This window comes from Actinospica robiniae DSM 44927 (genome assembly GCF_000504285.1).
Taxonomy (GTDB): Bacteria; Actinomycetota; Actinomycetes; order Streptomycetales; family Catenulisporaceae; genus Actinospica; species Actinospica robiniae.
The window spans coordinates 7,067,514-7,294,629 of record NZ_KI632511.1 but is presented as its reverse complement, the minus strand read 5'-3'; the positions used below and the strand labels follow the sequence as shown (position 1 = coordinate 7,294,629).

The following is a 227,116-nucleotide window of genomic DNA, read 5'->3' as shown; positions in this document are numbered from 1 at the left end:
AAAGGTGAATATCCACGCACTGACTGCAGATAGAACGAGAAGAAGAACATCCCGCCCATCATGGCGAAGAAGGTCAGCGCGACCGCGATCACCGCCGCGGAGAACTGCCGGTTGCTGAACAGCCGCACGTCCAGCGCCGGGTGGTCGGTGCGCAGTTCCCAGAACACGAATCCGGCCATCAGCACCGCGCCGAGCAGGATCGAGCCCCAGACGGTGACGTTGCCCCAGTCGCCGGTGTCGCCGGCGTGGATGATGCCGTAGACGAACAGCACCAGGCCGGCCATCTCCAGCAGCACGCCGACCGGGTCGAGCCGGCCGGGCTTCGGGTTCTTCGACTCCGGCAGCAGCACGGCCATCACCACGAAGGCGATGACGATGATGGGCACGTTGATCAGGAAGACCGAACCCCACCAGAAGTTGTTGAGCAGCGCGCCGCCGACCACCGGGCCGATGGCGATGGCCAGGCCGACCGAGCCGGACCAGATGCCGATCGCCTTGCCCTGCTCGCGGCGCGGGAAGACGTTGGCGATGATGGCCAGGGTGGAGGGCATGATCGCGGCGCCGGAGAAGCCCATCGCGGCGCGCGCGGCGATCAGCTCGCCGGGGGTCTGGGCGTAGGCGGTCAGCACCGAGGACAGGCCGAAGAGCACCATGCCGAGCATCAGGATCCGCTTGCGGCCGAGCCGGTCGGCCAGGATGCCCCAGGTGAACAGCAGACCGGCGAAGATCAGCGTGTAGGAGTTGATCGCCCATTCGAGGTCTGACTGGCTCGCGCCCAGGCCCTTGGGCTTGGGCTCGGACATCGTCTTGAGCGCGACGTTCAAGACGGTGTTGTCGAGCACGACCACGAGCAGCGAGAAGACCAGGCCGCCGAGGATCAGCCAGCGCCGGGGGTGCCCGGTCTGCTCTGCGTGCTCGGCGTCGCGGTGTTCGGTCACGACGGTTCCCCTCCCAAGGTGGCTCGGACATACGATCCGAGACCGTTCCGTATTATGGAAGCCCACGCTAGCGCCTCAGGATTGCGATACGCAACCGTTCCGTTTCGTTCGGTGTGGCGGAAGGCGGCGGCACGGCGAAGTCGCCGCGCTCCCGGACGGGAACGCGGCGACGGATGGGGCGAAGCGGCCGGCTCAGGCCCCTGCGTCCGCCTCCGCGGCGGCGCGCAGACGGCCGGCGAGGTGGCGGGCGGCTTCCTCGGCCGACGCGGCGTCACGGGCGCCGGTCAGGGCCCTGACGACGGCGACGCGGCGGGCGCCGGCGGCGAGCACCTGGTCCAGGTTTCCGGCGTCGATGCCGCCGATGGCGAACCAGGGCTTGGCGATCGCGTCGGCCGGCGCACCGGCGCCGAACCGCGGCGGGGCCACCCGGGCGGCGTGGCGGACCAGGTCGAGGCCGGGAGCGGGGCGGCCGGGCTTGGTCGGAGTGGGCCAGCACGGCCCGACCGCGAAGTAGCCGGCCTCCGGGTCGGCCGCCGCGGCCTCCACCTCGGCCTCGGCGTGCGTGGAGCGGCCGATCAGGGACTTGTCACCGACGACGGCCCGCGCGAAGCGGACCGGCAGATCCTCCTGGCCGAGGTGCAGGATCGGCGCGGCGGCGGCGTGCGCCAGGTCGGCCCGGTCGTTGACCGCCCAGAGCGCGCCGTGCTTCTCGCAGGCCTTCGCGACCACCTCGAGCAGTTCGAGCTCGCGTGCCGCTTCGAGACCCTTGTGCCGCAGCTGCACCACGTCGACGCCGCCGGCCAGCACCGCGTCGAGGAAGCCGGGCAGGTCGCCCTGCTCGAGCCGGGCGTCCGTGCACAGGTACAGCCGGGCGTCGGACAGGCGCGCGGCGGCCGCGGGTATGGCGGCGAGATCGGCGACCACCTAGAAGCCCAGCGCCTGGGCCCGGCGGCGCACCTCGGTGCCGCGGTTCTCGGCCAGCGCCTGCACCGGCGTGCCGGGAAGCGTCTCGTCCGGGGTGAACATCCAGAGCAGCGCCTCCTCGTCGGTGTACTTGTTGTCCGCGAGCAGGGTGAGGGTTCCGGGCAGGCCCTTGAGCAGTTGGTCGCCGTCGACGAACGCGGCCGGCACCGAGAGCACGTTGCGCTCACCCCGGCGCACCGCCACCACCTGCCGGTCCTTGACCAGCTGGCGCGCCTTGGTCACCGGCAGGTGCAGGCGTTCGGCCAGGTCGGGGAGGGTCAGCCAGTCGGCGATCAGCGTATCGAGGTCCAGATCAGGGGTAGTCACCCCTCTACTGTGCCATGCCGGGACCCCCGGGCCGCCGCGCACGCCGAGGGACGGCCGGGCCGCCCGGGAGGCACGGGCGGGGAGGGGGAACCGAGAATCGTGTCCGTTCGTTTACCACACTCTCAGCCGGAAGCTTTAAGGTGTGCGGCTATGACGGAAAACACCACGACCACGGACGGGACCGAGGCCGAGGAGGCCGAGCTCGTCGAGTCAAAGAGCGCCAGCGAGGCTCTGCCCGACGAGCTCGTCGAAATCGACGAGTCGGAGAGCGAGACCGAGTTCGTGGCGCTCGGCCAGCCGCGCGCGGCTGACGACCTGCCCGAGGAGCTCATCGAGATCGACGAAGTGGACGCAGAGGAGGACGTGCCCGGTTCCGGCGCGGTCTCCGGCGGCTTCGGCTTCGCCGGTATCGTCCTGGGCCTGGTCTCGCTGAGCACGAACTGGACCTCCAGCGTGATCTCGGAGCGCGCCAACGACAACGGCCAGATCCACTCGACCGCGACCACCCAGGCCCAGGCCAACCAGCTCGGCGTCACCCTGGCCCACCAGGGCTGGCACACCCAGGCGGTGTGGGCGCTGGCCTTCGCCGTCGGCGCCATGCTCTTCGGTGCCGGCTCGCTTCTCTCGCCGAGCCTGCTGCTCTCCGGCAAGCAGCCGGCGTGGGCGAAGGCCGTGTCACTGGGCGCGGTGATCGTCGGCGTGATCGGCGTGGTGCTCGCCGTCCTGACCCTGACGAACGTCTTCGGCGGCGCCATCACCGTTCCGCCCACCCCCGCTTCCTGAACCCGGCTCACCCCGGAGCACACCCACCAGCTCGCCCCCAGGCCGGGACCGCATCGCGGTCCCGGCTAAGCTGGTGCCCGAAAACTTCCATACACCACGGGAGCCCCCACGACGCGGGGGTTGAGAGGGAGACGGCCGCGGTCTCCGACCGTTCGAACCTGGCCGTGCGCCGCCCTCGGGTCGCGCCGGTGGAGGGAGCGCCATGTCCTGTACGGGACCACGCCCTGGCCGCGACGCGGTCGTGCTGGGCGGCGGACTGATCGGGCTCGCCGTCGCCTGGCGGGCGGCCCGACGCGGCCTGCGGGTGTGCCTGGCCGATCCGGAGCCGGGAGCCGGCGCCTCGAGCGCGGCCGCGGGGATGCTCGCGCCGGTGACCGAGGCCCATTACGGCGAGGAGAACCTGCTCGCGCTGAACCTGCGTTCGGCTGCCCGCTACCCCGATTTCATCCGGGATCTTGAAAGTTTCGCAAGACTTCCGGCGGGCTTCGACACCCGCGGGACGCTCGCCGTCGCGTTCGATCGGGACGACCAGGCCGTGCTCACCGAGACCGCGGCGTTCCACCACCGGCTCGGCCTCGACTCGACCCCGCTGACCGGCCGGGACGCGCGGCGCCTCGAGCCGATGCTGGCCCCGGGCGTCCAGGCGGGACTGCTGGTCGAGCGGGACCACCAGGTCGACAACCGCATGCTGCACGCCGCGCTGCTGGCCGCGGCCGAGAAGGCGGGCGTGTGCCTGCATCGCAGCCGGGCCGCCCTGCTGGCCGGCGAGCGCGCACAGGGCCTGCTGCTGGAGTCCGGCGAGCGGCTGCTCGCCGAACGGGTCGTGCTCGCGGCCGGCTGTTGGTCGAGCGAGGTGGACGGGCTGCCGCCGGGCGTGCTGCCGCGGGTCCGCCCGGTGCGCGGCCAGATCCTGCGGCTGGCGATGCCCGCCGTCCCGCTGCTCACCCGCACACTGCGCGCCCTCGTGCGCGGCAGCTACGTCTACCTCGTGCCGCGTGCGCACGGCGAGCTGGTGGTGGGCGCGACGAGCGACGAACTCGGCTTCGACACGGGCGTGACCGCGGGCGGCGTCTACGAACTGCTGCGCGACGCCCGCGAAGTGCTCCCCGGTATCAGCGAGCTGCCACTCGTGGAGACCCGCACCGGGCTGCGGCCCGGATCGCCCGACAACGCGCCGCTGCTCGGCGAGACCGCGCTGCCCGGCCTGATCGCCGCCACCGGCCACTTCCGCAACGGCGTGCTGCTGACGCCGGTGACCGCGGACGCCATCGCCGACCTGCTGGTCGACGGAGCGTTGCCGGACTACGCCGCGCCCTTCCGCCCGGACCGCTTCGCCGCGTCGGCGGCATCGGTCGCGTCGGCGCCGGCATCGGAAGGAGAGCACTGATGACCCCGTCGATCACCGTGTCCGTCAACGGAGAACCGCGCGAGCTGCCGGCCGGCCACCGCCTCGACGCGCTCGTCGCCGCGCACACCCCGAGCCGCTCCGGCGTCGCCGTCGCGGTGGACGGAGAGGTCGTGCCGCGCACGTCCTGGGCCGAGACGGTGCTGGCCGACGGTGCCGACGTCGAGATCCTCACCGCTGTGCAAGGAGGCTGAGATGTCCGGTATCGACGAACTCGAACTCCGCATCGCCGACCGCGTCTTCGGCTCGCGGCTGATCATGGGCACCGGCGGCGCGCCCAGCCTGGAGATCCTGCGCACGGCCCTGACCGCCTCCGGGACCAGACTGACCACCGTGGCCATGCGCCGGGTGGGCGCCGGCACCCGCGGATCGATCCTGGACCTGCTGGCCGAACTCGGGATCGAGGTGCTGCCGAACACGGCCGGCTGCCTGACTTCGGGCGACGCCGTGCTCACCGCGCGGCTGGCCCGCGAGGCCCTGGGCACCAGCTGGGTCAAGCTCGAGGTGATCGCGGACGAGCGCACCCTGCTGCCCGATCCGGTGGAACTGCTCGATGCCGCGCGGGTTCTGGTGGCGGACGGATTCACGGTTCTGCCTTACACCAACGACGACCCCGTACTCGCCCGCAAGCTCGAGGACGCCGGTTGCGCCGCGGTGATGCCGCTCGGTTCGCCGATCGGATCGGGCCTCGGCATCCGCAATCCGCACAACATCGAACTCATCGTCGAGGCCGCCGGGGTCCCGGTGATCCTGGACGCGGGTATCGGTTCGGCCTCGGATGCCGCACTGGCGATGGAGCTCGGCTGCGCGGGCGTGCTGCTGGCCTCCGCGGTGACCCGGGCGCAGCGGCCGGCCCTGATGGCTGCGGCGATGCGCGACGCGGTCGCCGCCGGACGGGCGAGCCACGAGGCCGGACGGATCCCGCGGCGACGCTACGCCCGCGCTTCGTCACCATCCCGTGACGAAACGCCTGCCTTTTAACCGTTTTGGGATGCGGCTCATACGGTGCGGTAGACCTTGTTCCCCTTACACTCGGGAAGCGTGAGCACCGCCGTCCATCTGCCGCAGCCCGAGGACCTCCAGCCCGGGCAACTCATCGACGGCCGCTACCGGGTCGAGGCGCGGCTCGCGCACGGCGGCATGGCCTCGGTCTACCGGGCCTGGGACAGCCGGCTCGACCGGGCCGTCGCGCTCAAGGTGATCGACGCCGAGCTGGCCAAGCGGCCGGAGTACGTCGAGCGCTTCATCCGCGAGGCCAAGTCCACCGCCCGGCTCAGCCACCCGAACGTGGTGGGGGTCTACGACCAGTCGGTGCTCAACGCGGGCGACCGGCGCGCGCCCACGCTGGCCTACCTGGCGATGGAGTACGTGCCGGGCAGCACGCTGCGGCAGGTGCTCGGGCGGCGCGGGCGGTTCACCCCGCGCCAGGCGCTGCAGGTGCTCGACGCGATGCTCGCCGGGCTCGGCGCGGCGCACCGGGCCGGGATCGTGCACCGGGACGTGAAGCCGGAGAACGTCCTGATCAACGACGCGGCGCTGGCGCAGAACCACTCCTACGCCGCGGCGCTGAAGGTCTCCGACTTCGGCCTGGCCCGCTCGGTCTCGGACGGCGGCACCCTCGGCGGCAGCCTGCCCGGCGGCGGGCTGATAGGCACCGCCTCCTACCTGGCGCCGGAGCTGGTGCGCACCGGCTCGTGCGACCAGCGCTCGGACGTGTACTCGGCCGGGATCGTGCTCTACGAGCTGCTCACCGGCCGCAAGCCGTTCGCCGCGCCCACGCCGGTCCAGGTCGCGCAGATGCACGTGACCAACCGGGTGCCCCCGCCCTCGGCGCTGCTGCCCGGCCTCGACCCCGCCATCGACGCCCTGGTGGCCCGGGCGACGGCGCGGGAGCCCGAGCACCGCCCGGACGACGCCAACGCCCTGCGGGGCGAGCTGCGGGCCGCCTACGCGGCCCTGCCGGACGCCGCCCTCGACCTCAACGGCTCGGCGGTCCAGACGGAGGCCACCGAGGCGCTGCGGCCCGACCACGCCACCCGCCCGGACGCCGCGCCCACCCGGATGGACCTGAGCGGCGGGCTCGGCTCGAACGGCCGCGGCTCGGCCACCCGGCTGGCGGCCTCGCCGCTGCCGCCGGTGGCCCCGCGCCGGCGCCCGGACGAGCCCTACCGCTACGCCCCGGAGGGCCGGGGTCCGCGGCGTTATCGAGGCCTGATCATCTTCCTGGTGATAGTGGTGATCGCGATCACCGTGGGCATCGGCGCCTGGCTCTACGGCAGCACCCACTACCAGTCCATGCCGGACCTGACCGGCCTGAGCAAGACCGCGGCCGAGCACGCACTGGACAACGACGGCCTGAAGTGGAAGGTCACCGAGGTGCCGAGCCAGACCGTGCCGGCCGGCGAGGTGGCCTCCACCTCGCCCGGCTCCGGCCGCCCGGTGGCCTCCGGCGCCACCGTCACCCTCGACGTCTCCAGCGGCCCTGCCCAGGTCTCCGTGCCCGATGTCACGGGCCTGAGCCAGACCGACGCCACCGACAAGCTCAACGCGCTCGGCTTCACCGTGACGGTCTCGGCCCAGACGCAGAGCTCGAACGATCCGGCCGGCCAGGTGGCCTCGTACTCCCCCACCGGCACGGCGACGCAGGGCTCTACCATAACGCTGGTGCTCTCCAGCGGACCCGGGCAGGCGCTCGTGCCCGACGTGACCGGCATGAACATCGACGACGCCACGACGAAGCTGCAGGGCCTCGGCTTCCAGGTCGTCACCCACCACGTCTCGGTGATGTTCAAGACCGTGCTGCACCAGTCGCCCGGCGGGGGTCAGAGCACGAATCAGGGCGGCACCGTCACGCTGTACTACTGAGCGCGCCGCGCGGCGATCCCCTCTGCTCGGATAATCTTCAGCGCAGGCGGATCATGCCCGCCGCCGCGCGTACCCAAGTGCCCGGATTGTGGATCGGCGTGCCCTTACGATAGCCGCCGAACAGCAGTCCGAGCAGGATGATCAGCACAATGAGCCAGAAGAACGCCCAGAGCGCGTTGAAGCGCCGGCGGCGGGGGCGTTCGTCCCGCGGATTGCGGGGGAATCTGAAGCCAGGCACGGAAGTTCGTACTCCTTCGACGTCGTCGTGATCCAACGGACAAGGGTGGGTGGTCGCAGGTGGCAAGGCTGAGACTGAGCGAGTGGCGCGGTCGGTTCATAGCGAGCGGGATAGCGCTGGTGCTGGCGGTCGGACTGGTCCTGCTGGGATCCGCCATCCATCTCCTACCCCAACTGCGCAATCCATTCTCTGAGAAGACCACCGAGCGTTCCGGACCGGTGCTGCTGCAGTCGATCGTGCAGCTCTCGAAGTACGAGGCGGCCAGCGGCAACTTCCAGGTGGTCGTGGACATCTCCTCCAACGGGTCGATCCTGCCGAGCTTCCTCGAGGGCAGCGACACCATGTTCATCGGCATCGGCACGGAGAACTCCTACGTGGACTTCTCCAAGCTCAAGGGCCAGGACGTGCAGGTCTCCGCGGACCGGCTCACGGCCAGCCTGATCCTGCCGAAGGCGCAGCTCGACCCGGCCCAGCTCGACGTTCAGCAGTCTTACGTCTTCGCCCAGCAGCAGGGCCTGTTCACCCGGATCAACAACTTCCTGAGCGGGAACCCGAACTCGCAGCAGGCGGTCTACGAGCTGGCGCAGAAGCAGATCGAGGCCGCGGCGGCCAAGAGCGAGCTGGTGGCGGACGCGGAGAAGAACACCACTGCGATGCTCACCAGCCTGCTGCAGTCGTTGGGGTTCAAGAACATCTCGGTGAAGTACACCGGGTGACCGAGGCGGATCAGTCCTCTTGGTAGGAGTAGCGCTGCTCGCGCCACGGGTCTCCGATGGTGTGGTAGCCGCGCTCCTCCCAGAACCCGCGGCGGTCCGCGGTCAGGTACTCGATCGCGCGGACCCACTTCGGGCCCTTCCACGCGTAGAGGTGCGGCACGACCAGGCGCAGCGGGAAGCCGTGCTCGGGCGTGAGCTGCTCGCCGCCGCGGTGGGTGGCCAGGATGCTGGCGTCCGCCGCGAGATCGGCGACGCGCAGGTTGGCCGAGTACCCGTACTCGGCCCAGACCATGGCGTGGGTCGCGTCCGGCGCCGGCGGGGCGAGCTCGAGCACGGTGCGGGCGAGCACGCCGGCCCATTCGTTGTCCAGCAGGCTGAATTTGGTCACGCAGTGCATGTCCGCCGTCACCCGGCCGCGCGGCAGCTCCTGGAACTCCGCGTAGTCCCAGCTGTGCTTCGCCCCGTCCACGGTGGCACCGTAGACCTGGAAATCCCAGCGCTCCGGCTTGAACCGGGGCACCGGCCCGTAGTGCAGCACCGGCCAGGCCGCCTGCGGGCGCTGTCCCGGCGGCAGCCGCAGGTCCCTCGACCCCGCGTCATGAAGACCCACCATGGGTTCTATCGTCCCAGACCGGCCGGTGTGCTCCAGACCACAATGACGGGCCGCTCTTGCATGCGCCGGACCGCTGGGTTAGCTTAGGTTTGCCTAACCGACCCCCGGTCTGTCCCTTTTCGAGGAGATCCGCCCATGTACGCCTGCGTCTGCTTCTGCATCACGGAGGAGGAGATACAGGAAGAGATCTCCGCGGGGGCGCACACCGAGGAGGAGATCGGCGAGCGCTGCGGCGCCGGAACCAGCTGCGGCACCTGCGTGGAGCGCCTCGGCTGCCTGCTCGAGCAGGCCCGCACCCGCCCGCGGGTCGAGCAGACCCTGGCCGCCTGCCCCGGGACGTGCGACGCGGCCGCGCTGCACCAGCACCAGAGCGTCACCACCGCCGCCTGACGGGTTTTACCGTTCGTGCGTGCAAGACTACCTGCTGTCATATCGGACACGCAGGAAGGGCACGGCACCGGGCGATGCAAGGCGACAAAGACGTCATCGCGATCCTCAACGAGCAGCTGACCGCGGAACTCACGGCGATCAACCAGTACTGGCTGCACTACAAGCTGCAGGAGAACCACGGCTGGGTGAAGCTGGCCAAGCACACCCGGCACGAGTCCATCGAGGAGATGGAGCACGCCGACAAGCTGGCCGAGCGGATCATCTTCCTCGAGGGCCTGCCCAACTTCCAGAAGCTGAGCCCGCTGCGCATCGGCCAGTCGATCACCGAGATGTTCGAGTGCGACATGAAGGTCGAGGTCGAGGCGGTCGAGCGGCTGCGCCGCGGGATCCGGCTGATGCGCGAGCGCAACGACGTCACCTCGGCCAAGATCTTCGAGGAGATCCTCAAGGACGAGGAAGAGCACATCGACTACCTCGAGACCCAGCTGGAGCTGATCGGCGCCCTCGGCGAGCCGCTCTACATCACCGAGCTGGTCAAGCAGCCCGAGCACTCCTGAAGCCGTCCGGCGCCCGCGGCCGGGCGCGGTTCCGCCGAAGCGGGGCCGCGCCCGGCCGTCGCCGTGTCCCGGCCGCGTCTCAGTCGTCGTGGCGGAGCGGCAGGAAGGTCGCGACGCCGCGCATCAGGATGTCCAGGCCCAGCTCGAACCGGTCCGCGAGCGGGGAGTCCGAGGCCGGCGGGCCGGTCATCAGCCGGGCCAGCTCGGTGATGTTGGGGAACTGCGCCTTGGGCAGATCCTCGAGATAGTCGCCGACCTCGGCCATCGCCGCGGCCACGTTGTCGTCGGTGGCGTCCGGGTAGCGCTCGCGCCACATGTACCCCTCGATCGCCGAGTTCACCAGGTACTGGCTGGCCAGATCCCCCATGAACGCGGCGATGTAGTCCGGCAGGCCGTGCGCGCGCAGCAGCTTGAGCATGTTCTCGATGTTGCGCAGCCCGTTGGGGCCGAACGGGATCCGGCCCACGAAGGCCTTGGCCAGATCGCGGTGCGAGGTGAGCACGCCGTACCAGGCGCGCATCATGTCCTTGATCTGCTCGATCCACTGCTCCACGTCCGCGTCCGGCTCGCTCAGGCTCTCGTCGAGCAGGCCGTCGCCCATCACCCGGTCGATGACCAGGTCGAGCAGCTCGTCCTTGCTCGCGACGTAGGCGTAGAGGGACGCGGCGCCGGTGCCGAACTCCTGCGCCACCCGGCGCATCGAGACGGCCTCGAAGCCCTCCACGTCGATGATGTGCAGCGCGGCGTCGGCGATCGCCTCCCGGCTGAGCGCCGGCTTGTCCGCGCGGCCGGCGCGGCGGGCGCCCTGCTCGCGCGCCCAGGGCGGCGGCGGAATCACGCCCGGGCGCCCGGCCGGGCGCCCCTCCGGCTCGCGCTCCGACTGCGACGACGGGGTGGCCTCGGTCGTCATCCGCGCTCCTTCCGCTCGGCCGGGAGCGGGCAAGCCCGGGCTGAGCACCGGGTTTCGGCTCCCTCACCAGGATAGGCGGAACGAACACCGTACGCAATGCGAACGCCGTTCTTGACACGAACACCGTTCGCGCGTAGAACAGTGTTCCGTAGGCAAGCACCGTTCGCATCGCACCGGGCCCGGCCTGGGCCCGGGGGAAACTGGGGGATCACCATGTCAGCCACCGCGCAGGCCTCCGACGCGGCCGACGCCGCGCCGGCCGGCCGAGCAGCGGGCTCGAGCCCGAAGCCGAGCCTGCCCAAGCCCTCCCGACTCCAGTGGTTCGTCCTGCTCACCGTGCTCGGCGCGGACGTGATGGACCTGCTGGACTCCACCATCGTCAACGTCGGGGCGCCCTCCATCGCCCGGGACCTGCACGCCAGCAGCACCGAGCTGCAGTGGGTGATCGCGGGCTACACCCTGGCCATGGCGGTCGCGCTGATCACCGGCGGCCGGCTGGGCGACATCTACGGCCGGCGCCGGATGTTCCTGATCGGCATCGGGGCCTTCACCGTCTTCTCCGCCCTGGCCAGCGCGGCCGTCGACCCGCAGATGCTGGTCACCGCCCGGGCGCTGCAGGGCCTGTCCGCGGCGCTGATGCTGCCGCAGGGCCTCGCCATCATCCGCTCGGTCTTCCCGGCCGACCAGGCCGGCGCCGCGATGGGCATCTTCGGCCCGGTCATGGGCATCGCCGCCACCGTCGGCCCGATCATCGGCGGCGCCCTGGTGCAGGCGAACCTGTTCGGCTCACAGTGGCGCTCGGTGTTCTGGGTGAACGTCCCGCTCGGCCTGATCGCGCTGGTCTGCGCGCTGCGGGTGGTGCCGGAGGACACCGAGCACGGCGAGAATCCGCCCAAGCTGGACGTGCTCGGCATGGTGCTCTCCGGCCTCGGCATGCTGCTGCTGATCTACCCGCTGATCCAGGGCCGGGAGAAGGGCTGGCCGGTCTACATGTTCGTGCTGATGGCCGCGGCCGTGCCGGTGTTCGCGCTGTTCGGACTGCAGCAGAAGGCCCGCTTCAAGTCGGGCAGCACGACGCTGGTGGAGCTCTCGCTCTTCCGCAAGCCCGCGTTCGTCGGCGGCCAGCTGTTCGGCGTCTTCTTCTTCTGCGGCATGGGCGGGCTGTTCCTGGTGCTGATGCTGCACCTGCAGCTCGCACTGGGCTACAGCTCGCTGCACGCCGGCCTGACCGGCTTGCCGTTCTCGCTCGGCGCGGCCGTGGGCGCCGGCCTCGGCGGCGCCCTGCTGGCCCCCAAGTTCGGGCGCCGGGTGCTGCACGGCGGCGTGGTGGCGATGGGCCTCGGCCTCGCGGGCGTGGCGTGGAGCATCGAACACTGGGGCGCCGGGCTGACCTCGCTCGAGCTCTCGCCGTCCTACGGAGTGGCCGGTCTGGGCATGGGCTTTCTGATCGCGACGTACTTCGGCATCATCGTCAGCAGCATCGACGACGAGGAGACCGGCTCGGCCGGAGGCGTGATGAACGCCTTGCAGCAGCTCGGCAACACCCTCGGCGCCGCGCTGTTCGGCACGCTGTACTTCGACGGCCTCAGCGCCCACCACACCTCGATCACCGCCGCCAGCGACACACTGCTGTGGGCAACGCTGTTGACGGCGCTGTGCATCCCGCTCGGCTTCCTGCTGCCCAAGCAGATCAAGCCGTCGGCGATGGAAGCGCACTGATCTGACAGTCACCTGAGATCAGAAGACTGCGGCGCCGGAGGTCATCCCTCCGGCGCCGTTTCACGCTGACGGCGAATCAGTCCTCTTTCGCCATTTCCTTCGCGTCGTCCGCGGTCACGAACTCGGCCGCGGCCTTGGTCCCGACCATGCGGAAGCGCAGCGCCTCCCACAGCGGACCGGGGATCACGTGGATCCCGTAGTGCGTGCGGTGGTGGTTGGCGCACAGGACCTCGAGGTTGCCGGGGGATTCGGCCCAGGCCTGGAAGTCCTCGTCGTTGTCGAAGTGCAGACCGAGAGCTTCCTGGACCCGCTTCGGGTCCACCTCGTTGATCTGCGAGAACTCGATGTACGTGTGGTGCAGCTCAGCCTCGCCGCCGCACAGCTCGTCGTTGATGATGCACTTCCACAGGCCCTGCCGCTTGAGCCGCGCCTTCGCCTGCTCGAACAGGTGGTAGTGCGGATCGTCCTCGCGCGGGGCGTGGTCCGGCACGTGCGTCTCGACGTGGATCGTCATCATCTGGTCGTGCGCGGCGGTCACCGGGCCCTCGGCGACCTCGTGCACGTGTGTGTGCGCGTGCGCGGCGGGGGCGCCGGCCAGCGGCGCGTAGGTGCGGTGCGAGGGCGTCGGGTCGTCGCCGTCGTCGTGCGTGTGCGACGCCGCGGCCTTGGCCGTCTTCGGCGCCGCGGCCTTCTTGGCCGGGGCCGCCTTCTTCGCTGTGGTCTTCTTGGCGGCGGTCTTGGCCGCGGCGGTCTTGGTCGCCGTGTGCGCGTGCTCGTGTTCGTGCTCTTCCGCGCCGTGCGCGTGCTTCTCCGCGTAGGCCTCGGCGGCCTTGCGACGGGCCTCCTCCTCGTGCTCCTTCTCGTCGTCATCGCCGAACAGCTTGTTGAACAGGCCCATGCCCGCCCCCTGGAGTCCAGTAGTCCAAACCTTCGAGCACTGAAGGTAGTGCGGACTCCAGGGGTCTATCAACAGCCTCAAACGGGAGTAAAAGCTCTCAGTTCAACGCGCATCATGCGCAATCCGCGATGGCTGCGGCGGCCTCCAGCACCCCCTGCTCGGTGACATCCAAGTGGGTGACGGCGCGCAGCACGCCCGGGCCCGCCGGAGTGATCAGGATATTGCGTTCGCGACAGGCGGTCACGGTCTTGACGGTGTCGGCGACTTCGATCATGACGATGTTGGTTTCCGGAACGTTCGCCCGGATTCCGTTGCCCCGCAGGCGATCTGCGAGCAGCTTCGCGTTCGCGTGGTCTTCCGCGAGGCGGTCGACGTGGTGATCGAGGACGTACTTGCCCGCGGCGGCGAGCAGGCCGGCCTGGCGCCATCCGCCGCCGAGCCGGTGTCGCATGACCTTGGCTTCCTCGCGCTTCTCGGCCGGCATCAGCACGACCGAACCGACCGGGGCGCCGAGGCCCTTGGACAGGCAGACCGAGAGCGTGTCAGCGATCTTCCCGTACTCGGCCAGCGGGGTGCCGGTGGCCACGGCGGCGTTGCACAGCCGGGCTCCGTCGATGTGCACGAACAGACCGTGCTCGTCTGCCAGGGCCCTGATGGCACGCAGGTCCTCGATCGGGTAGACGGTGCCGCCGGCCCGGTTGTGGGTGTTCTCGAGCTCGATGACCTTGGTGCCCACCACGTACGGCCCGCTCGCGCGGATCAGGCGTCGCAGTTGCTCGACGCTGAGCTGGCCGCGCTCGGTGAGGGTGGTGCGGGTCTGGATGCCGGCGTGCCAGGCGAGGTTGGCGTCCTCGTGCGCGACGATGTGGGCGTCGGCGTCGCAGACCACTTCGTCGCCGGGGCCGGCGTTCATCCGCAGGCCGATGTGGTTGGCCATCACGCCGGTGGGCACGAACAGCGCCGTGGTCAGCCGGGATCCGGGCCCGCCGAACAGCTCCAGCGCTCGGGCTTCGAGGGCTGCGACGCTCGGGTCCTCGCCGTAGACGTCGTCACCCACCTCGGCTTCGAACATCGCCGCGCGGACGGCGGCGGTGGGGCGGGTGACGGTGTCGCTGCGGAGATCGACGAGGGCGCCGGGTTCGGGCTCGGAATGCGAAGAGGTCATGGCCGCAGCTTAAAGGCTGCGGCCATGACCTGCGTGAAGCGGATCGGTGAGACCCTCGGGGGCCCTGGCCGGTCAGTGGCCGCCGCGGTACATCTCGGCCACCAGGAAGGCGAGGTCGAGCGACTGGGACCGGTTGAGCCGGGGGTCGCAGGCCGACTCGTAGCGGGTGCCCAGGTCGTCGAAGACGATCTCGTGGCCGCCGCCGACGCACTCGGTCACGTCGTCGCCGGTCAGCTCGACGTGGATGCCGCCGGGGTGGGTGCCGAGGCCGCGGTGCACCTCGAAGAAGCCCTTGACCTCGTCCAGCACGTCGTCGAAACGGCGGGTCTTGTGGCCGCTGGGGGCCTCGAAGGTGTTGCCGTGCATCGGGTCGCAGATCCAGGCGACCTGGTGGCCCTCCGCGGTGACCTTCTCGACCAGCGCCGGCAGCTTCTCCCGGACGATGCCCGCGCCCATCCGCACCACGAAGGTGAGCCGGCCGGGCTCGTGCCGCGGGTCGAGCTTCTCGAGGTACTCCAGCGCCTGGTCCGGCGTCGTGCTCGGGCCGAGCTTGATGCCGATCGGGTTGCGGATCTTGGAGAAGTAGTCGATGTGGGCGCCGTCGAGGTCGCGGGTGCGCTCGCCGATCCAGACGAAGTGCGCCGAGGTGTTGTACGGCATGCCGGTGCGCGAGTCGGTGCGGGTGAGCGCCGACTCGTACTCGAGCAGCAGACCCTCGTGCGAGGAGAAGAACTCGACCGCGCGCAGCTCCTCGGGATCGGTGCCGCAGGCGTGCATGAAGCGCAGGGCCCGCTCGATCTCGCCGGCGAGCAGCTCGTAGCGCTCACCGGAGGGCGAGGACTTCACGAAATCCTGGTTCCAGGCGTGCACCTGGCGCAGATCGGCGTAGCCGCCGGTGGTGAAGGCGCGCACCAGGTTCAGCGTGGCGGCGCTGGAGTGGTACATGCGCACCATCCGCCACGGGTCGGGCACGCGCGACTCCGAGGTGAAGGCGAAACCGTTGACCGAGTCGCCGCGGTAGGCCGGCAGCGTCACCCCGTCCCGGGTCTCGGTGTCCTTCGAGCGCGGCTTGCCGTACTGGCCGGCGATCCGGCCGATCTTGACCACCGGCACGGACGCGGCGTAGGTGAGCACCGCGGCCATCTGCAGCAGGGTCTTGAGCTTGTTGCGGATGGCGTCCGCCGTCACCGCGTCGAAGGTCTCGGCGCAGTCGCCGCCCTGGAGGATGAAGGCCTCACCGCGGGCCACCGCCGCGATCCGCTCCTTGAGCAGATCGCACTCGCCCGCGAACACCAGCGGCGGATACGACCGGAGCTCGGCCGCGGCTCGGCGCAATTCCTCGGCATCGGGCCACGACGGCTGCTGCTTGGCCGTCAGAGCCCGCCACGTTTCCATCTCGGTCGTATCCACACGTCCAGGGTACGGGACGCCACCTCCCGCTCAAGAGGGGATTCCGTTGGGCGAGACGGCCCGGCCGCCGCGCGCGGCGGGCCGGGCTGCAGGTCGGGACACTCAGGCGGCGAGCACCTCGTCGATCGAGGCCAGTTCGGTCTCGGTCAGCGGGGGCGCGGCCAGGGCCTCGAGGTTGGCGTCGAGCTGCGCGGTGGAGGAGGCGCCGATGAGGGTCGAGGTCATCCGCGGGTCGCGCAGGGTCCAGGCGAGCGCGAGCTGGGCCAGGCTCTGGCCGCGCTGCTCGGCGATCTTGTTCAGCGCGCGGACCTTGGCCATGACGTCCTCGCCGAGGGCGTCCGGGCGCAGGAAGTGGCCGACCGCGGCGCGCGAGTCCTCCGGCACGCCGTGCAGGTAGCGGTCGGTCAGCCGGCCCTGGTCGAGCGGGGAGAAGCAGATGGCGCCGGCGCCGACGTCCTCGAGCGCGTCGAGCAGGCCGCCTTCGACCCCGTCCCGGTCGAACATGTTGTAGCGCGGCTGGTGGATCAGCAGCGGGGTGCCGAGCTCGCGCAGGATGCGGGCGGCCTGGCGGGTCTGGGTGGCGTCGTAGTTCGAGATGCCCGCGTAGAGCGCCTTGCCCGAGCGGACCGCCTGGTCGAGGGCGCCCATGGTCTCTTCCAGCGGGGTCTCCGGGTCGGGCCGGTGGCTGTAGAAGATGTCGACGTAGTCCAGGCCGAGGCGGCCGAGGGACTGGTCGAGGGAGGCGAGCAGATACTTGCGCGAGCCCCATTCGCCGTAGGGGCCGGCCCACATGTCGTAGCCGGCCTTGGTCGAGATGACCAGCTCGTCGCGGTACGGCCGGAGGTCCTCGCGCAGGTGGCGGCCGAAGTTCTCCTCGGCGGACCCGGGCGGCGGACCGTAGTTGTTGGCGAGGTCGAAGTGGGTCACGCCGCGGTCGAAGGCCCGGCGCAGCACGGCGCGCTGGTTCTCGAAGGTGTAGGTGTCGCCGAAGTTGTGCCACAGGCCGAGGGAGACGGCCGGGAGTTTGAGGCCGCTGCGACCGGAGCGGCGGTACTGCATCGTCTGGTAGCGGTCTTGAGCGGCGTGGTAGGTCATGGCGAGATCCTATGGTCGGGCTTGACTCTCCACCTACTGGAAGCCGGAGCGTGGACGGCATGAGGGACGCGAACCTGCTGACCATCGGGCAGCTGAGCGAGCTGGCCGGCGTGCCCGTGCGCACGATCCGGTTCTACTCGGACCAGGTCCTCGGCGGGCGGCGGCTGCTGGAGCCGGCCGGGCGCAGCGACGCGGGCTACCGGCTCTACGACTTCGAGGCGGCCGCGCGGCTGGAGCTGATCCGGACGCTGCGGGATCTCGGCGTCGGCCTGCCGACCATCGCCAAGGTGCTGGCCCGGGAGCTGACGGTGGCTCAAGTCGCCCGTGCGCACGCGGAGGCGCTGGAGGCGACGGTGCGCACGCTGCGGGTGCGCACGGCGGTGCTGCGGGCGGTCGCGTCCCGGGACACCGATTGGGAGGAGTTGGAACTGATGAATCGTCTGGCGAAGCTGGACGCGTCGGAGCGGCGGCGGATCCTGGACGGGTTCGTGGACCGGGTCTTCGACGGGATCGAGGACGGGCACCAGGCCGGCGAGCAGTTCGCCGCGATGATGCGGGCCGCGGTGCCGGATCTGCCGCAGGAGCCGACGGAGCAGCAGGTGCAGGCCTGGGTCGAGCTGGTGGAGTTGATCCGGGACGAGGACTTCATCACCCGTTCGCGGGAGATGGCGGCCTACGGCGCGGCCAAACGGGCGAGGCTGGAGGACGAGGCGTGGGAGGCGGATCAGAAGGCCTTCGCGACCGTCCTGGCGCCGCGGTCCGAAGCCGCGTGGTCCGCCGGGCTCGGGGCGGGCTCGGCCGAAGGGCGGGCCTTGGCGCAGGAGATCTTCCGGGACTGGGCCGAGGCCTTGGGCCGGCCGGCCGACGAGGCGCAGCGCCGGTTCCTGCTCGAGTCGCTCACGACCCTGAACGATCCGCGGGTGAGCCGCTTCTGGCGGCTGGTGGGGATCGTCGGGGACCAGCCGGAGCTGGCCGCGGCCGGCGCGCCGACGTACGAATCGATGCGCTGGCTGGCCGAGGCGCTGGGGTCCTGAGCCGGGCTGAGTCCTGAACCCGCCAATGGCCGGCGGTGTCGGCGGGCGCAGTTACGCTCGGACTATGACTGAACGTGTCGCCCGCCGCGCCGCCAGGCTGCTCATCCTGGATCCGGACGGATCCGTGTTCCTGCAGTTGCACGACGATGTGGAGATCGGCCTGCACTGGGCGCCACCCGGAGGCGGGCTGGAGGGCGCCGAGGAGGAGCTCGCGGCGGCGCTGCGCGAGACACGGGAGGAGACGGGCTGGACGGACGTCGCGGCCGGCCCGGCGCTGTGCCGCTGGGAGCACGACTACACGCGCAACGGTGTGCCGACGCGGCAGAGCGAGACGTACTTCCTGGCCGCGGGCCCGCGGCGGGATCCGGAGCAGGCAGCCCGGGAGACCTACGCCGAGGAGGGCATCCTGGCGATCCGCTGGTGGACGCCGGGCGCGCTGCAGGAGTCGAGGGCGTCGTTCTGGCCGCCGAACCTGCCCACGCTGCTGGCCGCGGTGCGGCGGGACGGCCCGCCGCACGAGGCGATCGAGCTCGGATACACGCCCATGCCCGTCACGCCGTGTGCCTGACGGCAGGTCAGTCCGCGTCGGCGGCGCGGGCGGCCACGCGCTTGACCGCGTCCTTGGTCCAGGCGCGCAGCGCGTCGGCGTCGAACTCGGAGCCGAAGACGAGGCCGCGCACCTGCGGGAGCGCCGCGCCGTAGTTGATCATGCCCATCAGGAACATGAGCAGGTAGGGGGCGGGCATGTCGTCGCGGGCGACGCCGAGCTCCTGCGCGTCGGCGATCTTCTCTTTCTTCAGCCCGTACCGCGAGGCCCGCTCCTCGCTGCGGCAGGTCTCGTCCGCCGGGACCTCGAGCGCCTCCCACATGAGCAGGCGCAGCAGCTCCGGGTGCTCGTGGTGGTAGTCGATGTGCTCGTCCACCCATTTGTCCAGGTCGGTGATGTCGGTGGAGACCGATTCGGCGACCTGGACCAGGGTCTTGTCCAGGACCTTGTAGAACAGCTTCTTCTTGTCGCCGAAGTAGGCGTAGATGAGCTGCTTGTTCGCCTGGGCGTTCTGTGCGATCCGATCCACCCGGGCGCCGGCGATCCCGTAGGCGGCGAACTCGGCGGTCGCCGCCTCGAAGATCCGCGCCTTGGTGGCCTCGGCGTCCCTGGTAGCCATGTACCCAATAGTAACCAACTAGTCAGTTGACATCCAGCCCGGGTCCTGGAATATTATCAACCAACCGGTTGGTTGAGGCGGTGCCAAGCCGCCTCCGCCGGTACTGACCTCGGTCGGTGCAACGCGAGGGAGCGCGGCGCCGATTCCCGTCGCGCGACCCTGCCGCACGTTGCCACCGCACGTACCGTCACGCTCGCCGGAAAGCCCTGGAGTAAGACGTGCCCGTCACCGAAACCCGCTCCGTCGCGGCCGCCACCGCGGCCGTCGCGACCCCGATCGCGCGCCCGCAAGCCTTCACCCCGTACCCGGCCCGCTGGCGAGCGCTTCCCGTCATCCTCGCGGCCATGTTCATGGCCATGTTCGACTACTTCGTCGTCAACGTCGCCGCCTCCTCGCTGCAGCACGACCTGCACGCCGGCCAGGCGGCGCTCGAGCTGATCGTCGGCGGCTACGGCTTCGCCTACGCCAGCGGCCTGATCACCGGCGGACGCCTCGGCGACCTCTACGGCCACCGCAAGCTGTTCGTGGTCGGAATGAGCCTGTTCGCGATCGCCTCGCTGCTGTGCGGGCTGGCACCGAACGGCGGATCCCTGGTGGCTTTCCGGGTGCTGCAGGGCGCCACCGCCGCGCTGATGGTGCCCCAGGTCCTCGCGCTGATCAACACCATGTTCCCGCCGCAGGAGCGGGCCAAGGCGATGTCCGCCTTCGGCGCCACGATCGGCATCGGCGCGGTGGCCGGGCAGGTGCTCGGCGGCGTGCTGCTGGACGCGAACCTGTTCGGCTGGGGCTGGCGCGCGATCTTCTTCATCAACGTGCCGATCGGCCTGGTCGCGCTGCTGCTCGCGGCGCGCTGGCTGCCCAAGAGCGAGCCGACGCACCGCCCCAAGCTGGACCCGGTGGGCGCCACCGGCATCTCGCTCGCGCTCGCCCTGGTGCTGATCCCGATCACGCTCGGCCGGCCGGAGGGCTGGCCGGTGTGGACGATCGTGTCCATGGCCGCCGCGCTGCCGGTGCTCGCCGCCACCCTGTTCTACGAGCGGCGCCTGCAGGCCCGCGGCGGGCAGCCGGTACTCGACCTCGAGATGGTGCGCGAGCGGGTGTTCGCGGCCGGCATGATCATCTCCGGCGGCTACCTGGCCTTCTTCGCCGGCTTCATGCTCTGCCTGACCCTGCTGCTGCAGGACGGGCTCGGCCTGAGCCCGCTGCGGGCCGGCCTGGCCTTCGCCCCGCTCGGCGTCGCGTTCGCGGTCAGCTCCTTCTTCCTGGCCCGCCGGGTGGCCGACCGGATCGGCAACCGGGTGATCGTGGTCGGCGCCGTGCTGAGCCTGATCGGCCTGGCCTCCACCTGGGCCGTGCTGGCCGCGCAGGGCTCACACGTGACCGCGCTCGAGCTGATCCCAGGCGGGGTCGTGGTGGGCCTGGGCAACGGCCTGGCGATCCCCTCCATGATCGGCGCGGTGCTCTCCTCCGGCATCGAGCCGCACAAGGCGGGCATGGCCGCGGGCGTGCTGACGACCGCTCAGCAGTTCGGCAACGCGGTCGGCGCCACGGTGCTCGGCACCATCTTCTTCTCGGTGCTCGGCACCGGGATGGCCGTCGGCTCCTACGTGAGCGCGATGGAGACCTCGGTGGCGGTCGGCCTGGCGATCGTGCTGATCGTGCTCGCCAGCGCGTTCCTGCTGCCGAAGAAGGTGCAGCGAAGCTGAGCTCTGCTACATTCTGAGGGTGCACAACTCGCGCGCAGCCCAGCAGTGGTGGTGGCCGGATTACCCGGCGGACCACTGAGAGCTCGCGCTGACCAAGACTCACGCGAACCGGCCGCCACCAGGCGGCCGGTTCGCTGTTTTCCGCGGCGAGACCCCTCCGGCGCCCGGGCGGCCCCCGACCCCGAGGACGCCCGATGAACCCCAGCCCGACCGACCGGCTCCACCTCGCTCCGCCCTACGCCCTGATCCGCCGCCACGGCGCCGCGCCCGGCGAACTGGAACTGCTGCGCGGCCGCGTCGCCGAGTACGAACGCCTCGCCGAACTGCCGCGGGTCGAGGACGAGGGCGGCGAGCTGCTGGCCCTGGTCCCCTACCGCCAGCTGCGTGAACGCGGCGACGCCTGCCACGACGACGGCACGCCGCTGCGCGCGCTGATCGTGGAGTCGCGCTCGACCGTCGACATCGACGACCTCCCGCTGCCGGCAGGCGATGCGCGGGTGCGTGACGGTGCCTTCGACATCGACGACGACACGTACGCCCGCCAGGTCAAAGCCGTCCTCGACGAGGAGATCGGAGGCGGTGAGGGCTCGAACTTCGTGCTGCGCCGCACGTTCGTCGGGCACTGCGACGACGTGGAGGCCACGGCGTTCGCCGCTCTGCGCAACCTGCTGGCCCACGAGCACAACGCGTATTGGACCTTCCTCGTCCATACGGGTGATGCGCTGCTCGTCGGCGCGACACCGGAGCGCCACGTCTCCCTGGCCGACGGGGTGTGCACGATGAATCCGATCAGCGGCACCCTGCGCAGACCGCCGAGCCAGGTCAGCCGGGAGGAGTTGCTCGCCTTCCTGGACGATCCGAAGGAGCGCGACGAGCTCGCCATGGTCGTGGACGAGGAGCTCAAGATGCTCGCCGAGGTCGGCGACCAGGGCGGGGTGATCGACGGACCCTACCTCAAGGAGATGGCCCACCTCGCCCATACGGAGTACTACATCAGGGCTCATACGACGATGGACGCGCGCGAGGTGCTGCGCGCGACGATGTTCGCGCCGACCGCGACCGGCTCGCCGATCCGCAACGCCTTCCGGGTCATCCGGCGGCACGAGACCTCCGGACGCGGCTACTACGGCGGCGTGGCCGCGCTGATCGGCCGGGACGGCGAGGGGAAGCAGCGCATGGACGCGCCGCTGCTGCTGCGCGTGGCGTACCTCGATCCGGCGGACGGCTCGGTGCGGGTGCCGGTCGGCGCGACGCTGGTGCGCGGCTCCGATCCGTACGGCGAGGTCCAGGAGACGCACGCGAAGGCGGCCGGCGTGCTGCGGGCGTTCGGCGCGCTCGGGCCTGCGGGCGAGCCGGGTTCGGCGGCCGACGCTCCGTCAGCGAGCCGGTGGGCCGAGGATCCGGGCGTCCGCACCGCGCTGGCCGCGCGCAACGAGCGGCTCTCGCCGGCCTGGGCCGCCTACCACGCCCCGGGCGAGCTCGCCGCGCCCGAGCTGGCCGGCCGCAGCGTCCTGATCATCGACAACGAGGACGCGTTCACCTCGATGCTGACCGTGCAGCTGCGCAGCCTCGGCCTGCATGTCACTCGTCTGGCCTACGACCAGGTGGAGCACACAGCCGGCCAGGACCTGGTCGTGCTCGGCCCCGGCCCGGGCGATCCGGCCGACCTGGAGAACCCGAAGATGCGGCTCGGGCGCGCCTTCGTCCGGCAGCTGACCGGACGCACGCCGCTGCTGGCCATCTGCCTCGGCCACCAGCTGCTGTGCTCGGTGCTCGGCTTCGAGATCCACCGCCGGGCCACCCCGAACCAGGGCACGCAGCTGCCGATCGACCTGTTCGGCCGCACCGAGACCGTCGGCTTCTACAACTCCTACGCCGCGCTCGCCCCCGCCCCCCGCGACCTGCCCGCCGGCGTGCTCGTCGCGCACGACGGCCCGGAGATCGCGGCCGTGCGCGGCCCCGGCTTCGCCGGCCTGCAGTTCCACCCCGAGTCGGTGCTCACCATGGACGGCCTCGGCATCCTGCGGCGCGAACTCGGCCGGCTGCTCGGCGCGTCCGGCTCGCCCGTCGCGCACTGAGGCCGGGCCGGAAAAGCACGTCCCCCGCGCACCGTCGGTGCGCGGGGGACGTCGGGCACTGCTCGGCTTAGCCGAACAGGACCTTGGCCTCCTCGTACAGGTCCAGCGGGACCGTCTTGAGCTCGGTGGTGGCGGCGCTCAGCGGCACCCGGACGACGTCCGTGCCCTGCAGCGCGACCATCTTGCCCCAGTCGCCCGCGTGCACCGCGTCGATCGCGTGCAGGCCGAACCGGGTGGCCAGCCAGCGGTCCCGCGGGGTCGGGGTGCCGCCGCGCTGGACGTGGCCGAGCACCGTGGTGCGCGACTCCTTGCCGGTGCGCTTCTCGATCTCCTGGGCCAGCCGCTCGCCGACGCCGCCGAGGCGGACGTGGCCGAAGGCGTCGAGCTCCTGGTTGAGCAGGATCTCGTCGCCGGTCTTCGGCGCGGCGCCCTCGGAGACCACCACGATCGGGGCGTACTCGGACTTGAAGCGGGACTCGACCCAGGCGCAGACCTGCTCGATGTCGTACTTCTCCTCCGGGATCAGGATGACGTTCGCGCCGCCGGCCATGCCCGAGTGCAGCGCGATCCAGCCCGCGTGCCGGCCCATGACCTCGACGATCAGCACCCGGTGGTGCGACTCGGCGGTGGTGTGCAGCCGGTCGATCGCCTCGGTGGCGATGGTCACCGCGGTGTCGAAGCCGAAGGTGTAGTCGGTCGCGTTCAGGTCGTTGTCGATGGTCTTGGGCACACCGACCACCTGCACGCCCTGCGCGTGCAGCGCGGTGGCCACACCGAGGGTGTCCTCGCCGCCGATCGCGACCAGGGCGTCCACGCCGAGGTTGGCCAGGTTCTCCTTGATCCGCTCGACACCGCCCTCGACCTTGATCGGGTTGGTGCGGGACGAGCCCAGGATGGTGCCGCCGCGGGGCAGGATGCCGCGCACGGCCTTGACATCCAGCGTCCGGGTCAGGCCCTCGAGCGGCCCGCGCCACCCGTCGCGGAAGCCCACGAACTCGTAGCCGTACTGCTGGACGCCCTTGCGGACCACGGCCCGGATGACGGCGTTGAGACCGGGGCAGTCGCCGCCGCCGGTGAGAACTCCGACGCGCATGTTGGTTCCTTCCGAAATTTCACACTAAGGGAGGCTGTGCACCGAGCCGCCGCACCGGCCCGCACAGGAAGCCGATCACTGTGGGGAACACGCGAGGTGGGCGCCGTTGCCCGCGGACCGACGCGCGGTCGTAGACCTCGGGACCAAACTTACCGGTTACCGATGGGTTTCCCGTTCCCCTCCCGTATCTCGGACCGGTTACGCGGGGGTGAACACCGTTCGCCTACCGCCGATCGGGGAATTTCCGGGGCCTCCCGGATCGTTCCCCTCACGTGGAATTCCCGGGCACGCGTGTACTCTCGTCCCCCCAGACGCCTCAAGGAGACAGCCGATGAACAGCGCCCCGCTCGCGCCTGCCGCCGTGCGCACCTCGGTGCGGATTCCGTTGCAGTTCGGCGACGGCTTCCGGGTCGAGGCCCAGGCGTTCACCTTCGACGGCCTGGCCGACGGGCAGGAACACGTCGCCCTGGGCTTGGGCGAGTATCTCCATACCGGCACGCCGCTGGTCCGTCTGCACTCCGAGTGCCTGACCGGCGACGTCTTCGGTTCCGCCCGGTGCGACTGCGGCCCGCAGCTGCGCGACGCGGTCGAGCAGATCGCCCGGGTCGGCGGCTACCTGCTCTACCTGCGCCAGGAAGGCCGCGGCATCGGCCTGTACAACAAGCTCGACGCGTACGCGCTGCAGGATCAGGGCCTGAACACGTACGAGGCGAACGAGGCGCTCGGCCTGCCCTCGGACGGGCGCGACTACACCGCCGCCGCGCAGATGCTCACCACGCTCGGCGCGCGTGACATCGAACTGCTGTCCAACAACCCGGACAAGGCCAAGCAGCTCGCCGCGCACGGCATCCAGATCCAGCGCAAGGTGCCCACCGGCGTGTTCGTCACTCCCACGAACCTGCGCTACCTGCAGACCAAGGTGAACGTGACGGGCCACCAGATCCTGCTCGACGGCTCGGCCGTTCCGGCCGCAGCGGCGTAACGCGGGGATCCGGCGGCATGGCGCGGGGTTCCGGTAGCAGCGTGTCGTGGGGATCCGGCACCGGCGCGGCGCGGAAGCCGCGGCGTCTCAGCTCTCTTCGCGGGGCCGGTCCTCGGCGCGGGACCGGCCCCGATGCGTGTCCTTCTCCTTCTTCACCTCGGAGGCGTAGCGGTCCACGTACTCCCGCCCGGTCATCCGCACGAGGGTGTGCATGATCTCGTCGGTCACCGCCCGCAGCACGGTGTGTTCGGCGTCGGTGCCGCGCACGGTCTCCCACAGCCCGCCGCCGTAGCGGGAGAAGTCCAGCGGCTCGCCGAAGGTGACCGTGACCTTGGCGACACGCGGCATGACCTTGCCGGTGGGCTGCACCTTCTCGGTGCCGGCGATCGCGCACGGCAGCACCGGGCAGCCGGCCGTCAGCGCGATCCGGGCGGCGCCGGTGCGGCCCTTGAACAGCCGTCCGTCCGGCGAACGGGTGCCCTCCGGGTAGAGCCCGACGATCTGGCCCTGCTCGAGCAGCCGCAGCGCCGTGTGCAGCGCGGCGTCGGCGGCGCGGGCGCCGGAGCGGTCGATCGGGATCGAGCCGACGCCGCGGAAGAAGCCCGCGGACAGCCGGCCCTTGACGCCGCCGCCGGTGAAGTACTCGGCCTTGGCCAGGAACTTCACCGGCCGGGGCGTGGCCAGCGGCATGAAGATCGAATCGGAGAACGACTGGTGATTGGCCACCAGCAGGACCGGCCCCTCGAGCGGCACGTGCTCGGCCCCCTCGGTCTGCGGTCGGTAGACCACGTGCACAGCCGGTCCGATCACCCCGCGCTTGAGCAACCCGTAGAACACGACTCCCGCTCTCCCTCCGGCCGGTTAGTCTGGAAGATACCGGAACGCCACCGCCGCCGACTTCCCCGTATTACTGTACGAAGCAAGGGATCGAGTGGGACGATGCGAACAGAAGCGCGTGACCCTGGAGGAGCGGGCCGATGAAGGACGCAGCCGTCACCACCGACACCGTTACCGACGAGCAGGCCGCCGCACCGCTCACGCCGGGCGCCGAGCCCTGGCGCACCGGGCCCGAGGGCGCGGCCGAGGTCGGCATCCTGCTTTGCCACGGCTTCACCGGCTCCCCGCACTCGATGCGCCCGTGGGGCGAGTACCTCGCCGCCCGGCACCCCGGCTACGCCATCGACCTGCCCCTGCTGCCCGGCCACGGCCGCGGCTGGCGCGAGCTGCAGCGCACCGAATGGCCGGACTGGTACGGCGCGCTCGACCAGGCCTTCACCGCCCTGCGCGCCCGCTGCGCCCAGGTGTACCTGATGGGCCTGTCCATGGGCGGCGGCCTCGCGCTGCGCCTGGCCGAGCAGCACCCGGCCGAGGTGGCCGGGCTGGTCCTGGTCAACCCGTCGGTCACCCGCAACAAACCGACCGAGGCGCTGCTGCCGGTGCTCAGCAGATTCATCCCGTCCATCTCCTCGATCGCCTCGGACGTCAAGAAGCCCGGCGTGGTGGAGATCGGCACCGACCGCACCCCGCTCAAGGCCGCCCACTCGCTCAGCCGGTTCTGGCGGGTGGTCGCCGCCGACCTGCCGACGGTGACCGCGCCGGTGCTGGTGGCGCACTCGGCCGAGGACAATGTGGTGCACCCGCGCAACGCCGCGATGGTGCTCTCGCGCGTCTCGTCCACCGACAAGAGCGAGATCGTCCTGCCCGAGAGCTACCACGTGGCCACCTTGGACAACGACGCGGAACTGATTTTCGAGAGCTCGGCGGCCTTCGTGGCCAAGCTGCGGGAGGCGGCGTCATGAGCAACCCGGAGCGCCCCGAAGGCGACCCGACCGGCCCCACCGACGCCGAGGCCGAGGCCGTCTGGAACGACCTGGTGGCGGCCTTCCACGACAGCCGCCCGCCGGAGGGGCCGGCGCCCTGGCCGGAGGCCGAGAACGTGGCCCAGCCGCCCGCCCCCGGCACCCTCGAGCCGGGCGCCCGGGTGGTGCGCCCGGCCGTGCGCCCGTCCCCGCCACGCGCCGTGGACCCACGGCTGACCTGGACCTCGGGCGACCTGATCGGCCCGCGCGACGCGCCCGCGCCGCCGGCCCCGGACACCTTCGAGCCGCCCACCCCGCCGCCGCTGCCCAACCTGGACTGGCCCACCCGGGCCGCCTGGCTCGGCGCCCTCGGCGGTCCCGGCTACCTGATGGCGGCCACGATCCTCAACTGGGAGACCCCGGGCTGGGCCGCCGCCGCGTGCGCGCTGGCGGGCCTGATCGGCTTCGGCTACCTGGTGAGCAAGCTCAAGCCGCACCGCGACGACGATGACGACGACAACTTCGGCGCGGTGGTCTGAGCAGGGCCGTTTCGGGGCGTGGCGCATCGCGTCGCGCCTCCGCACGCCGCGTTGCCTCGCCCCACCTCTCGCGTATCCGCGTGTCGCATATCGGCGTGTCGCGTCGCGCTCGGGCTGGGGTGGGCCCGGCCGGGCCGGGGCTGCGGACCTCAACGCGGCAGGTTCAGCTGCCAGGAGACGCCGAAGCGGTCGTTGACCCAGCCGAACCGCCGGCTGAAGCCGTAGTCCCCCAGCGGCATCAGCTCCGTGCCGCCCTCGCCCAGGCCCGCGTAGAGACGCTCGAGCTCGGCCTCGTTGCGGCACCGCACGAACAGCGACATCGCGGGCGTGAAGGAGAACTCGTGCTTCGCCGGGCTGTCGATGCACATGAACTGTTGATCGGCCAGCGAGAACGTCGCGTGCTGCACCGCCCCTTCCGCGCCCGGACCCTCGGCGCCGTAGCGGTTGACGGCGACCACCGCGGCGTCGTCGAACAGGGACAGGTAGAGGTTCATCGCCTCCTCGGCGGTGCCCTCGAACATCAGGAACGTGGTGATCCGCTGCGAGGACGCGATCTGCATGCCGTGGGCTCCTTCGGCGCGGTCAGGCGACTGACTTGGGCCCATGCTAACTCCGGCCGCCGACGGAAACTGACGACCCGTGATTTCGCGCCGACGCGTCGCGCACGAGCGAAACTTTCAGCCCGACACGCCGACGGCGGCCCTCCCGGAACTCCGGGAAGACCGCCGTGCGTTGTCCTTATGCCTACCGATCGCGGGCGAGGTCCGCGGCGCCGATGATGCCGGCGTCCGGACCGAGCGTCGCGGTGACCACGTCGGCCAGCGGCCGCTGCCCGGTCGCCGGGGCCACCTTCTGGTAGTGCTCGCGCGCCGGACCGGCCAGTATCTCGCCGGCCTCGGAGACGCCGCCGCCCAGGATGAACACGCCCGGGTCCAGGATCGCGGTCATGTCCGCCATCGCCTGCCCGATCCAGATCGACACGTCCGCGAAGCCCTCGAGCGCGACCGGGTCGCCCTCCCGCGCCGCCGCCGTGATGTGCGAGCCGAGGACGCCCTCCGGGGTGCCGTCGCCGAGCGAGAGCAGCAGCTTGGCCTTCTCCGGGTTGCGCGCCGCACCGGCCTTGACCAGGCGGGTGAGCGCGCTGCCGGAGGCGTACTGCTCCAGGCAGCCGTGCTGGCCGCAGCCGCACAGCAGGCCGCCCGGCTGCACCCGGTAGTGCCCGAGCTCCGCGCCGATGCCGAAGTGGCCGCGCAGCAGCCGGCCGTCGATGATCACACCGCCGCCGACGCCGGTGCCGATCGTCAGCATCACCACGTTGTCCTTGCCGTTGCCGGCACCGAACCGGGCCTCGCCCCAGGCCGCCACGTTCGCGTCGTTCTCCACCACGACCGGCAGGTCCACGAGGGCCCCTATCCGGTCCTGCAGCGGCTCGTTGCGCCAGGACATGTTGGCGGCGAAGAGCACCGTGGCCCGGTCCGCGCTGACGAAGCCGGCCGCACCGAGGCCCACCGCCTCGACCTCGTGGCCCTGGCGCACCGTGTTGACCGCTTCCGCGATCGTCGCCGCGACCTGCCCGGAGTCCTTGGGGGTGGCGAGCTTGACCCGCTCGAGGATGCTGCCCTCCTCGTCCACCACGCCGGCCGCGATCTTCGTGCCGCCGATGTCGACGCCGATCGTCAGTGCCATGATCCCCTCACACGCCTCATCGCTCGCTGCCTCATCCCTGTGTCGGGTGTTCCGCGTCACCGTCGGGAGCCTCGTCGTCGAGCACTTCGACCACGTCCGCCGCCTGAGCGGGGTCCTCGGCCCGCGCACCGGGACCGGCCCACACCTGTTCGCTGCCGCGGATCAGCGAACGGACCGCCGACGCCAGCTCGCCGCCGGCGTTCGACAGGTGCCCGGCCGCCTCCGGGTAGTTGCGCAACAAGGGCTCCACGAACTGCGCGCGCACCGCGTCCCAGAGCTTACGGGCCTCGTCACCCAACGACTCCGGATCATCCCTCACCGACTTGGCCCGCGTCCAGTCCGGCGCGTCCGTCAGCCCCTCCGGCGCGCCGGAAGCTCCCGAGCGCGGGGCCGGCGCGGGCGCCGCCGAGTCCGTCACCGGGATGTCGAACTCCTCATCGTCGGCACTGCTGCTCATCTGTCCTTCTCCCCGATCACTGCGGCCGTTCACGTACGGACGCCAGGTATGCACGGTTCTCGGTAAGCACTTTCTCGGTGTGTATCCGTGCCCTGCATCGGCACGGGCTAAGCCCGCTACGGCGAAGCCGCCGGCGACGGATCGGGCGACGGGCCCCCGGCCGGGGCCGCGGACTCGCGCGCCGGAGCCGGGAACTGCGCCGGATCGGGCACGAAGCGGATCTCCAGGGCGCCGTTGCGCAGTACCGCGCCGGCGATCCGGCAGCGGCGCAACACCGGCTCGAGCCGCAGCGTGCGCCGGTACGGCCCGACGGTGAGCACTATCTCCTCGTCCCGGCGCAGCAGCCCCATGGCGCGGCGGTCCGCGCCCGGCAGCGGCACGCTCAGCACGTAGCCGTCCCCGGTCTTGGCCACCGCCGGCTCGGGCGGGTGCGCGGGCGCGCCGAGCCCGTCGGCCTCGCCGTAAGCGGCGGCCGCGACCACGGCGAGCTCCTCCAGGCCGAGCGGCTCGCACGGCCGGTAGGGCACCTCGTGCCGGGCCACGCCGGCGAAGACCTCGGCCAGCTGGTCCGCGGCGATCTGCTGGGCGGCGACCCAGCCGCGCGACCAGCTGTCCCGCGGCGCCTCGACCACCTTGCGGTTGACCATCAGCGCGTCCAGGCGCAGCCCGAACAGGGCCAGCGCGCAGCGGGCCGCGCGCAGCCGGTCCAGCCCGACCACGTCGGGCGTGGCCACCAGCCGCACCGAGCTGAGCTGATGCGCCAACACGTCCTGCGCCGACGCGCACTCCCGGAGCATCCACTCCGTCAGATCGACCAGGGCGGTCTGCGGCAGCGGCAGCCCCGCGAACGTCGCCAGCATCGGCCGCAGCGCCCGCGCCGCCTGCGTCTGCACCGGCCGGGCCCGGGAGAGCCAGTCGCGCGCGGCGACCGGAAGCGTCAGCAGCCGCAGGGCCTGGCCCAGCGGCGGGCCGTCGACCACGACCAGGTCCCAGGCCCCGCCGTCGACCGCGGCCGCGATCTCGGCCAGCGCCAGCGGCTCGCCCGCTCCCGGCGGCGCGAGCAGCTCGGCCGCGTCCGGCGGGGTCAGCCCGATGGTCTCGGCGAAGCCGCGCACCCGGGACACGGCCTTGCCGTACCACTGCTCGAAGGCGGCCTGCGGGGCGAAGCACTGGGCGTAGAGCAGCCCGTCGACCTGCGTGGGCACCAGCCCGACCGGGTGGTCGAGCACGGTGGACAGGTCGGTGCCGTCCCCGTCCGAGCCGAGCGAGCCCAGCGAGAGCAGCAGGGTCCGCATACCGCGCTGGGCGCCGTGCGCGGCCGTCGCGGCGGCCAGCGTGGTCACGCCGCTGCCGCCCTTGCCGGTGAACAGGATCAGATTGGTCACGCGCGCGGCGCGCTCGGGCGCGGGCCCGGCCTGCGCCGGACCCGTCGCCTGCTCGGGGCCGCGGTTATCGGAGAGACTCAACGCGCTTCTTCAAACCGGCCAGGGCCCGGTCGATGATGACCTTCTCCATCTTCGACTTCATCAAGCCGAGCAGGGGGATCTTCGTGTCGACGGCCAGGGTGTACTCGACGGTGGTGGCGGCCCCGTCGGCGGACGGGGTCAGGGTGTAGGCGCCCTCGAGCGAGCGCAGCATGTCGCCCTTGACCAGGCTCCAGCGCACCGCGTGGTCGCCGTCGAAGGCGTAGGCCAGCTCCTGCCGGTCCCGCAGCGCGCCCCCGTCGATCACCAGCAGGACCCGCTTCGCGCGGCCGGTGGCCGGATCGGTCTCGAGGACCTCGGCCTGCTTGACCTCCCCCGTCCAGTCCGGGTAGGCGGGCAGGTCCGCGATCACGGCCATGACCGTGTCGGCGGGCGCGCCGATCTCGATCGAGGCCCGGGTGCGGTCCGCCATCGGTTCCCTTCCCATCGCGTCGTTCGCCTGGCTTGCCCAGAGTATCGTGTCGCTCCGGTGCCAGGGCCGGACAGTGCCCCGGAAATCTTCCCCGGACGCTATGGCTACCGGCCGGTAATAAGTTGTACCGTCGAGACGCGGGAATATTCGCGTCCCGTCCCCTGGATTTCTTCAGCGCGAGGAGCCTGCACGTGCGCGAGTTCACTGTCGAACCGTTGTACCGGGTGCCCGAGAGGGCGAACCTGACCGACCTGGTCCACAGGAACGCCGCGGAACTGCCCCAGCACGCCGGCCTGGCCCGCAAGGTCGACGGCCGCTGGGCGGACGTGACGTACGCGCGCTTCCTCGCCGAGACGCAGGCGACGGCCAAGGGCCTGGTGGCGCTGGGGATCGCCGCCGGAGACCGGGTCGCCATCATGTCCCGCACCAGCTACGAGTGGTCGCTGCTGGACTTCGCGATCTGGGAGGCCGGCGCGATCCCGGTCCCCATCTACGAGACCTCCTCGGCCGAGCAGGTCGCCTGGATCCTCGCCGACTCCGGCGCGGTGGCCGTGTTCACCGAACTGACCGCCAACACCGCGACCGTGGAAGCGGTGCGCGACCAGGCGGGCACGCTCAAGAACATCTGGCAGATCGACCCGACCGGAGCGGACGCCCCCGGCGCGCTGGCCATACTGGCGCAGGCGGGCAAGGACGTGGCCGACGAGGTGCTCGAAGAGCGCCGCGCCACGCTCGTCCCCGAGTCGGTCGCCACCATCATCTACACGTCCGGCACCACCGGCCGCCCCAAGGGCTGCGTGCTGACGCACGACAACCTGCTGTTCGAGGCCGGCAACGCGGTGGCGCTGCTGACCCGGATGTTCAACGGCGAGGACGCCAGCACGCTGCTGTTCCTGCCGCTGGCGCACGTGTTCGCACGGATCATCCACATCGGCACGCTGATGTCGCGGGCGAAGCTGGCGCACTGCGGCGACACGAAGCAGTTGCTGCCCGAACTGGCCACCTTCCGCCCGACGTTCCTGCTGACCATCCCGCGGGTGCTGGAGAAGGTGTACAACTCGGCCAGCCAGAAGGCGCACGCCGAAGGCAAGGGCAAGATCTTCGACGCCGCCGCCTCGACCGCGATCGCCTGGGCCGAGACGAAGGCCGGCGGTGGCAACGTCCCGTTCACACTGAACCTGAAGCACAAGGTGTTCGACCGCCTGGTGTACTCGAAGCTGCGCGCAGCCCTCGGCGGCCGCACCACCCACACCATCTCCGGCGGAGCCCCCCTCGGCGAGCGCCTGACGTATTTCTTCGGCGGCATCGGCCTGACGGTGTGCGAAGGCTACGGCCTCACCGAGACGTCCCCCGCCATCGCCGTCAACCCGATCGACGCGATCAAGCCCGGCACCGTCGGCCTCCCCCTGCCCGGCACCACGCTGCGCATCGCCGAAGACGGCGAGATCGAGGCCAAGGGCAAGATGGTCTTCGCAGGCTACTGGCACAACGACGCCGCGACCGAGGAGGTCATGACGTCCGACGGCTTCTTCCGCACCGGCGACCTCGGCGAGCTCGACCAGGACGGCTACCTGCGCATCACCGGCCGCAAGAAGGAACTGCTCGTCACCTCCGGCGGCAAGAACGTCGCCCCCGCCGTCCTCGAAGACCGCATCAACGCCCACCCCCTGGTCGCCCAGTCCATGGTGATCGGCGACGCCAAGCCCTACATCAGCGCCCTGATCACCCTCGACCCCGAAGCCCTCCCGCACTGGCTCTCCCAGCACGGCAAGCCCGCCGACACCCGGCTCGACGCCGTGGCCAAGGATCCGGAACTCGTCGCCGACATCCAGGAAGCCATCGACGAGGCGAACAAGGCGGTCTCGAAGGCGGAGTCCATCCGCAAGTTCGAGGTCCTCCCGGTCGAATGGACCATCGACGCCGGCCAGCTCACGCCGAAGCAGTCCATCCGCCGGCACGTGCTGACGGCGGAGTACGCGGAGAAGATCGAGGCGATGTACGCGAAGTGAGGCGTGGAACGCCTCACGGGAGATAGCCCGGCCCGGCCTCAGGCTTGCCCGAGGCTGAGCCGGCCCGCCGTGCGCACGCCCGAGGGTGCACACGGCCCGGCGCGCCCTCCCGGGAGTCGGTAGCCTCCGTCCACGTCCGTGGGCTCCGGCGTTTCCGTAGGCCGCGTCGTCTCCGTGGACTCCGGCGTCCGTGGGCTCCGGCGTCCGTGGGCTCCGGCGTCCGTGGGCTCCGGCGTCCGTGGGCTCCGGCGTTTCCGGAGCCCGCACGATAACTCCAGCACCGCGCCCTGCCCGATAGGCACGAACCACCCGAGACGACCAGCCGCAGCCCGCCGACAAGCCCACGCGACTCCGCCAGTCGCCTGCCTACCGTCGCCTGCCTACTGGACAAGCCCGCGCGACTTTCGCCGTCCCCTGCCTACCGTCGCCTGCCTATTCGACAAGCCCGCGCGACTTTCGCCGTCCCCTGCCTACCGTCGCCTGTCTACTCAACAAGCCCTCCGGCAACTCCGGCCTCTTTCTCCTCCGCCGATCAGCCGCTAATCCGCCGCCGCCGGCGCCGTCGAGCCCCGCTCCACTAACTGGGCCTCAACCATGACGATGCGCGGCTCGTCGCCGACCTCACCAACGTCGTCCAGCAGAAGCTCCATCGCGCGCCGCCCCATGTCCTCCAGGGGCAACCGCACCGTGGTGAGCGTCGGGCTCAGATCCACAGCGAACGGCACGTCGTCGAACCCGACGACCGAAATCCGCCGCGGAACATGCTGTCCGGCGTCCCGCGCAGCCGCCAGCACCCCGGCAGCCATCAGGTCGTTGAGCGCGATGACAGCGGTGATCTCGGGATGCCGCGCCAGCAGATCGAAAGCCGCCTTTCGTCCACCCTCACGGGTGAAGTCCGCCTCCACAGTGGGCACCGATGCGTCAGCCGGAAGTCCGGCGAGCCGCTCACGCACCGTCAGCAGGCTCGCAGGACCAGAAACGACGCCGATCTTCGTATGCCCGAGTGCGGAAAGATGCTCAAGCGCAAGCCGCGTACCGGCGGCGTTGGCAGGCACGACGGCGTCGATCGCGGCCTCAGGACGTCGTCCGATCGCCACGACCCGCCCACCCTCGCGCTGAAACGCCTCGATGGCAGTGGCCAGCGGCCCGCTGACGTCCGGGTCCGTGCTTCCACTGCCGGCAAGGAGGACGCCGCGCGCGCCCTGAGCCCGCAGTCGGCTGAGGTAATCGAGTTCGAGTCCTGGATCGCGGAATGTGGCCGCCAGCATGACCATGGCGCCGGAAGCATGCGCGGCATGCATCGCACCGGAAGCGATGGCGGCGAAGTACGGGTCGGTGACTTCGTGCACGATCAGACCAACGGTGCTCGACCGCGCCCGCGCCAGAGCCTGTGCGTGCGGATTGGAGACGTAGCCGAGCCGCTCCGCGGCCGCCTCCACACGCTCGACCAGCGAAGCACGCACCTCTCGCCCGCCAGAGTGATGCAGCACCCGCGAAGCCGTCGCCAGCGAAACCTCCGCGGCCGCCGCCACCTGCTTGAGCGTCACCGCACCCGTCACCGGCCGCGCCCGTCCCGGCGCACCCCCGCCCCCGCCCGCGCCCGCGCCAGCGGCTGCTCCAGCACCCATGCCAGCGCTCGCCCCTGCACCCGGCGATGCCGAATGTGTCTTCGAGGCAGATTCCAGACCCGAACCCGAACCCGAGTCCGAATCCGAATCCGAATCCGAATCCGAATCCAAGCCTGATGCCGCATTCGTGCTCAAGTGCGCGGCTGACTTCGAGCCCGACCCCATTTCAGCCGCCGTCTTCTCCGCCGCCGTTCCGGCAGGATCCGTCTCCGTGGATCCCTGCGCCCCCGTAGCCGCGTCCCCCGCCAGCCACTTTGTTCCGGCGTCCGCAGCCTCCGCCGGCATCCTTCCCCCGGCGTCCGCAGCCTCCGCCGGCGCATTTCCCCCAGCGTCCGCAGCATTCGTTGGCCGTCTGCCTCTGGCGTCCGCAGCCTCCGTTGGCCGTTTGCCCTCGGGCTCCGCCGCCTCGGTTCCGGCCTGCTCAGCGCCCGCTGTCGCGTCCACCGCGTTCCCCGCTCTTGACCTCTGCTCACGCACGCCCCTACCCTACCGCTTGGAAAGCGCTTTCCAAATTGGCAAGCGCTGCGACACCCGCGGCTCTCCGCGACGTCCCAAGGAAGGCGACATGGCCCGGACAACTCTTGGCATCGTGATGAACGGCGTGACCGGACGCATGGGCTACCGGCAGCACCTGGTCCGCTCGATCCTGGCCCTGCGCGAGCAGGGCGGATTGCCGCTGGCCGACGGGCGGGTGCTGTGGCCCGAGCCGGTGCTCGTCGGGCGCAACGCGGACAAGCTCGAGGCGCTCGCCACCCGGCACGGGCTCGAGCACTTCACCACCGACCTGTCGGCCGCGCTCGCAGACCCTGCCAACCAGATCTACTTCGACGCCCAGCTCACGCCGCTGCGCGAAGCCGCGGTCAAGCAGGCCATCGCCGCGGGCAAGCACATCTACGTCGAGAAGCCCACGGCTTCCACTCTGGCCGGCGCGATGGAGTTGGCCCGGCTCGCCGACGCTGCGGGCGTGAAGCACGGCGTCGTGCAGGACAAGCTCTTCCTGCCGGGCTTGCTCAAGCTCAAGCGCCTGGTCGACGGCGGCTTCTTCGGCCGGATCCTCTCGGTGCGCGGCGAGTTCGGCTACTGGGTCTTCGAGGGCGACTGGCAGAGCGCGCAGCGTCCCTCTTGGAACTACCGGACCGAGGACGGCGGCGGCATCGTCCTCGACATGTTCCCGCACTGGCAGTACGTGCTCGAGCACATCGTGGCGCCCGTTCGATCGGTCTACGCGCAGACCGCCACCCACATCCCCGAGCGCCGCGACGAGCTGGGCAAGCCGTATCCGGCCACCGCCGACGATGCGGCCTACGGCGTATTCGAGCTCGAAGGCGGCATCATCGCGCAGATCAACTCCTCCTGGGCGGTGCGCGTGCACCGAGACGAGCTCGTGGAGTTCCAGATCGACGGCACGCACGGCAGCGCGGTGGCGGGACTGCGCGAGTGCCGCTTCCAGAGCCGCGCGGGCACACCGAAGCCAGTGTGGAACCCGGACATCCCCAACACCGAGCCGTTCCGCGCGCAGTGGCAGCCGGTGCCGGACAACGGCGAGTTCGACAACGGATTTAAGCTCCAGTGGGAGCTTTTCCTCCAGCACGTCGCCGACGACGCCGCCGGCGCCTCGTTCCCGCACGACCTGTGGGCCGGAGCCAAGGGCGTGCAGCTGGCCGAACTCGGCCTGGCCTCAGCCGCCGAGGGACGTCGAATCACCGTGCCCGAGCTCGGCCAGGACGCCTGATGTCGGCCTCGCGCACCGTATTCGCCGCCGCGCACGTCGTCGCCGACCCGGTCGCCGCCCAAGGCCCCGGCATGCCTGCGACGCTCGACTGGGACGCGACGCTCGCCTTCCGGCACCGGCTCTGGTCGCTCGGCCTGGGCGTGGCCGACGCGATGGACACTGCTCAGCGCGGCATGGGCTTGGACTGGGCGGCCACCAAGGAACTGATCGAGCGCTCGGGCACCGAAGCCAAGGCCGTCGATGGACTGCTGTGCTGCGGAGTGGGCACGGACCAGTTGCCACTGGCCTTGGATCAAGAGTATCCGCTGTCGGCGATCGGCGACGCATACGAGGACCAATTGGACGTGGTCGAGGGAGCAAATGCGCAACCTGTGATCATGTGCAGCCGCGCATTGGCCGCTTCCGCGCGTGGCCCCGAGGATTACGCAACGGTGTACGACCGGATCCTCGCGAGGGCGCAGCGACCCGTGATCCTGCACTGGCTGGGCGACATGTTCGACCCCGCGCTGCGCGGCTACTGGGGCAGCGCTGATCTCGACACGGCGACCGACGCTGTCCTTGAGATCATCCGCCAGCACGCCCCGAAGATCGACGGCATCAAGGTCTCGCTGCTGGATGCAGACCGCGAGATCGCGCTGCGTCGGGCGTTGCCGGAAGGCGTGCGGCTTTACACCGGTGACGACTTCAACTTCCCCGAGTTGATCGCCGGCGACGAGCAGGGCTTCAGCCATGCGCTTCTGGGCGTCTTCGACCCCCTGGCCACTCCTGGCGCCGAGGCGCTCGCTCTCCTCGACGCGGGCGACGTGGCCGGCTTCCGAGCAGTACTCGACCCCTTGGTCCCGCTCGCGCGGCACATCTTCGCCGCGCCGACCCAGTACTACAAGACCGGTGTCGTCTTCTTGGCTTACCTGTCGGGATTCCAAGATCACTTCCGCATGGTCGGCGGGCTCGAATCGGCGCGGGACACCACGCATTTGCGGCAGCTGTTCGCGCTGGCGAACGAGGGCGGGATCTTCCCTGATCCGGATCTCGCCAGCAGTCGCTTCAACGGCCTGGAGCTTGAGGGGCCGACCCGTGACTGAGCATCTTTCGTTGAATCAGTGGACCACTAAGGGCTGGTCGCTCGCCGAGGCCGTCGCCGGCTGCGTACAGGCAGGCGTGCCCGGTATCGGGCTATGGCGGGACAAGGTCGCCGAGCACGGATTGGACGCGGCCGCGCAACTGCTGGCCGAGTCCGGTCTGACCGTGACGAGCCTGTGCCGCGGCGGCTTCTTCACCTCGCCGGACTGGAAGGCCGAGAACGAGGCGGCCGTCGACGAGTGCGTGGCCCTCGGCACGGACGTCCTCATACTGGTGGTGGGCGGACTGCCGCAAGGAGGCAAGGACCTCGTGGCGGCGCGTCGCGCGGTGGCGGACGGCATCGCCGAACTCGCGCCGTACGCTCAAGAGCGAGGCGTCAAACTGGCGATCGAGCCGCTGCACCCGATGTTCTGCGCCGATCGCGCCGTCGTCTCCACTCTCGGTCAGGCCCTCGACTTGGCTCAGGAGGCTGAACACGAGACCGGTTGCGACAACGTGGGCGTATGTGTGGACACCTACCACATCTGGTGGGATCCGCAGGTGTTCGCGCAGATCAAGCGGGCTGGAGCGGCCGGCCGCATCCACGCCTTCCAGGTCTGCGACTTCCTGGTGCCGATCCCGGCCGACGCGCTTCTGGGACGCGGCCACGTCGGAGACGGCGTGATCGACATACCCGAGTTCGTTCGCGCCGTGCGGGCCACCGGGTACGACGGGTTCACCGAGGTTGAAATCTTCAACCAGAAGGTATGGGACACCCCGGGTGAGCAGACCTTGCGAACCGTGATAGACCGGCACGAGCAGTTGATGCGAGCGTCGGCCGAGACACCCGGGTCGGCGGCGACCGACCGAGAATGAACGAGGGGCGGAGGCGATCCGGAGTGGACAGCGGGATATCGCGCATCCTGGTCTTCACGAAGACCACGGGCTTTCGGCACGACTCGATTCCCGCCGGAGTGGAGGCCTTCGAGCGACTCGGTCTCGAGCACGGCTTCGCGGTCGAGGCCAGCGAGGGACTGCACTCCTTCCGCAAGGACCGGCTGACGCGGTACGACGCGGTCGTGTTCCTCTCCACCAGCGGCGTGGTCCTCGATGAAGAGGGCCGGGAAGCGCTGGTGGAGTACATGGACGGCGGAGGCAATTGGCTGGGCGTACACGGCGCTTCCACGACGGAGTACGACTGGCCGTACTTCGGCGAACTGGTCGGCGCCTGGTTCGACCAGCACCCGAGCATCCAGCCGGCGGTGATGAAGGTCGAGGACGGCAACCACCCGGCGACAGCCCACCTCGGCAGCACGTGGACGCGGACGGACGAGTGGTACTCATTCCGCCGCAACCCTCGCGCCGACGTGAACGTGCTGCTGTCGGTCGACGAATCAGGCTACGAGGGCGGAACCATGGGTGCTGACCACCCGATCGCCTGGTGCCGCGAGTTCAGCGGCGGCCGTTCCTTCTACACCGCGCTCGGGCACGCCGACGAGGCTTTCGAAGACGTCTTGTTCCAGCAGCACCTGCTGGGCGCGTTGAACTGGCTGGGCGTCACGACTGCGGGCGTGCAGGAGCCGGCCTAGGCGCCGAGGCGGCACTGCGCGCAGCGGGTCCCGGCACGCCGAACTATGCCACGCAGCCGGACCATCGTTGCCACCGATGAGCCGCAGGCCAGCCGAACCAAGCGCGTTGCGGGCTACGCGGGCCCGCCCGTGAACAGGGCGGGTCCGCCAGGCCGGTCACAGTCCGAACTGCTTCAGCTCAGGTCGTCCGTGTGCGGATCCACTCGAGGGCGGCCTCAGCTTCAGCCGAGAGCACCGAGATGTGACCGACGCCCGGGCTCATCCGCAGCTCAGCACCCCGCACGTGATCGGCGAGCCAGCGTGTGTGTGCGGCGGGGACCATCCTGTCGTCCTCGCCGTGCACCATCAGCAAGGGGCCGTTGATCGCGGCCAGGTCGAAACCCCACGGCCGGACGGTGGCGAGATCGTCGTCGATCAGGCCGTCGAGTCCCTGCTCGAACGCCTTGCCGGACGTGATGTTGAGCCAGCTCCAGTCCGCGCGCAGCGCATCGTGGTCGAGCTGCGTGAAGACCGACGGGTCGAACTCGGCAGCCGTCAGTTCATGCTCCAACGCCGCGCGTCCCTGCACCGCCGCCTTCAGTTCGCCGTCGACACCCATGCCGTCGAAGTAGTCGAGCCCCTCCGCACCGTACGGACCGACGCAGGCAAGCGTGACCGTCGCCACCACCTGGTCGGGCAACAGCGCCGCACACGCGAGGGCGTGCGGTCCGCCGCCCGAGTAGCCGACCACAGCGAACCGCGTCAGACCTTGCGCCCGCGCCACCGCGGCGACATCCGCAGCTGCCGCAGCGACGTCGCGACCCGGCTGGCCTGTAGAGCCTCCGTACGACGGGCGGTCATACGAGATCCAGCGCAGGCCTCGCGCGGTGGCGGCCTCGAACAGCGGAGCAGGCGGCTCACCGAAGCTCGGCGAGCCGTGCAACCAGAAGACCGCCAGCTCCGGGTCGTTCTCGGCGTGGGTGTCGTAGTAATGCAGGTTGCGGCCGTCGGGCAGTTCGAGATCGTGTTCGCGTACCGTCAGCATGCTTCAGCCTAGGCACGACCACCGACAGATGTCGATCAGCTGCCCGCCCTACGCTGCCTCGCGGCCTCGTAAAGAATCACGCTCGCCGCGTTCGCCGCGTTGAGCGAGCTCGCCGCGCCGCCGATCGGAATGCGGACCAAGCTGTCGCAGGCCTCGCGCCACGCCTGGCTCAGACCGTTCGTCTCGTTGCCGATCGCCAGCAGCGTCGGACCGGTCAGGTCGAACTCGCCGACGTCGGCCTCGCCGTGCTCGTCCGTGCCTACGAGGCGGATCTCCGTCCCCTGCTCGCGCTGTTCCGCGATCCACGCCAGCACCTCGGCGCTGGACGGCACCCGGACCGTGGGCAGCGCGAAGAGCGAGCCCGTGCTCGCCCGGACACACTTCGGGTCGTACGGGTCGGCCGCGTGGCCCGAGACGAGGACGCCGTGCGCGCCGAAGGCATCGGCCGACCGGATGATCGAGCCCAGATTTCCGGGACTGGTCGGACGGTCGAACACGAGGCCGAGGAACGCCTCGTCATCGGGCACCTCCAGCCGTCCGAAGTCGTCCTCCGGCGTGCCGAGCACCGCGAGCAGCTCCGGCGGGGCGGTCTCCTTCTCGCCGAGTTCGGCCATCAGTTCACCCGTCATGCCGTATTGCGGCGCGCGGCTTGCCCGCAGCGTGTCGGCGGCCCAGCGGCTGAGCGGGCGATCGAGGTCGAAGATCAGAGCACGCACGGGCCAGCGATAGCGCAACGCGAGCGTGATCGGACGCACTCCCTGCACCAAGAACTGCCCTGCGCGGTGGCGTTTGGCGCGGTTGCCGAGCAGCGCCTCCCATTGCTGGAAACGGGCGTTGCGCGTAGTGATCCTTTCCATGACAACGAGCCTACCGAGCCCGCGGTTCCCGACTGTTGTACTCATCTGCGGGCCATGGATAGAGTTTCGACCGGTCCGTAAGGGAAACGGACTGTCGGACAAAGGGGGAAGACGTGGCCGTCGACGACCTGCCCGGACCGGTCGTGACCTTCCTGAACGTCCTCGGGGTGCCGTGGCCCTACATCAACGAAGACGACGTGCACCACTTCGCCACCATTGTCCGCGAGTTCGGCCAGGCGGTGCAGAAGACACACGAGGACGCGACCGAGACTCTCAGCGGATTCGCCCAGGCGTATCAGAGCTCGGCCACGCAGCAGATGCAGTCGGGCTGGGCCGAACTCGCCGCGAACCACGTGCAGCCGCTCGTCGAGGGATCGGCGGTGTTGGCCGACGCACTCGACGTGGGCGCGGCGTTCATCGTGGCTCAGAAGGTCGAGGCGATCGCCGAGCTGATCGGGATGGCCGCCGCGTTCGTCGCCGACCAGGCCGCCTCGGTGGCGACCTTCGGGCTCGCCGAGACGGCCGTGCCGCTGATCATAGAGGCCGGCAAGAAGCTGCTGGAGACGCTCAAGCAACAGATCATCCAGTACATCACCGGCCAGATCATCGAAGCCGCCGCGAAGCCGCTGTTCGAGAAGATCGAGCAGGCGCTGTCCGGCCTCGACTGGTCCCAGACTTCGGCCGCGGCCGGCCCGAGCAGCGGATTCTCACTCGACTTCGAAGAGGCGGCCAGTCAGCTCTCGGTCCTCCAAGGCCACGCCGAGACCATGCGCGGACACGCTCAGACGTTACGTTCCGGGCTGCAGGGACTGGAGTTCTGATGGCAGAGGGCGGAGAAGAGAAGGCCATCTTCGTCGGCCTCAAGAACGACGCGGAGAAGGCCGTCCCGAAGATAGCCGAGCAGCATGGCGACGTCCTCGACTCGGCCGTACAGCGCGGCGGCAAGTGTTTGACCGCTGCCTCGGAGAACGAGACGGCGGTCACGGGGAAGATCACGGCCGAGATGCCCAAGGACCCGACGAAAATCGAGGCCAAGGCGGTCGAGGGCCCCAACGCCGCCCCCGAGGAACAGGTCAAGGGCACAACGCTGCAGCAGCGGCTGGATGACGGCGACGACGGCAGGGCCACCCCGAATACGCCCACGCCTAAGTACGACAATCAAGCGTTGCGCGACTCGCCGAACTTCAACGATGAGATCGACGACGCGCTTCAGGGCCGCAGCGTCAGCCGCGAGCAGTATGATCAAATGCGCGTCCAGCCCACGAACGACCTATCGTCGGAGCAGATCGACGACGTCGTGTCGGTACGCAACTCGATCCAGATTCATGACGGCCAGATGGTCACCAAGGTGCTGCACCCGGACGTCTACAAGGCCTACATGGACAATGCCGCCCACATGCCCGACGGCAAGGCGTTCGATCCCACGCAGTGGGGCGGTTCGATCGCCCGCGGCACGGACACAGCCGACCTGACCACTCCGGGAGCGCTGCGCCAGGATCTCGCGTTGGACGATGGCGGCGCCGGCTGGAGCCCGGTGCAGGGCGACGCGACCTCTGCCTATCAGCTGCGACTGCCCGCGCCGGAGAAGCTCGACGGCTTGTCGCCCACCTACGGCACTGTGGCGCAGGACGGTGCCGATGCAGGCGCACTCCAAACGAAAGCCGACGAAGTAGCGCAGGCGGCCGGCCAGGGCAGCGGAAAGGTCTGGGACGCACCGTTCACCGGGACCGGATACACCCAGGGAGGCGTGCCAGAGTGGAACGCTCCGCGCGACACACTGCCCGACGGCTCCGAGATCTGGCAGATGAACGCGGACGGGACGGAGTCGGCGGCCGGCTACTTCGATAAGACCCTTGGAAAATGGAGGCCGTTCCAATGACCACCTTTCAGGAACGCTTCCGCTATCGGGCCGTCGAGACCGCCGTCTACCGCGGCACGCCTTACCAGGCCGGAGGCAGCGACCGGATCAAGCCGTTCATCTCGCTCATCCTGCAGAGCGACGATCCGGCGCCCCCGGGCCTCCAGCCGTACGGAGCACCCGAAGATGCCGTCTACCTGGTGGATCCCGCCGAACTCGACGAGTGGTACCGGTCACGCTGGACCTACACATGGCGCGGCGAGCCGTTCACGAGTATCGGGCTGTCCGAAACCGGCATGCTGGGCGGCTATTACGAGGGCTCGAACGTGAAGTTCGCCGACGAGCACCTCCGACGTGTGGGAGCCATCGAGTACGACGGCAATGTGCCACTGGACGAGGTGGACGACCTCACCGAGCACCGCGAGGACCTGCTGCAGGCGTGGCAGAACAGGCAGGCGACCTAGATGGGCGCCGCGGACGAGTATCGGACGGGCACATTCGCCGTGTTCCAGGGCCGGACGTACGTGGCGAGCTCGCAGACGAACATCAGGCGGGAGATCACGATCCTGCCCGAGGACGGCCGCGAGCAGAGGGTGGGCGTCGACGAGCTCGAAGAGTGGTACCGGACCTCCTGGACGTTCATCTGGGAAAGCCAGCCCTTCAGCGTGCTCGGCGTGCAGGATGGCAAGATCAAGGGGCAGTACAAGGGCGGCTCGCACATGTTCGCGTGGGAGATGCTCGAGCGCGAGGTCGCCTCCGAGGGCTCGCACCAGATCTACACCATCAGCCTCGACCCGGAGCACGTCCAGCATCTGACGGAGCATCGGGAAGACCTGCTGACCCAGTGGAAGGAAGAACGGCAGCCATGACCAGCACCCCCGGCCTGTCCCCGAGGACGGTCATCCAGCTGCCGATTCCCCGCGAGCTCGCCGAACTCTACGCAGGCAACAGCATTGTTCCGGGGCTCTTCGAGCCCTTCCGGATGTGGGGCCTGTGCTCGCGCATGGTCGACGTGGTGCGCGTGGACTCGGGCGCACAAGCGCGGGCGATCCACGGGCTGAGCGAGGCGGCGGACGAGTTCCCTGAGGGTGACGGGCTGTTCGTGCTGCGGTTTCCGGCGTCCTGGCCTGGCCTGTTCGCGGCATCCTTCGGCGGGCAAAGCACGGCTGGCGCGGCAAGGCTGGGCTCGACACTGGTGCTGCCGCCGCCGTTCCTTGGTACGGGCTACACCAAGTATGCGCCGACTGCTGTTCCAGAGTACTGGCTCGAACTGACAGAGATCCCTATCGGCGCCGAACTGTGGCACATGAACGAAAGCGGCGGTGACGGCTACGAGGCAGGCGTGGCCACGTACACCGGTCGTCACTCAGGCTGGCGCTCGTTTCCAGCGGCGGAGGAGCACGGCCTGCGCTCGGGGAGGGCTGCCGAAGCTCCTACCGGCAGCGTGAACCGGGGCCTACTGATCGGCTACCAGAGCACGATCTACCCCGCCGATTTCGGTCCGGACAACGGCACTGTGACCGCCTACCGCACGTCGATGGACGGGTCGGTATCCGCACGCAAGTTGACTGAACCTCAGTGCGAGGAGGTCTCCTACTTCCGGCTGCTGTGCACGTGGCGCGATGCTCCGTTCGAGATCCTGGCTCTCGGCGAGCAGGATGCGACGGTCGCGCTGACGTCCGGCAACGCCGAGCAGGCTGCACAACTCGGTCTGGCGTCGGCCGGCAGGCATGCCTGGCGGGCGCAGGCGCCGAAGGCGGAACTCCAGGATGTGACCGAGGAGACGCGGAAGATCGGTGTCCAGCCACGCCTCGGCACGTGATCTGAAGATATGACGGCTGCTCACATCGGGTGAATTGACCTCAAGTCTCTTGATCAGTCGGCAAACTGCTACTTACCGTGGATCTAGCCATGGCAGACAGGTAAGCACGCGGGGTGAACGAACTGATCAGGGGAGGCAGATGACGAATCCGAGGAAGTTGCGGCGGTAGTCCGCCATCGACAACTGAAGAGAGAAATACGCGCGGACCTGCGCAGATACGTACTGCGCAGGAGTGATCGAGTGGGCACCGATCGCGTCGCTGCTGATCAATGAAGCTCAGCGGCGGCGCCGACGCCGAGCCGCCGGGCGCGTCTGGCGATCGTGGTCATGATCCGTCAGACGTGCCCGGGGGCCGTCGTCGCAGCTGGGACGGACGCTTTCGCATAGGCCCGGCGCACATATCGGCCGCCGTCAGCGGGTTCAACGAGCACTTGACTGGTGCCGGCGCTCGCGTCGTGGGTCAGACTCGCGTCGGGTGCCGGCGCTGGCGTTGGGAGCTCAGATCGGGCACGCGGCGCATCACGCGTGGACGGCGTCGGCAGCGAGAAGCGGCGTGACTCGTCCGCGAGTCTGGCTTCAGCAATCAAGCATCGAGGCCCAACAGCTCCTGGAACCTTCGCTGTACGAGCGGCCATCGCCACTCGTGCTCGACCCATTCACGGCCCGCCTTGCCCATCCGGTCGGCCTTGGCCGGGTCGGCGAGCAGTTCGGCGACGCGCTCGGCGGTGCAACGCACAGCGTCGTCGCCTCCGCCGGGGACGACATATCCCGTCTCGCCGTCGAGGACCGCGTCCGGAGCGCCGCCGGAGTCGCCTCCGACGACTGCCATCCCCAGCGCGGCCGCTTCCAGGTAGACGATGCCTAAGCCTTCGATGTCGAGACCGCCGCGGCGGGTACGGCAGGGCATCGCGAACACGTCACCGGCCGCATAGAGGCGGGGAAGCTCGGACCACGAGACCGGGCCGCTGAAGACCACGTCCCGTTCCACGCCCGTCTCCTTGGCGAGACGCTCGAGCTCGCCACGGTACGGGCCGCCGCTGCCGATGAGCAGGGCGGCATCGGGGACGAGCTCGCGGATCCGCGGCAGCGCTCGGATAAGGGTGTCCTGGCCTTTACGCGGTACGAGCCGGGAGACGCACACCACCGTCGGGCGATCCGCCAAACCGAGGCTCCGACGTAGCTCGAGAGTCTCCGGCTCGGCACGTACGCCGAGGTGGAACGTGTCGACGTCGACGCCGGGATGCAGTTGGGTCATGCGACCCCGAGCCGCGGGGCTCAAGACGTCGCCGACCTTGCGGTGGTAGTACTCCGTCAAATAGGTGACGACATCCACGCCCTCGCCGATGCGTCGGAGCAACTGCCGGGCGACGGGCAACTGCGCCCAGCCGGCTTCGTGCCCGTGCGTCGTCGCGACCAACCTCTCCACACCGGCTTGTCTGCGGAGTGACGGCGCCATCAGCGCCAGAGGAGCGGCCGCGCCGAACCAAACCCGATCGCAGCCCTCGGCCTTGGCGATGTCCACCGCTCGGCGCACCCGCACCGGGTCGGGAATCATGACCGTGGTCTTGTCACGAACCGTCAGATAGGGCTTTTCCCGGTCATACTGGGCGCACTCGTCGGCGTGACCCCGCCAGGTGGACGCGTAGACGACCACGTCCGAAGGGGTGAATCCATCGACCATCGCTTGGACGAATGCCTGGATACCGCCGGGACGCGGGGGGTAGTCGTTGGTCACGACGAGGGTGCGGGACATGGGACTACGATCTCAGATCCGCGCCGTGATGCCCGAACCGGATGAGAGACAGGCGGCACGATGACCCTCCGGGCCATGCTCACTTCCGCGCGGCTGCGCTCTGCGGCGCTGCCCACGGCGTGCTGGGCGTGGACCAGGGCGGTACTGATGATGTTCGTCTACAACGTCATCCCGTACATCTCGCACGGCGACATCACCGGCGACGTCAAGCTCTACAACCGGTGGTCGCAGGTCTTCGGGCAGGGACGGTTCCCGCAGCACGATCCGACCTGGCAGTATCCGCCCGGCGCGGGCATCGTCATCGCGGTACCGCGGCTGATCCGCTCGTTCACCGGCTTGAGCTACTACAGCGCCTTCTTCCTGCTGGCGCTCAGCTCGGATCTCATCGTGTTCCTGCTGGTGATCTACCGGTGCTGGCGCACGGCGGAGCAGACCGGCCACGAGCGGGCCGACTACCTCGGCGCTTACGTTTATGTGACGGCGATCTTCATGCTCGGGCCCATTGTGTTCGGCCGCTATGACATCGCCGTGACGATGATCGCATCGGTGGGGCTCACCGTGGCGCTACGGACGGCGGTATCGACGTGGCGTGTGCGCGGAGTGGCGATCGGGCTCGGCACGATCGTCAAGATCTGGCCGATCGCCTTGGTGTTCGGGTTGCCGCGTGGGCCGAACGGGCGCCGCGCAATCGCGTGGTCCGTGCTGGCTGCCGTCGTGCCCACGGTGCTCCTCGTCGTCCTCTTCCCCGGCGCGCTGAGCTTCCTGACTCAGCAGCACGGCCGCGGTCTCGAGGTCGAGTCGGTACTGGCGACGCCGTTCTTGCTGGCGCGGCATCTGGGCTACCACGGGGTGATCAAGAACCGCTACGGCTCCTTCGAGATCACCGGTCCCGGTATCGGCTGGATCTCCAGCTTCTGCGAACTCCTGACGCTCTTGGGGTTCTGCTGGCTACTGTGGTGGCGACGGCGGGCACGGCTGACGCCGGAGCGGTGGAGCGAAGGCGTGTACTACGACGCAGCCCTGGTCGCAGTGCTGATCTCGGTCATCACGAGCCGGGTACTGAGCCCGCAGTACCTCGTCTGGGTCTGCGGTCTGATCGCCCTCTGCCTGGCGCTGACGCCGCTGCGGAGCGGCGGAACCGTGTTGGCCGGGCCGTGCTGGCTGCTGATGGCGACGATCGCGATCACGCAGGTGGAGTTCCCACTGCTCTTCAGCCGTCTGCTGAAGGGGAACACCACCGCCGCGGTCATCCTGGCCGGCCGAAACGGCATGCTCGTGATCGCAACGGTATGGGCCGGCTACCTCCTTTGGCGTGCCTACGTCGTGCCCAAGCATCAGATCGACCTGGTCGCGTCGGATCTCGGGCGATCGGCGATCGGCGCTGACGAGCAGGCCGAGCGGACGCGCATCGGGGTGGCTGCGGAGACGGCGGGCGTGCCGGATGACCACAACGTCGAGGACAGCCACTCCCCCGAAGCGGATGCCGGCGACTCCGGCGGCGGTGCCATCAGTCCGACTGCCGAGCCGACGAGGGATGTCGGCCTCGGCGCGAGCAATCCGGCTACCGGAGTCAATCCGGCTACCGCGGCGGCCACGACCGATCCGGACAACGGGTTCAACTTCCGTCCGGCCACACAGTCCTGCTGATCCGCACTGGTTCGAATGCTCTCAACGGGACGTCACCCGTCGCCATCGCGGCCGCCGACGCAGCCGAAACGCCGCAGCGCGGACGGCACGAGGATGAACACGATGCGGAGACTGACAAGGGCACCGCACGGCGTGGGCGCTACGCGGGGACAGCCATGGGCACGACGTGGGGATGGGCAGGCGTATAAGTACGCCCACACGCACGCAGACGCGCGGAGCCGCTGCGCACTCCAGCCGGCGCTACAACCTGCCGAGGCGACGGACCAGCATCGATGAGGGCACCGGCCGCGCGCAGACACACGCAGCTACTGCGCACTCCAGCCGGCGCTACGACCTGCCGAGGCGACGGACCAGCATCGATGAGGGCACCGGCCGCGCGCCGCTACGGCGGACGCCGTCAGCGACCTCCTTGTCGGAGGAGACGACGATCAGCGGGCGACCTTGCGGTTCGGCGGCGACGAGGCGGCGGATGAGCGCGTCGGCGATCTCGCCACCGCGCGAGAACAGGACCCTCACGCCCTTGTGCGGGGGCACCGGCACCGGGCCTGCGAGCTCCGCGCCGTCGAAGACACACGTGATCTCGGCGCCGGTGCGCGCGGCGATGCCGCCGAGGCCTTTGAGCAGCCTGATCCGCTGCTCGTGGAGCGAGAGCGTTGGAAAACCGGTCTTCGTCACGTTGTACCCGTCGACGATCATGTGCGCGCGCGGCAGGGCGAGCATCGCGTCGAGTAGCGCCGGGTCGTCGCCGGCTCGGGCTTGGCCTTCGACGTCGTGGGCGCCGATCGCGTCGGCGCGCACGGCTTCGACCGTGTCGGCCGGCCGCTCGCTGGTCGGGGCGATGGCCAGTTCGCGCTGCAGGCCGGCTGCGGCTTCGCTGATGGTGTCGAGCAGCAGCCGGAGCCGGACGTCGTCGGCGCCGCGGCTTGCCTTGCTCGCGCGCCGAGCCGACTCGAGCGCGGCTTCCGACTCGGTGAGCCGTGCGCGGACTCGACGCAGTTCCGCTTCGGCGGCAGCGACCTGGACCGCGGCGGCGTTCTGCACGACGCTGCCCTCCGCCTGAGCCTCGCGGGCCTGGGCCTGCGCACGCCTCATATCGGCCTCAAGTTGGCGGATGCGCCGCCGCAGCGAGTCTCCTTCGCGGCGCTCGGCGGTCAGTTCCGCCTTCAGCTGCTCGACCTCGGCCTTCGTCTGCTCCCGAAGCGTGTCGATGTCCGCCTTGAGCCTGGCCACCTCGTCGCCGAGGTGCTCGTCGGCCAAGGCACGCTCGGCCTCGCGCGCAGCGAGTTCCGCCTGCTCGAGGAGATGCCTCCACCGGTCCGGGCGCAGCACGTACGCGATGGCCGCGACGTCACGAGGGTCGGCGGCGGGCGGGATCGTGCCCGCGAACAGGGTCTCGGCCACTTCCGGGTACGTGTCGCGCACACGCTCCGCGACGCGGCCGCGGAACACGCCGTCGGCCTCCAGCGCAGCGGCCAGCGGAGTCGCGGCGAGCCGGGCGCGCTTCGCCGGTGTGAACCGCGCGAACGGGCGCAGTGACACCGGTAGCGCCGAGTGACTCAGGCCGCCTGCGACCTGGGCGGCGAAGTCGAGGACTCGCGCGCGCACCGGCTCGGAGAGTGTGGCGACGAGGGTCTCGTGATGGTCGTCGGCTGCGGCATCGTGGGTCGTCGGTGGCTCGGAGGACGACGACGAGTCGGAGGACGAGGATGAACCTGGGGATGACGATGAGTCGGAGGACCAGGACGAACCCGGGGACGACGACGAGTCGGAGGACGACAGCGAACCCGGAGACGACGATGAAGCCGGGGACGACGGTGAGTCGTGCGGCTGCAGCGGGCCGTGGGATGTTGCCGACTCGCACGATGGCGTGGAGCCTGGCGTTCCCGGCTCGCACGATGGCGTGGAGCCTGGCGAGGCCGGCAGCGGAGAGCCTGGTGGCTGCGGGGCGGAGGGGGGCGTCATGGCGTCCGGCGCGGGCGGGGCGTCGGGCGCGATGGGGGGCTCGGGCGCGCTGAACGCGTCCGGACCGGCATCGTCGCCGCTCATCATCCGCCTCTCGTCCCACCGACCGTCGGTATTCGGGTATTTCCCAGGGTAGACGCTTTCACGCGCCCGGCGAGAGCCCCCGCGCGCTGGGGCGCGCAGGCGTCGTAAGCTGGGCACATGGTGACCGCGATAGTGATGATCAAGGCCGAGACCGGTCTCGTTCCGGAGACCGCGACCTCGGTGGCCGCGCTCGACGGTGTGAGCGAGGTCTACTCGGTGACCGGGGAATGGGACCTGATCGCCATCGCGCGGGTGCCCCGGCACGAAGACCTCGCAGACCTCATTCCCGGCCGACTCAACAAGGTCCACGGCGTCCTGCGCACCGAGACCCACACCGCCTTCCGTGCCTACAGCAACGTCGACCTCGAGGCCGCGTTCTCGCTCGGGCTTGAATAGCTTGAATAAATAGCAGCCGGCCTTAGCGGATCGGACGGATCGAGTCGGACGGATCGAGTCCGGCGGATCGAGTCCGGCGGACCAAGCCGAACGCATCGAGTCGATCGAGCTGTGTCGAAGTAGCTGACCGGGCGGTACCGGCGAGGCTGGCTGCGCCTAGTGGCTTGTTCGGCGATTCGGGCTTGCCGAGGCTGCGGAGCTGAGGGGCTTTGCGCTTCCTGAGCCAGCTCGAGCTGGCTCAGGCTAGCTCGAGCAGTGCAGACCGTCAGATCGCGCGAGCCGCTAGAACTGGCCGACTACGTTCTCAGTACCGGAACGGCTTCAGTCAGACCGCGTACGGATTCAGGCCGGTAAGACGGCGCGTGATTCCCGGCCGTTGACTACTGGCTGCCGACTTCTCGCATACCGACGCATACCCGAGCTGTCGCGTGCCGTGGTCACCAGCCCCACCGCCGCGCCTTCAACCGCGCCTTCGACCAAGCTCTGCACGACGCACCCCACAAACCCCACTCGCCCCGAGAAACGCGTTCCCCTCCGCACCCACGGTACGGAGGGGAACTGCTGTGTGGCTACAGCTTTTCGTGTCTCTCGCTACTGACCGTCCCGGCTCGCTGGAACCGGCCGCTCAGCAGTGGCTCAGCAGTGGCCGCTCAGTGGTGGCCGCTGGTGATCGACTCGTGGTATTCCTCGGCGCTGGGCTTCTCCACCCGCTGGCCGAAGTACCACTGGGTCGCCTTGGCCCGCAGCTTGGCGCGGCGGACGTTCGGGGCGGGGATGCCGTTGGCGTCGGTGACCTGGGTCAGCGTCAGCGGGCGGTGCACGTCGTGCGCCGTCAGCTTGTGCAGGTCGCCCTGGGACAGCGGCGTGTGGATCTCGGAGAACTGGCCCTCCGGCGACCGGGTGATGATGCCGGACTCGGAGCCGTGCAGCACCTTGTCGCGGTCGCGGCGCTGCAGGCCGAAGCAGATCCGGCGGGTGAGCCAGAAGCCGAAGACCGGGCCGACGAAGATCAGCACGCGGCAGACCCAGGTGATCGATTCCACCGACAGGTTGAACTTGGTGGCCATCAGGTCGTTGCCGCCGTTGATCCAGCCGATGCCGTAGAACACGATGCCCGCCACGCCGATCGCGGTACGCGTCGGCATGTTGCGCGGACGGTCCAGGATGTGGTGCTCGCGCTTGTCTCCGGTGATCCAGGCTTCGACGAACGGGTAGACCGCCAGGCCCGTGAACAGGATTCCGGGCACGATCACCGACGGCAGCAGCACGTTCAGCGAGATCGTGTGGCCCCAGAAGTTCCACTCCACGTTGGGCATCATGCGCAGGACGCCCTCGAAGAAGCCGATATAGAAGTCCGGCTGCGATCCGGCCGTGATCTGGTTGGGCACGTAGGGCCCGTACACCCAGATCGGGTTGATCGTCACCAGGCCGCCGAGCAGCGCGATGAAGCCGAAGACCACGAAGAAGAAGCCGCCCGCCTTCGCCGTGTACACCGGCATCAGCGGCAGGCCGACCACGTTCTTCTCGGTCTTGCCGGCCCCGGCCCACTGGGTGTGCTTCTGGTAGAAGACCAGGATCAGGTGCGCCGTGATCAGGCCCAGGATCAGGCCCGGCACCAGCAGGATGTGCACGGTGAACAGGCGCGGCACCAGGTCGTGGCCCGGGAACAGGCCGCCGAAGACGAAGTACGAGATGTACGTGCCGACGATCGGGATCGACAGGACGATGCCCTGCATGATCCGCAGGCCGGTGCCGGAGAGCAGGTCGTCCGGCAGCGAGTAGCCGCAGAAGCCCTCGAGCAGCGCCATCACGAACAGGGTGAAGCCGATCAGCCAGTTCAGCTCACGCGGCTTGCGGAACGCGCCGGTGAAGAACACCCGGAGCATGTGCACCATGATGCCCATCACGAAGACCAGGGCGGCCCAGTGGTGGATCTGGCGCATCAGCAGGCCGCCGCGCACGTCGAACGACAGGTTCAGCGTCGAGGCGTAGGCCTCGGACATCTTGATCCCGTCCAGCGGCGTGTACGAGCCGTTGTACGTCACGTCGCCCATCGACGGCGTGAAGAAAAGGGTCAGGAAGATGCCCGACAGCAGCAGAATGATGAAGCTGTAGAGGCAGACCTCGCCCAACATGAACGACCAGTGGTCGGGGAAGATCTTGCGCAGGTTCTTCTTGGCCGCGCCGGCGATGCCGAGCCGCTGGTCGAGGTAGTCCGCGGCCTTCCCGCCCAGCGTCGTGGGGACGATCTCCTCGCCCGCAGTGGAAGTGCTCATCCGCGTTCCCAGAAGCTCGGACCGACCGGCTGGTCGAAGCCGCTCTTGGCGACCAGGTAGCCGTCGGCGTTGACAGTGATCGGAAGCTGGGGCAGCGAGCGCGCCGCCGGGCCGAAGATGACCTTGCCGTCCTCCGAGAGGTCGAAGGTGGACTGGTGGCACGGGCAGAGCATGTGGTGCGTCTGCTGCTCGTAGAGGGCCACCGGGCATCCGACGTGCGTGCAGATCTTCGAGAACGCCACGATGCCGTGGTATCCCCAGTCGATCTCCTGCTGCGACTTGATGTCCGCCTCGTTCATCCGCACCAGCAGGATCGAGGACATCGAGAGTACGTTGTTGAGTTCTTCGCCGGCCGACAGCGCGGCGGCCGGGCGGGCGTTGACCAGGGTGCCGATGGTGATGTCGGCGGGCTTGATGCCCTGGCCCTTGGTGCCGTCCAGCGAGACCGTGTTGTCGTTGATGATCAGCATGCCGGGCGCCCAGGCCGTCTGGCGCTGGGTGGTGCCGGGCAGCGGGCCGAGGTCGCGCAGGATCCACAGGGCCGGCAGCGGCAGCACCGCCATCGCGCCGATCAGGGTGCGCCGGATCAGCGGCCGCTTCTTCCAGTCGGAGTCCTCGACTCCCTGCTGGAACTCGACGATCGCCGCGGCCTTGTCCTCGTTGCTGGACTCGTACTCGTGCCGCTCCTGCGGGAGTTCGACGTCCGTCATCAGGGTGCGGGCCCAGTAGATGGCGCCCGCGCCGAGGGCGAACAGCGCCACGCCCAGGCATACGCCGAGGGCGAAGTTCGACGCGGAGACCGCGCCGAGGGGCCAGAAGTTCACCAGCGTCTGACGGTTGTTCGGGACCTGCGTGTAGCAGACCATGAACCCGATCGTGGCGATCGCGGACAGCATGAACAGGCTCGCCACGATGCGCTCGGAGCGCTTGGCGGCCTTCTCGTCGATGTCGGTCAGCCGGGGCCGGTGCTCGGGCAGGCCCGGGTCGGCGAACGGGTCGCCGGACGGGGCCACGTGGCCGTGGCCGTGCTCGTCCACGGCAAGCGCGCCGTGGCCGTGCTCGTCGTGCTCGGTCATATCACCGCTCATGGTCTATTTGCCCCCCTTCTTGGCGGCGGCCTGGGCGATGCGCTCAGCCGAGGCCTTCGTGGTGTGGGCCGCGATCCAGACCGCGATCAGCAGCAGCGCGATCAGACCGAAGGTCCAGATGAACAGTCCCTCGGAGGTCGGGCCGAGGCGGCCGAGGCCGGCGCCGCCGTAGTTGGGCTCGTCGCGGGTGGAGACGATGTAGCTGATGATCGCCTGCTTCTGGGCCGCCGGGATGACGGTGTCCGGGAAGACGGGCATGTTCTGCGGGCCGGTGAGCATGGCCTCGAAGATCGCCTTGGGGTTGGTCTGGGTGAGCGCCGGGGCGAACTTGCCGTCCGTGAGCGCACCGCCCTCGCCGGCGAAGTTGTGGCACTGCGAGCAGTTGGTGCGGAAGAGCACGCCGCCGAGCTGCACCATCGAGTCGTTGACCGCGTACATGCTCTGGGTGGGCACCTGCGGGCCGCCGCCGAGCGACTGGATGTAGGCCGCCATCTCGTCGATCTGCGCCTGCGTGTAGAGCACGGCCTTCTTCTGGATCTGCGCGCCCGGCTGCTGGGCGGGCATGCGTCCGGTGGAGACCTGGAAGTCGACGGCGGCGGAGCCGGAGCCGACGAGGCTGGGGCCGTAGCTGGAGCCCTCGCCGTTCTGTCCGTGGCAGCTGGAGCAGGAGGTGAGGTACAGCGCCTTGCCGTCGGCGAGGGCCTGCGCGCTGGTGCTTCCGCTATCCGCGTTCGCCGATGCGGGCGAGACGAACGCGGCGAACAGGGTGCCCGCGAAAGCCAGCGCGAGCACCAGGACGACGAACGCTGCCAGCGGGTGGCGTCGCCGTGTAGAGAGCGATTTCACGACTAGTGTCCCTAATGGAGCTTCTCGTCCGAATTACTGGAGAATGTAGATAACGCAGAACAGGCCGATCCACACGACGTCCACGAAGTGCCAGTAGTACGACACGACGATCGCGGAGACTTCCTGGTCATGCGTGAAGCGCTTGGCCTTGTAGGTACGCATGAGGACCATCAGGAAGGCGAAGAGTCCGCCCGTCACGTGCAGACCGTGGAACCCGGTGGCCAGGTAGAAGGCACTGGTCCACTGATTCTCGGAGATGGAGTGGCCGTCGCGCACGAGCGAGGAGTACTCGTAGACCTGCAGCGAGATGAAGATGGCGCCGAGGACGAAGGCCCACATGTACCACTCGCGCATGCCGTAGCCCTTGCCCCAGAACTTCCAGAGCGAGCCGGTGCGCTTGACCTGGTGGCGCTCCGCCGCGAACACACCGAGCTGGCACGGGACCGAGGACAGCACGAGAATGATCGTGTTGGTCAACGAGAGCGGCACGTTCAGGTGCGCCGCGTTCTCCTTGAAGAACGCGTTGCCCGAGACCGAGCGCAGAGTGAAGTAGATCGCGAACAAGGCCGCGAAGAACATCAGCTCGGAGGCCAGCCAGATGATCGTTCCGACGCTGACCAGGTTGGGCCTATTGGGCACCCGGTGCGCGGGTGCGGCTTGGGTTGCAGTTGCTGTCGCCACGGCGGCCATTATTGCCTCTCGCCGCGATCGCCCTATCGCCGGGGTACCCCTTTGGGCCGGGTGTCGCTGACGATCCATCGAATGGCGGCGCGGAAACCGGACGTGATTAGACCAAACGGGGAAGAAGTCACCGTGACGTCGGCGGTTGAGCGCCTGTCAGCCCGCAGGCGGCGAACGTGTCCGCCCGGCTCCTGCCGCGTTATCAGATCGTTAGGGCTGGTTTCCGTCGGGACCGCGTCCTACGCTGGGTCGCACGCTCACCCGCCGTCGCCGGCCGGTGCGTGTACTGCGCGCGATCTACCGGGTGCCGAAGTACCGCGGCATCCGCAGTCCTCGAAGTGGAGGCGTGTTCATGTCCGCAGCAGCCTTGGCCGACAAGTCCGGGCCCGGGGCCTTCGGGTCCACGGCCGACGGGGCGTCGCCGCCGGCTCCGGCCAAGTCCTTGAAGGTCCTGCTCTACAGCGACGACGCGCAGGTGCGCGAGAGCCTGCGGCTGGCTCTGGGCACCCGGCCCGACCCGGATCTGCCGGCGCTCGCGCTCGAGGAGTTCGCCACCTCTCCGGCCCTGATCGAGCGGATGGACGCGGCGGTCAAGGGGGTGCGGGCGGACCTGGTGATCCTGGACGGCGAGGCGGTGCCGGTCGGCGGGATGGGCCTGGCCCGGCAGTTGAAGGACGAGATCTACCAGTGCCCGCCGCTGCTGGTGCTCACCGGGCGGGCGCAGGACGGCTGGCTGGCCACCTGGGCGCGGGCGGACGCGGTGGTCTCGCACCCGATCGACCCGGTCCGGCTGGCCGAGGTGGCGGTCGGGCTGCTGCGGTCCCGGGTGGGCTGAGCAGCGGCGATCGGACGGCGGCCGGCCGCGGGACGGACCCGTCCCGGCCGTCGGACCGACGCTGCTCAGAACGAGGCTTTCCGCGTAGGCTGGGGCCGGACCGGGAGACGTACCCCGGCGCACCCGAGCTTCGGAAGGAGGGCCAGGAACGATGACGGCAGTGGAGGGCACTCACTCCTGGCCCACGGTCCTCGGCGCACTGGTGCGCCGCGAGGATCTGCCGGCCGACGCCGCGGCCTGGGCCATGAACGAGATCATGTCAGGGCTGGCCACGTCCGCGCAGGTGGCTGCGTTCTCGGTGGCGCTGCGAGCCAAGGGCGAGTCGCTCGAGGAACTCGAGGGCATGGTCGCCGCGATGTACCGGCTGGCGAACCTGATCGAGGTGCCCGGGCCGACGGTGGACGTGGTGGGCACGGGCGGGGACGGGGCGAAGACCGTCAACATCTCCACCATGTCCGCGATCGTGGCCGCGGGCGCCGGGGCGCGGGTGGTCAAGCACGGCAACCGGGCGGCCTCCTCCGCCTCGGGTGCTGCCGACGTGCTCGAGGAGCTCGGCGTGCGGCTGGATCTGACGCCGCAGCAGGTGGCCGAGGTGGCCGAGAAGGCCGGGATCACCTTCTGCTTCGCGCAGACCTTCCACCCGGCCCTGCGGCACGCCGGCACGGCCCGCAAGGAGATCGGCGTGCCGACCACCTTCAACTTCCTCGGCCCCCTGACGAATCCTGCCCAGGTCAGAGCGCAGGCGGTCGGCGTGGCGGACCAGCGGATGGCGGCGATGCTGGCCGGCGTGCTGGCCCGCCGGGGCAACAGCGCGCTGGTCTTCCGGGGCCAGGACGGGCTGGACGAGCTGACCGTGACGAGCAGCTCGACGGTGTGGACCGCGCACGCGGGCACCGTGGTCGAGGAGATCTTCGACCCCCGCTCGGTGGGGATCGAGCTGGCGCCGGTGGAGGCGCTGCGCGGCGCGGACGCGGCATACAACGCGGGCGTGGCACGCAAGCTGCTGGCCGGCGAGACCGGGCCGGTCCGGGACGCGGTGCTGCTCAACGCGGGCGCGACGCTCGCCGCGCTGGACGCGCTGGAGGTTCCGGCCGGCGGCCTCGCGCCGCTGACGGAGCGGCTGGCCGCGGGCGTGGAACGGGCGGCGGCCGCGCTCGACTCCGGCGCTTCGGCGGCGGTGCTCGACCGGTGGTCCGCGGCCACCCGGGCCGCCTGAGGCCGAAAAGTCCAGAAGATACCCTTTCATCCCCGGTTCAAACCGGGGGCGAAAAGGTGTGACGAGGTGATGATCGGGCCGCTCGAGCCCGGCCGTCCGGCGTTTCGCCGCGACGGCACGGCCGCCGGCTCAGCCTGCCAAGACCATGCGCAGACCGTCAAGACGCTTGCGTACGGCGTCACGGTTGTCGGTGGTGGCCCACAGGTCCATCCACTCGCTGTCCGGCCCGCTGACGCGGTCGAGCGCGGCCAGGGCCAGCCTGGCGCAGTCGGTGTCGGTGACCGGGCGGTGAACGGCGAGCCACTCGTCCACGGACGGGTTCCCGGTGGCGGCGCTGCGCGAGCGTCCGGCGGCCACCAGCCCGGCCGCGGCCACGGCCAAGTGGCCCTCGTCCAGCTCGACCCGGCCGGGTCGCTCGGTCACGGCCGTGAGCACCGAACTGAGCTTGGCCGAGACCTGCTCGTCCGGCGTCTCTTCGATCTCGTCGAAGAAGTCCATCGCGATGTCGTTGTCGAACGGCCCGATCTGCCAGGTACCCATCCTGTCGCAACCTCCCGGTTCCATCCCTCCCCATCGAATGGCCCTCTTAACGCAAGGTAAACGGGATTGCGCCGTACCGCTACGTGAACGCGCTGATGTCGGCTATGCCCACTCAGAATGAGTGATACTGAGCGGACACAGCCGATTCGTTCAAAAGCGGACAGATCAGGAGGGAGCAGGTCAGGCGGAGGTCGGCTTTCCGTTGATCGTGGCTCCGTACGCCGACCCCTTGAGCAGACTGCTCCAGTCCAGGGTGAAGGTGCAGATGCCGTTGGAGACCGCGACCGGGCGCTTGCGGCTGCCCTTGATGGTGACCACGTCGCCGGGCTCGGCGAGATTGTAGAACCACTCGGCATCCGTGGGATGGCAGTGCACGCAGCCGTGCGAGTCGTCGTTGGCGTGGCCGATCTCCGTGTCCCACCCCGCGGCGTGCACGTACGTGCCGGACCAGGTGATCTGGGTGGCCCAGTTCACGAAGTCGTCGTAGGTGTCGTTCGGGCCGTAGTTGCCCTTCATCTCCACCGGGTTGCCCTTGCCGAGCACGGCCATGGTGCCGGTGTAGGTGACGAAGGTCTCCGCACTGGTCACCCCGGTGTCGATGGGGAAGGTCCGGATGGCCTTGCCGTTGCGGTAGCAGGTGGCGGAGTACTCGTCCTTGTCCACGATCAGCCGCAGGTCGGTGCCACGGATGCTGAAGTCGTGCGCGGGGTAGTCCTTCACACCGTACTGGTGCTCGCCGAGCCGGACGCCGTTGAGGTTGAAGTCGACCGCGACCTTCGTGTCCACGGCCCAGAAGTCCTTCGGCCGCCAGTCCATGATCGCGCCGTCGGTGGAGTTCGAGACCCAGTACCAGGCGCCGGCCACGGCCGGGGTGGTCCGGACCACGCAGGCCTTCTCCAGCGCCGCCTTGTACTCGGCCGGCACGTAGTTGGAGAAGGTGACCCGGATCGGCTGGCCGACGCCGACGGCCGAGCCGCGCGGCGGCACCACCGAGGAGACGCCGAAGGTGGCCGAGGGCTTGAGCGTGTGGAACGAGACGGTGGTCGACTTGGTCTTGCCCACGGAGTTCTTGGCGATGACGCTGAGCTGGTAGCTCGAGTTCACGTTGAGCGAGTTGTCCGAGGTCCAGGTGCTGCCGTCGGTGGAGAGCGTGCCGCTGGTCTGCTCCTGGCCGGAGAGCTGGACCGAGTCGATGGTGCCGTCGGTCACCCGGACGGTGATCGGCTTGGACGGGTCGACGCCGGACGCGCCGTCGGCCGGGTTCGTGGTGATCTCCGGCAGCGGGACGGCCGGTGCGGTCGACGCCTTGCCGGTGGCTCCTACGGCCCCATGGACCCCGGTGGACGCCGTGGACGTTCCGTCGCCGGATCCGCCGGAGGACGCCAGGGCCGCCACCACGCCGCCGATGACGACCACGCCCGCGCCGCCGGCGATCAGCGCGGCCCGGCGGTCGATCCGGCGGCCGGCGAGGGTGACGGTGGGCCGCTCGGCAGGGGGCTGCGACGGCGGTGACGGCTGCGGCGGGACGAAGGAGGCCGCTGCCGCGAGCGTCGGGGAGACGAGCGTGACGGGCTCGACTGCGGGCTCCGGGGCGGGCTCGACGGCTGCGGCAGACTCCGCTTCGGGTTCGGGCTCGGCGGTCGGCTCATCAGGCTCCGCTGCCGCCTCGGGCTCAATCTCAGGCTCAGCCTCAGGCTCAGCCGCGGATTCGGTGTCCGCTTCGGGCTCGGCGTCAGCTGCGAACGCGGCCTCAAGCTCAGATTCGGACTCAGCGTCACCCTCAACCTCGAGCTCAGCCTCAACTTCGGACTCAGCGTCACCCTCGACCTCGGGCTCAGCCTCAACCTCGAGCTCAGCCTCAACCTCGGGCTCAGTCTCAGCCTCGTCCTCGGACGCGGCGTCAGATCCCTCCGCCGGCCCCGCTTCCGGCTCCGCCTCGGCTTCCGCCTCAGCCGACGGAGCGTCAGTCTCGGCTGCCTCGCCGGATTCCACCGCCGCGGCCTCCGTCTCCGCAAGCTCCGTCTGCGCGGACTCCACCCCCTCCGCGGACTCGTCGGTCTGCTCGGCTATCTCCTCGGCGCCATCGCCGGGAGCGACCGCGTCAGCCATGCTCGTGCCTCCGCCCTCTGTGCCGCCGATTGCGGCACCGACCATGGGAAAGCGTATGCAGCAAGGGCCGGTACGGATATCCGTACCGGCCCTTGCTGAGCAGTTGTTACGAACCTACGACCTGATGGTCGTTTGGCCTACGGCCATCGGGTCGTCCGCAGGGGTTCTCAGTAGTGCTTGTTCTCACCGCGGTAGTACTCGAACACGAAGCCGTAGACGCCGAACGCGCCGAACGGGATCGCGAAGAACACCAGCCACCAGCCGATCGCCACGCCGAGGAACGCGCAGGCCAGGGCCAGGCACAGGGTCAGCGGCCACCAGCTGGTGGGCGAGAAGAAGCCCTGCTCGCCGGCGCCCTCGTGCGGCTCGGCATCGGCCCGGTCGTCCGGACCGGGGCTGATGCGACGGGCCGTGAAGCGCAGGTAGTAGCCGATCAGGCCGGCCAGGCCGGTGGCCATGAGCAGCGCCGCCGTGCCCGTCGGGTCGTGCGAGGTCTCCCAGTAGAGGACGACCATCACGACCAGGAACGCCGTGAGCGAAAGGAACAGCGTCGAAGTGACCTTCATGGATCACGCCTCCCCGGACTTCTCGCCGGACTTCTTGGCGGCCCGGCGGGCGGCCTTCTGCGCGGCGGCCTCGGCCTCGCGCTCCTTGAGCAGCGCCTTCTTCGCGGCGTGGCCGCGCTCGCCGTTCTGGATCTCCATCAGCGCCACCTCGGGGTGGTGCAGGTCGAAGGCCGGGGACTCCGAGCGGACCCGGGGCAGCGAGTTGAAGTTGTGCCGCGGCGGCGGGCAGGAGGTGGCCCACTCGAGCGAGCGGCCCCAGCCCCACGGGTCGTCCACGGTCACGCGCTTGCCCGACTTGGCCGTCTTGTACACGTTGTACAGGAACGGGAACATCGACAGGGCCAGCAGGTACGAGCCGATCGTGGAGATCGTGTTCAGCGTGGTCCAGTCGTTCGAGGCCAGGTAGGTGGCGTAACGACGGGGCATGCCCTCGGCGCCGAGCCAGTGCTGGACCAGGAACGTGGTGTGGAAGCCGATGAACAGCGTCCAGAAGTGCACCTTGCCCAGACGCTCGTCGAGCATCTTTCCGGTCCACTTGGGCCACCAGAAGTAGAACCCGGCGAACATCGCGAACACCACCGTGCCGAAGAGCACGTAGTGGAAGTGCGCGACCACGAAGTAGGAGTCCTGCACCGCGAAGTCGATCGGCGGGGAGGCCAGCATGACGCCGGTCAGACCACCGAAGAGGAACGTCACCAGGAAGCCCACGGACCAGAGCAGCGGTGTGTCGAAGCTCAAGGAGCCTCGCCACATGGTGCCGACCCAGTTGAAGAACTTCACGCCCGTGGGCACCGCGATCAGATAGGTCATGAACGCGAAGAACGGGAGCATGACCGCGCCGGTGGTGAACATGTGGTGCGCCCACACCGTCACCGACAGGCCCGCGATCGACAGGGTCGCGAAGACCAGGCCGGAGTAGCCGAAGACGGGCTTGCGGCTGAAGACCGGGATGATCTCGGAGATGATGCCGAAGAACGGCAGCGCGACGATGTAGACCTCGGGATGGCCGAAGAACCAGAACAGGTGCTGCCACAGGATCGCGCCGCCGTTGGAGGCGTCGAAGATGTGCGCGCCGAGCCGGCGGTCTGCCTCGAGCGCGAACAGCGCCGCGGCCAGGACCGGGAAGGCGAGCAGCACGAGCACCGAGGTCAGCAGGATGTTCCAGGTGAAGATCGGCATCCGGAACATGGTCATACCCGGCATGCGCATCGTGATGATGGTGGTGATGAAGTTCACCGAGCCGAGGATGGTGCCGAAGCCGGACAGCGCCAGGCCCATGATCCACATGTCGCCGCCGGCGCCGGGCGAGTGCACGGCGTTGGACAGCGGCGAGTAGGCGAACCAGCCGAAGTCCGCCGCGCCCTGCGGCGTGAGGAACCCGCCGATGGCGATCAGCGAGCCGAACAGGAACAGCCAGTAGGCCACCATGTTCAGCCGCGGGAACGCGACGTCGGGGGAACCGATCTGCAGCGGCATGATCGCGTTCGCGAAGCCCGCGAACAGCGGGGTCGCGAACATCAGCAGCATGATCGTGCCGTGCATGGTGAAGGCCTGGTTGTACTGCTCGGGGGAGAGCACGTTCAGACCCGGCCGGGCCAGCTGGGTGCGGATCAGCAGGGCGAGCAGGCCGCCGAAGCCGAAGAACACGCACGAGGTGACCAGGTAGAGGAAGCCGATGACCTTGTGGTCGGTGGAGGTGATCCACTTGACGAAGGTCACTCCCGGCTGCCGGGTGCGGTACGCCGTCACCGAGGGGACAGCGGCGACCGCGGGATCGTTGAGTGCGGTCATGACGCGTCGCCTCCCGTTGCGTTCTTACCGCTGACGCTCGTCATGGGGCCGACGACGCAGCGGATGCCGTGACCGGTGGTGGTCAGGTCGGTGCCTACCTCGGTCGTGTTCGTGCCACAACCGGTGGTGAGGGTGCCGCCCTGGTCCTGCGCCTGCAGCGACTTGATGTGCGCCTCGTAGTCAGCCTGGCTGACCACCTTGACATTGAAGAGCATGCGCGAGTGCTCGACACCGCACAGCTCGGCGCACTCGCCGATGTAGGTGCCGACCTTGTCCGGGGTGACCTCGTACATGTTCACGCGGCCGGGCACGACGTCCAGCTTGAACAGGAAGTTCGGGATCCAGAACGAGTGGATGACGTCCGGCGAGGTCAGCGTGAACTTGACCTCCTCGTTCACCGGCAGCCACAGGGTCGGGATCTGGCCCGGGGTGCCGATGTCGTAGGCGGTGCCCGCGTCCTTGTAGGACGGGTTCGTGGTGGCGGCACCGCCGCTGCCGTCGTCGATCGACGCGTCGTAGTTGTAGTTGAAGGTCCAGCTCCACTGCCGGCCGACCACGTTGATGCTGGTGTACTGCTGGTCGTTGACCTGCAGCAGCTTGGTCTCGCTCTTGGCGGTGAAGTAGAAGATCACGCCGACCATGATGAGCGGGATGCCGGTGTAGAGCAGCTCCAGCGGCATGTTGTACCGGGTCTGCGGCGGCACCTCGATGCCGTGGCGCTTGCGGCGGTAGGCGAAGCAGCACCACAGGATCAGGCCCCAGACCAGCGCGCCGACGGCGAACGCGGTGATCCACTGGCCCTGCCACAGGTGCAGGATGCTGGGCGCCTCCTTGGAGGCCGGTTCCGGCATGCCGAGCCGGGTGAAGGCATTGTCGGCGCAGCCCGAGGCCGTCACCAGGACGGCAGCGGCCAACGCCGCGCCGGCGGCCAGGCGCCGCTTTCTTGACGCGTCGACGCGCGCCCGCCCCGTGCTCTCACGCGGCGGGAGAGGTCTGCGTTCAGAGCCGTGCTGACTCAACGTACCCTTCCCGATCTCTCGCCCCCTTACGCCGCGGGCGAGTCGGTGGGTCGCGCTCGCGGTGGCGCCCGCATCGCAGGCGGGGGATCACTGATTCAATACTGCGGCCAAACCCTACTCCAGCCTCGAAGGCCTCATGCGGGCAGGTACCCCCCTACGGAAGTGGGCGGGACCGGAGCTCATGCATACGGTCTAATGCCTGGCCAGAACGGGCCATTCGGACAACTGTCGCCCAATCATCTCCATAGGTGAACGTCCGTCAGCCGCCCGGCGCGCCCGCTTGCTGCCTTAGGCTCGTCACCATGGTGTATCTCGACGCGGCCGGGGCGGAGCCGCTGGATCCGGCCGGCCGCGAAGCGTACCTCGCCGCGCTGGACGAGGGTTGGGCGGGGCCCGATCGGCTCTACCGCGAGGGCCGGCGGGCGCGGATGCTGCTGGACGCGGCCCGGGAGGCGGTCGCGCAGGAGTTCGGCTGCCGCGCGGACGAGCTGGTGTTCACCTCGTCCGGCACCACGGCGGTGCATCAGGGCGTGTTGGGCCTGGCCAGGGGCCGAATGCGCGCGGGCACGACGATCGCGGTCGGCGCGGTGGAGCATTCCAGCGTGCTGCACGCGGTGGACGTGGCGACCCGGCGGAGCGGCGGCCGCAGTGTGATCGTGCCGGTGGACGGACTCGGCCGGGTCTCGCTGGGCGCGCTGGCGGATCTGGTCGACGCGGAGGCCGGACTGGCGTTCGCGGCGATCCAGTCGGCGAACCACGAGGTGGGCACGCGTCAGCCGGTGACGCAGGCGGCCGGGCTGTTGGCGGAGCGCGGTGTGCCTTTACTTATGGATGCGGCGGTCACGCTCGGGCGCGAGCCGGTGCCGGAGGGCTGGGCGGTGCTGGCGGGCTCGGCTCGGAAATGGGGCGGGCCGACCGGCGTCGGGGTGCTGGCCGTGCGGAAGGGAACGCGGTTCGCCGCGGATTGGCCGGAGGACGAGCGGGAGCGCGGCTGGGCGCCGGGTCCGGTGAACGTCCCGGCGATCCTGGCCGCGGCCACGGCGTTGCGCACCCGGCTCGGCGAAGCGGCCGCGACGGCGGAGCGTCATCGGGAGTTGACCGCGCTGCTCCGGGCGCGGATCCCGGAGCTGGTGCCGAATGTAGAGGTCGTGGGAGACCCGGACGACCGTGCCCCGCACATCCTGACTTTCTCTTGTCTCTACGCGTCCGGGGAGGCGCTGCTGCTCGAACTCGACCGGCTCGGTTTCGCCGTGTCGTCGGGATCCTCATGCACGGCGTCGACCCTGACACCCAGTCACGTACTGGAGGCCATGGGGGTCCTCACGCAGGGGAACGTCCGTGTCTCACTGCCGTGGCGGGTGACGGCGGACGAGGTCGAGCAGTTCCTGGCAGTGCTGCCGGGAGCGGTCCGGGTCGCGCGACCGCAGCAGGACGCGGAGGCGGGATCCGCGCCGGCCGGCGAAGACGAAGCGGTCGCCGAACCGGAGCTGGAGATCGACGCGCTCGGCAAACTGTGCCCGCTGCCGGTGATCGAGCTCGGCAAGCGGATCGGACAGGTGCAGGTGGGCGGCACCGTACGGGTGCTGGCGGACGATCCGGCGGCGCGGCTCGACATTCCGGCCTGGTGCCGGCTCACCGGCCACGACTATCTCGGCGCCGCGGCGTTCGAAGGAGAGCACGGGATCGAGGCGGTCCCCGGCGCGATGGCGTACCGGGTGCGGCGGCGGGAATAGCGTTGGCACGCGGCGGGAACCCGGCGTGGGTGCCGTGCGTCACAGCTTCAGCCACACCCGCCTGCCCGGCCCGGGACCCACAAGGCCTCCCCGGATCGGCGGGCGACCCGAGGCCCGGAGAGAGGAATGCGCATGACCGGTTCCGTCCGTCCCCGCACCGCTTCCCTGTTGGTCGGCGCCGCCGGCGCGCTGGCGCTGACCGCGGCGCTCGGCGGGTGCGCGTCGTCTGAGACCACGCCGACGGGCTCCGGTGTCGGGACTGTGGCCGTCACCGTGAACTCCCCCAGCGCCGCATCGTCCGCACCGTCCGCACCGGCCTCCCCGACGAGTGCCTCGAGCGCTCCGGCGAGCGTCGCGTCCCCGTCCGCACACGCGCCCACGACGACGTCGGCGGGCGGCGGCGGGTCGATGGCCACGCCGAAACAGGTGCTCAGCGCGGCGCCCGCCGGCGCGAAGCTCGTCTCGTTCGACGACGCCACGGCCAGTTCGGACGGGCGCACGCTCTACGTGGAGCTGGAATCCATGGGCGGCGCGTGCGGCCAGTACGACGTCGTCCTGCAGCAGTCGGCCTCGGCGGTCAAGGTGGGCCTGGTCCACCTCTCGTCCGGCGGCCACGTCTGCCCGCAATTCGTCGGACCGATGCGCATCGCCGTCGCTTTGGCCGCCCCGCTCTCCGGCCGCCCGGTGGTGGACCTGTCGGACGGTCAGAGCCTTAAAGTGGGCTGAGAAACACACAGCAAGAAATCAGCCGCGACCGGGGAACCTGGGACGACGTACAATCGTCATATCTGGTGTAGTGGTACTCGAGACCGCGAGACGCTCGACGGGGAAGCTGTCGACTCGAAGCCGAGGGGATTACGAGTTCATCACTTTGAGTGATGGAACGGATCCGGTCCGGGTAGAACTATGGGGTAGGGACACATAAGCCTGCGCCCGCGCCGCTCTCCCCCCGGCGACGTGGACGCTGTGGCGGGCCGTATCGGAGGGCAGCCACCCGCTGAAGTTCCGCGGGTGCTCCGGGTCCGCAGGAGGCAGGGCCTCCGACGTCGTTTGTGGGTAGCGGCGCCGGAGGCCCTGTCGTTTCCTGGCACGGTTTCGACCGCGGGCGTCCGCCACCCCGGCACCCCGCTCCGACCTGCGGGATCTCCCGACTGTGACACACGTGACACGGCTGTGGCACGTGCCCCGGCGTGCGGCCGAGCCTCGAAAGATCTCTTTCGAAAGACTCTTTTCGAAAGAACCCTTTCCTGCTAACTTCCCGGTATGAGCGAGGGCAAGGACGAGCCGGGCGCGGACAGCGCGGGCAAGGACGGGGCTCCGGCACCGGTGAAGCTGCACAAGGCTTCCGATCCGCGCGAGCTGCGTGCGCTGGCGCATCCGGTACGGCTGGCGCTTTACGAGGCTCTCGGCGTGCACGGCGACTTGACGGCGACGCAGGCTTCGAAGCTCCTCGGCGGATCGCCCACGTCGGTCGCCTATCACCTGCGGACGCTCGCGAAGTACGGCTACGTCGAGGAGGCCGGCGGCGGCGAGGGGCGTGAGCGGCCGTGGCGGCTGGGCACCGTCGGTTTCGAGTTCGACCGGGAGGATCCCGCGCCCGGGGTCGCCGCGGCCGCTCGGGCGCTGGGCGACCTGATGTTCCAGCGCTGGCTCGAGCGGCGGGCGCGGTACCGGGCCGAAGCCTCGAAATGGCCCGCCGAGGTGCGCGATGTGGTCGGCGACTTCCGGTTCATGCTCTTCGGCACACCCGAGGAGATGCGCGAACTCGAGCAGGCCTGGACGGAGGTCATCATGCGCTACTACGCCCGCATCCAGGACCCGTCGCTGCGGCCCGAGGGCTCGATCCCGTTCGAGCTCAACCTCTTCGTCAACCCGGCCGAGGCCGTGCCGCCCGACCGGCCCGACGACACGAACGCTGACATCACGGACGACGCGGACAACTGACGCAGTGGGCTGAGGACCACACCAAGGGGAGGGAGTGCGGACATGCGCGCACTGTTGGGGATCCGGAACTACCGGATCTATCTGCTCGGCAGCACCGTGGACACCATCGGGGACATGGCGTTCTGGCTGGCCGCGGCGATCTGGGTCAAGGAGCTGACCGGCTCGACCGCCGAGATGGGCGTCACAATCCTGATGCTGAACCTCGGCACGGTGCTCTCCCCGGTCACCGGCGTGCTCGTCGACCGGCTTCGCCACAAGCGCACGCTGATGGTCACCAACGCCGTCACCGCGCTGCTGGTTCTCAGCCTCGTCACCGTGCGCAGCTCGGCGCAGCTGTGGCTGATCTACTCCGTCATGTTCTGCTACGGCCTGAGCGCGACCATCACGAGCGCCGCCTTCAACGGACTCAAGGAGCAGTTGCTGCCGAAAGACCTGTTCGCCGATGCGAGCGGGCTCGGGCAGGCGCTGCAGCAGGGTTCGCGGCTGATCACGCCGGCCATCGGCCTCGGTCTGCTCGCGGCGTTCGGCGGCCACGCGCTGGCCGTGATGGACGCGGCCACCTTCGCCTTCAGCCTGCTGTGCTGGTCGCTGATGCGGATCGAGGACCCGCGGCCGCAGCCCGCCGAGGACGGAGAACGGCCGAGCCGTTGGGCGGAGAGCTCGGCCGGGTTCCGCTACCTGTTCGGCACCGTGTCACTGCGGCAGCTGAGCATCGCCTGCGCGATCGCGCTGTTCGGGATGGGCTTTCTGGAGACGCTCGTCATCCCGGTCACGACTGTGGGCCTGCACCACGCGCCCACGTGGATGGGCGTGTTGGTCACCGTGATGGGTGTCACCGGTGTGGCGGGTGGGCTGAGCGCAGGTTCACTCATTCGGCGGATCGGCGCCGGGCTGGCCACCGCCTCGGGGCTGGCCCTGGCGGGCGCGGCGTGCCTGGCCCTGGCCGCGCCGGCGACCCCGGTGGTGGTGGGCGCGGCGGCGCTGTTCGGCTTCGGCCTGCCGGTGGCCATCGTCGGCTCGATCACCGCCATCCAGCTCGGCACGCCGAACGAGCTCATGGGCCGGGTCAGCGGCGCGGACAACCTGCTGGTCACCGGCTCGCAGTGCGTCGGCATCGCCCTGTGCGCGGCGCTGGTCGGGGAGGTCTTCTACCGGGACCTGTGCTACTTCGTCGGCGGCGTGATCCTGCTCAGCTCGCTGTACCTGGCCAGCCGCAAGGCTCAGCGCGCGCACGGCACGCACGCAGACGGGCCCGAGCCCGCGCGGTCATCACGCGAGCCCGAGCCCGTCCGGGCGGCCGAAGCGCCGCCGGCTACGAACTAGCCGGATTAGTTGAAGCTCTCGCCGCAGGCGCAGGAACCGGTGGCGTTCGGGTTGTCGATCGTGAAGCCCTGCTTCTCGATCGTGTCCACGAAGTCCACGGTCGCGCCGACGAGGTACGGGGCGCTCATCCGGTCGGTGACGACCTTGACGCCGCCGAACTCCGAGACCACGTCGCCGTCGAGGGAACGGTCGTCGAAGTACAGCTGGTAGCGCAGACCGGAGCACCCGCCCGGCTGAACCTGGACACGCAGCGAAAGGTCGTCCCGACCCTCCTGCTCCAGCAGGCTCTTGACCTTGGCCGAGGCCTCATCGGTCAGGATGATGCCGTCCACCTTGGTGCTGCTGATCTCAACCTCTACCGACATCGTGCTAACCCCTTGTCTCAGTAACGGTCCGTCGGGTCGTTGCCTTCACCGCTCAACGCCTGCACGACGGCTTGGTATTCCCGAGGAGTCGGTGCCAGCCGTCCATTCGCTTCTATCGTCGCATACCGGGACGGCCGGGTGGTATGACCGACGTCTCGATCCGAGTGAAGATCGTGTGGAACTCGTGGGGATCTCGCGGTGATCACCGGGAATACCGGTGCGATAAGATGGCTTAGCGTCAGTAAGACGAAAAGGAGCGCGGCCAGTGCCGGGCCCGACCGAGGAGCTGTGGGACGTGACCACGACCAGCCAGACCAGCGAGCGGGCAGCCGTCTTCGCCGAGCCCGCCGGCACGCCGCTCTCGCTGCTCCTGCTCGGGCAGGCCGCCGACCCGCGCAGCGAGCGCGGCGTGGAGTGCCCGGGCGACCTGCCCGCGCCCAGCGACCCCGACCTGGTGGCGCGCGCGTGGGCGGCCAAGCAGGCGCTGGGCGAGAAGGTGTTCATCCTGGGCCACCACTACCAGCGCGACGAGGTGGTGCAGTTCGCGGATGTGACCGGCGACTCGTTCAAGCTGGCCCGGGACGCGGCCAACCGCCCGGACGCCGAGTACATCGTCTTCTGCGGCGTGCACTTCATGGCCGAGTCCGCGGACATCCTCACCTCCGAGAGCCAGCAGGTGCTGCTGCCGGACCTCGCGGCCGGCTGCTCGATGGCCGACATGGCCACGGCCGAGCAGGTCGAGCAGTGCTGGGAGCTGCTCGAGGACCTCGGCATCGCGAGCCGGGTCGTCCCGGTCTCCTACATGAACTCCTCCGCCGACATCAAGGCCTTCACCGGCCGGCACGGCGGCACCATCTGCACCTCGTCCAACGCCGAGCGCGCGTTGACCTGGGCGTTCGAGCAGGGTGAGCAGGTGCTCTTCCTGCCCGACCAGCACCTCGGCCGCAACACCGCGGTACGCCGGCTCGGCCTGAGCCTGGACGACTGCGTGCTCTACAACCCGTACAAGCCGATGGGCGGGCTGACCGCCGAGCAGCTGCGCGACGCGAAGATGATCCTGTGGCGCGGGCACTGCTCGGTGCACGGCCGGTTCACCCCCGAATGCGTGGACGACGTGCGTGAGCGCATCCCCGGCGTGAACGTGCTGGTGCACCCGGAATGCCGCTACGAGGTCGTGGAGAAGGCCGACTACGTCGGGTCCACCGAGTACATCATCAAGGCGCTGGAGGCGGCCGAGCCGGGCACGGCGTGGGCCCTGGGCACCGAGCTGAACCTGGTGCGCCGCCTCGCGAACGCGCACCCGGACAAGCAGATCGTCTTCCTGGACAAGTCGGTCTGCTACTGCTCCACGATGAACCGGATCGACCTGCCGCACCTGGTCTGGACGCTCGAGTCGCTGGTGGCGGGCAAGCCGGTCAACCGGATCACGGTCGAGCAGCGCACCGCCGAGCAGGCCCAGGCGGCGCTGGAGCAGATGCTGGCCCTGCCGTAACCCGTTCGGCCTAGCCGCCGGCCGGCCGCCCCAGCGGCGTCGGCCCGGCGGCTGCTCGCTCAGTAGTTCAGGTCGACTTCGATCGGCAGGTGCGCCTGCCCGCCGGCGATCGACGGCAGCACGCTCGAGCGCAGCGGCTGCAGGCCCCGGGTGAGCACGTCGTCGAGGCGGACGATGGGGAACTCGGCGGGCCAGGTGAAGCCGAAGCCGCTGCCCGCCGCCTGCTGCGCGCTGCGCAGGCCGAGGCCCTTGGTGAGCTGCGAGAACTGCCGGTCGGTCGCGGCCACGTTCAGGACGCCGATCACGGCGAGCCGCGGCGAGGTGTCCGCCTTGAGCATGGTCACGAACCCGGTGAACGCCGCGTCGCGGGCCTTGGCGAAGCCCGAGTTGCCGAGCACCGGCTGCGGCAGGTGCACCAGGAAGACCGTGAGCGGCTTTCCGTCCGGCACCGTGAGCGTGGCCTTGAGCGCGCCGATCAGCGGCGTGCCGGTGGCCGCGGCCGCCATCTTCGCGGACTGCACCCCGAGCGAGACCGAGGAGTCCCCGTCCGTGGTACCGACGCTGACCGGGCTCACGGCGGAGATCGGGTAGCGGCTCCAGAGCCCGAAGCCGTACTCGGTGACGTGGTACTTGTAGCCGGCGTTGAGCGCGCTCACGGCCGAGGACTGGGCCACGCCCGCGTACAGGTCCTCCAGCGCGACGACGTCGGCGTTCTCGGCCAGCGCCGCCGTGCTGGAGGCCTTGGCCTCGGCGGTGATGCCGTTGACGTCCTCGCTGAAGATGTGCAGCTTCGCCGGCGCGCTGCTGCCCCGCGGCAGGAGCGAGGGGCCGTAGAGCGCCGTCCACACCAGCGCCGCGGCCAGCGTGGCGATCAGGGCGCGCCGGGTGTGCACGATCCCCGCGGCGGCCAGCAGCACCAGGATCGGCAGGGCGAGCCAGGGCAGCCAGGTCTCGAGCAGCGAGCCGAGGCCGCCCACGTCGGGCAGATACCGGTGCAGCACCAGGAAACTGACGCCGAGCCAGCCCAGCACGGCTATAGCCGTGGAGGTCTGACGGCGCATCGAGGACCCGCGGCGGCGGCGCCGGCCCGGGCGGCCCGGCTCGTCGGCGGCCTCGGCGGCGTCCGCTTCGGCCTCGGTGAGCTCGGGCAGCTTCTCCACGGTCGGCGCCGCCGCCGGGATCGCGGCCGAGTGCAGCACCGCGGCGACCGGCTCGGCGCGCGCGGCCGTGGCGGCGAACGGGTCGCCCGGCTGAGCCGGGATCATCGGGTTGCGCGGCTGCGGCGCGAGCGCCGGATCCGCCGGGGGCGTGGAATTCGCCGGGATCGGGAAAGAACGCGCGGGGTCGCTCGAGGGGACCGCCGGATCAGCCGGGTCTACCGTGGGATTCACCTCGTCCAGGGATCCGGAAGACTCCCCCTGCGGGGGCTGCTGCGTACGCTGGGCGGGAATACCGGGCGTCGGCTGCAGCCGGAGGTCGGGTAGCCCCCGTCCGGCCTGTTCTTCACCCTCGGCACCGGTCACCGGTCCAGTCACCATCGCTCGTCGTCCTCCACGGCCCTGAACCCCGCCGCGGCTCTGCCCAGCGCCCCGGCGTCGCCGAGCCTAGCGGTTGGGCCGCCGGGCCTGGCAAGTCGAGGCGTGCAATCGTGGCAGAGGTGTGACGTGCCGGAGGTTTAGGCCGCGCCGCGCCGCGCCGTACCTCAGAGCCCTGGCGCGCCCCAGACCGCGAACCAGCGGCCGAGATCCTGCTCGATCCGCAGATCGTTGGCCAGCTCCGAGCGCATCTGCAGCTCGAGGCTGTTGTCCCGGTTCGGCTCGGTGAGCGGGGCGAAGGGGTAGAAGCTGCCGCGCTTGTAGAGGTAGATCAGGGCGAGCTTGCGGCCCTCGTCGTCGCGGAAGCCGACCAGCGTGCACAGCAGGTAGGACCCGAAGCCTTCGTCCTGCAAGGCGGTGTTGACCGCGTGCAGGTCGGTCACCAGGCCGGTCATGTCGTCCGGCGAGTGCCGGCTGGTGAGCCAGGTGTAGCCGTACTGGTCCTTGCTGACCTCGATGCGCGGCCCGTCGAGGCTCTCGAGCAGCTCCTCGACATCGGTCTCGACCTGATGGAACGCGCCGCCCTCGGCCTTGCGGTAGCACACCGAGCCCGCGCCGGTCGGCCGGAAGCTGCCGGTGACCTCCAGCGTCATGGCCGCCGAGGGCAGGCCGAAGAGCTGGTCCAGATTCGGCTGCACCGGCTTGCTCCGGCCTAGCAGCGAGTCGAGGAAACCCATGCCTCACCTTATCCCCGGCGTACCGGTCAGTGCCGGTGTCCGTGGACTTCCGGGGCCGGACCGCCCAGCTGGGCGTTGATCTTGTAGAGCTGCTCGATCCGCCGCTCCGTGCTCGGGTGGGTGGAGAGCAGCGACATCATCGACTCCTTGGAGAACGCGGGAGCGAAGTAGAACGCGTTGTACGGCTCGGCCGCGCGCAGGTCCTGCTGCGGGATCCGGGCCATGTCGCCGGTGATCTTCCCGAGCGCGGAGGCCAGCGCCATCGGCCGGCCGGTCAGCAGCGCGCCGGCCCGGTCCGCGGCGAGCTCGCGGTAGCGCGAGAGCGCCCGGATGAGCAGGAACGAGATGGCGTAGGTGACGATCGAGACCAGCATGATGATCAGCTGTACCGGCACGCCGCCGTCGCGGTCGTCCCGCCGGTCCCCGCCGAGGCCGAACCAGAAGGCCATCCGGCCCACCAGGCCGGCCAGGATGCCGAGGAAGGAGGCGATGGTGATCACCATCACATCGCGGTGCGCCACGTGCGAGAGCTCGTGCGCGAGCACGCCCTCGACCTCTTCCTGGGTCAGCTGGGCGTTGTTGCGCAGCAGGCCGGTGGTGACGCAGATGACCGCGTTCTTCGGGTTGCGGCCGGTGGCGAACGCGTTGGGCACCGGGGTGTCCGCGATGGCGACACGCGGCTTGGGCATGTCCGCCAGCGAGCACAGCCGGTCCACCACGGCGTGCAGGGCCGCGGCCTCGCGCGAGTCCTGCGGCTGGACCTCTCGGGCGCCCATCGCGAAGGTGGCGATCTTGTCCGAGAAGAAGAACTGGGCGAACAGCAGGCCGAAGGCCAGGACCAGCACGATCGGCAGGCTCTGCGCGGGCACGAACGCGATCAGCGCCGCGATGAACGCCACCGCGAGCAGGCCGATCAGGAACATGACGAAAACCATGCGGGAGGTCAGTCCGCGATCCGGCGCGAATCTCGTCTTCGCCACAGTTCATCCGCCTTCCGTCCGCACCGCCCCTTCGACGGCGAACATCTCGGTTTAGCCCATTGCCTACCCCGGACAACGATCAGTATGAGGGGCGGGTTCCCGGCAGACCGGACCTTTCGCCCGGTGGCGCGCCGAAACGAGACGTCCCCCGCGCGCCGGAGCACGCGGGGGACGTCGGGGAGGGGTGGCCGACCGGCTCAACCGGGGATGAGTCCGTCCGAGGAGAGCAGGTCACGCACCTCGTCGAGGCTCGAGTCGGCGCTCGGCAGGATGAAGTCGCTCGGCTTGAGCTCCTCGACCGGCAGCGGGGTGCCGAGTTCGCGGACCTTGCCGAGCAGCGCCTTCATGGCCGTCTCGAAGGGGCCCTGTTCGCCCGCCTCGACCGCCGCCATGAGCGCGTCGTCGAGCTGGTTGAGCTCGGCCAGAGCCGCCTTCTCGAGGACCAGCTGGCCCTCACCCAGGATGCGCACGATCATGCCGCGCCACCCTCCTTGAGCACGTCAGCGTCGCTGATCTCGTCGTTCTTGTTCGCGTACGAGGCGTTCGCGCCGCCCTCGAGGGCCTTGGTCGAGCCGCCCCCGAGCTCCAGCTTCATCTTGGCCAGCTGGTCGTCTACCGCGCCGCCGGACGAGAGCTGCTCGAGCTGGCGGGTGATGTCGTCCTTGCCCAGGCCGGACGGGTCGTCCAGGGCGCCGGAGGCCATCAGCTCGTCCACCGCGGACGCCCGCGCCTGGAGCTGCTGGGTCTTGTCCTGGGCGCGCTGGATCGCCATCCCGATGTCGCCCATCTCCTCGGAGATGCCCGAGAAGGCCTCCCCGATCTGGGCCTGGGCCTGCGCCGCGGTGTAGGTGGCCTTGATGGTCTCCTTCTGCGTGCGGAAGGCCTCCACCTTCGCCTCGAGCGCCTTGGACTGGCGAACGAGGTTCTCCTCCTGGCCCTGCAGCGACTCGTACTGCGTGTTCAGGTCGCTGATCTGCGCGACCACGTTCGCGCGCCGGGTCAGCGCCTCGCGGGCGAGGTCCTCGCGGTTGAGCTCGAGCGCCCGGCGGGCCTGGCCCTCGAGCTTGTCGCCCTCCTGCTGCAGCTTCTTCATCTGCAGTTCGACCCGCTTGCGGGAGGTGGCCACGTCGGCGACCCCGCGCCGCACCTTCTGCAGCAGCTGCATCTGCTTCTCGTACGAGTAGTCGAGTGTCTCGCGCGGGTCCTCGTACTTGTCCAGGGCCTTATTGGCCTTGGACTTGAAGATCAAGGACATGCGCTTCATAACTCCGTCGGCCATCAGCCCTCCAGCTCCCCCTTCGATAAGGTGCGGTACCGCTCACGTTCGGACTCGTCTGCTTCCACGATATTCCCTCGTGGCGTCATGGGGCCATCGATCGGTCTGCCCCCTGCCCGCGTCCTGCCCGGCACCCCGGTGGTTATGTCCCCGGGCCGGTAGCGTTTACCCTTCCATACGTGTTCCGACGTAGTTCCTCCGCCAAGCAGCCGTCCGACGCCGCGCCCGTCGAGCCGGACCAGCCCCCCGCCACGCCCGAGGGCCCCGCCGGCAAGGGCCGGCCGACTCCGAGCCGCCGCGACGCCGAGGCTGCCCGCAAGCAGCGCCTCGGCGCACTCCCGGCCGACCCGAAGGCCGCCCGCCGGAGGGAACGGGAGGCGCAGCGGGCCGGCTACGACCGCTCCCGCCAGGCCCTGAAGTCCGGCGACGAGCGTTACTACCCCGCGCGCGACCAGGGCAAGGCCCGCGCGTTCGTGCGGGACTACGTGGACGGGCGATTCCGTCTGCTCGAGCTGCTGATGCCGCTGGTGGTGCTCAGCTGGCTCACCCTGGTCACCGGCCGCTCCGGGATCATCGTGGTGGGCGAGCTGGCGATGGAGGTCGTCGTGGTCGTCGGCCTGGTGCTGGGCGTCTGGCTCGGCTTCCGGGTCAAGCGGGCGGTGGCCGCCGAGTTCGGGCAGGACGAGGTGCGCGGCTCCGGCTTCTACGCCTTCTCCCGCGCGCTGATGCCGCGGTTCATGCGCCAGCCCAAGCCCAAGGTGACCATGGGCGGCCGGCCCAAGGTCTGACCTTTCCGGCTTTGCCCGCCTTTCCCCCCGCCGCGGGCAGGTCGCTGACCTGCCCGGGGGCCGAGAATGTAAGGGCCGGGCGTAGGGTGGGGCCATGGAGTTTCGTCACCTCGGCCGTAGCGGCCTGATCATCAGCGAGATCGCCTACGGCAACTGGATCACCCACGGTTCCCAGATCGAGGCGGAGGCCGCGCACGCCTGCGTGCGCGCCGCGCTCGACGAGGGAATCACGACGTTCGACACGGCGGACGTCTACGCCGGCACCAAGGCGGAGGAGGTGCTCGGCGACGCGCTGGCCGGCGAGCGGCGCGAGGGCCTGGAGATATTCACCAAGGTCTACTGGCCCACCGGCCCCGGCCGCAACGACCGCGGCCTGTCCCGCAAGCACATCATGGAGTCGATCAACGGCTCGCTGCGCCGGCTGCGCACCGACTACGTCGACCTCTACCAGGCGCACCGCTACGACGCCGCGACGCCGCTGGAGGAGACCATGCTGGCGTTCGCTGACGTGGTGCGCTCCGGCAAGGCGCTCTACATCGGCGTCTCGGAGTGGCGGGCCGAGGAGATCCGGGCCGCCGCGGCGCTGGCCAAGGAGCTGCACGTGCCGCTGATCTCGAGCCAGCCGCAGTACAACATGCTGTGGCGGGTGATCGAGGCCGAGGTGGTGCCGGCCAGCGAGGAGCTTGGCCTGAGCCAGATCGTCTGGTCCCCGATCGCGCAGGGCGTGCTGACCGGCAAGTACAAGCCGGGCCAGCCGGTGCCGGCCGGCTCCCGGGCCACCGCCGAGCGGGGTGCGAACTTCATCACCCCGCTGCTGACCGACGACATCCTGGGCCGGGTGGCGCAGCTCGAGCCGCTGGCCGCCGAGGCCGGGCTCTCGCTCGCCCAGCTCGCCGTGGCCTGGACCCTGCAGAACCCGAACGTGGCCGCCGCCATCATCGGCGCGACCCGGCCGGAGCAGGTGCGCGAGAACGTCAAGGCGGCCGGCGTGAAGCTGGAGGAGGGCCTGCTCAAGCGGATCGACGACATCCTGGAGCCGGTGATCGTGCGCGACCCGGCGAAGACCGTCTCCCCGGCGGCCCGGCCGTGAGCGCCTGAGCGCCGCACGTCCTGACCGCCCGCGGGCGTCGCGCTCGAGCGCGGCGCCCGCGCGCCTTTCCCCGTTTCAAAGGCCCAGGTCAGACGGGCAGGTCCTCGTGCAGGGACATCGGGCCGTAGACCACCGCGCCGTCCTCGAGCAGGCTCACCTGGTCGACCTCGGCGGCGAGCAGATCCGGCCAGTATTCTCCGATCCAGGACTCCGCGTCGCCCTGGTTCGGGTGGGCGGTGTGCTCGCCCTCGACCGGCACGATGGGTTCGACCTGCTCGCCTGACTCGTTCTCATACCGCCACGTGAATGCCATGCGGCCAAGACTACCGAGGAGTTTCCTGTGCACACCCGGCCTACGGCGCGGCGCGTGCTGGTGCTGGGCGGCGCGCGCTCGGGCAAGTCCGCCTACGCCGAGCGCCTGCTGGCCGCCGGGGACGCAGAGGTCGTCTACGCCGCGACCGCGCCGCGCTACCCCGGGGACGAGGAGTGGGCCGGGCGGATCGCGCACCACCGGGCACGGCGCCCGGCCGGCTGGCGCACCGTGGAGACGGGCGAGGACCCGGCCGCGCTGGCCCGGCTGCTGCGCGCCGCCGAGAGCCCGGTGCTGGCCGACTGCCTGACGCTGTGGCTGACCGCGGCGATGGACGCGGTGCAGGCCTGGGACGAGGAGGCCTGGGCCGGCGGCCGCGCGCCGGAGCAGCTGGCCGAGCTGACGCGGGATCTGATCGACGGCTACGCCTCGGCTTCCGCGCCGGTGGTGGCCGTCTCGAACGAGCTCGGCTTCGGCCTGGTCCCGCCGGATCCGGGCAGCCGGCGCTTCCGGGACGAGCTCGGCCGGCTCAACCAGGCGATGGCGGCGGTGGCCGACGAGGTCCAGCTCGTCGCCGCCGGACTGCCCCTACGGCTAAAGTGAGCGCCGATGGAAACGACAGACCTGCAGAAGCTTTCCGAGGACGTGCGCCGTCCCACCGACGCGATGCGCACCGCCGCGGCCGACCGGTGGTCGGCCGAGCTGGCGCTGCCACCGCGCTCCTTCGGCTCCCTGGAGAAGGTGGCCGGCTGGCTCTGCGCGGTGCAGGGCCAGTGTCCGCCGCGGCCGATCGAGCGCGCCCGGCTGGTGCTGTTCGCGGGCGACCACGGCATCGCGGCGCTCGAGACGCGGGGCCGCCGGGTCACCGCGCAGCCGCCGGGCTCGACCGCGGCGACGCTGCGGATGTACGGACGCGGCGAGGGTCCGGCGAACGTGCTGGCCCGCGCGTACGACGCGACCGTCCGGCTGATCGACGTCTCCGTGGACTGCGACCCGGAGGAACTGGCCGAGCTGCCGGCCGAGGTGACGGCGGGTCGGATCCGGCGCGGGACCGGCCGGATCGACCGCGAGGAGGCCTGCACCCGGGCCGAGGCCGAGGCGGCCTTCGCGCTCGGCCGGGAGCTGGCCGACGCCGAGGTGGACGCCGGGGCCGACCTGCTCATGCCCGGGCTGATCGGCGCCGGGCACACCACCCCGGCCGCGGTCCTGGTGGCGGCGCTGACCGGGGCCGACGCGGCGTCGGTGACCGGGCGAGGCAGCGGTGTGGACGACGCCGGCTGGACGGTGAAGTGCGCGGCCGTGCGCGACGCGCTGCGACTGGCCCGGCCGGTACTGGCGGACCAGTACGAGCTGATGGCGACGTGCGCGGGCCCCGACTTCGCGGCCGCGACCGGGTTCATCCTGCAGGCCGCGGTCCGGCGCACCCCGGTGCTGCTGGACGGGGTGGGCGCGACCGCGTGCGCGCTGCTGGCGCAGCGGATCGCCTTCCGCACGCCGGAGTGGTGCCTCGCCGCGCAGCTCTCGCCGGAGCCCGCGCAGCTCAAGGCGCTGGACCGGCTCAGCCTGGAGCCGCTGCTGGACTTCAAGGTGCGCGCGGGCGCGGGTTGCGGCGCGCTGCTGGCGCTGCCGCTGGTGCGGGCGGCCGTGAGCGTGCTGGCCGAGACCCCGTCGTACGCCGACGCGGGACTGCCCGAGCCCACCGTGCGCAGCGCGCTGTGACGATCTGAAGAAGAGCACGAGATGAGCGGCCCCGAGGGCTCCATACCGACCGGCCTGCCGCTGCCCGGTCTGCGCCTGGCCCTCGGGACGCTCAGCATCCTGCGCGTCCCGGTGGACGCCGCCGACCGCCGCACCGCCGGCCGGGCGATGGCCTGGGCGCCGGCGGTCGGCCTGGCGCTGGGGCTGGCCGCGGCGGCGGTGGGCTGGGCCGCCCGAGCGTATACGGACTCGACGTTCCTCGCGGCGGTGGCCGCGCTCGCGACGCTGGCCGTGGCGACCCGGGCGCTGCACCTGGACGGGTTGGCGGACGTGGCCGACGCGCTCGGTTCGGCGAAGCCGCGCGCCGAGGCGCTCGAGATCATGAAGCGTTCGGACATCGGGCCGTTCGGCGTGGTGACGCTGATCCTGATGCTGGGCCTGCAGATCGGCGCGGTCAACGCGGCCTACGCCCATCAACGCGGCGGCCTCGCGGTCATCGTCGCCGCGGTCACCGGCAGGCTGGCGATCACGCTCGCCTGCACCCGGCCGGTGCCGAGCGCGCGCAGCACCGGCCTCGGCGCGTGGGTCGCCGGCTCCGTCCGCACGGCGGTCGCGGCGGTCGTATCCGTGTGCTGCGTCGCCGGCTGCGCCGGGCTCGGACTGATCCGCGGGACCGACGCGGCTTGGCTCTCCGGCCTCGGCTGCGTCGTCGGCGCGGGCTGCGCACTGCTGCTGCTTCGCCGCTGTGTCAAGCGTTTCGGCGGCATCACCGGCGACGTGCTCGGCGCACTGGTGGAGACGGCGACGACCGGCGCGCTGCTTGTGCTCGCAGCGCACTGATCAGCGACGCGGGATACTCTCTCCAGCCAGATCCTCGTATCCGCCGGCCCGGTAGACCTGGTGCTGGAACTGCGCGAGCGAGAGCGCTTGGTGCAGCCCGACACCGTTCGGCTCGTAACCGGGCTGGAAGTACACCACCCCGCAGCGACGGCAGAACCAGCCCTCGTTCCACACGGCGAGCGCGGCGGGCTTACCCACCTGGATCCGCTTGCGGCGCTTGAGGATGCCGACGACACCGAGCCCGTTCACCACGGCGGTCCCGGCGCTGAGGACGAATCCGAACATCGCCGCCGTCGACGCGCCCAGCGAGCCCCCGTGCCACGCGTTGAACACGGCGTCCGCGCAGGAGACCGCCAGAATCGAGCCGACCACGACCCTGGTCGGGCGCCGGCCGAGATCCTGAGGCGGGCCGGCGGCCTCGAACCACGTTCCGTTGGCCGCCGCCATCGGAACGCGCTGCACCTCGTCGGCTCGCCGGCAGTGCGGGCATCCCACCATCTGCGGCGGCGCGTCCTGCGGCTCGAGTCCGCCGCTCATCTCAGCCCTCGTTTCCATCGGCCAGGTCCCGGTACCCGCCGACGCCGTAGACCTCGGCCTGGAACTCCAGGTACGTCAGCGGCCGGCTGAGCCCGACTCCGGCGGGCTCGTAGCCGGGCTGGAAGTATACGATCCCGCAGCGGGCACAGAGCCAGGCCCCGTTCCAGACGGCGAGCGCGGCGGTCCGGCCCGGCCGGACCCGCCTGCGGCGCTTGAAGACGGAGACCGACTTGCGCAGCCCCAAGCCCAGCACCCAGCCCATGATGCCGAATCCGACGAAGGCCGGGCCGTCCGATCCGTTCAGTATCGACAGCCCGAACTGGACGATCCCGCCGCAGCCCACGACGACCAGCACCGGAGACCACTCGTATCTCAGCTGCGGGGTTGCCGCCGGCAGCCTCCAGCCGTTCGCGACCGCGCCCGACACCTTCTGCACGTTCTCGCCCCGCCCGCAGACCGGGCAGCCGGTCGGCTGCGGTGGCGCGTCCTGCGGTTCCAGCTCACTGACATCCATACCGCCCCCTGTGCGTCCCTGCTCCGCGCATCAGAGCAGGAAGGCGCACGCGACGTCAAGGGGCTGCCAGGGATCAGCGCGTGGAGACCTTCACGAACGGCGGCTTGACCACCGTGAACGCGGCACGGCGGCCGCGCACGTCGAGGTAGAGCACGTCGCCCTCGGCCGTGCTCGGGGGCAGCAGCGCGAGTGCGATGCCGAGCTTGAGGGTCGGCGAGAACGTGCCGCTGGTGACCTCGCCGATCGCGTCGTCCGCGCCGGCCTCGGCACCGGCGTGCACCGACATGTGCGGACGCGGGATGGCCCGGTCCACCTGCTTGAGGCCCCACAGCACTCGGCGCGGGCCGGCCGCCTTCTCCGCCGCGAGCGGCTCGCGGCCCCAGAACTCGTCCTTCTTCCAGCCCACCGCCCAGCCGGCCCGCGCCTGGACCGGGCTGATCTCGAGCGAGAGGTCCTGGCCGTGCAGCGGATAGCCCATCTCGGTGCGCAGCGTGTCGCGCGCGCCGAGGCCGCAGGGCTTGATGTCGAACGGCTCGCCCGCGGCCAGGATCGCGAGCCACAGCGCGTCGGCGTCGTCCCAGCGGCAGACCAGCTCGTAGCCGTGCTCGCCGGTGTAGCCGGTGCGGCACACCGTCAGCGGCCGGCCGTCCCACCCCGCCGTGGCGAAGGCCATGTAATCCATGTCGGCGGGCAGTCCGAGCCCCTTGAGCAGGGCCGCGGAGTCGGGGCCCTGCACGGCCAGCACGGCGAACTCCCGGTGCTGGTCGGTCACCGTGACGCCCTCGGGCGCGGCGGCGGCCAGCCGCCGGACCACCTCGGCGGTGTTCGCCGCGTTGGGGATCAGGAAGACCTCCTCCGCCGACTTCACGTAGGCGATCAGGTCGTCCACCACGCCGCCGGTCGCGTCGTCGCAGCACAGGGTGTACTGGGCCTGGCCCGGCCCGATCCGGCGCAGGTCGTTGGCCAGCACCCGGTTGACGAAGTCGAAGGCGCCGGGCCCGGCCACGGTCGCCTTGCCGAGGTGGCTGACGTCGAACACGCCCACCCGCTCGCGCACCGCCGTGTGCTCCCCCACCGTGCCGGCGTACTCGATCGGCATCTCCCATCCGCCGAAGTCGGCCATCTTCGCCCCGAGGGCGAGGTGGCGGTCGTGCAGGGGGGAGGTGAGCAAGGACGGCGTTGTCATGGGTACGACGATATCGCGCCTGTGACGGGCCGCGGTTACGATGCCGGAGGTCCGAGCATCTTCCACGAACGAGTACAGGGGTTTCGACAGTGACCACGATCTCAATCCAGTCCGGGCCGGTGGCCGAGGTAGCGGCCGACGCCATCGTCGTCGGGGTGTACGCGGACGGCGAGGGACTGGCCCTGTCCCCGGGGGCCGCGGCCGTGGACGCGGCGCTCGGCGGCACCCTGGCCGCGACGCTCGCCACGCTGGGCGCGTCCGGCGCGTCCGAGGAGACCACCCGGGTGGCCACGGCCGGCGCGCTGGCCGCCCCGCTGGTGGTCGCGGTCGGCCTCGGCGAGGCCGGCGACGGCGAGGTGGTCGGGGCCGGCGGCCTCGAGGACCTGCGCAAGGCGGTCGGCGCGGCGGTGCGCTCGCTGGCCGGCAAGGCCACGGTGGCCGTGGCGGTCGGCGCCGCGGGCGTCGAGGTGCTGGCCGCGACCGCCGAGGGCGCGGCCTTCGGCGCGTACGGCTACGACGGCTTGAAGACCGGCGACGCGGCCGCCCGCAAGGCCCCGGTGGCCGAGATCGTCCTGCTCGCCGAGACCGCCCCGGACGCTGAGGCGCAGGCCGCGGCGCAGCGCGCGCAGGTGCTCGGCGAGGCGGTCAACGCCACCCGCGACCTGATCAACACGCCGCCCTCGCACCTGTTCCCGCAGGCCTTCGCCGAGGCCGCGACCGCTGCGGTCGAGGCGGCCGGCGTGGGCTCGCTGAGCCTCGAGATCCTCGACGACGCGCAGCTGCGCGAGGGCGGCTACGGCGGCCTGACCGGCGTCGGCCAGGGCTCGACCCGCGGCCCGCGCCTGGTGAAGGTGGTCTACACCCACCCCGAGGCCACCCGGACGCTGGCCTTCGTGGGCAAGGGCATCACCTTCGACACCGGCGGCATCTCGCTCAAGCCCTCGGGCTCGATGGAGACGATGAAGTCGGACATGTCCGGGGCCGCGGCGGTGCTGCACGCGGCGCTGGCGGTGGCCCGCCTCGGCCTGCCGGTGAACGTCACCGCCTGGGCGGCGCTGGCCGAGAACATGCCGGGCGGCAACGCGATCCGCCCCTCGGACGTGCTGACCATGTTCGGCGGCAAGACGGTCGAGGTGCTCAACACCGACGCCGAGGGCCGGCTGGTGCTGGCCGACGCGATCGTGGCGGCGAGCCTGGAGGAGCCGGACGCGATCGTGGACGTGGCCACCCTCACCGGCGCCCAGGTGCTGGCGCTGGGCCACCGCACCGCGGCGGTCATGTCCAACGACGAGGAGTTCCGGGTGCAGGTCGAGTCCGCGGCCGAGCGCGCGGGCGAGGACTTCTGGCCGATGCCGCTGCCGGCGCACCTGCGCAAGACCATGGACACCCAGGTGGCCGACATCGCCAACATGGGCGACCGGATGGGCGGCATGCTGGTGGCGGGCCTGTTCCTGCAGGAGTTCGTGGGCGAGAACGGCGCGGGCCGGATCCCGTGGGCGCACCTGGACATCGCGGGCCCCTCGTTCAACGAGGCGGGCCCGTACGGCTACACCCCGAAGGGCGGCGTGGGCTTCGCCCTGCGCACCCTGGTGCAGCTGGCCGACGACGCGGCCTCCGGCCTGCTCTAGCAGAACGCCGATCCAGCAGATCGTATCGACGCCCGCGTCCGGATTCCGGACGCGGGCGTCGATACGATCGGACGCGGCGTCAGATGTCGCGCCGCGACTTGGCCTCCGCGGCGAGCTTCGAGTTCCAATCGCGCATCCGTTGCGGGTAGCCGACCACGGCCGCGTCGTACGCCGGGATGCCGAGCCGGTGGGCCAGCTGATGCGCCGCCTGGGGGCCGGGCATCCGGCGGCGGGTCCACTCCCCCGTCGCCGCCACCAGCACGATTGTGGTGTCTGTCACAGCCGTGCGCGGCTCCACGAAGGCCTCCACGCCGGGGCGGGAGCGGGCGAAGCGGGTAAGGTGCGCCTCCCCGTCGCGATACCCACGGGCGTCCACGCGGCCCTCACCTGCGCGCTCGCCACGGCGCCGGAAGACGGCCACGGTCATCACTCCTTCGACTTTCCCGGCCGGCCCGCTCACCCGGCCGACCGGATTGCGGACAGGCCTGTCGGCGCAGCGAACAGGCAGGCGGACCGGCTCCGGCTCGCGTCGGCCCGGCTGCCCGCCCGGCGAGGCGACCGGGCCGTGAACCGGTTTAAGCTTCCCAGTGACGACTCGACCGACCGGTGCGTTGAAGCCAGTGTGCCAGGATTCGATGCCCTCGCGGCGGCGAGTCGGACAGGTGGCGGCACGTGGCGGAGACAGCTTCCGCGCGTCGGAGCTAAGACACAGCGTGAGCAACGCGAGGAGACGGACAAAGTGGCTGAGGCCGGGAACGTATTCGATGTGGTGATCCTCGGTGGCGGTTCCGGCGGGTACGCCTGCGCATTCCGTGCGGCCGACCTCGGGATGAACGTCGCCCTGATCGAGAAGGCCGAGGTGGGCGGCACCTGCCTGCACCGCGGCTGCATCCCCACGAAGGCGCTGCTGCACGCCGCCGAGGTCGCCGACCTGGCGCGCGAGGGCGAGTCCTTCGGTGTCAAGACCACGCTCGAGGGCATCGACATGCCGGGCGTGAACAAGTACAAGGACGGCGTCGTCTCCGGGCTCTACAAGGGCCTGCAGGGCATCGTCAAGGCCCGTAAGATCACCTTCGTGGCCGGCGAGGGCTCGCTCACCGCCCCGAACCAGGTCACCGTCAACGGCGAGACCTACACCGGCCGCAACGTGGTGCTGGCCACCGGCTCCGTGCCGAAGTCGCTGCCGGGCCTGGAGATCGACGGGCAGCGGATCATCAGCAGCGACCACGCGCTCAAGCTGGACCGGGTGCCGGCCTCCGTGGTCATCCTCGGCGGCGGCGTGATCGGCTGCGAGTTCGCCTCCGTGTACAAGAGCTTCGGCGCCGAGGTCACCATCGTCGAGTTCCTCCCGCACCTGGTGCCGAACGAGGACGAGGCCTCCTCCAAGCTGCTCGAGCGCTCGTTCCGCCGCCGCGGCATCAAGTTCGAGATCGACAACGGCTTCACCGGGGTCGAAGCTGTGACACTTCCTTCTGGCGACGCCGGCGTGCGGGTCTCCACCGCCAAGGGCAAGACCTTCGACGCCGAGCTGCTGCTCGTCGCCGTCGGCCGCGGCCCGGTCTCGGCCGGCCTCGGCTTCGAGCAGGCCGGGGTCGTGGTGGACCGCGGCTACGTGAAGGTCAACGAGTACTGCCAGACCTCGGTGCCGAACGTCTACGCGGTCGGCGACCTGATCCCGACCCTGCAACTGGCGCACGTCGGCTTCGCCGAGGGCATCCTGGTGGCCGAGCACATCGCCGGCCTCGACCCGCGCCCGATCGACTACGACGGCGTGCCCCGGGTGACCTACTCGAACCCCGAGGTCGCCTCCTGCGGCCTGACCGAGGCCAAGGCGGCCGAGAAGTACGGCGCCGACCACATCAAGACCCTGACGTACAACCTGGCCGGCAACGGCAAGAGCAAGATCCTCAAGACCCAGGGCGAGATCAAGCTGGTCCAGATCAAGGGCGTGGCCGGGGAGGACGACCGGGTGGTCGGCATCCACATGGTCGGCGACCGGGTCGGCGAGCTCGTCGCCGAGGCGCAGCTGATCTACAACTGGGACGCCACGCCCACCGACGTCGCGCAGTTCATCCACGCCCACCCGACCCAGGGCGAGGCGCTGGGCGAGGCGCACCTGGCGCTGGCCGGCAAGCCGCTGCACGTGCACGACTGAGCAAGTCCCCTCCCACACCGACGAGACGACGAACGAACCAGGAGAAACGCTCATGCCGGTATCCGTCACGATGCCCGCGCTCGGTGAATCAGTCACCGAGGGCACCGTCACCCGGTGGCTGAAGAAGGAAGGGGACACGGTCGAGGTCGACGAGCCGCTGCTCGAGGTCTCCACCGACAAGGTCGACACCGAGATCCCCTCCCCGGCCGCCGGCGTGGTGCTCGCGATCAAGGTCGGCGAGGACGAGACCGTGGACGTCGGCGCCGAACTCGCGGTGATCGGCGCCGCGGGCGAGGCCGCCCCGGCCGCACCCGCCCCGGCCGACGCCGTGCCCGTCCAGGACGCCGCGCCCGCCCCGGCTCCGGCCGCCGCCGCCCCGGCTCCCGCGCCCGCCCCGGCCCCCGCCGCCGCCGCGCCCGCGGACACCGCCTCGGGCACCCCGGTGACCCTGCCGGCGCTCGGCGAGTCGGTCACCGAGGGCACCGTCACCCGCTGGCTGAAGTCGGTCGGCGAGACGGTCGAGGCGGACGAGCCGCTGCTCGAGGTCTCCACCGACAAGGTCGACACCGAGATCCCGGCACCGGTCGGCGGCGTGATCCTGGCGATCAACGTCGGCGAGGACGAGACCGTGGACGTGGGCACCACCCTCGCGGTGATCGGCGCCCCGGGCGCGGCCCCGGCCGCCGCCGCGCCCGCCCCGGCTCCCGCGCCCGCCGCCGCCCCTGCGCCCGCCCCGGCCCCGGCTCCCGCCCCGGCCGCCGCCGCACCGGCTCCCGCCCCGGCACCTGCTCCGGCTCCCGCGCCCGCCCCGGCTCCGGCCCCGGCGCCCGCCCCGGTCGCCGCCCCCGCCCCGGCCGCCGCGCCGTCGAACGACGAGGGCCCCGGCCCGTACGTCACCCCGCTGGTGCGCAAGCTGGCCGCGGAGAGCGGCGTGGACCTCAACCAGGTCACCGGCACCGGCGTCGGCGGACGCATCATCAAGCAGGACGTGATCGAGGCCGCCAAGGCGCTGGTCCCGGTCGTGCCCGCGGCCTCCCCGGCCAAGGCGGCCGCCCCGAGCGCGCCGGTGGCCGTCTCGCCGCTGCGCGGCCGCACCGAGAAGCTCTCCCGCCTGCGCGCGGTCATCGCCAAGCGCATGGTGGAGTCGCTGCAGGTCTCGGCGCAGCTGACCACGGTGGTCGAGGTGGACGTGACCACGATCGCGCGGCTGCGCGACCGGGCCAAGAAGGACTTCGCCGAGCGCGAGGGCGTGAAGCTGAGCTTCCTGCCCTTCTTCGCCGCCGCGGCGATCGAGGCGCTCAAGCAGTACCCGCAGGTCAACGCGTCGATCGACACCGAGGCCGGCACGGTCACCTACCACGGCTCGGAGAACCTCGGCATCGCCGTGGACTCGGACAAGGGCCTCATGGTCCCGGTGATCAAGAACGCCGGGGACCTGAACCTGGCCGGGCTGGCCCGGGCCATCGCGGACCTGGCCGACCGCACCCGGAACAACAAGGTCTCCCCGGACGACCTGAGCGGTGGAACGTTCACGCTCACCAACACCGGTTCGCGCGGGGCGCTGTTCGACACCCCGATCATCAACCAGCCGCAGGTCGGCATCCTCGGCACGGGCACCGTCGTCAAGCGCCCGGCCGTGGTCAGCGACCCGGTGCTGGGCGAGGTCATCGCGGTCCGTTCGATGGTCTACCTGGCCCTGAGCTACGACCACCGCCTGGTGGACGGCGCCGACGCGGCCCGGTTCCTGGGCGCGATCAAGTCCCGTCTGGAAGAGGGCAACTTCGAGGCGGACCTGGGCCTGTAGCCCCCGCTCCGCCCCGCGTACGCGCGACGCCGGGCGCCCCGTGACCGAATTGTGATCTCGGGGCGCCCGGCGTTTGCTTTACTCTCAGGCGTCGTCAGTATCGTGGTGCGACGAGTCTGGGTTGCAGCCGAGGAGAAGCATGGCCACGCAAGGGAACAAGAAGCTCGCCGCGCAGCGTCGGGCCGAGCTCGCCGCCAAGCAGGCGGCGATGGCGCGCGCGGAGAAGCGGCGCAAGGTCATGTTCGGGTCGGTCGCCGGCGCCCTCGTGGTGGTGCTGGTGCTGGCCCTGGTGCTGCTGAGCCTGAACCGGAAGAAGTCCGACGACGCCGCGGCCGCGGCGACCGCGACCCAGGGCGAGTCGAACCTGCTGGCGCCGGTGTGGTCGGGCCTCAAGGGCCAGTCGATCGACGGCGTGGGCGTGAACCAGATGGAGCAGACCGCCTACCACATCCACGCGCACCTCGCGATCTACGTCAACGGAAAGCAGATGACGGTGCCCTACGGCATCGGCATCCAGCAGCCGTGGCAGACGACTCCGGACAACGGTTCCGAATTCGTCGAGGGCGGCGCGGCGTTCTACTTCCTGCACACCCACGACGACTCCGGCGTCATCCACATAGAGTCCCCGACGCAGCAGAAGTACACTCTGGGCCAGTTCTTCGCCGAGTGGAACCAGACGCTCTCGGCCACGCAGATCGGTTCGCACACCGGCAGCGTCACCACGTACGTCAACGGCCAGAAGGCCACCGGCGACCCGTCCTCCATCGTGCTGAGCTCGCACGAGGTGATCCAGCTCGACCTCGGCCAGGACGTCGCGCCGCTGCCCTACACCTTCGCCAGCGGCCTGTAGATCCCCGCGTCCGGCGCTCGCCGGAATCGCCGCGGGCGCATCGCGATCCGTCTCCCCCGGGGCGCGTGACGAGAGATCGTCACGCGCCCCGGGGTCTTTATCCGGGCGCGGAATCGCACGGGCGAATGCGGGTAGGGGGACCTGCGGCCCGTTCGGCCGGGATACCCTCCGCTATTGCGTTCGAAGACGCGCGCGGGTAGGACGTGATTCTCTTCAAGTGCTTTGTTGTCGGGCGAAAAACGAGTCGTCGCGGGAGCCTGGATGCGCGCGGACGTAATAGTGATCGGGGGCGGTCTGTCCGGACTCGCCGTCGCGGCCCGGCTGGCCGACGCGGGACTCGAGATCGCTCTGGTGGAGGCGGGCGCGGCGCTCGGCGGGCGGGTGCGGGAGGAGCGGGTCGACGGATTCCGGCTCGGCGGCGGGCATCTGGCCCACACCAGCTGGCCGGCCCTGAGCGAACTGGCCGAGCTGCCCGCCGCCCGCTCGGCTCGGCTGACCCTGCGTCCGTTCGCCCCCGGAGTGCGCCTGGCCACCCCGGACGGCCTGCTGCGCTTCGGCGCGGCGCCGAACCGGCCGCAGCAGTCGATGGCGACGCTGCTGGCCCCGATCGGCACCGTCGCCGACAAGACCGAGCTGTCCAAGCAGTTCTACCGGCTGGCCCGCAGCCCGCTGGACACCACGCTCTCGGGCCCCGAGGAGGCCAGCGCGGACTGCTTCGCCGCCCGCGGCTACTCCCCCGTGCTGGTGGACGGATTCCTGCGCCGCTATCTCACGGCCCTGAGCGCGGACGAGGATCTGGCCGCCTCCCGTCGCGGCGCGGACTGGCTGCTGCGGCTGCTGGTGCGCGGCCGGTTCGCGATACCCGAGGGCGGATTCAACGCCCTGATCGACGTGCTCGCCGCGCGGCTGGAATCGAGCCGGATCCTGTTGGGCACACGCGCGCACGAGGTGCACGCGGACCGGGTGGCCACCGACGCCGGGCTGCTGCGCACCTCGGCCGTCGTGGTGGCGACCGAGCCGGCCGCCGCGGTCTCGCTCTTCCCCGGCCTGCAGGAGCCTCGTATGCGGGCCCTGACGACGCTCTGGCACGCGGTGGACGGCACGATGCTGCCGCCGCCCTGCCCCGAACGCGCCCCGGCGCTGCTGATCGACGGCGACGCCGCGTCGCCGGTGGCCCGCACCTGGGTGCACAGCCGCATCGCGCCCGACAGCGCCCCGGCGGGACGAGAACTGGTGTGCACGATGGTGGCCGGCCACGACGGCAAGGAGCTCGAAGCGCTCAACCGCGCCGTGCTCGCCCGGCTCGAACCCATCCACGGAGTCTCGGCCCGCGGCTTCCAGACGCTGCAGATCAACCACTGCGAGCGGGCCGTGCCCGCCCTCGACGCGCCCTACAACTTCGCCCGGCCGGTCCGGCTGATCGGCGGTCTCTACGTCTGCGGCGACCACCGCGGCCTGCCGAACATCGAGGGCGCCTTGGCCTCGGCGGCCCGCGCGGCGGACGCGGTGCTGGCGGATCTGCGGCGGCGGTGAGTGCGCATCGCCCCGCCGCGATTACCGGGCGTGATACGTAGAAACTTTTGTACTACACTCGGACCATGACGGTGCGGACGATCCCGGTACGGGAACTCAACCAGAACACCAGCGCCGTGCTCGCGCGCGTGCAGACCGGTGAGGAACTGCTGATCTCGGTCAGCGGGAAGCCGGTGGCCCGTCTCGTTCCGTTGAACCAGACGGACGACTACCTCCTCGACCTCGTCCGAGAAGGACGGGCCGTCGAGGCCACGGACCGGACCCCGTTCACCATGCCTCCGGTGATCGGCGATCCCTCCGTGGACACGGCGGCGATCTACGCGCAGCAGCGCGACGAGGACGAGCGCTGGTGATCTATCTCGACACCTGCGCCGCCGTCAAACTCACCCGGGTCGAGCCGCACACCGCGGAGCTCGTCGCGTGGCTGGCGGAGCAGCGGGGAAGCCGACTGATCGCGAGCGCCCTGATCGAGGTCGAACTCGAACGCGCCCTGCGCCGCAACGAGCCCGGCGCGCTGCCGCTGGTGCCGTCGGTGCTGCGCCGCATCACCCGGATCGAGATCGACCCGGAGGTCCGCAAGACGGCCGCCGCCTACCCGGACCCGCTGCTGCGCAGCCTGGACGCGATCCATCTGGCCACGGCCCAGATCCTCCACAGCGCGTCCGGGGAAGGGGTCACCCACTTCGTCACCTACGACAAGCGTCTGATCTCCGCGGCCCGGGCGGCCGGACTCGCCGTGGCGCACCCGGGCGCGGAGTACTGAAGAACCCTTACCTCCGGGCCCTCACACCGTCGTGTACTCCCGCTTGTCCTCCGGCTCCTTCCGGGCCAGCTGCGAGGGCCACCAGATCGGCGAGCCCACGTCGTAGCACAGCGCCGGGACGAGCACCGTGCGCACGAGCAGCGTGTCGAGCAGCACGCCGAACGCGACCGCGAACCCGATCTGCAGGAACTGCGTCAGCGGCAGCGTCGTGAGCACCGCGAACGTCGCCGCGAGGACGAAGCCGGCGCTCGTGATCACGCCGCCGGTGACGGTCAGCCCGCGCAGGATCCCCGGCCTGGTGCCGATCCGCAGCGTCTCCTCGCGCACCCGGGTCATCAGGAAGATGTTGTAGTCAATGCCCAGAGCAACCAGGAAGATGAACACGAACAGCGGATAGCTGTTGTCCTCGGTCGGCCGGTTGAAGAACTGGTCGCTGACGAACGCCGCCACGCCCAGCGCGGCCAGGAACGAGAGCACCACGCTGGCCAGCAGCAGCAGCGGGGCGATCAGCGCCTGCAGCAGGATGATGAGGATGACGAAGGAGATCGCGAGCACGATCGGGATCACCCAGTCGCGGTCGTGCGCGGCCGAGTCCTGCACGTCGATGTTCACCGCGGCGGTGCCGGCCACCAGCGCGTCCGCGCCGGGCACCTGGCCCAGCTCGGCGCGCAGCCTGATCACCGTCTCCCGGGCCGCCTGGCTGTCCGCCGCCTCGGCCATGGCGACCGTGTAAAGGTTCCTCGCTCCCAGCGGCGACACCACGAAGCCGCCCGGCGTGTTCGGCGCCAATCCCTTGTCCGCGTGCAGGATCGCGGCCACCTGCGTGCCCGCCGAGGCGTTGGCGAGTACCTGCAGCGGCTCCGTCCCGCTGTCCGGATAGTGCGTGTCGATCTGCTGCTGCGCCACGACGGCCGCGGGCGTGTTGCTGAAGGACTGCGCAATCGGGATCTGCCCCGAGTGCAGGTCCAGCAGCCCTAGGCTGAGCACCGCGAGCAGCAGCGCCGTGAGCACCCACACCCGCCGCGGGCCGCGCTTGATCAGGCCGGCCACCCGGCCCCAGACCCCGACCCGCGCGTGCGCCTCCTCGCCGTAGCGCGGCACCGCCGGCCAGAACACCCCGCGCGGCACGATCACGAGCAGAGCCGGCAGCAGCGTCGTCATCGCCAGCAGCGCGCACGCCACGCCGATCGCGCCGATCTTGCCGAGTCCGGCGTTCGAAGCGAGCTGGGAGACGAGCAGGCCGAGCGTGGAGAGCATGACCGTCAGGGCCGAGGCCACCACCGCCGGGCTCGAGCGCCCGAGCGCCACCCGCATCGCCTCGTGCTTGTCCTCGTAGTTGTGCAGCTCCTCCCGGTACCGGGCGACGAGCAGCAGCGCATAGTCCGTCCCGACGCCGAACACCAGGACCGTCAGGATGCCGCCCGATTGCCCGGAGACCACCACGCCGGCGTGCTGGACCAGCTCGTACATGATCGCCTGCGCGAGCTGCAGCGCGAACAGGCTGCTGACCAGCGGCATCAGCCAGAGGAAGGGCGAGCGGTAGGTCAGCAGCAGGATCAGCACCACGACGAGGCCGGCGCCGAGCAGCAGCTTCGAGTCCAGGCCGCCGAACGCGCCGTTGGCCGCCGCGTTCAGGGCGTACCCGCCGCCGACGTAGACGCTCAGCGAGCCCTGCTGCACCTGCCCCTGCGGCTGGGCGACCTGCTTGATCGCGTCCAGCGACGGGTTGTAGTCGTACGCCTTGCCGGCCACGCGCCCGGTGATCGGCACCTTGACCGGCACCTCCACCCCGACCGCCTTGCCGTCCGAGGACGGCGGCAGCGTGGTCACCGGCCCGGCCAGCCCCGGCACGCTCTGCTGCAGCGCCGCGACGTCCGCCTTCACCCGGGCCGCGTCGGCGGCGTCGAGGCCGGCCGGGTTCACGTACAGCACGACCGCCGCGTCACTGGTGGGCGGGGCGCCCGGCGCGTTCTCCAGATAGTCGATGACCTGCGTGGACTGCGCGCTATGCGGAAGATAGGCGTCCGCGCTGTTCTGCTCCACGTTGTAGAGCTTGTTCGCAGTGGAGAAGGCGAAAAGGCCGATGATCAGCCAGACAGCGAGCACCACCCACTTGGTCCGACGGCCGCTCGGAATCCGCAACAGTGACCGCAGTGTCCCCATACCGGACAGGGTTTCATTGTGGTGATCGAGATCACAAGTGCTGGTGCCCCGAACGGTGCCAGAAGGGCACGTGGGACTACGCGCCCTCGGGTCGGCCCGCGCGCGTGACGTACCTTTGAACCGTGGAAGAACTGGAAATCATCCACGCCGGCTTCGGCGCCGACGGGGTCGAATATCACAGCGCCTGGGCGGCCCAGCGCGAACTGCACGCCGCGCGGGTGGCCGACACCGGCGTGGACACAGTCATACTGCTCGAGCACAACCCGGAGGTCTTCACCGCCGGCAAGCGCACCGAGCCGCAGGACCGGCCGTGGGACGGATCGCCGGTGGTCGAGGTGGACCGCGGCGGCAAGATCACCTGGCACGGCCCGGGCCAGCTGGTGGGCTACCCCATCGTGCGCCTGCCCGAGGGCGTGTACGTGGTCGACTTCGTCCGCCGGCTCGAGCAGGTCATCATCGAGGCGTGCGCCGACCTGGGCCTGGCCACCGACCGGGTCAAGGGCCGCTCCGGCGTGTGGGTGCTCGCGAAGGACGAGAGCGAGCAGGACCGCAAGGTCGCCGCGCTCGGCCTGCGCTTCGCCCAGGGCGTGACCATGCACGGGTTCGCGCTCAACTGCGAGAACGACCTCGGCTGGACCCAGCGGATCATCCCGTGCGGCATCTCCGACGCGGGCGTGACCACGCTCAGCCGGGAGCTCGGCCGCCGGGTCACGGTCGAGGAGGTGGTGCCGGTGGTCGAGCGGCACCTGCACCTGCTCACCGAGCCCAAGGGCGCGGCCACCGACCGGGTGCGCAAGAGCGCCCGTCCCGCCGCGGCGGACCCGGCGGAGCCGACGCCCGCGACCGCGGCCGCCTGAGCGCCGCTAGGCTTGTTGGTATCTTCAGCTGCAAGGAGACGTGTTCCGGTGACGACGGTGAGCCCAGAAGGCCGAAAGCTGCTTCGCCTCGAGGTCCGCAACAGCGAGACCCCGATCGAGAAGAAGCCGTCCTGGATCAAGACCCGGGCCAAGATGGGCCCGGAATACACCGCGCTGCGCAAGCTGGTGGCGGACGAGGGCCTGCACACGGTCTGCCAGGAGGCCGGCTGCCCCAACATCTTCGAGTGCTGGGAAGACCGCGAGGCGACCTTCCTGATCGGCGGCGAGCAGTGCACCCGGCGCTGCGACTTCTGCCAGATCGACACCGGCAAGCCGGCCGACCTCGACCGGGACGAGCCGCGCCGGGTGGCCGAGTCGGTAGCCTCGATGGGCCTGCGCTACGCCACCATCACCGGCGTCGCCCGCGACGACCTGCCCGACGGCGGCGCGTGGCTCTACGCCGAGACGGTGCGCCAGATCCACGCGGCCGTGCCCGGCACCGGCGTGGAGCTGCTGATCCCGGACTTCAACGCGGTGCCCGAGCAGCTGGCCGAGGTCTTCTCGTCCCGGCCGGAGGTGCTCGCGCACAACGTCGAGACGGTGCCGCGGATCTTCAAGCGGATCCGCCCGGCGTTCCGCTACGAGCGCTCGCTCGAGGTGATCCGGCGCGCCCGCGAGGACGGCCTGGTCACCAAGTCGAACCTGATCCTGGGCCTCGGCGAGGAGCGCGAGGAGGTCTCGCAGGCGCTGCGCGACCTGTACGAGTCCGGGTGCGAACTGATCACGATCACGCAGTACCTGCGGCCCTCCCCGCGCCACCACCCGGTGGAGCGCTGGGTCAAGCCGGAGGAGTTCGTGGAACTCAAGGAGGAGGCCGAGCAGATCGGCTTCTCCGGGGTCATGTCCGGACCGCTGGTGCGCTCCTCGTACCGCGCCGGACGGCTCTACCGCCAGGCGGTCGAGGCGCGTGTCGATCAGCCGACGACGGTTTGAGGATTTACGCTGCGGTTACCACGGCACCGCCGACCGGTAACCCGCGCAGTCGAGGGTGGGCCGTACCGCGTCGCGCGGACGGTACCGCCACCGAAAGAAGGGACTGGGGGTACGGCAGCAGATGACGACGATGACGAGCGGTGTGACGACGGGAACGCCGACCGCCGCGCTGACCGGGCGGCGGGCCGCCGCCCGGAGGGTGCTCACGACGATGGAACGGCTGATGTTCCGCGGCGACGCGATGAACGTCGCCCGGGCCAACGCGTGGGCAGCCGTACTCAGCGACCGCGAACGGGCCAGGCAGCGAGCCGAGGCCGAGGCGGCGCTGGGCGAGCAGGAGTAGCCGGGCGAGCGGGAGCAGGGACTGCGGCCGGGGGTGCCCGGGCGCGTGGCGACTTCGTGGCCACCGCCCGCGGGCACTCTCGGCCACCCATCCGGCTCAAGCCGCTCCGGCCGGTTTGCCCGGGGCCGTCCGCTTCCTCCCCCGGCTTCCGGCCGCCGGAGCCGCCCGAGGCGACAACCCCCGAGCGTGCCGATCCTGCCGATACCCGATCGGGTTAGGAACGGGCGGGTCCGGGATCGTATCCTGTGCACATGGCCAACCCGTCCCCTGATGACTTCACCGACGCGCCGCCGCCCTCAGGCTGGCTGGCGCAGCTGCGCTACGCCTACAAGCTCACCAAGAGGCTCGACTCGAAGCTCACGGTCGCGCTGCTCGGGTGGGGCGTGGGCGTCGCCGCGGTGGTCTTCCTGCTGTTCTACCTGCTGCTGTTCGGCCGCTCGCTCGGCGGACTGATCTTCGGCATCGTGTTCGGCCTGGTGGCCGGCCTGCTCGCGGCCACGATGACGCTCAACCGGCGGGTCCAGCGCGCCCAGTACAAGCAGATCGACGGGCAGCCCGGTGCCGCGTACTCGGTCATCGAGTCGGACCGGCGGATCAAGCGCAACTGGGCGCTCACCCCGGTCGTGCAGGTCAGCCGGCAGCAGGACGCGGTGCACCGGCTGATCGGCCGCGGCGGCATCGTGCTGATCGCCGAGGGCGACCCGGGCCGCGTCAAGCAGCTGGTGGCCGCCGAGCGCAAGGCCATCTCCCGCTACCTCGGCCCCGACGTCGCGGTGGAGGAGATCCTCGTCGGCAAGGACGAGGCGGCCGGCCAGGTGCCGCTGAACAAGCTCGTCGCGATGCTGGCCAAGCGCGGGTACCGCAAGCAGCAGCTCACCAGCACCCAGGCGATGGAGTACAGCCGCCGGCTCGAGGCCATAGCGTCCAAGACCGGTCCGATGGCCAACCTGCCCAAGGGCCCGCTGCCCAAGGGCGCCCGGATCCAGCGCGGCGGCCAGCGCTAGCAGCCCGCCCCGGGGTCCGGAGCTCGGCAACAGCCGGAGCCCATGACGTACGACGAAGGCCCCTGACAGACCTAGCCGGTCGTGTCAGGGGCCTTCGTCGTACCGTCATCGACTCCGCGGCTCATCCGCGGTGGGATGGGCTCGCCGCGGTGGGATGCGTGCTCAGCGGTGCAGCTCGACCGTCCCGGCCAGCCGGTCGTGCAGGCCGCGGCCGTCCCGGTCCCAGATCGCCGCCGGGATGACCAGGAGCAGCAGCAGCGTACGCACCACCACGGCCAGCGGCGTCAGCGGGCCGCCGAGCTTGCCCACCCGCAGTCCGAAGATCCGCTTGCCGATGGTGTAGCCGAGCAGCGAGAGCAGCAGCAGGTGCTCGGCCCCGAAGATCGCGAGCGTGCCCCACGTGCCCTGCGAGCCGCTCAGGTGCCAGCCGAAGGCCTTGGCCACCAGCAGCGCGAGGACCCAGTCCACCACGAGCGCGCCGAGCCGGCGCCCCTGCCCGGCCAGCGACCCCGACCCGCTCGCCGGCAGCCCGAGCCGCTCGCCGCGGTAGGCGCCGGCCTCGCCGTCGTTCAGGTTGGGCCCCTCGAGCCAGCCGCCGAGCGCGGCGCGGGTGGAGGAGGGCCCGGCGGGCTCGGGGGCCTTCGCGCGGCCCGCGGCGGTGCTCCGGTCAGTCATACGACCACGCTAGCGCCTGCGTCGGCCGCCCCGGCGCGCGGGGCCCGGGCTGCGCCGCCCCGCGCCCGCTCAGCCACCCGCCGTACCCGTGCGGCGGCTCCACTCGGCCTGCTGATCAGCCGCGTAACATTGCGGCAACGACACGGATACCCGTGGGAAACGGCCTCAACGTAGCTTTCCGTGACAGCGAACTCAACGCCGAGTGTCCCCGTTGTCCCAGCCGACGCCGAGGCCCGGCAGATGGAGGATGGATGTTCACCAACCCCGACGAGGTCTCCAAGTACCTCAAGGACGAGGGCGTCAAGTTCGTCGACGTCCGCTTCTGCGACCTGCCCGGCGTCATGCAGCACTTCAGCGTGCCGGCGGACACCGTGGACGCGCGGTTCTTCACCGAGGGCGTGATGTTCGACGGCTCCTCGATCCGCGGCTTCCAGGCCATCCACGAGTCGGACATGCAGCTGATCCCGGACGTCAGCACCGCGCGGATCGACCCGTTCCGCCGCGAGAAGACGATCAACATCAACTTCTTCATCCACGACCCGCTGACCGGTGAGCAGTACTCCCGCGACCCGCGCAACGTGGCCAAGAAGGCCGAGGCCTACCTCAAGGGCACGGGCGTGGCCGACACGGCGTACTTCGGCCCCGAGGCCGAGTTCTACGTGTTCGACGACGTGCGGTTCGAGACCAAGATCAACGGCGGCATGTACCACATCGACTCCGAGGCGGGCTGGTGGAACTCCGGCCGCGAGGAGCCGGGCGGCAACCAGGCCTACAAGGTGCGCTACAAGGGCGGCTACTTCCCCGTCCCGCCGGTCGACCACTTCGCCGACCTGCGCGACGAGATGGTGCTGCGGCTCCAGGGCGTCGGCCTCGAGGTCGAGCGCGCGCACCACGAGGTGGGCACGGCCGGCCAGGCCGAGATCAACTACAAGTTCAACACCCTGCTCGCCGCCGCCGACGACGTGATGCTGTTCAAGTACATCATCAAGAACGTGGCCTGGGAGCACGGCAAGACCGCCACCTTCATGCCCAAGCCCCTGTTCGGCGACAACGGCTCGGGCATGCACTGCCACCAGAGCCTGTGGCGCGAGGGCACGCCGCTGTTCTACGAGGAGATCGGCTACGCCGGCCTGTCGGACATGGCCCGCTACTACATCGGCGGCCTGCTGCGCCACGCCCCGAGCCTGCTGGCCTTCACCAACCCGACGGTGAACTCCTACCACCGCCTCGTCCCCGGCTTCGAGGCCCCGGTCAACCTGGTCTACTCCCAGCGCAACCGCTCGGCCTGCATCCGCATCCCGATCACCGGCTCGAACCCGAAGGCCAAGCGCATCGAGTTCCGCGTCCCCGACCCGTCCTCGAACCCGTACCTGGCCTTCTCCGCCATGCTCATGGCCGGCCTCGACGGCATCAAGAACAAGATCGAGCCGCTCGCCCCCGTGGACAAGGACCTCTACGAGCTCCCCCCGGACGAGCACGCCGCCGTCCCCCAGGTCCCCGCCTCCCTCCCCGCCGTCCTCGCCGCCCTCGAAGAGGACCACGAGTACCTCACCGCCGGCGGCGTGTTCACCCCCGACCTGATCGAGACCTGGATCTCCTACAAGCAGAGCGCTGAGATCGACCCGATCCGGCTGCGCCCGCACCCGCACGAGTTCGAGCTCTACTACGACATCTAATACAAGCTCTGGCCTGCGGATACTCATGGGGTGGCTCCGAGTACGTCTCTCGGAGCCACCCTCACGTGTCTGCGCTCCGGTCGATCCCGCGCACGCCGCCGTGCTGCAGTCGGCCGTCTGCGAACAGCCGGCCGCGCGGGCCGCGCGGGCGGCCGAGGCATTACTGATGACAGGGACGCCCTGACCGCACAGCCGCGTAGGCCGCGAACTCCCGCGGCCCAGCTGCCCTCTTCCGGAGGAGCCCGCGCTCGCGATCGGCGCGCTTGGGCTAGGTCGATCGCGCTGAAATGGTTTTAATTCTGCCCAGGCGTGGCTTCCGTGGGTAGGATTTCATACATGGCTGGTTCAGAGAGGCGACTGTCCGAACGGCTGTCGCACCTTCCACCGACGTTCACCGCACGCGCGGCGTACGAAGCCCGGCTGTCTGCGCGCGATCTGGTGGTACTCCGCGAGGCGGGCGAGATTGACGAGCTCTCGCGCAGCGTCTACCGTCGCGCCGACGCTGAGCCGACCGCGCACCTCGACCTGCTCGCCGTGTGCGCGCGAGCCCCCCAAGCGGTCGTGTGCGGGGAATCCGCTTTGAGCCTGCACGAACTGATCGACGACATCCCTCACGAAGTGCACATCGCGGTCCCGCGCGGCAGCCATCGCCCAGCCATCAGCTACCCGTCCACGAAAGTCTCCCAGTACGCCGCCGTCACCTTCGACTTCATGGTTGAACGGTTCCAGGTGACCCCTCAGGAGACTGTCCCGATCTACACCACAGCCAGGTCGGTCGTCGACGCCATGCGCCTAGGCAGGGCGGAAGGACGCAGCCTGGCTCTCTCCGCGCTCAACCGCTATCTGCGCCGTACCGGCCAGCAAGGCGTCGCCGACCTTCAGCGCGCGGCGCGCGAACTCGGGGGAATGTCCGCGATCCGCCCTGCAATCGAGGCGGTGCTCGCCTGATGCCCAACCCCACCCGCGAGACAACCGCCGGCCTGATCTACAACGACTTGCGCAACCTCGCCCGCCGCAGCGGCGCGCCCACGGACCAGGTCATGCTCGAGTACCTGCTCGAGCGATTCCTCTACCGCGTCAGCGTCCACCCGCTCGGCGGGGAACACTTCGTCCTCAAAGGCGGACTACTGCTCGCCCAGTTCGGCGCGCGCCGCATCACGCGCGACATCGACATCCTCGGCCGCGCATTCCCCGGAGACGAGCAGGAGATCATCCGCCGCATCACCGAGATCGCGGCCACCGACATCGACGACGGCGTCACCTTCGAGCCGAAGACCATCACGACCGTGCCCATCCGGCAAGACGACGAGTACCACGGACTGCGCTTGGCCATGAGCGCCGCGCTCAGCCGCGCACGGCTGAAACTGCAGCTCGACGTCAGCTTCGGCGACCCGGTCACCCCGTCGCCCACGCTCATCGAATACCCACAGGCACTCGGCGACGGGACCTTCACGCTCTACGGTTACCCGATCGCGACCGTCATCGCCGAGAAACTCTCCACTGCCATCGCCCTCGGCGACCTGAACACCCGCGACCGCGACTACGCCGACCTCTACCAGCTCATCACCCGCCACCACCTCGACGGCGACGAGCTGACCACCGCCCTCCGCAACACCGCCGACCACCGCGGCATCGAACTGCGCCCGCTCAGCGAAGCGATCTCCGACCTGCCCACGCGACGCCAAGCCCCATACACCGCCTGGCGGCGGCGCCAAGGTGAGGCGGCCCAGAACCACCCTGAGGCTTTCGCGGACCTCATCCGCGTCGTGGCCGCGTTTGCCGACCCCCTCGCAACCAGCGGGGTACAGGGTCTCAGTTGGCATCCGGACAGTAGGGCTTGGCAGGCGTCATAACCCACCGCGGCCAAGAAATGGTCATCCTCTGGTTGCGCCACGCCTCAGGCCGCCGATGTGAGCAGAGCACCCTGGAAACCGTGCGCAGGGCGGGTGGGTGTGGCACGGAAAGCCCGTCTACCCACCCGCACCGGACACAGCGGCACGAGACACCGACCACCGCCACACCACAGCCATCGAACACTCCAGAATGCACAGCGCTGGAGCCGCGGCGAGAACCGCAGAGCATCGAATCGCCCCGGGCCGGCACCTCGCCGACCCGGGGCGATCCATCTCGCAGACTGCTTACTCGCTGCTCATGCGGGCCACCGCTTGAGCACGCGGCGTCCCATTACGCGGCGACGGCGAGGCCGGGCTGCGCAGGCGGCCGCGCGACCGCCTGCGCGTCTCGGGCAGGAAGCTGGCGAGGCTGTACGCGGCGCGCCAGCGGGCGCGGCGGCCGGCCTGGCGGCTGAGGGCGGACCTGGCCCGGTCGAGGTCGGCCCAGTAGCCGGCCACGGCCGCCTCGGCCGGGTCTCCGGGTCCGTAGACCGCCGCGTCCGCGGTCGCGGCGAGGGCCGCCAGGGCGGAGTCCGGCAGGCGCTCGGCCTGTTGACGCCGGGTCAGCTTCGGCGGCATGCGGATGCCGAGGTCCCGGGCGTGGTCGACCAGGTCCAGCCAGCCGGCCGCGAACCGGTCCGCCGACGGCCCGCGGGTGCGTCTGCGCTTGCGCCGCGTCCCCTTGACGGCCCGGATCAGTCCGGCGACGAGGAGCAGCGCGAGCAGCGGCGAGGCGGCCAGGCCTAGGTCGCGCAGCAGCGGGCCGAGCCAGCCGGGCGGGGCGGCTGCGTGCTGGCCGCCGTGGTCGCCGCCGCGGGTGCTCGTCCCGGAGCCGACCGGCGTGTTCGGTGCGGCGGCCGCGTCCGGCGGCGGGACTACGGTGCCCGAGCTCTGCTGCGTGTTCTGCTTCGGCTGCGGCTTCGGGGCCTTGGACGGATCGGGCATGAACTGGGTGTACGGGATGTCCGCCCAGGCGCCCGAGACGATCCGCACCTGCACCCAGGCGTGCACGTCCGAGCCGCGCACGACCCCGTCCGCCTCGGGCACGGCGCCGAACACCACCCGGGATCGCAGGCCCAGGCTCTCGGCCATCAGCGCGAGCGCCGCGGCGTACTGCTCGTCGTCCCCGACCGGCTGCTGCCCGTTGAGGAACGAGGTGAGCCGGCCGATGCCGTGCCCGGGCAGGTAGTTGCCCTGGCCCGCGCCGCCGTCGCTGTAGGCGCCGTTGCGCCGCAGGTACGAGGCGATCGCCTCGATCTCGGCGATCGGGCCGTTCGCCCCCTGATCCCAGGCGGCCGCGCGCGCTTCGAACTGGGCCTGGTAGCCGTCGGTCAACGTGCCGGAGGCGTAGGGCTGGTCGGACGCGGTCAACGTGGTGTGCGCCGGCGTCGTCTGCAGCACCACGGTGCTTCCGGCCGCCAGCCCGCTGGTGACGATGCCCGAGCCGGTGGCCGAGTCGTACCAGAGGTCTGCCGTCTGCCCGGCCGAATCGGGGCCGGACAAGGAGATCCCGTGCACGTCGCCGGCGGTGGGCAGCCACACGTCGAGGTCCGTCGGCGCGGCGTAGCCGGCTTCCACGGTGATCCTCACGGTGGCGCCCGGGCCGGCGGCGGACGGGTCGGACTCGGCCGGCACCTCGCTCGCGGCGAGGCGGGCGAACGCGTCGCCGTCCGCCGGATTGACCGCGCCCCAGACCCAGCCGTTGTAGTCGTCGAGTACTGCGATCTGAAGCGGAGTACCGGCCGGCAGGCCGGATACGGTCAGCAGCTTCTGGCTGTAGAGCAGGTCCGCGTCCTTGGTGTACTTGCGGAATCCGTTGAGGGGGCTGGGATAGTCGTCCACGTTCAGCGGCGGCTCGACGCGGGTGCGCAGGATCGAGCGGCCCTGGCCCTGCGCCCCCGGCGCGGAGGACTGTGCGGCGGCGGCGACCCCGCCCGCCACCAACAGCGTCACGGTGGCCACGGCGATGCGCAGCGCGCGGGCCGAGCGCACCGCCACGGAGCCGCCGCCGCGGTGGTTGCGCAGCGCCGTCCACACCAGCAGTCCGGCGGTGAGCGCCAACGCCGTCACCGGCCAGTTCGACGGGCTGTGCGTGCCCAGCGCGAAGGCGAGCACGAGCACGGATAAGGGTGCTGCCAGCGGCGCCGCGCCGGTGCGGGCGCGGCGGATCAGCACGGCGCCGATGAAGGCGCCGGCGAGGCCGAGCAGAAGCGGCACCGCGAGCAGTTCCGCGCTGTCGCCGACCGGCGGCTGCGTGGTCAGCAGCTGCTTCCAGCAACGGATCGCGGTGAGTGCGGCGGTGCGGACCGTGGACACGCCGGGCGCGGCGAGGCCCGAGCCGGCCGCGGCCGTCAGGAGCAGTGGACCGAGCAGCAGGTACAGCAGCGTGGCGAGCAGGGCCGCGACGGTGACCGAGCGGGTCACCCAGGCGGCGGCGCGCACGACGGCCAGCGCGAGCAGGACCCCGGCCAGCCCGGCGAGCAGGAAGACCCACCCGCTGTAGGTGCTGCGCAGGGCGTAGAGCGCCAGGGCGCAGCTGCCGATCAGGAACGCCTCGTCGACGGCCACCGCGGAGGGATCCGGACCGGCCGCCGCGCGACGGGGGGCACGGGAGCTCATCCGGACACCGCCTCGCGAACCAGCAGCGGAAGATCCTCGATCCGCTTGAGCGACAGGGCCCTGAGCGAACCGGAGGCGGTCACGCCGGTCTGGTGGGCCGGGTCGACGCGCACCGCGGTCGCACGCAGCCCGCGCGGGATGCGGCTGCAGACCTTGCGCAGCTCCGGATAGTCGCGCACCGGTCCGGTCACGATCATCACCGAGGTGGTGCGCGGCGCCACCCGCAGGCCGCGGGCGATCAGCCCGAACAGCCCGGTCCCGGCGCCGAAGCGGGCCCGGGCGCAGGCGTCGAGGGCCTGCATCGGGCTCGGCTCGTGCGCCAGCCGGTCCGCGACCAGCAGCGTCACCTGGAGCTTGTCCTTGAGCGCGCGCACGGCGATGGACGCCGCGGCGCTCACCGCGGTCTCGAACTGCTCCGGGTCGGTGTAGGAGCCCGCTTCCCCGTCCACGATCAGCAGCAGGTGGGTCAGCCGGGTCTCGAGGAACCGGCGCACCATGAACGGCTTGTCCGGCCGGGCCGAGGAGACCTTCGCGGAGGAGAGCCAGTGGATGTGCCGGGCGTCGTCGCTGGGCACGTACTCGCGCAGGGTGTGGAACTCCAGGTCGCTGGCCGAGACGTGCTCGGTGACCCGGCCCTCGAGGTCGTGCAGCACCCCGGATCCGAGCGAGGGCAGGTTGATCCGGAGCGGGTGCACCAGCACCTCCCGCCGGTCGGCCAGCAGCAGCCGGCGGCGGACCAGTCCGAACGGGTCCCCGCGCACGGCGGTGGCCGGGCCGAGCTCGATCACCCCGCGCTGGGCGCCGGGCACCTCGAAGGGGTCGAACCGGTGCGCCATGCCGCGGCCGAGCACCGGCAGGTCGAAGCTGCGTCCGGCCGCGGTGCCGTCCGGGACCCGCAGCCGGGCCGGCACCAGGTGGAACCGGCGCCGCTCCATCGGTTCGTGCACCTCGACGGTGACGGTGCTGACGCCGCCGACCGTGATCCGCTGCGCGCTCAGCTTCAGCGCGACCTGCAGCGAGCTGCGGCCGAGCGCCATGGCGCAGCAGAGCACGAACACGACCAGGCCCATGACCGCGATCAGCCGCAGTTCGCTCCAGTGCAGCCGGCCGGAGGCGAGCCACGCCGCGACCGAGCCGGCCAGCACGGCCCAGCCGGTCGGGGTGACCGCGGCGCAGGCCGCGAGCGCGGCGCGCACCCACGCCGAGCCCCGCAGCAGGTCCACGGCCGGCGCCGCCGCCCGGGCCAAGGCCCGCGACCACTGGGCCGGCCGGATCAGGCCACCCGCCCGGGCCCGGCCGCCACCGCCCGGGCCGAGCGCCGCTTGGGTACCGGCCACCGTCGTCACCGACCCTGTCCGTAGTACGGGTTCTCGCGCCGCCGGGTGTACTCGTCCACGGCCGCGGCGCTCTCCCGGCGGCGGGTGTGCTCGTCGACGGCGGCGGCGCTCTCGCCCTCGCGGCGGCGGGTCACGTCCTCGACCACGCTCGCCGGGTACGGCCCGGGCCCGGCGGCCGGGTACTGCGCGGCGGGCGCGTACTCCCCGCGCCGCCGGGTGTGCTCGTCCGGTCCGGGGACGCCGCCGAGGCGCCGGGTGTGCTCGTCCGGCCCGAGGGAGTCGCCGAGGCGCCGGGTGAAGTCCTGCTCCCCGCCGGAGACCGGGCCGCCGCGGAACAGCGGCGGCGGCACCAGTTCGAAGACCTCGTCGATGACCTGGTCGGCGGTGATGTCGTGATACGGCGCCTCGTCGCTCAGCAGCAGCCGGTGGGCCAGCACCGGATTCCGCAGGGCCCTGATGTCGTCCGGGATCACGTAGGCGCGTCCCTGGGCGATCGCCCAGGTCTTCGCCGCCCGGACGTAGGCCATGCAGCCGCGGGTGGACAGGCCCAGGTCGACGTACTTGTGCTCGCGGGTCGCCTCGGCGATCTGGCTGAGGTAGACCAGCACCTCCTCGCGCACGCTCACGCCGGTGGCGAACGAGGCCATCCGGGCGAAGGCGTCGTCGGCGATGACCGGCTGCACCAGGGCCGCCCGGTCGCGCACGGTCGCGCCGGACATCAGCGCCACCAGCGAGCCCTGGTCCGGGTAGCCGATCGCCGTCTTCATCAGGAAGCGGTCGAGCTGGGCCTCGGGCAGCGGGTAGGTGCCGGCGTGCTCGACCGGGTTCTGGGTGGCGATCACCATGAACGGGCGGCCGACCTCGTGCGAGGTGCCGTCCACGGTGACCCGGCCCTCCTCCATCACCTCGAGCAGCGCGGACTGGGTCTTGGGCGAGGCGCGGTTGATCTCGTCGGCCACCACGATCGAGGCGAAGACCGGTCCGGGCTTGAAGTCGAAGCGCTGGGTGCTCTGGTTGTAGACCACGCCGCCGACCACGTCGGCCGGCAGCAGGTCCGGGGTGAACTGGATCCGGGCGGTGGTGCCCTGGACCGCGTTGGCGATGGCCCGGGCCAGCGAGGTCTTGCCGGTGCCGGGCACGTCCTCGAGCAGCAGATGCCCGTCGGAGAGCAGGCAGGTCAGCGCCAGACGCACCACCCGGTCCTTGCCCAGGATCGCGCCGCCGACGGCGTCGACCAGCCGGTTGAAGGTCTCGGCGAAGCGTTCGGCCTGTTCGTCGGTGATCGTCATGTCCGTCCTGCCTCCTGCGTGATCGGGTGTGCGTGCTTGCTCGTCGGGCCGCCGCGGCGCGGCGGGGGTGCGCAGATCACGGCCATACGTAGGACCCTGACACTCCGCCGCAGGTCACCGTCACGGTGTAGCCGGGGTAGCCGAAGTAGTCGTTCGCGTCCTTCGACTGGTTGGCGCCGTAGCTCTCGCTGCCGCCGAAACTGCCGCCGTGGGTGCTGGTGAAGGAACAGGTCACGCTGCCGCTGAAGTTCGCGGTCTGCACGTGGACGTACCCGCACGAGCTGTCGGAGCAGGAACCGCTGGTGCCGCCGCAGGCCGAGCCGCCACCGCCGCCGCACCCCGCGCCCCGGCTGACGGTGACCGTCGCCGGAGGTGCGGGAGTGGACTGCGACGCGGTCTGCGACAGGGAACTGCGACCCGAGTCGGAGACGGTCACCTTGATCGTGTCCGTGGCGCTGTAGCCCATGGTGTCGCTGCTGCTCCAGCTCCACGCGCCGGTGCCGGTGGTGAAGGTCTGGCTCTGCTTGCTCGTGGTGACCTGCACGGTCGCGGCCTTGCCGTTCGGGTTCACCGACACGGTGAAGTTCACCGTCTGGCCGCTGGCCGAGGTGTTGATGGAGAGCCCTGAGAGCGGGCCGTAGGTGGTGACCGACGCGGTGGCCGCGTCGTCGCACTGGTTCCCGGCGTCCTGGCCGCCGATGCTGCCGTTGCAGTCCTGCAGCGAGACCGTCTCGCTGCTGCCGTTCGGCAGACCATTGATGGTCTCGGTCACCCCGTTCTGCCCGCTCGTCGGGAAAGTCCAGGTGCCGCAGGCGTTTCCGCCGTAGCTGCAGGTGACCGTGGACGTGGCCCCGTGCGAGGCGGGCGCGTCGAAGGTGATCGTGGCCTGCTGGCTCACCCCGGTCGCCTTGGCGCTCAGGTTGCCGATCGCGTCCGGCGTCGCCGTCGCCTCCATCTGGGTGCCGGGGCTCGGCTGCGAGGTGTGCGCCGTGGCGTCGAGCGAGACGTCGGCGTTCATCGCGGTGACGGTGTAGGTGTAGACCGTGCCGTCGTTCGCGACCCCGGCGTCCAGGCAGTTCGTCGCCTGCACGTTCGAGCACACCGTGTCGGTTCCGCCGCCGGTCCGGGTGACCGTGTACGTGGTCGGGCCGGGGCCGTTCGCGTCCACGGCGGTCCAGGAGACCGTCACCGCCCGGGAGTTCGAGCCGGCCAGTTCGGTGGTGGAGAAGCTCGGTGCGGCCGGGCGGGGCGGCGCGCCGGCCGACTCGCCGCTCACGCTCGCCGAGGGGCCGGGGCCCCGGTCGTTGACCGCGATCACCGTGAACGTGTAGACGGTGTCGTTGTTCAGGCCGGTGGCGGTGAACGAGGTGCCCGCCACGGTGGCGCTGCCGCCGCCGGCCCAGGTCACCGCGTAGTCCTTCACCGGCGTGCCCGCGTCGGGCGCGGCGTTCCAGCTCACATCGAGCGTGCCGTTCTGCGGATCGGCCACCGCGAGCCCGGTGACCGCGCCCGGCACCGTGTCGGGCGTGGCCGGGCCGGACTGCCCGCTCTCCGGGCTCCAGCCCACCACGTTCTGCGCCTTGACCGTGAAGTGGTAGGTCGTTCCGTTGTGCAGCCCGGTGATCAGGCACGGCGACGCCGGGCAGGTCTGCGAGCCGCCCGCGTAGTCGACCTGGTAGGCGGTGACCGGCGCGCCGTTGGGGGCGGCCGCGGTCCAGGACAGCTGGGCCGAGTCGCTGAGCACGGTGGCGCCGACGACCGGGGTGCCCGGCGCGGAGGGCGGTCCCAGCACGTTGAGGGTGATCTGGCCGATGCCGTGCCGGTCCGCCCGCGAGGTCTGGGCGACGTCGCTGACCACGATGGTGAAGGTCATCGTGCCGTGCGCGGTGGCGGCGGGCGTGATCCGCACGACGCTGCCGGAGGGGGCGGCGGAGGCGGGCATCCCGGAGGACTCGGTGACCGAGACCACCGAGTCGGCCGGCTGGCGCAGCGGGGAGTTGATGTAGGGCGCGACGTCGATCGTCGCGGTCTGACCCGCCAGCACGCCGTTCATCGTGATCGGGGCCACCGTCGGGGCCGCCGCGGCGACCGCCTGCACGGTCAGCGGCGAGGTCTTGGCCGGCGAGCCGGCCACCCCGATCTCCAGGGTGCCGCTGGTCTGGCCGGTGGCCGAGGAGTCGGCGGTCACGCTCGGGGTGGGGGTGCCGGAGCCGGCGACGCTCAGTCCGGCCGCAGCCCCCTGCCACCGCGCGGTGTAGTGCAGCGAAGCGGCGGCGCCGGCCTGGGCCGTCCAGACGTGGCAGAGCGAGGCGATGTCCAGGCTGACCGTGGGTCCGCCTTCGACGACCCGCACCGGGTCGGACGGGCAGTGCAGGACCGGGGTCTCCGGACCCACCTGCACCGGGATGGTGATCACGGCGAACACGCCGTGCGGGTCGGTGAGCGAGGACCCGTCCGTCACCTGGAAGGTGACCGACGCGGGGCCGGTGTAACCGCTCAGCGCGGTCAGCACGAGGCCGTTCGTGCCCTGCGGCGCGGCCTTGAGCCCGGTCACCGGGGCGGCCCAGATCTCGTCGACCGTGGTCAGCCGGAGCGGCTTGCCGGCCGGGTCCGCGACGTAGTCGGCGAGGTTCACCGTCTTGGTGCCGCCCGCGTCGACCGAGATCAGCGAGCCCGGCTTGGCGTAGGGCGCGCCGGCGCTCGGGGCCGAGACGTAGATCCGGCCGATCGTCGTCGCCCCTGCCCCGTCGCGCACCTGGCAGGCGAGGGTCTGCGCGGCGGCCGTCACCGGGATGACGATCTTGGTTCCGTCGATCGTGGCCTTCGGGGCGTTGAAGACCTGGGTCACGGTCAGCCCGGTGGCCGAGCCGTCCGGTGTGCTGATGTCGTCGGCCACGTCGACGGTGATCGTGGTCTGCTTCGGTTGCGGGGTGGCGTAGGCCGGCAGCGCGGAAGGCGGGTTGAGGTAGCCGTTCTGGCCGTGCACGGTGATCGTCGCCACCGACACGGGGTTGACGCCGTCGCTGATGCCGTACGTCACCACCAGCGGCTTGCCGTCCGCCGCAGGCGCGGTGACCATGATCGGCGAGGTCGACGACTTCTGCGACACTCCGGTCGGCAGGTTGCGGTTGAGGGTGGCCAGCGGCGTCACCGTGAGCGTGTCACCGGGCGCGGCCACCGCGGCGGCCAGTACGTCGACGCCGACCTGGGCGCCGGGCGCCGCCGTGACGTCCTGCTCCGCCGCGATCGGCGGCTGCGGGGCGGCCGGGGGGACGACCGCGATACTCACCGTCGCCTGGCCGACGGCCCCGAAGCGGTCGGACACCTGGTAGCCGAAGCTGTCCGTGCCGGCGCTGGTCGGGAAGGCCTGGTAGGTCAGCGAGGTCGCGTTCTGCGACAGGATCCGGCCGAGGGTCGGTGCGGAGGTGATCCCGGTGAGGGTCACCGAGTCCCCGTCCGGGTCGATGCCGCTGGTCGCGATCGGGACGGTGATGCTCTCCCCGGCCACGGTGCGTTCCTCCACCGGCAGCGGGGCCGGCGCCTTGTTCGGATTCATGGCCGTCGGCGCCGGGTTCACCGTGACGTACAGGTAACCCATGGCCTGGCCGCCGAGCGTGTCCTTGGCCAGGTATTCGACCGTCTCGACCACCGGGGAGGCGGCCGTGCGCGGGGCGGCGTAGGTCACCAGGTCGCCGGTGGTGAAGGCGGATCCGTTGCCCGTGCCGGCGGTACCGGCGGGCGAGAGCACCTCGAGCTGGCCGGCTGCCGGCGCGCCGGTGACGTCCGGGGCGAGCGAGAGCGGGGCGCCGGCCAGGTCGATGTCCTTGGCCAGCACGTCGGTGGTGACGGTGTCCCCGGCCCGCACCGTGGCGTAGGCCGGCACGGTGACCGGGGTGTCGGTGGCCGGCGCGGCCAGCCGGGTCACCGAGACCTGGCCGGTGACCGGCGCCGTGACGCCGTCGGTGACGGTGTAGTCGACCAGCTGCGGGGTGATCGCGGCCAGCGGCGACAGGGCACTGATGCGCAGCCAGCGGCCGTCCACGATGCCCACCTGCAGGCCCGAGTCCGCGTTCACCGGCGCCGCCTGCTGCACCTCGAGCAGCGCGCCGGAGGGGTCGAAGTCCTGCGCCAGCACGTCCACGGTGACCGGCTGCTGGCCGCGCAGGACGGCCACGGTCGGCATGGTCACCGGCGGCTGCGGGCTGGCCGGGTCGGGAAGCACGTCCACCCGGATCTTGCCGGTGGCGAACGGCGCGTCGCCGAACTGGTCGGTGTAGTCGAGCAGGTAGGTGCCGGCTCGCTTCGCCACGAGCTGGACGGTGCCCTCGGTCTGGTCGGTGCTGACGGTGGTGTTCGCGGGCGCGGCCACCGGATCGGCGAGTTGCAGGGTGGCGCCGCGGTTGTGCGGGTCCGCGCCGGGCAGGTCGTTGGCCAGCGGGTGGATCACGATCGGCTGGCCGACCTCGCCTCGGGCGATGTCCGGCTCGGCCACCGGCGCGACCCCGGTGGTGTCGGTGGCGCTCTGCACCTTGAGCGAGAGCGTGCCGGCGACCGGCGTGCCGACGCCGTCGGAGACCTGGTAGTGCACGGTCTGGGAGCCCGCCTCGCTCGGGGCGGTGTACTCGATGAAGCCGTCCGAGGTGGCCGCGGCGGATCCGGCCGAAGCGGTGGCGGCGACCAGGCCGACCGGGTCGCCGTCGAAGTCCCGCCAGTCCTGGAGCACGGGGATCTCGAGCGATCCGCCCGAGGGCACGGTCCAGGTACGCGCGGTGAATCCGTTGCGCAGGGCGGGCACCGTGTTCTCGGCCGGGGTACGTATCTCGACGGTCACCGTCGCGTTCGCGGACAGGCCCTTGGGGTCGGCGACGGTGTACTGGAAGTGGACGGCGGCGGTCGAGGTCCCGGCGGGCAGGGTGATCTCGACGCTCTGCGCGTCCGGGGCGATCTGCAGCTTCGCCGAGGAGTCATCGGGGGCTGAGACGCTCTGCACCGCGAGGATCGCGCCGGCCGGATCGGAGTCCACGTCGAGCACGTGCAGCACAGTGGTGCGTCCGGGCCGGGCGCCGAGGGTGATGTCGGCGGCCTTCGGCGGCAGGTTCGCAGCCTGCTGCTGGTCCACGTTGTTCTGGCTGCTCGAGGAGTTCTTCGCGGCGGAGGGCGGACGCACGGCGGCCCAGTCGGACACCTGCTTCGAGTCGGACAGGTCCCACAGCGCGCCGGTGGCGAGGTCGTTGAGCACGATCTGGTTCCAGTTGACCCGGAACTGCGGGTCCTGCAGTTCCTCCAGCCCGCTCAGTCCTCCGTGCACGGCGGGGCTGCCGTCGCAGGAGCGCACGTAGCCGACCGGAGTGTGCGCCCAGGCCGCGTACACGCACACGCCGAGGCGGACCGGGGCGGCCGGGGCGCCGGCGCCGACCTGCGACAGGGTACTGATGGTCCCGGCGGCCAGGTCGACGGTGAGCAGGTTGCGCGAGGTGGCCAGCACCACCGACGGATCGGCCTGGCCGGGCTGCTGCAGCTCGGTGCGCGCGTCGACGTCGGGGACGGTGACGGTCCGGCCGGAGGGCAGGAACAGCTTGCCGTCGGCCGCGTCGAGCACCACCATCTCGCCGCCGACCGACGTCACCTTCGGCGCGGTGAGGCTCTGGCCGAGGTTGGTGTAGGAGACCGGGGCGAAGCCGTCGGTGCCGCTCGGCGTGATGGTGGCGACCTTGCCGGAAGCGGCCACGGCGTAGACAGTGCCGTCTTGGCCGACCGCGAGGGATTCGGCGTTCGGCGAGGACGCGGCGCCGAGCTTGGCCAGCGCCGGCCCGTCGGACTGCAGCGAGGACAGGGAACTGAGACTGGCGGTCGGATCGAACCGCTGGGCGTGCACCTGGCCGGTCGAGGGGTCGAGCACGGCGACCGTGCCGCCGGCGAAGCCGACCTGCTCCGCCGAGGAGACCGGCACCGCCTGGTCGGTCAGGCTCGAGGCGTGGGCCGAGTCGACCGGGTAGAGCTTGCCGGAGCCCTGGTCCCAGGCCACCACCGCGGACTCGTCCTGCAGCATGTCGAGCTGGTAGCTCTGCTGGCTCTCGCCGGGCGGGGCGAACGCGGCGTCGAGCGCGCCGGCCGGCTTGTCCAGCCGGCCGAACAGCCCGTCGCCGTCGCTGGTGACCCACACACCGCCGTTGTTGAGCGCGGCGTGCTGCACCGGGACACCCGGCGCGTCCACCGCCATGAACAGCAGCGCGCCCACGGCGGCGGCCAGCACGGCGCCGGAGACCGCCGTCGCCGCCCGCCCGCCGCGCCCGCGCCCGCGCGCCGACGGCCTCATCAAAGGTCTCATCTCTTAACTCCCGCAGTCCGCGGGAGACCAGGCAGAATCCTGGTCCCCGTCCCCCGCCCGCAGGACGCGCACCTGGATGCACAACCGCTGTCCCGCGGGGTCTGACAAGTCGATCGCCGCCGTCTGCGCCACGCCCGTCCGGGTCGTGCCGACGACGCGCCAGCCGAAGGTGTCGCTCGCCTCCGGCGCCGTGTAGGTCCAGCTGAAGCGCAGGGTGCCCGAGCCGGTCCGGGCCGCCTTGATCTTCGGCACGCCGGCCGGCACCTGCTCGCCGGCCAGGCCCGGGTCCTGCGGTCCGGGCACGGCGTCGCCGGTCGGCGAGCCGGCCTGGGCCGAGGCCGTACCCGAGCCGGCATGGTCGCTCAGCCCCGCGCCCACCGCCACCGCGCCTGCGACGACCACCACGGCCGCGCAGACAATCAGGGCTTTGCGTCCGGAAAAACCTGCGCTCGGGCCGCTTTCGGCGGCGCGGGGGACCTGCGCGGGACTCTCGGTGATCACCGCGGCCTGCGGCGACACCGTCAGCGGCCGCTCTGCCGCGCGCAGCTGCGCCTTGATCAGCTCCAGCACCCTGACCACGTCGGCGGCGCTGCCCGGACGTCTGCCGGGCTCCTTCGCCAGCAGGTTCCGCAGCAGGTGCTCGAGGGCAGTCGGCACGCCGTCCCGGCCGAGCACCGGCAGCGCGCTGCCCATGACGCGCCGCTCCAGCGCCTCGGCCCGGTTGTCCCCGCCGGGGATCTCGTACGGCGCGTGCCCAGTGAGCAGATGCCACAGGGTCGCACCGAGCGAGTAGAGGTCGGAGGCGACGCTGCCGCTGCTCTGCTTGGCGATCACCTCTGGCGCCGACCAGGCGATGGACACCGGCGGATCCCCCGGGCCGGCCACGCCGTAGCGGCTCGGCGTGGCGATGCCGAAGTCGGACAGCCGCGGCGCGTGCCCGGTCTCGTCGACCAGGATGTTCGACGGCTTGATGTCGCGGTGCAGCCAGTTCTTTCGGTGCACCGAGTCCAGCGCCCGCCCGATCCGCAGCCCGGTCTCGACCACCTCGGCGGCCGGCAGGCCGTCACCGACCCAGCTCGAGATGCTGCCGCCGGGGCAGTAGCGCATGACGAAGTACGGCCGGCCGTCCTCGAGCACGCCGTGGCGCACGAAGGGCACGATCAGCGGGTCGTCGCCGAACGAGGAGAGCAGCCGGATCTCGTCGGCGAACTGGCCGCGCGCGCTCTCGTCGAGCAGCGTCAGGACCTTGACCGCGACCTCCTGGCCGAGGCTCTCGTCCCGGTAGAGGTAGACGACCGAGTACCCGCCCTGCCCGAGCACCCTGCCCGCGCTGTACCCGCCGAGCGGCGGCGCCTGGCCGATCACAGGTCCTCCTCGAAGTGGATCCACACGTCCGGCGCCAGGATGAGCGCGCAGCCCGGCACGATCTCCAGCTCCGTCCGCGGCGGCAGCGGCTGCGGCGCGAGGTTCGGCCAGGCGAGCTGGGTGCCGTTGACCGAGCCGAGGTCGACCGCGAGCACCCGCCAGCCGTCGAGCCGGATCTCGACGTGGCTGCGCGAGACGTCCCGGTCGTCGGTGAGCGCGATCGCGTTCGGCTGCGGGCCGGGCCGGCCCACCGGCACCTCCGGCCGGCGCCCGAACACCACGTCGCGGTCGAGCGGGTAGATCTCGCCGTTGGACAGCCGCAGCCTGCCCAGGCAGGGGCGCGTGATGGTGAACGGCTCCTGCGGCGCCACCGCGGTCCGGCACCGGCGGCACTGCGTGGACCCGGCCGGGGTCAGGTGCCCGTAGGGGCAGTAGACGGCGGCCACCAGCGGCTGGTCCGAAACACCGAAGCCGGGCTGCGGCGGCTCCGTCACGGCGAACCCCTGCTGGGGTATCGGCGGGCCTGACGGCGCGGGCAGCATCGGCGGCCCCACCAGGATCGGCGGGCCCTGCGGCATCGGCAGCGCCGCGCCCGGCGCTTGGTCCGGGTGCACGGTCGCAAAGGTCTGTTCCGCCGCGGGCAGCAGGCCGGGCGGCGGGGGAATCTGCGCCATGGCCTCGTCGTAGACGGGGAAAGGCTGTTCCGGCGCGCCCCACGGCACAGCGTACTGATCTTGCTGCTGCGGCGGAGCGTATACGGGCTCTTCCTGCGCCTCCGGCCAGCCGCCGGACCCGGCCTCGGCCGCAGCCTGCGGCGCGGGCGGCTGTGCGGGCGGCTGCGCCGGTCCGGCCGTCATCCAGTCCAGGTCGTTGGCCGCGAGCACCCCCGCCGATTCCATGGAGTCGTCGAGGGATCCGTTCTCGCCGCGCGCATCAGAGCCCTGCTGTTCGGCCGTCGGCGGCACCGATTCCTGTACGGTCGGATCCGGCGCGATCGGCTCCGCCGCAGTCGGCTCAGGCGCCGGATGCCGGTCCTCCGCCGCGCTGTATTCGATGGCCGACGCCAGCACCACCGCCGCGTCCACCGGCAGGGAGATCTCCGCCTGGGCCACCACAGCGGATCGCAGCCGAATCGCCGCGCACGCGTCGACCAGCGCCGAGGTCGTGCCTCCGGCCGCCTCGTCGACGGTAAAGACCTTGAGTTCACCCTGCGAGTCGATGAGTTCGGCGATGCCCTGTCCGCCCACCACCACGTCCGTCGCCTGCGCGCCGCTGCGGACGAAGGCGAACCCGCCGTCCGCTACGCCTTCGTTCGCTTTGACGAGTTCCGCGAGCAAGGCCCCGGTCTCGACCTCCGGCTGCTCGAGCGCCAGCCAGATGCGCTCGACGACGGAGTCCTCGGGCGCGCTGTGGGCGAGCAGCCAGACACCGGGGCGCACCACCGCGGTCCACGGCCCGGGCCGGTAACGCGTACTCGACGCGGCCATCACATCTCCTCCGGAGGCTGACGGGGAATGGTCCGCTCATCCGCGCCGGCGGCGTCGCGCTGCTCGGCGCCCGCGTGCAGCACCACCACCGCGGAGACGTTGTCGCGCCCGCCGTGGTCGACGGCGAGCCGGATCAGCGCGGCAGCGGCGCGAGCGGGAGACGGCTCGGCCCGCAGCACCTGGGCGATGGACGCGTCGGCGACCTCGCCGAACAATCCGTCCGAGCAGAGCAGGAACACCTCGCCCGCACTCGGTGGCAGCAACCGGAAATCAGCCTCGGGCGCGGGCCGGGACCCGAGGGACCGCGTGACGATGTGCCGGCTCGGATGCCCGGCAGCCTGCGACGGGTCCAGCACCCCGGCGGCGACGAGTTCGGCCGCCTCGGTGTGATCCGTCGTCAGTTGCACGAGCGCGTCGTGCGCATAGCGGTAGACCCGGCAGTCCCCCGCGTTGAAGGCGACCCAGTGCCGGCTTCCGCCATACCAGGCGAGGGCGATCCCGGAGAGCGTCGCACCCATGCCCTCGTGCTGCGGATTCCGCCGCGCATACTCGAGCACGTCCTCGTTCGCCTGCAGGATCCCCTCGCGCAGATCCTCGAGCTTGAGGTCGCCCCGCCCGTCGAGCCCCGCCAGCCGGTTCACGACGAGCTCGCTGGCCACCTCGCCGGCCGCGTGCCCGCCCATCCCGTCGGCGACCACGAACACGGTCTTACCCACGAAGACGCAGTCCTCGTTGCCGAGCCGGACCAGCCCGGTGTCACTGGCCGCCCCGGCGCTGATGTCGATACCCGCCACCGACCCCGCCAGGTTGCGCACCCCGTCCGACACGAACCACCGTCCCTACTCGTCCACTGCGATCGCCGCCCCCTTGCCGCCCTGCCCCGCTACCGGCTCCCCCGCCTGCCCGAACTTCTCCGCCCGGCACAGACCCCGGGCGAGCAGCGACGCCGGTCCGGCACGCCGGCCGCCCGCAGCCGCATCACTTCGATCAACTGCGCACGCGAGCCCATCTGCGCCCCGAAAGCGTCCAGACGGCCCGGATCGGCACCGATCGGCATCTCCACCCCACCCCCTCCACCAGTCAGTCCACCCGCCGACCGGGCCACCGTAGCGTGTGGCATAAGGATGTTGAACGGGCTCGTAAAATCTGCCGCATTACGATTCGGTCACCGAAACATCCGTACTCTGTGACACCGGATGTCCGCATCGTGGGAAGGAGCGCAGCTCAGGGCCGCCGCCTCGGCCTCTCACTGAAAATAGCCCTTTACCTCAAGGCTTTGCCACTGGGCTCAGGGAGCCGGTGCGCCAGGCAATGAAAGATCAAAGAAATGGCAATGTCGAGCCTCGGAGGCGGCGTACGAGCCCGCGCCTCAGGGCCAGAGCGCCATGGCTGTGCTCTGGTACGTCCTCGGTGGGCCGAACTCGCCGGTCACCTGAACGACTTCGGCTCCTTACGCCGGCTTGTACGCCCGGACTGTCAGCCACTCGCGGATGTCGGGGTCGGCCATCTCGCGGCCGACGGCGTCCATCGCCGGCTTCTTGACCGAGGCGCGGAACTCGTCGGCGCCGCCCATGCCCTTGCCCGCGGCGACCGACTCGCTCGCCGCCCAGTTGTACGTCGCCGCCAGCTTGGCGTGCAGCCGCTCGTGGTTGACGAAGCCGGCCTTGGTCAGCGCGTCGGTCAGCGATGCGGGGGTGAACAGGATCAGGTGGCGCGGCGCGTCGACTCCTATCCAGTGGGGTCCGTACTTGCCGTGGCCGAGGGAGTCGATGTTGGGTGTGTCCACCCAGATCCAGCCGCCGGGCTTGAGCCGCCGGTAGCAGGCCGCGAGCAGGGCGTGCGGGTCGTAGACGTGCTCGATCACGTGGCCCATGGTGATGCCGTCGAACTGCTCGTCCTCGCCGATCGCTTCGATCGTGCCGTTGCGGATGTCCAGGCCGCGCGACCGGCCCGCAGCGACCGCCTGCTCGTCCAGGTCCACGCCGGCGACCTCCCAGCCGCATTTGCGGGCGAAGTCGAGGAAGTGGCCGTTGCCGGAACCGACGTCCAGCAACCGCATGCCCGCCCTGGGCTTGGGCAGGTGGCGGCACTCCCAGTCCATCGTCGTCGCCCACGCGGGCGTCAGCCGCGGCACGAGCGCGCCGAACACGCGCGGGCCCGGACGGTCCTTCGTACCGAAGCGCAGGTTGCGATAACCGTTGGTGGCCGACTTCCGTAGCGTCGCCATCGCCCCGACCGCCGCAGGTGCGGTGGTCTCGTGGGTGTAGTACGTCTGGTAGGCCAGGCTCAGCGTCTCCGGCGTGGGCATCGGGTCGAGATAGCCCGAGCGGCACTGGGCGCAGCGGAAGAGCGTCCACTCGCCGGGAGCGCAGAAGTAGAGCAGGTCGGTCATGTCCTTGTGCACCAGCTCTCGCTCCTCGCTGCCACACAGCGGGCAGCTGGGCACGGACTGGAGTCCGTCGGTCGGCCAAGCGCCGAGCGCGGCTTCAGGCGACATATCACACGTCCTCAGTGTTGGTCGCTAGAGCTGAGTGGCTGGCAGCATACTGAATCGCAAAGATCCGGTCCAGCCGACCCTCCGGCATGCCACGCTAAAGCCCGGTCACGCCGTCGATCTTCTCGCGCAGCAAGTCGGCGTGGCCGTTGTGTTGGGCATATTCGGTGATCATGTGAAGGTACGCCCAGCGCAACGTCATGGGTCCGTATCGCTCACTATGAAAGATCGCGTCGAGCGGCAGCTCTGCGACAGCACGCCGGGCCCGCTCCTGCTCATCGAGCAGGGCTGACCAGTCGCGCTCGGCATGCGCGGCGGCGGCGTCGTCGAAGGCTGCTTCCGGCTGAAGCGGATTCGAGTAGACGGCATCCACTGTTTGGCCGGCAAAGCGCCGTCGGAACCAGTTTCGCTCCACCTCGGTGATGTGGAGCGATCCATGTCATGGCACGAGCGTAGCGACGCGGCCGGAGATGCACTTACCGGCGCAACTCAGTCTCCTGTTCAAGGCGGGAGAGCTTCTCGGGGTTGCGGACGAAGTAGAGGCCGGTGATGACGCCGGCTTCGGTGCGGACCGCGAGGAGGCCTTCGATCTGGCCGTCGATGCGGACGATGAGGGCGGGGTGGCCGTTGGCTTCGGCGGGCTGGACGGCGGCGGTTCGGGCGAGGCGGGTGAGGCCGGCAGTCAGCAGGGTACTGACCTGGGCGGCGCCGACGACGGGGGTCAGCGCGGCTTGGACGCGGCCGCCGCCGTCGCTGAGGAAGACGACGTCGGGGGCGAGGAGGTCGAGGAGGCTCCGCATGTCGCCGGTTTCGACGGCGCGTTGGAAGGCGCCGAGGGCGGCGCGGTTCTCGGCTTGGGAGACGGCTTCGCGGGGGCGGCGGGCGGCGACGTGGTTGCGGGCCCGGTGGGCGATCTGGCGGGTGGTGGCGGCGGTTTTGCCGACGGCTTCGGCGATCTCGCCGTATTCGAGGCCGAATACGTCGCGGAGCACGAACACGGCGCGCTCGGTGGGGGTGAGCGTCTCCAGCACCAGCAGCATCGCCATCGAGACGCCTTCGGCCAGCTCGACGTCCTGCGCGACGTCGGGGGCGGTCAGCAGCGGCTCGGGGAGCCACGGGCCGACGTAGGACTCCTTGCGGCGGCGGAGTGAGCGCAGCCGCATCAGTGCCTGACGGGTGGTGATGCGGACGAGGTAGGCGCGCTGGTCCTGCACGGTCGCGAGGTCGACCTGCACCCACCGCAGCCACGTCTCCTGCAGCACGTCCTCGGCGTCGGCGGCGGAGCCGAGCATCTCGTAGGCGACGGTGAAGAGCAGATTGCGGTGGAGGACGAAGGTCTCGGTGGCTTCCGTGGTCTGCGTGATCTGCTCGGTGCGCTCACTCATGATCAGTTCCCGTTTCCCGGCTGCGGATCTTCCTAGTACCGCACACAAGATGCCGCTGCCGTCGCGCCCGTGACACCCGACGCTCGTGACGTAGGCCACATCGGAGGGCTGTCACGCCGGAGGGGTCCGCGGCATCTCCTGTTCGACTTCGACCGAATCGATGCGCAAGGAGCTTCCTTCGATGACCGCTCGTTTGAATCTGTTCGGCAACCCGAACTCGACCGCAGCCAAAGCGGCGGGGCACTTCGGGGCCGCAAGCAAGACGATCCTGCAGGAGTCCCGCCTGCCCGCGACGACCCAGAAGCTGGTGCTGTTGCGGGCAAGCCAGGTCAACGGTGACGCCTACGCCACCGACGTGTGGACGAAGAACGCCGCAGCCGCCGGGGAGAGCTTCGCGCGCATCCACCTCGTCGCCGCCTGGCGCGAGACCACGGTGTTCACCGACGCCGAACGCGCGGCGCTGGCGCTGACCGAGCAGGGCACGCGGATCGCCGACGGGGCCGCCGGGGTCAGCGACGCGACCTGGGAGCAGGCGCGGGCGCACTTCGACGAGGACCAGCTGTCGGATCTGGTGATCCTCATCGCCCTGATGAACGCGACGAACCGGATGAGCGTCATCGTCCGGCAGCCCGGTGGCGACTACCGGCCCGACAACCTCAACTAGCAGCTATTAAGGAGCCTGATTATGGAGCCCCGATTCGATCTCCTCGGCAACGATCTCGGCGCCAGGATCGCGAAGCGGATCTACGCCGTCGCGCTGACCATCACGGATTCGGCGCTGCCCCAAGCCACCGAGAACCTTGTGATGCTGCGGGCCAGTCAGATCAACGGTTGCGGCTTCTGCGTCGACTACCACACCAAGGACGCCGCGTCCGTCGGCGAGGCCGCGGTTCGGCTCAACCTCGTCGCGGCGTGGCGCGAGTCGACGGTGTTCACCGATGCCGAACGCGCGGCGCTGGCCCTGGCCGAGGAAGGTACGCGGATTGCCGACGGAGCCGGGGGTGTCAGTGACGAGACGTGGGAGCGTGTGCGCGCGCACTACGACGACGATCAGATCGTCGCGCTGGTCTCCCTGGTCGCGATGATCAACGCCAACAACCGGCTCAACGTGATCGTGCGCAATCCCGGCGGGAGCTACGAGCCGGGTCAGTTCGCGGACATGGCGTAGGGCTCGAGGAATTCGAGCCGGTTGCCGAACGGATCCACGGTGTGGAAGCGGTCTTGGCCAGGCACCTCGTCACTGAAGGTCACGGGGTAGCCGTGGTCGGTCAGGCGCTCTGCGAGCGCGCGTAGGCCACGGATGTGGAAGCCGGGGTGAGCCTTTCGGGCAGGGTGGAAATCCTGTTCGACGCCAAGATGGAGCTGGAACGCAGGGCCTTGGAACCAGCAGCCGCCGCGGGGGGCGAGGGCCGGCGGCTTGGGGAGTTCCGCCAAGCCGAGCAACTCGCCCCAGAAGGCGCGGACCTGCTGCTCGCCGCCCGGCGGGATGGCGAGTTGGACGTGGTCGATCGCGGCGAACGAGAAGGCGGGGGCGGACGCGGGTGTCGTGGTCATGGGTGGGGCCTCCAGCGCGGGCTAGTATCTCGATATCAAGATACTAGCCCGGCAGGGCCGGAACGAGCGAGCCCGCCGATGAGTTTCGGCGGGCTCGCGGATCGGTACTCGGCGGGGCACGAAAGCTCGAGTCAGAGGAAGAGGCGGGTGCCGATGACCGCGACGGTTGACACTGGGGACATGGCCGACCTTGCCGCGCCGTACCGGCGCGAGCTGCTTGCTCACTGCTATCGCATGCTCGGCTCGGTGCACGACGCCGAGGATGCGGTGCAGGAGACGATGCTGCGGGCCTGGCGGGGGCGGGAGGGGTTCGAATCGCGCTCGTCGGTGCGGGTCTGGCTCTATCGGATCGCGACGAACGCTTGCCTGCGGGCGTTGGAACGGCGGGCTCGGCTGCCGCTGCCCTCCGGACTCGGGGCGCCGTCGGCGGACGCTGATACGTCACTCGAGCGGGCCGCGGATGAGGCCTTTTGGCTTGAGCCTGCACCTGATTCGCTCTTCGTCTCGGATCCGGCGGACGCGGTGGTCGACCGGGCCGGCGTCCGGCTCGCTTTTCTCAGTGCCCTGCAGCTCTTGCCGGCTCGGCAGCGTGCGGCACTGATTCTGCGCGACGTCTACGCATTCTCGGCGAAGGAGACTGCTGAAATCCTCGAGAGCACAGTGGCGAGCGTCAACAGTGCTCTGCAACGCGCTCGCGCGCAGCTTGAGGACGCGCGTGCGCTTGCGCCGGATCGGCCGCAGGAGCCTACCGAACCCGAACGCCGGCGCCAGTTGGAGCGCTACCTGCATGCCTTCGAACGCGCCGACATCGAAGGGCTGACACGCATTCTGCGTGAGGATGTCCGGCTTGAGATGCCGCCCTACCTCACCTGGTTCCAGGGGCGTGAGGCGGTCGGACGGTTCCTCGCCGGACGTGTCGCGGTCGAGGGGCGGCGTCTACGCATGGTTCCGATCGCGGCGAACGGGTTGGCGGGGTACGCCTCGTACCTGCGCCAAGGCGAAGGTGAAGGCGAGGACGGAGCCGGCGACGGCGACGGGGTGTGGGCGCCGCATGGGATCCACCTCTTGGAGCCGACCACGGAGGGGTTGGGCGGCATCCACGTGTTCCTGCAGCCGTCGTTGTTCGAGCTCTTCGGGCTGAGGTGAGTGGGGGTGTCTGGGCGGCGATGAGTTCGGAGAGCCGGGCGGATCTGCACTTTCGAAAGGTCACCACCTATGCGGAAGAGGGCATCGATCATGACTGAGCTTTCCGGCACCACCGCGATCGTCACCGGGGCGAGCCGCGGCTTCGGGCGCGCCATCGCCGCCTCGCTGGTCGGCGCGGGGGCGCGGGTTGTGGGGGTGGCGCGGGACCGCACGGCGCTGGAGTCGACGGCCGAGTTGCTCGGCGACGGCTTCGAGCCCTGCGTTGCCGACGTGACGGACTTCACGTTGCCCGGGCGGCTTTTCGACGCCTACCGCCCCGGCCTCGTCGTCCTCAACGCGGGCGCCCGGCCACTGCCGCGGGCGTTGCAGCAGCTGACTTGGGAGGCGTTCAGCTCGGCGTGGGAGACGGACGTGCGCCAGGCGTTCGCGTTCCATCGCGAGGCGCTGCTCGCACCCCTCGAGCCGGGCAGCACGGTGATCGCCGTGTCCAGCCGGGCGGCGATCGGCGGATCGCCGTTGAGCGGGGGGTATGCCGGGGCGAAGGCGACCGTGCGCTTCGTGGCCGGATACGCCGCGGACGAGTCGACGCGGGCGGGGCTCGGCATCCGGTTCCTCTCGCTGCTGCCGGACCTCACCGACGCCACCGGGCTCGGCGGGGCCGCCGTCGACGCGTACGCCCGCCGGCTCGGGATCGACGTCGCGGAGTTCCTGCGCCGCCGCGGGCCCGGGCAGCTCTCCCCCGAACAGGTCGGCGCCGCCGTCCTCGACCTGGCACGCGGCAAGGGCGAGAACGGCGCGGCGTATTGCGTCACGGCGGAGGCGTTCGAACAGCTCGGGTGACGTCGCTGAAATTTCTTCGTACACCCGTTCGATCACGGGTTACCATGGAGCCATGCACGGAACTCTGCAGGGCTCGCTGCTGGACATCGCGGACGAGATCGCCATCGGGCCGCTCGGCGCCACGGTGCAGCGCGTCGAGCTGACCGAGGGAGCCTGGCTGGACGTGCGGCCGCACTGGATCACGGGCGCCGACGAGCTGTTCGCGCAGCTCCTCGAGCGGGTTCCGTGGCGGGCGGAGCGGCGGCGGATGTACGACCGGATGGTCGACGTGCCGCGGCTGCTCTGCTCCTACCGCGAGGCGGACCCGCTGCCCGAATCCGCGCTCGACGAGGCCCGCTCGCTGCTGAACGCGCACTACCGGGCCGAGTTGGGCGAGGAGTTCAGCAGCGTCGGCCTGTGCCTGTACCGGGACGGGCGGGACAGCGTGGCGTGGCACGGCGACACCTTCGGGCGCGGGCGCACGGAGGACACGATGGTCGCGATCCTCTCGCTCGGGGCGCCGCGCACGCTCACGCTGCGGCCCCGCGGCGGCGGGCCGGTGCAGCGGCACGAGGTGGGGCACGGCGACCTGGTGGTGATGGGCGGCAGCTGCCAGCGGACCTGGGAGCACGCGGTGCCGAAGACGGCGCGGCCGGTGGGGCCGCGGATCAGCGCCCAGTTCCGGCCGAGGGGCGTCGGCTGACGGCGTCGGGTCGGGCGTCGGGCGTCGGCTGACGGCGTCGGGGCGCGAGCCGAACGGGGAAGCGCTCGGCATGCGGCGGCGCGGCCGGGCGCTTAGCCTGCGGTCATGAGCAGCAGCGAGACCTTCGTCGAGGTGGCGGGGCGCAGCGTGCGCGTGTCCTCGCCGGAGCGGGTCTGCTACCCGGCGGTCGGGGTGACGAAGCTGGAGGTCGCCGAGTACTACGTCGCGGTGGGCGAGGGGCTGATGCGGGCGCTGGCGGGGCGGCCGATGGCGCTGCATCGCTTTCCGCGCGGGCTGGGGGCGGATCCGGGCGCGAGCGACTCGTTCTACACCAAGCATGCTCCGAACAAGGGGCTGCCGGATTGGCTGCAGACCGTGAAGGTCACCTTTCCGAGCGGGCGCACGGGCAACGAGGTCTGCGTCACCGAGCCGGCCACGGTGGTGTGGGCGGTGCAGATGAACGCGCTGGAGCTGCATCCTTGGCCGGTGCGGCGCGAGGACACGGACCACCCGGACGAGCTGCGGCTGGACCTCGATCCGCAGCCGGGCACGGAATTCGCCGAGGTGGTCGAGGCGGCGATGGAGGCGCGGGCGCTGCTGACGGAGCTGGGCATGGTGCCGTTCGTGAAGACTTCCGGCGGGCGCGGGCTGCACGTCCTGGTGCGGATCGAGCCGCGGTGGTCGTTCATCTCCACTCGGCGTGCGGTGATCGCGCTCGCGCGGGAGCTCGAGCGGCGGCGGCCCGCGCTGTTCACCACGTCGTGGTGGAAGGAGGAGCGCAACGCGCAGATCTTCGTCGACTTCAACCAGATGGCCCGCGACCGGATGCTGGCCGCCGCCTATTCCACCCGCGCGGTGCCCGATGCCCGGGTCTCGATGCCGGTGCGCTGGAGCGATTTAGGCGACGTCACGCCGGAGGACTTCACCGTGCGTACCGTGCCGGGGCTGCTGGCCTCACGCGGGGACGCGCACAACGCCATCGACGAGTCGGCCGCGACGCTGGACGCGCTATTGGAGATGGCCGAGCGGGATGAACAGGACCGGGGCCTCGGGGATCTGCCCTATCCGCCCGAGTTTCCGAAGATGCCCGGCGAGCCGAAGCGGGTGCAGCCGTCGAAGGCCCGGCAGACGGACTGACGACCGAACCCAGGTCACGCGCCGAGCACGTCGGCGAGATCGTAGTCGGCCGGCACGTCGAGCTGGTCGTATCCGCAGGAGCCGGGCTCGCGGTCGTTGCGCCACCGCACGAACCGCGCGTTGTGCCGGAACCGGTCGCCTTGCAGCTGGTCGTAGCGCACTTCGCACACTCGCTCGGGGCGCAGCGCCACGAAGGAGCGGTCCTTGGCCGAGTTCCAGCGGTTGAGCGCGCCGGGGCGCCGATGGGCGCCGTCGTCCTCGCCGAGCCAGGGGTGCTCGGCGCCCTCTTCGAGCACGAGCGGGGCGAGTTCGTCGATCAGCGCGGCACGGCGGGCCATGGTGAACGCACTGGCGCCGCCGACGTAATTGAGCACGCCGTCTTCGAGGTACAGGCCGAGCATCAGGGATCCGACGATCGGGCCGGACTTGTGGAAGCGGTATCCGGCCACGACGACGTCGGCAGTGCGCTCGTGCTTGATCTTCACCATGCTGCGCTCGCCGGGGCGGTAGGGGTCCTCGAGCCGCTTGGCGACGACGCCGTCCAGGCCGGCGCCTTCGAAGGTCTCGAACCAGGTCCGGGCGAGGTCGACGTCCTCGGTGGCGTTGGAGACGCGCACGTGCGGGTGCGAGCGGTCGGCGAACAGGCGGCTGAGCGCTTCGTGCCGCTCGATCAGCGGACGGTGCGTCAGGTCCTCGTCGTCGAGGGCGAGCAGGTCGAAGGCCACGAACGTGGCAGGGATCTGCTCAGCCAGCAGCTTGATGCGCGATTCGGCCGGGTGGATGCGCTCGGAGAGCCGGTCGAAGTCGAGCCGGCTGCCCTGGACGACGACGATCTCACCGTCCAGCACGCAGCGCGGCGGCAGCGCCTCGGCCAGGGACCGGACCAGCTCGGGGAAGTAGCGGGTGAGGGATTTGCCGCCGCGGCTGCCGAGCTCGATCTCGTCGCCGTCGCGGAAGATCAGGCAGCGGAAGCCGTCCCACTTGGGCTCGTAGAGGTATCCGCCGGTGGGCACGGTGGCCGCGGACTTCGCGAGCATCGGCTCGATCGGGGGCGTGACCGGCAGTGCCATCGTTCATCCTCGCTGGTCGTCGTCCCCTCCAGCGCATCACGCGCGGCCGGGCGTCGGCATCCGCTGGGATCCGAACCGGTGACGCCCGCCGGGCATCAGTCCTCTGCCTTGACCGGCCGCCAGCGGAGCTTGACCTCGAGGTGGGCGCCGGCGCTGGCGCCGACGATGATGCCGCCGAGTTTGCCGTCCAGCGCGACGCCGAAGGAGATCTCCACCTCGTCGGGGTGGGCGAGGCGGCGGAAGTCCTCGAGCATCTCGGCGGCGGCCGCGGTGACCGGGGCGATGGCCTGGCGCAGCGTCTTCTCGGCCACCTCCATCCGCTCGCCGAGGCCGATGGGGGTGCTGCCGCCGCGCGGGCGGGCCGGGCTCACGGCCACCTTCGCGCCGTCGGCGAGGGTGAACTCCACGATTTCGGGCATAGCGGCTCCCGGGTCAGCTCGGGCTGGAGCAGATCGCGCCGGGGCTGATCTGCGGGGTGTCAGAGGGCTGGCTGGTCTGGCTGGTCTGCAGGCCGTCGAGCAGGCCGGTGATCGTCTGGTCGCGCGGGGTCGGCGCTTCCACGAAGTTCATGACGGCCTGGTAGAACGCGGTGGACATGTCGGGCGTCATCATGTCCGCGGCGCCGAAGCACAGGGGGTGGCCGGAGCTCGGCCGCAGCAGGCCGGCGATGCGCTGCTCCACCGGGCCGGGGTAGACGTCGTTCGGCACCTCCTTGTTCGCGGAGAAGGCGTAGCCGTCGCCCTTGACCCATGCGATCTGCGCGGACTTGCTCGTGAGGTACTGCATCAGCGTGACCGCGGCGGGATTGTCCCTGGTGAACATGCCCAGGAAGTCGGCGGACACTTCGAGCGGGGTGGACGAGGCCGGGGCGACGAAGTCGTAGTCCTTTCCCGGCTTGAGGTCGCTGGAGAAGGCCATGGCGGCCAGTGCGCCGTGCGCGAGTTCGCACCTCGGGCGGCTGTTCGCGGTCATTCCGGCGGCGGCATCGCCGAACGGGGTGGTCGCGGCGTTCTTGGTGCTGCCGTCGACCAGGTCCGCCCACTCGGTCCAGGCGCCCCTGACCGTCTGCCACTGCGCCGACGTGCCGGTCAGCCAGTTCTCGTAGGCGGTCGTGCCGTTCTTCGCGAGGTAGAGGTCTGCGATCCAGTCGGCGCCCGGCCAGCCCGAGGTCGGTCCGGATTCCACGCCCAGGCACCAGAATCCGCTATGACCGGCGGCGAGCGTCTGCAGCCCGGACACGTCGGCGGGCGGCGCCGCCGTGTATTGCGGATCGTACCAAATCAGGCTTTTGACGTCGGCTTTGACGGGTACGGCGTAGACCTTGCCGTCGACGGTCATCAGGCCGCTGAAGGGCTCGAGGAAGTCGCTCGACGCGACGCCTTGGATCGGCTGGAGCGCGCCCGCCTTCGCGTCCTGGTCCACCTCGCCGACGCTCGGCAGCACGGCCAGGTCGGGCGGGGCGTCGGCGCCCACGGCCGCGGCGAGCTGTTCCGTCTGGGCGCGGGTGACCTCCACGTTCACGTGGATGTGAGTGGAGTTCTGGAAGTCCTGGATGACGCGGTAGAACGCGTCGAACTCGGTGCCGCTCCAGGGCACCATGATGGTCACCTGCGCGCTGGTCTGCGCGGCCGTGCCGCAGCCGGCCGCCGCGATGAGCAGGCCGAGTGCCGCGGCGCCGCGCGCGATCGCAGTCTTCTTCATTCTCGTGTTCATCGCGGGCGGAACCTGTACTCGGCCAGGCGGGGGCGGTAGCCGAAGTAGATCAGCAGCAACGCCCCGATGAGCAGGACGCCCTCGACCGCCATCGTCACCGGATGCGCTGTCCACGGATTCGCGGACAGGCGCCCGTCGTCGGCCGCGCTCAGGATGCTGAGGACGACGGCGACGATCGCGGAGTCGGCCGCCGCCGCGAGAAGCAGAGGGCTGATGAAGCGGCGGAAGTGCCGGGCAAGCAGGCCGGCCGTGCCGATCAGCAGGGCCAGCATGACGATCGTCGGCGCGAGCAGCAGCCCGACGAAACGCAGCGGGTGCAGCCAGAACGAGGTTTGCTGGGCAGTCAACGTCTCCTCCTCCAACTGCCTGAGGTCGAGGAGCGCGGCGGTCAGGCCGCCGGTGTCCGGCAGGCGGGCGCCGGAAGCCGTCGTCTGGTCGTGGTCGGTCAGGCATCCGGTGGGCGAGGTGACCACGTCGGGGTCGCGCACCTCGGCGTATTCGAGCACTGCGGCATCGGCCAGCCGTTCGCAGACCTGCAGCTGGCCTTGGACGAACGAGAGCTCCTGTTCTCCGCGCACCCCGGCGGCGTCGCTGTCTCGAACTGCATCGGCGAGGTCCTGCGCCGCTTTGGCGGTGTCGGTGCCGAAGGCCGTGCCTGTGCCGGTCAGTGACGGGTCGCCCTGATGGAAGGCCGCGTACAGCTCGTTGCTCGCCTTCTGCACCGTGCTCTGCGCGTCGGCGACGTCCGCCATCGCCCGCTCGGTCTGGATGGCGGCGGAGATCCGATGGTGGGCCACCACGGCTGTGCCGAAGCAGAGGAGCAGGGTGCTGACGACGGCGGCCAGCATGAGGTTGCGCATGATCCGCAGGACTCTTACCGGGTGGCTGGCGCGCAGGTCCCGGAGGGAGCGCGCCGACCAGCGCGAGACCGCGCGCGGGAAACGCCCGAGCCGCGTCACGACGGACCACCCGCATCGTCGTCGTGGTCGGCAGCGGCGGCGAACCGGTGCCCGCAGCTCTCGCAGATCCGCACCTTCAGCCCGGTGGTGGTCTCCCCGCACTGCGGGCAGACTCGGGATATCAGCCGGGCATAGAGAGTGAGCGGCGCGGCGGGGACGTCCGTGTCCCGCAGCAGATCCTCCGGCACCGGGCCGGTATGGGTGGACTCGATACCGAGCTGTTGGATGAGCGCGCGCTTCTTGGGGTCGACCACCAGCGCGCCGTCCTCGCCGACGAGGGCGAGGGATTCGAGCAGCCGCAGCCGTTCGGTGGCGCCGAGGGCCCGGGCTAGCCTGATCGCCTCGCGCAGTTCCCGGTCCGCGACGGCGAAACGCTTGTCCACGAAGGCTTTCGCGCACGCCCGCATCGCCATGCCCAGGTCGTGCATGCGTTCTTCTCTGGTCAACGGCGCGGACTGCGGCCCCGGGGCATCGGCCGTGGCGAGGCGACGCGCTCGCACCGAGACCGTCTCGGAACGCGGCTCACGGGTGCCGTCCGCCGCGTCGGCCAGCATGGTCACGCGGAGGGCCCGCAGCTGCTGGCCGACCTCCAGGCGGTCCGGATCGACCCGCAGCGAAAGCCGGTACTCGCGCGTCTCGGCCGCCCAGGAACCCAGCGGCACCTGCACGTCCTGGCCCTCGTGCTGAGCTTGCGCGGTCAGGTCCACCTCGATCGGCCGGGACTGCCGGACGAATCCGAGCTCGAATCGTTCGTTGAGATGCAGCCCGAGGTAGACCCTCGGCGTTACCAGACGCCGTACGTCGGCCATCAGCGCGGCGAAGTCCTCGGCCAGATCAGAAACCTCGATGACGGCTCCGGCCGCGCCGTGCAGGGCCTCGGTGATCCGCAGCAGCTCGGCGTAGTTCCAGTCCTCGCCGAGTCCGCGCGCGTCGCAGACGAAGTGGTTCGCGCACGCCGCGAGCGCGGCGTCGAGTTCCTGCGCAGTCTCGTGTTCGTTGCGGCCGTCGGTGTACAGCGCCGCGTGGCGCACGATTCCGGCGTCCACCGCGGCGAACAGCTCATCGGCGCGGCGCAGCCAGCGGCCGATCCTGGTCCCACCCCGGGGCGTCAGGCCTCGTATGCGCTCCTTAGCCGCGCGCCGCGTCGCCGGATCGACCCGAATGAGGCCGCCGGCGAGCGGGAAGAGCACCGAGGCCTCGTGATTGCCCGCGACGACGGCGAGATACGAGCCATCCGGCAGCGCGTCCACGGCGGCGCAGGCCGCCCGCTTCGCCTCGCCCATCTTGCCCGCCGAGGCCATCGAGAGCGAGCGGTCCATCACGAGCACTTCGGCGAAGGGGCTTCGATCGGGGGGCGTCCGGGCGTCGGCGTGGCTGCGCACGGTCAGCAGCACGTCCAGACGCTTGGCGTCCAAGGGCAGGTCCTCGGTGCCGAAGACCTCCACGGTGAACCGCAGTCCGCGCGCGTCGAAGCGCAGCTCAGGTTCCCTCAACGTTCCCAACCCCGACCCGTCCCAGGTTCCGCTGATCGGCCAGCGTATCAGTTCTCGTGCTTGATGCGGCCGGAATCGCCCATTCTCGGCGGAATTCCGCGCAGCCGCCATTCGATCGGCGGACGCAGCTTGTTGGCCAGATCCACCATGGCCACGAAGTCCCGCTCGATCAGCGCATGCTGCGCGGTCTCCCGGATCCGGTCGGAAAGGTCCATCGTCTCGCCGCCGGCCCGGAAGCGCGCGTGCTGGATCTCCACCTCCATCAGAGTCCTTACGCGCTCGTCCACGTCGAGGACGCCTAGCCGCTCCTCGGCGTGGCGCAGGTCCGCCTCGTCCGGCGGGGGCAACGCCTCGGCGCCGGGTGGCTCCGGGCAGGCAGTCAGGAGTCTGATCGCCGCGATCGAGGCCTCGCGTTCGAAGCGGAATTCCTGGGCCAGCCGGTCGGCTACCGCCACCGCCTGGCCGCGATGCCCGATCAGTAGAAGCGCGCGGGCCAGGCCGAAGCCGGCGGCGCCGAGCGCGGGGGCCGTGTCGGACACCGTCTGGTAGTGCAGCCGGGCCACCACCGGATCGCCGGCCAACTCGGCGCACAGCCCGAGCGCGAGCAGCGGGATGAGCTCGCCGGGCAGCATGTCGCGCACGGATCCGAAGTTCGCGGCGGCTTCCTGCGGCCGCTGCCGGACTAGCGAGATCAGCCCGTCGTACCAGCCGCGCAGCCAGTGCCAATCCGGCAACGCGGCCTGCCTCAGCACGTCGTCCGACTCGTCGGCCGACCCGCGGCGCAGCTCGGCGCGGCAGGCGGCGAGCACGCTGCGGATCCGCTCGGCCTCGCGCGGATCGTCGTCCGGATCCTCCAGCGGCATCGGCAGCGCTGCGACAATGTCCTGATACCGCGGGAAGCTGAACGGCTGCGCGATCTGCAACGCCCGGGGCGAGCTGAGCCGCGCCTCGACCCAGTGTGCGATCGGGCGCGGGGCGCCGAGACCGCCGTGCAGCGACTCGGTCATCGAACCGAACAGCATCGAGGGCCTGGTCACCCGTCGGCCCTCCGGCGGCGCCGCGACGACCTGCCGGATCACCCCGCTCAGCTGCTCGGCGAACTGGCGCGCGGTAACGAAGCGGCGCGCGGGCACGGTGACGTCAGTGGCGCGCAGCAGCAAACGGTTCAATGCGTCGACGCCCGGGTCGGTGACCCGATCGCGCAGCGGTTCGCGGCAGAGTTCTTGCAGCGTCCGGCCGAGGCAGAACAGGTCGAAGCCGCGGGTGGGCCGCAGCATCTCCGGGTCGGGCCCGCGCACGCCCTCCGACGAGGGCGGCGCGAAGGGCGCGGTGTACACGCTGACCGGGGTCGTGTCGGCCAGCGTGCGCACGGCGCCGAAGTCGATCAGCCGCACCCGGTCGCGGATCCCGTCCCCGGTCGGCTCGGCGAACCGCATGACGTTCGAGGGATTCACGTCGCAGTGCAGCAGGCCGCGAGCGTGCAGGTAGTCGAGGGCCTGCAGGATCTGCAGGCCGTGGCCGAGGATGACGTCGAGAGGTTCCTCGGGCCGGGCCGAAAGCCGGGAACCGGGCACGTATTCGAGTACGAGGTAGGGGCCGTTGAGCTCGTACGGCTCGTCCGGCTCGTAACTCAGGATCCGTACGATGCTGTCGTGGCGCAGGCCGACCAGGGCGTTGCGCTCAAGCCTGCCGGTCTCGTCCTTCGGGCGCCACAGCGACTTGACCACCACGTCCGCGTCGAGATTGCGGTCGCGCACGAGGTACGTCTTGCCCTGGCCGCCCGCGCCGAGCACGCGCTTGACCTCGTAGCGCCGGGCGATGACCTGTCCGGTCCAGGGCTGGGTGAAGTCGAAGGCGTCGCCGCACTCCGGGCAGAATCCCTTGAGCCGGCCGGGAGATCCGTCAGCGCCGGCGCGCCCGACCGGCGCCGGGCAGGCGGGGTTCGCGCAGTAGCGATGCGACTCGCTCGGCGGCGCGTCCGGGTCCACGTCTTCCTCGGGCGGGACGAGGTCGGTACGGGCGAGGGCCAGGCCCCACCATGGGTCCGGTCGGACCTGTGCCACCCCGACCTTCCCGGCGGGGCCGGCCGGCTCCGACGCAGCGGCGGGCGTGCGCGGCTTCTCGCGCGGGAGCGCGGGCGGAGTTGGTGCGGGCACAGACACCGGCGGCATGTCGCAGACCGTGCAGAACCCTTCGTCGTCGATCTCGCCACGACCGCATTCGGGACGGTTGCATCTCATCGCGGCGCTCCCTCCTCACCTTCCGCTCGGCGCCGGTCGACCTCGTCGGCATAGCGGCGGATGGCTCCGGCCGCGACGGTCAGATCGATCGGCGCGTTCCACAACGCTTCGGAGGCCGTGTCGTGGAACGGCATCAGGTCCACGTCCTCGGCGCCGAAGAAGCGCTCGGCGCGTACCCGCTGCACCTTCAGCTCGGCGCTCAGGTCTTCCCAGGTGTCGAGCATGCGGTGCATCTGCCGGCTATAGCGGCGAACCGCGTGCAGCGCCGCCTCGGCCTGGTCTCGGATCCGGGCGAACTCAGGGTTCGGATCCGCCCGGCCGGCGATGGCGAGCTGCACCCGCAGCCGGGGGGCGACGAGCCGCGGCAACTGCGGCGTGCCGACGTAGCGCAGACCCCATTTGGCTTGCAGGGCACCGGCATCCGCCTCGGCCTGACCGAGTCCTGCGATGTCCTGCTCGGCCTCGGCGCGGAGGGCCGATCCGTGCAGGCGGCCGGTCGCCAGCTCCGGGCCGAGCGAGACCTCGTGGTGCAGGTCCTCGGGCGGCCCGGCGTCGAAGCCGAGGACCAGCCGGATGCCGCGGGACCAGGCCCGGCGGGCCAGCGGCCCGAGCAGCTCGCCGATCAACTCGTCCGGGTCGGCGGCCCGGTCGACCGCGGCGATCACCAGACAGGCCGGCGGCTTGCGGCGGAGCAGCCGGCCGAGCACGTCCGGCTCGCCGGGCCGGAAGCCGAGCCGGTCGGCGAGGTAGGTGCGCACCTCGGCGAGCGACTTGCGGCCCGCGTCGTACGCCGCGTCCACGGTGCCGAAGCCCAGCACGGTGTCCCGCGGGGCCCGGGACAGCTCGATGTCGGTGGTCTTCGGACGGGTCGCGGGGTCGGCCGTGCGCACCAGCCGCACCAGCCAGGAGGTGCCGGTCTGGGTGGCCCCGCCGGTGAGCACCACCGTGCCCGCCCACGGCCCGATGAGCAGCTTCGTCAGCTCCTGGGTCAGGGCGAGGCGCAGCGGGTCGTCCAGGGCCCGGTCCGGGGCGGCGGATTCGAGCTCCGGCAGCACGCTGGTCTGCTCGCCGTCCACGTACTGCGCGAGTTGTGGCAGATAGCTGAGAACGGTCTCGGTGGGCAGCATCCAGCCGGCTTTGTCGTTGGTCTCGGGATCGACGTAGGCCCGCGCCACCAGGCCGATCACCCGGCCCTCGAACTCGCCGTCGAGTGCCAGCGCGCCGGAGCCGGAGTAGCCCTCCTGGAGCCACTGCCCGTTCGGCTCGACCCGGCTCAGGCCCGCCCACTCCCCCTCACGGCCGCCGGCGCCGGCCAGCCGCGCGACGACCGGCAGCCCGAATCTCGGCTCCCACGCCGGGAATCCGTACAAGCGCACCAGGCCGCCGGAGACGGGTGCCCGGGACAGCCGGGTGGCCGCGCCGCAGGGTGTGGGCTCATCGAGTTCGAGCAGGGCGACGTCACCGCGCCAGGTGCCGTTGCGGTAGACCCACGAGTCCGGGCTCAGCCGGGCCGGGATGCTCCAGTCCGGGTGGCACATGGTGCTGGAGATCCGCACGTGCGAGAACCGGCCGCCGGGAGCGGCGCCCGCATCGGCGACCACGTGCGCGCAGGTGAGCACGTGCCGGTCGCTCAGCAGGATCCCGGCTCCGTGCGTGTTCTCCTCCGCGTCGTCGACCCTCACCCGCCAGGCGACGTCACTGTGCCGGTGCCCGTCCATGACTCCACGGTAACGGCAAGCGCAACAGAGTACTGATGCTTTCGGCAGAAAGCCGCGGCGGCGGACCTGGGCTGGTCTACGCCGGACGACGCGTTCTACTGCGAATTGGTGATCGGCTGGGTGTTGGTGGCGTGTCGGGTTGGGGTGGTCGTCGTGGTGCGGGCAGCCGCTTCGCGTCGCTCGTTTTGTCCGACCACCCACCCACCCGTTGCGTGGGCGGGGACGGGCTGCGGTTTCAAGCTTTCGCCTCCGGCGCGGGCCCTTCCTCGGAGAGAGTGCCGAGGCCTGTGGGGTGCTGGCGTTGGCGGGGCGGGCTGGGGTTCGGGGTGGTCGGGTGCCGGGTGTGTGCTCTCTCCTCGGTCGGTCCCCGGAGGCAATCAGGAACCTGCCGGGAGGTCAAGCGGCGGTGGCTCTGGCTGATGGTCGATTGTGCAGGGCGCCGCTTGACCTCCCGGCAGAACCCTGATCGGGCTTCGCCTGCCCGACCGAGGAGAGAACCCACCCCCTGGGGAGTGGTGCGAGCTGCGCTCGGGCCGGGTCCCGTCCCGTGGCCCGGTCGCGCTCGGTGCGGAAGAATCCTGCATCGCCGTTCTGGGCCGCTGTCTTCTCCTCTACTCCTTCAACGCCGGGGAGCACGCCCGAGTGCCCGGAAATCTCCCATATTTTTTCTTTTCCGGCAAAGGACGGATACGCGGTTTTTGTCGGTGATGGCGTCTAGCATGGAAGAGTAGGGGATCGGGGCTTGTGACGGGAGGGTGGTGGACGGGGTGGCTGGTCAGATGGCGTCGGGAGAGTGGCCGAAAGCGGTGCAGGATTTCCCCTCGACGTGCGACAGCGCCACACGACCCGAGCACCGGCGCCTTCACACGGATCGAGGGTCGAGATGCTCGGATCAGGGCGATGCAGAATCCTTCCGCATCGAACGCGGCCGGCCTGCGGGATTCCGCAGCGAGGTCTGGGATCGGGGCCGACCGCACCAAGGCGCTGCACGATTCAGCAGCAAGCGCGACCGGAGCACCGACCCCATCGCGCGGATCAAGGGTCGGGATGGCGGATCACGGCGATGCAGGATTCTTCCGGATCGAACGCGACCGGGCCACGGGATGGGACTCGGCCCGAGCGCAGCTCGCACCGGACCCTCAGGGGGTGGGCTCTCTCCTCGGTCGGGCAGGCGAAGCCCGATCAGGGTTCTGCCGGGAGGTCAAGCGGCGCCATGCAGAATCAAGCACCAGCCCAAGCCACCGCCGCTTGACCTCCCGGCAGGTCCCTGATTGCCTCCGGGGGCCGACCGAGGAGAGAGCACACACCCGCAACCCCACCACCCCGAACCCCAGCCCGCCCCGCCAACCACGCCACCCCACAGACCCCGGCAATCTCTCCGAGGGAAGGGCCCCCGCCGGAGGCGAGATCTTGAAACCTCAGCCCACCCCGCCAACGCAACGGGCGGGTGGGTGGTCAGACGAACCGGGCGGCGCGAAGCGCCCGCCCACACCACGACGACCACCCCAACCCGACACGCCACCAACACCCAGCCGATCATCAATTCGTTCTAGGCTTTTTCGGCTGAGGATTCTCCGCCGACGACGCGGGCGAGGACGAGGGCGAAGAGGATGACGCCGCCGTTGATGGCCAGCTGCCAGTAGTTCGGGGCGTTGGAGAGGTTGATGATGTTCTGGACCAGGCCGAGCAGGATCACGCCGCTGGCAGCCCCGAGCATCGTGCCCTTGCCGCCCTGGAGCGAGACCCCGCCGATCACCGCCGCGGCGAAGACCGTGAAGATGATCCCTTCCTGGTAGCCCTGGTCCCCGGTGACCGAGGAGACCCGGCCGGCCTCGATCAGACCACCGAGCGCCGCGAGCACCGACCCGGCGACATACACGCCGATCTTGATGCGGTCCACCCGGATCCCGGCGGCACGCGCCGCCTCCGCGTTCCCGCCGATCGCGTAGATCGCCCGGCCGGTACGGTGATACCGCAGGAACAGACCCGCCGCGATGAACACGATCGCCGCGACCACCAGGGAGACCGGGACCTTGCCCATGAACTCCGCCCCGATGTAACTGAACGCCGAGGGCAGCTGATACGGGGACTGGCCCTGGACACTGCCGTTCTGCAGACCGGCGAGCAGCACCGTCATCCCGAGCGTGACGATGAACCCGTTCAACCGCGCCTTGACGATCAGCAGGCCGTTGACCAGGCCCACCGCCGCACCGATCGCGAACACGATCAGGATCCCGATCACCGGGTTGAGCATCAGCCCGGAACCGAACGCCGCCTTGGGCACGATCAACCACGCCGCGATCATCGGGGCCAGGCCGTAGGTGGACTCCAGGGACAGGTCCATCCCGCCGATCAACAGGATCAGGCTCTCGCCGACCACGGTGATCCCGAGCGCGGAGACCTGCTGGCCCACCCCGGAGATCAGGTTGTCCGCGGTCAGGAACACCGGACTGATCACCGCCCCGACCACCAGGATCACAACGAGCACCGGCAGCAACGCCGCCTCACGCACAAAACCAAGGGCCACCGGGCCGCGCACGCCAAGCCGGGCGGGCGTGGCCGGCGCGGCCTTGGGCGCTGGTTGCTGGGTCTGGGTCACTTAAGCATCTCCTGGTTCTTCTGGCCGCGCACCGTCGCCGGCGGCATCGGAGGCGATCGAGGTGCCGGCGACGCCCTCGATCGTGGCGATCATCGCGGTGCGGTCGAATCGGCTGCCGCCGGGTACCTCGGCCACGACCCGCCCGCGCGCGATCACCAAAACGCGGTCGCAGTACGCGAGGTCGTCCAATTCGTCGGTGGCCAGCAACAGCCCGGCCCCGGCGTCCGCCGCCCGGCGCAAAGCCCGCAGCAGCAACTCCTTCGAGGCCACGTCCACACCCCGCGTCGGGGTGATCGCGACCACCAGCTTCGGGTCCCGGGCGAGCGCCCTGGCCACGGTCACCTTCTGCTGGTTCCCGCCGGACAGATCGGACACATGCTGACCGAGCGAGGAAGCGACCAGGGCAAGCGATTCCGCCCATGGCTCCGCCGCCTCGGTCACCGCGCGCCGTCGGAGCACGCCGAACTTCCCGGCGGAGAGCCGGTCGGTGATCGACATGGTCATGTTCTCGGCTATCGACAGGCCGCCGACGAATCCGGCGGCGCGTCGATCCTCGGGGATGTAGCCGACACCGGCGTCGAGCGCGGCAGCGCGGTCACCACCGGCCAGCGCGGCGCCGTCGACGAGCAGGCCGCCGCCGTCTCCGGGGTCGATCCCGGCCGCTATCCGTCCGAGGGTGACCACGCCGGAACTGATCAGGCCGACCACGCCGACGCTCTCACCCGGCGCGACCGTGAGCGATACGCCGTTGAGATCGCCGTGCTCTGATTTGGCAGTGAGCGAGCGCAGTTCGAGTACGGGGCCGGCCGCGGCCTCGTTCGCCGTCTCCGGGTGCACCGGCAGGTCTTCCACCGACGTATGCGAAACCTGATAGGCGAGCTCGGCTTCAGTGGGGCCGCCGACGTGGCCGTGCACCATCGCGTTGACCAGGCCATCAGTGCTGAGATCGGCCGTGGGGGCGGCGAGCACGAGCTCGCCGTCCCGCAGCACGGCGACCTCGTCGCAGATGTCGAAGACTTCTTCGAGGTGGTGCGAGATGTAGAGCACTGCCACGCCGGAGTCCACCAGCTGGCGGACTCTCGTGAACAGCCGCAGCACCGCGTCGCGCTCCAGGGCCGCGGTCGGCTCGTCGAGCAGCAGCACCTTGGTGCCGGACGCTACCGCCCGCGCCAACTCCACGATCTGGCGCTGTTCCACGGACAGGTCGCGGCAGGCCCTGGCCGGGTTCACGCCGCTGCCCCACTCACCGAGCACCTCCGCGGCCTCCGCCTTCACCGCGCGCCAGTCGACTTTGCCGCGCTGGTGCGGGAGACGGCCCAAGAAGACGTTCTCGGCGACGGTGAGTTCGGGCACGATCATCGAGTGCTGATGGACCGTGGCGAGCTTGCGCCGCCAGGCGTGCACCGCGCCCGCCGGGGGCGCGGCCTCGCCGTCGAAGGTGACCTCCCCCTCATCCGGCCGCTGCAGGCCGGAGAGGATGGAGACCATGGTGGACTTGCCGGCGCCGTTGCGCCCGACCAGCCCGAGGCACCGGCCCGGGGCAAGCGCGAGATCCACCCCGCGCAGCGCGCGGGTCGAGCCGTAGCTCTTGTGGATCCCGCGCGCCTCAACAGCCGGGGTGAGCTCAGTGGTCATGAGTTGGCGCCGGACGAGCACACACCGCCGTGTGCCGCGCCGTAGACGTTGCCCCACAGGCTCGAGTCGCTCACCGCGGTCGTGGTCAGCGAGCCGGGCAGCGAGTCCACCGGGGAGGCGAGGTTCAGGTTCAGCGTGTCGTTGGTGACGAATGGCGCCACGATCGGGTCGGCCAGGTTCGTGTCGCCGTTGTAGGTGACGTTCTGCAGCGTCGGCGCGCCGCCACCGGGCTGACCGGCGGAGAGCTTCACACCCTTCGCGGCGTCGATCGCGTACTGCAGCGCGTACTTCGCGTACAGGTCCGCCGGCTGCGACTGCGAAGCGTCCAGGGTGCCCTGCTGGATGTCGCACATCTCGAAGGCGACACCGTCGTCACTGACCATGATGACGTGGTTCGCGTCGCCGACCTTGCCGTAGCCCTTCTTCGCCAACAACGGCAGGATGCCCGTGTCAGGGCTCGACCACTGCGAGTAGATCGCCTTCAGCTGGCTGCCGTACGCGTTCAGCGCGTTCTGCGCGTCAGTCACCGCAGTCGACTCGGTCCACACCGTCGGGTCCTTCAGCAGCTTGACCCCGGGGTCGTTCGCCGCCATGCAGTCATTGAACGCATTGGTGCGGTCCGCGCCGTTCGAGGAGGTCAGATCGCCCTCAAGATCGAGCACGTACCCTGACTTGACCTTCGAGGAGATGTACGCGCAGGCGTCCTGGCCGTACAGCGTGTTCGAAGCCCGCACCACCATGTACACGTGGCCCGTGCCCACGATCGTGTCCACCGACACCAGCTGCACGTTGTGCGCCGCCGCATAAGAGATCGCCGGGCCGAGGCTCGTCGCGGTCTCCGGGTTCACGATGATCGCCTTCGCGCCCTCGTTCACCAATGTCTCGATCTGCTGGTTCTGCAACGACGCGTCCGCCTGGGCCAGCTCCGGACCGAGCAGCTGCACCCCGTCCTGACTCGCGTACTGCTGCTCGTACTGGATGTACGCCGCCCAGAAAGCCGTGTTGTTGTACGTCAACGAAACGCCGATCTTGATCGGCCCGCTGTTGCCGGCCGCGGAGGTGGCGTTCGAAGATCCAGGAGCCTTGGAGGAGCAGCCCCCGATTGCCAGGGTGGCAGCGGATATGCACGCTGCGAAGAGAGCGGCTTGCCGACGTGCTCGCATCGAGACCTCCGGTGGTCATCGAAGCCCGGAGTCGTCATCCGGGCGAGGTGGGCATCACGATAGATCCGATGAATCAGTGCGTCAATCAAAAACCCATGAACCACTTGCCGATCGAAGTCTCATCGAAGATTGCGGGGGAAACTCAGGCCTCCGATCTTCGGGCAACGGATAGCGGCGGCGGGACGATCAGGCGTCCCACCGCCGCTTTCCTGCGGGGCGTCAGCTCAGCGCGAGGCCGAAGACGTGGATCGCCGGCGTGCCCGCGGCCAGCGCGGATCCGGCCGGCAGGGCCACCGAGGCCACGGTCTTGCCCGCGGTGAGTGCCACGTTCACCGAGAAGACGTCGGCGGTGTGCGCGTAGGTCGTGTTGCCCTGCCTGTTCTGATAGGTGGAGTTGATCGCGACCGCGCCGCCGGTCGGCGCGGTCGTGGCGAACCAGTCAGGCACAGTGATCGTGTAAGTCTGGATGCTGCCATCGGTATAGGTGATCGTTCCGGTACCGGTGGCCGGCCCGTAACTCGCGGACACCAGGAACCCGAGATCCGCGGCACTGCCGGACACCGAGACGACCTGCCCCTCGGCCACCGTGTTGTCGTTCGCACCGGCCGCGACATTGGGGAACGTGTACGTCACGCCGTTCGAGGCGACCTGCGCGCCCGGACCCGCGCCGGCGTTGGTCAGCGCGGTCTCGGAGAAACTCGCGTTGCCGCCGTCGAAGTTGCCGGCCGCGGTGTTGTTGTCCGCGGTGATCGCCACATTGTTGAAGGTGCTGGCGAGCGAGACTCCGCCGCTGGCCGACGCGAACGTCAGGTAATTGGCGTTCCAGCCGCCGTTGTCCTCGTTGAGGGTCAGCGTCTGCGTACCGGCCGGCAGGGTCACATTCGCGGACACTGTCGTCCAAGTCTGATATCCGCCGGTGGAAGGCACGTTGATGTTGCCGCTGAGGTTGCTGCCGGAGCTGTTGGAGATGTGCAGGCCGTCGGTGACGGCGTTGGGCGCGGCCAGGCGCAGGTTGAGCGTGTACGTGCCCGCGGTGGCCACCTTGACGGTGTACTTGAACCACTGGCCGCCGGAGGTCCAGCCGAGGTCGTCGCCGCCGTTGGTGTCGCTGGTGGCCTCCAGATCGACGCCGTCCGAGCGGTAGCTGTTGGCGCTGCCGTTCACCGAGCTGACGCTGTAGGCCACGCCCTGGCCGCCGGTGTCGTAGTTCTCGGCCTGCACGGTGCCGGGCACGGTCGCCGCGGTGCCGCCGTAGGGAGCCTCCGCCGAGCCGCTGTTGCCCGGCAGCCCGATCTGGGCGATGCCGCCGAGCTTCTTGTAGGTGGTCGCCTGGGTTCCGGTGACCTGCACGAAGCCGAGCGAGGTGGTGAGGTTGCCCGGCTGCTCCACCAGATACGTGCTGCCCGCCGTGACCGGGACGCTCAGCGTCGCGGCCGTGGTCGCGGCGACGACGACGGCGCCGGTCGATCCGTTGACCACCTCGGCCTGCGAGCCGGACCACGGGTTGCGCACGCTCAGCGTGCCGGTCGTGCCCGCCTGGATCGCCGCCGTGGCCAGCGTGCCGCTCTCCACCTGCACGTCGACCTTGGAGCCGCCGCGGATGTAGACGGTGCCCGATCCGTCCCAGCCCGAGGGCCAGGCCGGAGCGAAGCGGATGGTGCCGTCGTAGTCGGTGGCCAGCGCCTCGTCCAAGGCCGTCGCCACGGTCGAGGACTGCTCGATGTACGGCTCGTCCGTGGAGCTCGGGCTGAAGGCCGCCAGTCCGTCGATGTAGTACTGGTACTTCTCGGTCTCGGTGACGAGGTTGGAGGAGACCGCCGAGCCGTTGTCGAGGCGCGCGGCGTCGACGGCGTCGAAGGTCCAGTCGTTCGAGTCGGTGTTCGGCTTGGAGTTGTAGGTGCGGTTGGCCAGCGCCGTCAGGTTGTCACCGTTGACGGTGGTGCTGTCGCCGATCACGCCCCACGGCCAGACCGCCTCCAGCCCGATGTTCTCGCCGTTGCGGAGAGTCGCAGAGGGCTGGTACGAATCGCCGATCGCGTCGTTGCCCGAAGCGTCGAGCGAGGCGACCGCGGAGGCGGTGGTGGGCTGCGCGTTGAGCAGCGAGGACAGGTTCGAGGTGCTCACCCGGGGCAGCGGCTCGATCTCGTTCTCGGCCGTCTTCAGCTGCGAGACCAGCGAGGAGTCGGTGCCCAGGATCGTCGCGGCCTGGACCACCGCCGGGAACAGCGCCTGGTCCGCGACCAGGTCCGTGGTCGGATCGGTCACCGCCCACTGCGTCTCGTGCGCGTTGGCGGTGGCGTGCAGGAATCCGTCCGAGCCGACGCTCTGCCACGCGAGCAGGAAGGTCGCGGTCTGCTCGAGGATCGGGTAGTAGGTCTGCAGGAAGCTGGTGCTGCCGGTGTCGAGGTACTGCTGCCAGATCCACAGCGCGAGCTCGGCGCCGCTGGTGATGTCCTCGGCGTTGTACGACGGGCTCGACGCGGTCGCGCACGAGGCGTTCGAGCTGTTGCTTCCGCCGTTGTAGTACCCGTTGCCGTTGAACCGCATCGTCTCCGGCACGCAGGCCCCTGCTTTGCCGCCCATCTGCGCGCTGGTCCACGACTCGATCGCCGGCAGGTCATTGAGATACATGTTGAAGATCGGGACGTTGTCCGCGAAGGCGCCGGAGCTCAGGTTCGCCGCGATCTGGCCGCGCAGGTTCCACAGCCAGTACCCGGCCGGGTACCAGTCCTGCTGGTCCTCGTCGTAGGCGAACATGTCCGCCACGCCGGCCTGGCTGCCCGGGTACGCGCCGGACTTCATCGAGGCCGCTTCGTCGTACAGATACAGGGTCCTGAGGTTCTCCATGTACTGCGCCGAGCCGTCGGAGGAGTTCGCCTCGATCAGCCCGGTATTGGCCCAGTAGTTGTTCCACCAGGACGACTGCGTGGCCAGCAGCGTCGAGGCGGCCGTGCTCGTGTCCGAGCCGATCAGCGAGCTGGCCGTGGAGGTGGCGGTGCCACCGGTCCACTTCGGCGCGGCCACGACGACCGAGTACGAGCCGGTCGACGAGGCGTTGAAGGACACCTTGACCTGGGTCGAGTTGACCACCGAGCCGGTCACGTTCGCGCCGCCCGCGGTGATCGCGGCCATGGCGCCGAAGGTCTGGCCCGAGTTGCCGGTCTGGCTGTTGTCCACCCAGGTCTGCGCCAGCGCGGCGTACGCGCCGGAGCTCGAGGTGGACGGCGACCGTCCGCTCCACAGGCTGAGCGTGGCGCTCTCCGCGGCGTTCGCGGCGGCGCCGGTCACCTCGACGACGAGCTCGTCCTTGCCGGCCGGAACCCATGCCTGCAGGGTCATCCCGCCGCCCGACTCGTCGAGCACCCCGTTGTACACGTCGAGATGGCCGGTGAAGTTCGAGGCCGAGGTCATCGCGGACAGCCCCGGAATGTTCAGCTGCCCGGGCGAGAGCCGGTTGGGCATGGTGTCGCTGCGGTTGAGCTGGGCGGTGAAGCCGTTGGCGGCCCAGGCGGCCACCCCCAGCGAGCCGTTGCCCAGCGGCATGGACTGGCTGGCGGCGGTGTTGGCCGCGCCGAGCACCACGTCCGAGCGACTGACCACACCTCCGATGTTCATCGAGAACGCGCCGTTCTGCCAAGCGGTCGTCAAAGTGGCGGCCGCGGCCGTCCCGGTCCCTCCGGCGACGGCTAGCGCCGCGATCAGCGCGACACCGAGCCCCGCGCCGAGCACGGGGTGTCGTGGTCTGGTTCGAGTGAGCACTGGTCCTCCTGCACGCGTCATTGCGCCTGCGATCCGCGTGGGTGCGGATACATCGGATGTGTTGATAGCAGGAAACGCCGAGCGCGTCTATACATCCGGGAAGTTCCGGAACCAGGGCCCTGGATCGGGCCATACATGGGATCTCTGCTTCAGAGCTCAGACATCCGGGCCGCGCGGGACCATCGCCCGCGCGTCAGCCGCCTGCCGCTCCTCGCCGATCGCCTCGTACGCGGCGGCGAGGTCGGTGTAGAGCTGCGTCATGAGTTCGGCATCGAGGAGCTTCGAGGCCTGCTCGTCCAGCGCCGCGTTCAGACGTCGGATGGCCAACGGGTAGCGCCGCTTGCGCAGGGCGATGCGCGCCTTCATCAGCCGCGCCCGCAACGCCTGGTCGCTGTCGCCGATCGTGAACGCGAGAGTCTGCACCGCGTCCCAGCGCGCCTCGGCGTAGTCGAGATCGTCCTGGTCGTAGCGCCGCTGCGCATCGCGCGCCAGTGCGCGCAGATCGGCGACCGCGCGGTCGCGCTCGTCCGAAGAGAGCGAGACCGAGGGGAGTTCCTGAACCTGCTCGGCGCGCTGGTCGGCCAGCCACCGCGTCGCGGCATCGGTGTCCTCGGTGATCGCGACGCCCGACGCGGTAGCTTGCGCGTGCCGCTCCGGGGTGACGCGATGGGCGAGGATGAGCGCCGGAAGCGGTTTGCCGGAAGCCGGATCCGCCGAACGGAGACTCGGCAGGAGGCTGAGAACCTCCCACTTCGGGAAAGGGTCCGCGATGATAGCGTTAACGCGTTGAGAAAGGACGAGTTGAGTCGCCGCCTCGAGATTCGCGGCGCTGAAGACTTCGGCGCCGCGGCCGACGAGGTGATCGCGCAGTGGCACGTTGTCGAACGGGGCGAACCAGAGCACGCGCATGCCGACGAGGTCCCGGGGCGTAGGCGCAGGAGGCTCCGTCGGGGCCGCGACAGGTCGGACCGACCGCGCCCGCGCGACGAGGTCGAGCAGTTCCTCGGGGTCACTCGTGATCGGCACGCCGATCTCGTCCGCCCGCGCACGCCAGGTCTGACTGACGTATTCGGCGTAGATGATCTCCTGGCCACGAAATCCGCTGCTCCTCAGGGCCTCGATATCGTCGAAGCCACCCGCACCCGAGTCTTCTCGCGCGAGGCCGGTGATAAGAACACTTACTCGCCGGCGCATCATCTCGTTCCGTGCCCGGTCCAGGTCGGGTACGCCGAACACCGATGCACCACCGCGGGCCATGCGTTCGACCACATCGGGGTTGCCCGGCCGACCGAGCCACAAGACCGTCAACCCTCGAAAATCCTGTGTCTCGGGTCGCCCGTACTCGCTCTCCAGCGGCTCCGCCGTCTGCGGTTTCGTGATCTCCGCCAGCTTCCGCCGCCGCAGCTTCGCCCGCACTTCCCGCTCCGCGGCCGAGCCGACGAGCGCCTTCACCAATCCGGTGAAGACCTTGTCGTGCGCGAGCCGCGGGATGCTCTCCGGCACGACGCTCTCCAGCGCGGCCAGGTTGTCCGGAGTCATCTCCGAGGGGTGGATCCCGTTGCGCTCCAGGCATTCCGCCGCCTCTTCGCGCAGCGCGGTGGTCGCGTCCGCGAAGCCGGCTGCGGCCGCCTTGACCGCCGTCATCACCGCGAGGTAGCCGGTGAACTCCTCCAGCGGGTCCAAGTCCTCCGACATGGCGAGCATGCGGTGGAATTCCGGGTAGAGCTCCTGCAGCATCGCCGCGCTGAACAGGGCTTCGGCGCCGAGGGACTGCCAGTCGGGGTCCAGCCGGTACTCGGCCACCAGGCGGTTCATCAGCTGCTTGATACGTCGGGGGTTGCGGCCGGTGTGGAGTTTGACCGCCTCCACCATCGTGCCGCCGAACAGACTCGCTGCGCCGGCGGCATCGGCGTAGCCGGCGATGAGCTTGTCCAGCTGGGAGTCGGTGGGCGCGGGAACGGCGTAGGAGGCCTGGATGATCTTCTCCAGGTAGCGGCGCCCGCTCGCCTCGTCGGCCGATTGCTGTGTCGGGCCGAACCTCATCGCGCCCTCGACGACGGACCTGTCGCAGCCCAGGACGAAGACCAACCCGGGCACGGCGAGGTACTGCTTGAGCGCGGCGGAGAGCTCGCGGATCGTGTCGGCCGAGCAGCGGTCGAGGTCGTCGATGAACACGACGATGGTGCGTTCCCGGGTGCCGGAGCCGTCCGCGCCGGCGTAGTCGGAGACGGCCGAGCGGAACAGGGATTCCGCGTCGGCGCGGGTCCGGGCGTCGACGGCGAGGTGGTCCCAGATGCCGTCGACGAGGTGGTGCATGTGGACGCTGCCGGCCAGCCCGCGTAGCAGGACCCTGGCCCACGAGGTCTTCTTCGAGTCCGCGGACAGCTTGCGCGCGAGCCGGCGCAGCGAGTTCGGATCGAGCCGGTCGAGCACCGACTTGACGATCATCTCCAGCGCGCGGCCGTCGGTGGCGAGCCAGGCGTTGAACCAGACCACTTCGATGTCCCCGGTTTCGGACAGCCGCTCCCCGGTCAGCCGCAGCAGGCTGGTTTTGCCCATCCCCCAGTCCGCGTACACGGCGAAGACGTACGGCGCGGATTCGCGGGAGTCGTGCAGCAGCGCGGCCAGGCGCTCGGCCTCGAGCGAGCGGTCGAGCAGGTCGCCCGTCGCCCGCGTGGTCACGGGACGGTCGCTGAGCAGCCTGAGCTGGGACGACGGCCTGGGACGGTCCACGAATCCTCCGGGTGCGCGCTCCGCGTTTTCAGACGAGTCCGCCCATCTTCTCTCACGAGCGGAAAGCGCGCGGCAGGACCCTGCTACCCGGTCCGGGCGAAGACCTTGGCCAGCACTCCGGGGGCGAAGAGCGTCGCCGGGGGCGCGATCATGTTGACCACGCGGACGAAGCGGATCCAGATCTCCGGCTCCCGCACCGCGGCGGCGAGCAGGCGGCGGTTGTACCAGTGCGCGACCCTCGCGGAGGCGGGCGGCCGGTGCCGCGAGTCCCACATCAGGTCCGAGCCGCTCGAGAGCGTCCAGGCGGGACGGATGGCGCGGACCAGCCGGGCTTGGAAGGACCGGCCGAGACCGTCGAGACCGCCCCCGGCCTCCGCCCGCGCGGCGAGCATCTCGTGCAGCAGTTCGGCGTGCACGGCGCTCATCGTCATGCCCTGTCCGAACACCGGATTGAGCACGCAGACGGCGTCGCCGACGGCGACCAGCCGCTCCGGCCAGGCCCGGACGCGGTGGAACTGGCGCCACTCGTTGTTCAGGTGGGTGTACCGGCGCACGCCGTCCTGGCCGCGGCGGTGTTCGAGCAGCTTGAAGAGATGCGTATTGTCCAGGCCGCGGGCGAACTGGAGGTATCCCTCGTCGTCTACGGGTGGGACGTTCTCCTCGTAGCCGACCAGCGAGCACAGCCAGCGGTCGTTCTCCACAGCGAGCACGACGCCCCCGCGCGCGACGTCCGGCGCGATCGTCATCTGGTAGGCGAGGGTGAAGTCCACCTCGTCACGGTCCGAGCGCTCGAAGCCGACCGAGGTGTAGCTGACCCGCGCCTTGACCACGCGCTTCGGCGGCACCTCGACGTGCAGTCTGGCCAGCCATTCGGTCAGCACGCTCGATCGGCCGGAGGCGTCGACGACGAACTCTGCGTCGACGACGTCGTCCAGGCTGTGCAGCACGCCGGTGACGTGGCCGTCCGCCTTGGCGGCCAGTCCGAGACAGCGCACCCCGTCGACCAGCGTGATCTGCGGCAGGGCTCGCACCCTGCGGCGGATGACGCGTTCGAGCTCGTCGCGGGTGAACGTCTGCAGCGGCACTCCCGTGTGCACGCGCGGCGCGTAGCCCTCGGGAAGAAGGAAGTGGACGTATTCGCCGTAGTCGAACACGGGAGCTCCGGCGGCCTCGAGTTCGGCGCGCAGTCCGGGAAACAGGCGCTCCAGGATCTGGCCGCCACGCGCGAGCATGCCGTGCGCGTGTTTTCCTTGCGGCACATCCGGATGGACGCCTGCGTTCTCGTCCAGCTCATCCTGTTCGAGGATCACTACTTCGACGAAGAAGTCGGTGAGCACCCTCGCCGTGACGAGGCCGGCGAATCCGCCGCCGATCACCACGGCCTTCCCCCAGCGCCGCCGCGCGCCGGAGACGTCGGCCGGGTTCGCGTTTCCGTCCGTAATGGGCATGTTCCCCGGCATACCCGATGAAATCCGTACCGAATCGGCGCTTTGACCGCGCGCCGGAGCGTGCCGCGGCCCTTCCCGCGCGCCCGGTGGGACGCGCGGGAAGGACACCGCAGCTCGCTCTCAGTTGTTCGCGCAGATGCTGCCGTTGATCCAGAAGGCGGCCGGAGCGCCGTCCTGGCCGGTGTCGGTGCCGTTGAAGCCGAGGCTGACGGTGCCGCCGTTGGCCGCGATGGTGGAGTTCCAGCTTTCGCTGACGACGGTGACGTTCAGGCCGGACTGGGTCCAGGTGCCGTCCCAGCCGGACTGGATGCCCTCACCGGCGTTCGGCCAGGTGAAGGTCAGAGTCCACGGGTTGATGGCCGTGGTGCCCTTGTTGGTCAAGGTGATCGTGGCGCCGAACCCGCCGGTCCAGGAGTTCGTGATGGCGTAGTGGACCGCGCAGGTGGCGTTCGCCGGGGGCGGCACGGTGAAGGTCTCGGTGGCCGACGGGAGCGACGGATTGCCTTGCGAGTCGACGGCCGTCACGTAGTAGCTGTAACTCTGACCGATCGTCAGGCCGCTGAGACTCAGGCTGGTGGTGGTCGGACTCGCCACGAGGGTGCTCGTGCCGGTGCTGCCGACCTGGTAGACCTGGTACTTGGCGACCGGGTACGTGCCGGCGGTCGAGGCCGGCCAGCTCAGCGTCGCCGTGCCGGAGGTGTTGCTCGACGTGCTCGAGCTCAGGTTGGAGACACTCGGCTGGCCCGGTGCGCTGGGCGCCGCGGCGACGGTGCTGCCGCTGCCGGGGATCTGGAGCACGGTGAGCGTGTACGGAGCCACCGTGACGGACGACGCAGAGCTCTGCGTCCCCGAAGTGATCGATTTGGCGTTGTTGCCCAACGTATAGACGGTCGTGGTGCCGGATGGCGTGTAGCCGTTGTATCCCAGGTTCACCGTGTACGAATTCGTCGGGTCCTCGTTGTCGATCAGGACGCTGAGCGTGCCGTTCGCCTTGCGTACCGCGTGCACGCGCACAAGTGCGTTGCCGGAGCTGGAGTTGACCATCTGGTCTCCGCTGGCGATCAGCTTCGTCAGGATCTGCACGCCGTAGTACGACGCGAACGGGGTGTCGAGCGCGGGCTCGGTGACGCCGCTGCCGTTGCTGCCGCTGGAGAACATGCCGTAGTCGCCGTAGTCCTGGGCGCCGTCGACCGTGCTGGGCGTGCCCGGACCGTTGTGCTGGTCCCACCAATCGACGTTGGCAACGCCGTCTTCGAGCCATGACATGTACATGTCCGCGCTGAAGAGGGCGGCCGGTTGGGTGTCGGTGTCGATCGTGTTGTTGGTCTCCGTCACGATGATCGGCACGTTCGCCGCGTTCACGCCGGCGTACTGGGTGACCTCCGTCTTCAGGCTGCTGACGATGCCGGAGATGTCGGTGGTGGTGGCCAACATCTGCGCCGTCGTCATGCCGGAGTAGGCCGGGTAGTAGTGCACGATGACGCAGTCCGTCTTCGAACCGAGCGCCTTGAGCACGGTCTGGTTCCACGGCAGCGGGCTGGTCGTCGAGTTCGTCACGCCGTCCGGCCAGAACCCGGGCGTGGTCAGCACCGCGCAGACGTGGATGTTCGAGTCGACCGCCTTCATCGCCGAGATGTAGCCGAGCAGGTTGCTCGCGTACACACTCGGCCCGCAGTTGTAGGTCTGATTCGGCTCGCTGCCGATCGTCACCGCACCGCCCGACGCCGCCGTGGTGCAGTGGCTGTCGGCCTCCCAGTTCGCGCCATAGGTCCCGTTGCCGTAGACCTCGTTGCCGACTTCCCAGTACTTGATGTTGTAGTTGTTGGTCACATCCGCGTTCTGCACCCACGCCGCGGCCAACGCCGCCGTACCAGTGCCGTAGTTCGTCGTGATGATCGGGCTGGTCCCGGCCGCCTGCGCGGTGGTCATGAAGTTGGCGAAGCTCGTGTTCGGCGCGTCGTAGCCGCCCTGCGCCACGTTCGTCTGCCAGTTGTAGATGTCGGCGTACGAACCGCCCGGGTAACGCAGGGCATTGATTCCGGCGGCCTTGATCAGGCCGGCCGCGGCCGAGTCGTTCATGTTGCCGTCGTACACGGCGGTGTTCAGCCCGACGCCGCCGGCCGGCACCGTGGCGAGGCCGGTACCGGCGTTCACCGTCACCGAGACCGCGCTGGCCGCCGCGGCCGGGGACGCGGCGAAGGTGACGGGCACGACGACGCCGGCGAGGAGCGCCAGGCCCGAGGCCAGGGCTGTGCGGGGAGACCGGAGCAGGCCGGTCCTTCTGATCGACACGAGGGTTCCTCCTTGAACCGGAGAGAAAGAAAACTTTCCGCAGTAATGTCGGGAAAGTTTCGATCGGGAAGGTAGAACCGTCGGCGAACGCGGTCAACAAGAACCCGCCGCGCCGCCACCCGAGTGCGGGTGGACGAGCGCGGCGGGTCGGTGGGGCCGAGTAATTTTCACGGGGTCGAGGCTGTATCGCCGCCCAGCGCCCGCCATCCCGCCAGGACGGCCGCGGAGAGCGCGATGGCGGAGACGCTGAAGCCCCAGCGCGCACCGACGTGCTGGCCGATGGAGGTGACCACGAGGCCGGTCAGCGGCAGCGTGCCGGTCATGGCCATGCCCCACAACGACATCACGCGGCCGCGCATGGTCGGGTCGGACCGCAGCTGCGCGAGCGTGTTCGCGCTGGCGATGAACCAGATCGAGGTCAGGCCCACCGCCGCCATGCCGACGAAGGCGAGCGGGCGGTACGGCGCCCAGGCCGTGCCCAGGATCGCCACGGCCGTCGCCAGCGCCAGCCGGCGCACCCGCACCGGGGTCGGCACCGGCGCCGAAGCCGCCAGCAGCGCTCCGGGCAGGCCGCCGATGCCGAACGCGGCCATCAACGCGCCGTAGCCGCCCCCGCCGAGGTGCAAGGCCCGGCTCGCCAGCGTGGGCAGGGACAGGCCCATCGAGAAGATCAGGCCGCTGGCGGCGCTCATCGGCAGCAGGGCCCTGATGAGCGGCGAGCGCCGGGCGTAGGCCAGCCCCTCCCGCGCCCGGATCGGCTGCCGGCGCGGCGGGTTCGATGCGTCGTGCGACGCATCGAGCGGCGCGTCCGAGTCCGCCGGCTTCAGCCGCAGCAGCACCAGCAGCGGCGCGACGAAAGACAAGCCATTGACGAGGAAGCAGAGCGTCGGCCCGCTCAGCGCGAGCAGCGCGCCGGCCACGCCCGGCCCGAGCACCCGGGAGGCGTTGAGCGCGACCTCCCACAGCCCCACCGCGCTGGCCACCGAGTCCTTGCCGACCAGGTCGACCACGAACACCTGCCGGGCCGGCGCGTCCACCGTGTTGACCAGCCCGGAACAGGCCGTCAGGACGAGCATCACCCACAGCGGCAGCAGCCCGAGGAAGGAGCACAGGCTGAAGCCGAGGCCGACGGCGAGCAGCACCGCCTGGGTGATCAGCAGCAGCTTGCGCCGGTCGTGCCGGTCCACCAGAGCGCCGGCCCAGGGGCCGAGCAGCAGCGTCGGCCCGAACGTGCACGCCGTGCTCGCGGTGAGCCAGACCGCGTTGCCGGTCGACTGCAGGATCAGCCAGGACAGCGCGACGGCCTGCGCCAGACCGCCGGAGGAGGACAGGAGCTGGCTGAAGAACCAGATCCGGAAGTCCCGTTTGCCCAGTGCCTGGCCCATACGCTCGAGCGCCCGGCGGGGTGCGGCTATAGGCGCTAAGGCGGTTGCGGTCATGTGCGGTGATCCTCCCCAGGTCTGAACATTCGACCCTAACCCGGGGCGATCAAGCCGTGCCATCGAATTCCAGCATGCGGCGGGGGCGGTAGCTTAGGCGGACAGGCGCGGACGCCGGGCGAACCCCGGGCGGCCGCGGCACCGCCCCGACGACGAGGACCGATCGCCATGTCTGCCTCCTTCGACCCCCGCGACCCGCTCGGCATCGACGACCTGCTGAGCCCGGAGGATCTCGCGATCCGCGACACCGTGCGCGACTGGTGCGCCGAGCGCGTCCTGCCGCACATCGCGCAGTGGTTCGAGGACGGCGAGCTGCCGACGGTGCGCGAGCTGGCCCGCGAGCTCGGCCGGATCGGCGCGCTCGGCATGCACCTGGAGGGCTACGGCTGCGCCGGCGCGTCCGCGGTGCAGTACGGCCTGGCCTGCGTCGAGCTCGAGGCGGCGGACTCCGGCCTGCGCTCGCTGGTCTCGGTGCAGGGCTCGCTCGCGATGTACGCCATCCACCGCTGGGGCTCGGCCGAACAGAAAGAGCACTGGCTGCCCGCGATGGCCGCGGGCGAGGTGATCGGCTGCTTCGGCCTGACCGAGCCGGACCACGGCTCCGACCCGGCCTCGATGCGCAGCTCGGCCAAGCGCGACGGCGCCGACTGGGTGCTGCGCGGCCGGAAGATGTGGATCACCAACGGTTCCGTGGCCGGCGTCGCGATCGTCTGGGCGCAGACCGAGGACGGCGTGCGCGGCTTCGTGGTGCCGACGGACGCGCCGGGCTTCTCCGCGCCCGAGATCAAGCACAAGGGCTCCCTGCGCGCCTCCGTGACCAGCGAGCTCGTGCTCGAGGACGTCCGGCTGCCCGGCGACGCCGCGCTGCCCGAGGTGGTCGGCCTGCGCGGGCCGCTCTCCTGCCTCAACCAGGCGCGCTACGGCATCGTCTGGGGCGCGCTGGGCGCCGCGCGCTCGTGCGTCGAAGCCGCGCGCGGCTACAGCATGACGCGGGAGCAGTTCGGCCGCCCCCTCGCCGGATTCCAGCTGACCCAGGCGAAGCTCGCCGACATGTCCCTGGAGCTCAACAAGGGCCTGCTGCTCGCCCTGCATCTCGGCCGCCGGATGGACGCGGGCACGCTGCGTCCCGAGCAGGTCAGCTACGGCAAGCTCAACAGCGTCCGCGAAGCCCTCGCCATCGCCCACACCGCCCGCACCATCCTCGGCGCCAACGGCATCAGCTACGAGTACCCGGTCATGCGCCACGCCGCGAACCTGGAGTCGGTGCTCACCTACGAGGGCACCCCGGAAATGCACCAGCTCGTCATCGGCAAGGCACTGACCGGCGCGGACGCATTCCGTTAGGCCGACCCAACCTTTCTCCCCGCCTCGGTTCTCTTATGCGTCGAGGGAGGGTGATGCGTGAACGACGCCAAGGAAGAAGACTTCCGACAATTCATGGCCGCACGCTGGCCGTCGCTGGTGCGCCTGGCCTACGGGCTCACCGGCGACCGCGGGCTGGCCGAGGACCTGGCGCAGACCACGTTGGCCAACGTGTACGCGTCCTGGTCGCGGGTGAGCCGCGTGGAGGACCGGGACGCCTACGTCTACCGGATCCTGGTCAACGCCAACAACGGCCGGTTCCGCAAGCGGCGGGTCCTCGAGCACTTCGTCGGCGACGCGCCGGCGGTCGAGCACGCCTCGTCGGCCGACACGCCCGGCTCGGCGGACGAGATCGAGGCCTCGGAGCGCCGCACGGTACTGCGAGCGGCCCTGATGGACCTGCCGCCCAAGCAGCGCGCGGCAGTGCTGCTGCGCTATTTCGGCGATCTGAGCGAGGCGCAGACCGCGGCCGTGCTCGGGTGTTCCGTCGGCACCGTGAAGAGCCAGACCTCGGTCGCGCTGGCCAAGCTGCGCACCAGCCCGCATCTGCTGGAAGGGGGAGCGAAGTGAACGTGTTCGAATACGACGAGGACGAAGCGGCTCTGCGGACACAGCTCGATGAGGACCTCGGTGACTTCGTGCCGAGCATGGTGCCGATGGAGGCGATTCTCGCTGAGGGCCGCGGTATCCGGCACCACCGCCGGCGGACGTGGACCATGGGCGCCGCCTCGGTGGTCGTCTTCGCGCTGGCGGCGGGCGTGCTCGGGCACGTACTGGTCGGCCAGACCGCCCCGTCCGTCCACCCGGACACGCCGTCGAAGCCGGTCAAGCACAGCGTCAAGGTCGACTCGGCCGCGCAGGACGAGGCGCGTGGCGTGATCGGTTCCGGCACGGTGGACGGGGTCGCCTGGACGATCGGCTACCAGCCCGGCGAGGGCAAGGACGGCGGCGGGACCTTCCTCGACCACCTCGGCCCCGGCAGCCCGGATCCCGCCGATCCGAACAATCCCGCCGATCCAAACATCACCGATGACACGACGCCCGTGAAGCCGCCCGCACTCTCCGACCCGCTGTCGGAGATCACGGGCTACGAACAGCCGTATGGGAACTACACCGAGAGTTTCGGCTTCTATTCCGGCGAGGTGCCCGCCACGGTGAACCGACTGGTGCTCGCACTCGAGGACGGCGAGACCGTCACCGTTCCGACCGTGATCTCGGCTTCGGATACGACATCGGCACCCCAGCGCTTCGTCGCCTTCGTCTTTCCGTTGGGCGTCGGCATCGACACGATCAAGGTGTACACCGACTCGGGCACAGAACTCGGCTACTCGATCCCGTTCAACGGCAACGGTCTCCCGAGCATCGGCATGTGGTATCCGCAGGGGCGGCAGCCGACGTCATCCGCTCTCGGGAGCGGCACGACCCACGGTTCCCTCGACGGAACGGCGTGGAGCTTCTCGGCTTGGTACGGGCCGTTCGGGGAATGCTACGCATTCACGATGCTTCCGAACTATTCGGGCGGACACGTCTGCTATGACACGCAGTCGATTCCGTCGGCTCAGACGGTCGCCCTCCCGACCCTGACGCAGTCGGGCGGTCCGAACACGGACGTGATCGTCGAGGCTCCGCTGAACCCAGCCGTGAAAAAGGTCGTGCTGACGCTTGCCGACGGTACGACTGTGACGTCGGAACTCCTGAACGTCGGCCCGATCGTCTACTACGTCGATGTGTTCCCGCCGGGTACCGAGATCACCAAGATCACCAAGATCAGGACCTACGACGCCGCCGGTGACCTGCTGGCGAGCGCCCACCGGTGATCAACCCGGCAGCCTACTGAGATACTCGGCCGGCACTTGCTCAGTGAGCCACACGCCGTTGGTGCTGCGGAAGAACTCGTGGCCGTCTGCGAGCATGCGCGCGGCGGCCACGACGAGCACCGCCGGCTTGCCGTGCCGGGTGCCGACCTTGACCGCCGTCTCGGCATCGGTGGAAAGGTGGACGTGGTGCCGGCTTCCCGGCCTGAGACCCTCGCCGAAGATGCTCTCCAGAAAGCGCGTCGCGGTGCCGTGGTAGAGCGCTTCCGGCGGCTCGATCGGCACATATCCGAGGTCCACCGGGACGCTGTGGCCCTGGCTGGCGCGGATCCTGGTGCCGGTCTCATCGAACTCGAACCGCTTCTTGTCGTTCTGCGCGACCACCTGGTCGAGCTCGCCGCGGTCGAACTGCCGCCCGCGCGCCTTGATCGCGGCGAGCAGGACGTCCACCGACACCCAGCCCGCCTCGTCGAGCTCCACGCCGATCTTGCCCGGGTCGTGCCGCAGCACGAGGGCGAGGAACTTCGAATTCTTGACTAACTGCTTATTCTCCATTTGCGGGCAAGGTAGCGGACCGCTTCGTCCGCCCGCATCGGAATTCTTCCGTCACTTTCAGCCCTCGAGCGCTCGCCCGCCCCGGCCGCCCTGCTCCGCCTCGACGTGCTGGACCATCACGCCGCCCCAGAACGCGAAGCCCTGGACCCGCACGACCGGCGCGTTCGCCCGGCCGACCCCGTTCGACCGGTTCTCGCCGAAGCCGCCCATGATGCCGATGCCGGTGACGTCCACGTACACGTTCTCGGGTGCGATGATCTGCACCCCGCCCATGATCGCGGTGGCCGTGATCACGGATTCGGCGTGCTCGTACCGGGCCTCGCGCAGGTCGATGACGACCCCGCCCCAGAACGCGAACGCGCGGAAGCGCTTCGGCAGCACCCAGGCGCCGGCCCGCTTGGCCCCGGCCATGATGGCGATGGCGCTGCGCCGGACCGATCCCGGCGCGCCGCCCACCAGCGGCGTCGCGTCCTGCGGCTCGGACACCCGCAGGGCCCGGCCGACCGGCGCGCCCACCCCGTCGGCCTCGGCGTCCCGCGGCAGGTCCGCGGTGATCGGCACCAGCTCGCCGTACGTCTTCGCGGCGTAGACCGCCTCGAGCCGTTCCTCAAGCTCGTCCAGGCTGATCCGCCCGTGTCCGGCGGCTGCCCGCAGCCGTTCGGCGACATGATCGCGGTCCGTGTCGGAGGCGCGCAGGTCCATCTCCGCCCGGCGCTTCGCGGGCTGCTCGTCCATCGCCATGCCGGAATCCTATGCGGCGCGGCCGTACGGCGGCCAGGTGGTACGAACCCTTACCCCTGGCGCGTCCCGGGCAGCATGCGCCGCCCGGCAGCTCACTGATGCCCGAAGTGCCAGGCGAGCAGGTAGGAGTGCACCGCGTCGGCCACCATCTGCACCGCGATGGCCGCCAGCAGCAGACCCGCGATCCGGGTCACCAGCGTGACGCCGGACTCCTTGATGACCCGGATGACCAGCACCGAGTAACGCATCGTCAGCCAGATCACCAGGTGCGTGGCCACGATCGCGGCGCCCACCGCCAGGAAGTCGCTGGCGCCGTGGATCTGCTGCACGAACAGGATCACCGCGACGATCGCGCCCGGGCCGGCCAGCAGCGGCGTGCCCAGCGGCACCAGCGCCACGTTCACGTCCGCCGCCTCGCTCGGCTCGTCCGCGCGCCCGGTCAGCAGCTCCAGCGCGACCAGCAGGAGCAGCAGGCCGCCCGACCCCTCCAGCGCGGACACGGTGATGCCCAGGTAGTTCAGAATCTGGTGCCCGAACGCAGCGAAGCAGCTGATCACGCCGAAGGAGACGACGGAGGCCTGCAGCGCCAGCTTGCGCCGGTCCCGCTTGGAGCGGCCGGAGGTCAGTCCGAGGAAGACCGGCACCGTGCCGGGCGGATCCATGATCACCAGCAGCGTGACGAAGCTGGTGCCGAAGAGGGTGACATTCATCGAGGAGGGTTCTTCGACCTTCAGGCGTACTCGGGCAGCAGCGCGGCGAAGGCTTCCGGGTCCGTGGTGCACTGCCCGAGCACCACGGTCTTGCGGGTGCCGTGGTAGTCGCTGGATCCGGTCGCCACCATGTTCAGCGACTTCGCCAGCGCCCGCACCCGCTGCCGGGTGGGCTCGTCGTGGTCCGGGTGGTCCGCCTCGAGGCCGTGCAGGCCGGCGTCGCCGAGCATGGCGATCTGCTCGTCCGTCACGATCCGCCCGCGCTTGGCCGCCGCCGGGTGGGCGAAGACCGTCTTGCCGCCGGCGTCGCGCACCAGCCGGATCGCGTGCACGGGTTCGAGGGCGTACTTCTCCACGTAGGCGCGGCCGCCGTCGGCCAGCCACAGGCTGGAGAAGGCCGCGTCCACGCTCGGCACCACACCCGCCTCGACCAGCGCGCTGGCCACGTGCGGGCGCCCGATCGAGGCGCCGCGGGCGATCCGCTGCACCTGCTCCCAGGTGATCGGCGCGCCGAGCTCGCGGCAGCGCTCAGTGATCAGCTCCGCGCGATGCTCCCGGTCGTCGCGCAGTTTCGCCCGCTCGGCCGCGAACTCCGGGGCGCCTCGGTCGAATCCGTACGCGAGCAGGTGGACCTGGATGCCGCCGGGCCCGCCGAAGCGGCAGGAGATCTCCGCCCCGGGCACCACCCGCACCCCGTGCCGCTCCCCCGCGGTGACCGCGGCGTCCCAGCCGGCCGTGGTGTCGTGGTCGGTCAGCGCGATCACGTCGAGGCCGGCCGCGGCCGCGTTCGCGACCAGTTCGGACGGGGTGTCAGTGCCGTCCGAGCAACTGCTGTGGGTGTGCAGATCGATCCGCATTCGGCCAGGCTACCGGGCCCGCCGTCGGCTCTCACCTCCGGCGGCCCACTTCGGCCCGGAGCCGGGGCAGGGCGGGACCGTCGGCTCTCACCTCCGGCGGCCCACTTCGGCCCGGAGCCGGGGCAGGGCGGGACCGTCGGCTCGCACCTTCGCCCGGCCCACTTCGGCCCGGAGCCGGGGCAGCGCGGGGACGGGGTGGGGACTGCGCGAGCAGACCCCCGCAGACCTCGGCTACCCGAAGAAGCGCGGCGAGAGCGTGCCCATCGGCAGGTGCGCGAGCTCCGCGGCGGCGTCGCGCAGGTCGGTGAGCACCACCTCGTCGTAGAGCAGGGTGCCGTCGATCGACGGCCAGAGCACCATCCACAGCCACATGCCGCGCGCCTCGCCGACGAACACGGCGCGGTCGCCGGTGCCGGGCACGGCCCACATCGGGGTGGGCCGGCCGGCCGCGTAGACCTTGGCGTGCGCCGCGGTGTCCTCGAAGATCGGGCCCGGATCGGGGCCGGGCAGGCCGGCGAAGCGGGCGCCGATGCCGATGCCCATCTCCTCGGCGATCAGCAGCAGGTCGCCCTCGCCGCCGAACGGGGACGGTCCGGAGGCGGCCACCACCGTGGCCCTGGCCCCGTCCGTGCGGTCGCCGACATAGGCCAGGCCGCCGAAGCGCCAGCCGCTGGCGAGCGGCCAGGGCAGCCACAGCGGGACCTGGGAGTGCGCGACCACGCCGGCGAGCGACTCGGCGTCGGGCGCGAGCACCGGCTGCACCGGGTGCACCGCGCCGTGCAGCTCGCAGTGCCACAGGTCCACCGCGGACCCGGGCGCGATCGGCAGCGCGGCCGCGGGCAGCGACGCGAGGTTCTCCGGGACGGTGTCCGGCACCGAGCCGACCAGCGACTCCGGCACCACCGGCAGGTGGGCCGACGGATCGCCGGGAGCGCGTACGCGACTCCCGCACCGTGGGCAACTCGGCTCGGCCTTCATGATACGAACGGTCTCCCGTTTAGGGCGTCGGCGTCAAGCGGTCGTCACTCGGGAGAGGCCGAGCGGCCGCGTTACGCCGCGCCCTGCGCCCGCGGGCGGGGCTCGGCCGCGGCCGGGTCCTCGGGACGCTTGGGCACCATGACCTTGCGGCGGAAGACGCACACGATCACGCCGTCCTGATTCAGGCCCCTGGTCTCGACCTGGACGACGCCGCGGTCCGGCTTGGACTTCGACTCGGTCTTGTCCAGCACCGTGGTCTCGCCGTAGATCGTGTCCCCGTGGAAGGTCGGCGCGACGTGCCGCAGCGACTCGACCTCGAGGTTGGCGATGGCCTTGCCGGACACGTCGGGCACGGACATGCCGAGCAGCAACGAGTAGATGTAGTTGCCCACCACCACGTTCCGGCCGAACTCCGTCGCGGTCTCGGCGTAGTGCGCGTCGAGGTGCAGCGGGTGGTGGTTCATGGTGAGCAGGCAGAACAGGTGGTCGTCGTACTCGGTGACGGTCTTGCCGGGCCAGTGCTTGTAGACCGCGCCGATGTCGAACTCTTCGAAGTAGCGGCCGAACTGCATGGGTCAGCTCCTGAAGGGTGGGAACGTTGCGTGCCGACCATCCTGCCGCAACTTGTTACCGACCGGTAGGGTGCCTTGCCTCACAGCCCGCGCCGATCCGGCGCGGGCGCCGCCGTGGTCCCAGGGCCTCTGCGAGGTCCAGATCTAGGGCGCGTTTGAGAAGTAGCGTCGGATCAGGCCACGGCGTCTGACGCGTGCGCTCGCAAGGCGCCGGGGCGGGCGCATACTCGCCTCGTCTGTAACCGCTCCGGCAACACAGCGAGCGCACGCGTCAGACGCCGTGGCCCCGGCGATACTTCTCAAACGCGCCCTAGGCGTCCTGCTCCACCGGCTCTGGCTCGAACTCCGGCTGCCCCGGCTTCGGGTAGTCCAGCGGGTCGCCGGCGAAGCCGACGTCGGCGATCTCCGGCGCGAGCCAGCTGGCGAGGTGGTCGGGGTAGTCCTCTTCGATCAGGTCGCCCACGGTCAGCACGTAGGCCAGGTCGCCCGCGGCCGACGCGGCGTGGCTGAGCGCCGAGTCCTTCTCCCAGGTGCCGTACGTGGCCGCGCGGGCGTAGCCGCGGGCGAGCCGGGCGGCGCCGGCCCGGCCGGAGGCGTTGATCGCGGAGTCGGCGGCGGCCAGCGCGTCGAACTTGTGCCGGGCGAAGCTCAGCCCGGCGCTGTCGATCCGCTTGCCGATCCGGTCGAGCTGATCCCGGGTCAGGTTGCCGAGCGCGAACAGCAGTCCGAGCACCCGCCGGCCGTTCGGCCCGTACGCCCACCAGGACGGCACCTCGGCGATGGCCAGGAACTCGCGGGTGACGATGGCCTGCGCGCCGACCGAGGAGGCCGGCACGAAGTGCTCCGGCGCGGGCACGGCCTGGAGCTGGAAGAGCCGGAACGCGCCGTCCACCCCCAGTGTCAGGGTCATGTCATCGGCGATGCCGAGGCCGGTCTGCGCGGGCTCGGGGTGCAGCAGCAGCCCGTACGGCTCGCCGGACGCCTCGGCCGCGTCGGCCGGCTCGGTCAGGAACGTGGTGATGCCGCGCTCAAGGGCCGCGGCCAGGTCGACCACCTGCCGGTCCGGTCCGATCTGCCGGGTTCCGTCCATCCGGGCGATCACGTAATACGTTGCCATCGGAGTCTCCTGGCCCTCCCTGATCCTTGCCGCGCGGGGGCGGTCGTCGCCGCCCATCCTGCCCTATCCGCCCGGTGCGCGTCAGGTGCTCCGGGCAGGCGGGAAAAGGGTTCGGCCGGACGAAGTCTAGACGAGCTGAGCCCAAACCTCGGCCACGGCCTCGACGATCGCGTCCGGGCGGTCGTACGGCACGAAATGCGCGCTGTCTTCGAGCTCGATCAGCTTTCCGTGCGCGGACATCCGCGTCAACTGCTGCTGGCGGGCACGCCACTGCTCGCGCCGCCGTCTCAGCGAGCCGCCGGCGAAGGGCAGCAGCCGGGCCACCGGGGAGACGCCGTACGCGGCGATCACCCGCAGCGGCAGCTCCTGCGGGAACGGGCGTTCGCAGCGCAGCTCGAGCAGCTGGGCGGCCAGCGCGTGGTACGTCGCGTTCTCCAGCAGTCCGGCCGTGAACACGCGGCCGGACGCTCCGGCGGCGGACACCTCCGCGGCATCGGCGAGGTCTGCTCCGCCGAGCCGGGTGGCCCGCACCGCGAGCGCGCGCATCAGCGGCGTACCGAGCGCGGCGGCGCCGGTGCGCGCGGCGAACTGACCGACCGTCTGCCACAGCTCCAGCGAACGGGCGGCCTGCTCCGGCGTCGGCGGAGCCGCGGGCTCCGGCTCGGCCGACCCGTCGATCAGCACCATGCCGGCCACCAGCTCCGGATGCAGCCGCGCGAAGGCCTCGACGTGGAAGCCCGAGAGCGAGAACCCGACCACCACCGCCGGACCGACGGGCGCGGCGCCGGGCGCGAGCACCCCGGGCGTGGTCAGCAGGGCCTTGATGCGCTCGGCCTCCCCGGCCAGCGTCGGCCCGAGGCGCGAGGGCTCGGACCAGCCCAGGCCCGGGCGGTCGAAGCAGAGCGCGGGCGCGTGCTCGGCCAGTCGCGGCAGCACCAGCTTCCAGTCGTACCAGCCGCCGCCGAGGCCGGAGCTGAGCAGCACCGGGGGGCGGGCACCGGACCCCGGCCCGGGCTCGGCCACGACGTGGGTGGCCAGCCCGGCCACGCCGACCAGGCGCCCGGGCACGCGCGGCGGGACGCTCACGGATCCAGGCTAACCCCGGCCACCGACAAACCCTGACACCCGGGTGCTGACACCCGGCCGGAACCTCAGCGCAGCTTGTACTCCTCCAGCAGCCGGCGCCCGATGATCATCCGCTGGATCTCGGCCGTGCCCTCGCCGATCAGCAGCATCGGCGCCTCGCGGTAGAGCCGTTCGATCTCGTACTCCTTGGAGTAGCCGTAGCCGCCGTGGATGCGGAAGGAGTCCTCGACGACCTCCTTGCAGTACTCGGCCGCGAGGTACTTGGCCATACCCGCCTCGAGGTCGTTGCGCTGTCCGGCGTCCTTGGTCCGCGCGGCGCGCACCATCATCTGGTGCGCGGCCTCGACCTTGACCGCCATGTCGGCCAGCTTGAACTGGATCGCCTGGTGCTGGGCGATCGGCTTGCCGAAGGCGGAACGCTGCTGGGCGTAGGCGATGCCGAGCTCGAAGGCCCGCAACGCGATCCCGCACGCCCGCGCCGCCACGTTCACCCGGCCGACCTCGACCCCGTCCATCATGTGCGCGAAGCCGCGGCCGGGCGTGCCGCCGAGCACGCGGTCCGCCGGCACCCGCACGTCGTCGAGCACGAGCTCGGTGGTGTCGACGCCCTTGTAGCCCATCTTCTGGATCTTGCCGGGCACGGTCAGCCCGGGCCGGACCTCGCCGAAGCCCGGCTCCTTCTCCACCAGGAAGGTGGTGAGGTTCTTGTACGGCGTGTCCGCGCCCTCGTCGGTGCGGGCCAGCAGCGCGACCAGGTTGCTGGTGCCGCCGTTGGTCAGCCACATCTTCTGACCGGTGATCAGATAGTCGGAACCGTCGCGCACCCCCTTGGTGGTTATCGCGGCGACGTCCGAGCCCAGCCCGGGCTCGGACATGGAGAACGCCGCGCGCACCCGCCCCTCGGCCATCTCCGGCAGGAACGCCGCCTGCTGCTCCGGCGTGCCGTGCTGCTTGATCATGTACGCGACGATGAAGTGGGTGTTGAGGATCCCCGACACCGACATCCAGCCGCGGGCGATCTCCTCCACCACCAGGGCGTAGGTCAGCAGCGACTCGCCGAGCCCGCCGAACTCCTCCGGGATCATCAGCCCGAACAGGCCGAGCTCGGCCATCCCCTTGACGATCTCGGTCGGGTACTCGTCGGCGTGCTCGAGCTCCGTGGCGACCGGGATGATCTCGCGCTCCACGAAGGTGCGCACGGTCCCCAGGATCTCCTGTTGGATCTCGGTCAGACCCTCGGTCTTGGCCAGGCGTGCCATGCGTACGGCTCCCTTGTCGATGCTCCCGCCCCGGATCGGGTGCGGGTCAGAAGTTGTTACCGGCCAGTATCCCCAGCCCGCGCGAGCCTGGAAAGGGTGCTTCGCCCCACGATTTCGCGCTTTCGCTCCCACCACCCGCCCTTGCCCGGCCGCGTCCGGGCACGCCGGGGCGCGGGCGGCCGCCGGTGCCGCCCGCTCCGGTCCAGCCGCGCCCCGGCTCAGTCCTGCGGCGGCTCGAACCTGCCGGTCCGGCTGTAGCCGGCCGCGCGGCCCTTGCCCGCGATCACCAGCGCCATCTTCCGGCTGGCCTCGTCGATCATCTCGTCGCCGAGCATCGCCGAGCCCTTCTTCCCGCCGGCCTCGGAGGTGCAGTACTCGTACGCGTCCAGGATGAGCTCGGCGTGGTCGTAGTCCTCCTGGGTCGGCGCGTAGACCTCGTTCGCCACCGCGATCTGGTCCGGGTGCAGCACCCACTTGCCGTCGAAGCCCAGCGCGGCCGAGCGCCCGGCCACCGTGCGGAAGCCCTCGACGTTGCGCACCTGCAGGTAGGGCCCGTCGATCGCCTGCACGTCATGGGCGCGGGCGGCCATCAGGATCCGCATCAGGATGTAGTGGTAGGCGTCGCCCACGTCGTAGCCGGTCGGCTGCTCCCCGACCACCAGGGACTTCATGTTGATCGAGGCCATGAAGTCGGCCGGCCCGAAGATGATCGCCTCGATCCGGGGCGAGGCGCCGGCGATGGCGTCCACGTTCACCAGGCCGCGGGCGTTCTCGATCTGCGCCTCGATGCCGATCCGGCCGACCTCGAGCCCCATCGTCTTCTCGATCTGGGTCAGCAGCAGGTCCAGCCAGAGCACCTGCCCGGCGTCCTGGACCTTGGGAAGCATGATGCAGTCCAGGTTCGCGCCGGCGCCCTCGACCACGGTGATCACGTCACGGTAGGTCCAATGCGTCGTCAGGTCGTTGACGCGCACGGTGCGGGTCTTGCCGGTCCAGTCGCCCTCGTTGAGCGCCTCGACGATCTTGAGCCGGGCGCCCTCCTTCTCCAGCGGCGCGCAGGCGTCCTCGAGATCGAGGAAGACCTGGTCGGCCGGCAGAGTCTGGGCCTTGGCCAGAAAGCGCGGGTTGCTGCCCGGCACGGCCAGGCAGGAGCGGCGCGGGCGGTTGACTGCGGACATGAGAGGGGTGGTTCCTTCCCGTCAGGGTACGGACCGTTGTCCCTGGTGAGGTTACCCGTCAGTAGGGATGAGCGCCGCGTGATGCGCGCCACTCGGCGCGCTGTCGGTTTCCGGCTCGGCCGCGGTGGCCCCGGCGGTGCTGATCGCCACCAGCCCGGCCAGGATCAGCAGCGCCCCCGGCAGCGCCCAGATCGAGGGCACCTGCCCCAGCCACACGGCCGCGATCAGCGCGGCGATCGGCACTTCGAGCAGGATCACCACCGAGACCACGGTCGGGCTGGTGGTCTTCAGCGCCCGGTTGAACAGGGTGTGCCCGAGCAGCTGGGCGCCCGCGGTGAGCGCGAGGATCTTGAGCCAGGCGTTGCCGGAGAAGCCGAGCAGCGACTGGCCGGTGACGAACGCCAGCAGCAGCAGCGTCAGTGAGGCCGTGCCGTAGCAGATGCTGGTGTAAGGGGTCAGCGACACCGTCTGGCGCACCTTGGCGCCCAAGGTCATGTAGATCGCCGCGAACCCGGCCGCGGTGAGCGCGGACAGGTCGCCGAGGAAGGCGTGCAGCGACAGGTGCAGGTCGACGCCCGAGAGCGCGACCACGCCGAGGAAGGCGATCACGATCCCGGTCCAGGCGCGCGCGGCCACGTGCTCGCCGCGCAGCCTGGCTATCACGGCCGCGAAGATCGGCTGTGTCGCGGCGAACGCCGTCGCCGAGGCCACCGAGGTCATCGACAGGCTCGGGGTCCAGGTGGCGAAGTGCAGGCCGAGGGTCAGACCGGCCAGCAGCGCCGTGAGCCACTCGGCCCGCCGCAGCGCCCGCAGCTCGTCGCGGTGGCGCAGCAGCGCGAACGGCGTGAGCACCGCGGCGCCCAGAGCGTTGCGCCACATGGCGATCGCCAGCGCGGGCGCGCGGGTCGCGGCGATCAAGGGTCCTGAGGTGCCCACGCCGAGCACCGCCAGCGCGAGGATCGGGACGTCCTTGGCCGGCGGCCGGTGCACGGCGGACCGGCCACGCGTCGCCGGCGCCGGGGCGGGCGCCGCCGCGGCCACCGACAGCGCGTCGACCGGGAGGGCGGGCTGGCTGGTCAGGGGTACCTCCGGAAGGCGGGTATGACACGGTGCCTCCTCAGCGTACAAGCCCCGCCCGAGAAGGCCATCCGGCATACCATGCGGCCTGCGAACTTCTACAAGCTGTCCCACTGACAATCGGCGAAATGCACTGTGGGACAGTCTTGGACCATGACCCGGCCGCAGTACCCCGCCTCGCCCTCGTCGTCCTCCGTCGCGACGCTCCCGCCCGCGCTGCCTGACGCCGCGTTGGTCGAGGAGGCCTGTAAGAAGTCCGGCCTGCTCTGGGTGGCCGTGCCGGGCATGCGCGACCGCGTGGTCTGGCACGTCTGGCACGAGGTGGACGGCCGCGGCGCCGCCTACCTGGTCACCGGCGGCGGCGAGCAGAACGTGCCGGGCCTGTCCGACGGACAGCTGGTGCGCATCACCGTGCGCTCCAAGGACAAGGGCGGCCGGCTGGCCACCTGGTCCGGTCTGGTCGGCCGGATCGAGCCCGGCAGCACGGAGTGGGCCGAGGTGGTCCCCACGCTGCACGCCAAGCGCCTCAACGCCCGCGACGGCGAGGCGCAGCCCGAGCGCTGGGCCGCGCACTCGGTGGTCTACCGGATCGTGCCGCAGGGCCCGCTGCTCGAGGGCCCGGGCCGCTACGCCAAGGCCAGCGGCGCCGCGCCGGTCCAGTCCGGCCCCGGCACCACCCGCCGCCGGTAGCCGATCGCGTCACACTCGTCCGGCCAGGTGACATCCAACCGGGGGTTACTGACTAGTATGAGCGGTATGACCGTAGCGACCGTCACCGAAGAGCAGGTCCGCACCGCGCTCGCGCGGGTGCAGGACCCGGAGATCCGCCGTCCGATCACCGAGATCGGCATGGTGAAATCCGTGGCGGTCGAAGGCGGCGCCGTGAACGTCGGGATCTACCTGACCGTGGCCGGCTGCCCGCACAAGGACCCGCTGCGCACCGACATCTCCCGCGAGGTCGGCGCCCTCGCCGGCGTCACCAGCGTGGACATCGAGCTCGACGTGATGAGCCAGGAGCAGCGCCAGCAGCTCCAGGCCCAGCTGCGCGGCGGCCGGGCCGAGCGGGAGATCCCGTTCGCCAAGCCCGGCTCGCTCACCCGCGTGTTCGCGGTCGCCTCCGGCAAGGGCGGCGTCGGCAAGAGCTCGGTGACGGTGAACCTGGCCGCGGCCATGGCGGCCGGCGGGCTGAAGGTCGGCATCGTGGACGCGGACATCTACGGCCACTCCGTGCCGCGGATGCTCGGCGTGACCGAGCGGCCGACCCAGGTGCAGGACATGATCATGGCGCCGGTCGCGCACAACGTCCGGGTGATCTCCATCGGCATGTTCACCCCGGGCAACGAGCCGGTGGTCTGGCGCGGCCCGATGCTGCACCGGGCGCTGCAGCAGTTCCTCGCCGACGTCTACTGGGGCGACCTCGACGTGCTGCTGCTCGACCTGCCGCCCGGCACCGGCGACGTGGCGATCTCGGTCGCCCAGCTCGTGCCGAACGCCGAGATCCTGGTGGTCACCACCCCGCAGCAGGCCGCCGCCGAGGTGGCCGAGCGCGCGGGCACGATCGCGATGCAGACCCGCCAGCGGATCGCCGGCGTGGTGGAGAACATGTCCTGGATGCCCTGCCCGCACTGCGACGAGCGGGTCGAGGTCTTCGGCAGCGGCGGCGGCCAGACCGTCGCGGACGCGCTGACCCGGGTCACCGGCGCGAACGTCCCCCTGCTCGGCCAGATCCCGATCGACCTGCGCCTGCGCGAAGGTGGCGACGGCGGCGTCCCCGTGGTCCTGTCCGACCCGCAGGCCCCGGCGAGCGCGGTCCTCGGCCAGATCGCCGAGAAGCTCACCGTCCGCTCCCGCGGTCTGGTCGGCATGTCCCTGAGCGTCTCGAAGGCCTAGAACCCGGACGCGCAAACTGAGTAACTTTCGGCCCTGACCCCCTCGGCGACACGGGGGTCAGGGCCGAACGTCACGCGTAGAGACTCGGGTCGACCCGGACGAAGGCGAGCGAGTACGCCGAGACACCGCGCCCGTAGGCCGCCAGGAAGCAGTCGGGGCGCGCGGCGGCCATGACCCAGCCGTAGAGCGACTCGCGGTAGTAAAACTCCTGCTGCTGCTCGCCGACGAGCAGGGTGAGCGGCTGCCAGGGCTCTGTGCCCAGGGTCTCGGCCACCGCGTAGGCCATGTCGCGCTGCTGATCCACCCAGTACTGACGAGTCGTCGCATCCAGGTGCCAGGGCCAGTTGTCGTCGACCAGACCCACTCCGGCCAGCGCGGCGGCGGCGGAGGCGGTCATCGCCTCGACCGAGCCGGCCGTGGCGCCGTCGGGCTTGTAGAGGGGGCGGCGGCCCAGCCGAGCCATCGTCAGCACGGTGACGGAGCGGCGCTGGGCTTGGGCGTCCGGGCGCAGCGCACCGCCGTCGCCGTGGCGCAGGGTGCCGAACTCCACCATGCCGTCCGGTCCGGTGCACACGGCGCCGAGGCTGCGCGGGCCCTGCCAGCCGGCGTCGAGGCCGTACCAGGGCAGGCCGGCCCGGGCGAAGGCGTCCGGGGCGGCGGGGGCTTGGGCGGGCAGGGGGACGTCGACTTCAGTGGCGCCGGGCGTCGCGTCCTGCGGATTGTGCCGGAGCATCCGGTTCTCGCAATCGTGTGGGCGACGCCGCCCCCGGGGGCAAGTCCGGTCAGGTGGCGTCTGCGTCGTACGGCGGCTGCTCGCCGGCGCCGAGGGCCGGGCTGCTCCCGTTGGCCACGTCGGTCACGCGCGGCGCGGGCACGGGCGTCGGGGTCAGGGTCCCGGCCTCGTTCAGCGTGCCGTTGATCTCCTTGCGCAGGTCGCGCAGCTCCTCGCCCTCGCCGAGCAGGTTCTTGCGCACGAAGGTCTTCGGGTTCAGATCGGCGAGGTCGAGGTCCTCGAACTCGGGGCCGAGTTCCTTGCGCAGGTCCTGTCGGGCGTTGTCGCTGAAGGCCCGCACCTGCCGCAGGAACCGGGCCGCGCTGGCGGCGGCCTGGGGCAGTTTGTCCGGACCGAACAGGACGATTCCGAGCCCGAGGAGCACGACTATTTCGGGCAGGGACAAGTCGAAGAACATCGTCTGGCTCCGGCGGTCGGAAGGCGCGGCCTTGAGGGTGGTCGACCGGCCTCGTCCCGTAAGCGGCGCCGGACGCGGCGGTCGGTATCCACAGTAATCCCCGAATGAGGCCCGATGACAGAGGCACCCCGAATATCACCCGGCCGAAGGCGGCGGAAGCGTCGGCTGATCACGTGATCGGGCAGCATGATCGACGGACCGTCACCACGAACGCCGCCGCGTCCGCGCGGCGGACGGCCACTGCGGACGCGGGGTCGATCGGGTGCGCGCCTATTCGGCGGAAGACAGGTGCGGCGCGACGCCTATTCGGCGAACCACAGCGGGCGCAGCGGGGCGCGGCCGGACGCCCGGGCGTACTCCGGGTTCTGCGGCGCGCGGCCGGAGGAGGCCGGCCAGAGCGAGGACGGACCGGCCAGCCGGGCGTAGCCGCTGTGCGAGGTGTCCTCCTCGGCGTCGCCGTCGCCGTGCGGCGGCAGCGGGCGCAGGCCCACCGCGAACTCGGGCAGGAACGAGGCGGAGCGGCCGAGCAGCGAGCCGAAGGCACCGGAACGGGGACGATCGCCGCCGGCGCCGAACGGCGGGTCGTCGTCGTCCCGGCGGGAGCCGTGCGTCTGCGGGATCTGGAAGAGCGCGGCCATCAGCCGGGCCGAGGGCTCCGGCATCGCCATGGACTCGAGCTGCCCCTTGAGCGTGCGCTCGGATTCGACCAGGGCGCGGCAGGCGGCGCAGCCCGCGATGTGCGCGAGCGCGCGGTCGCGGTCGTCGTGCGAGAGCTCACCGTCGACGAGGGCGGCGAGCCGGGGGCCGAGGTGATCGCCGAACAACGCCATTACCGCATCCCCTTTCCGCCACGGCCGCGCTGGGTCTCCTCCTGCGGGTCGGGCGAAGCGCCCTCCCCCTCGAGCCGGCGGTGTGGATCGCGGTGCGCCAGCGCGGCCCGCAGCTGCCCGCGGCCGCGGTGGATCCGGGAGCGCACGGTGCCGAGCTTGACCCCGAGGGTCGCGGCGATCTCCTCGTAGGAGAGGCCTTCGATGTCGCAGAGCACCACCGCGGCGCGGAACTCGGGCGGCAGCGCGGCGAGCGCGGCCTCGATGTCCCCGTCGAGGTGGGCGTCGAAGTAGGCCTGGGCCGGGGTGGGCTCGCGGCCGGCGAGCCGCTCGGCGGCGTCGTCGGCGAGGCCCTCGAACCGGATCCGCGACTTGCGCCGGGCCTGGTCGAGGAAGAGGTTGGTGGTGATCCGGTGCAGCCAGCCCTCGAAGGTGCCGGGGGCGTAGGTGCTCAGCGAGCGGAAGACCCGGACGAAGACCTCCTGGGTCAGGTCCTCGGCGTCGTGCCGGTCGCCGGTGAGGCGGTAGGCCAGCCGGTAGACCCGGGCCGAGTGCGTGCGCACGACCTCTTCCCAGCTCGGCGGCGTCCAGTCGACCGGGCCTTGGCCCAGGACCGGCATGCCGAACTGCTCCGCGGACTCGCCGGCGCCGCCGGCCTCGCCCGTTTCGGCCGGGCTGTTCGCGCCCGCTCCCCAGTGCTCTGACTCGCCCCCGAGCGCCACGGCACTACCTCCTCGTTTTTCGAGTACCGCTGCACTGGTCACCATAGCCCGTTTCCCCTTCGCCAAGGCTGAGAAGGGCCTGAAAGTTGACAGAGAGTCTGTCAACTTCGACCCGCCCGCCGGGCAGCTGCACCCGGCTGAGCTCTGACACCAGGATCAACGAGCGCGCCTCGGCGCGGGTTCCCGGGCCGCGCCGGACGCCGTCGCCGAGCGTCGCCGACCGGCGTCGGCCGTGCGCCGAGGGGCCCGTGCCGACGGCATGGGCGGCACCGGTCGGCGCGGGCGCGGTCAGGGTGCCGGGCGCCGCCGGTGCTTCTCGTCACGCTGCGTGGCTGATACGGCCGGATGGGTGACCGTGTTCGGGTATGCCGGAAGGCGGGCACAGCCGCCTCGCGTGCCCGCCTGCCGGTCGCGGCCGCCTGGTACCGGGCTCCGCTAGCCGATGACGTTCTTCAGGGCGTCGCCCAGGGCTCCCGCCTCTTCGGCGTTGAGCTCGACGACAAGCCGTCCGCCGCCTTCGAGCGGCACCCGCATCACGATGCCGCGCCCCTCCTTGACCACTTCGAGCGGGCCGTCGCCCGTTCGCGGCTTCATCGCCGCCATGCGCATTCCCCTTCCTGCAGACACCCTGACCTGTCCCATTATCCCGCATGACACCGACACTGCGAAAAGGAGCGGAGGATACCGGTTCGACCACGCGCGGGGAACGGCGTCTGGCCTGTTGCCTTACCAGCCGGTAACTTCTTCCTCAACCCGAGAGGAAGAGGCACACCGTGAGCACTTCGAGCCCCGTGGCGCAACCCGTCGGCTACGCCGTGGAAGGCGCCGTCGCCACCATCACCTTCCACCGCCCGGACGCGATGAACGCGCTGGACGACGCCACGAAGGACGCGCTGCTGGACGCGCTGCGGCAGGCCGCCGGCGACAGCGCGGTGCGGGCGGTGGTGCTGACCGGGACCGGCCGCGCCTTCAGCGTGGGCCAGGACCTGCGCGAGCACGTGGGCAAGCTGACCTCCGGCGAGCCGATCTCCAACACGGTCGAGAAGCACTACAACCCGATCACCCTCGCCATCGCGGGCATGGCCAAGCCGGTCATCGCGGCGGTCAACGGGGTCGCGGCCGGTGCCGGGGCCGGCTTCGCGCTGGCCTGCGACCTGCGCATCGGGTGCCCGGAGGCCAAGGTCAACCTCGCCTTCGCCGGCGTCGCGCTGAGCGCGGACTCGGGCGCCTCCTGGACGCTGCAGCGGCTGGTCGGCCAGGCCCGCGCGCTGGAACTGCTGCTGCTGCCGGAGACCATCTCGGCCGAGCGCGCGTACGAGCTCGGCCTCTACACCGAGCTGGTGCCCGCGGAGAAGCTGGCCGAGCGGGCCCGCGAGGTGGCCGAGAAGCTGGCGGCCGGACCGACGGTGGCCTACGCCTCGATCAAGGAGTCGGTGGCGTACGGAGCCAGCCACACGCTGGCCGAGACGCTCGAGGTCGAGGACGCGATGCAGCAACGCTGCGCCGCGGCGCCGGACCACCGGGAGGCGGTCGAGGCCTTCCTGGCCAAGCGGCCGCCGGTCTTCACCGGGCAGCGCTGACGTCCTGCGGGGCCGACGCCTCGAAAGTCAGCAGCGGCGCCCGCTCGATCCGCGCTCGATCAGTCCAGGAACGAGCGGTGCGCCATCCGCACCGTCTCGCGCAGGAACGGGCGCTTGGCCAGCGCGTAACCCTCCGGGTCGTCCCGGTGGACGTCGGCGAGCCGGCTCTTGAGCTCGGCGTAGGCCTCGCGGCGCTCCTCGTGCGCGCCGAGGTAGTGCGTCAGCAGCAGCTGGTCGAACTCCCAGGTGCCGCCGGAGCGGCAGACGAACAGCCGGGCCGGGCAGGGCGGCAGCCCGTGGGCGGCCGGCTCGCTGCCGAACACGCGCCGGTCCGGCTCGCGCTGCCACAGCCGGAAGCCGAGGCCCTCGAGCTCGGCCCGGTAGTCCTCCTCGGCGTCCGGCTCGGCGACCGCGAGCAGCACGTCCACGCACGCCTGGCCGAGCAGGCCGGGCACGGCGGTGGAGCCGATGTGCTCGATCAGCGTCGCGCGCTCGCCGAGCACGCTCTGGATCAGGCTTCGATACTGCTGGAAGTACGCCGACCACTGGCCGTCATAAGGCCGGAGCCGGATCGGTGTCGTCTCGCTGTGGACTCGGGTGATCTGCTGGGCCACGCCGCACCTCCCGGAGTTCGCACCGGAGTCAGGGTTCGGGTCGGAGTGCTGCCAGGAAACCGCGTCGGCCACGCGACGTCAAGACGTCACGCGGAAATCACCTGAAGTAGTGAGGGCCGTCGCCGGATCACTCCTGCGGGCCGTCGGGCTCCTCGGAGTGCGCCTGCGCGCCGTTGGAGCCGGCGTGGGGCACCCCGGCGTGCTCGAGCTCGGCGATCCGCCTGTCCCGCTGGTCGATCTCGTTCGCGAGCCGGTCGAGGATGTCGTCGACCTCGTCCATCCGGTAGCCGCGCGCGCCCACCGAGAACCGGACCTTGTCCACGTGCTCCCGGCCGAGCAGGCCCGTCTCGGGCACGGCCGGGTCCGGCCGGTCCGGGACCGGCTGGGACAGATGCCCGCCGCCGCCCACGGCCACCCAGCCCACCGCGATGAGCAGGACCACTACGACGAGCAGCTGGAAGTAGAACATGCGGCGTTGCCTCCGTACTCGTGGGCCAGGAGCCGTGCAAGGAACAATACAGCGATCGGGATACGGTGTGCCGATGGAGTATCGCGAGCTGCTTGAGCTGGACCGTGCGCACGTGTGGCATCCCTACGGTCCGATGCCCGGAACCGCGACTCCGTTGCTGGTCACAGGCGCGCGCGGGGTCTGTCTCGAGGTCGCCGGAGCGCAGGGCAGGACCTCCTTGATCGATGGAATGTCTTCATGGTGGGCCGCCGTGCACGGCTACCGGCACCCGGTGCTCGACGCCGCGGCGCACGCCCAGATCGACCGGTTCGCGCACGTGATGTTCGGCGGCCTCACTCACGAGCCGGCCGTGCGCCTGGCCGAGCGGCTGGTCGAGCTGACGCCGGACCCGCTGCGGCACGTCTTCCTGGCCGACTCCGGATCGGTCTCGGTCGAGGTCGCGATCAAGATGTGCCTGCAGTACCAGCGCTCGCTCGGACGCCCGGGCAAACGCAGGCTGCTGACATGGCGCGGCGGCTATCACGGCGACACCTTCCATCCGATGTCGGTGTGCGACCCGGAGGGCGGGATGCACAGCCTGTGGAGCGGGGTGCTGCCCGAGCAGGTGTTCGCGGACGCGCCGCCGGCCGGCTTCGCGGCCGAGCCGGACCAGGCCTACCTCTCCCACCTGTCCGACCTGATGGAGCGTCACGCCGCCGAGCTCGCGGCCGTGATCGTGGAGCCGGTGGTGCAGGGCGCGGGCGGCATGCGCTTCCACTCCCCCGCCTACCTCAGGGCGCTGCGGCAGCTGTGCGACGAGCACGACGTGCTGCTCGTGTTCGATGAGATCGCGACCGGCTTCGGGCGCAGCGGCGAGCTGTTCGCCGCCGACCACGCCGGGGTGTGCCCGGACGTGATGTGCCTGGGCAAGGCGCTGACGGGCGGTTACCTCACCTTGGCCGCCACGCTGTGCACGCCGCGGGTGGCGCAGGGCATCAGCGGCGGCGAGGTGCCGGTGCTCGCGCACGGGCCGACGTTCATGGGCAACCCGCTGGCCGCGGCCGTGGCCAACGCCTCGCTCGACCTGCTGACCGATCCGGAGCTGCGCGGCGGCACGAGCTGGCGCGAGGACGTCGTCCGGATCGAGTCGGCCCTCGGCGCCGGGCTCGGCGCGGCCCGCGAGCTTCCGGGCGTGCGGGACGTGCGGGTGCTCGGCGCGATCGGGGTGGTCCAGCTCGAGCACGAGGTGGACCTGGCCGCGGCGACCGACGCGGCGGTGGCCGCCGGCGTCTGGCTGCGGCCGTTCCGCGACCTGATCTACACCATGCCGCCGTACCCGACGACCGACGACCAGGTGGCCGCGATCTGCCGGGCGGTGTGCGCGGCGGCGCAGGCGTCGCACCGGGCCGCCACGGGGGCGTGACCGGCCGTCAGATGGTGCGCAGCGCGGACCTGCGTGCGGGCTGGGTGGTGCGGATGATCTCCACCGCCTCCTCCGGCGAGTCGGTCACATGCAGCAGGTCGAGGTCGGCGGCCGAGGCCTTGCCCTCGGCCACCACCCGCTCGCGCAGCCAGTCCAGCAGGCCGGACCAGTACCCGGTGCCCACCAGCACGATCGGGAACGAGGTGACCTTCTGCGTCTGCACCAGCGTGAGCGCCTCGAACAGCTCGTCGAGGGTGCCGAAGCCGCCCGGCAGCACGATGAACCCACGAGCGTATTTGACGAACATCGTCTTGCGCACGAAGAAGTAACGGAAGTTCAGGCCCAGGTCGACGTAGTCGTTCAGGCCCTGCTCGAACGGCAGCTCGATGCCGAGGCCGACGGACACCCCGTCGCCCTCGACCGCGCCCCGGTTGCCGGACTCCATCGCGCCCGGGCCGCCGCCGGTGATCACCGCGTACCCGGCCTTGGCCAGCAGCCGGCCGACCTCGACGCCGGTGGCGTACTCGGGCGTGCCGGCCTTGGTGCGGGCCGAGCCGAACACGGCCACGGCCGGCCCGATCTCGGCCAGCGTCTCGAATCCGGCCACGAACTCGGAGGTGATCCGCAGCACCCGCCACGGATCCTCGTGCAGCCAGTCGGTCGAGCCCTCGGACTCGAGCAGGCGCTGGTCGGTGGTGGTGTCGTCGGGGGCCGGGATCTGGGTGCGGCGCAAAAGCACCGGGCCGCGGAAGCGTTCCTTCAGGTGCCGGCGCGGGTGCACGTTGTTGTGCGGTGCCGGCTGGCTGTTCTCCGTCTCTCGTTCTGTCACGCCGCCACGTTATCCGTTCGGGGCGCGGCCGGACCCGACCGGGCCGCGGCCGCTCAGCCGATCCCGCTGATCAGCTGCGGTCCGGCCGCGTACACCAGCGAGGAGGGCGCCAGCAGACGGCCGGAGAGCCACTCGAACGCGGGCGTCTCGTCGGCCTTCCACACGCCCATGTTGTGGCCGCCGCGCGCGGCCATCAGCGTCTGGACGGTGGTGGGCTCGTGGGCCGCGGCGGCCATGGCGGCGGCCTCGGCGGCCACGTCGCCGTCCTGGTGCGTGCCGGTGAGCAGCAGCGAGACGTGGGCCGGCTCCTTGTGCTGGAGCAGCCACAGCGGCGCGTTCTGCTCGTAGGCCGCGGTGCCGGGCTTGAGCAGGTCGCCGTCGGGGTGGTCGTCGCCGCTCAGCGAGACGGCGGCGGAGTAGAGCCGCGGGTACTGCAGCGCCAGCTTCGAGGCGCACAGCCCGCCCTCCGAATACCCCATCAGACCCCAGGAGTCGCGGTTCGAGGAGGCCCGGAACGAGGTGAGCACCAGATCGCGCACGTCCGAGGTCAGCCAGGTGGCGACCTTCGGGCCGTTCGGGATGTTCGAGCAGTCCGGGTCGTGTCCGGGGTCGACGTTGATCGCGGCGGAGACCAGGATGAACGGGTGCGCCCGGCCGCTGTCCACCAGCCGGGTCAGCGCGAGCGGCGCCTGCATGCCCTCCAGCCAGGTCTGCGGCGAGCCCGGGGTGCCGGAGAGCAGTTGCACCACCGGGAATTCGGCGTGCTCGTAAGCGGTCTCGAAGTACTGCGGCGGCAGCCAGACCGATACGTTGTTGACGATGTGCGAGCGCGGCCCGGAGATGGTGGCGCTGTAGCCGTCGGCCACGCCGGACATCGGCCGGAACAGCCTCGCGTTGGGCAGCGAGGCGCTGCGCACGCCGGGCCGGTCGGCCGGGGTGGCCGCGGCGATCGCGCCGGTGCCGCCGTCCCGGCCGAACAGGTCGGACCAGGAGGTGTAGAGCTGGTAGCTGTTGTTGATCCAGAGCGCCGCCAGCAGCACGGCGCTGACCTGGGCCATCAGGATCAGGCCGAGTCGGGAGCCCACCTTCACCGGGCGGGGTCCGGGCAGCCGGTTCCACAGCAGCAGGGTCAGCAACGGGAAAAGCGCCACCGCCGCGATGACGACGATGAGAAAGCCTTCGCTGGTCAAGCCCATACCCGTAAGCCCGTTCCGCTCGCTTCGACGCGTCCGCGGCCCTCGTGTCGAGGAACCCGGACATCGCTCCCGTCACGGGATGACGTCCGGGCTCTGACCAGGGTTGCCATGGCCTTCAAGGATATCGCCATCGCGCCATGAACCCGTTGTCTATCCGAGATCGAGCCACCGCCGCAGTGTTGCGAGGGTGCGGGTGATCCGCTCGAGTTCCACGTACTCCTGCCGAGTATGGGCCAGCGTGGCGTCGCCGGGTCCGTAATTGACGGCGGGTACACCCGAACCGGCGAATCGGGCCACGTCCGTCCATCCCTGCTTCGCCGCCGGCGTGCCGCCGACCAGCGCGGCGAAGGCGGCGGCGGCCGGCAGCGAGAGCCCCGGCGCCGCGCCGGGCGCGGAATCGGTGATCTGCACGTCGAAACCCTCGAAGACCTCGACGACGTGCGCGGCGGCCTCCTGCTCGGAGCGGTCCGGGGCGAACCGGTAGTTGACCGTGACCACGCACTCGTCCGGGATGACGTTGCCGGCCACCCCGCCGGTGATACCGACCGCGTTGAGGCATTCGCGGTAGATCAGCCCTTCGACATCGGCCTCACGGGCCTGATACTGCGCCAGACGGGTCAGGATCGGCGCGGCGAGGTGGATGGCGTTGACGCCCAGCCAGTCCCGGGCGCTGTGCGCGCGCTGCCCGCGGGTGCGCACCGTGGCCCTGAGCGTGCCCTTGCAGCCGCCCTCGATCTGCGCGTCCGTGCCCTCGAGCAGGATGGCGAAGTCGGCCGCGAGCCAGTCCGGGTGCTCGCGCACGAGGTGGCCGAGGCCGTTGCGCTCGGCCTCGACCTCCTCGCAGTCGTAGAACACGAAGGTCACCTCGCGCGCGGGCGTCGGCCCGTCGGCCGCGCCGAGCTCGGCGGCGATCTTCAGCTGGACCGCCACACCGCTCTTCATATCGGTCGAGCCGCAGCCGTACAGCCGCCCGTCCTGCACCCGGGAGGGCAGGTTGTCCGCGATCGGCACCGTGTCCAGGTGCCCGGCCAGCACCACCCGCTCGGGCAGGCCGAACCCGGTGCGCGCGACGAGGTTGTTGCCGTGCCGGTCCACCCGCAGCCGCGGCAGGGCCCGCAGTTCGCGTTCGACCGCGTCGGCCAGCGGCAGCTCCGCGCCGCTGACCGAGGGGATGTCCACCAGCGCGGCGGTCAGCTCGCCCACCTCGAGCCCGAGGTCGAGTGCCACCGCCGGCTGCTCCTGCTGCGTCGTGCCCATGGATCAGCCCGTCGCCAGGCCGTTGTCGCGCAGGATGTCGTTGAGCCTGGCCTTGTCGTGCGCCTTGCCCTCCTCGAGGCGCTTGAGCACCAGCACGCAGGGCAGGCCGAACTCGCCGCCGTTGAACTTCTTCATCCGGGTGCCGCCGACCGCGACGCAGTAGTCGGGCACGTGGCCGCGGCTGATCTCCTCGCCGGTCTCGGCGTCGATCACCGGGATCGAGGCGGACAGGATGGTGCCGGCGCCGACCACGGAGCCCTTGCCCACCCGGGCGCCCTCGATGATCATGCAGCGGGAGAAGATCATCGCGCCGTCCTCGATCACCACCGGCTTGGCGTTCGGCGGCTCGAGCACGCCGCCGATGCCCACGCCGCCGGCCAGGTGCACGTTCTTGCCGATCTGGGCGCAGGAGCCGACGGTGGCCCAGGTGTCGACCATCGTGCCGCTGTCCACGTAGCCGCCGATGTTGACGAACGAGGGCATCAGGATCGTGCCGGGCGCGCAGTAGCTGCCCCAGCGGGCGACCGCGCCGGGCACCACGCGCACGCCGTCGAAGGTGGTCTTGAGCGGCATCTTGTCGTGCTGGTAGAACTCGCCGACCTTGGCCTCGGTCATCTCGAGCACCTTGAAGGTGAGCAGGATCGCCCGCTTGGCCCGCTCGTCCACCACCACCTCGTCGGTCGCGGGGTCGACGAAGGCGACCCGGGCCGCGCCGGTGTCGAGCAGGTCGACGGCCTTGACGATCTCGGCACGGGCGTCGGCGTCGGCGGTCGAGAGCTCGGCTCTGCGCTCCCAGAGCTCGTCGATGACGGCGGGGAGGGGGGAGGTGAACACGGGAGACGATTCAGGCACGGTCATGGCCCGGATTCTAGTGCGAGGCTGTGACGGGGCACGGCGGCGTTCGGCCCGCGGGATCGCGTACGGTGTGCTCGACGGGGTATCGGGATCTGGTCCCGGCCCCGTCCGCCCGGCAGCACGGCAAGCAGAGGGAGTCACCGCGTGTCCTCATCCCGCAGGAGCGACGACGGCCGATCGAACGGGCCGGCGCGGGAGAAGCGGGGCGGCTGGTTGATCGGGCTTCTGGTGGTGGCGCTCGTGGCGGGCGGCCTGGTGGGCCTGGGCATCTACCTGCTGCACCGGCTCGGTTCGCTGCCGCTGTTCAATTCAGCCCAGTGCACTGCCGTGGACGGCACCACCACCTTCACCTACCAGCTCGAGCAGATGCAGAACGCCTCGACCATCGCGGCGGTCGGGGTGAAGCTGGGCGTGCCGACGTTCGGGATAGAGATCGCGGAGGCCACGGCCCTGCAGGAGTCCAAGCTCTACAACATCAACGGCGGCGACCGCGACTCGCTGGGCCTGTTCCAGCAGCGCCCTTCGATGGGCTGGGGCTCGGCGGATCAGATCATGGACACCACCTACGCGTCCACGGCGTTCTACCAGGCGCTGGAGAAGGTGAAGGACTGGCAGCACCTGGATCTGACCGTGGCGGCGCAGGACGTCCAGCATTCGGGCTATCCGACGGCGTATGCGAACCACGAGCAGGAGGCGCTGGTCCTGGCCAAGATCTTCACCGGCACCGTCGGCGCCGCGCTGACCTGCACGCTGGACCGGCCCACCTTCTCGGCCCAGCCCGCGAACACGCACGGAATGACCGCGCAGGGCGAGGCCGTGATCGCGGACGCGCAGAAGCAGTGGGGCTCGGCGCCGGTGGAGAACGTCTCCGCGGCCAAGCGCAGCTTCGCGCTCGCGCTGCCCGGCGGGCGCTCGGCCACGGCGGAGAACCAGCGCGGCTGGGCTTACGCCAACTGGGCGGTGTCCAAGGCGGAGGCGCTCGGGATCACCTCGGTCGGCTTCGACGGGAAGACCTGGTCCGCCTCGAATTCCCCCGGATCCTGGCAGACCACGAAGGACTCCGCGGCCGCGCCGAACGACCGGGTCGTGCTGACGATGACGTCCGGATCCTGACGTGCGAAAAAGCGTCCCGGAGATCAAAGTTATCATTTCTTTACTCGGCGAACCCGCAACCTAAGGCCCCTTCTTTCCGATGAACAACGGTGAGGGCTCCTCCCCGAGGAGCCTTAAGTTCAGCTGAACAGGAGCCGTTTTCATGACTGGGAAACACCGCCGACCGCGCACCACCGGCCGGACCGTGGCCACCGCGGCCGCCGCGCTCACCGCGGGCGCCCTGCCGCTGGCCGCGGCCGGTACCGCCTTCGCCGCCGCCGCGCCGGACCCGCTGGCCGTGGCCGCGCCGCTGACCGCGGGCAACCCGATCGCCGACTCGGGCCTCGGCGCCAAGGCCGTGGAGCTGAACGGGAAGATCCAGGACCTGAGCGCGGGCGCCGACCAGCTCGAGCAGGGGGCCGACCAGCTCGCCACCCAGATCGGCAGCGGGGCCGCGGCTAAGGGCCTGCTGCACCAGGCCGTGCCGGCGAACCCGAACGCGGTGCCCGGCGAGCTGGCCCCGGCGGTGCTGCGCAACGGCACCGTCGGCACGCTCACCGGCACGGTCGGCCAGCGCACCACCGCGGTGGCCGCGAACGTGGCCGCGCAGGCCCGGCCGATGGCCGCGCAGCTTCAGCAGGGCGGGGTGCCGACCGTCGGCGACGCCACCGCCTCGCTCAGCCGCACCCAGATGCCGATGTTCGGCACGGTCGGCGCCCTGACCACCGCGATCCCGGTCAGCACGGTCTTCGGCACGCCGGTGATGGACTCGCTCGGCGCGGCCAGCGCCCTCTGAGCCGCCCGGTGCCCGCGGCGATACCCGGTGGGCCGGTTTTCGAAGAAATCGGCCCACATATTCTCTATTCGCTTCTCCGAGTGTTCAGACGACCGATCTGAACACTTTCGGCATTTACCGAATCTTTATCTCGTTCGGCCGCAACCTGGCGGGTCCATTACTCGTAAGACTCCGTGAACGCACGAGATCTCGATCACAAACGTTCCCCCGATCACCGAAGAAGAGGAAACACCATGAGTCACGCTGGACGTCGCATCGCCTCCGCCGCCGTCGCGACCGCGGCCGTCGCCATCCCGGTGCTCGGCGCGGCCAGCGCGCAGGCCGCCGCGCTGCCTCTGGTCGGTGGGCTGCCCGCGGTCGGCGGCCTGGCCGGCGGCCTTCCGGCGGTCGGCGGGCTGGGCGGCGGCGCGCTCGGCGGCCTCCCGGTGGCCGGCGGCCTGGTCGGCAACCTGACCGGCGCCGGCGGCAGCAGCCCGCTCTCCAACATCCCGGTGGTCGGCGACCTGGCCAAGAGCGCGGGCGCGAACGTCGCCAACAGCGCCGGCGCGGCGGCGGCGCCGATGGCCCCGGCCGCGGCGGCCCGCGAGGCGCAGCAGGAGATGGCCGCGGACCTCGCCTCGGCCCCCTACACTCCGAAGCACGCCGGCCTGCAGGCGTGAACGCGCGCCGCGGTCTGAGCGGCCGTCAGTCCCGGTGCCCGGCTTGCTGACCACGCGGACACGGCGGAGGGGTTCCCCGCGCGAAGGGATGAGCGCGGGGACCCCCTCATCTCGTCCGGGGACGCAGCCGGATCCGGCACGAAAGACCGCCGGCTCCCGCGGGAGCCGGCGGTCTTCGTGGTCAGCTCAGCGCATCGTCAGCGCAGCGCGGCCAGGCGCGCGGCCGCCGACTCGATCCGCTCGTCGGTGGCCGTGAGCGCGAGACGCACGTGCTGTTCGCCGCCCGGGCCGTAGATCTCCCCGGGCGCGGCGAGGATGCCCAGATCCGCGAGCGCGCCGATCGTCTCCCAGCAAGGCTCGCCGCGAGTGGCCCAAAGGTACAGACCTGCCGCGGAGTGCTCGATCCGGAACCCGGCTGCCAGCAACGCCGTGCGCAGCACCCCGCGCCGGGCGAGGTAGCGCTCCTTCTGCTCGCGCGCGTGCGCCTCGTCCGCCAGCGCCGCCGCCACCGCGGCCTGCACCGGACCGGGCATGATCATCCCGCCGTGCATGCGCACCAGCAGCAGATCCTTGAGCAGGGCCGGATCGCCGGCCAGGAACGCGGCCCGGTATCCGGCCAGGTTCGAGCGCTTCGAGAGCGAGTGCAGCGCCAGCAGCCCGGAGAAGTCCCCGTCGCACACCGACGGGTGCAGCACCGAGACCGGCTGCACGCCCTCCCAGCCCAAGGTCACGTAGCACTCGTCCGAGACGAGCACCGCGTCGTTGGCCCGCGCCCAGGCCACGGCTTCGCGCAGCTGCGCGACGTCGAGCACCTGGCCGTGCGGATTGGCCGGCGAGTTGAGCCAGATCAGGCGCGGCGCCGGACCTGACGCCGCGTCCGGCAGTTCGCCGAACGGCGTCGGCACCGGCTCGGCCCCGGCCAGCAGCGCGCCGATCTCATAGGTCGGATACGCCGGCACCGGATAGCCGACCCGGTCTCCCGCGCCCAGGCCGAGCAGCGTCGGCAGGTTGGCGACCAGCTCCTTGGAGCCGATCACCGGGAGCACACCCGGATCGCCGACGACGCCGAGCTCCCGTTCCATCCAGCCCAGCGCGGCGGCGCGCAGCGCGTCGGTGCCGCGGGTGACCGGGTAGCCCGGCCAGTCCGCGGCCTCGATCAGCGCGGCGCGCACCACCGGCGGGACCGGATCGACCGGCGTCCCGACGGACAGGTCCACCCGTCCGCCGGGATGCACGTCGGCCTTGCGGGCATACGGTGCCAGCCGGTCCCACGGGAACTGCGGGAGCCGGTCGGCCAGGGTGCGAGGGCGGTGGTCCATGCCGGCGTCGGTCAGTGGCCTTCGCCCTGCGGCGGCAGCGCGGCGACGATCGGGTGGTCCTTGGCGATCTGGCCGAGCTTCGAGGCGCCGCCCGGCGAGCCGAGGTCCTCGAAGAACTCCACGTTCGCCTTGTAGAAGTCCTTCCACTGGTCGGGCGTGTCGTCCTCGTAGAAGATGGCCTCGACGGGGCATACCGGCTCGCAGGCACCGCAGTCGACGCATTCGTCCGGGTGGATGTACAAGGAGCGCTCGCCCTCGTAGATGCAGTCGACCGGGCACTCCTCGATGCAGGCCTTGTCCTTCACATCCACGCACGGCAGCGCGATGACGTAGGTCACGTCCGGATCCTCCTGGCTGCGGGCCGGAAGCCGCAGCGCGGTCCCGGTCCTCTCCTGTTCACGTCGATCCAGTATCCCGCCTGCCCCGGCTCTGGTCCAAGCTAGGGGGGCCGTTGGACCAGACTGTGGACATATGCGCCGCGTACGCGGGCGCGCCGGGGCGGTGCGAAAACCCGCTCAAGCCACCCGAACGGCCCGTATCCGGGCGCCCATCAGGGTCTCTCACGGTCCCTCACTCGGCCCAGAAAGCTCACTCGGAGGGCGCTGCCTCACCTGGCCGCAACCCGTCCCTCACTCGGAGGACACGATCGGGTAGCCCGCCGAACGCAGCCGGCCCATCACGTTCGCGGCGTGGGCCGGCCCGCGCGTCTCCACGGTGAGCCCGATCTCGACCTCGCCGATGCCGAGGCGCGGCGCCATCCGGCCGTGTTCGACGTCGACCACGTTGGCGTCGGCGGCCGCGATCTCGCCCAGTATGTGGGCGAGCGCGCCGGGCCGGTCTAGCACGCGCAGCCGCAGCGACAGGAAGCGCCCGGCGGCGGAGAGGCCGTGCCGGATCAGCCGGAGCAGCAGCAGCGGGTCCACGTTGCCGCCGGAGAGCACGGCCACCGCGGGCGTCTCGTACTCCTCCTGCGCCTCGAGCAACGCGGAGACGCCCACCACGCCGGCCGGCTCGACCATGAGCTTGTTGCGTTCCAGCAGAAGCAGCAGGGCGCGCGAGATCGACTCCTCGGAGACGGTGCGCACCTGCGCGCCGAGTTCGCGCACGAGGCGGAAGGTCAGGTCGCCCGGCCGTCCGACGGCGATGCCGTCGGCCATGGTCGACATGCCGGAGATCGAAGTGGGATGCCCGGCCGCGAGCGAGGCCGTCCACGAGGAGGCGGTGGCGGCCTGCACGCCGATCACCCGCACCTCGGGTCGCAGGGCCTTGAGGGCCAGCGCCACTCCCGAGAGCAGCCCGCCGCCGCCGAGCCCGAGCAGCACCGTTCGCACGTCGGGCAGCTGCTCGAGGATCTCGAGGGCGACGGTGCCCTGTCCGGCGATGATGTCGGGGTGGTCGAACGGGTGGATGAACGCCGCGCCGGTCTCGACGGCGTGCGCCCGCGCGGCGACGAGGGCCTCGTCCACGGTGGAGCCGGCGAACCGGACCGTGGCGCCGTAGGACTCGGTGGCGGCCACCTTCGGCAGCGGCGCCCCCTCCGGCATGAAGACGGTGGACGGGATCTCGTGCAGAGTGGCGGCGAGCGCGACGCCCTGGGCGTGGTTGCCGGCGCTGGCCGCGACCACGCCGCGGGACCGCTCGTCCGCGGGCAGGTTGTGGATGCGGACATAGGCGCCGCGCACCTTGAACGAGCCGGCGCGCTGCAGGTTCTCGCACTTGAAGTAGACCTCGCCGCCGACCTGTTCGGACAGCGGCCGGGACCAGGCCAGCGGTGTGGGCCGGGTGATCTGGGCCAGCAGTTTGCGCGCGGCCTGGATCTCATCGAGCGTGACGGGGTTACGCACGCCTTTCAGGCTAAGGGCCGGGCCCGCGCGGGTCCGTGAACGCCGGGCCGGACGCGGCCGGACGCGGCCGGGCGGGGGCGCCGACGGGCCCTCGGCGCCCCGCCGTAACAGGGCCATAACGATGTCGTCCCTTACCCGTTATTTCGTTGCACGCTACAACCAAGTTGCCCTATGGTTGCAGGGTACAAGCAACTTGTTCCGGCTCCGCGCGAGGACGGAGGCAGATGATGAGCGAGAAGATCTCTCAGGACGACGCGGTGGCGATGCTCACCTCGGTCGGCGGGATCATGCGCTCGATCAAGCACCTCTACGCGGAACACGAGGGCATCGACCACGGAGCGGCCGTCGTCCTGAGCATGCTCTACCGGCTCGGCCCGGTACGGCCGTCCGACATCGCGCAGGCCTGCGGCCTCGACATGTCGACGGTCAGCCGCTACGCCCGCACGCAGGAGGAGGCCGGCCGGGTGGCCAAGGTCGCCGACCCGGCGGACCGGCGGGCACACCGGCTCGCGCTGACCGACGCGGGCATCGAGCACGTGGACGGACTCTGGCGGGCCCGGATCGAGAACTTCCGCGACCTCATCGGGCACTGGAGCCCGCAGGACGCGCAGACACTGACCACACTCGCCCGCCGGCTGGCGGCCGATCTGGGCCAGGAGCATCCGATCGAGATGCCGGACCTGGAACAAGTGAGAGCGGCGCACAAGGCCGCGCTCGCCGAGACCTTGCCTAAGGGGGCATGAGAACTTTATGTCAGAAGCGATATCCCCGCCCCAGGCGGCCGAGCAGAAGGTGCTGACGCATCGCCAGATCATGGTGATCTTCAGCGGCCTGATGCTCGCGCTGCTGCTGGCCGCACTCGACCAGACCATCGTCTCGACGGCGCTGCTCACGATCGTCAACGAGCTCAACCCGCGCAACGGCTCGGGCGAGATGCCCTGGGTCGTGACCGCCTACATGCTCGCCTCCACCGCGGTGGCGCCGATCTACGGCAAGCTGGCCGACCTGTTCGGCCCGAAGAAGATCTTCATCTTCTCGATCGTGCTGTTCCTGGCCGGCTCCGCGCTGTGCGGCATGTCCCAGAACATGGTCGAGCTGATCGCGTTCCGCGCGCTGCAGGGCCTCGGCGGCGGTGGCCTGATGGCGCTGGTGTTCACCATCATCGGACAGGTCGTCACCCCGGCCGAGCGGGGCAAGTACCAGGGCTACTTCACCGCGACCTTCATGTTCGCGATGGTGATCGGCCCGCTGATCGGCGGCTTCTTCACCGACCGCTCCACCCTGTTCGGGATCAGCGGCTGGCGCTGGATCTTCTACGTGAACCTGCCCATCGGCGCGGTCGCCCTGGTGGTGATCTCGGCGGTGCTGCACGTGCGGCCGTCGCAGGTCAAGCACAAGATCGACTACTTCGGCGCGGCGCTGATCACGGCCGCGGCGTGCGGTCTGCTGCTGGCCACCCAGCTCGGTGCGAACGGCCAGGAGCCGTGGGGCTCGTGGCAGGTCATCTCGCTGTTCGCGGCCGGCCTCGTGCTCACCGTCTTCTTCGTGGTGTGGGAGTCGAAGTTCGCCAGCGAGCCGATCATCCCGATGCACCTGTTCCGCAACTCGGTCTTCCGGGTGTCCAACGCCATGGCGCTGGTGGTCGGCATCACGATGATGGGATCGCTGATCTACCTCAGCGTCTACCTGCAGTTCGTGGTGGGCTACTCGCCGACCGGCGCGGGCCTGGCGATCCTGCCGATGATGCTGGGCGTGGGCCCGACCTCGATGATCGCCGGTATCACCATCTCGAAGGTCGGCAAGTACAAGATCTTCCCGATCTTCGGCACCGGCATCTCGGTGATCGGCATGTACCTGATGTCCCGGCTGGGCGTGCACACCTCGGCCACCGAGCGCGGCGTGTACATGTTCGTGCTCGGCGTCGGCCTCGGCATGGTGATGCCGGTGCTGACCCTGGCGGTGCAGAACGCACTGCCGCTCAAGGACATCGGCACGGGCACCTCGAGCAACCTGTTCTTCCGGAACATGGGCAGCTCGTTCGGCACCGCGATCTTCGGTGCCATCCTGAGCAACCGGCTCGTGGCCTACACCCACCGCGACCTGCCGCAGATGAACTCGGGCAGCACGGGCGGCGGCACCAGCCTGAGCCGGGCTCAGCTGGTGCAGGAGAGCCACGGCGACCAGCACATCATCGACACGGTTCTGCGCGACTTCACCAGCGCCATGTCGGTGGTGTTCGTCAGCGCTGCGGCGATCATGGTCATCGCCTTCGTGCTCAGCTTCTTCCTCAAGCAGGTGGAGCTGCGCTCGGCGAAGGGCGGCGCGGGCAAGGCCCCGGCCAAGACCGAGGACCTGGCGCCCGCGGTGCACTGACCGCGGTCGGCGTAGAGAGCGAGTCCCCCACGGCCCTGCCGTGGGGGACTCCGTGCTTGATCAGCCCTGATCCGCGGACCAGTACCGTTCCGGATGGATGATCAGCGCGGCCGCGCCGACGAGCCCCGACTCCTGCCCGAGACCGGCCGGGACCACCCGCACCGAGCGCGCGAACTCCAGCCCGATCCGTTCCCGCAGCGAGGCCTCGAGCGGGTCGAACAGCAGCGGCCCGGCCTGGGAGAGCCCGCCGCCTATCGCGACCACGTCGAGGTCGCACAGCGTCGTGGCCGACGCGATCCCGATGCCGAGCGCGCGCCCGGCCCGGTTCATCGCGGCCACGGCCGTCGGGTCGCCGCGGCGGGCGTCGTCGACCAGGTCGCGTCCGGTGCGCTGGTCCACCGGGAAGCCGGAGCGCCAGCCCTGCTGATAGGCCCACGCGGCCAGGTTCGGCCCCGAGGCGATCGCCTCCAGGCAGCCGACCGCGCCGCAGCGGCAGACCGGCTCGTTCTCGTGCACGATCGCGTGGCCGATGTGCCCGGCGTTGCCGGACGCGCCGTCGATCAGCCTGCCCCCGAGGATGAGGCCGCCGCCCACGCCGGTGGAGACGACCATGCCCAGCACGTTGTCCGCGCCCACCCCGGCTCCGCGCCAGTGTTCGGCGATGGCCACGCAGATCGCGTCGTTGTGGATGCGCACCGGCAGCTTGAACTCCTCGGCCAGCCGCGCCCGCAGCGGGAAGTCGCGCCAGCTCGGGATGTTGAGCGGGGAGACCTCGCCGGCCGGCCAGCGCATCGGGCCGCCGCAGCCGATGCCGATGCCGCTCAGCGCCGCCCGATCCGTCCTCAGCTCGTCCATCAGCGCGAGCAGGGCCCGCAGCAGCGTCTCCCCGTCGCCGGTGGGCGGGTTGGGGTTGGGCGCGCGCCGGCTCTCCAGCACCCGCCCCTCTTCGTCGACCACGCCCACGGCGAGCTTCGTTCCGCCGATGTCGATCGCCAAGACCAGCTGCTGCTGCTGCATGGAAACCGAGCCTAACTCAGGGCGTGATCGATACACCAGCAGCGGATACGGCGTTCGGCCCCGCTCAGTCCGCGGTCGGTTCCCGGTCAGTCCCCGGTCAGTCCCCGTCGGCGAAGGCCAGTACCGAGGCGGTGTAGCCGTGCAGGTGGTTGCGCCCGCCGACCGGTCCGATCTCGCCGGTGCCGAAGAACCCGGCGACCGCGGCCGTGCCCAGCTCGGAGCACACCGTGTGCAGGTCGTGCCCGGCCCCGAACGGCGGCGGGAAGAGCCCGGCCGCCCGGCCGTTGCAGGAGACCAGCAGCGCACCGCCTATGGTCTGGTAGCCCGGCCGGGCCCGCGTCGCCCGCAGTACCTTGCGCAGCTGCTCGGCCGCGCTGGCCGCGTCGCGCACCTGGAAGCGCACGGTCTGGCCCACCTCGACGTGGTCGCCCACCCGGATCCCGTCCGTCTCCGGGTCCACCCCGACCACGCCGCGGATCAGGAAGTCGCCGCTGTCGTGTTCGTCCACGTATTCGTTGAGCGCGATGCCCAGGTGCAGCCCGGTCGAGGCCTGCGCCCGGACCTCGGCGCTCTGCTCGGCCAGGACCTCGCGCAGCCGCCGGTAGGCGGGCCGTCCGGCCAGCCCGAGCAGCAGGTCGCCCTCGGCCGCGGTCACCGTCATGGCCGGGCCGATCGGCCGGCAGCCCTGGCTGACCGCGATCGCCGCCTGTACCTCGCCGCCGAGCAGCACACCCACCGCGCCGGTGGCGTACGCGTCGGCGCCGAGCAGCAGCCGGGCCGAGCCGTACCCGGCCGGTCCGGGCGCCAGGCCGCCGACGAAGGGCAGGTCCGGCAGCAGCGTGTTGCACCGCGCCAGGAACCCGTCCACCGGGAAGCTGTAGGGGTCTGCGAACAGCAGCCCCACCCGCTCGTCCGGCCAGGGGTCGGGCAGGCCGCCGACCGCCATGGTGGCCGGCGCGGACCCGCTCGCCGACTCGCTCTCGAAGGGGGGCGAGACCCGGTGCGAGTGCAGCCGGAACGGGCGCACCCGGGTGCCCGGCAGCCGCGCGGCCCACACCGCGACCGACGTACGGCCGCGTCCGGGCAGGCCGTCGCCCTCCGCCGCGTCGCCCAGGCTGCTCTCGCCCATCACGCTCTCGGCCATCGCGCCGATCACCGCGCAGCGCTCGTTGCCGGTGGCCGCGACCTGTTCGGCCACCGCGGCGGCCACCTGGTCGGCGCAGTCCGGGTCGGCCAGCGCGGCGGCGACCACGACCAGATCCGGCGCGCCCGCGACCCGGCCGAGGGCGCCGTGGGCGGCGTGGCGGGCAGCCCGTTCGGCGTCGGGGTCCGCGGCGAACGCCGCACCGAATCGGCTCATGCCGGAATGATCTCACCGCCTGAGCGTCTGAGCGGGTGGCACGCAGACGCGGTCGTGTCAGATCGGTCCACTAACCTGGTCTGACGGGGCGACAAACCGTCACGGAGGGCGCATACGTGGGCGAACGGTTCCGGACCCGGGCCGCGGCCTGGCTCGTCGCTGCCCTGATGCTGGGTATGCCCGCGGCGTGCGCGGGCTCGTCGGCCCGGCCCGAGCCGCGCGGTGCCGGCGCGCCCGGCGCCGGATGTGACGCGCCGTCGGTCATCGCGCACCGCGGGGAGACCGGCGACGGCCGCGCGCTCCCGGAGAACTCGGCGCAGGCGGAGCTGGCGGCGGCCGCCGAGGGCGCGACGTACCTCAATCTCGACGTGCGCTGGACCAGCGACGAGGTGCCGGTGGCGCTGCACGACGCGACCGTCGACCGCACGACGTCCGAGCAGGTTCCGCAGACGCCGGTGACCTCACTGACGGCGGATCAGTACACAGCCCTGAACGCGCGTGCGTACGCGGGCGACACCGGCCGGGGCGAGGTCGTCTCGACGGTCCACCCCCAGACGCTCGCCCAGATGCTGGCCGCGGTGGCCCCGACGGGCCGGCCGATCATCGTGCAGATGGAGGGCGATCCGTACCGGTCGGCCGCGCAGCCGGCGCAGGCCTTCGCGAACCTCGCCCGGGTCGTCGAGCGCTCCGCCGGCTCCGCCCGCGTCATCGTGGCCGGCTGGACCCTGGCGGATCTGGCCGCGTTCCACGCCGTCGCTCCACGCACACCGCTGGCGTACCTGTTCGAGACGATCGGCGCGCCCGGATACCCGGCCGCCCCACAACTGACGGCCGCCGGGACGCGCATCCTTTACATCGACTTCCGCGGCGTCACCGCGGCGCGCGTGCGCCGATGGCACCGGGGCGGCTTGAAGGTGTGGGTGTGGACGCCCTCGTCGCGCGCGCAGTGGCAGGGGATGAAGGCCGACGGCGTGGACGCGATCGCGACGGACTGGGCGCAGTCGTACCTCGCCTGGGCCGCGCCGTCGCGGCCCTGCGGCGCGCAGTACTGAGATTCAGCACTGCGCGCCGGTTCAGCGCTGCGCCCGAAGGCTCAGCTGCCGCCGCTGCTGGAGAGGAAGCTGGCGAGCTCTTCCAGGTAGTTGTTCAAAGAGGTCGGCAGCTCGCCGGAGTGCAGCAGGCCCCACAGCTGCGCCGCACCGGTGGACGTGCTCTCGTTGTTGTTGACTTCGCTTTGCAGGGTGCCGATGATCTGGCTCAGCTGCGCCTGCTCGGTCTGCGAGAGCTCGCCCTGCGCCTTGGTGACCGCCTGCTGGATCTCCTGCACGGCCTGGCTCGGCGTGGCCGGGTAGGTCTCTAGCGTGGCCGGGAACGTCACGCTCTCGGCCGGGGTGGTCGAAGTGCCGGACGACTGCGTCGTCGAACCGGCGGGGGACGAGGCACCCGGGGACGAGGCGGCCACCGCGCTCGGCGAAGCCGCCGGGCTCGCACTCGGCGAGGCCTGAGCGCCACCTGCGGCGGTCGAGCCGCTGGACGGCGAAGCCGCCGTGGTGGTCGACGTGTTGCTCGCGGTGTTCGAGTTCTTACCGGAGCCCTGGGTGGCCACGATGATCAGAACTATGATGATCACCACGCCGGCGCCGACGCCCACGAACAGGCCGCGCCGCGGACGACGCCGGTGGGCATGGGCCGCGCTCGTGCCGCCACCGGATCCCGCGCCGCCGCCCGACCCCGTGCCGAATCCGCCGCCGGTCGGCCCGCTCGGGGACGCCGTCCGGGTGCGGCCCGCGCCGCCGCCCACGATCGGAATGACCTCGGTGACCGCCCCCGCCGACTCCTGCGCCGACAGGACCTCCTCGACCGAGACCGACTCGGCGACCGAGGTCGCGGAGCCCGTCGCCGTTCCCGCAGCCGCCGAAGCGCTCTCCGCCGCGGCCTTCTTCTTCGTCGGCTTCTTCGCCGCGCCCTTGGCGCCGGTCCGCGCCTGCCCGCCGCCGATCTCGACCACCTCGGCCGACTCGACGACTCCCACCGACTCGGCGACCTGCGCCGTCTCGAGGACCTGTGCCGCTTCGACGACCTCGACCGCTTCCACGGCCGCGGCCACCGCGAGCGCCTGCTCGATCACGCCGGCCGACTCCACCGCCGCGGCCTGCTGCTGGATCTCCACCCAGGCCGCGCGGATCGCCGCCGCCAGCATCGTCACCCGCGGCCGGGTCGAGGCCTCGCCCAGTGCGAACAGCAGCACCTCGGCCAGCGCGGCCGAGACGCCGAGCACCTCGAGGTTCTCCGCCGCCCAGGCCCGGCGCTGCTCGATCACCTGCAGCGCGAGCAGCTCGTACTCCAGCGTCGCCGCGAATCCGACGCCGAACTCGGCCTCGAGCACGCCCGGCCCGACGAGGGCCAGCACGGTCAGCCAGGCCAGCGCGTACACGTCGGCGGCCGCGGTGAGCTCGGACTCGAGCGTCGTCTCCAGCGCCAGCGAGGCCGGCAGGTCGATCAGCACGACCTCGTACCCGGCGTCCGCGGTCGCGGTCAGCAGCACCGAATGCGCGCTCAGATGCCCGTGTACGAGCTCGAACTCGCCCAGCAGCTGCAGCACCTCGGCGATCTGCCCGAGCGCCAGCAGGATCTCGGCCCGGTCGAGCGTCTCGCGCACCATCGCGGCCGCGAGCGTCTCCCCCTCGAGCGCCGGGATCGCGCAGTAGCCCACCGTGCGCAGCTCGCCGTTGAATTCGAACTCGTATTCGCCGAAGGCGTGCACCGCGGGCACGGCCGGATGGTTGATCCGGCGCAGCCCGGCCACCGCCCCCGCCAGCGCCGCCCCCTCCGCGTACACGCCCCCGGCCGCCGCGAACTGGATCCAGACCTCGGCGGCCGTCCTCTCGTCCAGCGCGACCCAGTACTCGTACTCGACTCCGGCGACGCGCTCGGCGCCCACGGAGAAGACCTCGAGGCGCCGCGCGAGCCGATACCGCTCGCCGAGCAGGACGCCTTCCCTGAGCTCAGATATACCCTCCACCACGCGCGCAGCATAGTGCATGGCGCCGGTGCTCCGGGTAGCGGAGGATACGTATCGTTATATGCGCCGAATCCCCAGGTGGATCAAGGGATAAAGGCCCTGTTCGACCGGGCTTCGCCCGTACTACGGCCGGGTTCGTCTCCCGGCCGTAGCTCCGTCGCCGTTCGGCCGTCGTTCCGTTGTCGCGCGGCCGTCTTCCCGTTGCCGGGCGGCGCGGTTACAGCGCCTGGTCCAGGTCCGCGAGGAGGTCGTCGAGGTCTTCGATCCCCACCGAGAGCCGGACCAGGTCCCCCGGCACCTCCAGCGGAGATCCGGCCGCGGACGCGTGCGTCATCCGCCCCGGGTGCTCGATCAGCGACTCGACCCCGCCCAGCGACTCGCCGAGGGTGAAGAGCCGAGCCCGGTTGCACACCTCGACCGCGGCCGCCTCGCCCTCCACGTGCCGGAAGGAGACCATGCCGCCGAAGCCGCGCATCTGCTTCACGGCAACCTCGTGCCCCGGGTGCGAGGGCAGCCCGGGGTAGAGCACCGCGGAGACCTTGGGATGCTCGGCCAGCATCTCGGCCACCGCCTGCGCGTTGGCGCTGTGCCGGTCCATCCGCACACCCAGGGTCTTGATACCGCGCAGGGTCAGCCACGCGTCGAAGGGCCCTGCGACCGCGCCCATCGAGTTCTGGTGGAAGGCCAGCCGCGCCCCGAGATCGTCGTCCGCCGCGATCAGCGCGCCGCCCACCACGTCCGAGTGCCCGCCGATGTACTTGGTGGTGGAGTGCACGACCACGTCCGCGCCGAGCGCGAGCGGCTGCTGGAGATAAGGAGTGGCGAAGGTGTTGTCGACCACGAGCAGCGCCCCGGCCGAGTGCGCCGCCTCCGCCAGCGCGGCGATGTCGCACACCCCCAGCAGCGGGTTCGACGGCGTCTCCACCCACACCGCGCGGGTCTGCCCGGGCACCGAGGCGATAGCAGCGCGCACCGACTCCACCGAGGACAGGTCCGCCGCGGTCCAGGTCACCCCCCACCGCTCGTAGACCTTGGCGAACAGCCGGAACGTGCCGCCGTAGGCGTCGGACGGGATCACGACGTGGTCCCCCGGGTTGCACACCGTCCGCAGCAGGCAGTCCTCCGCCGCCAGCCCCGAGGCGAAGGCCAGCCCGTGCCGCCCGCCCTCGATCGCCGCCAGGCACTCCTGCAGCGCCGTCCGGGTCGGGTTCGCCGAGCGCGAGTACTCGTAGCCGCCGCGCAGCCCGCCGACCCCGTCCTGCTTGTAGGTGGAGACCTGGTAGATCGGCGGCACCACCGCGCCGGTCAGCGGGTCAGGCTCCTGGCCTGCGTGAATGGCGAGCGAGGAGAAGCCGAGGCCGTCGAGGGGATCGCGCTGCGTCATACCCGCAGCCTAGTGCGAACCCCCTGCCCCCGGTGCGCAACCCGCGCACCCCGCGCCCTCCGCGTCACCCCGCGCGCCGCACGCAACCCACCCTCGCCGGCGCCGTCCCCCGCGCGCCCCGCCCGGAACATTCCTCCCGACGCCGCAGTTGACGCAGGCGTGAGCATCTTCGGCAACCCCTTCAAGAACCACCTGCCGACGGCCGAGGAGGCCCTCCCCGGCCGCCCCGCGCGCCCGTTCCGCCTCGCCGGAACCCACACCGTCCTCGGCACGCAGATCCAGGGCACTCCCGAAGGCTACGAGGAGGCCGTCTTCGGCTTCGGCTGCTTCTGGGGCGCCGAGCGCAAGTTCTGGTGGCACGACGACGTCTACGCCACCGCCGTCGGCTACGCCGGCGGCAGCACCCCGAACCCCACCTACGAAGAGGTGTGCAGCGGCCGCACCGGCCACGCCGAAGTCGTCCGCGTCGTCTACGACCCCCAGGAAGTGAGCTACGAGAGCCTGCTCAAGCTGTTCTGGGAGTCCCACAACCCGACCCAGGGCAACCGCCAGGGCAACGACGCAGGCACCCAGTACCGCTCGATCATCCAGTACACGACCCCCGCCCAGCAGGCCGCCGCCGGAGCCAGCCGCGACGCCTACCAGCAGGTCCTCACCGCCGCCGGCCACCGCGGCATCACCACCACGATCGAGCCCGCCACGGAGTTCTACTACGCCGAGGACTACCACCAGCAGTACCTCAGCGACGCGAAGAACCCCGACGGCTACTGCGGCCTCGGCGGCACCGGCGTGGCCTGCCCAGTCGGCCTCGCGACGGCGGAGAGCTGACGCTCGACGGGGCTACACCGGCACACGGCACGACTCACGTGGTCTTCGCGAACCGCGTCTCGTTGCGGTCGATCTTCGCGTTGAGCGCTGCGATGGGGTCCACTCCGCAAACGTCGGCGATCTGCAGCAGGTAGGCCAGGACGTCGGCGATCTCATCACGAACCCGGAACGCTGCTTCCTCTGTCGCCATCACGTCGATCGACTCCTCGGGCGTGAGCCACTGGAAGATCTCGGCCAGCTCGGCCGACTCGACGACGAGGGCCGTGGCGAGATTCTTCGGAGTGTGGAAACGCTCCCAGGAACGCGCCGCGGCAAACTGCCGCAGCCGCTCGATGACCAGGTCGATTTCGGAGACTGAATCCTCCATGAGGGGCTTTCTACCACACGGGTAACTCGGCAGCGTACTGCGGGGGCCTCCTGATACGCTCGGCAGGTCCAACATCTCATATCAGCAGTCTGACCATGCCTTGTCGGCTCACGCCGACACTCCGGCCGGGGTGGTCCGACCGGGTAATCCGAGGTCCCCCTGCCATGTGGCTGCACCGCGCTACCGCTCAGAGCATCGCGAGCGATCCGCACTTCCTGGTGAACCTGCGGTCCGACTACCGAATGCGGCACGTGAATCGCAAGCCCGCATCGCCGGGAGACGTCCGGTCTTGGCGTCGCAGCGTGACTCAGCTCGCCCAGGATCTGCAGAGCTACGGGCTCGGCCACGTCCAGATGTTCATCGAGTACGACGTCGACCCGGCGTTGACCGGCCTGGACCCGGCGCCGATCGACGTACTGCTCGCTGGAGCCCACCCGAAGACCGGTGAGTCCAGTTTCGTCGCGGTCGAGCTGAAGCAATGGGAAACGGTCGACCGAGTGGACGGTGACCCGACCAAGGTCCGCGTTCCCCAATATAAGAAAGCGAAGTTACATCCAGCCGTTCAGGTGGACAATAATCGCCAGCGGCTGATCAAGCATCTCGAGCTCTTCTCGAACAGGTACGTCACGATCTCCGCGCTGGCCTACCTGCACAATCTCAACGGCGCGCCGAACCAGTGGGTCACGCATTACTCGCCCAGTCCGTTTAGCAAGGTCATCACCGGCCTTACACCGGACGTGCTGCGCGAGAACCTGCTCAAGCACCTCTCCACCACCGACGTCGGCAACGCCGCGGCAAAGGCCGCCGAGCAGCTGGCGAACAGCAGGGTGCTTCCGCCCTCTCCCCTGCAGGAGGTCTTCGGCGACATCCTCGCCGGAAGACGGGCGTTCAACCTGGTCGACGACCAACTCACTGCTTTCACGGAGATCACCGCAGCCCTCGAGCGTCCGACCGGCGCAGCTCAGGATGTCTTCCTGGTCAAGGGCAGACCGGGAACGGGAAAGAGCGTCATCGCCGTGCACCTGCTCCGATGGGCCGCGGCGAAGGGCTATCAGTGCCGCTTCGTGTCCGGCGGCACGGCGTCCAGGACGACGTTCCAGAAGAACTCCCCTGGCTACGGCAAGCTCTTCACCACGCTGAACTCCCTCGCGGGCAACCACGAACCGAAGTCACTGGACCTCATCGTCGTCGACGAGGCCCACCGCCTGACCCAGTTCCCCGTCATCAACAGCGCAGGCACCATGCGCGAAGGAGAGGAGTCCATCGACATCGTGCTCAGCCGGGCGCGGATCCCCGTCTTCTTCATCGACGACGACCAGCGGGTTCGGCCGAATGAGATCGTCTCGGCCCAGCAGATCGAAGAGCACGCACGAAACATCCACAGCGTCTCCCTCTCCTCGCGCGTACTACGCCGCCCCATGCGTGGAGCTGGCAGCCTCAGCTACGACACCTGGGTCAAGCGACTGCTCGGCCGCGCCGATCCGACGCCGCTGCACTGGGCCGGCGAGGACCCCTTCGGGCTGGTGCTCGCCGAGTCCCCCGCGCAGATGGAAGAGCTGCTTCGCGCGCGGATCTCCGAGGGACGCACCGCTCGGATGGCCGCCGGATTCTGCTGGAAATGGTCGCTGTCCGTGCAGACGGCACATTGGTGAACGACGTCAAGATCGGCGGTTGGCACCGGCCGTGGAACGCGAAGTCGCTCACCAGGCGCGGAGACGTGCCGCCCAGCCTGCTGTGGGCCACGACTCCGGGCGGCTTCGAGCAGTTGGGCTGCGTCTACACGGCGCAAGGCTTGGAGTACGACTGGGCCGGGGTCATCGTCGGGGACGACCTTGTGTGGCGCGATGGAGCCTGGCAGGCAGTGCGCGAAGCCAGTCGCGACCGCAAGCTGAAGTCCAAGAGCAAATCCAGCGAGGACTTCGCGACATCCGTGCGCAACGCCTACACGGTGCTCCTCACCCGAGCGATGTGTGGAACCGTCGTGTACTCAACCGACCCACCGACTCAGGACATGTTGCGCCAGCTCATTCGTTGAGCGCAGTTGCAGCCGCCCAGCATGGCCGAATCTCACTGCGGAGTGTGACCGGACAGTCATTCCGCTCGCGCCTGACCGCCGCTAGCATCGCTTGTCGCAGCGTTTCGGGTGAGTCACAGCCCGCGACGCCGCGGCAGCCGCAGCAGCACGCTGGCCGTGATGCGCGGGGTGGTGTGTGGAGGGTCGTTCGTGCAGTTCGCATTGCTTGGGCCGATCGGGGTGGGCGGCGCGGCGGGGCCGCTCGAGATCAACGGGACACTGCGGCGTACGCTCCTGGCGGCCTTGCTGCTGCGCGCTAACGAGGTCGTCTCGGCGGACGAGCTGGCCGACGTACTGTGGGGGGATCGGCCCAGCGTCTCGGCCACCACCTCGCTCTACAACCAGTTGATGCGCCTGCGCCAGGCGCTCGGCCCGGACGCCGGCCGGATCAGGGCCGTGCCACCCGGCTACATCATCGATGTCGAACATGGCGAGCTCGACATCGCCGTCTTCGCCGAGCGCCGCGCCGCCGCCGCGGAAGCTGCCCGCAGCGGCGATTGGGCCGCATCCGCGCAGGAGTACGCCGCGGCGCTTGCGCTGTGGCGCGGCGAACCGCTGGCCGACGTGCCTGCTCTGCATTCCTCGGCCGCTGTCCACCAACTCGGCGAGGAGCGGATTCTGGCCATTCAGGGGCGGATCGAAGCCGACCTGCACCTGGCCCGGCACGACCAGGTCATCGGCGAACTACGTACCCTGATTGATCTGCACCCTTGGCGCGAGGCGTTCCACGGCCAGCTCATGCTCGCCTTGTACCGCGCCGGGCGCCAAGCCGAGGCCCTCGACGTCTACCGCAACTTACGTCATGCCGTCGCCGAGGAGTTCGGAGTCGAGCCCAGCGAGAACGTGCGCGACCTGCACGACAGGCTCCTGCAATCTGACGCCACGCTCTCCCTTGCGCCGCAACCGTCGGCCGGACAGCCCGCTGCGGTGCGGCTCCCGGGACGCGTTCCGACACGGCAACTGCCGCCGGACACGAGGGCGTTCACCGGCCGCGAGGCGGAGCTTGAGGCTCTGATCGCCACGGCCCGTGGGAAGAACGCCGCGACTCCGACCGTCGTCGTCTCCGCGATCAACGGCATGGGCGGTATCGGGAAGACGACACTGGCCGTACGTGCCGCCCACAGCCTGACTGCGCATTATCCGGACGGCCAGCTTTTCATCGACCTGCACGGCCACTCCGCCGACCTCAGTCCGGTCAGTTCTCAGGACGCGCTCGACTACCTGCTGCGCTCCATCGGCGTGGAGGCCAAGGCCATCCCGCAGGAGCCGGGGGAACGCGCGGCGTTCTATCGCTCGCGCTTGGCCGGCACGAAAACCCTTGTCGTGCTGGACAACGCGCGCGATCCGGCGCAGATCAAACCACTGATTCCGGCCGAGCCCGACTGCCTGGTCATCGTGACCAGCCGCAACCAGCTCACCGCGCTCGACGACGCGGACTTCCTCCGGCTCGACGCGCTGCCGCCGGACGAAGCGCTCGCGCTGCTGGCCAACGCGGCCGGGCCCGGGCGCGTCGACGCGGACGACCCGGCCGCCCGGCAGCTCACGCAATGGTGCGGGCGGCTCCCGCTGGCGATCAGGATCATCGGCGCTCGTCTGCGCCACCGGCCGTTGCTCAGCCCGGAGTCGCTGATGGCGTCGTTGCGCGCCGACGGCGACCCGCTCGCACTGCTCAAGGACGAAGACCGGGACATCACCCGTGTCTTCGCCTCCTCTCTCGCGGTGCTGCCGGCGGACCAGCAGCAACTCTTCACCCGACTCGGTCTCGTACCGGGCCCGGACTTCGACGCGCTCGCCGCGGCGGCCCTGCAGGACACGGACGTGGCGGAAGCAGAGCGACAGCTCGACTCTCTCCTCGATCACAGCCTCCTTATTCAGCACGCAGCGGGTCGGTATCACCTGCACGACCTGCTGAGGGCCTATGCCCGCTCCAGAGCGGGCGAGGTCGACACGGAGCTCGAAGACGCGCGGAGTCGCCTGCTGGACTACTACGTGGAGACGGCGAGCGCAGCGCACGAACTATGGCTCCACGGGGTTCCGGGACCGAGGCGTGTCACTAGCAGGGCATACGGCGTCGAAGACTCGAATGACGCAAAGACCTGGTTCGAAGCCGAGCGCGAGAACCTCATCGCCGCCTTCAATCACGAAGCGCTGGATGGGCAACGGAAAATCGAGCTCTCGGCAAACCTGGCCCCGTATCTGCGTCGCAACGGACCCTGGGATGTAACCGCAGACCTCCTACTCAAGACGGTGGAGCTCGCCAATCGCTTCGATGACACCGAAAGCGAGGCCTGCGCACTACGCGATCTGGGGAGCGCGTGCAGCGACGTGGGGAAGCAGGACGATGCGATCGTCTTCCTGAACCGTGCGCTGGAGATCCATCGCAAGTCGGGCAATCGGCTGGGCGAGGCTCAGGTTCTGCAGAGTTTGAGCTGGGCCTTCGTATCAACAGAGAGCTCGCTCGCGTTGGACTATGCCTATCAATCACTGAAGATCTACCGCGAGGTCAGGCCGGCCGACGCAGCGCCCGTCCTCCACTCTCTCGCCGTCATCGCCAATCAGACCGGCCGGATCGAAGAGGGCGTGAAATACGCCGAGATGCTGATGGACCACGCCCGCGAAGCCGGGCAGCCAGCCCTGCGAGGGTTCGCGCTCTTCAGCCTCAGTCACGCCTTCTACTTCCTCGGAAGGTTCGATGAGATCGAGCCGGCGCTCACCGAAGCGCTCGAGGCCTTTCGCGGCTCGCGTCGGTCGACCGCGGGCGTCATCCAAGAGTTCGGGCGGCTACGGATGCTGCGCGGCCAATACGCCGAGGCCTCGGAGTATCTGGAGAAGGCCCTGCAGGAGTTCACGGAGCTGGGCTTCGCGCTCGGCATGAGCTACGCGTACGGGGAGCTCGCCCGAATCGATCTCAAGCTCGGCGATCCCGACGCGGCGATGGCCAAGTTGGGCGGCGCACTACGCCTCGCCCTCGATTCCGGACAGCTGTATGCCCAGAGCTTCGTGCGGATGAGCCTGGGCTATGCACACATCGCCCGAGGCGAGCTCTCGGCCGCGGACGAGCAGCTGCGCCTGAGCCTCAAGGCCGGCGGACACGGCGGTTATCACACCTGTCGCGTTGAGGCCCAGGTCGGCCTCTGCGTCTTGGCGCACGTTCGTGACGGTGCCGCCGCCGCTCTGTCGCTCTACCGCGAAGTCCTCGAGTCCGCTCGCGAGACTCGCCATCCACGCGAAGAGGCTGCCGCGCTGGTCGGACTCGGCCGGTGCGAACTCGAGACCGGCGACCGGGAATCAGGGGCCGCACATGTGCGGGAGGCGATCGCGCTGTACCGGCGTATGGGATCCGCGCTCGACGTGGCCGAGACCGAGCGATACCTCGTCTCACCGCCGAGCCCGAACCCGAGCTAGAACCCGACCCCACTCAGCGCGTGCGCCCCTGCGGACGAGGACGTCTGACGACGTACTGCTCGACCGCAGGGGCCTGATGCATCGCTTGCCGCTAGGACGTGCTACAGGAGACCGATGGCCACGTCCATGTGCCGTTCGTGGAGATCGTCACGCCCCAACTGTTGCCGCTCCCATTGGGTTTGGCGGTCATCACGTATTGGCTCGGCCAGGTGGCCGCGACGTTCCAGGTCGAGTAGACGACCGACGGCGAGACCATCTTCATGGTCACGGTCCAGGTGTTCGAACCGGTGACGTTGACGTTGAGGTTGTACCAGTTGCTGCCGGTGGATCCGGCCGACAGCGTCGCGGTGCAGCCGCTGGAGCCGCCACCGCCGCCGGTGCCGCCACCCCCACCGCCGGTGCCGCCGCCACCGCCGCCGCCTGAGCTGCCGCCGGTGTTCACGGTGACGCTGTCGCTTCCGCTACCGCCGCCCCAGGCCTCGGTGGCGAGGATCTGATAGTTCATCGAGCCGAGGTTCATGCCGTGGCTGGACCAGGCGTTGATGAAGTTCTGCATGGTGATCGTGCCGCTGCTGGTCGGCGAGGTGCGGATCGCCAGGTACTGCTCGAAGGTCGTCGTGCCCTGGATGGAGGGCTGGTTGACCTGCTGGTGCTCGTAGATGTTGTACGTGCCGCCGTCACTTGAGACCTGGCCCATGTAGGTGCCGGCCGTGTTGGGCGACCCGGTGTAGTCCTCTTCCACGTAGTACTCGACCAGCGGGTTGGTCGACCAACCGTAGAGCGAGACTAGCGTGGTTCCGCCGGAGGCGTTGAGGCTGGCGTTGAAGCTGACCGTGTGGCTGCTGCCGGGGTTCCAGCCCACGCCGTCGACGAAGTCGCCGACGCCGCTCCACGTGGTGGAGTAGCTGTTGCCGGAGTTGAGCGTCATGCAGGCCGAACCCTGGCCGTTGGTCCACATCTGGTAGTAGTAGCCGCTGTTCGTGCCGGTCTGGCTGGAGCAGATGCTCGTAGCCGCGGATGCAGCACCGCAGGGCACGACGATGGCCGTGACCGTGGCCACGACGAGGCCGAGCAACAGCCGCAGCCGGCTGCCGCCTCGTGAGCGAGGGAGACTTAGGTGGGTGTGCACGTGCGTGCGCCTCCTGATGGCTAGAGGGGTCTTGCGCAGTCGCCCGGGGAAGGGCCGGTCGGCTTAACGCGCAGTGTTGGATCGCCGAACAGAGCTGTCAATTGCTTTCGGAAAAGTTTCGAGATTCCGCGACACCCTGTCTTGTTATCGCTGATGCTGGAGCGATGGTTGTGAGCAGAGCCGATAAGCGAAGATGGGAGCAAGCCGGAGGAAAGAGACAAAAAATTGATATGATTCCGGACGAGCTTCGAAATTTTCGGAGTCCGGGCCCCGAATGCGTCGCGATCTAGGCTGCTTGAGGGAGCCCGCTAGGTTACAACCACGTTGCATGGAGGGGGATCGAGCTTGATTTCAAGCAGCGTGAATAATGCTCGCGAGCGACGTATGTGAAATCGGATACTCGTATCCTGTTTAAGCCCTATTCAGAACAAGGTCGGCGGCCCGACCGGGATCGGTTCGCTCAGCGGTGCCAGCTCGGGCACGCGGGCGCGCACCTCGTCGTGGAAGCGGCGGGCGAGTGCGATGGCGTCGACGTTGTCCGGAGTGTGTACGAACACTGTCGGCGTGCGGCCCTCTGCCAGCCACTGCACGACCGTGTCGAGCCACGGCGTCCAGCCGCGAGCGGTGGCTTCCGCGTCGTCGCGACCGATGTAGCGCACGACCGGGTAGCGGGTCAGCGCACGGGTGCGCCGAGGCAGGCGCGGTTTCTTCGCCCAGGCCTCGACTTCGTCGGCGGTCGAGGGGGGTTCGGCGAACAGTGCCGTCGTGTCGAACGGCACCCACTCGGCTTCGTGCTCACCAAGCAACTCCTCCAACGCCCGCTCCCAGCGCGGATCCTCGAAGAACGCCCGGTGACGCACCTCCACGGCGTACCGGTACGACCGTGGCAGGCTGCGCAGGAAGACGCTGAGCGTATCGAGTTGGGCGGGGACGAACGACGGCGGGAGCTGGATCCACAGGGCGTGGATACGCGGGCCGAGCGGCGCGATCGTGTTCACGAACGCGGCCACCGGTTCGCGCACGTCGATGAGACGGCGCTCGTGCGTGATCAGCCGGGGAAGCTTGAGCAGGAACCGGAAGTCGGGCCGCGTCTGCTCGACCCACGAGGAGACTGTGGCCGGAGACGGGACGGCGTAGAACGTCGTGTTGCCTTCAACGGCATTGCACCAGCTACCGTACGTGCGCAGGCGCTCGCGCGGCGGCAGCGGCTGCGGCAGGTATCGACCCGGCCAGGCCGGGTGCGTCCACATCGCGCAGCCGACGTGCAGTTCCATGCATCCGAGCGTAGCCGAGTCCGGGTGGAGCAGACTGGGCGGCGTGGCCGACGACGCTGACCGCACGCCCCGTACCGGCCGGGCGACGCCGGACTACCTGATGCCGTTGTGGCGGGCGGTCGCGGTGTTCCGCGTCGCAGCCCTCGTCTACGCGGCGATCACCGTCTCCGAGGACTTCCCGCACTACCGGCATCCGGTCGGCGGCTGGATCGTGCTCGGCGTGATGACGATCTGGACCGTCATCGCGGTTCTGCGATACCCGCCGGGTCCGAGGGCCCGGCTGCTGCCGGCGATCGACCTGTCCCTGACAGGACTCTGCCTCATCTCCACCGCGTGGATCGAGACGCCGGCGCGCCTCGCGGCCGGGGCGCCGCCGATGACGGTGATGTGGATGGGCGCGGCGGTACTGGTCTGGGCGGTCGCGCACGGCCGGCGCGCGGGATTGTTCGCCGGTGCCGCGATCGCCGCTTGCAACCTGGCGATCCACGTCCCGTGGGCGCACTACAGCATCGCTCAGCTCACCTTCGCACCCGGGCTTCTGCTGCTGTGCGGCGCAGCCGTCGGGCACCTCGCTCGGCTCGCGGTCGAAGCGCAGACGGCGATCGAGCGCGGCGCCCGGGTCGAGGCGGTGGCCAGGGAACGGGAGCGGCTGGCTCGTGCCGTGCACGACTCCGTTCTGCAGGTGCTCACCCGAGTGGCGAGACAAGGCCTTGCTGCCGGTGGCGAAGCCGCTGAACTCGGCCGCCTGGCCGGTGAGCAGGAGGCCGCCCTTCGTGCTCTGATCGGGACATCCACGGCGGATCTGACCGAAGGCGTCGCCGGTCAGACCGACCTCCGCGTGCCGATAACGGCGCTCGGCACCGCGGCGGTCACCGTTGCCGCACCGGCGACGCCCGTGCTCATGCCCGCGGAGGTCGCACACGAAATCTCGTTGGCGGTACGGGCCGCCCTGGACAACGTGCAGGAGCACGCGGGTCCGGAGGCGCATGCGTGGATCCTGATCGAGGACGAGCCGGACGCGGTCACCCTGACGGTGCGCGATGACGGTCCCGGCTTCGATCCCGGACGATTGGAGCAAGCAGCGACGCTCGGGCGCCTCGGCGTGGCCCAGTCGATCGTGGGACGTGTGCGCGACCTCGGCGGCGACGCGACCGTGCAAGCCCGGCCGAATGAGGGTACTGAGGCAGTGCTGCGCATACCGCGGCAGTCAGCTTGAATCGGCCGCCGGGGGGACCGGTGCCTGCGCTCGCCCACTACCTTGGGGGTATGGAGAAGGGGATCAGAGTGATGGTCGTCGACGATCACCCCATGTGGCGCGACGGGCTGGCTCGCGACCTCGGCGAAGCCGGCTATGAGGTCGTCGCCACCGCGGGCGACGGAGGCCAGGCTCTGCGGCTCGCGGCGGCGGTGCGGCCGGACGTCGTGGTGCTCGATCTGCGCCTGCCGGACCTGAACGGCGTGGAGGTCATCCGCAACCTGCTCGGAGCCGACCCGCGAATCCGCATCCTGATCCTCTCGGCAAGCGGCGAGTACCAGGACGTGCTCGACGCGGTGAAAGCCGGCGCCACCGGGTATCTGCTGAAGTCCGCGGCGGCCGACGAGTTCCGCTCCGCGCTCGAGCGCACGGCCGTCGGCGAGCCGGTCTTCACCCCTGGACTCGCGGGCTTGGTGCTCGGCGAGTATCGACGTCTGGCCGTGCAGGGACCGAGCCCGGAGTCGGTGAACCCGCAGCTGACCCAGCGCGAGACCGAGGTGCTCCGGCTGGTGGCCTCCGGCCTTTCCTACAAGCAGATCGCACAGCGGCTGACCGTCTCGCATCGGACCGTGCAGAACCACGTGCAGAACACCTTGAACAAGCTTCATCTGCACAACCGGGTCGAGCTGGCGCGCTACGCGATCGCCCAGGGGCTCGACGAACCAGGGGCCTGAGGAAGCTGGCCCGATGTCAGGGCCTGTCGCTACCCTGATTGGCCATGGAGCGGTTCAATCGCAAGAAGCTGTTAGCCATGCCGATCCACATCGTCACCTCACGCTACGGCCTGCCGGGTCTGCGCGAGCTGCTCGCCGCGGAGGTCGAGGGATTCGCGCCGGCGGACCGGGAGCAGATCGCCCGCGCCCTGCGTCTAGCGCTACTGCTGCACGCTCAGGACCAGCGCGTGAGCGAGCCGTACGCGAATCACGTGCTGCGCGTAGCGATCCGCATCATCCGCCACTATCAGGTCTCGGATATCGACGTCGTCTGCGCGGCATTGCTGCACGACTCAGTCGAGGATCACGACAAGGATCTCGCCACCCTCGCGACCGACGCCGAACGCGCCCGCGGGTCGGTCGAAGCGGCTCTGGCCGTGATCGAGCGCTCGTTCAATCCGCGAGTGGCCGCGCTGATCCGCGCGGTGACCAACCCGGCATGGGACCCGGCCAGGGACAAGCACACCCAGTACCGTGAGCACGTCGCCGCGAGCCTCGAGCACCAGCCGTGGGCCCGCGTCGTGAAACTCTCCGACTACACCGACAACGGCGTCGGCCTGATCCACACCGAGGACGAGGCGATGGAACGCCGGCTGGCCGCCAAATACGCGCCGCTCGTCCCGTTGATGCGCGAACTGGCGGCCCGCCCGGACACGCCGCTGTCCGATGAAGTGAAGTCCTACATCGACGACCAGTTGGCCACCGCGGCCGAGCGTTTCACCGCTATCCTCGCCGAGGACCCCGGGAACCGCCCGGCAGCCGCGACCGTCTGAGGGACATGACCAGCACAGCAGGAATCCGGCGGCCATCGCGCCTCGGGCTGATCGCCCGGCTCGTGGTCACGGTCGCCGTCGCCGGGGGCGCGACGGTCGGCGCCGTGCTGGTCCGCTCCTCCCCCGCCGCCGCGACGGATCACAGCACCGAGCCCCGTCCCTCCAACCTCGCCGTCGCCACGGCCGAGGCGCAGCAGCTGCTCGACGAGTTCCTGGCGCCGACCGGATCGAACCGGCTGCCCGGCCGACCGACGAACGTCGACGTCTCGACGGGCAAGGCCGGCGTGATGGCGATGCCCTACCAGGTCAGCGAAACCGCATGGTGGCAGGCGGCTCAGCCGCTCAAGGATCTGATGACGTGGCTTGGTCAGCACCCTGAGCGGGGCCTCACGTCGGTCGCGGGAGACGGCGCGGCGAGCTCGGACTCCCAGACGATCACGTTCTCCGGGCGCCCGGACGCGGCGAGCCTCGACGGCATCCAGCTCACCGTGACCGCGTACGCGCTCGCCGACGATTCGACCGTGCTGCGCGTGGTCGCCGACGTGGACTACGTGCCGCCGCGCCCGACCAGCGAGACCCTGCCCGCCGCGTCGCAGCTCATCGTCGTGCCCACGTTCCCGGTAGGCAGCAAGGAAACGGCAGCCGAGGTTACCCTCACCGACTCGAGCCAGATCGCCCGGATCGAGCAGGTCATCGACGCACTGCCCAAGGCGCCGACCACCTCAGCCCACTGTCCCCTCGACAACGGCGCCGGAATGGCGCTGGACTTCGAAGACGCGCAGAACACGACCCTCGCCGACGTCGTGATCGGAGTCCTGGGCTGTCAGCGGGTGCAGGTGAGCATAAACGGCTACAACGAGCCGGCGCTCGCCGACGGCCAACAGGCCGCGGCGCAGATCCAGGCGATCCTCGGCACGCACTGGGACCTCGTTCAGACGCCAGGGTCCTGATCCACGCCGCGCTCCTGCGTGACGAGCGCGCGCAGTAGCTCCTTGAACTCGGCGGCACGGACCTCGTCCATGACCGTGCCGATGAACGCGCGCTCCGCCTCGTCACTCGCGGCCAGCGCCGCGGCGAACGTGCGGCGACCGCGCTCGGTGAGCTGCACGACGTTGCGGCGACGGTCCTGCTCGGCCGGCCGGCGCTCCACGATCCCCTTCGCCTCCAACCCGTCCAGGAGCGCGACCATCGTCGTGCGGTCGACGGCGAGTCCGCGCGCCGCATCCTGCTGAGACGCCGGACCGAGCCCGTCCAACACGATCAGCACCGCGAGGTCCCGGCCGGTCAGGCCGAAAGGCGCGAGCGCGGGCGCCGTGAACTCGGCGAGCGTCTGCTGCGCGTGCTTGAACAGGTAGCCGAGCCGGGACGTGAGCTGCGGCTTCGACTCCGGCCCGAGAGGATCCTGCGGCAGTCTCGACATGTCCCTCATCGTAGGGCTAGCCTAATCGTCAGCAGTACTGACGATCAGTTCAGCTGACAGATGGAAGGTGGCGAACGGTGATACTCCTCACCGGCGGTCTCGGCTTCATCGGGTCCCACACGACGCGGGCGCTACTCGACCGCGGCGAGTCCTGCGTGCTCGCGCAGCGCCGCACGGAATTCGAGGCACCCCTGTTCCCGGACGAAATCGGCACACGCGTCCAGATCGAGCAGGTGGACGTCACCGACCGGGAAGCGCTGTTCCGCCTCGGCGACAAGCACCACATCACCGGCATCGTGCATCTGGCCGGCTCCTTCTTCGGCGACCCGGTCGCCGACGCGCGGGCCAATCCGGCCGGCCTGCTGAACCTCATCGACGCCGCGCGCGGGTGGGGCGTCGAACGCATCGGCGTGGCCAGCACGATCGGCGTCTACGGCGGAGGTGTCAGCCCTCTGCGCGAAGACCAGCCACTTCCCCTCACCGCGCGCCACGACATCGAAGCGGCGAAGAAGATCTATGAAATCCTCGTCTCCCAACTGAGCGCGGCGACCGGTATCGAGATGTACTGCGCGCGCATCGGCGCGATCTGGGGCCCGCTCGGCCGCACAGCGTCGCGTTTCTTCGCCGTGCCACAGCTGATCCACGCCGCGGTGGCCGGAACGCCGGTAGACATCAGTACCCTGCCTGGCGGCGCGCTGCCCTACGAGAACGACGGAATGGACCTGCTGTACGTGCGCGACTGCGGCAGGGCTCTGGCAAGCCTGCAACTCGCCGAACGGCTCGAGCACGGCGTCTACAACGTCTCCGGCGGACGCATGACCACGTATCGCGAGATCGCGGACGGCCTGGCAGCGACCCTGCCGGGCCACGAGACGGTACTCACGCCGGGCGACGATCCGTGTCCGCGCTTCCCGGCCCTGTGGCTCGACATCAGCAGGCTGCGTCACGACACCGGATACGAGCCGTCATACGATGCCACGCGAGCCGTCGCGGACTATGTGGATTGGATTCAGCGCCGGTCCAAGTAGCGCAGCACGGCGACCACGCGGCGATGCTCATCGGCGCCCGGCTCGAGCCCCAGCTTGGCGAAGACGTTGCCGATGTGCTTCTCCACCGCGCCGTCCGAGACCACCAGCGTGCGTCCGATCGCAGCGTTCGAACGCCCCTCGGCCATGAGACTCAGCACTTCGGTCTCGCGCGGGGTCAGCGACTCCAGCGCCCGATCCTGGCGGGCGCCGAGCATCGCCGTGACGATCTCCGGGTCCAGCGCCGTCCCGCCGTAGGCCACCCGGTCCAGCGCATCAATGAACTCTGATACGTCCGCGACCCGGTCCTTGAGCAGATAGCCGATCCCGCGCGCCCCGTGCTCCAGCAGCGTGGCCGCGTACCGCGCCTCGATGTACTGGGAGAACACCAGGATGCCGAGATCGGGATGCGCGCCACGCAGCGCGAGCGCGACCCGGATGCCCTCATCCGTGAACGTCGGGGGCATCCGGATGTCGAGCACCGTGACGTCCGGCCGGTGCTCGTCCACCGCTGTGACGGCCGACGCCGGGTCGGCCACCTGCGCGACCACGTCGTGGCCGCGCAGGGTCAGCAGATGGGCAAGCCCGTCCCGCAGGATGGCCGAGTCCTCCGCGATGACGATGCGCATTCCCGTCCCTCTCCTCAGGCCTCGAGCGGCAGCACGCCGGTCATGGTGGTCGGGCCGCCTATCGGGCTGTCGATGTCCAGCGTGCCGTCCACCGTGCGCAGCCGCCGTTCCACGCCGGCCAACCCGCTTCCGGCGCCCGGCAGCGCGCCGCCGCGGCCGTTGTCCGTCACTGCGAACACCAGGTCGCCGGTGCGCTCACGGATACGAACGCTGATACCGCTGGCCGTACTGTGCTTGATCGCGTTGGTGACCAGTTCCGCCACGGCGAAGTAGCAGATCGTCTCGGCCACCGGCGAGGGCCGCCGACTCAGATCCACCGCGAGCGTCACCCGGATCGGACTGCGCGCCGCCATGGAGGCCAGCGCGGCCTCGAGACCGTTGTCGAGCACCGGCGGGTGGATCCCCCGAGCCAGGTCGCGCAGCTCGGTGAGAGTCTCCTTCGTCTGCTGATGCGCCCCGTCGATCAGCCCTCTGGCACGCTCGGCGGCCTCCGCGTCGCCGCTGGCCAGATCCTCCTTGGCCTGCCCCAGATTCATCGCCAGCGCGACCAGGCGCGCCTGGGTGCCGTCGTGCAGATCGCGCTCGATCCGGCGCAGCTGCTCGTTCGAGACGTTGACCGCATCCGTACGGCTCGCCTCGAGATCGCGCACCCGCTGCGAGACCGAGACCGGCCCGAGCAGAGCCCGCCCGAGCAGCCGGTCCAGGGACACGAACCCGCGCACGATCCACGGCGTCAGCCAGAGCAGCACCAGTCCGATCCCCACCAGCATCAGCCGGCGCGGCAGCGTGTCGAGGAAGTAAGCCGAGTGCTCGGTGTTCCACAGCGAGGCACCGCGGTGCATCACCCCGTTCGGCCCGCGCTGCTCCGGCAGGAACCGCCACCAGAACCAGTAGGTGAGCCCGGCCAGCGTGTACGCCCAGAACGCGACGGTGACGACGAAAGTGGCCACCGACAAGGGATACCGGACCAGCGCGTAAGCCAGGCCGCGCCAGCCCACCGGGTCCGCCACCCGGCCGATCGCCCAGCCGAAGAAGCCCTTGCGCCGCCCCCGGAACCGCCCCGGCGACTTGATCCGCTCGTGCAGCAGGGTATTGAGCAAGCCGCGGTTGAGCGCGCCCAGCCAACGGCCGAGCACGACGGCGAACCCGAGCGCGAACACACCGATCACGGTGACCAGCAGACCGGCCCCGAGGGACAGGAAGGTCACGGTCAGTGCGAAGCCGAACACACCCAGCGGCAGGCCGATCAGCCCGTACAGGCATTCGGCCCAGGTGCGGCTGGTGAAGGGCGTGCGCAGGAAGGAGGCCCGTTCGGCGCGCGGCAGCGAGGGCTCCGGGGCGGCCGGAGGCCCGGGCGGCGGCGCATCCGCGGGAAACGCGTGAGTGCTGGACATTCTCGACTCCGTGGACGTGGCGGGGGCTTGACGATCTCGAGTCTGCCCGGCCGGCGACGCCCGCCCCAGCCGGTGCGCCGCCGTCCTCGGGGTGGGGTTGGCCCTACCCTTCCCCGCGCCGCGTCTACCGCCCGGCCAGGAAGGCGAGCAGGTCCTGCCGGGAGATCACCGTGCGCGGCTTGCCCTCGATCAGCACCACCGCCGCGTCCGCCTTCTCCAGCACCGACATCAGTGCACTGATGGGCTCACCCGAGCCGACCTGCGGCAACGGCGCGCTCTTGTGCTCTTCCAGCGGGTCCTGAAGGCTGGCCCGGCCGGTGAACAGCGCGTCGAGCAGGTCGCGCTCGACCACCGAACCCACGATCTCGGCCGCCATCACCGGCGGCTCCTCCTTGACCAGCGGCATCTGGCTCACGCCGTACTCGCGCAGCGTCTCGATCGCCAGCGCCACCGTCTCGTGCGGGTGGACGTGCACCAGGTCGGGCAGCGCCGGCCCCTTGCTCTCGAGCACCTCGAGCACGGTGGCCTCGTGCCCGGCCTGGGTCAGGAAGCCGTAGTCGGCCATCCAATCGTCATTGAAGATCTTGGAGAGGTAGCCGCGACCCGAGTCCGGCAGCAGCACCACGACCACGTCGTCCTCGGTCAGCCGCTCGGCATAACGCAGCGCCGCGACCACGGCCATGCCGCACGACCCGCCCACCAGCAGCCCCTCCTCGCGGGCCAGCCGGCGGGTCATCAAGAACGCGTCCTTGTCCGAGACCGCGAGCACCTCGTCCGTGCCGTCCGGGTCGTAGCAGGCCGGCCAGAAGTCCTCGCCGACCCCCTCGATCAGGTACGGCCGCCCGGTGCCGCCGGAGTAGACCGAGCCCTCCGGATCCGCGCCGATCACCTTGACCCGGCCCTCCGAGACCTCCTTGAGGTAGCGCCCGGTGCCGCTGATCGTGCCGCCGGTGCCCACCCCCGCCACGAACGCGGTGACCCGTCCGTCGGTCTGGGCCCAGACCTCCGGCCCGGTGGAGTGGTAGTGCGAGAGCGGATTGTTCGGGTTCGAATACTGGTCCGGCTTCCAGGCGTCGGGCAGTTCGCGCACCAGCCGGTCCGAGACGTTGTAGTACGAATCAGGGTGCTCCGGCGCCACCGCGGTCGGGCAGACCACCACGTCCGCGCCGTACGCCCGCAGAACGTTGATCTTGTCCTGGGAGACCTTGTCCGGGCATACGAACACACATTTGTAGCCCTTGCGCTGCGCCACCATGGCCAGCCCCACCCCGGTATTCCCGCTGGTGGGCTCGACGATCGTGCCGCCGGGCTTGAGCTGCCCGCTGCGTTCGGCGGCCTCGATCATCCGCACCGCGATCCGGTCCTTGACCGAGCCGCCCGGATTGAAATACTCGATCTTGGCCAGCACCGTGGCCCGGATACCCGCGGTCACCGAGTTCAACTTGACCAGCGGGGTGTCCCCGACCAGATCGATCACGGATTCGACGTAGCGCATGACTGCAGCCTAACCTCACCCCGCCCCGGTAGGGGGTGCCCGAAGGCCCGGACACAGGGGAAACCCCGTTAATGCATGCACAGACGATCATTGGGCGGGTATCTTCCTGTTAGCTGGGGAGAGGAGCAGGCTGATGGGCGTATCACCGCGTAAGGCGGCCGCCGCGGCTCTGGTGAGCGGCGGCGGGCTGACGGTACTGACCGGCGCCTCGATCGGCCTCGTGGTGGCCGAGGCGAAACTCGCGCGCAAGGCGATCGGCCGGGCCGAGCAGATCCCACCCCGGGCCGACGGCCTTTTCGGAGCCCACCTGGCCTGGGCCGCGGAGCGCCCGCTCCGCTTCGCCATGCTCGGAGACTCGACCGCGGCCGGCTACGGCGTCGAACTGCCGCAGGAGACCCCGGGAGCGCTGCTGGCCGGCGCCCTGGTGGCGCACACCGGCCGACCCGTGCTGCTGGCCAACCTCGCCCGAGTCGGTGCCCGCTCGGACAGCCTGGCCGAGCAGGTCGACGGCGTACTCGCGGACGAGGAGCACGTCCCGCAGCTGGCCGCGATCATGATCGGCGCGAACGACATCACCCACCGCGCTCCGATCGCCGAGGCCGCGGCCGCGCTCGGCGAGGCGGTCGAGCGCCTGCGCGCGGCGGGCTGTGAGGTGGTGGTGGGCACCTGCCCCGACCTCGGCACGATCCGCCCGGTGCAGCCCCCGCTGCGCTGGCTCGCCCGGCACTGGAGCCGCAAGCTCGCGCTGCTGCAGAGCCAGGCCGTGACCGCGGCCGGCGGCTGCTCGGTGCCGATCGGCGCGCTGCTCGGCCCCGAGTTCGCCAGCCGCGCCGAGCTGTTCGGCCCGGACCGGTTCCACCCCTCCGCCGAGGGCTACGCCACCGCCGTATCGGCCCTGCTGCCGACCCTGGCCTCGGCGGCCTGGCGGCTGACGCCGCGCACCGCGATCGGACTGGCCGTGGTCGAGTCGCCGCAGGTGCCGCCCGAGGCGAGCGCCCCCGCGGCCGTGCCGCCGGCCGCGCTGGACGCGGTGCCCTCCGCCGTCCCGTCCGCGGACCCGGCCGACGTCGCGCCCGTCGAGGCCGCCGACGTCCCCGAAGGCGGCACCATCCCCCTGGTCCGCCCCGCCCCGGCCCATCCCGGCTTCCCCCGCCCCTCTCTTACCGACCGGTAACATTTCCGGTAGCGTCTCAGGCACCAGCAGCCATCCGAACGCCAGGAGTCTGACCGATGCCTGAAGCCGTCATCGTCGCCGCCGCCCGCACCCCCATCGGCCGGGCCGGCAAAGGTTCGCTCAAGGACGTGCGCCCGGACGACCTCGCCGTCGCCGCCGTGCGCGCCGCGCTCGAGCAGGTCCCCGCACTCGACCCACGCGAGATCGACGACCTGATGCTCGGCTGCGGACTGCCCGGCGGCGAGTCCGGATTCAACATGGCCCGCGTCGTCGCCACGCTGCTCGGCTACGACTTCCTGCCCGCCACGACGCTGACCCGGTACTGCGCCTCGTCCCTGCAGACCACCCGAATGGCCCTGCACGCGATCAAGGCGGGCGAGGGCGACGTGTTCATCAGCGCCGGCGTGGAATCGGTCTCCAGCTTCGTCCGCGGCAGCTCGGACTCCTGGCCCGACACGCTCAACCCGCTGTTCGGCACCGCCGTCGAGCGCACCGCCCAGCGCGCCGAAGCCGGCGCCGGGACCTGGTCCGACCCGCGCGAGAGCGGCGAGCTGCCGGACATCTACATCGCGATGGGCCAGACCGCCGAGAACCTGGCCCAGATCAAGGGCGTCACCCGCCGCGACATGGACGAATTCGGCGTGCGCTCGCAGAACCTGGCCGAGAAGGCGATCGCCGAGGGCTTCTGGGCCCGCGAGATCACCCCGGTCACTGCGCCCGACGGCACGGTCGTGAGCGCCGACGACGGCCCGCGCGCCGGCGTCACGCTCGAAGCGGTCGAGGCGCTCAAGCCCGTCTTCCGCCCCGACGGCACCGTCACCGCGGGCAACTGCTGCCCCCTCAACGACGGCGCCGCCGCCCTGGTGATCATGTCGGACACGAAGGCCCGCGACCTCGGCCTGACCCCGCTCGCCCGGATCGTCTCGACCGGCGTGACCGCCCTGTCCCCCGAGATCATGGGCCTCGGCCCGGTCGAAGCAAGCAAGCAGGCCCTCCGGCGCGCCGGCATGGAGATCGGCGACATCGACCTCGTCGAGATCAACGAGGCCTTCGCCGCCCAGGTCATCCCGTCCTACCGCGACCTCGGCATCGACCTCGACCGCCTGAACGTCAACGGCGGTGCCATCGCCGTCGGCCACCCCTTCGGCATGACCGGCGCCCGCATCACGACGACGCTGATCAACTCGCTGCGCACGCACGACAAGCAGTTCGGCCTGGAGACCATGTGCGTCGGCGGCGGCCAGGGCATGGCGCTGATCCTGGAGCGGCTGAGCTGAGCCGCGGCCTGCCGTATCTCGCCGTTTACTTCAGCCACCGGATCCGGATCGTCCTTCCGTATCCGGTGGCTGCGTTTTCCCGCGTCTTTCCCGCGATCGGTTCGATCGCCTCGCTCGCCGCTCGCGCTTTGAACGCCCCTCCGCGACGCCCTCCGGCGTCTCTCAACGTCCCTCGCCATCCCGCGCGCCGTTGCCTCAGTACAACCCGCCCGACAGTTCCTCCGCAGCCGTCAGCACGCGCGTCAGCAGCGTCCCCACACCCGTTCGGTCGCAGCGCACCCCCGGCGGCGCCCAGACCGCCGTCGACGCCGACACTTCTCCTGACGCCGATGCCGATGCCGCTCCCGGAGCCGCCGCCGGTCCCAGAGCCAGCCGCGCGCATGCCGCGAGTAGATCGTGCCCGGTGACCCCGATCTGGTCCCCGACCACGAAGGGCCCCTCGTAAGGCAGCGGCCGCCAAGAAGGCGCCGACGGCCGCGAGCGGTCTTCGACGCCCTGCGCCGCCGTCGCGATGAGCACAGCGAGCTCATGCCCCGCCGCCGCGCGCGTGCGCCCGTCCGGCAGCCGGCCGACAAGCTTGGACTCGGGAAGTGAGCGATAAGCCGAGGCCAGCCGGGTAAGTAAAGAGTCGAGTCGCTCGCAGACCGACTCCAGCGTATCCACGTCTTGCACCCATCCAGCCTAATCGACCGGGTATCGCTTTCACCGCCCACCCCACCTCTCGCCACGACCACGCCACCCCCGCCGTCCCAGTCACCCGCCGCGCCGTCGCCGAAGCCCCCGGCCCGCCCCACGACGAGCTCGGCATCGCCCCCGAAACCGGCAGATGAGGAGCCGCGAATCTCCCGTTCACCGCACCCGTCCGCCCCGCGAAACCTCGGAATCCGCCCCGATTCGCCCGGGCTCGGGGGTTGCCACCGAAGCGAAGCTCAGGCACAGTCAAAGTCACGGGCCGGTCACGCCCCCGACAGCCGTCATTTCCCCATCCCGGTAGCCCGGTTCACCCTTGGGAGACGCTTTCATGTCGATGCACCACTCGGACCAAACCCATCGCAACCTGCTCGCCCGCATCCCGCAGGTCACCGGCCGCGCCCTCGCCGACTGGATCCGCGAAGTCGACGCCGGCCCCGGCCTGACCCGCTTCGAGGAGCGCGTCAACTGGCTGCGCTACGAGTTCAACCTCCCCCACAGCTACGCCAGCGCCATCGTCCACGAGCACGACCTGCAAAAGGCGGCCCGAGCCTTCGCCTAGCACCCCGCCGAGCCGGTACGCTGTCCCGACGCACCCCATGCGCCCGGATGGTGGAACGGCAGACACAAGGAGCTTAAACCTCCCAGGCCGCAAGGCCGTGCGGGTTCGAATCCCGCTCCGGGCACGGCCCCTGAGCTGCAGCCCGTGAATCAATCTGCTTATTCGTAGTGATCAAAAACGGGCCCATGGTCTCAACTACGTCCACAGAGCCCGTTCCATGCGCGCGGCGGCGTCCTGAGTGAGCCGGGTCGTCACGTGCGTATAGCGCTTCGTCACGGCCAAGGTGGAATGGCCGAGGATCTCTTGGACGACGCTGATATCGACGCCCTGTTCGAGCAGCAGTGTCGCCGCAGTGTGGCGCGCGTCGTGGAGCCGCGCGTCTCGGACGCCTGCAGCCTTGATAAGCCACTTCCAGTCCGCCCAGTCGTCGCGCGGCTCCATCGGCTTGCCCAGGGAGTTGGGGAAGCACAGATCCCAGTCCTCCCACGCCTCGCCGGCCGCCTCCCGCTGCTTCTTCTGCTTGCGCCAGTGCGCTCTGAGCTCACGGACCAGCGGTGCGGGCAGCGCCAGCGTGCGCGCCTTCGCGCCCCTCGGCTCCTTGAACTTGAACGCCCACGCCCCGCCAAGCCCCTTCGGGCAGTGCTGCGCGTGGAACTGGCAGCCGTCCCGACACGGACCGGGCAGCGCTTCTTGTGCCGCTTGTAGGGCGTGGCACGGGCCTTCTTGTGCCACTTCACACCGCACGCGCGCGGGTCGTCGCACCCATGCCGATAGCGCGTCCGCCCGACCTGATAGACGCGCATCGGGAGATCGAGAATCCGCCGAGCGCCTTCCTGGCTGAGCGGCTCGATCTCCAGTCCCGATACACCGGCCGCTTGATGAGTGTCGCAACGTTCCGTGCGACCCGTCCACGTCGGACGGCCATTTTGAGCGCGTCAATCGAGCCGGTCACGTCCGAGCCGCGGAATGATCCACCGCCGGCAGCTCGTCGCGGGTGCACAACCGTGAACTCGGCCGGAAGCTGCTTGGGCACCCCGCTGGTGCGCGGGGTGCCCAAGCAGCTGATCCAGACGACGAACTACGGGGTGACCGTCCCCCGCTGCAGCGGGGTGATGACTGGCCTGCCGCAGTCGTCGGTCAGCGTGCCTACTGTCCTCGTGGTGCCTGAGTAGGGGGCCGCCACGGCGACCGAACTCACGCCGGCATGATCGCACGTTCCGCCGCTGGAGTCGCTGTCCCAGGACAGGATGGCCGAGGCGGTGGCGCCGGGAGCCAGGGTGAGCTGGCTGTCGGAGTAGACCTTCGAGTCGTTGGGATCCGCAAGCCCGTCCTCTGCGGTGTCCACGACCTTGCCCGAGGCATTCACCAGGGAGACTCTCGCGTATCCCTCCACCGTGCAGGCAGAACCGCTCGTGTTGGTCAGAACGAGGACGCGGTAGGGAGCACCGTTCGAGCTGTACTTGCCGCTCGGTCCGTAGGCCACGCTGACCTTGCCCGTGCCGCACACGGGGGCGCTACCGGTGTGAAGGCTTCCGCCGAGGCCCGCATCGATGTCCTGGAGCAGAGTCGTGTCGAGAGATCCGAAAGCGACGGTGGAGACGTATGCGGACTTGCTGAAGTTCACCGCCAGGTCCACGGCCGCGATTACGTTGCCCTGCCGGACGAAGCAGACATGGTCCAGCGATCCGCCACCCTTGGGGTTGTTGGCGGGCGTGACGACGTTCGACCAGCACTGGTCGGCGTTGGCGTGAGTCGTCTGGGTGGTGGCTCCGGTCTGGTCGCCACCCGTCGTCGGGTTCACTTTGGTCTCCGCTGTGGCGCAGGCGGAGAACTGTGCCTGGATCTCGTTCCAGGCGGAATCCGCGGACGTCGCGTCCGGATAGAAGTACACCAGGTGGGTCATGCCGGCCGCGATGGCAGTGTCGGCGTCATTCAGAAAGGCGTTGTTGTCGTAGCCCGTGTAGTACTCGTACTCGGTGGCGGTCAATCCGCTGGACAGGCTTCGGACCTCGCACCCGTCTCCGAAGAAGTTCTCGTTGTCGGAGCCGGCGTCGGAGGACTTCACTTCCGCGACGTACCCACCGATCCACGGGCCGTTCAGCTCGGTCACGGGCTCCCACCTGATCGACGAGGAGGCCCACGGCGCGTCAGAGGGGTCGAACCAGTTGCCCGCCTCGTAGACCCCGGGGGTCAGCGACGAGACAGAGTTCGAGCTCGTCGCGCTGCTTGAGCCGGTGCTGGGGCCCGCGGTCGGCGTGGCCGTGGTAGCCGTGGCGCTCGGCCGGGGCGACGCGGGCGCCGAGGTGACCGGGGTGATCGAGGTGCCGTTGTGCGCGGTCGGGGCCGGGTTTCCGCTGACGCTGCCCAGGTTCGCGGCGGCGATGCCGCCGGCGCCGCCGAGCAGTGCGAGGGAGAGCGTGGAAGCGGCCAGGCGCTGGCGGTTGCGGCGCTGCTTGGCCCGCTTGCGGGCGAGATCCGGCCCCGGCGCGGAGCTCGCGGAGGCCCGCTCCACCAGGCCGTCCACGAAGTCATCGAAACGCTCAGACATGGGGAGCACCCTCCTTACGGGACGTGCGCTTGGGGTCGGTCTTGCGGCTGACGGCTGGGGCCGAGGTGGAAGCGGTGCGCGACGTCGCGGCGGCGATGGCCGTCTCCGCGAATTCGGACAGGTGCGGGGCCAGGGCTTTGCGCCCTCGGGCGAGGCGCGACTTGACCGTGCCCGCGGGCACCCCGATCTCCCGGCTGATCTCCTCGACCGAGCGGTCGAGGAAGTGGAAGAGCACGATGACCTGCCGCTGGTCGGCCGGGATCTGACGCAGTGCGATGATGATGGCGAGGCGGTCCGGGCTCAATCCCGCGTCACCGTCGGGTTTCGCCCCACGCTTGTGGGCGCTGAATCTGTTGACCGTCTTGCGCCAGTTGGAGACCGAGACGCGGAATGCGACGCCGCGCACCCACGTCTCCATGTCCTCGTATTGGCTTATCTTGCTCCAGTTCTGCCAAGCTCGCGCGTAGGCTTCCTGCACCGAGTCCTCTGCCTCGGTGAGGCTTCCCGTCATCGCGAACACCTGGCCGACCACACGGTGGAACGTCCCGTGATAGAACTCGTCAAAGTCGAGCCCTGCGGCCACTTCCGCCCCCTCTGACCCTTGTTTCTCCAGCACCCCAGCGGTCGCTGTCCGGAGTATCACGCGTGACCCGTGGGTCCGGTTCCCCGGACTCTGAGACTTTTTTTGGAGAGGTCGGCGACGGCTCACGGCGGCGGTGGCCACGGCGCGACGACATGTCCGGCGCGGTGCGCGCGCACGAATCGATCCGCTCGCGGAAATGCGGTGGAGGGTGCGATGCCCCGACTACTTCGCAGAATTCTGCAGCGCTTGCGCGACCCCGTCGTCCTGCGGCCCGAGGAACTTCGGATCCGGCTGGATCGTGGCCTGGTAGACGGCGTTGAACGACGCCGCCACCTCACGCAGGTTGTCCTGGATCCACTGGCTCTCAGGACCCTCACTCAGCCCGTTCGGGTCGCCCACGCCGTACGCTTCGATGCCGGCGGCGCGGCAGAGGTACGCGGCGCGGGGGACGTGGAAGCCTTGGCTGATCAGGATTGCGTGGTCGACGCCGAAAATCCGCTTGGCTCGGTCGCAGCTTTCCCAGGTGTCGAAGCCGGCGTAGTCGAGCACGATGACATCGGACGGGACGCCGTGCGCTTCGAGGTAGTCGCGCATCGCCTTCGGCTCGTTGTACGTCGGCGTCGAGTTGTCGCCAGTGACGAGGAAGACCTTGAATTTGCCCGCGTGCCACAGCTGCAGTGCGAGGTTCAGGCGACCGGTCAGGTAGCCGGTGGGCTGGTCGCCTTGCACGCCCGCGCCGAAGACGATGCCGACCGGTTCCACGGGCACGTCCGCCGCCGAGTAGACGTACGTGTCGGCCACGGCTCGGACGTAGACGATCGGGACGAACAGCAGGATCGTCGCGATCGACAGCGCTTGGAACGAGCGGCGCCGGCCGGGGAGTGTACGAAGGCTGAATGCCTTCGCGAACGCCTTGCTGCCGCGCCGGAAAAACCTCCGGACAACACCAAGCCCCGTTCGCAGGGAACGGGGCGTTGGCATGATGCCCAGCATAACAGGGCGGTGACTCAGGCGGCGACGGGCGCCTTCTCCTCGGTCTTCGCCGGGGCGACGGCGGCCGGGGCGGGGACGGCCACCTCGGTGAACTCGCCGCGCGGGCTCTCGAACGCGGTCAGGGACACGGCCTCACGACGGAAGAAGCCGGCCAGCGCCCAGTCCATGCACACCCGCACCTTGCGGTTGAAGGTGGGGACCCGGCTGACGTGGTAGGCCCGGTGCATGAACCAGGCCGGCCAGCCGCGCAGCTTCGTGCCGTAGACGTTCGCCACGCCCTTGCCGATGCCGAGGCCGGCCACGGAGCCGACGTGCTTGTGCACGTAGTCCTGGACGGGCTTGCCGCGCAGCGCCGCGACGATGTTCTCCGCGAGCACCTTGGCCTGCCGCACCGCGTGCTGCGCGGACGGGGAGCACCAGTTGCCGGCGCCCTTGGACAGGTCGGGCACCTGGGCGCAGTCGCCGGCGGCCCAGACGTACTCGGTGCCGGTCACGCGCAGGTTCGCCTGGGCGTCCACGTGGCCCTTCGGGCCGAGCGGGATGCCGAGGCTGCTGACGACCGGGTTCGGCTTGACGCCCGCGGTCCACACGATGGTGGAGGCGTCCACCTCGGTGCCGTCGGAGAGCACCACGTGCTTGTCCACGCAGGAGTTGAGGAAGGTCTTCATCTTGACCTGGATGCCGCGCTTGCGCAGCTCCTCCGCGGTCCACACGCCGAGCTCGGGGCCGACCTCGGGCAGGATCCGGTCCGCGGCCTCGACCAGCAGGAAGCGCAGGTCTTCGGGTTCGACGTGGTTGTACCACTTGCACACGTCGCGGGCCATGTCCTCCATCTCGGCGATGGCCTCGACGCCGGCGAAACCGCCGCCGACGAAGACGAACGTCAGCGCCTTACGACGCAGCGCCTCGTCCTTGATGGAGTCGGCGAGGTCGATCTGGCCGATGATGTGGTTGCGGAGGCTGATGGCCTCCTCGACCTGCTTGAAGCCGATGCCGTTCTCGGCCAGGCCCGGGATCGGCAGCGTGCGCGGCACGGAGCCGACGGCGACCACGAGCTGGTCGAAGCCGAGGTCGTAGGGCTCGCCGGCGTTCGGCTCGATCCGCGCGGTGCGGCGGGTGTGGTCCACGGAGACCACCTTGCCGGTCACGACCTCCGCGTTCGGGCCCTTGATGACCCGGCGCAGCGGCGCGACGATGTTGCGCGGCGCGATGGAGCCGGCCGCGGCCTCGGGCAGGAACGGCTGGTAGGTCATGTAGGAGCGGGGGTCGACGACCGTGACGATCGCCTCGCCGCGCTTGAGGTTCTTGAGGATCCGCTGCGCCGTGTACATACCGACGTAACCACCGCCGATGACGAGGATGCGCGGCGGGATGTTGGCCGGGGATACGGGGGCAGGGGTGCGCACTGCTGCTTCTGTGGTCATAGTGGGCTCGCTCACTCGTTCTCTCGACGCGTCCTACTGCTTCTTCGGTCGCTCGACTTCGAGCGGCTGTGGCCTTGCATGCGTTCCTCGACGCACAGCCACGGCGTTGGGGCAGATAGTCGCGGAGGAGGTGCCTACCGGACACCTCGGTGTAACGAACTTCTCGCTTACCTCTTGATTATACGAGCAACGCGGGACCGACACGACACCCCGGTGCGCCGCGGATTCTTGACACGGTGCCAGATCGTCACCCTGTAGGCCTCAACCGCCTACGCAGGGAGACCGGGCGGTTACCGGCCTTCATTCTCTGTCGGTGGCGGCCGTTACTGTGAAGAGCATGGGGACTACGCTCACCGCCGCGGAGGCCCGCCGCGCCGCGCTGCATGCTCAAGGCCTGATCGGAGCGCCACGTTCACGCAGCGTGCCTGCTCTGCTACGTAAACTCGGGGCGATTCAGCTCGACACGATCTCGGTGCTGGCCCGCTCGCAGGAGCTTGTGCCGTTCGCCCGGCTCGGGGCGGTCGGCCGTTCGGTGGTGCACCAGGCCTTCTGGGAGCCGCGCGGGCCGGGTTCCGCGCGGGCCTTCGAGTACTGGGCCCACGCGGCTTGCGTCCTACCTGCGGAGGATTGGCCCCTTTTCGCCTTCCGCCGGAAATCGTATCGAAACCGTAACGATACGTGGGGCATGGCGCCGCGGTCGGAGTCGGTCCGGAGCGTGTTGTCGCGGCTGGCCGTGGACGGCCCGCTGACCACCAACGAACTCGGCGGAGCGCGCAAGACGCCGGGCTGGTGGGACTGGTCCGAGGCGAAGCAGGCGGTTGAATTCCTGCTCGCCTGCGGTGAGGTCGTCTGCGTGGAGCGGCGCGGCTGGCGCCGGGTGTACGACCTGCCGGAACGTGCGTTGCCGGCGGAGTCACTGCATGACGAGCTGACGGATCGGCAGTGCCACGTTGAGCTGGTCACGCGGGCCGGCCGGGCGTTGGGCGTGGCCACGCGCGCGGACCTGCTCGACTACTACCGCCTGACGAACGTCGCGGGCTTCCCCGATGTGGCGTACGAGGCGGGGCTCGAGCCGGTGGCGGTGGAGGGTTGGGGCCAGCCGGCCTGGGCCGCGCCCACGGCGCTGGAGTTCCTGGCTTCCGGCGGGCGCGGGCGTCACCGTACGACACTGCTCTCCCCCTTCGATTCGCTGATCTGGGAGCGGGCGCGGACGGAGCGGATGTTCGGGCTGAGCCACCGGTTGGAGGCCTACGTGCCGAAGGCCAAACGGGTGCACGGGTATTACGCCATGCCGCTGTTGCACGGCGGCGAGCTGCTCGGCCGGGTCGATCCGGCGCGTGAGCGGGCCCCTGGGGGCGAGGTTCTGATCGCTCGCCAGGTCTCGCTCGAGAAGGCTCGCGCGGTGGAGCCGATGGCCACGGCGTTGCGGGAGGCGGCGGCGTGGGTCGGCTGCGCGGGGATCCGGGTGGAGAGCGTGGTGCCGGAAACACTCGCGGTACCGTTACGGAGAGCCGTCGGTGCCGTCGAACAGCCATAATGAGTCTGTGACCGCCGCAGCGAACACCCCGCATCGGACCCGGATGACTGGGAAGGAGCGCCGCGAGCAGCTGCTGGAGATCGGCCGGTCGCTGTTCGCCGAGCGTGGCTTCGACGCGACGAGCGTGGAGGAGATCGCGGCGAAGGCCGGCGTGTCCAAACCGGTGGTCTATGAGCACTTCGGCGGCAAGGAAGGCCTCTACGCGGTCGTGGTGGACCGCGAGATGCGCACGCTGCTGGACATGGTGACGTCCGCGCTGACGGGCGGGCATCCGCGCGAGCTGCTCGAGCAGGCGGCCTTCGCGCTGCTCGACTATGTGGAGACGTACAGCGACGGCTTCCGGATCCTGGTGCGCGACTCGCCCGTGGCGGCCTCGACGGGCAACTTCGCCTCGCTGATCAGCGACATCGCGACGCAGGTCGAGGGGATCATGGCGACCGAGTTCCGGCGCCGCGCGTACGATCCCGAGTTCGGCGCGATGTACTCGCAGATGCTGGTCGGCATGGTGGCGCTGACCGGCCAGTGGTGGCTCGACGCGCAGCATCCGAGCAAGGACGAGGTGGCCGCGCACATGGTGAATCTCGCCTGGAACGGCCTGTCCGGGCTGGAGCACACGCCCCGGCTGATGACGCGGCGCGGCAACGGCCCGGGCCCGCGCGTCCCGCGTGGTGCTGCGGCCGCGCAGGCCAGGGCGCAGGCCGGCGGCACGCAGGGCCGTCAGGGTGACGCAGGGGCCTGAGCGCCGGTCGCAGGGCGCAGGTTCAGGGCCCGATGCGCACACACCCGCCCGGGTCGGCAGCCGGCAGCCGGCAGCCGGCAGCTCGCGCGGGCGGATCAGCGTTCCGGTTACCCGCGGTCGCGAGCGGGCACGACTGCTTACGAGTGGGCCTCTGATCGCGAGCTGACCTGGTGCCAGATGCCTGCTGCGGATGCTGGGCCGACGGCGGTGGGCCGCTCGGTGGGAGACTTGACGTCAAGATACTTGGCGTAGAGCTTCTTGATAGACTGGGCGGATGAGCGCGGAGTCGAACGAGGCGGGTGGGCGCCCGGGCGGCGCGTCGGACGAAGAGGCCTCCGCCGGTTCGCGGCGGGACGAGGTGGACCGCCTCGTCTCAGCGTGGCGGCATGAGCGGCCCGATCTCGACGTGAGCCCGCTCGAGGTGCTGAGCCGAGTGACCCGCCTGGCCCGGCACCTGGACCGCGCCCGCCGCACCGCTTTCGCGGAGCGAGGGCTCGAGACCTGGGAGTTCGACGTGCTTTCGGCGCTGCGTCGGGCCGGCACGCCGTATCAGCTCTCCCCCGGCCAGCTGCTCACCCAGACGCTGGTCACCTCCGGCACCATGACCAACCGGATCGACCGGCTCACGGCCAAGGGCCTCGTCGTGCGCGGCCCGGATCCGAGCGACCGGCGCGGGGTTCTGGTGCGGCTGACCGACTCCGGGCGCGAGGTGGCCGACGCGGCGCTGACCAGCCTGCTCAAGAACGAACGGGAACTGCTCGCCGCGCTCTCCGACCAGCGGCTGGGCGAGCTGGCCGATCTGCTGCGCGAGTTGACCATCCAGTTCGAGTACGAATAAGCCCGGGTACCGGCTCGATCGCCCGTTTCCCCGGGCTTTCCGAGCCCTTCCCGGCGAGGCTACCCGCGCGTAACATTCCCGCCATGAATCGTCGAACCTTGCGGTCAATGGTGATCGCCTGCGCGTTGGCGGCCGTCGGCACAGTCGCGGGAACCGGGGCCGCCGATGCGTCCTCCGTCTCCGCGAAGGGCTTCGGCTCGACCCCTTCGGCGCACCACGGGCAGCCCGCCGCGTCGAAGTACGACTACTACCTCGCCCTCGGCGACTCGTTGGCGTGGGGCTACCAGCCGAATGCGACCGGCGCCGGCATCAAATCCGGGCACGGATACGCCGACGACCTGGCGGCCTACCTGCGCTCGCAGAACGACCGACAGCTGCGGTACGTCAACCTCTCCTGCCCCGGTGAGAACACCGGGACGATGATCAACGGTTCCTGCCCCGACCTCGCCGGCAGCGGCCAGAAGTACTCCGCGCAGCTCGCTGCCGCGGTTTCGTTCCTCAAGGCCCACCCGCACTCCCGGATCCTCGTCACGCTCGACATCGGCGCCAACAACGTCGACGGCTGCCTTTCCGCAAGCGGCATCAGCGAGAGTTGTGTCGAGCAGGGCCTGGCCGCGGCCGGCACCGACGTGCCCACGATCCTCGCCCAGCTCAAGGCCGCGGCCGGCAAGCAGGTGACGTTCATCGGGATGAACTACTACGACCCCTTCCTCGCCGAATGGCTGACCGGCGCGGCCGGCCAGACGCTCGCGCAGGAATCGGTCGGTCTTTCCACCACGTTCAACGGCATCCTCGACACCGCCTTCAGCGCGTACGGCGTCAAGGTCGCGGACGTCGCCGACGCGTTCAAGACTGCGGACTTCGCGGACACCACCAAGCTGAACGGGACGACCGTGCCGGTCAACGTGGCGGACATCTGCAACTGGACTTGGATGTGCGCGCCGTCCCCGGTCGGGCCGAACATCCACGCCAATGACACGGGCTATCGCGTTATCGCGCGAGCCTTCGAAGCGCAGCTTCCTGCTCGTCACTGGCACTGGTGAGATAACGGGGCGGGCTCGCCGGCTTCCCTGCATCACGGGGCAGGAGGGCGCGATGGATTCCATCGCGCCCTCCTGCCTTCTTGGCGGAGCTGCGCACGCAGTGTGTTCTTTGTGATCACTACCCTGGCTGCCTGCGGATGCGAGAACGACCGGTGACTCCGAAAATCGGATCACGGATCACGGATCGCCGCGGCCCCCGAACTTGTCCGAACGGAGCCGGTAGTGAGCGCGGAGAGCAACATCGAGACCATCAAGGCTGTCTACGCCGCTTTCGGCAAAGGTGACATGTCCGGCATCCTCGAAGTGCTGAGCGACGACATCGATTGGGCTACCGAAGCGGCGTCCACCGCTGCACCCTGGTACGGCGTGCGGCATGGCAAGCAGCAGGTTGCCGCGTTTTTCAGCGAATTCAGCCGCACCATGCGGACGGACGAATTCACTCTGCTGGCCTACACCGCAAGCGGCGACGATGTGATGACAGTCGTACGCCACCGAAGCCACAGCATCGTCACCGGCCGCAGCGTGGACATGAACCAGCACCACTGGTTCACCTTCAACAACGGCAAGATCACCCACCACCGCGCCAGCGAGGACACGGCTCAGGTGGAGGCAGCGCTCCGAAGCTAGGAGCCAGGTCGCCGCTTGCGCGGCAGAACCTGCACTCCTGGAGTTTCCGGAACCCCCGGCACTAAAGAGCTTGCGCGAGCGTCCGGAACGTCGGAATGCTCGCGTCCAGGCCGCTTAGATTCACGATCCGCCCCACGATGCCGTCGGGTTCGACGACCATGCGCACGCGAATCCCTCGCCGGGCGCAGGCCGTGGCGAAGTCCTGCACGGCGTGGACGGCCGAGACACCGAGGAACGTGACCGCTGTCAGGTCGAGCACGATCAGGTCAGGCGGCGGCATGGCGATAGCGGCCTGCAATAGCGCGTCGTTCGCCGACGCCGCAGTCGAAAGGTCGACGTCGCCGCGTATTCCCCGAATCGTCCATGAGGCCGGCACCACCGGCTTCCCGGCAGCGAGCACAGAGCACTTACCTGTAGTTGGATCGGCTGATGGACTCAACGCACCCACTCCATGTGCCCGCCGAAGTCGATACCTACCTCGCTGCGCTGGATGAAGTGGTGCCGCCCTCCGCGGTCGCCGGCGTCTATCTGGTCGGATCGACGGCGCTGGGCGACTACCGCCCTGGCCAGAGCGATCTCGACATGCTGACGTTGACCCGGCATCCTCTGTCCGACATCGAACTCGACGCGTTGGACCGGATGCACCAGTCGCTCGAGAAGGGCGCGCAGCCGCATTTCGACGCCGAGTACGTGCCCCGGGATTGTGTGGGCCTCCTGCCGGAGGAGGACGCGCCAGGGCACGCGCACGTGGTGGACGGACACTTTGCTCGCGGCCCGCACGGTCTGGAGTTCGTGCTCTGGGCGACTCTGGACCAGTGCGGCATCAGGCTTCGCGGTCCTGAGGCAAGGACCTGGAACGCAGCGCCTGACGCGGCCGAACTCCGCGCGTGGAACCTGGGCAACTTGGAGTCCTACTGGCGCCCCAACTTCGGGCAGCGCGTTCGCGACTCGCTCGGAGCGCGTGACCCGGACTCAGGCCTCTCCACCGAGGTCGTCGTATGGATCGCAACCGGACCAGGACGGCTGCACCGGACCATCTCCAGCGGAGAGATCATCTCGAAGACCGCCTCGGCGGACTATTCGGCGGAGATCTTTCCCGCCTATGCACCGATCCTGATGCGGGCCAAGGCCAGCCGTCTCGGCGACGAGTCCGTGGGCTTCGTTGCCCGCGACGGACTCGCGCTCGCCGACTTCGTCGACGAGCTATGCGACGACGCGGCTAGGCTTGCGGCTCGACGGGCGTGAGCGTGGGCTCCTGATCGGCACGGACCGGGAAGTAGCCGTAGAAGACGACGCCTTCGTCGGTCGCGTCGAAGCGGGAGATGACCGTGTCTGCGGGCTCATAGAAGGTGTCACCGACACGCAGCAGCGTCTCCGGCTGGCCCTCGATCTGATAGACGACCGAGCCTTCGACAATGTTCCCGAAGACCGGCCCATTGTGCACATGCGCTCCTGCCACAACTCCCGGCGCCATGGTGATGCGGCGCACCTGCATGCGGCCGGTGTCGAGAGAGGGGTCGAGCGGCACGTCGAGCACGATCGCGCGGCTCACGGGCTGAGTTTGTCGGTCCATGAGAAGGGACCGTACTCGGATCTCTACAAGTGTGACGCGTGTTACATTGGTTGTGGCGATATGCCTAGAGTGCCCTGACATATCGCAGCCCACGCGCTACTCCCTGCGGCCGCGCGCTCCTTCGTGCTGCGGTGTCGAGCGCGGCTCAGTGCGTCGCCAAGGCGATCGCGAGCAGTACCCGCAGAAGCGGGAGCGCCGGCTGTGCCCACAACGAGATCTCGTCGAGCAACACCGCGACGAGCCACTGCGAAGTGTCGGGCGCAGTGGCCCCGGCCGTGAGCGCCGCGGTGTAGCCCGCCGCAGCCAGGAACTCCGGCGAGATTCCGAGATCCCCGGATATCCAGTTCGAGTCCTGCCCGACGGCCGTCGTCACCGAGCCCGCGCCGCGTAGCTGCTCGGCGATCCGCGGGATCGGCTCGATCCACTGCGGCGGCGACGTCGGCAGTATGTCGGCACCGCCGGCGTCTGGGGCCTGCGGGCGCTCGGTCGCCTCGGGAAGTGCGTGCACACCCGACTCCGACGCGGCGCGGTAAACCGCCGAACGCTCCTGGTAGAGCGAGCCACGCGGCGTCTCGCGCCGGTAGACGTACCAGGAGGCTGCGTCGAGCCCTCGGGCCACTTGATCCGTCACCAGCTCGACCCGGTCGGCGGTGGTCGCTCCCGGCGGAAGCTTGTCGAGGCCGGCGAGCGCCTGCCCGAGCAGTGCCTCTATCGAAGCCGACGCGCGGCCGCGGCCCGGCGCCACCGGTATCCCGCGTTGCTGCTGCGGCAGCTCCGGGTCCGGCGGCTGACCGCGCCCGGCGACGACGGGAGAGAGCGAACGCGACCGCTTCGCCCGGTACTGCGCGGCATCCGCGAGGCGGAACAGACCGTCACGCGTCGCCACCCGCCCGATCGGATCACCGGTGGAGGCAACACCGCAGGCCATTCCCTCGCCGCCGCGTACGGTCAGGGCGCGGAGACAGAGGTCTTCCGCCGCGGCCACCGCGTCGTCCGCGGTGTACCCCTCGATCAGCAGGCAGAACTCGTCGCCGCCGAGCCGTGCCGCGAGCGAACGCGGCAGCCGGGACGCGGCGGCCGACACGCAGGAGCCGAGCTCGACGAGCAGTGCGTCGCCGTGATCGTGTCCGTGCTGGTCGTTGATCCGCTTGAGCCCGTTGCCGTCGCACAAGACCAGGGACACGACCGTGCCGTCCGAGTTGTGCCGGTCCATCGCGGCATCGAGCCGGGCGTCGAAGGCTCGGCGATTCGCCAAGCCCGTGAGCTGGTCGGTCAGGGCCAGCCGCTCGATCCGCTCCAACTGTCCGGCACGCGCGAGACCGGCGGCGATCTGCGCGGAAAGCGTCTCGGCATATTCGAGATCGGCTTCGGTGTAGGCGATGCGTCCGGTGATGCGTGCCGCGTAGAGCTCGCCCCACGCACGTCCGCCGAACACGATCGGCGCGATCAACGCGCAAGAACGCCCGCGCCGACGCAGCAGGTCGACACGCTTGGGGTCACCACTGCCGTTCTCGGCGAGCTGTACCCAGGGGCCGAGGTCGTCCTCGCTGAGCAGCACGGTGGGAAAGTCGGAGACGGGATACGTCTCGTCCTCCGGATGAGTGGACTCATCGGACGCGAGGCTGCCGTAGTTGACCAGCACGCGCAGCAGCCCCGTCTCGCGCTCCCAGACCGAGACGGAGACGACGTCCGCGCTGAGCACGCCGTGCGCCTCGGCCGCGGCCGTGCTGACCACATCCGTGGTCGACTGCGCGCCGGCCAGCAACTTGGTGAACCTGGCGAGCGCACGCAGCCGCGCTGCATCGCTATCCGGGGCGACGAGAGCCAGCGAGGCCGGGATGGACACCGACGCTGACGGCGATGACGGGAACGAGGAGGCGGGCAGCTGAATCGGAGGCTGGACCGGCAGCAGCGGCGGTTGCTGTCGCAGTTGCTGCGGCAGGTGCTCCAGCTGGCCGGGCGGCTGCGGCTGCTCCGATACACGCGACTGCGCCGGCTGGAATATGGATCCCTGCGACGACGAGGTGAAGGGCGCCAGCTCCTGCGAGAAGGGCTGCGGCGGCGATGGCGGTGGTATGTCAGGCAGCCCGGGAACGCCAGGCGGAAGGTTCAATCCCTGCAGACCGACAGGAGACTGGTCGGACGTGGGCGGTTGAAGCGTGTGCGGCGGCTGGGCGCCGAAGGCGGCATTCGGAGATTGAGTCGCCCAACTCCCAGAAGGATTATCTGAGTATTGCGAAATACTCAACCGTTGTTGGTCCTGAGGCGTGTCATAAGCAGAGGGGAAATGCGGGTCTGAAG

General features: G+C 70.5%; 207 protein-coding genes and 1 tRNA gene (1 of these 208 running past the window's edge). 92 read left to right on the top strand and 116 right to left on the bottom strand.

Annotated features, from left to right (window positions below; genetic code table 11):
- The 3 genes from ACTRO_RS31370 to ACTRO_RS31360 all read right to left on the bottom strand — a co-directional run.
- Positions 1-938: the 5' portion of an MFS transporter gene (locus ACTRO_RS31370; protein WP_034268936.1), read on the bottom strand. Its footprint begins 673 nt before the window's first position; only the first 938 of its 1,611 coding nucleotides appear in the window; it begins with the start codon at positions 936-938; the stop codon falls past the left edge of the window.
- A 192-nt stretch (positions 939-1,130) separates the two neighbouring features.
- Positions 1,131-1,862 (bottom strand): thiamine phosphate synthase, encoded by a 732-nt coding sequence (gene thiE, locus ACTRO_RS31365; RefSeq protein WP_245594546.1) that lies wholly within the window; start codon positions 1,860-1,862, stop codon positions 1,131-1,133.
- The gene (locus ACTRO_RS31360; protein ID WP_034268933.1) at positions 1,863-2,228 is read right to left on the bottom strand and encodes an Rv2175c family DNA-binding protein; all 366 of its coding nucleotides are present in this window, start codon (positions 2,226-2,228) and stop codon (positions 1,863-1,865) included.
- A gap of 150 nt (positions 2,229-2,378) precedes the next feature.
- On the opposite strand from ACTRO_RS31360, the gene ACTRO_RS44210 reads away from it, so the two are divergent.
- The 5 genes from ACTRO_RS44210 (at position 2,379) to pknB (ending at position 7,281) form a co-directional block, all read left to right on the top strand.
- On the top strand, positions 2,379-3,011 hold the full coding sequence (locus ACTRO_RS44210) for a hypothetical protein (RefSeq protein WP_051451672.1): 633 nt from the start codon (positions 2,379-2,381) through the stop codon (positions 3,009-3,011).
- A gap of 202 nt (positions 3,012-3,213) precedes the next feature.
- Positions 3,214-4,398, top strand: a complete 1,185-nt coding sequence (gene thiO, locus ACTRO_RS31350) for a glycine oxidase ThiO (RefSeq protein ID WP_034268930.1) — start codon at positions 3,214-3,216, stop codon at positions 4,396-4,398.
- Positions 4,398-4,610, top strand: coding sequence for a sulfur carrier protein ThiS (thiS, locus tag ACTRO_RS31345; RefSeq protein ID WP_245594545.1), 213 nt, complete (start codon positions 4,398-4,400; stop codon positions 4,608-4,610). The genes thiO and thiS overlap by 1 nt, the downstream gene beginning before the upstream one ends.
- A gap of 1 nt (position 4,611) precedes the next feature.
- A complete protein-coding gene (locus ACTRO_RS31340) occupies positions 4,612-5,397 on the top strand; it encodes a thiazole synthase (RefSeq protein ID WP_281177913.1) in 786 nt (261 codons plus the stop codon).
- A gap of 60 nt (positions 5,398-5,457) precedes the next feature.
- Positions 5,458-7,281: a Stk1 family PASTA domain-containing Ser/Thr kinase gene (pknB, locus tag ACTRO_RS31335; RefSeq protein WP_051451671.1), complete on the top strand. Its 1,824-nt coding sequence runs from the start codon at positions 5,458-5,460 to the stop codon at positions 7,279-7,281.
- Positions 7,282-7,318: 37 nt separating this feature from the next.
- Here pknB and ACTRO_RS31330 read toward each other — a convergent pair whose 3' ends face one another.
- On the bottom strand, positions 7,319-7,555 hold the full coding sequence (locus ACTRO_RS31330; protein WP_157436560.1) for a hypothetical protein: 237 nt from the start codon (positions 7,553-7,555) through the stop codon (positions 7,319-7,321).
- Between the two features lie 23 nt (positions 7,556-7,578).
- Between ACTRO_RS31330 and ACTRO_RS31325 the strand changes: the two genes are divergently transcribed.
- A complete protein-coding gene (locus ACTRO_RS31325) occupies positions 7,579-8,235 on the top strand; it encodes a DUF4230 domain-containing protein (RefSeq protein WP_211244473.1) in 657 nt (218 codons plus the stop codon).
- Positions 8,236-8,245: 10 nt separating this feature from the next.
- Here the strand turns inward: ACTRO_RS31325 and ACTRO_RS31320 are convergent, their stop codons facing one another.
- Complete coding sequence (locus tag ACTRO_RS31320) at positions 8,246-8,848, bottom strand: sulfite oxidase-like oxidoreductase (RefSeq protein ID WP_034268924.1); 603 nt, start codon at positions 8,846-8,848, stop codon at positions 8,246-8,248.
- A 135-nt stretch (positions 8,849-8,983) separates the two neighbouring features.
- Here ACTRO_RS31320 and ACTRO_RS44980 point away from each other — a divergent pair, with 135 nt between their 5' ends.
- Together ACTRO_RS44980 and bfr are read left to right on the top strand one after the other, a co-directional pair.
- Complete coding sequence (locus ACTRO_RS44980) at positions 8,984-9,238, top strand: (2Fe-2S)-binding protein (RefSeq protein ID WP_063628104.1); 255 nt, start codon at positions 8,984-8,986, stop codon at positions 9,236-9,238.
- 74 nt (positions 9,239-9,312) lie between these two features.
- Entirely contained in the window at positions 9,313-9,795 is a 483-nt protein-coding gene (gene bfr / locus ACTRO_RS31310; RefSeq protein ID WP_034268921.1) for a bacterioferritin, read from the top strand.
- Between the two features lie 79 nt (positions 9,796-9,874).
- Here bfr and ACTRO_RS31305 read toward each other — a convergent pair whose 3' ends face one another.
- Complete coding sequence (locus ACTRO_RS31305) at positions 9,875-10,705, bottom strand: TetR/AcrR family transcriptional regulator (protein ID WP_051451670.1); 831 nt, start codon at positions 10,703-10,705, stop codon at positions 9,875-9,877.
- 213 nt (positions 10,706-10,918) lie between these two features.
- On the opposite strand from ACTRO_RS31305, the gene ACTRO_RS31300 reads away from it, so the two are divergent.
- Positions 10,919-12,424, top strand: a complete 1,506-nt coding sequence (locus tag ACTRO_RS31300) for an MFS transporter (protein ID WP_051451669.1) — start codon at positions 10,919-10,921, stop codon at positions 12,422-12,424.
- Between the two features lie 76 nt (positions 12,425-12,500).
- Here ACTRO_RS31300 and ACTRO_RS49180 read toward each other — a convergent pair whose 3' ends face one another.
- The 4 genes from ACTRO_RS49180 to mgrA all read right to left on the bottom strand — a co-directional run bounded on the left by ACTRO_RS49180 (position 12,501) and on the right by mgrA (position 16,992).
- A complete protein-coding gene (locus tag ACTRO_RS49180) occupies positions 12,501-13,322 on the bottom strand; it encodes a hypothetical protein (protein WP_051451668.1) in 822 nt (273 codons plus the stop codon).
- A 112-nt stretch (positions 13,323-13,434) separates the two neighbouring features.
- Positions 13,435-14,487: a threonine aldolase family protein gene (locus tag ACTRO_RS31290; RefSeq protein WP_034268918.1), complete on the bottom strand. Its 1,053-nt coding sequence runs from the start codon at positions 14,485-14,487 to the stop codon at positions 13,435-13,437.
- A gap of 72 nt (positions 14,488-14,559) precedes the next feature.
- Positions 14,560-15,882, bottom strand: coding sequence for a class II 3-deoxy-7-phosphoheptulonate synthase (locus ACTRO_RS31285; RefSeq protein ID WP_034277537.1), 1,323 nt, complete (start codon positions 15,880-15,882; stop codon positions 14,560-14,562).
- Between the two features lie 117 nt (positions 15,883-15,999).
- A complete protein-coding gene (gene mgrA / locus ACTRO_RS31280; protein WP_034268916.1) occupies positions 16,000-16,992 on the bottom strand; it encodes an L-glyceraldehyde 3-phosphate reductase in 993 nt (330 codons plus the stop codon).
- A gap of 59 nt (positions 16,993-17,051) precedes the next feature.
- On the opposite strand from mgrA, the gene ACTRO_RS31275 reads away from it, so the two are divergent.
- Together ACTRO_RS31275 and ACTRO_RS31270 are read left to right on the top strand one after the other, a co-directional pair.
- On the top strand, positions 17,052-18,026 hold the full coding sequence (locus ACTRO_RS31275) for a MerR family transcriptional regulator (protein ID WP_034277535.1): 975 nt from the start codon (positions 17,052-17,054) through the stop codon (positions 18,024-18,026).
- A 64-nt stretch (positions 18,027-18,090) separates the two neighbouring features.
- Positions 18,091-18,594: an NUDIX domain-containing protein gene (locus tag ACTRO_RS31270; protein WP_034268913.1), complete on the top strand. Its 504-nt coding sequence runs from the start codon at positions 18,091-18,093 to the stop codon at positions 18,592-18,594.
- 7 nt (positions 18,595-18,601) lie between these two features.
- Here the strand turns inward: ACTRO_RS31270 and ACTRO_RS31265 are convergent, their stop codons facing one another.
- The gene (locus ACTRO_RS31265; RefSeq protein WP_034268910.1) at positions 18,602-19,192 is read right to left on the bottom strand and encodes a TetR family transcriptional regulator; all 591 of its coding nucleotides are present in this window, start codon (positions 19,190-19,192) and stop codon (positions 18,602-18,604) included.
- Between the two features lie 218 nt (positions 19,193-19,410).
- Here ACTRO_RS31265 and ACTRO_RS31260 point away from each other — a divergent pair, with 218 nt between their 5' ends.
- Entirely contained in the window at positions 19,411-20,898 is a 1,488-nt protein-coding gene (locus tag ACTRO_RS31260; RefSeq protein ID WP_034268907.1) for an MFS transporter, read from the top strand.
- A gap of 194 nt (positions 20,899-21,092) precedes the next feature.
- Positions 21,093-22,976: an anthranilate synthase family protein gene (locus ACTRO_RS31255; protein ID WP_034268904.1), complete on the top strand. Its 1,884-nt coding sequence runs from the start codon at positions 21,093-21,095 to the stop codon at positions 22,974-22,976.
- Positions 22,977-23,043: 67 nt separating this feature from the next.
- Here ACTRO_RS31255 and ACTRO_RS31250 read toward each other — a convergent pair whose 3' ends face one another.
- Positions 23,044-24,069 carry a 6-phosphofructokinase gene (locus tag ACTRO_RS31250; protein ID WP_034268901.1) on the bottom strand — a complete coding sequence of 342 codons (1,026 nt, stop codon included), beginning with the start codon at positions 24,067-24,069 and terminating at the stop codon, positions 23,044-23,046.
- Positions 24,070-24,400: 331 nt separating this feature from the next.
- On the opposite strand from ACTRO_RS31250, the gene ACTRO_RS31245 reads away from it, so the two are divergent.
- The gene (locus ACTRO_RS31245) at positions 24,401-25,051 is read left to right on the top strand and encodes a GTP cyclohydrolase II (protein WP_034268898.1); all 651 of its coding nucleotides are present in this window, start codon (positions 24,401-24,403) and stop codon (positions 25,049-25,051) included.
- Positions 25,052-25,138: 87 nt separating this feature from the next.
- Here ACTRO_RS31245 and ACTRO_RS31240 read toward each other — a convergent pair whose 3' ends face one another.
- A complete protein-coding gene (locus ACTRO_RS31240) occupies positions 25,139-25,888 on the bottom strand; it encodes a lysophospholipid acyltransferase family protein (protein WP_034268895.1) in 750 nt (249 codons plus the stop codon).
- A 140-nt stretch (positions 25,889-26,028) separates the two neighbouring features.
- On the opposite strand from ACTRO_RS31240, the gene ACTRO_RS31235 reads away from it, so the two are divergent.
- Both ACTRO_RS31235 and ACTRO_RS44200 read left to right on the top strand, forming a co-directional pair.
- Positions 26,029-26,850 carry an alpha/beta hydrolase gene (locus tag ACTRO_RS31235; RefSeq protein WP_051451666.1) on the top strand — a complete coding sequence of 274 codons (822 nt, stop codon included), beginning with the start codon at positions 26,029-26,031 and terminating at the stop codon, positions 26,848-26,850.
- The gene (locus ACTRO_RS44200; RefSeq protein ID WP_051451665.1) at positions 26,847-27,389 is read left to right on the top strand and encodes a hypothetical protein; all 543 of its coding nucleotides are present in this window, start codon (positions 26,847-26,849) and stop codon (positions 27,387-27,389) included. The genes ACTRO_RS31235 and ACTRO_RS44200 overlap by 4 nt, the downstream gene beginning before the upstream one ends.
- 149 nt (positions 27,390-27,538) lie before the next feature.
- On the opposite strand, the gene ACTRO_RS31225 is transcribed toward ACTRO_RS44200, so the two are convergent.
- From ACTRO_RS31225 to ACTRO_RS31205, 5 genes are all read right to left on the bottom strand, one after another.
- Positions 27,539-27,949 (bottom strand): VOC family protein, encoded by a 411-nt coding sequence (locus ACTRO_RS31225; protein ID WP_034268892.1) that lies wholly within the window; start codon positions 27,947-27,949, stop codon positions 27,539-27,541.
- Positions 27,950-28,133: 184 nt separating this feature from the next.
- Positions 28,134-29,075, bottom strand: a complete 942-nt coding sequence (locus ACTRO_RS31220; RefSeq protein ID WP_034268889.1) for an ROK family glucokinase — start codon at positions 29,073-29,075, stop codon at positions 28,134-28,136.
- Positions 29,076-29,106: 31 nt separating this feature from the next.
- A complete protein-coding gene (locus ACTRO_RS31215; protein ID WP_034268886.1) occupies positions 29,107-29,532 on the bottom strand; it encodes a DUF5304 family protein in 426 nt (141 codons plus the stop codon).
- Between the two features lie 116 nt (positions 29,533-29,648).
- Positions 29,649-30,998 carry an ArsA family ATPase gene (locus ACTRO_RS44195; protein WP_084316655.1) on the bottom strand — a complete coding sequence of 450 codons (1,350 nt, stop codon included), beginning with the start codon at positions 30,996-30,998 and terminating at the stop codon, positions 29,649-29,651.
- Positions 30,982-31,428 carry an SRPBCC family protein gene (locus ACTRO_RS31205; RefSeq protein ID WP_034268883.1) on the bottom strand — a complete coding sequence of 149 codons (447 nt, stop codon included), beginning with the start codon at positions 31,426-31,428 and terminating at the stop codon, positions 30,982-30,984. Before ACTRO_RS31205 ends, ACTRO_RS44195 begins: the two co-directional genes overlap by 17 nt.
- A 191-nt stretch (positions 31,429-31,619) precedes the next feature.
- Here ACTRO_RS31205 and ACTRO_RS31200 point away from each other — a divergent pair, with 191 nt between their 5' ends.
- Positions 31,620-33,437: an AMP-dependent synthetase/ligase gene (locus ACTRO_RS31200; protein WP_034268881.1), complete on the top strand. Its 1,818-nt coding sequence runs from the start codon at positions 31,620-31,622 to the stop codon at positions 33,435-33,437.
- Positions 33,438-33,976: 539 nt separating this feature from the next.
- On the opposite strand, the gene ACTRO_RS31195 is transcribed toward ACTRO_RS31200, so the two are convergent.
- Positions 33,977-34,984: a LacI family DNA-binding transcriptional regulator gene (locus ACTRO_RS31195; RefSeq protein WP_034277527.1), complete on the bottom strand. Its 1,008-nt coding sequence runs from the start codon at positions 34,982-34,984 to the stop codon at positions 33,977-33,979.
- Positions 34,985-35,630: 646 nt separating this feature from the next.
- Here ACTRO_RS31195 and ACTRO_RS31190 point away from each other — a divergent pair.
- The 4 genes from ACTRO_RS31190 to ACTRO_RS31175 are packed head-to-tail and all read left to right on the top strand — an operon-like array spanning position 35,631 to position 39,445.
- Entirely contained in the window at positions 35,631-36,797 is a 1,167-nt protein-coding gene (locus ACTRO_RS31190; RefSeq protein WP_034268878.1) for a Gfo/Idh/MocA family protein, read from the top strand.
- Positions 36,797-37,879, top strand: coding sequence for a dihydrodipicolinate synthase family protein (locus ACTRO_RS31185; protein WP_034268875.1), 1,083 nt, complete (start codon positions 36,797-36,799; stop codon positions 37,877-37,879). Before ACTRO_RS31190 ends, ACTRO_RS31185 begins: the two co-directional genes overlap by 1 nt.
- A complete protein-coding gene (locus ACTRO_RS31180; RefSeq protein ID WP_051451662.1) occupies positions 37,872-38,732 on the top strand; it encodes a sugar phosphate isomerase/epimerase family protein in 861 nt (286 codons plus the stop codon). Before ACTRO_RS31185 ends, ACTRO_RS31180 begins: the two co-directional genes overlap by 8 nt.
- Before the next feature lie 23 nt (positions 38,733-38,755).
- Positions 38,756-39,445, top strand: a complete 690-nt coding sequence (locus ACTRO_RS31175) for a ThuA domain-containing protein (RefSeq protein ID WP_034268872.1) — start codon at positions 38,756-38,758, stop codon at positions 39,443-39,445.
- A gap of 178 nt (positions 39,446-39,623) precedes the next feature.
- Here ACTRO_RS31175 and ACTRO_RS31170 read toward each other — a convergent pair whose 3' ends face one another.
- Entirely contained in the window at positions 39,624-40,469 is an 846-nt protein-coding gene (locus ACTRO_RS31170; RefSeq protein ID WP_034268870.1) for an alpha/beta fold hydrolase, read from the bottom strand.
- A 35-nt stretch (positions 40,470-40,504) separates the two neighbouring features.
- Complete coding sequence (locus tag ACTRO_RS31165) at positions 40,505-41,326, bottom strand: TrmH family RNA methyltransferase (protein WP_034268865.1); 822 nt, start codon at positions 41,324-41,326, stop codon at positions 40,505-40,507.
- Positions 41,327-41,439: 113 nt separating this feature from the next.
- Between ACTRO_RS31165 and ACTRO_RS31160 the strand changes: the two genes are divergently transcribed.
- From ACTRO_RS31160 to ACTRO_RS31140, 5 genes are read left to right on the top strand one after another with little or no spacing between them, the layout of a single operon-like run.
- Entirely contained in the window at positions 41,440-42,147 is a 708-nt protein-coding gene (locus tag ACTRO_RS31160) for a WXG100-like domain-containing protein (protein WP_034268862.1), read from the top strand.
- The gene (locus tag ACTRO_RS31155) at positions 42,147-43,205 is read left to right on the top strand and encodes a hypothetical protein (RefSeq protein ID WP_034268860.1); all 1,059 of its coding nucleotides are present in this window, start codon (positions 42,147-42,149) and stop codon (positions 43,203-43,205) included. Before ACTRO_RS31160 ends, ACTRO_RS31155 begins: the two co-directional genes overlap by 1 nt.
- Positions 43,202-43,648: a hypothetical protein gene (locus ACTRO_RS31150; RefSeq protein WP_034268858.1), complete on the top strand. Its 447-nt coding sequence runs from the start codon at positions 43,202-43,204 to the stop codon at positions 43,646-43,648. Before ACTRO_RS31155 ends, ACTRO_RS31150 begins: the two co-directional genes overlap by 4 nt.
- On the top strand, positions 43,649-44,053 hold the full coding sequence (locus tag ACTRO_RS31145; RefSeq protein ID WP_034268855.1) for a hypothetical protein: 405 nt from the start codon (positions 43,649-43,651) through the stop codon (positions 44,051-44,053). It begins immediately after the preceding gene.
- Positions 44,050-45,006: a hypothetical protein gene (locus tag ACTRO_RS31140; RefSeq protein WP_034268854.1), complete on the top strand. Its 957-nt coding sequence runs from the start codon at positions 44,050-44,052 to the stop codon at positions 45,004-45,006. Before ACTRO_RS31145 ends, ACTRO_RS31140 begins: the two co-directional genes overlap by 4 nt.
- 583 nt (positions 45,007-45,589) lie before the next feature.
- Here the strand turns inward: ACTRO_RS31140 and ACTRO_RS31135 are convergent.
- Complete coding sequence (locus ACTRO_RS31135) at positions 45,590-46,759, bottom strand: glycosyltransferase family 4 protein (RefSeq protein WP_034268852.1); 1,170 nt, start codon at positions 46,757-46,759, stop codon at positions 45,590-45,592.
- 75 nt (positions 46,760-46,834) lie between these two features.
- Between ACTRO_RS31135 and ACTRO_RS31130 the strand changes: the two genes are divergently transcribed.
- On the top strand, positions 46,835-48,406 hold the full coding sequence (locus tag ACTRO_RS31130; RefSeq protein WP_169739973.1) for a glycosyltransferase family 87 protein: 1,572 nt from the start codon (positions 46,835-46,837) through the stop codon (positions 48,404-48,406).
- A 327-nt stretch (positions 48,407-48,733) separates the two neighbouring features.
- Here the strand turns inward: ACTRO_RS31130 and ACTRO_RS31125 are convergent, their stop codons facing one another.
- Complete coding sequence (locus ACTRO_RS31125) at positions 48,734-50,011, bottom strand: NYN domain-containing protein (protein ID WP_051451659.1); 1,278 nt, start codon at positions 50,009-50,011, stop codon at positions 48,734-48,736.
- 558 nt (positions 50,012-50,569) lie between these two features.
- On the opposite strand from ACTRO_RS31125, the gene ACTRO_RS31120 reads away from it, so the two are divergent.
- On the top strand, positions 50,570-50,848 hold the full coding sequence (locus ACTRO_RS31120; RefSeq protein ID WP_034268849.1) for an Lrp/AsnC family transcriptional regulator: 279 nt from the start codon (positions 50,570-50,572) through the stop codon (positions 50,846-50,848).
- A 650-nt stretch (positions 50,849-51,498) separates the two neighbouring features.
- Here ACTRO_RS31120 and qcrB read toward each other — a convergent pair.
- From qcrB to ctaE, 4 genes are read right to left on the bottom strand one after another with little or no spacing between them, the layout of a single operon-like run.
- Positions 51,499-53,124: a cytochrome bc1 complex cytochrome b subunit gene (gene qcrB / locus ACTRO_RS31115; RefSeq protein ID WP_034268846.1), complete on the bottom strand. Its 1,626-nt coding sequence runs from the start codon at positions 53,122-53,124 to the stop codon at positions 51,499-51,501.
- Positions 53,121-54,212, bottom strand: coding sequence for a cytochrome bc1 complex Rieske iron-sulfur subunit (qcrA, locus tag ACTRO_RS31110; RefSeq protein ID WP_034268844.1), 1,092 nt, complete (start codon positions 54,210-54,212; stop codon positions 53,121-53,123). The genes qcrB and qcrA overlap by 4 nt, the downstream gene beginning before the upstream one ends.
- Before the next feature lie 3 nt (positions 54,213-54,215).
- On the bottom strand, positions 54,216-55,058 hold the full coding sequence (gene qcrC, locus ACTRO_RS31105; RefSeq protein WP_051451657.1) for a cytochrome bc1 complex diheme cytochrome c subunit: 843 nt from the start codon (positions 55,056-55,058) through the stop codon (positions 54,216-54,218).
- A gap of 33 nt (positions 55,059-55,091) precedes the next feature.
- Complete coding sequence (gene ctaE / locus ACTRO_RS31100; protein ID WP_034268841.1) at positions 55,092-55,748, bottom strand: aa3-type cytochrome oxidase subunit III; 657 nt, start codon at positions 55,746-55,748, stop codon at positions 55,092-55,094.
- 343 nt (positions 55,749-56,091) lie between these two features.
- Between ctaE and ACTRO_RS31095 the strand changes: the two genes are divergently transcribed.
- Positions 56,092-56,574, top strand: a complete 483-nt coding sequence (locus ACTRO_RS31095; protein ID WP_245594542.1) for a response regulator — start codon at positions 56,092-56,094, stop codon at positions 56,572-56,574.
- A 151-nt stretch (positions 56,575-56,725) separates the two neighbouring features.
- Positions 56,726-57,790, top strand: a complete 1,065-nt coding sequence (gene trpD, locus ACTRO_RS31090) for an anthranilate phosphoribosyltransferase (protein WP_034268838.1) — start codon at positions 56,726-56,728, stop codon at positions 57,788-57,790.
- A gap of 129 nt (positions 57,791-57,919) precedes the next feature.
- On the opposite strand, the gene ACTRO_RS31085 is transcribed toward trpD, so the two are convergent.
- From ACTRO_RS31085 to ctaC, 5 genes are all read right to left on the bottom strand, one after another.
- Positions 57,920-58,330, bottom strand: coding sequence for a DUF4259 domain-containing protein (locus ACTRO_RS31085; RefSeq protein ID WP_034268835.1), 411 nt, complete (start codon positions 58,328-58,330; stop codon positions 57,920-57,922).
- A 180-nt stretch (positions 58,331-58,510) separates the two neighbouring features.
- Positions 58,511-60,439 carry a L,D-transpeptidase gene (locus ACTRO_RS50525; protein WP_157436557.1) on the bottom strand — a complete coding sequence of 643 codons (1,929 nt, stop codon included), beginning with the start codon at positions 60,437-60,439 and terminating at the stop codon, positions 58,511-58,513.
- Between the two features lie 167 nt (positions 60,440-60,606).
- Positions 60,607-61,005, bottom strand: a complete 399-nt coding sequence (locus ACTRO_RS31075) for a cytochrome c oxidase subunit 4 (RefSeq protein WP_034268832.1) — start codon at positions 61,003-61,005, stop codon at positions 60,607-60,609.
- A 3-nt stretch (positions 61,006-61,008) separates the two neighbouring features.
- Complete coding sequence (gene ctaD, locus ACTRO_RS31070) at positions 61,009-62,796, bottom strand: aa3-type cytochrome oxidase subunit I (protein WP_084316653.1); 1,788 nt, start codon at positions 62,794-62,796, stop codon at positions 61,009-61,011.
- Positions 62,793-63,815: an aa3-type cytochrome oxidase subunit II gene (ctaC, locus tag ACTRO_RS31065; RefSeq protein WP_425394866.1), complete on the bottom strand. Its 1,023-nt coding sequence runs from the start codon at positions 63,813-63,815 to the stop codon at positions 62,793-62,795. The genes ctaD and ctaC overlap by 4 nt, the downstream gene beginning before the upstream one ends.
- A gap of 302 nt (positions 63,816-64,117) precedes the next feature.
- Here ctaC and ACTRO_RS31060 point away from each other — a divergent pair, with 302 nt between their 5' ends.
- From ACTRO_RS31060 to ACTRO_RS31040, 4 genes are all read left to right on the top strand, one after another.
- Positions 64,118-65,548, top strand: coding sequence for a cysteine desulfurase/sulfurtransferase TusA family protein (locus tag ACTRO_RS31060; protein WP_051451655.1), 1,431 nt, complete (start codon positions 64,118-64,120; stop codon positions 65,546-65,548).
- A 132-nt stretch (positions 65,549-65,680) separates the two neighbouring features.
- Entirely contained in the window at positions 65,681-66,274 is a 594-nt protein-coding gene (locus ACTRO_RS47635; RefSeq protein ID WP_157436556.1) for a hypothetical protein, read from the top strand.
- A gap of 537 nt (positions 66,275-66,811) precedes the next feature.
- Entirely contained in the window at positions 66,812-67,492 is a 681-nt protein-coding gene (locus ACTRO_RS31045; RefSeq protein WP_051451654.1) for a winged helix-turn-helix domain-containing protein, read from the top strand.
- Between the two features lie 42 nt (positions 67,493-67,534).
- Positions 67,535-68,815 carry an MFS transporter gene (locus ACTRO_RS31040; RefSeq protein WP_051451653.1) on the top strand — a complete coding sequence of 427 codons (1,281 nt, stop codon included), beginning with the start codon at positions 67,535-67,537 and terminating at the stop codon, positions 68,813-68,815.
- A 5-nt stretch (positions 68,816-68,820) separates the two neighbouring features.
- On the opposite strand, the gene ACTRO_RS31035 is transcribed toward ACTRO_RS31040, so the two are convergent.
- Positions 68,821-69,180 carry a HesB/IscA family protein gene (locus ACTRO_RS31035; protein ID WP_034268817.1) on the bottom strand — a complete coding sequence of 120 codons (360 nt, stop codon included), beginning with the start codon at positions 69,178-69,180 and terminating at the stop codon, positions 68,821-68,823.
- Positions 69,181-69,475: 295 nt separating this feature from the next.
- On the opposite strand from ACTRO_RS31035, the gene nadA reads away from it, so the two are divergent.
- A complete protein-coding gene (nadA, locus tag ACTRO_RS31030) occupies positions 69,476-70,672 on the top strand; it encodes a quinolinate synthase NadA (RefSeq protein WP_034277503.1) in 1,197 nt (398 codons plus the stop codon).
- Between the two features lie 59 nt (positions 70,673-70,731).
- Here nadA and ACTRO_RS31025 read toward each other — a convergent pair whose 3' ends face one another.
- The 5 genes from ACTRO_RS31025 to ACTRO_RS31005 form a co-directional block, all read right to left on the bottom strand.
- Positions 70,732-72,063 (bottom strand): endonuclease/exonuclease/phosphatase family protein, encoded by a 1,332-nt coding sequence (locus ACTRO_RS31025; protein ID WP_157436555.1) that lies wholly within the window; start codon positions 72,061-72,063, stop codon positions 70,732-70,734.
- A gap of 311 nt (positions 72,064-72,374) precedes the next feature.
- A complete protein-coding gene (pspAB, locus tag ACTRO_RS31020; protein WP_034268811.1) occupies positions 72,375-72,944 on the bottom strand; it encodes a PspA-associated protein PspAB in 570 nt (189 codons plus the stop codon).
- A gap of 26 nt (positions 72,945-72,970) precedes the next feature.
- Complete coding sequence (gene htpX, locus ACTRO_RS31015; protein ID WP_034268809.1) at positions 72,971-73,924, bottom strand: zinc metalloprotease HtpX; 954 nt, start codon at positions 73,922-73,924, stop codon at positions 72,971-72,973.
- A 197-nt stretch (positions 73,925-74,121) separates the two neighbouring features.
- Positions 74,122-74,400, bottom strand: a complete 279-nt coding sequence (pspAA, locus tag ACTRO_RS31010) for a PspA-associated protein PspAA (RefSeq protein WP_034268806.1) — start codon at positions 74,398-74,400, stop codon at positions 74,122-74,124.
- Entirely contained in the window at positions 74,397-75,188 is a 792-nt protein-coding gene (locus tag ACTRO_RS31005; protein ID WP_034268803.1) for a PspA/IM30 family protein, read from the bottom strand. Before ACTRO_RS31005 ends, pspAA begins: the two co-directional genes overlap by 4 nt.
- A gap of 191 nt (positions 75,189-75,379) precedes the next feature.
- On the opposite strand from ACTRO_RS31005, the gene ACTRO_RS31000 reads away from it, so the two are divergent.
- The gene (locus ACTRO_RS31000) at positions 75,380-75,988 is read left to right on the top strand and encodes a DUF3043 domain-containing protein (RefSeq protein WP_034268800.1); all 609 of its coding nucleotides are present in this window, start codon (positions 75,380-75,382) and stop codon (positions 75,986-75,988) included.
- 94 nt (positions 75,989-76,082) lie between these two features.
- Positions 76,083-77,078, top strand: a complete 996-nt coding sequence (locus ACTRO_RS30995) for an aldo/keto reductase family protein (RefSeq protein ID WP_034268797.1) — start codon at positions 76,083-76,085, stop codon at positions 77,076-77,078.
- A gap of 88 nt (positions 77,079-77,166) precedes the next feature.
- On the opposite strand, the gene ACTRO_RS30990 is transcribed toward ACTRO_RS30995, so the two are convergent.
- Positions 77,167-77,391, bottom strand: a complete 225-nt coding sequence (locus tag ACTRO_RS30990; protein ID WP_034268794.1) for a hypothetical protein — start codon at positions 77,389-77,391, stop codon at positions 77,167-77,169.
- A 27-nt stretch (positions 77,392-77,418) separates the two neighbouring features.
- Between ACTRO_RS30990 and cobU the strand changes: the two genes are divergently transcribed.
- The 3 genes from cobU to ACTRO_RS30975 are packed head-to-tail and all read left to right on the top strand — an operon-like array spanning position 77,419 to position 79,926.
- A complete protein-coding gene (gene cobU / locus ACTRO_RS30985) occupies positions 77,419-77,991 on the top strand; it encodes a bifunctional adenosylcobinamide kinase/adenosylcobinamide-phosphate guanylyltransferase (protein ID WP_084316651.1) in 573 nt (190 codons plus the stop codon).
- Between the two features lie 6 nt (positions 77,992-77,997).
- A complete protein-coding gene (locus tag ACTRO_RS30980; RefSeq protein ID WP_034268791.1) occupies positions 77,998-79,107 on the top strand; it encodes a nicotinate-nucleotide--dimethylbenzimidazole phosphoribosyltransferase in 1,110 nt (369 codons plus the stop codon).
- Between the two features lie 21 nt (positions 79,108-79,128).
- On the top strand, positions 79,129-79,926 hold the full coding sequence (locus tag ACTRO_RS30975; protein ID WP_051451651.1) for an adenosylcobinamide-GDP ribazoletransferase: 798 nt from the start codon (positions 79,129-79,131) through the stop codon (positions 79,924-79,926).
- On the opposite strand, the gene ACTRO_RS30970 is transcribed toward ACTRO_RS30975, so the two are convergent.
- The 3 genes from ACTRO_RS30970 to gcvT all read right to left on the bottom strand — a co-directional run bounded on the left by ACTRO_RS30970 (position 79,927) and on the right by gcvT (position 82,163).
- Positions 79,927-80,463 carry a hypothetical protein gene (locus ACTRO_RS30970; protein ID WP_034268788.1) on the bottom strand — a complete coding sequence of 179 codons (537 nt, stop codon included), beginning with the start codon at positions 80,461-80,463 and terminating at the stop codon, positions 79,927-79,929. It lies immediately after the preceding gene.
- A 1-nt stretch (position 80,464) separates the two neighbouring features.
- Positions 80,465-80,977 carry a hypothetical protein gene (locus ACTRO_RS30965; protein WP_034268785.1) on the bottom strand — a complete coding sequence of 171 codons (513 nt, stop codon included), beginning with the start codon at positions 80,975-80,977 and terminating at the stop codon, positions 80,465-80,467.
- Positions 80,978-81,050: 73 nt separating this feature from the next.
- The gene (gene gcvT / locus ACTRO_RS30960; protein WP_034268783.1) at positions 81,051-82,163 is read right to left on the bottom strand and encodes a glycine cleavage system aminomethyltransferase GcvT; all 1,113 of its coding nucleotides are present in this window, start codon (positions 82,161-82,163) and stop codon (positions 81,051-81,053) included.
- An 89-nt stretch (positions 82,164-82,252) separates the two neighbouring features.
- Between gcvT and ACTRO_RS30955 the strand changes: the two genes are divergently transcribed.
- Positions 82,253-83,791, top strand: a complete 1,539-nt coding sequence (locus ACTRO_RS30955; RefSeq protein WP_034268780.1) for a leucyl aminopeptidase — start codon at positions 82,253-82,255, stop codon at positions 83,789-83,791.
- Between the two features lie 79 nt (positions 83,792-83,870).
- On the opposite strand, the gene ACTRO_RS30950 is transcribed toward ACTRO_RS30955, so the two are convergent.
- The gene (locus ACTRO_RS30950) at positions 83,871-84,218 is read right to left on the bottom strand and encodes a hypothetical protein (RefSeq protein WP_157436554.1); all 348 of its coding nucleotides are present in this window, start codon (positions 84,216-84,218) and stop codon (positions 83,871-83,873) included.
- A 312-nt stretch (positions 84,219-84,530) separates the two neighbouring features.
- On the opposite strand from ACTRO_RS30950, the gene lpdA reads away from it, so the two are divergent.
- The 6 genes from lpdA to ACTRO_RS30920 all read left to right on the top strand — a co-directional run bounded on the left by lpdA (position 84,531) and on the right by ACTRO_RS30920 (position 90,896).
- On the top strand, positions 84,531-85,946 hold the full coding sequence (lpdA, locus tag ACTRO_RS30945; RefSeq protein ID WP_034268777.1) for a dihydrolipoyl dehydrogenase: 1,416 nt from the start codon (positions 84,531-84,533) through the stop codon (positions 85,944-85,946).
- A gap of 52 nt (positions 85,947-85,998) precedes the next feature.
- On the top strand, positions 85,999-87,750 hold the full coding sequence (gene sucB / locus ACTRO_RS30940) for a 2-oxoglutarate dehydrogenase, E2 component, dihydrolipoamide succinyltransferase (protein WP_034268774.1): 1,752 nt from the start codon (positions 85,999-86,001) through the stop codon (positions 87,748-87,750).
- Between the two features lie 139 nt (positions 87,751-87,889).
- On the top strand, positions 87,890-88,600 hold the full coding sequence (locus tag ACTRO_RS44185) for a hypothetical protein (RefSeq protein WP_051451650.1): 711 nt from the start codon (positions 87,890-87,892) through the stop codon (positions 88,598-88,600).
- 261 nt (positions 88,601-88,861) lie between these two features.
- A complete protein-coding gene (locus tag ACTRO_RS30930; protein ID WP_034268771.1) occupies positions 88,862-90,133 on the top strand; it encodes an FAD-dependent oxidoreductase in 1,272 nt (423 codons plus the stop codon).
- A 65-nt stretch (positions 90,134-90,198) separates the two neighbouring features.
- Positions 90,199-90,486: a type II toxin-antitoxin system Phd/YefM family antitoxin gene (locus ACTRO_RS30925; RefSeq protein WP_034268768.1), complete on the top strand. Its 288-nt coding sequence runs from the start codon at positions 90,199-90,201 to the stop codon at positions 90,484-90,486.
- Positions 90,483-90,896: a type II toxin-antitoxin system VapC family toxin gene (locus tag ACTRO_RS30920; protein WP_034268765.1), complete on the top strand. Its 414-nt coding sequence runs from the start codon at positions 90,483-90,485 to the stop codon at positions 90,894-90,896. Before ACTRO_RS30925 ends, ACTRO_RS30920 begins: the two co-directional genes overlap by 4 nt.
- A 21-nt stretch (positions 90,897-90,917) precedes the next feature.
- Here the strand turns inward: ACTRO_RS30920 and ACTRO_RS30915 are convergent, their stop codons facing one another.
- Positions 90,918-93,059 (bottom strand): MMPL family transporter, encoded by a 2,142-nt coding sequence (locus ACTRO_RS30915; RefSeq protein WP_051451649.1) that lies wholly within the window; start codon positions 93,057-93,059, stop codon positions 90,918-90,920.
- A 122-nt stretch (positions 93,060-93,181) separates the two neighbouring features.
- On the opposite strand from ACTRO_RS30915, the gene lipB reads away from it, so the two are divergent.
- From lipB to ACTRO_RS30895, 4 genes are all read left to right on the top strand, one after another.
- Positions 93,182-93,916, top strand: coding sequence for a lipoyl(octanoyl) transferase LipB (gene lipB, locus ACTRO_RS30910; RefSeq protein WP_157436553.1), 735 nt, complete (start codon positions 93,182-93,184; stop codon positions 93,914-93,916).
- Positions 93,917-93,964: 48 nt separating this feature from the next.
- The gene (lipA, locus tag ACTRO_RS30905; RefSeq protein ID WP_034268762.1) at positions 93,965-94,909 is read left to right on the top strand and encodes a lipoyl synthase; all 945 of its coding nucleotides are present in this window, start codon (positions 93,965-93,967) and stop codon (positions 94,907-94,909) included.
- Positions 94,910-95,030: 121 nt separating this feature from the next.
- Positions 95,031-95,252, top strand: a complete 222-nt coding sequence (locus ACTRO_RS30900) for a hypothetical protein (protein ID WP_034268759.1) — start codon at positions 95,031-95,033, stop codon at positions 95,250-95,252.
- Positions 95,253-95,503: 251 nt separating this feature from the next.
- On the top strand, positions 95,504-96,256 hold the full coding sequence (locus tag ACTRO_RS30895; protein ID WP_034268756.1) for a DUF4191 domain-containing protein: 753 nt from the start codon (positions 95,504-95,506) through the stop codon (positions 96,254-96,256).
- 162 nt (positions 96,257-96,418) lie between these two features.
- On the opposite strand, the gene ACTRO_RS30890 is transcribed toward ACTRO_RS30895, so the two are convergent.
- A complete protein-coding gene (locus ACTRO_RS30890; RefSeq protein ID WP_084316650.1) occupies positions 96,419-96,931 on the bottom strand; it encodes an RDD family protein in 513 nt (170 codons plus the stop codon).
- 251 nt (positions 96,932-97,182) lie between these two features.
- Between ACTRO_RS30890 and glnA the strand changes: the two genes are divergently transcribed.
- The 3 genes from glnA (at position 97,183) to ACTRO_RS30875 (ending at position 100,460) form a co-directional block, all read left to right on the top strand.
- Positions 97,183-98,607 carry a type I glutamate--ammonia ligase gene (gene glnA / locus ACTRO_RS30885; RefSeq protein WP_034268753.1) on the top strand — a complete coding sequence of 475 codons (1,425 nt, stop codon included), beginning with the start codon at positions 97,183-97,185 and terminating at the stop codon, positions 98,605-98,607.
- 336 nt (positions 98,608-98,943) lie between these two features.
- Complete coding sequence (locus ACTRO_RS30880) at positions 98,944-99,555, top strand: type IV toxin-antitoxin system AbiEi family antitoxin domain-containing protein (protein WP_034268751.1); 612 nt, start codon at positions 98,944-98,946, stop codon at positions 99,553-99,555.
- Positions 99,555-100,460 (top strand): nucleotidyl transferase AbiEii/AbiGii toxin family protein, encoded by a 906-nt coding sequence (locus ACTRO_RS30875; protein ID WP_034268748.1) that lies wholly within the window; start codon positions 99,555-99,557, stop codon positions 100,458-100,460. The genes ACTRO_RS30880 and ACTRO_RS30875 overlap by 1 nt, the downstream gene beginning before the upstream one ends.
- Before the next feature lie 285 nt (positions 100,461-100,745).
- On the opposite strand, the gene ACTRO_RS30870 is transcribed toward ACTRO_RS30875, so the two are convergent.
- From ACTRO_RS30870 to ACTRO_RS30825, 10 genes are all read right to left on the bottom strand, one after another.
- Positions 100,746-103,118 carry a transglutaminase-like domain-containing protein gene (locus ACTRO_RS30870; RefSeq protein WP_034268745.1) on the bottom strand — a complete coding sequence of 791 codons (2,373 nt, stop codon included), beginning with the start codon at positions 103,116-103,118 and terminating at the stop codon, positions 100,746-100,748.
- A complete protein-coding gene (locus ACTRO_RS30865) occupies positions 103,115-104,455 on the bottom strand; it encodes a DUF58 domain-containing protein (RefSeq protein WP_157436552.1) in 1,341 nt (446 codons plus the stop codon). Before ACTRO_RS30865 ends, ACTRO_RS30870 begins: the two co-directional genes overlap by 4 nt.
- 5 nt (positions 104,456-104,460) lie before the next feature.
- Positions 104,461-105,744, bottom strand: a complete 1,284-nt coding sequence (locus ACTRO_RS30860) for an AAA family ATPase (protein WP_063628101.1) — start codon at positions 105,742-105,744, stop codon at positions 104,461-104,463.
- Between the two features lie 76 nt (positions 105,745-105,820).
- Complete coding sequence (locus ACTRO_RS50520) at positions 105,821-112,060, bottom strand: fibronectin type III domain-containing protein (RefSeq protein ID WP_051451648.1); 6,240 nt, start codon at positions 112,058-112,060, stop codon at positions 105,821-105,823.
- 15 nt (positions 112,061-112,075) lie between these two features.
- Positions 112,076-113,437, bottom strand: coding sequence for a serine/threonine protein kinase (locus ACTRO_RS44180; RefSeq protein WP_051451647.1), 1,362 nt, complete (start codon positions 113,435-113,437; stop codon positions 112,076-112,078).
- Positions 113,434-114,924 (bottom strand): FHA domain-containing protein, encoded by a 1,491-nt coding sequence (locus ACTRO_RS30845; protein ID WP_034268739.1) that lies wholly within the window; start codon positions 114,922-114,924, stop codon positions 113,434-113,436. The genes ACTRO_RS44180 and ACTRO_RS30845 overlap by 4 nt, the downstream gene beginning before the upstream one ends.
- The gene (locus tag ACTRO_RS30840) at positions 114,924-115,751 is read right to left on the bottom strand and encodes a PP2C family protein-serine/threonine phosphatase (protein WP_211244472.1); all 828 of its coding nucleotides are present in this window, start codon (positions 115,749-115,751) and stop codon (positions 114,924-114,926) included. The genes ACTRO_RS30845 and ACTRO_RS30840 overlap by 1 nt, the downstream gene beginning before the upstream one ends.
- 623 nt (positions 115,752-116,374) lie before the next feature.
- Positions 116,375-117,421 carry a class I SAM-dependent methyltransferase gene (locus tag ACTRO_RS30835; protein WP_051451646.1) on the bottom strand — a complete coding sequence of 349 codons (1,047 nt, stop codon included), beginning with the start codon at positions 117,419-117,421 and terminating at the stop codon, positions 116,375-116,377.
- A 94-nt stretch (positions 117,422-117,515) separates the two neighbouring features.
- Positions 117,516-117,833: a mycothiol transferase gene (locus tag ACTRO_RS30830; protein WP_211244471.1), complete on the bottom strand. Its 318-nt coding sequence runs from the start codon at positions 117,831-117,833 to the stop codon at positions 117,516-117,518.
- A gap of 61 nt (positions 117,834-117,894) precedes the next feature.
- Positions 117,895-118,803, bottom strand: a complete 909-nt coding sequence (locus tag ACTRO_RS30825; protein ID WP_034268736.1) for an RNA polymerase sigma-70 factor — start codon at positions 118,801-118,803, stop codon at positions 117,895-117,897.
- A 181-nt stretch (positions 118,804-118,984) separates the two neighbouring features.
- On the opposite strand from ACTRO_RS30825, the gene ACTRO_RS30820 reads away from it, so the two are divergent.
- A complete protein-coding gene (locus ACTRO_RS30820; RefSeq protein ID WP_034277474.1) occupies positions 118,985-119,467 on the top strand; it encodes a carboxymuconolactone decarboxylase family protein in 483 nt (160 codons plus the stop codon).
- Between the two features lie 21 nt (positions 119,468-119,488).
- Positions 119,489-119,971 (top strand): carboxymuconolactone decarboxylase family protein, encoded by a 483-nt coding sequence (locus tag ACTRO_RS30815; RefSeq protein WP_034268733.1) that lies wholly within the window; start codon positions 119,489-119,491, stop codon positions 119,969-119,971.
- Here ACTRO_RS30815 and ACTRO_RS30810 read toward each other — a convergent pair.
- Positions 119,950-120,357, bottom strand: coding sequence for a VOC family protein (locus tag ACTRO_RS30810; protein WP_051451644.1), 408 nt, complete (start codon positions 120,355-120,357; stop codon positions 119,950-119,952). The two genes, ACTRO_RS30815 and ACTRO_RS30810, sit on opposite strands and share 22 nt — an antisense overlap.
- Before the next feature lie 78 nt (positions 120,358-120,435).
- On the opposite strand from ACTRO_RS30810, the gene ACTRO_RS30805 reads away from it, so the two are divergent.
- The 4 genes from ACTRO_RS30805 (at position 120,436) to ligD (ending at position 124,162) form a co-directional block, all read left to right on the top strand.
- Positions 120,436-121,503: a sigma-70 family RNA polymerase sigma factor gene (locus ACTRO_RS30805; protein ID WP_084316647.1), complete on the top strand. Its 1,068-nt coding sequence runs from the start codon at positions 120,436-120,438 to the stop codon at positions 121,501-121,503.
- Positions 121,504-121,593: 90 nt separating this feature from the next.
- Positions 121,594-122,343 carry an SDR family NAD(P)-dependent oxidoreductase gene (locus ACTRO_RS30800; protein WP_157436551.1) on the top strand — a complete coding sequence of 250 codons (750 nt, stop codon included), beginning with the start codon at positions 121,594-121,596 and terminating at the stop codon, positions 122,341-122,343.
- Between the two features lie 52 nt (positions 122,344-122,395).
- Positions 122,396-123,025, top strand: coding sequence for an alpha-ketoglutarate-dependent dioxygenase AlkB (locus ACTRO_RS30795; RefSeq protein ID WP_034268728.1), 630 nt, complete (start codon positions 122,396-122,398; stop codon positions 123,023-123,025).
- 105 nt (positions 123,026-123,130) lie between these two features.
- A complete protein-coding gene (ligD, locus tag ACTRO_RS30790; protein WP_034268725.1) occupies positions 123,131-124,162 on the top strand; it encodes a non-homologous end-joining DNA ligase in 1,032 nt (343 codons plus the stop codon).
- Positions 124,163-124,176: 14 nt separating this feature from the next.
- Here ligD and ACTRO_RS30785 read toward each other — a convergent pair whose 3' ends face one another.
- From ACTRO_RS30785 to ACTRO_RS30715, 15 genes are all read right to left on the bottom strand, one after another.
- A complete protein-coding gene (locus ACTRO_RS30785; RefSeq protein ID WP_034268723.1) occupies positions 124,177-125,232 on the bottom strand; it encodes an ATP-dependent DNA ligase in 1,056 nt (351 codons plus the stop codon).
- Positions 125,233-125,327: 95 nt separating this feature from the next.
- Entirely contained in the window at positions 125,328-125,651 is a 324-nt protein-coding gene (locus tag ACTRO_RS30780; RefSeq protein ID WP_034268720.1) for a CU044_2847 family protein, read from the bottom strand.
- Between the two features lie 13 nt (positions 125,652-125,664).
- Positions 125,665-126,933: an ABC transporter substrate-binding protein gene (locus tag ACTRO_RS48345; protein WP_034268717.1), complete on the bottom strand. Its 1,269-nt coding sequence runs from the start codon at positions 126,931-126,933 to the stop codon at positions 125,665-125,667.
- An 8-nt stretch (positions 126,934-126,941) separates the two neighbouring features.
- Positions 126,942-127,904 carry a hypothetical protein gene (locus ACTRO_RS48340; RefSeq protein WP_034268715.1) on the bottom strand — a complete coding sequence of 321 codons (963 nt, stop codon included), beginning with the start codon at positions 127,902-127,904 and terminating at the stop codon, positions 126,942-126,944.
- Complete coding sequence (locus ACTRO_RS30765) at positions 127,901-129,397, bottom strand: vWA domain-containing protein (protein ID WP_034268713.1); 1,497 nt, start codon at positions 129,395-129,397, stop codon at positions 127,901-127,903. Before ACTRO_RS30765 ends, ACTRO_RS48340 begins: the two co-directional genes overlap by 4 nt.
- Before the next feature lie 47 nt (positions 129,398-129,444).
- Positions 129,445-131,460 carry a serine/threonine protein kinase gene (locus tag ACTRO_RS30760; RefSeq protein ID WP_169739972.1) on the bottom strand — a complete coding sequence of 672 codons (2,016 nt, stop codon included), beginning with the start codon at positions 131,458-131,460 and terminating at the stop codon, positions 129,445-129,447.
- A 173-nt stretch (positions 131,461-131,633) separates the two neighbouring features.
- Positions 131,634-133,355, bottom strand: a complete 1,722-nt coding sequence (locus ACTRO_RS30755) for a trypsin-like serine peptidase (protein WP_034268708.1) — start codon at positions 133,353-133,355, stop codon at positions 131,634-131,636.
- Positions 133,356-134,904: 1,549 nt separating this feature from the next.
- Positions 134,905-135,954 (bottom strand): ABC transporter permease, encoded by a 1,050-nt coding sequence (locus tag ACTRO_RS30750; protein ID WP_034268705.1) that lies wholly within the window; start codon positions 135,952-135,954, stop codon positions 134,905-134,907.
- A complete protein-coding gene (locus tag ACTRO_RS30745) occupies positions 135,955-137,589 on the bottom strand; it encodes a sugar ABC transporter ATP-binding protein (protein ID WP_063628308.1) in 1,635 nt (544 codons plus the stop codon). It abuts the gene before it with no gap.
- Positions 137,586-138,752: a sugar ABC transporter substrate-binding protein gene (locus ACTRO_RS30740; protein WP_084316644.1), complete on the bottom strand. Its 1,167-nt coding sequence runs from the start codon at positions 138,750-138,752 to the stop codon at positions 137,586-137,588. Before ACTRO_RS30740 ends, ACTRO_RS30745 begins: the two co-directional genes overlap by 4 nt.
- A 219-nt stretch (positions 138,753-138,971) precedes the next feature.
- A complete protein-coding gene (locus tag ACTRO_RS30735) occupies positions 138,972-142,511 on the bottom strand; it encodes a carbohydrate-binding protein (protein WP_245594539.1) in 3,540 nt (1,179 codons plus the stop codon).
- Between the two features lie 156 nt (positions 142,512-142,667).
- The gene (locus ACTRO_RS30730; protein ID WP_034268699.1) at positions 142,668-145,244 is read right to left on the bottom strand and encodes a KAP family P-loop NTPase fold protein; all 2,577 of its coding nucleotides are present in this window, start codon (positions 145,242-145,244) and stop codon (positions 142,668-142,670) included.
- Positions 145,245-145,327: 83 nt separating this feature from the next.
- Entirely contained in the window at positions 145,328-146,692 is a 1,365-nt protein-coding gene (locus ACTRO_RS47630; protein WP_169739971.1) for an FAD-dependent oxidoreductase, read from the bottom strand.
- Positions 146,693-146,812: 120 nt separating this feature from the next.
- On the bottom strand, positions 146,813-148,984 hold the full coding sequence (locus ACTRO_RS30720) for a cellulose binding domain-containing protein (protein ID WP_051451641.1): 2,172 nt from the start codon (positions 148,982-148,984) through the stop codon (positions 146,813-146,815).
- 167 nt (positions 148,985-149,151) lie between these two features.
- Positions 149,152-150,423 carry an MFS transporter gene (locus ACTRO_RS30715; protein WP_034268693.1) on the bottom strand — a complete coding sequence of 424 codons (1,272 nt, stop codon included), beginning with the start codon at positions 150,421-150,423 and terminating at the stop codon, positions 149,152-149,154.
- Between the two features lie 168 nt (positions 150,424-150,591).
- Here ACTRO_RS30715 and ACTRO_RS30710 point away from each other — a divergent pair, with 168 nt between their 5' ends.
- The 3 genes from ACTRO_RS30710 to ACTRO_RS30700 all read left to right on the top strand — a co-directional run bounded on the left by ACTRO_RS30710 (position 150,592) and on the right by ACTRO_RS30700 (position 153,602).
- Positions 150,592-151,767 carry an acyl-CoA dehydrogenase family protein gene (locus ACTRO_RS30710; protein WP_034268690.1) on the top strand — a complete coding sequence of 392 codons (1,176 nt, stop codon included), beginning with the start codon at positions 150,592-150,594 and terminating at the stop codon, positions 151,765-151,767.
- A 93-nt stretch (positions 151,768-151,860) separates the two neighbouring features.
- Positions 151,861-152,355 carry a SigE family RNA polymerase sigma factor gene (locus tag ACTRO_RS30705; RefSeq protein ID WP_051452541.1) on the top strand — a complete coding sequence of 165 codons (495 nt, stop codon included), beginning with the start codon at positions 151,861-151,863 and terminating at the stop codon, positions 152,353-152,355.
- Positions 152,352-153,602, top strand: a complete 1,251-nt coding sequence (locus ACTRO_RS30700) for a hypothetical protein (RefSeq protein ID WP_034268684.1) — start codon at positions 152,352-152,354, stop codon at positions 153,600-153,602. Before ACTRO_RS30705 ends, ACTRO_RS30700 begins: the two co-directional genes overlap by 4 nt.
- Here the strand turns inward: ACTRO_RS30700 and ACTRO_RS30695 are convergent, their stop codons facing one another.
- From ACTRO_RS30695 to ACTRO_RS30645, 11 genes are all read right to left on the bottom strand, one after another.
- On the bottom strand, positions 153,603-154,154 hold the full coding sequence (locus ACTRO_RS30695) for an RNA 2'-phosphotransferase (RefSeq protein ID WP_034268681.1): 552 nt from the start codon (positions 154,152-154,154) through the stop codon (positions 153,603-153,605). It abuts the gene before it with no gap.
- Positions 154,155-154,211: 57 nt separating this feature from the next.
- Entirely contained in the window at positions 154,212-154,895 is a 684-nt protein-coding gene (locus ACTRO_RS30690; RefSeq protein WP_211244470.1) for a DUF1707 SHOCT-like domain-containing protein, read from the bottom strand.
- A 92-nt stretch (positions 154,896-154,987) separates the two neighbouring features.
- Positions 154,988-155,605 carry a MarC family protein gene (locus ACTRO_RS30685; RefSeq protein WP_034268678.1) on the bottom strand — a complete coding sequence of 206 codons (618 nt, stop codon included), beginning with the start codon at positions 155,603-155,605 and terminating at the stop codon, positions 154,988-154,990.
- A gap of 20 nt (positions 155,606-155,625) precedes the next feature.
- Positions 155,626-156,462 carry a PHP domain-containing protein gene (locus ACTRO_RS30680; RefSeq protein ID WP_034268675.1) on the bottom strand — a complete coding sequence of 279 codons (837 nt, stop codon included), beginning with the start codon at positions 156,460-156,462 and terminating at the stop codon, positions 155,626-155,628.
- Positions 156,463-156,693: 231 nt separating this feature from the next.
- Positions 156,694-157,440 (bottom strand): DUF6758 family protein, encoded by a 747-nt coding sequence (locus tag ACTRO_RS30675; protein ID WP_211244469.1) that lies wholly within the window; start codon positions 157,438-157,440, stop codon positions 156,694-156,696.
- A 71-nt stretch (positions 157,441-157,511) separates the two neighbouring features.
- Positions 157,512-158,012, bottom strand: coding sequence for a MaoC family dehydratase (locus ACTRO_RS30670; protein WP_034268672.1), 501 nt, complete (start codon positions 158,010-158,012; stop codon positions 157,512-157,514).
- Between the two features lie 310 nt (positions 158,013-158,322).
- Positions 158,323-159,129 (bottom strand): hypothetical protein, encoded by an 807-nt coding sequence (locus tag ACTRO_RS30665; protein ID WP_034268669.1) that lies wholly within the window; start codon positions 159,127-159,129, stop codon positions 158,323-158,325.
- Positions 159,130-159,255: 126 nt separating this feature from the next.
- On the bottom strand, positions 159,256-160,215 hold the full coding sequence (locus ACTRO_RS30660; protein WP_084316641.1) for an alpha/beta fold hydrolase: 960 nt from the start codon (positions 160,213-160,215) through the stop codon (positions 159,256-159,258).
- A 65-nt stretch (positions 160,216-160,280) separates the two neighbouring features.
- Positions 160,281-161,474, bottom strand: a complete 1,194-nt coding sequence (locus ACTRO_RS30655) for an acyl-CoA dehydrogenase family protein (protein ID WP_034268666.1) — start codon at positions 161,472-161,474, stop codon at positions 160,281-160,283.
- 218 nt (positions 161,475-161,692) lie between these two features.
- Entirely contained in the window at positions 161,693-162,652 is a 960-nt protein-coding gene (locus ACTRO_RS30650) for an HpcH/HpaI aldolase/citrate lyase family protein (protein WP_034268663.1), read from the bottom strand.
- Between the two features lie 51 nt (positions 162,653-162,703).
- Positions 162,704-163,780: a DMT family transporter gene (locus tag ACTRO_RS30645; protein WP_063628100.1), complete on the bottom strand. Its 1,077-nt coding sequence runs from the start codon at positions 163,778-163,780 to the stop codon at positions 162,704-162,706.
- A gap of 102 nt (positions 163,781-163,882) precedes the next feature.
- Between ACTRO_RS30645 and ACTRO_RS30640 the strand changes: the two genes are divergently transcribed.
- Entirely contained in the window at positions 163,883-164,419 is a 537-nt protein-coding gene (locus ACTRO_RS30640; protein ID WP_211244468.1) for a hypothetical protein, read from the top strand.
- Positions 164,420-164,485: 66 nt separating this feature from the next.
- The gene (locus tag ACTRO_RS30635; RefSeq protein WP_157436550.1) at positions 164,486-165,619 is read left to right on the top strand and encodes an Mrp/NBP35 family ATP-binding protein; all 1,134 of its coding nucleotides are present in this window, start codon (positions 164,486-164,488) and stop codon (positions 165,617-165,619) included.
- Between the two features lie 70 nt (positions 165,620-165,689).
- On the opposite strand, the gene ACTRO_RS30630 is transcribed toward ACTRO_RS30635, so the two are convergent.
- From ACTRO_RS30630 to ACTRO_RS46225, 5 genes are all read right to left on the bottom strand, one after another.
- Positions 165,690-166,352: a hypothetical protein gene (locus ACTRO_RS30630; protein ID WP_034268656.1), complete on the bottom strand. Its 663-nt coding sequence runs from the start codon at positions 166,350-166,352 to the stop codon at positions 165,690-165,692.
- 49 nt (positions 166,353-166,401) lie between these two features.
- The gene (locus ACTRO_RS30625) at positions 166,402-166,809 is read right to left on the bottom strand and encodes a sec-independent translocase (RefSeq protein WP_034268653.1); all 408 of its coding nucleotides are present in this window, start codon (positions 166,807-166,809) and stop codon (positions 166,402-166,404) included.
- A gap of 302 nt (positions 166,810-167,111) precedes the next feature.
- A complete protein-coding gene (locus ACTRO_RS30620) occupies positions 167,112-167,639 on the bottom strand; it encodes an anti-sigma factor family protein (RefSeq protein ID WP_034268650.1) in 528 nt (175 codons plus the stop codon).
- A complete protein-coding gene (sigE, locus tag ACTRO_RS30615) occupies positions 167,639-168,256 on the bottom strand; it encodes an RNA polymerase sigma factor SigE (protein ID WP_034277452.1) in 618 nt (205 codons plus the stop codon). Before sigE ends, ACTRO_RS30620 begins: the two co-directional genes overlap by 1 nt.
- A 537-nt stretch (positions 168,257-168,793) precedes the next feature.
- Positions 168,794-168,961 (bottom strand): DUF3117 domain-containing protein, encoded by a 168-nt coding sequence (locus ACTRO_RS46225; protein WP_211244467.1) that lies wholly within the window; start codon positions 168,959-168,961, stop codon positions 168,794-168,796.
- Between the two features lie 188 nt (positions 168,962-169,149).
- Here ACTRO_RS46225 and ACTRO_RS30610 point away from each other — a divergent pair, with 188 nt between their 5' ends.
- Positions 169,150-169,938 carry an enoyl-CoA hydratase/isomerase family protein gene (locus ACTRO_RS30610; RefSeq protein ID WP_034268647.1) on the top strand — a complete coding sequence of 263 codons (789 nt, stop codon included), beginning with the start codon at positions 169,150-169,152 and terminating at the stop codon, positions 169,936-169,938.
- 59 nt (positions 169,939-169,997) lie between these two features.
- On the opposite strand, the gene ACTRO_RS44175 is transcribed toward ACTRO_RS30610, so the two are convergent.
- Both ACTRO_RS44175 and ACTRO_RS30600 read right to left on the bottom strand, forming a co-directional pair.
- Positions 169,998-170,552, bottom strand: a complete 555-nt coding sequence (locus tag ACTRO_RS44175) for a GrpB family protein (protein WP_051451639.1) — start codon at positions 170,550-170,552, stop codon at positions 169,998-170,000.
- A 127-nt stretch (positions 170,553-170,679) separates the two neighbouring features.
- Positions 170,680-171,021: a DivIVA domain-containing protein gene (locus tag ACTRO_RS30600; RefSeq protein ID WP_063628099.1), complete on the bottom strand. Its 342-nt coding sequence runs from the start codon at positions 171,019-171,021 to the stop codon at positions 170,680-170,682.
- Positions 171,022-171,094: 73 nt separating this feature from the next.
- Between ACTRO_RS30600 and ACTRO_RS30595 the strand changes: the two genes are divergently transcribed.
- On the top strand, positions 171,095-172,423 hold the full coding sequence (locus ACTRO_RS30595) for an adenosylmethionine--8-amino-7-oxononanoate transaminase (RefSeq protein ID WP_034268644.1): 1,329 nt from the start codon (positions 171,095-171,097) through the stop codon (positions 172,421-172,423).
- A 7-nt stretch (positions 172,424-172,430) separates the two neighbouring features.
- On the opposite strand, the gene ACTRO_RS30590 is transcribed toward ACTRO_RS30595, so the two are convergent.
- From ACTRO_RS30590 to ACTRO_RS30575, 4 genes are all read right to left on the bottom strand, one after another.
- A complete protein-coding gene (locus ACTRO_RS30590) occupies positions 172,431-173,252 on the bottom strand; it encodes an LOG family protein (protein WP_245594536.1) in 822 nt (273 codons plus the stop codon).
- A gap of 53 nt (positions 173,253-173,305) precedes the next feature.
- Positions 173,306-174,448, bottom strand: a complete 1,143-nt coding sequence (locus ACTRO_RS30585) for an alpha/beta hydrolase (RefSeq protein ID WP_051451638.1) — start codon at positions 174,446-174,448, stop codon at positions 173,306-173,308.
- 150 nt (positions 174,449-174,598) lie between these two features.
- A complete protein-coding gene (gene dapE, locus ACTRO_RS30580; RefSeq protein ID WP_051451637.1) occupies positions 174,599-175,705 on the bottom strand; it encodes a succinyl-diaminopimelate desuccinylase in 1,107 nt (368 codons plus the stop codon).
- A gap of 3 nt (positions 175,706-175,708) precedes the next feature.
- Positions 175,709-176,563, bottom strand: coding sequence for a 2,3,4,5-tetrahydropyridine-2,6-dicarboxylate N-succinyltransferase (locus ACTRO_RS30575; RefSeq protein WP_034268641.1), 855 nt, complete (start codon positions 176,561-176,563; stop codon positions 175,709-175,711).
- Between the two features lie 141 nt (positions 176,564-176,704).
- On the opposite strand from ACTRO_RS30575, the gene ACTRO_RS30570 reads away from it, so the two are divergent.
- From ACTRO_RS30570 to ACTRO_RS30560, 3 genes are all read left to right on the top strand, one after another.
- Positions 176,705-177,673 (top strand): hypothetical protein, encoded by a 969-nt coding sequence (locus ACTRO_RS30570; RefSeq protein WP_157436549.1) that lies wholly within the window; start codon positions 176,705-176,707, stop codon positions 177,671-177,673.
- A gap of 142 nt (positions 177,674-177,815) precedes the next feature.
- Positions 177,816-178,448, top strand: a complete 633-nt coding sequence (locus ACTRO_RS30565; protein ID WP_034268638.1) for a hypothetical protein — start codon at positions 177,816-177,818, stop codon at positions 178,446-178,448.
- Between the two features lie 233 nt (positions 178,449-178,681).
- Positions 178,682-179,107 (top strand): hypothetical protein, encoded by a 426-nt coding sequence (locus ACTRO_RS30560; RefSeq protein WP_034268635.1) that lies wholly within the window; start codon positions 178,682-178,684, stop codon positions 179,105-179,107.
- Positions 179,108-179,304: 197 nt separating this feature from the next.
- Here ACTRO_RS30560 and dapC read toward each other — a convergent pair whose 3' ends face one another.
- The 3 genes from dapC to ilvA form a co-directional block, all read right to left on the bottom strand.
- Complete coding sequence (gene dapC / locus ACTRO_RS30555) at positions 179,305-180,426, bottom strand: succinyldiaminopimelate transaminase (protein WP_034268632.1); 1,122 nt, start codon at positions 180,424-180,426, stop codon at positions 179,305-179,307.
- A gap of 11 nt (positions 180,427-180,437) precedes the next feature.
- Positions 180,438-180,764, bottom strand: a complete 327-nt coding sequence (gene fdxA, locus ACTRO_RS30550) for a ferredoxin (RefSeq protein ID WP_034268629.1) — start codon at positions 180,762-180,764, stop codon at positions 180,438-180,440.
- 291 nt (positions 180,765-181,055) lie between these two features.
- Positions 181,056-182,270, bottom strand: a complete 1,215-nt coding sequence (ilvA, locus tag ACTRO_RS30545; RefSeq protein WP_034268626.1) for a threonine ammonia-lyase — start codon at positions 182,268-182,270, stop codon at positions 181,056-181,058.
- 224 nt (positions 182,271-182,494) lie between these two features.
- Between ilvA and ACTRO_RS30540 the strand changes: the two genes are divergently transcribed.
- Together ACTRO_RS30540 and ACTRO_RS30535 are read left to right on the top strand one after the other, a co-directional pair.
- Positions 182,495-183,013, top strand: coding sequence for a MarR family winged helix-turn-helix transcriptional regulator (locus tag ACTRO_RS30540; protein WP_034268623.1), 519 nt, complete (start codon positions 182,495-182,497; stop codon positions 183,011-183,013).
- A 7-nt stretch (positions 183,014-183,020) separates the two neighbouring features.
- Complete coding sequence (locus ACTRO_RS30535; protein WP_034268620.1) at positions 183,021-184,643, top strand: MDR family MFS transporter; 1,623 nt, start codon at positions 183,021-183,023, stop codon at positions 184,641-184,643.
- A gap of 60 nt (positions 184,644-184,703) precedes the next feature.
- Here the strand turns inward: ACTRO_RS30535 and ACTRO_RS30530 are convergent, their stop codons facing one another.
- Together ACTRO_RS30530 and ACTRO_RS30525 are read right to left on the bottom strand one after the other, a co-directional pair.
- Positions 184,704-185,660 (bottom strand): ROK family protein, encoded by a 957-nt coding sequence (locus ACTRO_RS30530; protein ID WP_034268617.1) that lies wholly within the window; start codon positions 185,658-185,660, stop codon positions 184,704-184,706.
- A gap of 97 nt (positions 185,661-185,757) precedes the next feature.
- Entirely contained in the window at positions 185,758-187,020 is a 1,263-nt protein-coding gene (locus ACTRO_RS30525; RefSeq protein WP_034268614.1) for an FIST signal transduction protein, read from the bottom strand.
- Positions 187,021-187,136: 116 nt separating this feature from the next.
- Between ACTRO_RS30525 and ACTRO_RS30520 the strand changes: the two genes are divergently transcribed.
- On the top strand, positions 187,137-188,072 hold the full coding sequence (locus tag ACTRO_RS30520) for a glycerophosphodiester phosphodiesterase (protein ID WP_034268612.1): 936 nt from the start codon (positions 187,137-187,139) through the stop codon (positions 188,070-188,072).
- Positions 188,073-188,113: 41 nt separating this feature from the next.
- Here the strand turns inward: ACTRO_RS30520 and ACTRO_RS30515 are convergent, their stop codons facing one another.
- Both ACTRO_RS30515 and ACTRO_RS30510 read right to left on the bottom strand, forming a co-directional pair.
- Positions 188,114-190,045, bottom strand: coding sequence for a serine/threonine-protein kinase (locus ACTRO_RS30515; RefSeq protein WP_157436548.1), 1,932 nt, complete (start codon positions 190,043-190,045; stop codon positions 188,114-188,116).
- Between the two features lie 214 nt (positions 190,046-190,259).
- Complete coding sequence (locus tag ACTRO_RS30510; protein ID WP_034268607.1) at positions 190,260-191,426, bottom strand: cystathionine gamma-synthase; 1,167 nt, start codon at positions 191,424-191,426, stop codon at positions 190,260-190,262.
- A 165-nt stretch (positions 191,427-191,591) separates the two neighbouring features.
- On the opposite strand from ACTRO_RS30510, the gene msrA reads away from it, so the two are divergent.
- Positions 191,592-192,254, top strand: coding sequence for a peptide-methionine (S)-S-oxide reductase MsrA (gene msrA, locus ACTRO_RS30505; protein WP_034277435.1), 663 nt, complete (start codon positions 191,592-191,594; stop codon positions 192,252-192,254).
- A gap of 34 nt (positions 192,255-192,288) precedes the next feature.
- On the opposite strand, the gene ACTRO_RS30500 is transcribed toward msrA, so the two are convergent.
- On the bottom strand, positions 192,289-192,621 hold the full coding sequence (locus ACTRO_RS30500) for a nucleotide pyrophosphohydrolase (protein ID WP_034268604.1): 333 nt from the start codon (positions 192,619-192,621) through the stop codon (positions 192,289-192,291).
- A 302-nt stretch (positions 192,622-192,923) separates the two neighbouring features.
- Between ACTRO_RS30500 and ACTRO_RS30495 the strand changes: the two genes are divergently transcribed.
- From ACTRO_RS30495 to ACTRO_RS30490, 3 genes are all read left to right on the top strand, one after another.
- Positions 192,924-194,273 (top strand): DNA/RNA helicase domain-containing protein, encoded by a 1,350-nt coding sequence (locus ACTRO_RS30495; RefSeq protein ID WP_169739970.1) that lies wholly within the window; start codon positions 192,924-192,926, stop codon positions 194,271-194,273.
- Entirely contained in the window at positions 194,270-194,656 is a 387-nt protein-coding gene (locus ACTRO_RS50515; RefSeq protein WP_051451634.1) for a DNA/RNA helicase domain-containing protein, read from the top strand. The genes ACTRO_RS30495 and ACTRO_RS50515 overlap by 4 nt, the downstream gene beginning before the upstream one ends.
- A gap of 189 nt (positions 194,657-194,845) precedes the next feature.
- Positions 194,846-198,100, top strand: coding sequence for an AfsR/SARP family transcriptional regulator (locus ACTRO_RS30490; protein ID WP_169739969.1), 3,255 nt, complete (start codon positions 194,846-194,848; stop codon positions 198,098-198,100).
- Positions 198,101-198,191: 91 nt separating this feature from the next.
- On the opposite strand, the gene ACTRO_RS30485 is transcribed toward ACTRO_RS30490, so the two are convergent.
- Positions 198,192-199,229 carry a glycoside hydrolase family 11 protein gene (locus tag ACTRO_RS30485; protein ID WP_034268598.1) on the bottom strand — a complete coding sequence of 346 codons (1,038 nt, stop codon included), beginning with the start codon at positions 199,227-199,229 and terminating at the stop codon, positions 198,192-198,194.
- A 422-nt stretch (positions 199,230-199,651) separates the two neighbouring features.
- A complete protein-coding gene (locus tag ACTRO_RS30480; RefSeq protein ID WP_034268595.1) occupies positions 199,652-200,503 on the bottom strand; it encodes a DUF72 domain-containing protein in 852 nt (283 codons plus the stop codon).
- Positions 200,504-200,546: 43 nt separating this feature from the next.
- Between ACTRO_RS30480 and macS the strand changes: the two genes are divergently transcribed.
- Genes macS through ACTRO_RS30460 form a run of 4 tightly spaced genes read left to right on the top strand, consistent with a single transcriptional unit; the run spans position 200,547 to position 204,194 of the window.
- Positions 200,547-201,719 carry a MacS family sensor histidine kinase gene (gene macS, locus ACTRO_RS30475; RefSeq protein WP_211244465.1) on the top strand — a complete coding sequence of 391 codons (1,173 nt, stop codon included), beginning with the start codon at positions 200,547-200,549 and terminating at the stop codon, positions 201,717-201,719.
- Between the two features lie 50 nt (positions 201,720-201,769).
- Positions 201,770-202,432 (top strand): response regulator, encoded by a 663-nt coding sequence (locus ACTRO_RS30470; protein WP_034268592.1) that lies wholly within the window; start codon positions 201,770-201,772, stop codon positions 202,430-202,432.
- 44 nt (positions 202,433-202,476) lie between these two features.
- Positions 202,477-203,244, top strand: coding sequence for an HD domain-containing protein (locus tag ACTRO_RS30465; protein WP_034268590.1), 768 nt, complete (start codon positions 202,477-202,479; stop codon positions 203,242-203,244).
- Between the two features lie 5 nt (positions 203,245-203,249).
- Positions 203,250-204,194, top strand: a complete 945-nt coding sequence (locus tag ACTRO_RS30460; protein ID WP_034268587.1) for a hypothetical protein — start codon at positions 203,250-203,252, stop codon at positions 204,192-204,194.
- On the opposite strand, the gene ACTRO_RS30455 is transcribed toward ACTRO_RS30460, so the two are convergent.
- The gene (locus ACTRO_RS30455; protein ID WP_034268585.1) at positions 204,176-204,664 is read right to left on the bottom strand and encodes a MarR family winged helix-turn-helix transcriptional regulator; all 489 of its coding nucleotides are present in this window, start codon (positions 204,662-204,664) and stop codon (positions 204,176-204,178) included. The genes ACTRO_RS30460 and ACTRO_RS30455 overlap by 19 nt on opposite strands.
- 77 nt (positions 204,665-204,741) lie before the next feature.
- Between ACTRO_RS30455 and ACTRO_RS30450 the strand changes: the two genes are divergently transcribed.
- On the top strand, positions 204,742-205,692 hold the full coding sequence (locus tag ACTRO_RS30450) for an NAD-dependent epimerase/dehydratase family protein (RefSeq protein ID WP_034268582.1): 951 nt from the start codon (positions 204,742-204,744) through the stop codon (positions 205,690-205,692).
- Here the strand turns inward: ACTRO_RS30450 and ACTRO_RS30445 are convergent.
- The 3 genes from ACTRO_RS30445 to ACTRO_RS30435 form a co-directional block, all read right to left on the bottom strand.
- Entirely contained in the window at positions 205,674-206,318 is a 645-nt protein-coding gene (locus ACTRO_RS30445) for a response regulator transcription factor (RefSeq protein ID WP_034268580.1), read from the bottom strand. The two genes, ACTRO_RS30450 and ACTRO_RS30445, sit on opposite strands and share 19 nt — an antisense overlap.
- 14 nt (positions 206,319-206,332) lie before the next feature.
- Positions 206,333-207,712 carry a sensor histidine kinase gene (locus ACTRO_RS30440; protein WP_051451633.1) on the bottom strand — a complete coding sequence of 460 codons (1,380 nt, stop codon included), beginning with the start codon at positions 207,710-207,712 and terminating at the stop codon, positions 206,333-206,335.
- Positions 207,713-207,836: 124 nt separating this feature from the next.
- Positions 207,837-209,207, bottom strand: coding sequence for a cystathionine beta-synthase (locus ACTRO_RS30435; protein WP_034268578.1), 1,371 nt, complete (start codon positions 209,205-209,207; stop codon positions 207,837-207,839).
- Between the two features lie 133 nt (positions 209,208-209,340).
- Here ACTRO_RS30435 and ACTRO_RS30430 point away from each other — a divergent pair, with 133 nt between their 5' ends.
- On the top strand, positions 209,341-210,381 hold the full coding sequence (locus ACTRO_RS30430) for an SGNH/GDSL hydrolase family protein (RefSeq protein ID WP_051451632.1): 1,041 nt from the start codon (positions 209,341-209,343) through the stop codon (positions 210,379-210,381).
- 56 nt (positions 210,382-210,437) lie between these two features.
- Positions 210,438-211,658: an acetyl-CoA C-acetyltransferase gene (locus ACTRO_RS30425; protein ID WP_034268575.1), complete on the top strand. Its 1,221-nt coding sequence runs from the start codon at positions 210,438-210,440 to the stop codon at positions 211,656-211,658.
- 195 nt (positions 211,659-211,853) lie between these two features.
- Here the strand turns inward: ACTRO_RS30425 and ACTRO_RS44165 are convergent, their stop codons facing one another.
- A complete protein-coding gene (locus tag ACTRO_RS44165; protein ID WP_157436547.1) occupies positions 211,854-212,321 on the bottom strand; it encodes a hypothetical protein in 468 nt (155 codons plus the stop codon).
- 358 nt (positions 212,322-212,679) lie between these two features.
- Here ACTRO_RS44165 and ACTRO_RS30415 point away from each other — a divergent pair, with 358 nt between their 5' ends.
- Positions 212,680-212,910 (top strand): DUF4287 domain-containing protein, encoded by a 231-nt coding sequence (locus tag ACTRO_RS30415; RefSeq protein ID WP_034268572.1) that lies wholly within the window; start codon positions 212,680-212,682, stop codon positions 212,908-212,910.
- 41 nt (positions 212,911-212,951) lie between these two features.
- Positions 212,952-213,034 (top strand) — tRNA-Leu (locus ACTRO_RS30410).
- 71 nt (positions 213,035-213,105) lie between these two features.
- Here the strand turns inward: ACTRO_RS30410 and ACTRO_RS46220 are convergent.
- The 5 genes from ACTRO_RS46220 to ACTRO_RS30385 all read right to left on the bottom strand — a co-directional run bounded on the left by ACTRO_RS46220 (position 213,106) and on the right by ACTRO_RS30385 (position 218,458).
- Entirely contained in the window at positions 213,106-213,642 is a 537-nt protein-coding gene (locus tag ACTRO_RS46220) for a tyrosine-type recombinase/integrase (protein ID WP_051451630.1), read from the bottom strand.
- Between the two features lie 346 nt (positions 213,643-213,988).
- Complete coding sequence (locus tag ACTRO_RS30400; protein WP_034268569.1) at positions 213,989-215,458, bottom strand: DUF4232 domain-containing protein; 1,470 nt, start codon at positions 215,456-215,458, stop codon at positions 213,989-213,991.
- A complete protein-coding gene (locus ACTRO_RS30395) occupies positions 215,451-216,041 on the bottom strand; it encodes a SigE family RNA polymerase sigma factor (protein WP_063628098.1) in 591 nt (196 codons plus the stop codon). The genes ACTRO_RS30400 and ACTRO_RS30395 overlap by 8 nt, the downstream gene beginning before the upstream one ends.
- A 222-nt stretch (positions 216,042-216,263) precedes the next feature.
- Positions 216,264-217,022, bottom strand: a complete 759-nt coding sequence (locus tag ACTRO_RS30390) for a SanA/YdcF family protein (RefSeq protein ID WP_084317196.1) — start codon at positions 217,020-217,022, stop codon at positions 216,264-216,266.
- A gap of 26 nt (positions 217,023-217,048) precedes the next feature.
- Complete coding sequence (locus tag ACTRO_RS30385; protein WP_051451629.1) at positions 217,049-218,458, bottom strand: NAD(P)/FAD-dependent oxidoreductase; 1,410 nt, start codon at positions 218,456-218,458, stop codon at positions 217,049-217,051.
- Between the two features lie 337 nt (positions 218,459-218,795).
- Here ACTRO_RS30385 and ACTRO_RS30380 point away from each other — a divergent pair, with 337 nt between their 5' ends.
- The 5 genes from ACTRO_RS30380 to ACTRO_RS30360 all read left to right on the top strand — a co-directional run bounded on the left by ACTRO_RS30380 (position 218,796) and on the right by ACTRO_RS30360 (position 223,242).
- A complete protein-coding gene (locus ACTRO_RS30380) occupies positions 218,796-219,995 on the top strand; it encodes a winged helix-turn-helix domain-containing protein (RefSeq protein ID WP_034268567.1) in 1,200 nt (399 codons plus the stop codon).
- A gap of 43 nt (positions 219,996-220,038) precedes the next feature.
- Positions 220,039-220,734: a TetR family transcriptional regulator gene (locus ACTRO_RS30375; protein ID WP_084317195.1), complete on the top strand. Its 696-nt coding sequence runs from the start codon at positions 220,039-220,041 to the stop codon at positions 220,732-220,734.
- 274 nt (positions 220,735-221,008) lie between these two features.
- On the top strand, positions 221,009-221,572 hold the full coding sequence (locus tag ACTRO_RS30370) for a MarR family winged helix-turn-helix transcriptional regulator (protein ID WP_084316632.1): 564 nt from the start codon (positions 221,009-221,011) through the stop codon (positions 221,570-221,572).
- A gap of 83 nt (positions 221,573-221,655) precedes the next feature.
- A complete protein-coding gene (locus tag ACTRO_RS30365; RefSeq protein ID WP_084316631.1) occupies positions 221,656-222,615 on the top strand; it encodes an SGNH/GDSL hydrolase family protein in 960 nt (319 codons plus the stop codon).
- 222 nt (positions 222,616-222,837) lie between these two features.
- Entirely contained in the window at positions 222,838-223,242 is a 405-nt protein-coding gene (locus tag ACTRO_RS30360) for a nuclear transport factor 2 family protein (protein ID WP_034268565.1), read from the top strand.
- Positions 223,243-223,303: 61 nt separating this feature from the next.
- On the opposite strand, the gene ACTRO_RS30355 is transcribed toward ACTRO_RS30360, so the two are convergent.
- Entirely contained in the window at positions 223,304-223,642 is a 339-nt protein-coding gene (locus ACTRO_RS30355) for an STAS domain-containing protein (RefSeq protein WP_169739968.1), read from the bottom strand.
- A gap of 29 nt (positions 223,643-223,671) precedes the next feature.
- Here ACTRO_RS30355 and ACTRO_RS30350 point away from each other — a divergent pair, with 29 nt between their 5' ends.
- On the top strand, positions 223,672-224,487 hold the full coding sequence (locus ACTRO_RS30350; protein WP_084316630.1) for a nucleotidyltransferase domain-containing protein: 816 nt from the start codon (positions 223,672-223,674) through the stop codon (positions 224,485-224,487).
- On the opposite strand, the gene ACTRO_RS30345 is transcribed toward ACTRO_RS30350, so the two are convergent.
- Both ACTRO_RS30345 and ACTRO_RS30340 read right to left on the bottom strand, forming a co-directional pair.
- On the bottom strand, positions 224,462-224,794 hold the full coding sequence (locus ACTRO_RS30345) for a cupin domain-containing protein (protein ID WP_051451627.1): 333 nt from the start codon (positions 224,792-224,794) through the stop codon (positions 224,462-224,464). The two genes, ACTRO_RS30350 and ACTRO_RS30345, sit on opposite strands and share 26 nt — an antisense overlap.
- 166 nt (positions 224,795-224,960) lie before the next feature.
- The gene (locus ACTRO_RS30340) at positions 224,961-226,661 is read right to left on the bottom strand and encodes a GGDEF domain-containing protein (protein WP_063628307.1); all 1,701 of its coding nucleotides are present in this window, start codon (positions 226,659-226,661) and stop codon (positions 224,961-224,963) included.
- Positions 226,662-227,116: the final 455 nt, after the last annotated feature.

What these genes read in the sequence shown, in the direction of transcription:
- ACTRO_RS31205 (WP_034268883.1), bottom strand. Translation starts at nt 31,428, where the DNA reads ATGGCGGACCGCACCCGGGCCTCGATCGAGATCGGCGCGCCCGCCGAC.
- ACTRO_RS31130 (WP_169739973.1), top strand. Translation starts at nt 46,835, where the DNA reads ATGCTCACTTCCGCGCGGCTGCGCTCTGCGGCGCTGCCCACGGCGTGC.
- ACTRO_RS31005 (WP_034268803.1), bottom strand. Translation starts at nt 75,188, where the DNA reads ATGAAGCGCATGTCCTTGATCTTCAAGTCCAAGGCCAATAAGGCCCTG.
- ACTRO_RS31145 (WP_034268855.1), top strand. Translation starts at nt 43,649, where the DNA reads ATGGGCGCCGCGGACGAGTATCGGACGGGCACATTCGCCGTGTTCCAG.
- ACTRO_RS44210 (WP_051451672.1), top strand. Translation starts at nt 2,379, where the DNA reads ATGACGGAAAACACCACGACCACGGACGGGACCGAGGCCGAGGAGGCC.
- ACTRO_RS30350 (WP_084316630.1), top strand. Translation starts at nt 223,672, where the DNA reads ATGGACTCAACGCACCCACTCCATGTGCCCGCCGAAGTCGATACCTAC.
- ACTRO_RS30675 (WP_211244469.1), bottom strand. Translation starts at nt 157,440, where the DNA reads ATGAAGGCCGAGCCGAGTTGCCCACGGTGCGGGAGTCGCGTACGCGCT.
- qcrA (WP_034268844.1), bottom strand. Translation starts at nt 54,212, where the DNA reads ATGAGCGGTGATATGACCGAGCACGACGAGCACGGCCACGGCGCGCTT.
- ACTRO_RS31235 (WP_051451666.1), top strand. Translation starts at nt 26,029, where the DNA reads ATGAAGGACGCAGCCGTCACCACCGACACCGTTACCGACGAGCAGGCC.
- dapC (WP_034268632.1), bottom strand. Translation starts at nt 180,426, where the DNA reads ATGGACCACCGCCCTCGCACCCTGGCCGACCGGCTCCCGCAGTTCCCG.
- ACTRO_RS31165 (WP_034268865.1), bottom strand. Translation starts at nt 41,326, where the DNA reads ATGGAAAGGATCACTACGCGCAACGCCCGTTTCCAGCAATGGGAGGCG.
- ACTRO_RS30620 (WP_034268650.1), bottom strand. Translation starts at nt 167,639, where the DNA reads ATGGCGTTGTTCGGCGATCACCTCGGCCCCCGGCTCGCCGCCCTCGTC.
- ACTRO_RS31040 (WP_051451653.1), top strand. Translation starts at nt 67,535, where the DNA reads ATGCGCGCACTGTTGGGGATCCGGAACTACCGGATCTATCTGCTCGGC.
- ACTRO_RS31290 (WP_034268918.1), bottom strand. Translation starts at nt 14,487, where the DNA reads ATGACCTCTTCGCATTCCGAGCCCGAACCCGGCGCCCTCGTCGATCTC.
- ACTRO_RS31185 (WP_034268875.1), top strand. Translation starts at nt 36,797, where the DNA reads ATGTCGGCCTCGCGCACCGTATTCGCCGCCGCGCACGTCGTCGCCGAC.
- ACTRO_RS31095 (WP_245594542.1), top strand. Translation starts at nt 56,092, where the DNA reads ATGTCCGCAGCAGCCTTGGCCGACAAGTCCGGGCCCGGGGCCTTCGGG.
- ACTRO_RS30950 (WP_157436554.1), bottom strand. Translation starts at nt 84,218, where the DNA reads ATGACCGTGGCCGTCTTCCGGCGCCGTGGCGAGCGCGCAGGTGAGGGC.
- ACTRO_RS30380 (WP_034268567.1), top strand. Translation starts at nt 218,796, where the DNA reads ATGGGGACTACGCTCACCGCCGCGGAGGCCCGCCGCGCCGCGCTGCAT.
- ACTRO_RS31075 (WP_034268832.1), bottom strand. Translation starts at nt 61,005, where the DNA reads ATGAAGGTCACTTCGACGCTGTTCCTTTCGCTCACGGCGTTCCTGGTC.
- ACTRO_RS30965 (WP_034268785.1), bottom strand. Translation starts at nt 80,977, where the DNA reads ATGGATGTCAGTGAGCTGGAACCGCAGGACGCGCCACCGCAGCCGACC.
- ACTRO_RS30970 (WP_034268788.1), bottom strand. Translation starts at nt 80,463, where the DNA reads ATGAGCGGCGGACTCGAGCCGCAGGACGCGCCGCCGCAGATGGTGGGA.
- ACTRO_RS31120 (WP_034268849.1), top strand. Translation starts at nt 50,570, where the DNA reads ATGGTGACCGCGATAGTGATGATCAAGGCCGAGACCGGTCTCGTTCCG.
- ACTRO_RS30835 (WP_051451646.1), bottom strand. Translation starts at nt 117,421, where the DNA reads ATGTCGCCTGAAGCCGCGCTCGGCGCTTGGCCGACCGACGGACTCCAG.
- ACTRO_RS30870 (WP_034268745.1), bottom strand. Translation starts at nt 103,118, where the DNA reads ATGAGCTCCCGTGCCCCCCGTCGCGCGGCGGCCGGTCCGGATCCCTCC.
- ACTRO_RS31135 (WP_034268852.1), bottom strand. Translation starts at nt 46,759, where the DNA reads ATGTCCCGCACCCTCGTCGTGACCAACGACTACCCCCCGCGTCCCGGC.
- ACTRO_RS30430 (WP_051451632.1), top strand. Translation starts at nt 209,341, where the DNA reads ATGGGCGTATCACCGCGTAAGGCGGCCGCCGCGGCTCTGGTGAGCGGC.
- ACTRO_RS30860 (WP_063628101.1), bottom strand. Translation starts at nt 105,744, where the DNA reads ATGACGATCACCGACGAACAGGCCGAACGCTTCGCCGAGACCTTCAAC.
- ACTRO_RS30815 (WP_034268733.1), top strand. Translation starts at nt 119,489, where the DNA reads ATGGAGCCCCGATTCGATCTCCTCGGCAACGATCTCGGCGCCAGGATC.
- thiO (WP_034268930.1), top strand. Translation starts at nt 3,214, where the DNA reads ATGTCCTGTACGGGACCACGCCCTGGCCGCGACGCGGTCGTGCTGGGC.
- ACTRO_RS30795 (WP_034268728.1), top strand. Translation starts at nt 122,396, where the DNA reads ATGCACGGAACTCTGCAGGGCTCGCTGCTGGACATCGCGGACGAGATC.
- ACTRO_RS30455 (WP_034268585.1), bottom strand. Translation starts at nt 204,664, where the DNA reads ATGTCGAGACTGCCGCAGGATCCTCTCGGGCCGGAGTCGAAGCCGCAG.
- ACTRO_RS30460 (WP_034268587.1), top strand. Translation starts at nt 203,250, where the DNA reads ATGACCAGCACAGCAGGAATCCGGCGGCCATCGCGCCTCGGGCTGATC.
- sucB (WP_034268774.1), top strand. Translation starts at nt 85,999, where the DNA reads ATGCCGGTATCCGTCACGATGCCCGCGCTCGGTGAATCAGTCACCGAG.
- ACTRO_RS30600 (WP_063628099.1), bottom strand. Translation starts at nt 171,021, where the DNA reads ATGTTCTACTTCCAGCTGCTCGTCGTAGTGGTCCTGCTCATCGCGGTG.
- ACTRO_RS31255 (WP_034268904.1), top strand. Translation starts at nt 21,093, where the DNA reads ATGAACCCCAGCCCGACCGACCGGCTCCACCTCGCTCCGCCCTACGCC.
- ACTRO_RS31140 (WP_034268854.1), top strand. Translation starts at nt 44,050, where the DNA reads ATGACCAGCACCCCCGGCCTGTCCCCGAGGACGGTCATCCAGCTGCCG.
- ACTRO_RS30680 (WP_034268675.1), bottom strand. Translation starts at nt 156,462, where the DNA reads ATGCGGATCGATCTGCACACCCACAGCAGTTGCTCGGACGGCACTGAC.
- ctaD (WP_084316653.1), bottom strand. Translation starts at nt 62,796, where the DNA reads ATGACCGCACTCAACGATCCCGCGGTCGCCGCTGTCCCCTCGGTGACG.
- ACTRO_RS30995 (WP_034268797.1), top strand. Translation starts at nt 76,083, where the DNA reads ATGGAGTTTCGTCACCTCGGCCGTAGCGGCCTGATCATCAGCGAGATC.
- ACTRO_RS31190 (WP_034268878.1), top strand. Translation starts at nt 35,631, where the DNA reads ATGGCCCGGACAACTCTTGGCATCGTGATGAACGGCGTGACCGGACGC.
- ACTRO_RS31060 (WP_051451655.1), top strand. Translation starts at nt 64,118, where the DNA reads ATGGTGTATCTCGACGCGGCCGGGGCGGAGCCGCTGGATCCGGCCGGC.
- ACTRO_RS30975 (WP_051451651.1), top strand. Translation starts at nt 79,129, where the DNA reads ATGAGCGGCCCCGAGGGCTCCATACCGACCGGCCTGCCGCTGCCCGGT.
- ACTRO_RS31265 (WP_034268910.1), bottom strand. Translation starts at nt 19,192, where the DNA reads ATGGCTACCAGGGACGCCGAGGCCACCAAGGCGCGGATCTTCGAGGCG.
- ACTRO_RS30375 (WP_084317195.1), top strand. Translation starts at nt 220,039, where the DNA reads ATGACTGGGAAGGAGCGCCGCGAGCAGCTGCTGGAGATCGGCCGGTCG.
- ACTRO_RS30755 (WP_034268708.1), bottom strand. Translation starts at nt 133,355, where the DNA reads ATGGACGGGCACCGGCACAGTGACGTCGCCTGGCGGGTGAGGGTCGAC.
- ACTRO_RS46225 (WP_211244467.1), bottom strand. Translation starts at nt 168,961, where the DNA reads ATGGCGGCGATGAAGCCGCGAACGGGCGACGGCCCGCTCGAAGTGGTC.
- ligD (WP_034268725.1), top strand. Translation starts at nt 123,131, where the DNA reads ATGAGCAGCAGCGAGACCTTCGTCGAGGTGGCGGGGCGCAGCGTGCGC.
- ACTRO_RS30440 (WP_051451633.1), bottom strand. Translation starts at nt 207,712, where the DNA reads ATGTCCAGCACTCACGCGTTTCCCGCGGATGCGCCGCCGCCCGGGCCT.
- ACTRO_RS49180 (WP_051451668.1), bottom strand. Translation starts at nt 13,322, where the DNA reads ATGGGCCTGTTCAACAAGCTGTTCGGCGATGACGACGAGAAGGAGCAC.
- ACTRO_RS30915 (WP_051451649.1), bottom strand. Translation starts at nt 93,059, where the DNA reads ATGGGGACACTGCGGTCACTGTTGCGGATTCCGAGCGGCCGTCGGACC.
- trpD (WP_034268838.1), top strand. Translation starts at nt 56,726, where the DNA reads ATGACGGCAGTGGAGGGCACTCACTCCTGGCCCACGGTCCTCGGCGCA.
- ACTRO_RS30465 (WP_034268590.1), top strand. Translation starts at nt 202,477, where the DNA reads ATGGAGCGGTTCAATCGCAAGAAGCTGTTAGCCATGCCGATCCACATC.
- ACTRO_RS31270 (WP_034268913.1), top strand. Translation starts at nt 18,091, where the DNA reads ATGACTGAACGTGTCGCCCGCCGCGCCGCCAGGCTGCTCATCCTGGAT.
- ACTRO_RS30575 (WP_034268641.1), bottom strand. Translation starts at nt 176,563, where the DNA reads ATGACCGTGCCTGAATCGTCTCCCGTGTTCACCTCCCCCCTCCCCGCC.
- ACTRO_RS30530 (WP_034268617.1), bottom strand. Translation starts at nt 185,660, where the DNA reads ATGCAGCAGCAGCAGCTGGTCTTGGCGATCGACATCGGCGGAACGAAG.
- thiS (WP_245594545.1), top strand. Translation starts at nt 4,398, where the DNA reads ATGACCCCGTCGATCACCGTGTCCGTCAACGGAGAACCGCGCGAGCTG.
- ACTRO_RS30425 (WP_034268575.1), top strand. Translation starts at nt 210,438, where the DNA reads ATGCCTGAAGCCGTCATCGTCGCCGCCGCCCGCACCCCCATCGGCCGG.
- ACTRO_RS31150 (WP_034268858.1), top strand. Translation starts at nt 43,202, where the DNA reads ATGACCACCTTTCAGGAACGCTTCCGCTATCGGGCCGTCGAGACCGCC.
- ACTRO_RS30925 (WP_034268768.1), top strand. Translation starts at nt 90,199, where the DNA reads ATGACGGTGCGGACGATCCCGGTACGGGAACTCAACCAGAACACCAGC.
- ACTRO_RS44980 (WP_063628104.1), top strand. Translation starts at nt 8,984, where the DNA reads ATGTACGCCTGCGTCTGCTTCTGCATCACGGAGGAGGAGATACAGGAA.
- ACTRO_RS30745 (WP_063628308.1), bottom strand. Translation starts at nt 137,589, where the DNA reads ATGACCACTGAGCTCACCCCGGCTGTTGAGGCGCGCGGGATCCACAAG.
- ACTRO_RS31155 (WP_034268860.1), top strand. Translation starts at nt 42,147, where the DNA reads ATGGCAGAGGGCGGAGAAGAGAAGGCCATCTTCGTCGGCCTCAAGAAC.
- ACTRO_RS30890 (WP_084316650.1), bottom strand. Translation starts at nt 96,931, where the DNA reads ATGACTGACCGGAGCACCGCCGCGGGCCGCGCGAAGGCCCCCGAGCCC.
- ACTRO_RS31250 (WP_034268901.1), bottom strand. Translation starts at nt 24,069, where the DNA reads ATGCGCGTCGGAGTTCTCACCGGCGGCGGCGACTGCCCCGGTCTCAAC.
- ACTRO_RS30785 (WP_034268723.1), bottom strand. Translation starts at nt 125,232, where the DNA reads ATGGCACTGCCGGTCACGCCCCCGATCGAGCCGATGCTCGCGAAGTCC.
- ACTRO_RS30665 (WP_034268669.1), bottom strand. Translation starts at nt 159,129, where the DNA reads ATGGCAACGTATTACGTGATCGCCCGGATGGACGGAACCCGGCAGATC.
- ACTRO_RS30990 (WP_034268794.1), bottom strand. Translation starts at nt 77,391, where the DNA reads ATGGCATTCACGTGGCGGTATGAGAACGAGTCAGGCGAGCAGGTCGAA.
- gcvT (WP_034268783.1), bottom strand. Translation starts at nt 82,163, where the DNA reads ATGACAACGCCGTCCTTGCTCACCTCCCCCCTGCACGACCGCCACCTC.
- dapE (WP_051451637.1), bottom strand. Translation starts at nt 175,705, where the DNA reads ATGGGCACGACGCAGCAGGAGCAGCCGGCGGTGGCACTCGACCTCGGG.
- ACTRO_RS30875 (WP_034268748.1), top strand. Translation starts at nt 99,555, where the DNA reads ATGCCCAACCCCACCCGCGAGACAACCGCCGGCCTGATCTACAACGAC.
- ACTRO_RS30595 (WP_034268644.1), top strand. Translation starts at nt 171,095, where the DNA reads ATGGAGTATCGCGAGCTGCTTGAGCTGGACCGTGCGCACGTGTGGCAT.
- ACTRO_RS30825 (WP_034268736.1), bottom strand. Translation starts at nt 118,803, where the DNA reads ATGAGTGAGCGCACCGAGCAGATCACGCAGACCACGGAAGCCACCGAG.
- pspAA (WP_034268806.1), bottom strand. Translation starts at nt 74,400, where the DNA reads ATGATCGTGCGCATCCTGGGTGAGGGCCAGCTGGTCCTCGAGAAGGCG.
- ACTRO_RS30930 (WP_034268771.1), top strand. Translation starts at nt 88,862, where the DNA reads ATGCGCGCGGACGTAATAGTGATCGGGGGCGGTCTGTCCGGACTCGCC.
- ACTRO_RS30690 (WP_211244470.1), bottom strand. Translation starts at nt 154,895, where the DNA reads ATGGCGATGGACGAGCAGCCCGCGAAGCGCCGGGCGGAGATGGACCTG.
- ACTRO_RS30695 (WP_034268681.1), bottom strand. Translation starts at nt 154,154, where the DNA reads ATGGAGAATAAGCAGTTAGTCAAGAATTCGAAGTTCCTCGCCCTCGTG.
- ACTRO_RS30895 (WP_034268756.1), top strand. Translation starts at nt 95,504, where the DNA reads ATGGCCAACCCGTCCCCTGATGACTTCACCGACGCGCCGCCGCCCTCA.
- ACTRO_RS31045 (WP_051451654.1), top strand. Translation starts at nt 66,812, where the DNA reads ATGAGCGAGGGCAAGGACGAGCCGGGCGCGGACAGCGCGGGCAAGGAC.
- ACTRO_RS30445 (WP_034268580.1), bottom strand. Translation starts at nt 206,318, where the DNA reads ATGCGCATCGTCATCGCGGAGGACTCGGCCATCCTGCGGGACGGGCTT.
- ACTRO_RS30540 (WP_034268623.1), top strand. Translation starts at nt 182,495, where the DNA reads ATGATGAGCGAGAAGATCTCTCAGGACGACGCGGTGGCGATGCTCACC.
- ACTRO_RS30740 (WP_084316644.1), bottom strand. Translation starts at nt 138,752, where the DNA reads ATGCGAGCACGTCGGCAAGCCGCTCTCTTCGCAGCGTGCATATCCGCT.
- ACTRO_RS30500 (WP_034268604.1), bottom strand. Translation starts at nt 192,621, where the DNA reads ATGGAGGATTCAGTCTCCGAAATCGACCTGGTCATCGAGCGGCTGCGG.
- ACTRO_RS47630 (WP_169739971.1), bottom strand. Translation starts at nt 146,692, where the DNA reads ATGCCCATTACGGACGGAAACGCGAACCCGGCCGACGTCTCCGGCGCG.
- ACTRO_RS30805 (WP_084316647.1), top strand. Translation starts at nt 120,436, where the DNA reads ATGAGTTTCGGCGGGCTCGCGGATCGGTACTCGGCGGGGCACGAAAGC.
- sigE (WP_034277452.1), bottom strand. Translation starts at nt 168,256, where the DNA reads ATGCCGGTCCTGGGCCAAGGCCCGGTCGACTGGACGCCGCCGAGCTGG.
- bfr (WP_034268921.1), top strand. Translation starts at nt 9,313, where the DNA reads ATGCAAGGCGACAAAGACGTCATCGCGATCCTCAACGAGCAGCTGACC.
- ACTRO_RS30585 (WP_051451638.1), bottom strand. Translation starts at nt 174,448, where the DNA reads ATGGGCTTGACCAGCGAAGGCTTTCTCATCGTCGTCATCGCGGCGGTG.
- ACTRO_RS30470 (WP_034268592.1), top strand. Translation starts at nt 201,770, where the DNA reads ATGGAGAAGGGGATCAGAGTGATGGTCGTCGACGATCACCCCATGTGG.
- ACTRO_RS30715 (WP_034268693.1), bottom strand. Translation starts at nt 150,423, where the DNA reads ATGACCGCAACCGCCTTAGCGCCTATAGCCGCACCCCGCCGGGCGCTC.
- ACTRO_RS30435 (WP_034268578.1), bottom strand. Translation starts at nt 209,207, where the DNA reads ATGCGCTACGTCGAATCCGTGATCGATCTGGTCGGGGACACCCCGCTG.
- ACTRO_RS30845 (WP_034268739.1), bottom strand. Translation starts at nt 114,924, where the DNA reads ATGGCCGCGTCGAGTACGCGTTACCGGCCCGGGCCGTGGACCGCGGTG.
- ACTRO_RS30650 (WP_034268663.1), bottom strand. Translation starts at nt 162,652, where the DNA reads ATGTCCGCAGTCAACCGCCCGCGCCGCTCCTGCCTGGCCGTGCCGGGC.
- ACTRO_RS30635 (WP_157436550.1), top strand. Translation starts at nt 164,486, where the DNA reads ATGACCGTAGCGACCGTCACCGAAGAGCAGGTCCGCACCGCGCTCGCG.
- ACTRO_RS50525 (WP_157436557.1), bottom strand. Translation starts at nt 60,439, where the DNA reads ATGGCTGACGCGGTCGCTCCCGGCGATGGCGCCGAGGAGATAGCCGAG.
- ACTRO_RS31215 (WP_034268886.1), bottom strand. Translation starts at nt 29,532, where the DNA reads ATGAGCAGCAGTGCCGACGATGAGGAGTTCGACATCCCGGTGACGGAC.
- ACTRO_RS31320 (WP_034268924.1), bottom strand. Translation starts at nt 8,848, where the DNA reads ATGGTGGGTCTTCATGACGCGGGGTCGAGGGACCTGCGGCTGCCGCCG.
- ACTRO_RS44185 (WP_051451650.1), top strand. Translation starts at nt 87,890, where the DNA reads ATGGCCACGCAAGGGAACAAGAAGCTCGCCGCGCAGCGTCGGGCCGAG.
- ACTRO_RS30535 (WP_034268620.1), top strand. Translation starts at nt 183,021, where the DNA reads ATGTCAGAAGCGATATCCCCGCCCCAGGCGGCCGAGCAGAAGGTGCTG.
- ACTRO_RS31170 (WP_034268870.1), bottom strand. Translation starts at nt 40,469, where the DNA reads ATGCTGACGGTACGCGAACACGATCTCGAACTGCCCGACGGCCGCAAC.
- ACTRO_RS30780 (WP_034268720.1), bottom strand. Translation starts at nt 125,651, where the DNA reads ATGCCCGAAATCGTGGAGTTCACCCTCGCCGACGGCGCGAAGGTGGCC.
- mgrA (WP_034268916.1), bottom strand. Translation starts at nt 16,992, where the DNA reads ATGACCTACCACGCCGCTCAAGACCGCTACCAGACGATGCAGTACCGC.
- ACTRO_RS30640 (WP_211244468.1), top strand. Translation starts at nt 163,883, where the DNA reads ATGACCCGGCCGCAGTACCCCGCCTCGCCCTCGTCGTCCTCCGTCGCG.
- ctaE (WP_034268841.1), bottom strand. Translation starts at nt 55,748, where the DNA reads ATGGCCGCCGTGGCGACAGCAACTGCAACCCAAGCCGCACCCGCGCAC.
- ACTRO_RS30525 (WP_034268614.1), bottom strand. Translation starts at nt 187,020, where the DNA reads ATGAGCCGATTCGGTGCGGCGTTCGCCGCGGACCCCGACGCCGAACGG.
- ACTRO_RS31305 (WP_051451670.1), bottom strand. Translation starts at nt 10,705, where the DNA reads ATGACGACCGAGGCCACCCCGTCGTCGCAGTCGGAGCGCGAGCCGGAG.
- ACTRO_RS30880 (WP_034268751.1), top strand. Translation starts at nt 98,944, where the DNA reads ATGGCTGGTTCAGAGAGGCGACTGTCCGAACGGCTGTCGCACCTTCCA.
- ACTRO_RS31220 (WP_034268889.1), bottom strand. Translation starts at nt 29,075, where the DNA reads ATGGCACTGACGATCGGCGTCGACATCGGCGGCACGAAGATCGCGGCC.
- ACTRO_RS30480 (WP_034268595.1), bottom strand. Translation starts at nt 200,503, where the DNA reads ATGGAACTGCACGTCGGCTGCGCGATGTGGACGCACCCGGCCTGGCCG.
- ACTRO_RS47635 (WP_157436556.1), top strand. Translation starts at nt 65,681, where the DNA reads ATGACCGGTTCCGTCCGTCCCCGCACCGCTTCCCTGTTGGTCGGCGCC.
- ACTRO_RS30365 (WP_084316631.1), top strand. Translation starts at nt 221,656, where the DNA reads ATGAATCGTCGAACCTTGCGGTCAATGGTGATCGCCTGCGCGTTGGCG.
- ACTRO_RS31285 (WP_034277537.1), bottom strand. Translation starts at nt 15,882, where the DNA reads ATGGAAACGTGGCGGGCTCTGACGGCCAAGCAGCAGCCGTCGTGGCCC.
- ACTRO_RS30980 (WP_034268791.1), top strand. Translation starts at nt 77,998, where the DNA reads ATGGAAACGACAGACCTGCAGAAGCTTTCCGAGGACGTGCGCCGTCCC.
- ACTRO_RS31035 (WP_034268817.1), bottom strand. Translation starts at nt 69,180, where the DNA reads ATGTCGGTAGAGGTTGAGATCAGCAGCACCAAGGTGGACGGCATCATC.
- pspAB (WP_034268811.1), bottom strand. Translation starts at nt 72,944, where the DNA reads ATGGGTTTCCTCGACTCGCTGCTAGGCCGGAGCAAGCCGGTGCAGCCG.
- ACTRO_RS30630 (WP_034268656.1), bottom strand. Translation starts at nt 166,352, where the DNA reads ATGCTCCGGCACAATCCGCAGGACGCGACGCCCGGCGCCACTGAAGTC.
- ACTRO_RS30390 (WP_084317196.1), bottom strand. Translation starts at nt 217,022, where the DNA reads ATGCCAACGCCCCGTTCCCTGCGAACGGGGCTTGGTGTTGTCCGGAGG.
- ACTRO_RS50520 (WP_051451648.1), bottom strand. Translation starts at nt 112,060, where the DNA reads ATGAGGCCGTCGGCGCGCGGGCGCGGGCGCGGCGGGCGGGCGGCGACG.
- ACTRO_RS31300 (WP_051451669.1), top strand. Translation starts at nt 10,919, where the DNA reads ATGTCAGCCACCGCGCAGGCCTCCGACGCGGCCGACGCCGCGCCGGCC.
- ACTRO_RS30670 (WP_034268672.1), bottom strand. Translation starts at nt 158,012, where the DNA reads ATGCAGTTCGGCCGCTACTTCGAAGAGTTCGACATCGGCGCGGTCTAC.
- ACTRO_RS30400 (WP_034268569.1), bottom strand. Translation starts at nt 215,458, where the DNA reads ATGTCTGAGCGTTTCGATGACTTCGTGGACGGCCTGGTGGAGCGGGCC.
- ACTRO_RS30820 (WP_034277474.1), top strand. Translation starts at nt 118,985, where the DNA reads ATGACCGCTCGTTTGAATCTGTTCGGCAACCCGAACTCGACCGCAGCC.
- ACTRO_RS44200 (WP_051451665.1), top strand. Translation starts at nt 26,847, where the DNA reads ATGAGCAACCCGGAGCGCCCCGAAGGCGACCCGACCGGCCCCACCGAC.
- ACTRO_RS30415 (WP_034268572.1), top strand. Translation starts at nt 212,680, where the DNA reads ATGTCGATGCACCACTCGGACCAAACCCATCGCAACCTGCTCGCCCGC.
- ACTRO_RS30705 (WP_051452541.1), top strand. Translation starts at nt 151,861, where the DNA reads ATGGCCGCACGCTGGCCGTCGCTGGTGCGCCTGGCCTACGGGCTCACC.
- ACTRO_RS30810 (WP_051451644.1), bottom strand. Translation starts at nt 120,357, where the DNA reads ATGACCACGACACCCGCGTCCGCCCCCGCCTTCTCGTTCGCCGCGATC.
- ACTRO_RS48345 (WP_034268717.1), bottom strand. Translation starts at nt 126,933, where the DNA reads ATGAAGAAGACTGCGATCGCGCGCGGCGCCGCGGCACTCGGCCTGCTC.
- ACTRO_RS30710 (WP_034268690.1), top strand. Translation starts at nt 150,592, where the DNA reads ATGTCTGCCTCCTTCGACCCCCGCGACCCGCTCGGCATCGACGACCTG.
- ACTRO_RS30510 (WP_034268607.1), bottom strand. Translation starts at nt 191,426, where the DNA reads ATGACGCAGCGCGATCCCCTCGACGGCCTCGGCTTCTCCTCGCTCGCC.
- ACTRO_RS30625 (WP_034268653.1), bottom strand. Translation starts at nt 166,809, where the DNA reads ATGTTCTTCGACTTGTCCCTGCCCGAAATAGTCGTGCTCCTCGGGCTC.
- ACTRO_RS30900 (WP_034268759.1), top strand. Translation starts at nt 95,031, where the DNA reads ATGACGACGATGACGAGCGGTGTGACGACGGGAACGCCGACCGCCGCG.
- ACTRO_RS30370 (WP_084316632.1), top strand. Translation starts at nt 221,009, where the DNA reads ATGAGCGCGGAGTCGAACGAGGCGGGTGGGCGCCCGGGCGGCGCGTCG.
- ACTRO_RS31275 (WP_034277535.1), top strand. Translation starts at nt 17,052, where the DNA reads ATGAGGGACGCGAACCTGCTGACCATCGGGCAGCTGAGCGAGCTGGCC.
- ACTRO_RS31225 (WP_034268892.1), bottom strand. Translation starts at nt 27,949, where the DNA reads ATGCAGATCGCGTCCTCGCAGCGGATCACCACGTTCCTGATGTTCGAG.
- glnA (WP_034268753.1), top strand. Translation starts at nt 97,183, where the DNA reads ATGTTCACCAACCCCGACGAGGTCTCCAAGTACCTCAAGGACGAGGGC.
- ACTRO_RS30565 (WP_034268638.1), top strand. Translation starts at nt 177,816, where the DNA reads ATGACTGGGAAACACCGCCGACCGCGCACCACCGGCCGGACCGTGGCC.
- ACTRO_RS30385 (WP_051451629.1), bottom strand. Translation starts at nt 218,458, where the DNA reads ATGACCACAGAAGCAGCAGTGCGCACCCCTGCCCCCGTATCCCCGGCC.
- ACTRO_RS30655 (WP_034268666.1), bottom strand. Translation starts at nt 161,474, where the DNA reads ATGGCACGCCTGGCCAAGACCGAGGGTCTGACCGAGATCCAACAGGAG.
- ACTRO_RS31085 (WP_034268835.1), bottom strand. Translation starts at nt 58,330, where the DNA reads ATGGGTACCTGGCAGATCGGGCCGTTCGACAACGACATCGCGATGGAC.
- ACTRO_RS30800 (WP_157436551.1), top strand. Translation starts at nt 121,594, where the DNA reads ATGACTGAGCTTTCCGGCACCACCGCGATCGTCACCGGGGCGAGCCGC.
- ACTRO_RS31340 (WP_281177913.1), top strand. Translation starts at nt 4,612, where the DNA reads ATGTCCGGTATCGACGAACTCGAACTCCGCATCGCCGACCGCGTCTTC.
- qcrB (WP_034268846.1), bottom strand. Translation starts at nt 53,124, where the DNA reads ATGAGCACTTCCACTGCGGGCGAGGAGATCGTCCCCACGACGCTGGGC.
- ACTRO_RS30560 (WP_034268635.1), top strand. Translation starts at nt 178,682, where the DNA reads ATGAGTCACGCTGGACGTCGCATCGCCTCCGCCGCCGTCGCGACCGCG.
- ACTRO_RS31245 (WP_034268898.1), top strand. Translation starts at nt 24,401, where the DNA reads ATGAACAGCGCCCCGCTCGCGCCTGCCGCCGTGCGCACCTCGGTGCGG.
- ACTRO_RS30685 (WP_034268678.1), bottom strand. Translation starts at nt 155,605, where the DNA reads ATGAATGTCACCCTCTTCGGCACCAGCTTCGTCACGCTGCTGGTGATC.